This window comes from Marivirga aurantiaca (assembly GCF_016679925.1).
GTDB classification, from domain to species: Bacteria; Bacteroidota; Bacteroidia; order Cytophagales; family Cyclobacteriaceae; genus Marivirga; species Marivirga aurantiaca.
The window spans coordinates 115,343-338,725 of sequence record NZ_JAEQBW010000005.1 but is presented as its reverse complement, the minus strand read 5'-3'; the positions used below and the strand labels follow the sequence as shown (position 1 = coordinate 338,725).

186 protein-coding genes and 2 tRNA genes (1 of these 188 running past the window's edge) are annotated in these 223,383 nt (G+C 36.7%); 110 read left to right on the top strand and 78 right to left on the bottom strand.

From position 1 onward, the window contains the following. Positions 1-78: 78 nt before the first annotated feature. Complete coding sequence (locus tag JKA74_RS13245; protein ID WP_201431674.1) at positions 79-585, bottom strand: hypothetical protein; 507 nt, start codon at positions 583-585, stop codon at positions 79-81. 323 nt (positions 586-908) lie between these two features. On the opposite strand from JKA74_RS13245, the gene JKA74_RS13240 reads away from it, so the two are divergent. Further along, the gene (locus JKA74_RS13240) at positions 909-2,300 is read left to right on the top strand and encodes a DNA/RNA non-specific endonuclease (RefSeq protein ID WP_201431673.1); all 1,392 of its coding nucleotides are present in this window, start codon (positions 909-911) and stop codon (positions 2,298-2,300) included. Positions 2,301-2,566: 266 nt separating this feature from the next. Here JKA74_RS13240 and JKA74_RS13235 read toward each other — a convergent pair whose 3' ends face one another. Then, a complete protein-coding gene (locus tag JKA74_RS13235) occupies positions 2,567-4,231 on the bottom strand; it encodes an SLC5/6 family protein (protein WP_201431672.1) in 1,665 nt (554 codons plus the stop codon). 158 nt (positions 4,232-4,389) lie between these two features. Next, a complete protein-coding gene (locus JKA74_RS13230) occupies positions 4,390-5,007 on the bottom strand; it encodes a cytochrome c oxidase subunit 3 (RefSeq protein WP_201431671.1) in 618 nt (205 codons plus the stop codon). 145 nt (positions 5,008-5,152) lie between these two features. On the opposite strand from JKA74_RS13230, the gene mfd reads away from it, so the two are divergent. Beyond that, complete coding sequence (gene mfd / locus JKA74_RS13225) at positions 5,153-8,524, top strand: transcription-repair coupling factor (protein WP_201431670.1); 3,372 nt, start codon at positions 5,153-5,155, stop codon at positions 8,522-8,524. Between the two features lie 63 nt (positions 8,525-8,587). Here mfd and gldE read toward each other — a convergent pair whose 3' ends face one another. The 3 genes from gldE to mutY form a co-directional block, all read right to left on the bottom strand. After that, positions 8,588-9,931 (bottom strand): gliding motility-associated protein GldE, encoded by a 1,344-nt coding sequence (gene gldE / locus JKA74_RS13220; protein WP_201431669.1) that lies wholly within the window; start codon positions 9,929-9,931, stop codon positions 8,588-8,590. Between the two features lie 28 nt (positions 9,932-9,959). Continuing rightward, positions 9,960-10,415: a single-stranded DNA-binding protein gene (gene ssb, locus JKA74_RS13215; protein ID WP_201431668.1), complete on the bottom strand. Its 456-nt coding sequence runs from the start codon at positions 10,413-10,415 to the stop codon at positions 9,960-9,962. Positions 10,416-10,527: 112 nt separating this feature from the next. After that, the gene (gene mutY / locus JKA74_RS13210) at positions 10,528-11,574 is read right to left on the bottom strand and encodes an A/G-specific adenine glycosylase (protein WP_201431667.1); all 1,047 of its coding nucleotides are present in this window, start codon (positions 11,572-11,574) and stop codon (positions 10,528-10,530) included. Positions 11,575-12,043: 469 nt separating this feature from the next. Here mutY and JKA74_RS13205 point away from each other — a divergent pair, with 469 nt between their 5' ends. From JKA74_RS13205 to JKA74_RS13190, 4 genes are all read left to right on the top strand, one after another. Beyond that, positions 12,044-12,343, top strand: coding sequence for an HU family DNA-binding protein (locus JKA74_RS13205; RefSeq protein WP_201431666.1), 300 nt, complete (start codon positions 12,044-12,046; stop codon positions 12,341-12,343). Positions 12,344-12,354: 11 nt separating this feature from the next. Beyond that, positions 12,355-13,176, top strand: coding sequence for a tetratricopeptide repeat protein (locus JKA74_RS13200; protein ID WP_201431665.1), 822 nt, complete (start codon positions 12,355-12,357; stop codon positions 13,174-13,176). Positions 13,177-13,363: 187 nt separating this feature from the next. After that, entirely contained in the window at positions 13,364-14,917 is a 1,554-nt protein-coding gene (locus tag JKA74_RS13195; RefSeq protein WP_201431664.1) for an Rne/Rng family ribonuclease, read from the top strand. Between the two features lie 159 nt (positions 14,918-15,076). Further along, positions 15,077-17,413: an ATP-binding protein gene (locus JKA74_RS13190; protein ID WP_201431663.1), complete on the top strand. Its 2,337-nt coding sequence runs from the start codon at positions 15,077-15,079 to the stop codon at positions 17,411-17,413. Here JKA74_RS13190 and JKA74_RS13185 read toward each other — a convergent pair. The 3 genes from JKA74_RS13185 to JKA74_RS13175 all read right to left on the bottom strand — a co-directional run bounded on the left by JKA74_RS13185 (position 17,410) and on the right by JKA74_RS13175 (position 22,382). Beyond that, positions 17,410-18,888: a tetratricopeptide repeat protein gene (locus JKA74_RS13185; RefSeq protein ID WP_201431662.1), complete on the bottom strand. Its 1,479-nt coding sequence runs from the start codon at positions 18,886-18,888 to the stop codon at positions 17,410-17,412. The two genes, JKA74_RS13190 and JKA74_RS13185, sit on opposite strands and share 4 nt — an antisense overlap. A 138-nt stretch (positions 18,889-19,026) precedes the next feature. Continuing rightward, complete coding sequence (hemH, locus tag JKA74_RS13180; protein WP_201431661.1) at positions 19,027-20,055, bottom strand: ferrochelatase; 1,029 nt, start codon at positions 20,053-20,055, stop codon at positions 19,027-19,029. 98 nt (positions 20,056-20,153) lie between these two features. After that, the gene (locus JKA74_RS13175; protein WP_201431660.1) at positions 20,154-22,382 is read right to left on the bottom strand and encodes a GAF domain-containing protein; all 2,229 of its coding nucleotides are present in this window, start codon (positions 22,380-22,382) and stop codon (positions 20,154-20,156) included. A 511-nt stretch (positions 22,383-22,893) separates the two neighbouring features. Here JKA74_RS13175 and tpiA point away from each other — a divergent pair. The 4 genes from tpiA to JKA74_RS13155 are packed head-to-tail and all read left to right on the top strand — an operon-like array spanning position 22,894 to position 30,713. Beyond that, entirely contained in the window at positions 22,894-23,658 is a 765-nt protein-coding gene (gene tpiA / locus JKA74_RS13170) for a triose-phosphate isomerase (RefSeq protein WP_201431659.1), read from the top strand. Then, the gene (gene prmA / locus JKA74_RS13165; protein WP_201431658.1) at positions 23,655-24,500 is read left to right on the top strand and encodes a 50S ribosomal protein L11 methyltransferase; all 846 of its coding nucleotides are present in this window, start codon (positions 23,655-23,657) and stop codon (positions 24,498-24,500) included. The genes tpiA and prmA overlap by 4 nt, the downstream gene beginning before the upstream one ends. Continuing rightward, a complete protein-coding gene (locus JKA74_RS13160; protein ID WP_201431657.1) occupies positions 24,500-29,302 on the top strand; it encodes a hypothetical protein in 4,803 nt (1,600 codons plus the stop codon). The genes prmA and JKA74_RS13160 overlap by 1 nt, the downstream gene beginning before the upstream one ends. A gap of 31 nt (positions 29,303-29,333) precedes the next feature. Further along, the gene (locus tag JKA74_RS13155; RefSeq protein WP_201431656.1) at positions 29,334-30,713 is read left to right on the top strand and encodes a dipeptidase; all 1,380 of its coding nucleotides are present in this window, start codon (positions 29,334-29,336) and stop codon (positions 30,711-30,713) included. Positions 30,714-30,774: 61 nt separating this feature from the next. Here the strand turns inward: JKA74_RS13155 and JKA74_RS13150 are convergent, their stop codons facing one another. Then, on the bottom strand, positions 30,775-31,818 hold the full coding sequence (locus JKA74_RS13150) for a sodium:calcium antiporter (protein ID WP_201431655.1): 1,044 nt from the start codon (positions 31,816-31,818) through the stop codon (positions 30,775-30,777). 131 nt (positions 31,819-31,949) lie between these two features. Here JKA74_RS13150 and JKA74_RS13145 point away from each other — a divergent pair, with 131 nt between their 5' ends. Then, positions 31,950-32,396, top strand: coding sequence for a hypothetical protein (locus tag JKA74_RS13145; RefSeq protein ID WP_201431654.1), 447 nt, complete (start codon positions 31,950-31,952; stop codon positions 32,394-32,396). Between the two features lie 95 nt (positions 32,397-32,491). On the opposite strand, the gene gdhA is transcribed toward JKA74_RS13145, so the two are convergent. Further along, positions 32,492-33,850, bottom strand: coding sequence for an NADP-specific glutamate dehydrogenase (gene gdhA, locus JKA74_RS13140; protein ID WP_201431653.1), 1,359 nt, complete (start codon positions 33,848-33,850; stop codon positions 32,492-32,494). Between the two features lie 141 nt (positions 33,851-33,991). Here gdhA and JKA74_RS13135 point away from each other — a divergent pair, with 141 nt between their 5' ends. After that, on the top strand, positions 33,992-34,471 hold the full coding sequence (locus JKA74_RS13135; protein WP_201431652.1) for a DUF4112 domain-containing protein: 480 nt from the start codon (positions 33,992-33,994) through the stop codon (positions 34,469-34,471). A 583-nt stretch (positions 34,472-35,054) separates the two neighbouring features. Here JKA74_RS13135 and JKA74_RS13130 read toward each other — a convergent pair. Genes JKA74_RS13130 through JKA74_RS13120 form a run of 3 tightly spaced genes read right to left on the bottom strand, consistent with a single transcriptional unit; the run spans position 35,055 to position 36,299 of the window. Further along, positions 35,055-35,351 carry a DUF4235 domain-containing protein gene (locus tag JKA74_RS13130; protein WP_201431651.1) on the bottom strand — a complete coding sequence of 99 codons (297 nt, stop codon included), beginning with the start codon at positions 35,349-35,351 and terminating at the stop codon, positions 35,055-35,057. A 10-nt stretch (positions 35,352-35,361) separates the two neighbouring features. Next, on the bottom strand, positions 35,362-36,147 hold the full coding sequence (locus JKA74_RS13125) for a DUF1206 domain-containing protein (protein WP_201431650.1): 786 nt from the start codon (positions 36,145-36,147) through the stop codon (positions 35,362-35,364). Continuing rightward, positions 36,144-36,299, bottom strand: coding sequence for a YqaE/Pmp3 family membrane protein (locus JKA74_RS13120; protein ID WP_201431649.1), 156 nt, complete (start codon positions 36,297-36,299; stop codon positions 36,144-36,146). The genes JKA74_RS13125 and JKA74_RS13120 overlap by 4 nt, the downstream gene beginning before the upstream one ends. A gap of 221 nt (positions 36,300-36,520) precedes the next feature. Here JKA74_RS13120 and JKA74_RS13115 point away from each other — a divergent pair, with 221 nt between their 5' ends. Both JKA74_RS13115 and JKA74_RS13110 read left to right on the top strand, forming a co-directional pair. Then, positions 36,521-36,904, top strand: coding sequence for a hypothetical protein (locus JKA74_RS13115; protein WP_201431648.1), 384 nt, complete (start codon positions 36,521-36,523; stop codon positions 36,902-36,904). A 326-nt stretch (positions 36,905-37,230) separates the two neighbouring features. Next, positions 37,231-38,067 carry an HAEPLYID family protein gene (locus JKA74_RS13110; RefSeq protein ID WP_201431647.1) on the top strand — a complete coding sequence of 279 codons (837 nt, stop codon included), beginning with the start codon at positions 37,231-37,233 and terminating at the stop codon, positions 38,065-38,067. Positions 38,068-38,173: 106 nt separating this feature from the next. Here the strand turns inward: JKA74_RS13110 and JKA74_RS13105 are convergent, their stop codons facing one another. Together JKA74_RS13105 and uvrA are read right to left on the bottom strand one after the other, a co-directional pair. After that, positions 38,174-38,575 (bottom strand): hypothetical protein, encoded by a 402-nt coding sequence (locus JKA74_RS13105; protein ID WP_201431646.1) that lies wholly within the window; start codon positions 38,573-38,575, stop codon positions 38,174-38,176. Between the two features lie 74 nt (positions 38,576-38,649). After that, positions 38,650-41,475 carry an excinuclease ABC subunit UvrA gene (gene uvrA / locus JKA74_RS13100; RefSeq protein WP_201431645.1) on the bottom strand — a complete coding sequence of 942 codons (2,826 nt, stop codon included), beginning with the start codon at positions 41,473-41,475 and terminating at the stop codon, positions 38,650-38,652. A gap of 144 nt (positions 41,476-41,619) precedes the next feature. On the opposite strand from uvrA, the gene JKA74_RS13095 reads away from it, so the two are divergent. Together JKA74_RS13095 and JKA74_RS13090 are read left to right on the top strand one after the other, a co-directional pair. Further along, positions 41,620-44,016: a right-handed parallel beta-helix repeat-containing protein gene (locus tag JKA74_RS13095; RefSeq protein WP_201431644.1), complete on the top strand. Its 2,397-nt coding sequence runs from the start codon at positions 41,620-41,622 to the stop codon at positions 44,014-44,016. A 71-nt stretch (positions 44,017-44,087) separates the two neighbouring features. Next, complete coding sequence (locus JKA74_RS13090; RefSeq protein WP_201431643.1) at positions 44,088-44,654, top strand: hypothetical protein; 567 nt, start codon at positions 44,088-44,090, stop codon at positions 44,652-44,654. A 264-nt stretch (positions 44,655-44,918) separates the two neighbouring features. Here the strand turns inward: JKA74_RS13090 and JKA74_RS13085 are convergent, their stop codons facing one another. Next, entirely contained in the window at positions 44,919-47,360 is a 2,442-nt protein-coding gene (locus JKA74_RS13085; protein ID WP_201431642.1) for a serine/threonine-protein kinase, read from the bottom strand. A gap of 398 nt (positions 47,361-47,758) precedes the next feature. After that, positions 47,759-48,337: an ECF-type sigma factor gene (locus JKA74_RS13080; RefSeq protein WP_201431641.1), complete on the bottom strand. Its 579-nt coding sequence runs from the start codon at positions 48,335-48,337 to the stop codon at positions 47,759-47,761. Between the two features lie 440 nt (positions 48,338-48,777). On the opposite strand from JKA74_RS13080, the gene JKA74_RS13075 reads away from it, so the two are divergent. The 3 genes from JKA74_RS13075 to nth are packed head-to-tail and all read left to right on the top strand — an operon-like array spanning position 48,778 to position 50,245. Continuing rightward, positions 48,778-49,380 (top strand): RNA polymerase sigma factor, encoded by a 603-nt coding sequence (locus JKA74_RS13075; RefSeq protein ID WP_201431640.1) that lies wholly within the window; start codon positions 48,778-48,780, stop codon positions 49,378-49,380. Next, positions 49,358-49,597, top strand: a complete 240-nt coding sequence (locus JKA74_RS13070; protein WP_201431639.1) for a hypothetical protein — start codon at positions 49,358-49,360, stop codon at positions 49,595-49,597. The genes JKA74_RS13075 and JKA74_RS13070 overlap by 23 nt, the downstream gene beginning before the upstream one ends. A gap of 3 nt (positions 49,598-49,600) precedes the next feature. Next, positions 49,601-50,245, top strand: a complete 645-nt coding sequence (nth, locus tag JKA74_RS13065; RefSeq protein ID WP_201431638.1) for an endonuclease III — start codon at positions 49,601-49,603, stop codon at positions 50,243-50,245. A gap of 76 nt (positions 50,246-50,321) precedes the next feature. Here the strand turns inward: nth and JKA74_RS13060 are convergent, their stop codons facing one another. Both JKA74_RS13060 and JKA74_RS13055 read right to left on the bottom strand, forming a co-directional pair. After that, positions 50,322-51,044: a LytR/AlgR family response regulator transcription factor gene (locus JKA74_RS13060; protein WP_201431637.1), complete on the bottom strand. Its 723-nt coding sequence runs from the start codon at positions 51,042-51,044 to the stop codon at positions 50,322-50,324. Next, positions 51,041-52,543, bottom strand: a complete 1,503-nt coding sequence (locus JKA74_RS13055) for a sensor histidine kinase (RefSeq protein WP_201431636.1) — start codon at positions 52,541-52,543, stop codon at positions 51,041-51,043. The genes JKA74_RS13060 and JKA74_RS13055 overlap by 4 nt, the downstream gene beginning before the upstream one ends. A gap of 338 nt (positions 52,544-52,881) precedes the next feature. On the opposite strand from JKA74_RS13055, the gene JKA74_RS13050 reads away from it, so the two are divergent. The 3 genes from JKA74_RS13050 to JKA74_RS13040 all read left to right on the top strand — a co-directional run bounded on the left by JKA74_RS13050 (position 52,882) and on the right by JKA74_RS13040 (position 65,026). Next, the gene (locus JKA74_RS13050; RefSeq protein WP_317193599.1) at positions 52,882-53,787 is read left to right on the top strand and encodes an ABC transporter ATP-binding protein; all 906 of its coding nucleotides are present in this window, start codon (positions 52,882-52,884) and stop codon (positions 53,785-53,787) included. An 86-nt stretch (positions 53,788-53,873) separates the two neighbouring features. Continuing rightward, positions 53,874-57,368, top strand: coding sequence for an ABC transporter permease/M1 family aminopeptidase (locus JKA74_RS13045; RefSeq protein ID WP_201431635.1), 3,495 nt, complete (start codon positions 53,874-53,876; stop codon positions 57,366-57,368). 413 nt (positions 57,369-57,781) lie between these two features. Next, positions 57,782-65,026, top strand: a complete 7,245-nt coding sequence (locus JKA74_RS13040; RefSeq protein WP_201431634.1) for an Ig-like domain-containing protein — start codon at positions 57,782-57,784, stop codon at positions 65,024-65,026. A gap of 187 nt (positions 65,027-65,213) precedes the next feature. Here the strand turns inward: JKA74_RS13040 and JKA74_RS13035 are convergent, their stop codons facing one another. Further along, the gene (locus tag JKA74_RS13035; protein WP_201431633.1) at positions 65,214-65,588 is read right to left on the bottom strand and encodes a DUF1987 domain-containing protein; all 375 of its coding nucleotides are present in this window, start codon (positions 65,586-65,588) and stop codon (positions 65,214-65,216) included. A 231-nt stretch (positions 65,589-65,819) separates the two neighbouring features. Here JKA74_RS13035 and JKA74_RS13030 point away from each other — a divergent pair, with 231 nt between their 5' ends. Next, complete coding sequence (locus tag JKA74_RS13030; RefSeq protein WP_201431632.1) at positions 65,820-67,649, top strand: M1 family metallopeptidase; 1,830 nt, start codon at positions 65,820-65,822, stop codon at positions 67,647-67,649. A 39-nt stretch (positions 67,650-67,688) separates the two neighbouring features. After that, on the top strand, positions 67,689-68,600 hold the full coding sequence (locus tag JKA74_RS13025) for a universal stress protein (RefSeq protein WP_201431631.1): 912 nt from the start codon (positions 67,689-67,691) through the stop codon (positions 68,598-68,600). 19 nt (positions 68,601-68,619) lie between these two features. Here JKA74_RS13025 and JKA74_RS13020 read toward each other — a convergent pair whose 3' ends face one another. Next, positions 68,620-69,771: a cysteine desulfurase family protein gene (locus tag JKA74_RS13020; RefSeq protein WP_201431630.1), complete on the bottom strand. Its 1,152-nt coding sequence runs from the start codon at positions 69,769-69,771 to the stop codon at positions 68,620-68,622. A gap of 10 nt (positions 69,772-69,781) precedes the next feature. Further along, positions 69,782-71,173 (bottom strand): phosphoglucosamine mutase, encoded by a 1,392-nt coding sequence (gene glmM, locus JKA74_RS13015; RefSeq protein ID WP_201431629.1) that lies wholly within the window; start codon positions 71,171-71,173, stop codon positions 69,782-69,784. Positions 71,174-71,529: 356 nt separating this feature from the next. Here glmM and JKA74_RS13010 point away from each other — a divergent pair, with 356 nt between their 5' ends. The 8 genes from JKA74_RS13010 (at position 71,530) to JKA74_RS12975 (ending at position 77,996) form a co-directional block, all read left to right on the top strand. After that, positions 71,530-72,459 (top strand): DnaJ C-terminal domain-containing protein, encoded by a 930-nt coding sequence (locus JKA74_RS13010; RefSeq protein WP_201431627.1) that lies wholly within the window; start codon positions 71,530-71,532, stop codon positions 72,457-72,459. An 8-nt stretch (positions 72,460-72,467) separates the two neighbouring features. Then, positions 72,468-72,770: a chaperone modulator CbpM gene (locus tag JKA74_RS13005; RefSeq protein ID WP_201431626.1), complete on the top strand. Its 303-nt coding sequence runs from the start codon at positions 72,468-72,470 to the stop codon at positions 72,768-72,770. A 107-nt stretch (positions 72,771-72,877) separates the two neighbouring features. Further along, entirely contained in the window at positions 72,878-73,213 is a 336-nt protein-coding gene (locus JKA74_RS13000; protein ID WP_201431625.1) for an ArsR/SmtB family transcription factor, read from the top strand. 53 nt (positions 73,214-73,266) lie between these two features. Further along, entirely contained in the window at positions 73,267-73,752 is a 486-nt protein-coding gene (locus tag JKA74_RS12995) for a DUF6428 family protein (protein ID WP_201431624.1), read from the top strand. Between the two features lie 10 nt (positions 73,753-73,762). Continuing rightward, positions 73,763-74,398 (top strand): low molecular weight phosphatase family protein, encoded by a 636-nt coding sequence (locus JKA74_RS12990; RefSeq protein ID WP_201431623.1) that lies wholly within the window; start codon positions 73,763-73,765, stop codon positions 74,396-74,398. Further along, entirely contained in the window at positions 74,395-75,441 is a 1,047-nt protein-coding gene (gene arsB / locus JKA74_RS12985; protein ID WP_201431622.1) for an ACR3 family arsenite efflux transporter, read from the top strand. The genes JKA74_RS12990 and arsB overlap by 4 nt, the downstream gene beginning before the upstream one ends. 83 nt (positions 75,442-75,524) lie before the next feature. Then, positions 75,525-76,595 (top strand): ArsO family NAD(P)H-dependent flavin-containing monooxygenase, encoded by a 1,071-nt coding sequence (locus tag JKA74_RS12980; protein WP_201431621.1) that lies wholly within the window; start codon positions 75,525-75,527, stop codon positions 76,593-76,595. Positions 76,596-76,862: 267 nt separating this feature from the next. Next, positions 76,863-77,996, top strand: coding sequence for a hypothetical protein (locus JKA74_RS12975; protein WP_201431620.1), 1,134 nt, complete (start codon positions 76,863-76,865; stop codon positions 77,994-77,996). A 188-nt stretch (positions 77,997-78,184) separates the two neighbouring features. Here JKA74_RS12975 and JKA74_RS12970 read toward each other — a convergent pair whose 3' ends face one another. Then, the gene (locus JKA74_RS12970; protein ID WP_201431619.1) at positions 78,185-78,406 is read right to left on the bottom strand and encodes a hypothetical protein; all 222 of its coding nucleotides are present in this window, start codon (positions 78,404-78,406) and stop codon (positions 78,185-78,187) included. A 242-nt stretch (positions 78,407-78,648) separates the two neighbouring features. Here JKA74_RS12970 and mazG point away from each other — a divergent pair, with 242 nt between their 5' ends. The 8 genes from mazG (at position 78,649) to JKA74_RS12930 (ending at position 90,791) form a co-directional block, all read left to right on the top strand. Further along, positions 78,649-79,452: a nucleoside triphosphate pyrophosphohydrolase gene (gene mazG, locus JKA74_RS12965; RefSeq protein ID WP_201431618.1), complete on the top strand. Its 804-nt coding sequence runs from the start codon at positions 78,649-78,651 to the stop codon at positions 79,450-79,452. Between the two features lie 249 nt (positions 79,453-79,701). Continuing rightward, entirely contained in the window at positions 79,702-80,097 is a 396-nt protein-coding gene (locus JKA74_RS12960; protein WP_236587777.1) for a hypothetical protein, read from the top strand. 52 nt (positions 80,098-80,149) lie between these two features. Next, the gene (locus tag JKA74_RS12955; RefSeq protein ID WP_201431617.1) at positions 80,150-80,680 is read left to right on the top strand and encodes an adenine phosphoribosyltransferase; all 531 of its coding nucleotides are present in this window, start codon (positions 80,150-80,152) and stop codon (positions 80,678-80,680) included. A 167-nt stretch (positions 80,681-80,847) separates the two neighbouring features. Further along, positions 80,848-81,801: an AAA family ATPase gene (locus JKA74_RS12950; protein WP_201431685.1), complete on the top strand. Its 954-nt coding sequence runs from the start codon at positions 80,848-80,850 to the stop codon at positions 81,799-81,801. A gap of 255 nt (positions 81,802-82,056) precedes the next feature. Next, on the top strand, positions 82,057-83,268 hold the full coding sequence (locus JKA74_RS12945) for a hypothetical protein (protein WP_201431616.1): 1,212 nt from the start codon (positions 82,057-82,059) through the stop codon (positions 83,266-83,268). Positions 83,269-83,398: 130 nt separating this feature from the next. Continuing rightward, complete coding sequence (locus tag JKA74_RS12940; RefSeq protein WP_201431615.1) at positions 83,399-86,311, top strand: TonB-dependent receptor; 2,913 nt, start codon at positions 83,399-83,401, stop codon at positions 86,309-86,311. A 296-nt stretch (positions 86,312-86,607) separates the two neighbouring features. Beyond that, positions 86,608-88,515 carry a tetratricopeptide repeat protein gene (locus JKA74_RS12935; RefSeq protein WP_236587775.1) on the top strand — a complete coding sequence of 636 codons (1,908 nt, stop codon included), beginning with the start codon at positions 86,608-86,610 and terminating at the stop codon, positions 88,513-88,515. Positions 88,516-88,694: 179 nt separating this feature from the next. Further along, positions 88,695-90,791: an S-layer homology domain-containing protein gene (locus JKA74_RS12930; RefSeq protein WP_201431613.1), complete on the top strand. Its 2,097-nt coding sequence runs from the start codon at positions 88,695-88,697 to the stop codon at positions 90,789-90,791. Between the two features lie 117 nt (positions 90,792-90,908). Here JKA74_RS12930 and recO read toward each other — a convergent pair whose 3' ends face one another. Genes recO through JKA74_RS12910 form a run of 4 tightly spaced genes read right to left on the bottom strand, consistent with a single transcriptional unit; the run spans position 90,909 to position 94,747 of the window. Continuing rightward, positions 90,909-91,598 (bottom strand): DNA repair protein RecO, encoded by a 690-nt coding sequence (gene recO / locus JKA74_RS12925; protein ID WP_201431612.1) that lies wholly within the window; start codon positions 91,596-91,598, stop codon positions 90,909-90,911. Between the two features lie 2 nt (positions 91,599-91,600). Further along, positions 91,601-93,778: a type IX secretion system anionic LPS delivery protein PorZ gene (porZ, locus tag JKA74_RS12920; RefSeq protein WP_201431611.1), complete on the bottom strand. Its 2,178-nt coding sequence runs from the start codon at positions 93,776-93,778 to the stop codon at positions 91,601-91,603. A 60-nt stretch (positions 93,779-93,838) separates the two neighbouring features. Further along, the gene (locus tag JKA74_RS12915) at positions 93,839-94,420 is read right to left on the bottom strand and encodes a thymidine kinase (RefSeq protein ID WP_201431610.1); all 582 of its coding nucleotides are present in this window, start codon (positions 94,418-94,420) and stop codon (positions 93,839-93,841) included. Positions 94,421-94,423: 3 nt separating this feature from the next. Next, positions 94,424-94,747: a 2Fe-2S iron-sulfur cluster-binding protein gene (locus JKA74_RS12910; RefSeq protein ID WP_201431609.1), complete on the bottom strand. Its 324-nt coding sequence runs from the start codon at positions 94,745-94,747 to the stop codon at positions 94,424-94,426. A 32-nt stretch (positions 94,748-94,779) separates the two neighbouring features. On the opposite strand from JKA74_RS12910, the gene JKA74_RS12905 reads away from it, so the two are divergent. After that, positions 94,780-95,754, top strand: coding sequence for a hypothetical protein (locus JKA74_RS12905; protein ID WP_201431608.1), 975 nt, complete (start codon positions 94,780-94,782; stop codon positions 95,752-95,754). An 86-nt stretch (positions 95,755-95,840) separates the two neighbouring features. Here the strand turns inward: JKA74_RS12905 and rodA are convergent, their stop codons facing one another. The 6 genes from rodA to purH form a co-directional block, all read right to left on the bottom strand. Further along, complete coding sequence (gene rodA / locus JKA74_RS12900) at positions 95,841-97,109, bottom strand: rod shape-determining protein RodA (RefSeq protein WP_201431607.1); 1,269 nt, start codon at positions 97,107-97,109, stop codon at positions 95,841-95,843. Next, positions 97,106-98,920, bottom strand: coding sequence for a penicillin-binding transpeptidase domain-containing protein (locus JKA74_RS12895; protein WP_201431606.1), 1,815 nt, complete (start codon positions 98,918-98,920; stop codon positions 97,106-97,108). Before JKA74_RS12895 ends, rodA begins: the two co-directional genes overlap by 4 nt. Further along, positions 98,917-99,438: a Rod shape-determining protein MreD gene (locus JKA74_RS12890; protein ID WP_201431605.1), complete on the bottom strand. Its 522-nt coding sequence runs from the start codon at positions 99,436-99,438 to the stop codon at positions 98,917-98,919. Before JKA74_RS12890 ends, JKA74_RS12895 begins: the two co-directional genes overlap by 4 nt. Next, positions 99,431-100,267, bottom strand: coding sequence for a rod shape-determining protein MreC (mreC, locus tag JKA74_RS12885; RefSeq protein WP_201431604.1), 837 nt, complete (start codon positions 100,265-100,267; stop codon positions 99,431-99,433). Before mreC ends, JKA74_RS12890 begins: the two co-directional genes overlap by 8 nt. A gap of 104 nt (positions 100,268-100,371) precedes the next feature. Next, entirely contained in the window at positions 100,372-101,400 is a 1,029-nt protein-coding gene (locus JKA74_RS12880; RefSeq protein ID WP_201431603.1) for a rod shape-determining protein, read from the bottom strand. Positions 101,401-101,512: 112 nt separating this feature from the next. Next, positions 101,513-103,039, bottom strand: a complete 1,527-nt coding sequence (gene purH / locus JKA74_RS12875; RefSeq protein WP_201431602.1) for a bifunctional phosphoribosylaminoimidazolecarboxamide formyltransferase/IMP cyclohydrolase — start codon at positions 103,037-103,039, stop codon at positions 101,513-101,515. 182 nt (positions 103,040-103,221) lie between these two features. Between purH and JKA74_RS12870 the strand changes: the two genes are divergently transcribed. Then, a complete protein-coding gene (locus JKA74_RS12870) occupies positions 103,222-103,797 on the top strand; it encodes a hypothetical protein (protein ID WP_201431601.1) in 576 nt (191 codons plus the stop codon). Here the strand turns inward: JKA74_RS12870 and purN are convergent. The 8 genes from purN to JKA74_RS12830 all read right to left on the bottom strand — a co-directional run bounded on the left by purN (position 103,794) and on the right by JKA74_RS12830 (position 110,835). Next, positions 103,794-104,390, bottom strand: coding sequence for a phosphoribosylglycinamide formyltransferase (purN, locus tag JKA74_RS12865; RefSeq protein ID WP_201431600.1), 597 nt, complete (start codon positions 104,388-104,390; stop codon positions 103,794-103,796). The genes JKA74_RS12870 and purN overlap by 4 nt on opposite strands. A gap of 71 nt (positions 104,391-104,461) precedes the next feature. Further along, positions 104,462-105,322 carry a geranylgeranylglycerol-phosphate geranylgeranyltransferase gene (locus tag JKA74_RS12860; RefSeq protein ID WP_201431599.1) on the bottom strand — a complete coding sequence of 287 codons (861 nt, stop codon included), beginning with the start codon at positions 105,320-105,322 and terminating at the stop codon, positions 104,462-104,464. A 149-nt stretch (positions 105,323-105,471) separates the two neighbouring features. Further along, positions 105,472-106,260, bottom strand: coding sequence for a Rossmann-like and DUF2520 domain-containing protein (locus JKA74_RS12855; protein WP_201431598.1), 789 nt, complete (start codon positions 106,258-106,260; stop codon positions 105,472-105,474). Beyond that, positions 106,257-108,788, bottom strand: a complete 2,532-nt coding sequence (gene ccsA / locus JKA74_RS12850) for a cytochrome c biogenesis protein CcsA (protein ID WP_201431597.1) — start codon at positions 108,786-108,788, stop codon at positions 106,257-106,259. The genes JKA74_RS12855 and ccsA (JKA74_RS12850) overlap by 4 nt, the downstream gene beginning before the upstream one ends. Positions 108,789-108,807: 19 nt before the next feature. After that, positions 108,808-109,209, bottom strand: coding sequence for a cytochrome c maturation protein CcmE domain-containing protein (locus JKA74_RS12845; RefSeq protein ID WP_201431596.1), 402 nt, complete (start codon positions 109,207-109,209; stop codon positions 108,808-108,810). 49 nt (positions 109,210-109,258) lie between these two features. Next, positions 109,259-109,513 (bottom strand): CcmD family protein, encoded by a 255-nt coding sequence (locus JKA74_RS12840; RefSeq protein ID WP_236587773.1) that lies wholly within the window; start codon positions 109,511-109,513, stop codon positions 109,259-109,261. Then, positions 109,506-110,165: a cytochrome c biogenesis protein CcsA gene (gene ccsA / locus JKA74_RS12835; RefSeq protein ID WP_201431595.1), complete on the bottom strand. Its 660-nt coding sequence runs from the start codon at positions 110,163-110,165 to the stop codon at positions 109,506-109,508. The genes JKA74_RS12840 and ccsA (JKA74_RS12835) overlap by 8 nt, the downstream gene beginning before the upstream one ends. Positions 110,166-110,169: 4 nt before the next feature. Beyond that, positions 110,170-110,835, bottom strand: a complete 666-nt coding sequence (locus JKA74_RS12830) for a heme exporter protein CcmB (RefSeq protein WP_201431594.1) — start codon at positions 110,833-110,835, stop codon at positions 110,170-110,172. 80 nt (positions 110,836-110,915) lie between these two features. Here JKA74_RS12830 and rfbC point away from each other — a divergent pair, with 80 nt between their 5' ends. Then, entirely contained in the window at positions 110,916-111,467 is a 552-nt protein-coding gene (rfbC, locus tag JKA74_RS12825) for a dTDP-4-dehydrorhamnose 3,5-epimerase (RefSeq protein ID WP_201431593.1), read from the top strand. Between the two features lie 6 nt (positions 111,468-111,473). On the opposite strand, the gene JKA74_RS12820 is transcribed toward rfbC, so the two are convergent. Beyond that, positions 111,474-112,526: a hypothetical protein gene (locus JKA74_RS12820; protein WP_201431592.1), complete on the bottom strand. Its 1,053-nt coding sequence runs from the start codon at positions 112,524-112,526 to the stop codon at positions 111,474-111,476. 118 nt (positions 112,527-112,644) lie between these two features. On the opposite strand from JKA74_RS12820, the gene rfbB reads away from it, so the two are divergent. The 5 genes from rfbB to JKA74_RS12795 all read left to right on the top strand — a co-directional run bounded on the left by rfbB (position 112,645) and on the right by JKA74_RS12795 (position 118,843). Next, a complete protein-coding gene (rfbB, locus tag JKA74_RS12815; RefSeq protein WP_201431591.1) occupies positions 112,645-113,694 on the top strand; it encodes a dTDP-glucose 4,6-dehydratase in 1,050 nt (349 codons plus the stop codon). A gap of 63 nt (positions 113,695-113,757) precedes the next feature. Then, positions 113,758-114,618: a glucose-1-phosphate thymidylyltransferase RfbA gene (gene rfbA, locus JKA74_RS12810; protein WP_201431590.1), complete on the top strand. Its 861-nt coding sequence runs from the start codon at positions 113,758-113,760 to the stop codon at positions 114,616-114,618. Between the two features lie 109 nt (positions 114,619-114,727). Next, positions 114,728-116,479: an ABC transporter ATP-binding protein gene (locus tag JKA74_RS12805; protein WP_201431589.1), complete on the top strand. Its 1,752-nt coding sequence runs from the start codon at positions 114,728-114,730 to the stop codon at positions 116,477-116,479. Between the two features lie 537 nt (positions 116,480-117,016). Further along, a complete protein-coding gene (locus JKA74_RS12800; protein ID WP_201431588.1) occupies positions 117,017-117,601 on the top strand; it encodes a hypothetical protein in 585 nt (194 codons plus the stop codon). 264 nt (positions 117,602-117,865) lie between these two features. Then, a complete protein-coding gene (locus tag JKA74_RS12795) occupies positions 117,866-118,843 on the top strand; it encodes a TerC/Alx family metal homeostasis membrane protein (protein WP_201431587.1) in 978 nt (325 codons plus the stop codon). Here the strand turns inward: JKA74_RS12795 and JKA74_RS12790 are convergent. Continuing rightward, positions 118,833-120,080: a tellurite resistance TerB family protein gene (locus JKA74_RS12790; RefSeq protein WP_236587769.1), complete on the bottom strand. Its 1,248-nt coding sequence runs from the start codon at positions 120,078-120,080 to the stop codon at positions 118,833-118,835. The two genes, JKA74_RS12795 and JKA74_RS12790, sit on opposite strands and share 11 nt — an antisense overlap. A gap of 153 nt (positions 120,081-120,233) precedes the next feature. Continuing rightward, the gene (gldB, locus tag JKA74_RS12785; protein WP_201431585.1) at positions 120,234-121,250 is read right to left on the bottom strand and encodes a gliding motility lipoprotein GldB; all 1,017 of its coding nucleotides are present in this window, start codon (positions 121,248-121,250) and stop codon (positions 120,234-120,236) included. A 49-nt stretch (positions 121,251-121,299) separates the two neighbouring features. Here gldB and JKA74_RS12780 point away from each other — a divergent pair, with 49 nt between their 5' ends. After that, the gene (locus JKA74_RS12780) at positions 121,300-121,926 is read left to right on the top strand and encodes a porin family protein (protein ID WP_201431584.1); all 627 of its coding nucleotides are present in this window, start codon (positions 121,300-121,302) and stop codon (positions 121,924-121,926) included. Here the strand turns inward: JKA74_RS12780 and JKA74_RS12775 are convergent. The 5 genes from JKA74_RS12775 to JKA74_RS12755 form a co-directional block, all read right to left on the bottom strand. Next, a complete protein-coding gene (locus JKA74_RS12775; RefSeq protein ID WP_201431583.1) occupies positions 121,916-122,860 on the bottom strand; it encodes a lytic transglycosylase domain-containing protein in 945 nt (314 codons plus the stop codon). The genes JKA74_RS12780 and JKA74_RS12775 overlap by 11 nt on opposite strands. A 66-nt stretch (positions 122,861-122,926) precedes the next feature. Beyond that, complete coding sequence (locus tag JKA74_RS12770; protein ID WP_201431582.1) at positions 122,927-123,658, bottom strand: LOG family protein; 732 nt, start codon at positions 123,656-123,658, stop codon at positions 122,927-122,929. A gap of 95 nt (positions 123,659-123,753) precedes the next feature. Beyond that, the gene (locus JKA74_RS12765; protein WP_201431581.1) at positions 123,754-124,671 is read right to left on the bottom strand and encodes a lysophospholipid acyltransferase family protein; all 918 of its coding nucleotides are present in this window, start codon (positions 124,669-124,671) and stop codon (positions 123,754-123,756) included. Further along, complete coding sequence (locus JKA74_RS12760) at positions 124,671-126,473, bottom strand: ABC transporter ATP-binding protein (RefSeq protein WP_201431580.1); 1,803 nt, start codon at positions 126,471-126,473, stop codon at positions 124,671-124,673. The genes JKA74_RS12765 and JKA74_RS12760 overlap by 1 nt, the downstream gene beginning before the upstream one ends. Positions 126,474-126,532: 59 nt before the next feature. Further along, a complete protein-coding gene (locus JKA74_RS12755) occupies positions 126,533-128,554 on the bottom strand; it encodes a protein-disulfide reductase DsbD family protein (RefSeq protein ID WP_201431579.1) in 2,022 nt (673 codons plus the stop codon). Positions 128,555-128,829: 275 nt separating this feature from the next. On the opposite strand from JKA74_RS12755, the gene JKA74_RS12750 reads away from it, so the two are divergent. Beyond that, complete coding sequence (locus JKA74_RS12750; protein ID WP_201431578.1) at positions 128,830-129,111, top strand: DUF427 domain-containing protein; 282 nt, start codon at positions 128,830-128,832, stop codon at positions 129,109-129,111. Positions 129,112-129,169: 58 nt separating this feature from the next. Here the strand turns inward: JKA74_RS12750 and JKA74_RS12745 are convergent, their stop codons facing one another. Beyond that, positions 129,170-132,115 (bottom strand): glycosyltransferase family 117 protein, encoded by a 2,946-nt coding sequence (locus tag JKA74_RS12745; protein WP_201431577.1) that lies wholly within the window; start codon positions 132,113-132,115, stop codon positions 129,170-129,172. Between the two features lie 300 nt (positions 132,116-132,415). On the opposite strand from JKA74_RS12745, the gene truA reads away from it, so the two are divergent. The 5 genes from truA (at position 132,416) to JKA74_RS12720 (ending at position 138,898) form a co-directional block, all read left to right on the top strand. Continuing rightward, positions 132,416-133,162: a tRNA pseudouridine(38-40) synthase TruA gene (gene truA / locus JKA74_RS12740; RefSeq protein WP_201431576.1), complete on the top strand. Its 747-nt coding sequence runs from the start codon at positions 132,416-132,418 to the stop codon at positions 133,160-133,162. Between the two features lie 3 nt (positions 133,163-133,165). Next, positions 133,166-134,947 (top strand): ABC transporter ATP-binding protein, encoded by a 1,782-nt coding sequence (locus JKA74_RS12735; RefSeq protein WP_201431683.1) that lies wholly within the window; start codon positions 133,166-133,168, stop codon positions 134,945-134,947. A 149-nt stretch (positions 134,948-135,096) separates the two neighbouring features. Continuing rightward, positions 135,097-136,512 carry a GAF domain-containing protein gene (locus JKA74_RS12730; protein WP_201431575.1) on the top strand — a complete coding sequence of 472 codons (1,416 nt, stop codon included), beginning with the start codon at positions 135,097-135,099 and terminating at the stop codon, positions 136,510-136,512. A 101-nt stretch (positions 136,513-136,613) separates the two neighbouring features. Beyond that, complete coding sequence (locus JKA74_RS12725) at positions 136,614-137,546, top strand: ABC transporter ATP-binding protein (RefSeq protein ID WP_201431574.1); 933 nt, start codon at positions 136,614-136,616, stop codon at positions 137,544-137,546. 20 nt (positions 137,547-137,566) lie between these two features. Continuing rightward, on the top strand, positions 137,567-138,898 hold the full coding sequence (locus JKA74_RS12720; RefSeq protein WP_201431573.1) for an ABC transporter permease: 1,332 nt from the start codon (positions 137,567-137,569) through the stop codon (positions 138,896-138,898). A gap of 51 nt (positions 138,899-138,949) precedes the next feature. Here the strand turns inward: JKA74_RS12720 and JKA74_RS12715 are convergent, their stop codons facing one another. The 4 genes from JKA74_RS12715 to fumC all read right to left on the bottom strand — a co-directional run bounded on the left by JKA74_RS12715 (position 138,950) and on the right by fumC (position 144,420). Continuing rightward, on the bottom strand, positions 138,950-139,294 hold the full coding sequence (locus tag JKA74_RS12715) for a hypothetical protein (protein ID WP_201431572.1): 345 nt from the start codon (positions 139,292-139,294) through the stop codon (positions 138,950-138,952). 443 nt (positions 139,295-139,737) lie between these two features. Then, positions 139,738-142,203: a bifunctional UDP-N-acetylmuramoyl-tripeptide:D-alanyl-D-alanine ligase/alanine racemase gene (locus tag JKA74_RS12710; protein ID WP_201431571.1), complete on the bottom strand. Its 2,466-nt coding sequence runs from the start codon at positions 142,201-142,203 to the stop codon at positions 139,738-139,740. A gap of 101 nt (positions 142,204-142,304) precedes the next feature. After that, positions 142,305-142,943: an SPOR domain-containing protein gene (locus JKA74_RS12705; protein WP_201431570.1), complete on the bottom strand. Its 639-nt coding sequence runs from the start codon at positions 142,941-142,943 to the stop codon at positions 142,305-142,307. A gap of 79 nt (positions 142,944-143,022) precedes the next feature. Next, on the bottom strand, positions 143,023-144,420 hold the full coding sequence (gene fumC, locus JKA74_RS12700) for a class II fumarate hydratase (RefSeq protein ID WP_201431569.1): 1,398 nt from the start codon (positions 144,418-144,420) through the stop codon (positions 143,023-143,025). A gap of 173 nt (positions 144,421-144,593) precedes the next feature. Between fumC and JKA74_RS12695 the strand changes: the two genes are divergently transcribed. Beyond that, positions 144,594-144,755 (top strand): hypothetical protein, encoded by a 162-nt coding sequence (locus JKA74_RS12695; protein ID WP_201431568.1) that lies wholly within the window; start codon positions 144,594-144,596, stop codon positions 144,753-144,755. Positions 144,756-145,060: 305 nt separating this feature from the next. On the opposite strand, the gene JKA74_RS12690 is transcribed toward JKA74_RS12695, so the two are convergent. Both JKA74_RS12690 and JKA74_RS12685 read right to left on the bottom strand, forming a co-directional pair. Next, entirely contained in the window at positions 145,061-145,522 is a 462-nt protein-coding gene (locus tag JKA74_RS12690; RefSeq protein ID WP_201431567.1) for a hypothetical protein, read from the bottom strand. Between the two features lie 60 nt (positions 145,523-145,582). Beyond that, positions 145,583-146,635, bottom strand: coding sequence for a hypothetical protein (locus JKA74_RS12685; protein WP_201431566.1), 1,053 nt, complete (start codon positions 146,633-146,635; stop codon positions 145,583-145,585). A 421-nt stretch (positions 146,636-147,056) separates the two neighbouring features. On the opposite strand from JKA74_RS12685, the gene JKA74_RS12680 reads away from it, so the two are divergent. Genes JKA74_RS12680 through JKA74_RS12665 form a run of 4 tightly spaced genes read left to right on the top strand, consistent with a single transcriptional unit; the run spans position 147,057 to position 153,034 of the window. Beyond that, on the top strand, positions 147,057-148,157 hold the full coding sequence (locus JKA74_RS12680) for a DUF4856 domain-containing protein (protein ID WP_201431565.1): 1,101 nt from the start codon (positions 147,057-147,059) through the stop codon (positions 148,155-148,157). A 14-nt stretch (positions 148,158-148,171) separates the two neighbouring features. Further along, on the top strand, positions 148,172-149,287 hold the full coding sequence (locus JKA74_RS12675; RefSeq protein ID WP_201431564.1) for an imelysin family protein: 1,116 nt from the start codon (positions 148,172-148,174) through the stop codon (positions 149,285-149,287). Beyond that, entirely contained in the window at positions 149,274-150,614 is a 1,341-nt protein-coding gene (locus tag JKA74_RS12670; RefSeq protein WP_201431563.1) for an HTTM domain-containing protein, read from the top strand. The genes JKA74_RS12675 and JKA74_RS12670 overlap by 14 nt, the downstream gene beginning before the upstream one ends. After that, positions 150,611-153,034: a TonB-dependent receptor gene (locus JKA74_RS12665; RefSeq protein ID WP_201431562.1), complete on the top strand. Its 2,424-nt coding sequence runs from the start codon at positions 150,611-150,613 to the stop codon at positions 153,032-153,034. The genes JKA74_RS12670 and JKA74_RS12665 overlap by 4 nt, the downstream gene beginning before the upstream one ends. 18 nt (positions 153,035-153,052) lie before the next feature. Here the strand turns inward: JKA74_RS12665 and JKA74_RS12660 are convergent, their stop codons facing one another. Beyond that, entirely contained in the window at positions 153,053-153,589 is a 537-nt protein-coding gene (locus tag JKA74_RS12660; protein WP_201431561.1) for an RNA methyltransferase, read from the bottom strand. 46 nt (positions 153,590-153,635) lie between these two features. Between JKA74_RS12660 and mutS the strand changes: the two genes are divergently transcribed. After that, a complete protein-coding gene (gene mutS / locus JKA74_RS12655; RefSeq protein WP_201431560.1) occupies positions 153,636-156,251 on the top strand; it encodes a DNA mismatch repair protein MutS in 2,616 nt (871 codons plus the stop codon). Between the two features lie 276 nt (positions 156,252-156,527). On the opposite strand, the gene JKA74_RS12650 is transcribed toward mutS, so the two are convergent. Further along, positions 156,528-156,980 (bottom strand): DUF2267 domain-containing protein, encoded by a 453-nt coding sequence (locus JKA74_RS12650; RefSeq protein ID WP_201431559.1) that lies wholly within the window; start codon positions 156,978-156,980, stop codon positions 156,528-156,530. Positions 156,981-157,312: 332 nt separating this feature from the next. Between JKA74_RS12650 and JKA74_RS12645 the strand changes: the two genes are divergently transcribed. The 3 genes from JKA74_RS12645 (at position 157,313) to JKA74_RS12635 (ending at position 158,554) form a co-directional block, all read left to right on the top strand. Beyond that, complete coding sequence (locus JKA74_RS12645) at positions 157,313-158,242, top strand: acyl-CoA desaturase (protein ID WP_201431558.1); 930 nt, start codon at positions 157,313-157,315, stop codon at positions 158,240-158,242. Positions 158,243-158,336: 94 nt separating this feature from the next. Then, positions 158,337-158,409: transfer RNA gene (locus JKA74_RS12640), tRNA-Gly, on the top strand. Positions 158,410-158,470: 61 nt separating this feature from the next. Next, positions 158,471-158,554, top strand: a tRNA-Leu gene (locus tag JKA74_RS12635). 512 nt (positions 158,555-159,066) lie between these two features. On the opposite strand, the gene JKA74_RS12630 is transcribed toward JKA74_RS12635, so the two are convergent. Next, positions 159,067-159,486 (bottom strand): nucleoside-diphosphate kinase, encoded by a 420-nt coding sequence (locus JKA74_RS12630; RefSeq protein ID WP_201431682.1) that lies wholly within the window; start codon positions 159,484-159,486, stop codon positions 159,067-159,069. 195 nt (positions 159,487-159,681) lie between these two features. On the opposite strand from JKA74_RS12630, the gene JKA74_RS12625 reads away from it, so the two are divergent. The 7 genes from JKA74_RS12625 to JKA74_RS12595 are packed head-to-tail and all read left to right on the top strand — an operon-like array spanning position 159,682 to position 164,628. Next, positions 159,682-160,716, top strand: a complete 1,035-nt coding sequence (locus JKA74_RS12625) for a DHH family phosphoesterase (protein WP_201431557.1) — start codon at positions 159,682-159,684, stop codon at positions 160,714-160,716. A 1-nt stretch (position 160,717) separates the two neighbouring features. Then, entirely contained in the window at positions 160,718-161,647 is a 930-nt protein-coding gene (locus JKA74_RS12620) for an FKBP-type peptidyl-prolyl cis-trans isomerase (RefSeq protein WP_236587767.1), read from the top strand. Positions 161,648-161,654: 7 nt separating this feature from the next. Then, positions 161,655-162,185 (top strand): FKBP-type peptidyl-prolyl cis-trans isomerase, encoded by a 531-nt coding sequence (locus JKA74_RS12615; protein ID WP_201431555.1) that lies wholly within the window; start codon positions 161,655-161,657, stop codon positions 162,183-162,185. 14 nt (positions 162,186-162,199) lie between these two features. After that, positions 162,200-162,709: an FKBP-type peptidyl-prolyl cis-trans isomerase gene (locus tag JKA74_RS12610; protein WP_236587765.1), complete on the top strand. Its 510-nt coding sequence runs from the start codon at positions 162,200-162,202 to the stop codon at positions 162,707-162,709. A 1-nt stretch (position 162,710) separates the two neighbouring features. Further along, positions 162,711-163,295 (top strand): RdgB/HAM1 family non-canonical purine NTP pyrophosphatase, encoded by a 585-nt coding sequence (rdgB, locus tag JKA74_RS12605; protein WP_201431553.1) that lies wholly within the window; start codon positions 162,711-162,713, stop codon positions 163,293-163,295. A 26-nt stretch (positions 163,296-163,321) separates the two neighbouring features. Beyond that, positions 163,322-163,939 carry a uridine kinase gene (gene udk / locus JKA74_RS12600; protein WP_201431552.1) on the top strand — a complete coding sequence of 206 codons (618 nt, stop codon included), beginning with the start codon at positions 163,322-163,324 and terminating at the stop codon, positions 163,937-163,939. Beyond that, complete coding sequence (locus tag JKA74_RS12595) at positions 163,936-164,628, top strand: potassium channel family protein (protein WP_201431551.1); 693 nt, start codon at positions 163,936-163,938, stop codon at positions 164,626-164,628. The genes udk and JKA74_RS12595 overlap by 4 nt, the downstream gene beginning before the upstream one ends. Before the next feature lie 19 nt (positions 164,629-164,647). Here JKA74_RS12595 and JKA74_RS12590 read toward each other — a convergent pair whose 3' ends face one another. After that, entirely contained in the window at positions 164,648-164,992 is a 345-nt protein-coding gene (locus JKA74_RS12590) for a helix-turn-helix domain-containing protein (protein WP_201431550.1), read from the bottom strand. Positions 164,993-165,106: 114 nt separating this feature from the next. Here JKA74_RS12590 and JKA74_RS12585 point away from each other — a divergent pair, with 114 nt between their 5' ends. The 12 genes from JKA74_RS12585 to JKA74_RS12530 all read left to right on the top strand — a co-directional run bounded on the left by JKA74_RS12585 (position 165,107) and on the right by JKA74_RS12530 (position 176,319). Continuing rightward, positions 165,107-165,274, top strand: coding sequence for a hypothetical protein (locus tag JKA74_RS12585; protein WP_201431549.1), 168 nt, complete (start codon positions 165,107-165,109; stop codon positions 165,272-165,274). 62 nt (positions 165,275-165,336) lie between these two features. Then, a complete protein-coding gene (locus JKA74_RS12580; RefSeq protein ID WP_201431548.1) occupies positions 165,337-166,029 on the top strand; it encodes a hypothetical protein in 693 nt (230 codons plus the stop codon). Between the two features lie 334 nt (positions 166,030-166,363). After that, positions 166,364-166,795, top strand: coding sequence for a hypothetical protein (locus JKA74_RS12575; RefSeq protein ID WP_201431547.1), 432 nt, complete (start codon positions 166,364-166,366; stop codon positions 166,793-166,795). A gap of 3 nt (positions 166,796-166,798) precedes the next feature. Beyond that, positions 166,799-167,278, top strand: coding sequence for a TlpA family protein disulfide reductase (locus JKA74_RS12570; RefSeq protein ID WP_201431546.1), 480 nt, complete (start codon positions 166,799-166,801; stop codon positions 167,276-167,278). A gap of 74 nt (positions 167,279-167,352) precedes the next feature. Further along, positions 167,353-169,527: a peptidase domain-containing ABC transporter gene (locus tag JKA74_RS12565; RefSeq protein WP_201431545.1), complete on the top strand. Its 2,175-nt coding sequence runs from the start codon at positions 167,353-167,355 to the stop codon at positions 169,525-169,527. A gap of 96 nt (positions 169,528-169,623) precedes the next feature. Continuing rightward, entirely contained in the window at positions 169,624-170,547 is a 924-nt protein-coding gene (locus JKA74_RS12560; RefSeq protein WP_201431544.1) for a patatin-like phospholipase family protein, read from the top strand. Continuing rightward, entirely contained in the window at positions 170,525-171,130 is a 606-nt protein-coding gene (locus JKA74_RS12555; RefSeq protein WP_201431543.1) for a class I SAM-dependent methyltransferase, read from the top strand. The genes JKA74_RS12560 and JKA74_RS12555 overlap by 23 nt, the downstream gene beginning before the upstream one ends. Before the next feature lie 175 nt (positions 171,131-171,305). After that, positions 171,306-172,994 carry a sensor histidine kinase gene (locus JKA74_RS12550; RefSeq protein ID WP_201431542.1) on the top strand — a complete coding sequence of 563 codons (1,689 nt, stop codon included), beginning with the start codon at positions 171,306-171,308 and terminating at the stop codon, positions 172,992-172,994. Positions 172,995-173,057: 63 nt separating this feature from the next. Next, positions 173,058-174,539 (top strand): glycine--tRNA ligase, encoded by a 1,482-nt coding sequence (locus tag JKA74_RS12545; protein WP_201431541.1) that lies wholly within the window; start codon positions 173,058-173,060, stop codon positions 174,537-174,539. Between the two features lie 117 nt (positions 174,540-174,656). Next, positions 174,657-174,968 (top strand): thioredoxin family protein, encoded by a 312-nt coding sequence (locus tag JKA74_RS12540; RefSeq protein WP_201431540.1) that lies wholly within the window; start codon positions 174,657-174,659, stop codon positions 174,966-174,968. Next, positions 174,949-175,206, top strand: a complete 258-nt coding sequence (locus tag JKA74_RS12535; protein WP_201431539.1) for a DUF6952 family protein — start codon at positions 174,949-174,951, stop codon at positions 175,204-175,206. Before JKA74_RS12540 ends, JKA74_RS12535 begins: the two co-directional genes overlap by 20 nt. A 243-nt stretch (positions 175,207-175,449) precedes the next feature. Then, positions 175,450-176,319, top strand: coding sequence for a substrate-binding periplasmic protein (locus JKA74_RS12530; RefSeq protein WP_201431538.1), 870 nt, complete (start codon positions 175,450-175,452; stop codon positions 176,317-176,319). A 143-nt stretch (positions 176,320-176,462) separates the two neighbouring features. Here the strand turns inward: JKA74_RS12530 and JKA74_RS12525 are convergent, their stop codons facing one another. Beyond that, complete coding sequence (locus JKA74_RS12525) at positions 176,463-176,774, bottom strand: hypothetical protein (RefSeq protein ID WP_201431537.1); 312 nt, start codon at positions 176,772-176,774, stop codon at positions 176,463-176,465. 343 nt (positions 176,775-177,117) lie between these two features. Here JKA74_RS12525 and JKA74_RS12520 point away from each other — a divergent pair, with 343 nt between their 5' ends. From JKA74_RS12520 to JKA74_RS12510, 3 genes are all read left to right on the top strand, one after another. Further along, positions 177,118-178,446, top strand: coding sequence for an NAD(P)/FAD-dependent oxidoreductase (locus tag JKA74_RS12520; protein ID WP_201431536.1), 1,329 nt, complete (start codon positions 177,118-177,120; stop codon positions 178,444-178,446). Positions 178,447-178,539: 93 nt separating this feature from the next. Beyond that, the gene (locus tag JKA74_RS12515; RefSeq protein ID WP_201431535.1) at positions 178,540-179,571 is read left to right on the top strand and encodes a sensor histidine kinase; all 1,032 of its coding nucleotides are present in this window, start codon (positions 178,540-178,542) and stop codon (positions 179,569-179,571) included. 45 nt (positions 179,572-179,616) lie between these two features. Further along, positions 179,617-180,336: a LytR/AlgR family response regulator transcription factor gene (locus tag JKA74_RS12510; RefSeq protein WP_201431534.1), complete on the top strand. Its 720-nt coding sequence runs from the start codon at positions 179,617-179,619 to the stop codon at positions 180,334-180,336. Here JKA74_RS12510 and hemW read toward each other — a convergent pair. Continuing rightward, positions 180,333-181,463 carry a radical SAM family heme chaperone HemW gene (hemW, locus tag JKA74_RS12505; RefSeq protein ID WP_201431533.1) on the bottom strand — a complete coding sequence of 377 codons (1,131 nt, stop codon included), beginning with the start codon at positions 181,461-181,463 and terminating at the stop codon, positions 180,333-180,335. The two genes, JKA74_RS12510 and hemW, sit on opposite strands and share 4 nt — an antisense overlap. Between hemW and JKA74_RS12500 the strand changes: the two genes are divergently transcribed. From JKA74_RS12500 to porN, 8 genes are all read left to right on the top strand, one after another. Continuing rightward, positions 181,447-183,144: a BamA/TamA family outer membrane protein gene (locus tag JKA74_RS12500; RefSeq protein WP_201431532.1), complete on the top strand. Its 1,698-nt coding sequence runs from the start codon at positions 181,447-181,449 to the stop codon at positions 183,142-183,144. The genes hemW and JKA74_RS12500 overlap by 17 nt on opposite strands. Positions 183,145-183,177: 33 nt before the next feature. Next, complete coding sequence (locus JKA74_RS12495) at positions 183,178-184,272, top strand: DUF4271 domain-containing protein (RefSeq protein ID WP_201431531.1); 1,095 nt, start codon at positions 183,178-183,180, stop codon at positions 184,270-184,272. Between the two features lie 27 nt (positions 184,273-184,299). Next, positions 184,300-185,079, top strand: a complete 780-nt coding sequence (locus JKA74_RS12490; protein WP_201431530.1) for a uroporphyrinogen-III synthase — start codon at positions 184,300-184,302, stop codon at positions 185,077-185,079. 217 nt (positions 185,080-185,296) lie between these two features. Continuing rightward, positions 185,297-186,253 (top strand): PorP/SprF family type IX secretion system membrane protein, encoded by a 957-nt coding sequence (locus JKA74_RS12485; RefSeq protein ID WP_201431529.1) that lies wholly within the window; start codon positions 185,297-185,299, stop codon positions 186,251-186,253. 170 nt (positions 186,254-186,423) lie between these two features. After that, positions 186,424-187,461 (top strand): T9SS ring complex lipoprotein PorK/GldK, encoded by a 1,038-nt coding sequence (porK, locus tag JKA74_RS12480; protein WP_201431528.1) that lies wholly within the window; start codon positions 186,424-186,426, stop codon positions 187,459-187,461. Positions 187,462-187,520: 59 nt separating this feature from the next. After that, the gene (gene porL / locus JKA74_RS12475; protein WP_201431527.1) at positions 187,521-188,327 is read left to right on the top strand and encodes a type IX secretion system motor protein PorL/GldL; all 807 of its coding nucleotides are present in this window, start codon (positions 187,521-187,523) and stop codon (positions 188,325-188,327) included. A 29-nt stretch (positions 188,328-188,356) separates the two neighbouring features. Continuing rightward, a complete protein-coding gene (gene porM, locus JKA74_RS12470; protein ID WP_201431526.1) occupies positions 188,357-189,940 on the top strand; it encodes a type IX secretion system motor protein PorM/GldM in 1,584 nt (527 codons plus the stop codon). A gap of 24 nt (positions 189,941-189,964) precedes the next feature. After that, positions 189,965-190,849, top strand: coding sequence for a type IX secretion system ring subunit PorN/GldN (gene porN / locus JKA74_RS12465; RefSeq protein WP_201431525.1), 885 nt, complete (start codon positions 189,965-189,967; stop codon positions 190,847-190,849). Between the two features lie 42 nt (positions 190,850-190,891). On the opposite strand, the gene uvrC is transcribed toward porN, so the two are convergent. The 3 genes from uvrC to porW form a co-directional block, all read right to left on the bottom strand. Beyond that, positions 190,892-192,703: an excinuclease ABC subunit UvrC gene (gene uvrC / locus JKA74_RS12460; RefSeq protein WP_201431524.1), complete on the bottom strand. Its 1,812-nt coding sequence runs from the start codon at positions 192,701-192,703 to the stop codon at positions 190,892-190,894. Positions 192,704-192,774: 71 nt separating this feature from the next. Beyond that, the gene (locus JKA74_RS12455; RefSeq protein ID WP_201431523.1) at positions 192,775-195,069 is read right to left on the bottom strand and encodes a penicillin-binding protein 1A; all 2,295 of its coding nucleotides are present in this window, start codon (positions 195,067-195,069) and stop codon (positions 192,775-192,777) included. Beyond that, on the bottom strand, positions 195,066-197,666 hold the full coding sequence (porW, locus tag JKA74_RS20965) for a type IX secretion system periplasmic lipoprotein PorW/SprE (protein ID WP_201431522.1): 2,601 nt from the start codon (positions 197,664-197,666) through the stop codon (positions 195,066-195,068). Before porW ends, JKA74_RS12455 begins: the two co-directional genes overlap by 4 nt. A gap of 96 nt (positions 197,667-197,762) precedes the next feature. Here porW and JKA74_RS12445 point away from each other — a divergent pair, with 96 nt between their 5' ends. The 10 genes from JKA74_RS12445 to atpG all read left to right on the top strand — a co-directional run bounded on the left by JKA74_RS12445 (position 197,763) and on the right by atpG (position 204,725). After that, a complete protein-coding gene (locus JKA74_RS12445) occupies positions 197,763-198,632 on the top strand; it encodes a M23 family metallopeptidase (RefSeq protein WP_201431521.1) in 870 nt (289 codons plus the stop codon). 43 nt (positions 198,633-198,675) lie between these two features. Continuing rightward, entirely contained in the window at positions 198,676-199,086 is a 411-nt protein-coding gene (locus JKA74_RS12440) for a bactofilin family protein (protein WP_407659054.1), read from the top strand. Continuing rightward, entirely contained in the window at positions 199,043-199,264 is a 222-nt protein-coding gene (locus JKA74_RS12435) for an AtpZ/AtpI family protein (protein WP_262895934.1), read from the top strand. The genes JKA74_RS12440 and JKA74_RS12435 overlap by 44 nt, the downstream gene beginning before the upstream one ends. A gap of 14 nt (positions 199,265-199,278) precedes the next feature. Next, a complete protein-coding gene (locus JKA74_RS12430) occupies positions 199,279-199,695 on the top strand; it encodes a hypothetical protein (protein WP_201431519.1) in 417 nt (138 codons plus the stop codon). Further along, positions 199,688-200,737, top strand: a complete 1,050-nt coding sequence (gene atpB / locus JKA74_RS12425; RefSeq protein ID WP_201431518.1) for a F0F1 ATP synthase subunit A — start codon at positions 199,688-199,690, stop codon at positions 200,735-200,737. The genes JKA74_RS12430 and atpB overlap by 8 nt, the downstream gene beginning before the upstream one ends. 44 nt (positions 200,738-200,781) lie before the next feature. Next, entirely contained in the window at positions 200,782-200,988 is a 207-nt protein-coding gene (atpE, locus tag JKA74_RS12420; RefSeq protein ID WP_201431517.1) for an ATP synthase F0 subunit C, read from the top strand. 90 nt (positions 200,989-201,078) lie between these two features. Then, positions 201,079-201,573 carry a F0F1 ATP synthase subunit B gene (locus JKA74_RS12415; protein ID WP_201431516.1) on the top strand — a complete coding sequence of 165 codons (495 nt, stop codon included), beginning with the start codon at positions 201,079-201,081 and terminating at the stop codon, positions 201,571-201,573. A gap of 8 nt (positions 201,574-201,581) precedes the next feature. Continuing rightward, positions 201,582-202,139 (top strand): ATP synthase F1 subunit delta, encoded by a 558-nt coding sequence (gene atpH / locus JKA74_RS12410; RefSeq protein ID WP_201431515.1) that lies wholly within the window; start codon positions 201,582-201,584, stop codon positions 202,137-202,139. 27 nt (positions 202,140-202,166) lie between these two features. Continuing rightward, a complete protein-coding gene (atpA, locus tag JKA74_RS12405; RefSeq protein ID WP_201431514.1) occupies positions 202,167-203,741 on the top strand; it encodes a F0F1 ATP synthase subunit alpha in 1,575 nt (524 codons plus the stop codon). Between the two features lie 93 nt (positions 203,742-203,834). Then, positions 203,835-204,725: an ATP synthase F1 subunit gamma gene (gene atpG, locus JKA74_RS12400; protein ID WP_201431513.1), complete on the top strand. Its 891-nt coding sequence runs from the start codon at positions 203,835-203,837 to the stop codon at positions 204,723-204,725. A gap of 56 nt (positions 204,726-204,781) precedes the next feature. Here the strand turns inward: atpG and JKA74_RS12395 are convergent, their stop codons facing one another. The 9 genes from JKA74_RS12395 to hemA form a co-directional block, all read right to left on the bottom strand. Next, entirely contained in the window at positions 204,782-205,252 is a 471-nt protein-coding gene (locus JKA74_RS12395) for a CBS domain-containing protein (RefSeq protein ID WP_201431512.1), read from the bottom strand. A gap of 83 nt (positions 205,253-205,335) precedes the next feature. Beyond that, positions 205,336-205,983, bottom strand: coding sequence for a class I SAM-dependent methyltransferase (locus tag JKA74_RS12390; protein ID WP_201431511.1), 648 nt, complete (start codon positions 205,981-205,983; stop codon positions 205,336-205,338). A 125-nt stretch (positions 205,984-206,108) separates the two neighbouring features. Beyond that, positions 206,109-206,885 (bottom strand): hypothetical protein, encoded by a 777-nt coding sequence (locus JKA74_RS12385; protein ID WP_201431510.1) that lies wholly within the window; start codon positions 206,883-206,885, stop codon positions 206,109-206,111. An 87-nt stretch (positions 206,886-206,972) separates the two neighbouring features. After that, the gene (locus JKA74_RS12380; RefSeq protein WP_201431509.1) at positions 206,973-207,779 is read right to left on the bottom strand and encodes a peptidase associated/transthyretin-like domain-containing protein; all 807 of its coding nucleotides are present in this window, start codon (positions 207,777-207,779) and stop codon (positions 206,973-206,975) included. A 28-nt stretch (positions 207,780-207,807) separates the two neighbouring features. Further along, complete coding sequence (rmuC, locus tag JKA74_RS12375; RefSeq protein ID WP_236587759.1) at positions 207,808-209,166, bottom strand: DNA recombination protein RmuC; 1,359 nt, start codon at positions 209,164-209,166, stop codon at positions 207,808-207,810. A gap of 8 nt (positions 209,167-209,174) precedes the next feature. Then, a complete protein-coding gene (locus JKA74_RS12370) occupies positions 209,175-210,323 on the bottom strand; it encodes a M23 family metallopeptidase (RefSeq protein ID WP_201431508.1) in 1,149 nt (382 codons plus the stop codon). A 116-nt stretch (positions 210,324-210,439) separates the two neighbouring features. Further along, positions 210,440-211,126, bottom strand: a complete 687-nt coding sequence (locus tag JKA74_RS12365) for a porin family protein (protein ID WP_201431507.1) — start codon at positions 211,124-211,126, stop codon at positions 210,440-210,442. 29 nt (positions 211,127-211,155) lie between these two features. Then, positions 211,156-211,290: a hypothetical protein gene (locus JKA74_RS20885; RefSeq protein ID WP_262895933.1), complete on the bottom strand. Its 135-nt coding sequence runs from the start codon at positions 211,288-211,290 to the stop codon at positions 211,156-211,158. Positions 211,291-211,361: 71 nt separating this feature from the next. Continuing rightward, positions 211,362-212,627 (bottom strand): glutamyl-tRNA reductase, encoded by a 1,266-nt coding sequence (gene hemA, locus JKA74_RS12360; protein ID WP_201431506.1) that lies wholly within the window; start codon positions 212,625-212,627, stop codon positions 211,362-211,364. Positions 212,628-212,917: 290 nt separating this feature from the next. On the opposite strand from hemA, the gene JKA74_RS12355 reads away from it, so the two are divergent. The 3 genes from JKA74_RS12355 (at position 212,918) to JKA74_RS12345 (ending at position 216,366) form a co-directional block, all read left to right on the top strand. Then, positions 212,918-213,871 (top strand): NAD-dependent epimerase/dehydratase family protein, encoded by a 954-nt coding sequence (locus tag JKA74_RS12355; protein WP_201431505.1) that lies wholly within the window; start codon positions 212,918-212,920, stop codon positions 213,869-213,871. Positions 213,872-214,097: 226 nt separating this feature from the next. After that, positions 214,098-215,081 carry a YpdA family putative bacillithiol disulfide reductase gene (locus JKA74_RS12350; RefSeq protein WP_201431504.1) on the top strand — a complete coding sequence of 328 codons (984 nt, stop codon included), beginning with the start codon at positions 214,098-214,100 and terminating at the stop codon, positions 215,079-215,081. Positions 215,082-215,145: 64 nt separating this feature from the next. Next, positions 215,146-216,366, top strand: a complete 1,221-nt coding sequence (locus JKA74_RS12345; RefSeq protein ID WP_201431503.1) for a glycosyltransferase family 4 protein — start codon at positions 215,146-215,148, stop codon at positions 216,364-216,366. Here JKA74_RS12345 and JKA74_RS12340 read toward each other — a convergent pair. Both JKA74_RS12340 and JKA74_RS20880 read right to left on the bottom strand, forming a co-directional pair. Then, positions 216,363-217,595, bottom strand: a complete 1,233-nt coding sequence (locus tag JKA74_RS12340) for a M28 family metallopeptidase (RefSeq protein WP_201431502.1) — start codon at positions 217,593-217,595, stop codon at positions 216,363-216,365. The two genes, JKA74_RS12345 and JKA74_RS12340, sit on opposite strands and share 4 nt — an antisense overlap. After that, positions 217,596-218,816, bottom strand: a complete 1,221-nt coding sequence (locus tag JKA74_RS20880; RefSeq protein ID WP_201431501.1) for a J domain-containing protein — start codon at positions 218,814-218,816, stop codon at positions 217,596-217,598. Positions 218,817-218,866: 50 nt separating this feature from the next. Between JKA74_RS20880 and JKA74_RS12330 the strand changes: the two genes are divergently transcribed. The 3 genes from JKA74_RS12330 (at position 218,867) to JKA74_RS12320 (ending at position 221,724) form a co-directional block, all read left to right on the top strand. After that, positions 218,867-219,538, top strand: coding sequence for a DUF2461 domain-containing protein (locus tag JKA74_RS12330; protein WP_201431500.1), 672 nt, complete (start codon positions 218,867-218,869; stop codon positions 219,536-219,538). 166 nt (positions 219,539-219,704) lie between these two features. Further along, the gene (locus JKA74_RS12325) at positions 219,705-220,343 is read left to right on the top strand and encodes a deoxynucleoside kinase (protein ID WP_201431499.1); all 639 of its coding nucleotides are present in this window, start codon (positions 219,705-219,707) and stop codon (positions 220,341-220,343) included. A gap of 172 nt (positions 220,344-220,515) precedes the next feature. Beyond that, a complete protein-coding gene (locus tag JKA74_RS12320; protein ID WP_201431498.1) occupies positions 220,516-221,724 on the top strand; it encodes an NAD(P)-dependent oxidoreductase in 1,209 nt (402 codons plus the stop codon). Positions 221,725-221,927: 203 nt separating this feature from the next. Here the strand turns inward: JKA74_RS12320 and JKA74_RS12315 are convergent, their stop codons facing one another. Then, positions 221,928-223,383 carry the 3' portion of a M1 family metallopeptidase gene (locus tag JKA74_RS12315; protein ID WP_201431497.1) on the bottom strand. Its footprint extends 860 nt past the window's final position, so the window shows 1,456 of its 2,316 coding nt (coding positions 861-2,316); its start codon lies off the right edge, out of view; it ends in the stop codon at positions 221,928-221,930.

The window sequence follows — 223,383 nt, the reverse complement described above, 5'->3', positions numbered from 1 at the left end:
TTTTTTCTCACAAACATGAGCTAAAAATAGCTCCGCGTGACCCAAAATTCAAATTTTAATGACGTAAGTTGTTGATATTCAGTAGGGAGAATTTAGAGCGATGACATCGCGCACAAAACAGGAAAAGCCGGATTGCCTGAGAACCTTAACATATTGCACTATTCCCATCAGAATAAACAATGACCAGAAGGCATAAATCACAAACACTATATAGCCATTCCAAACAGCAGGGAAATGTCTGTAAGGATAAATAAATCCAACTATAGTAATGCTTATGAACAATAGTATTAAGAGAATAAGATCTGCCCGGCCTGGTTTCTTTTCTTTAAGTCTTACACTCTTTAAAAACATATAATAAAAAGGGCCTATAAATAGGCAGGCGGAAAGACCTATCTGTAGGATCAATAGGTCTACATTTTCACTGAAATAATAAATTACTGATTTGCCAATTCTGATGCTTAGGACAATAAGTAAGCCCCCTAAATAGATATCCTGTACCTTTCGTTGAGGTTTTAGCAAACGATAAGCACCAATGAGTATCCCATTGATAACTCCCAAACAGGCCAGAACAAATAGAAATGACATAAAATACTAAGAAATGCTGACTTAAAAATAACCGATTGATAAAGGAATAAAAAGTAAAAGCGGAATCTTTATGAATATTTAGACCATCTAATCTAATGGTTTTTTAACCCGGTGATTTCATACATATAAGAAGTTCTGAGAATGAACAATTAATATTTCCATTACCATCCTATCGAAGTTCCTTCATTGCGCTTATAGACGCATTTCCTACATAGAGGTGTTTTGCACTATTGAAGTTAACGATTTGTTTTTAATGTGGTAACATTAAAAAATACTATTTATCGTATGTTTGGTGAATCTATTATAACCAAACCATAAAAATAATGAAAAACAGAATTACGGTAATTTTAGTAGCTATTACGCTACTATTCTCTTGTCAAAGGCAGGAAATCCAGCCTTTACTCCAGTCTCAAAACGATTTAAATATCCTTGGGCTCATTGAGGTAAACCAATATGAAGTAGAAGGAAGTGACTATGAAAACCATAATCACAGGACTACCTCTTTTATAGAAACTTTTGAAGATGGTGCCAAAAGCAGCTATTCAGCAGCTTCGGTAAATTTGGGGTCAGGCTCATGGTATTTAAGTGATGCATTAATTGGCACACTTTCCAGTGACAGAAAATATGGAAGTAAATCTTCCCGTATCAGAAATACAGGATATGTAAGTATGAATTTCAATATGGATAATGGTGCAGCATCCGTAAAGGTTCGTCATGCAAAATATGGATCTGATGGGAACTCTTCCTGGCGATTGATTATGTCTACGGATAATGGCAGCAGTTGGTATTATGTTGGTACAACAGTAAATACCACATCCATCTCCCTTTATACAGCTACTTTTGATGTAAATGTAAACTCCAGTGTGAGGTTCGGGATTTATAAAGTTTCAGGGGGAAGCAATAGGGTCAACATCGATAATATTGAAATTACTTCTTCCACTTCAGGAAGTAGCACTACGGCTTCCAGAGATAATAATTTAACTTTTGGCAATCCTTCAGATGCAGGCACCTCTTCCTCAAATAACTATTTAGTGAACCGAACCGATTATGCACTTTCCTATAACAATTCCAAAGGAACGCCTAATTGGGTAAGCTGGCATTTGAGTAGTGCCTGGGTGGGCAGTGCATCAAGATGCGACTGTTTTAAAAGTGACACTTCTCTACCTTCTGGTTTCTTTAAGGCTACTTCAAGCGATTATACTAATTCTGGCTACGACAGGGGTCACTTGTGCCCATCGGCAGACCGAACTTATTCGTCTAAAGCAAATAGCAATACATTTTTTATGACCAATATAGCCCCTCAGGCAGCAGATAACAACCAAAGAAGCTGGGCTACATTAGAAGGCTACTGCAGAAAATTAGCAAGTGAAGGAAATGAAATATTCATAGTAGCAGGTGTGGCGGGCTCAGGAGGTACTGGTAAAAACGGCAATTTTACTACCATTGACGGTGGAAACATTACTGTTCCAGATTCATTTTGGAAAGTCATACTGGTTTTGCCAAATGGTAGTAATGATGTAAGCAGGGTTACCTCTTCTACAAGAATGATAGCGGTAAATATTCCCAACGATCAAGGAATCAATACCAACTGGGCAAACTACAGAACAACTGTAGATAATGTGGAAAACATATCCGGTCTTGATTTATTTGAAAACATCAATAATACAGTAGAGACTTATTTGGAATCTCGGGTGGACAATGGTCCTACAAACTAAAGAATAAAGTGTCTTCATCAAAAAGGCCGACAGAAAAACCTGTTGGCCTTTTTATGGTACTGAAGATGTCCCCTTCTATCTGTAGTTTTAGCGCAGCGAACTACTGATTGCCCTATAAAACTGAGTCTGTGACTCAGTATACTATACATTGTTCCAAACCAGATTTCTATTCCTCTATCCCTTCTTCAACACTTTCCTAAAGCAGTAAATCATTACTACAGTAACGGCCAACTGTACCGCCAGCATAATTATTAATGGTTCTGTATTCATATGGCGGATGTTTTTTTCCTTTTTCTGTATGCGATGTACACCAATACACTAATACCTATAAATAACAGCAGCAATATGGCCCGGGCCGCATTGGCATAAAATATTTGTTTGGTTAACAATGCTCTTTCTGTGGCATCAGTAGCCAAAGCCAAACTTTCCTTTAAGCCGGAATTGCTTAGCTGCAAAATCAGGGAATTGTTATCTAAAGGCCAGCCTTCCCCCGCAGAAAATTGTGCAAAAGCTGCAATCCAGTTGTTGGCTTCCGGGGTGAAAAGTGCCCCCAGAAAAACACTGATTAACAGCAATGGTGTTACAAATTTAATGACCCATTTAAAGAAGCCCGGGATTACAAGGTCAGCACCGTCATTAATTTCTTTCCAGCCTTTTTTCATGCCAAATATCCAGGCAAAAAGGATGGTTTCTGCTAAGGCAAAAATGACCAGCGATACAGTGCCTGCCCAGTAATCATACTGGTCGAAAAAACCATATTGATAAAATAGCACACAAGGCAAACCCAGGAGCAAAGTTAAGGTGCCGAATGAAACCGCCCCTTTGATTTTTCCCCAGCCAAATTCATCGCGCATAAAGCCCATCCATGGAGTGCCCATGGCCAGCGAAGAAGTAATTCCCGCAAAAAACAACAAACCAAACCAAAACACTCCGGCCAATGCAGCCATCACATCACCCCACTGCCCGAAAAGAAACGGCATAGATTGAAAAGCTACACCGAAGCTGATATTTTCTTTCACCCAGTCAAGGCCGAAATAACCGGCCGCAATAGGGATCACGATCAAACTGCCCAGAACCACTTCCACAAACTCATTGGTAAAACCTGCGGTAGCAGCGTTCAGAGCGATGTCATCTCTGCTGTCCAGGTAAGCCGCATAGCAATGAATGGTGCCCATGCCTACTGAAAGGGTAAAGAATATCTGACCGGCAGCTGCTAACCATACGCCAGGCTTCAGGAGCGAATCATATTCAGGTGTCCACAAATAATTGAGACCGTCCCATGCATTGGCCAATGGAAACTGGTCGGAAGCCATACTGGTACCTAAAGTAAGGCCACGTACTGCCAGGAAAATACCGAAAAGTATCAGCAAAGGCATCATAATTTTAGCCACTTTTTCAATACCCGCAAGCCCTTTGCTTAAAATATAAGTGTTGATCAGGATACAAATAACAAAGAACAAAATAGCCTCATTTGGGATGCCCAAAAAGGAAGTGGACATATTGATATAGCTGCTGAAATATTGAGCTACTTCGGTTTGCGAAAGACCTGCAAAAGTACCTTTAATACTATGAAAGGCGTAGGAAAGAGTCCATGATTCAATATAGCAATAGTAGGCTGCAACGGCTATGTTGGTAAAAATTCCGAAAACCCCTATATACTTCCACAGCGAGCCCTTGCTCATGCTGTTAAGGATAAACGGAGTAGAATGATGGCCTCTTTTGCCACCAAAACGGCCCATGGACCATTCAATCCACAGCAAAGGAACACCCATTAAAACGAAACACACCAGGTAAGGGATAATAAAGGTGCCTCCCCCGTTTTGCACTGCCTGTACGGGAAACCTTAAAAAGTTTCCCAGTCCAACAGAATTACCCGCCATGGCAAGGATTAAGCCAATACGACTGCCCCAAACCTCATTTTTTATAGTCATATAGTTGACAAGTGCCAAATAGCGCCATGAATTTATTACTAATAAATGTCTTATTTACAACTGCCCATACATTTATTTTTGGATTCCTTTGGGAAGGCTAAATCTCTGCTTTTTTGAGGGTCAAATATATTATCGAACATCGGGTTCTGTTGCCCGACTTACAAAAACACCCAAAAACTTACGATCATAATCATCCAAAGAATTCCCAGGAAGTGCCATGCTTTAGTTATTAATTCATATTTCATATGCCAGAATGGATTAGTTTCTGCTATCAAAAGTTTGACAGGGTCCCGCGAAATGGCCTGGGTTTGAAAAATCAGAAAGCCCAGATAAGTATGGGCGACAATAAAATGCAGTCCGTGCAAACCAGTCAACACGTATAAAAATGAACCGGACACGTCTTCAGTAAATAAAACACCAGATGCTTTCAATTCGCTCCATCCCAGAAGTTGACAAAATGCAAATCCCAGTCCCAGGAAAAAAGTAAATCTTAAAGAAGTAAGCAATGCCGGCAGGGCTTCTTCTTTAAAATATTTGGAAGCAGGTTGAAGAATTAAACTGGAAGCTACAATCAATACAGTACTTAAAGCGAAAATAGCAGGGATTTCTATTTTTTGTGCGGGCTCATTTCTAAGGCTGCTGAAAAATGAAAATAACAAAAAAAAGAAAATAAGACTACTGCCAATAAGACCCAAAATCAACATCATTTTATAAGGATGCATCCTTTCCACTCTTTCAAAAAAGGTTAACTCCTCTTTTTTTGTCTTTTTTTCCATAACCTAAAGATGATTTACCCCAATTATTTGTTTGATTGATGAACTATGTACCAATGATAATAGTTTGATTACCTTTGCAATTATTTGATCAAATTATATTGTCTTAATTTAGTGTAACGAAAGATAATTAATAAGGTATAGGACATTGAAAATAAAAGACTTTCTACAGCTTTATAAGGAGGACACCATCATTCAAACGATTGCGTCTGCCATAAAACCTAATGAAGATAAAAACCTTCATTTAAAAGGATTGGTGGGCAGCTTGGATGCTGTTTTCCTGGCGGCAATCCATTCTCACAACCATCAGAATCATTTGGTGATTTTACATGATAAAGAGGAAGCGGCCTATTTTCAACATGATCTTCAGAATCTTTTGGGCACAAAGGAACCATTGCTCTTCCCCACTTCTTACAAGCGGGCCTATCAATTTGATGAAACTGAAAATGCCAATGTGCTCATGCGGGCAGAAATCCTCAACAGGATCAACAATAAATCAGCATCAGGTGAAATAATTGTTACCTACCCTGAAGCACTTTCAGAAAAAGTAATTAATAAAAAAGCATTGGTGTCCAACACTTTCACAGCCAAAGTAGGGGAAAACCTGGATGTGGAATTTATTGCGGAATTATTGCAAACCTATGATTTTGAACCTACAGATTTCGTATACGAGCCGGGACAATATGCGGTTCGTGGTGGAATTATAGATATTTACTCCTATGCGAGTGATTTGCCTTACAGAATTGAGCTTTTCGGTAATGAAATAGATAGTATCAGGACTTTTGATGTGGCATCACAGCTCTCCATCGATACCGTAAAGCAAATCAATATTATTCCAAACGTGCAAACCCGTCTGTTGCAGGAAGTCAGGGAATCATTTTTGGACTACGTGCCCAATAACACCAAAATTTGGTTAAAAGATTATCAGCGGACTCTGGACGTAATTGAGCAGTACTTTGATAAGGCAACCCAGTCTTTTCAGCAGATTACTAAAAATACGGCAGATAGCCAGCTTATGCTACAACCTGAAATGTTGTTTGACACGCCCGGATCATTTCAAAAAGGATTGAATAAATATGTGACTATAGAGTTTGGCAACAGATTTTATAAAGAGGCTGATTTTACTTTTGAATATGATGCTCAGGCGCAACCGTCATTTAACAAGAATTTCGATTTATTGGGGGAAAACTTATATCAGAACCAGGAAAAGGGACTGTTTAATATTATTACTTCCGAATCCGTTTCTCAAACGGAGCGTCTTACAAGTATTTTCACTGAAATTGATCCTTTCATCAAATTTCAATCAATGGCTATCAGTCTCAGGGGAGGCTTTGTAGATCACCAATTAAAACTGGCCTGTTATACAGATCACCAGATCTTCGAGAGATTTCACAGATATAAAACCAAAGACAAGCAGAGCAAATCAAAGGCCATTACTATCCGGGAGCTCAAGAATTTGCAACCGGGGGATTTTGTCACCCACATTGATCATGGAGTAGGTCGCTTTGCCGGAATGGATAAAGTAGAAAACCACGGCAAAAAACAAGAAGTAATTCGTTTGATTTATCGGGATAATGATTTACTGTTCGTCAGTATTCACTCTCTGCATAAAATATCCAAATACAGCGGGAAAGAAGGCTCTACTCCTTCCATTAGTAAGCTTGGCTCACAGGAGTGGGATAATAAAAAGAAAAAGGCCAAACGTCAGGTCAAGGATATCGCTAAAGATCTGATCAAGCTATACGCTCAGCGTAAATCCAGTCCGGGTTTTGCTACGGGGAAAGATACTTTTATGCAAGCGGAGCTGGAGTCCTCATTTATTTATGAAGATACGCCAGATCAGGCCAAAGCCACAGCGGATGTTAAAGCAGACATGCAGCTGAGCCACCCCATGGACAGGTTGGTTTGTGGGGATGTAGGTTTCGGTAAAACGGAAGTGGCCATTAGAGCCGCTTTTAAAGCAGTAGACAATGGTAAGCAAGTAGCTGTATTGGTGCCAACAACCATTTTGGCCATGCAACATTTCAGGACTTTCAGTGAGCGACTGGAGAATTTGCCTGTTACTGTTGAATACATCAATCGCTTTAAAACTACTAAGCAGATTAAAGATATTTTGAAGCGCCTCGAAGAGGGGAAAGTGGATATTTTAATCGGCACACACCGTATTGTCAATAAAGATGTAAAATTTAAGGACATAGGCCTATTGGTAATTGATGAGGAGCAAAAATTTGGTGTAAAAGTAAAAGACAAGCTCAAGGAGTTCCGTGTGAATGTTGATGTATTAACATTGACCGCGACCCCAATCCCAAGAACTTTACATTTCAGCCTGATGGGCGCCAGGGATTTAAGTGTAATAGCTACACCACCACCCAACAGGCAGCCGGTTACTACTGAGCTACATAGTTTTAATGAGGAATTATTGCGTGACGCCATTAGTTTTGAGCTGCAAAGAGGCGGGCAGGTTTTCTTTGTGCATAATCGTGTAGGTGATATTGAGCAGGTAGGGAATATTATTTTAAAATTGGTGCCTGATGCCCGAATTGGTGTAGCACATGGCCAGATGGAAGGCCCCAAGTTGGAAAAGGCAATGATGCGCTTTATAGAGGGGGAGTATGATGTGCTGGTTTCCACCAACATTATTGAATCAGGTTTGGACATTCCCAATGCCAACACCATTATTATCAACCATGCGCATATGTTCGGTATGTCGGATCTGCACCAAATGCGTGGAAGGGTTGGTCGCTCCAACAAAAAAGCTTTTTGCTATTTATTGACCCCTCCTACCATTGGACTTAGTGCCGATGCCAGGAAAAGACTCACCACATTAGAAGAATTTTCGGATTTAGGAGATGGTTTTAAAGTGGCTATGCGGGATTTGGATATCCGTGGAGCCGGAAATATGTTGGGAGCAGAGCAAAGCGGATTTATTACTGATTTGGGCTTTGACATGTACCACAAGATCCTGGATGATGCTGTTTCTGAATTGAAGGAGACGGATTTTAAAGATTTATTTAAAGATGAGCTGGCTAAGAAAGCCCAGATTATTGCTCAGGATTGTGTGATAGAAACCGATCTGGAAATTCTGATCCCGGAAGAGTATGTATCAAATATCACCGAGAGGCTTAGCCTGTATTCCCAACTCGATAATATCAAAAATGAGGAGGAGCTCGAGGCTTTTGAGCAATCATTGGCTGATAGGTTTGGTAAAATTCCGGAACCGGTATTTGATTTAATAGAAACAGTGCGGATTCGATGGAAAGCCGAGCGGTTGGGATTTGAGAAATTATTGATTAAAAATGGGGCTATCAAAGCGTACTTTGTGCCATCATCCAATGAAAAGTATTATAAATCACCAGTTTTTGGTCAGGTTCTGCAATTTATACAGGCTCACCCTAAGAAGTGCCAGATGAAAGAATATAAAGACAAGCTCATCCTTAAAATTGATGAAATAGAGAATATTCGTCAAGCCAAAGAGATTATCTATAGTATGTCAGGTTTGGAAAAAGAGGTTGTGGGATAAAACCTTCTACTTAACTTTTAAAGAGAGGTTGGATTTTCCTTGTGATTTTGACCTGAAAAAGTATTAATTCGTATGAAAAGGCTCATCACGTTTGATAAACACCCTTACACGTTTGATTCTTTTATTATCTACTGATACAGCCGTGAAAACATACTTCTTAAAAAGGATTTTTTCTCCGGCCCGGGGAAGCTTGCTGTTTATTTCCAGCAACAAACCCCCAATAGATTCACTTTCCCCTTTTACTTCGTCAAAATAGGAAGGATCCTCATTGATGATTTTTCCGAAATCATTTAAGGATGTTTTACCTTCAAAAACAAAAGTGTTGTCATCTAATTTATTGTAGGCAATGTCAAAATCCTCATCAAATTCATCGCTAATCTCTCCTACAATCTCTTCAATTACATCCTCCAAAGTGATCAATCCGGATGTGCCCCCATATTCGTCCACTACTATGGCCATATGCACACGCTTTTCCTGGAAATCCTTCAGTAGGCTGTCCACTTTTTTAGATTCAGGCACAAAGAAACCAGGTCTTAACAACTTCTGCCATTCAAAATGTTCGTCTTTTTCTATGTAAGGCAATAAATCCTTTACATATAGAATGCCCTCTATCTTATCTATGGTATCCCTGTAGACAGGAATTCTGCTGAAACCATTTTTGTTGATCTGGTCCATCAGCACATGATAATCTTCCTCTATATCAAAAGCAGTAATGTCCAATCGTGATTTCATTACCTGCCTTACCGATAAAGTACCAAAATTTACAATTCCTTTCAGTATACCCCTTTCTTCTTCAGTAGTGTCTTTGTTGGAAGTAATTTCCAATGCCTGATGCAGTTCATCCACTGATATGCTAAAACCTTTTTGCTTTACACGCTTTTCAATAATGTTACTGCTGGACATTAACAGCCATGAGAGAGGGCTGAAAAACTTGCCTGCAACACTTAAAAAAGGAGCCATGCGAGTAGCAAAGCTCAGGTTATTTTGGTTGGCATATACTTTGGGTACAATCTCACCATAGAAAACGATCAGGAAAGTAACAATGGCTGTAAGAATTACCACCATCAGTCCTTCCGTTTCTTTTGTGCCGAAGATTTCCCATGTCACAAAAGTGGATAAGGTAACTATACCCACATTAATGAAATTATTGAGGATAAGGATAGTGGCCAATAATCGCTTTGGGTCTTTGAGCAAACTAATAATAGTTTGCTCAGCAGGTTGATTGCTCGCTTTGCACTTGGCCAGGTCGTCATGAGAAAGCGAAAAAAAAGCCACTTCGGAGCCTGAAATTAATGCCGACATTATCAGCAAAACAACCATAAGGGTACCATTCAGAATGTAAAACCATTCCGGGGTCCAATCCATAATGCTTGCAATTAAAAATAAACTAGGGGAAGGGTCGTCCAAGGCTATAAGTGATAATTATATGATTATATTAAAACGGAAGATCATCCATTTCACTATCCGTATCTGGTGTTTGGGCGGAAGCTTCTTGTTGCCTGCTTGTAGGAGCTTCATTACCAGAAGAATAGTCTTGTCTGCCATCTTCACTATCATTCTTTTTACCCCCTAACATGGTCATTTGATCGCCTACTACCTCGGTGGTATATCGTGTAACGCCATCTTTTTCCCATGAACGGGTTCTTAGTTTGCCCTCTATAAAAACGCTGTCGCCTTTTTTAAGGTATTTTTCAGCTATTTCGGCCAAACCTCTCCATAAAACAATATTATGCCATTCTGTTTGGTCAACTTTTTGTCCTGTTTTGTCTTTGTAGGACTCCGTAGTGGCAATTGAAAAATTTGCTACAGTAGCACCATTGTCTAAATGACGTACTTCAGGATCTTTTCCTAAGTTACCAATAAGAATTACTTTGTTAACACCTGCTGCCATAACTAACGAATTTCGGTTCTAAAAATAATAAAAATAAAAAAACAATAAGCCAGTTCAAAAGCTAACTTTTCTTGTGCAAATGTAGATACTTCTACGCTTAATATAAAATTACTCAATTAATTCTTCCATTCAAATATTTATCTACTAATATAGGCTTTGGCAAGGACTCAATTTCGGAGAGATCGAAAAGCTTCAGATCTTTTTCTTTTACATAGCCTTTGTCAACTCCATTTATTTCTATAAAAACTGCCTCTATTCTTTGATGTGTAAGAATATGCTTTATGGGTGTTGATATGCAGGTAACATCGGCATTGGGAGCTATTGTGGCAAGCACTTCTCTGATTTGCCCCTCTTCCATTTTTTCTTTTTTTTCAGTCAGGTCAAAATCAAAAAGTCCTTGCCAGATATCCTGAGGACCTCTTTTCTTCATGGCTATTTTTCCGCTTTCCCCCCACACCCAATAATAAAAGAAGCGATGGGAAACTTTAATCTTCTTTTCTTTAACAGGGAACTGTTTTTGCAGCCCTTGTTCCCTTGCTTCACAACCAACAGCTATTGGGCACATCAGGCAGGCGGGGTTGGTCGGGCTACAAATGGTAGCGCCTAAATCCATCATGGCCTGATTAAATAAATCGGGTTCATCTTGTGGAATTAGTGAACTGGCCGTTTCAAAAAAAATCTTGAAATTTTTAGCATCGGCAATGTTGGCATTTATCAGAAAATATCGGGACAGCACTCTGAAAACATTTCCATCTACCACTGGTATAGGCTTTTTAAAAGCAAATGAGGCAATTGCTGCCGCTGTATATTTCCCAATTCCCTTCAGGCTTTGCAGGGTTTCATAATCTTCCGGAAATTTGCCATTGAACTTTTCTACCACGGCTTTTGCACATGCATGTAAGTTTCTGGCACGTGAATAATACCCCAGTCCCTGCCAAAGTCTCAACACTTCTTCTTCCGAGGCCAGGGCAAGATCTTCTACTGTGGGATATTTCTCTATAAAGCGTTTATAATAGGGCATCCCTTGTGCCACTCTGGTCTGTTGAAGAATGATCTCTGACAGCCATATTTTATAGGGGTCAGGAGTGTTTCTCCAAGGCAGTTCCCTAAGGTGTTTCTGATACCAGAAAACGAGTTTGGACGAAAAATCATCTACCATAATTCATGTGTATAAGTTTAATTTTCAACGATCACATGGAATCTTTGATTAAAAATTCATTTTCGGTTGGTGTAAAATTCGAAGCTGAATTTTTAATGTCGATTTCATGTGTATATAATTGCTTTTTAGTTGTCACATGGAATAACCTGAACATAGTTCTCTTGCAGAATGAACGTTTTGTTTCCAAATATTCATCCTCGGTTGGTCCCGTACTCGGGATGGTTATTTCATGCATATTAGGGTATAATTAAGAAGATAGTTAATTTGTTTTAAAATTAGTGAACTAATGCTATTGGAACTGAGAACAGTACAATTGTTTGATAATTAATCGGTTATATGAATAAATGCAAACCTTTACTTTTATTTATTTCAATGAATTTACTTTTAAATTCAAAATTGTAGAATTACATTTGCCCTCCCAAAATAAGCGGGACTTAATTTTTTTTAATTACCATAAATATAAATAAGCGTGACTAAAGCAGACGTGATAACAGAAATTTCTGAAAAAACAGGAATAGACAAAGCAGATGTAACAGCAACAGTTGAAGCCTTTTTTTCTGTAGTAAAAGATTCAATGGCGGGGGGTGAAAATATTTACGTGAGAGGTTTTGGAAGCTTTGTTAATAAAAAGAGAGCTAGAAAAATCGCCAGGAATATTTCCAAGAATACTGCCATTGTAATTGATGAACATTTTGTCCCAAGTTTTAAGCCCTCAAAAGTTTTTGTGGAAAAAATTAAATCATCTGACAAGATCAAAGAAGCCGTATAAGCTTTTACATTATGCTCAAATCCAGAATTATAATTCTAGTTGTATCACTTATATTGATAGTAGGCTTGTTTCTGCTGCCAAAAATTGTGGTCGACAATGAAAATGAGCAAATAACATCTGAGGAAGGAGTAGGACAAGACCAGCCTAAAACTGAAGGAAGGGCTGACAATACTGACCCTGCTCATGCCGGAGAAATGTCAGAGGAAGTCCTTTCAAAGATCAATCGCCTACGAAATAAATATTTATCTTCTGAAAATGAGGAAAAAAGTGTTATCTTTGCAGATTCTTTGGCGCTTCTCTTTAAAGAAGAAAGCAAACTTGATAGTGCAGCAAAATACACTGAATTGGCTACTGATAATGCAGAGGCAATAGGTGATGCCTATTATGATGCCTACACTTATGCAGTAGATGCTGAGAAGGCCAACGAACTGGGTGAAAAGACCAGGCTTTTTTACGAAAAGGTTTTGGCTGAGGATGCTGGCAGGCTTGATGTGAAAACCAAAATAGCCATGACCTACGTATCATCAGACAATCCAATGGCTGGGATAATGATGTTGCGGGAAGTGCTGGAAAAGGATCCTAAGAATGAGGATGCATTGTTTAACTTGGGTATATTGTCCATACAATCAGGACAATACAAGAACGCAATAGAACGATTTAATACACTACTTGAAAATCATCCTGATAATGATCAGGCAATGTTTTATCTAGCATTAAGTTATTTCAACGATGGACAAAAGGAAAAAGCCAGGAGTCTATTCGAGAAAATTAAAAATAAAAGTACGGATGAACAGGTGCTTGCAGCTGTTGAGAGTTACTTGAATGAATTATAATAATATTGTTTAACAAAAAAATTTACGATTATGCCTTGCGGTAAAAAAAGAAAAAGACACAAGATTTCAACGCACAAAAGAAAGAAAAGACTTAGAAAAAACAGACATAAGAAGAAGTAATACACTTCTTCTTTAATTTCTTTTAAAGAAATAGTTTTTTATAGTTTTCATTTAAATCTTTTGAGCTTTGAGCAATGAATTAATAATTAATTCAACTCAAAACGGAAGCCGTATTGCCCTTCTTAATGATAAAAATCTTGTAGAGATTCATTACGATAACAAGGAGGAACAATTTAGTGTAGGGGATATTTATTTAGGAACAGTTCGCAAAGTAATGCAGGGTTTGAACGCTGCCTTTGTGGATGTGGGTTATGAAAAAGATGCTTTTTTGCATTATCATGATTTAGGGCCAAAGATAAACTCTCTTTTAAAATATACTAAATCAGCCACCACACGTAATAATGCCTCATACAAGTTAAGTAAATTCAAGCTTGAACCTGAAATAGACAAATTAGGTAAGATATCTCAGGTTTTAGCAAGAAATAAGCAGATTTTGGTTCAGGTTATTAAAGAACCAATTTCAACAAAGGGGCCAAGGTTATCCTGCGAGTTGTCGCTACCGGGTAGATATTTGGTATTAGTACCATTTGCCAACGGAATTAGCATATCAAAAAAAATATCCAGTAGTGATGAGCGAAAGCGTCTCACCAGACTGATTTCTTCTATTAAGCCTGAAAATTTTGGTGTAATCATCAGAACGGTAGCCGAAGGTAAAGAAGTAGCTGAACTGGATACTGACCTACGTAATCTTATTGAAACCTGGGAAAATGGAATGAAGAAACTCCCTACTGCCCAGCCACGTGATAAAATCATTGGCGAAGTAGGAAGAGCATCCTCCATTTTAAGGGATATGTTAAATGAAACATTTGACAACATTCACGTGGATGATGAAGAGATTTATAATGAAATTAAATCTTTCATCCATAAAATGGATCCAAGTAAAGAGAAGATACTGAAGCTTTACAATGGCAAGAACAAGATATTCGAGCATTTTGGAATAGAGCGTCAGCTGAAATCATTATTTGGACAGTCTGTTAATGTTAAAGGTGGAGGGTACCTCATTATTGAGCATACAGAGGCACTCCATGTAATAGATGTAAACAGTGGTAATAAATCCAGTACTGAGGATAATCAGGAAAATACTGCACTTAACACCAATATTGAGGCTGCCAAGGAAATTGCACGTCAGTTAAGACTACGTGATATGGGTGGCATTATTGTCGTGGATTTCATTGACATGAAGAATCCTGAAAATAAGAAACTTATTTTCAAAAACATGAAGGATTTCATGGAAGATGACAGATCCAAGCATACTGTTCTTCCATTATCAAAATTTGGGTTAATGCAGATTACCCGACAAAGGGTAAGACCGGAACTTAATATTGTTACTCAGGAGAAATGTCCAACATGTAACGGATCAGGGAAAATCACTGCTTCCATCCTCATTTCAGATAAGTTGGAAGAAGATTTGGAGCTTTTATTATTAAAGCAAAATGAAAAATCAATTTCCATTGCCTTACATCCGTATTTGTATTCTTACTATACTAAGGGAATAATTTCCTCTCGAGTGAAATGGTTCTTTAAATATGGTAAATGGATTAAACTGGTAGAAGATAGCTCACTTGCTATTACCGAATATCACTTCATGAATTCAAACCAGGAATTGATAGAATTGAATTAATAAAATCTTATAAACTAATACGCTAAAGCCTCTTTATTAAAATGAAGAGGCTTTTTCTTTTATAATAGGACTTATATCTATTAATAGTTGCCATTCATCTAACAATACCCCGAGGAGCAATTAAATTCGTACCTTTAGTGTTTATTGCATATGTTATATATGAATTTATCAAAAAAGCCATATCTATTTTATATTTCTTCTGTTTTTTTGAGTGTGGCAATTACTTTTCCTTCTCAGTCACAACTAATACATAGTACAGAGCAATCTGATTCAGTTATTTTAAGAAACTCAACTTTACTTTGGAACGATTTTTTCAATTTTACCTCTTTTCAAAACGAAGAAGACGAGAATCTGGCAGATTCTTCCTCACAAGTTAAAAAGCATGTCACAGATTCCATCATTATCAGAAATTTTGATGGGTCACTTTACCGGGCCAGTTCCTATAATTACAAATCTGTTGAGGATGAGGATGGTATTCTATATTTTGGTAACGAAAATGGTCTTTTGGAATTTGATGGTGCCGATTGGATTTTGCACCAAACCCATAATTTCACCCCTGTTACTAACCTAATTATTGTTGAAGATAAAATCTATACAGTAGGCAACGATGAAATTGGTTTTTTTCAAAGAGACAAACTAGGGGCAATGCAGTACCATTCTTTAAGGGAAAAGATTGATGCTGAAAAAGATATTAAGGAAATTTATTTTATTCATGAACTCAATGGAAAAATTTATTTTACATCTTATAAGCAAGTTTTAGCATGGGATGGAGAGCTGTTTAAAGAGATTAAAGTGTTAGATGCTCATTCCTTCAAAGTGGGAGGAGAACTCATTCTTTCTGTGTATGACAAAGGCCTTGCTGTACCTGATGGCGATACTGTTCGATATGTTAACACCGATTTTAGCTTTAAAAATGATGCCGCTTTCAATATAATCAAAAACAGGTATGGAGAGTGGATTATCTTTACTTCCGAATCAGGCTTCTTTAAATTAGATACCAGTAATTATACAGTCACGCCATGGGAAAATGAAATCAATAGCTATTTTTTACAAAAGGATCGTTATTTGCTTTCTGCAGTACGGTTGAGAGATTCCCTTTTTATGGCATCTACTTACAATAATGGGGTATTGATTTTTAATGATAGCGGAAAAATACTGTATGAATTCAATGATAAAAATGGATTGAATGTAAATTATTATAACATGCCCATGGCTGATAGAAGAGGGAATGTGTGGCTTTCCAATGGGCTTGGGGTTAATTACTTAAAATGGTATGATAAAGACGAACAATTTAATTTTATACCAACTACTGTTGTAAGGCATATAGTGGTTGATGACAGCACTGTATTTATTAAGAACCAACAACAACGGATTAACCTTTCCGGTGAATTGGTAAAGGCTATTAGCTTCAACTACGCCACTCCCAGTTTTACGACTAATGATTTAGAATATTCCTATTATCTTGAAGGGTTTGATGAAGGTTGGTCGCAATGGAATACTGCTACTAAAAAGGAATATACAAATCTCTCGGGAGGGAAATACACTTTTCAGGTAAAAGCAAGGCATATTTATTTAGAAAATATGCAAATAAAGCCTTTTGTACTATCAATTTACCTTCCTACTCCATGGTATCTTAATAAATGGTACTACTTCCTGGCAGCAGTATTAATAACAGGAGCTATATTTACTTTTATCCGGCTCAGAACTCAAAGATTAAATGTTGCCAATAAGAAACTTGAATATATGGTTCGTGAAAGAACCTCTGAACTAGTTTCCCAGAAAGAACAACTTAAAATAGCCAATGAGGAGTTGAAAATCATTAATAACGAGTTGGATAACTTTGTTTATCGCTCCTCTCATGACCTGGTGGCCCCGTTAAAGTCCTTGAGAGGACTCATACAGATAGCTCAAAATGAAAATGATAGGGAGAACCAACTACAGTATTTTCATTTAATGAATACAAGTATCAACAAGTTGGAAGATTTTATTAAAAGCATAATGGACTTCTCAACAAATTCGAAAAAGCCCATTGAGCTTACAAATATCAAGCTTGATGAATTATTAGATAGTATTGTGCACGACCTAAAGTATTATGAAAACTCTGATAAGGTAAAGTTAATAAGGCATTATGATTCAGAGTTTGGAATTAAGACAGATATAAAACGATTGCATATTGTATTGAGCAATTTAATCACCAACGCTGTGAAATATCACAACTATTCCCAGCATGATGAGCCCTATATAAAAATATCAGCAAGTCTTAAGGAAGATTTTTATGAACTGGTAGTGGAAGACAATGGACAAGGGATCCCGCAGGAATACCACCCTAAAATATTTGATATGTTTTTCCGTGCGCATCAAGGTAAAGAGGGAAGTGGCTTAGGTTTATATATTGTTGTAGATACTTTAAACGTGCTACAAGGCAAAATAAGCTTTACTTCAACTACCAGAAAGGGTACTTCCTTTAAAATAACACTTCCTGTACCTGCTGACTAGTTATTTTTCAAATCGTCTATTTCAGCTTCCAGAATGTTTTTTAAGCGATGAATAATAAGGTCCAATTCTTGTGCACTGGTTTTAAGATGTGCCAGTATGGTATAGTCCAGGATACCATCTTTGGATAACTCCAGAACATTGATAAGCCCTAGCACACTGGCTACGGGAGCACGCAATTTATGGGAATTGAAATAAGTATATTTGGCAATTTGCTTGTTTTTTATGCTTAACTGCTCGCTTCTTTCCACTATCTTTTCTTCAAGTGTTTGATTTAATGCATAAAGTTCTTTGTTAAGGCTGGCCAATTCCAAGGACTTTCTTGAAATTTCGGATTGGTTCTCTTCAATTTTTTCTTTTTGTACCTTTAATTGATCATGAGTTTTTTTCAATCGGTTTCTTTGATTCCAGAGCACTAAAATGAATATTACCGCACATAAAATTACAATGATTGAAAAGAGGAGAAATCTGCTCTGCGTTTTTATTTCATTGGTTAATATGTTTTGCTCCAGGGCCAACTTGTAATATTCTTTTTCTTTTTGGGAGAACTCATACTCAACACTAAGGCTATTAATTTCTGATCGGTTTTCTGTGCTATATAAAGAATCTTTAAGGGAAATGTATTTATCATAACAATTAATGAGGGTCTTCTTGCTGCCTGAAAGTTTGTTCAAGTCTATCTGGTATTGATAAACCCGCATCAGGAGATCTTGTGTATTAAGTGCTGCAGCTTCCTTTTCAGCAGTCATTAAAAGCTGCCTGGCACTTTTAAAATCCTGTTGGAGGAGCGCCAGTTTTCCGAGTTCGGCTTTGCTCTCCACTATGCTCCTTTTAAAGGATATTTCTTCCCAAATACCCAGGCTTTTATGAAGGTGATAAAAAGAAGAGTCATACTGATGTAATTCCCTAAAGACAATACCTTTATATAAATGGGCAAACCCAAGTGCATTTTTATTGTTTATTTGTGGCGTATTAAGTACTATATTCAAATAGATATTAGCGCTATCATATCTTTTCTCAAGCATATAGAGCTGACCCAGATTGACCAAGATGAGCTCTTGTACTAGCCCATTTAAGGCCTGATGAAGGTTCAAAGCACGTTTAAGAAAATAAGAGGATTTTTTAAAATCCTTTTGTTTTTTATAGGTTTCTCCAATATTGTTCAATTGTTGAACAACTTCCATTGTATCATTCCTTTTTTCAAACAATTCCAAAGCCATAAAGTAATTCTTCAAGGCATTGCTATATATTCCTTGCGCCCAATAAAAATTGCCTTTATAACTATAGATATAAGCCTGCCCGATTTCTGTCCCCTCAATATTCAGCTTGTTTTCCAAAGCAATAGCATAAAATAGTGCATCGGAAGGAGATGAGAGATAAAGTTTACCTGTAAGTTGGAGGAATTGGACAACCTGTTCTTCAGATTGGAATTGAGAAGTGGCAAGTTGCACTTCAAGTAAATTTTTAAGGGAATCCATTGTGTTTCTTGCATTTGAAGCAGACACCCTGACCCCTAAAAGTACTACTAATAAAGCTAATATGAAGAAAAAATGACGCATGTTGTGTAGTATACGTCAAAATTTAACTAAAATATTACATTAAATTATAAAAACCCACTAATTCTTTAAAACCATATCTTTTAAGGTTTCAATCCAATCATCATTATCATTGAGGCTTTCTACCAGATCCCAGTTTTCACCCCCGGCTTCAAGGAAGTCCTCTTTGAAAGTCTCTCCTACTTCCACTGTTGTTTCCAGACAGTCTGCCACAAATGCCGGTGAGAAAGCCAATACTGATTTTTTTCCTGCTTTGGCCAAATCCTTTAATACAATATCTGTATATGGCTTTATCCAGGGATCATTGCCCAGGCGACTTTGGAAAGTGACCGTATAATTATCTTCCGTTAAACCCAGCTCTTTTGCTATAAGCCGAGCCGTCAAAAAGCACTGAGCCCGATAACAATACCTGTTTTTATCATGATAGGTATTGCAGCATTTCCCTAATTGGCAGTAATTACCATCAGAACCTTTTTTGATTTGCCTTTCCGGTAATCCGTGAAAACTGAAAAGAACATGATCATAGGATTGTCTGTCCAGATGTTTTTTGCCCAGGGCAGCAAATGTTTTGTAAAAACCAGGTTCTTCCACAAAATTGCTAATAAAGTTCATCTGGGGAATAACTTGCCATTTCTGTACTATTTCCATTACCTTATCATGAACTGAACCACTTGAAGCAGATGCATACTGAGGGAATAATGGTATGACAATAATTTTGGCAACATGTTGGGATTTAAGAATCTCCAATGCGCTTTGAATACTAGGCTCCTGGTATCTCATTCCTAAAGCCACTACATATTCATCACTTAGCTTATTGGCCAAAAGGTCTCTCACATCTTCACCATAAAATTTGAGAGGGGATCCTCTCTCTACCCATAACTTCCTGTATTCGGCAGCAGATTTTGGTGATCTGAATGGAGCAATTATTAAATTTACCAGGAGCCAGCGAGAAATAAAAGGAATATCTATTACCCTTTTATCCATTAAAAACTCTCTTAAATATTTTCTTACATCACTAGTACTCGTAGAGTTGGGGGTTCCTAAATTAACTAGTAAAACACCTGTTTTTCCTTGAATTGATTTTTGCATAATGCCCCTGTTAACCTTATTTCAAAAAGTTTGTTTGGATTATTAAAGTTTATTGATTTATGAGCTTCTTGATTGGCTCAAAGGTTATACTTTTTCTACTAAAGCCCAAGTTTCTTCTTTTGTTCGGCTAAAGATTTTTTAAGCTTTTCTTCATTTTGGCGAAGTTGCTTATATAAGTTTTCCTTTAACTCTTTGGTGTAGGATTTTATTTCAGCCAATTGAGCTGAACTGTCTGAAGAAGAAACCTTTTCAGTAATTTGGCCCATGCTTGACAGTATTTGTTCTTTTTCCTTTAAAAGCTGATCGTATTGGGTATAGATGTCGGTAACATCAATGGCAAATTTAAAAATCCTGTTAATCTCGCCATTGATATCTTTAACATCCACATAAGCTCCTTTGATGAAGATTTTATTGCCATTTTTGGTATACCTTTCAAAAACACCTTCTTTGCTTTTCCCTTTTTTGAGATCTTGCCAGAATGATTCATAAGCTTCGGATTGTGCATACTTTTGATCTACAAAAATACGATGGTGTCGACCCTGGATTTCGTTAAGCTTATAACCAAATAAATCCAGGAAGATATTATCTGCATGAATAATTTCGCCAGAAGGGGCAAATTCAATAAAGGCCATACCACTTTTTTCAATAGCATCAACGTGCTCCTTATTTTCCTTTTGTTTTCGCTCCATTTCTTCCTGTGTGGCTTGTAGCTCTTCCATATTTTGTCGCATCTCCTCTTCCTGGGAGCGCATTTGTTCAGTCATTTGCTGTGATTCGTCCAGGAGAGCTCTTGTTTGTTCATTGATTTTAACAGCCTGAATGGAAGAGGCAATATTTTCGCTTATTTTTTCAATGAAATTCCTTTCATGCTCCTTTAACTCCTGGAAACTTCCTAACTCAATCACACCAAAAATTTCATCATTAACTTTTAGAGGAACTATTAACAGGCTTGTTGGAGTGGCTTTACCCAATCCGGAAGTAATAGTGACATAGTTTTCAGGTATATCCTTTAAGTAAATACTTTCTTTCTCCAGGTATACCTGGCCCACTAATCCCTGACCCGGCTCAATATTTTTATTAATAAATTTTTTGCGGTCATAAGCATAGGTGGCAGAAAGCTTTAATAGAGTTTCTCCATCATCGCTTTTGTCTACAATAAACAAGCTGCCTTGGTTTGCTTGTAAATATTTAACCATGTAAGTAACTACATGCTCACTGAGCGTTGCCAGATCATTGGAGTATTTTCTTAGTATATCGCCAAATTCAGCAAAGCCTTTATTGCTCCAATTTCGTATAACGGCTTCTTCAGAAACATTTTTAAGGCTGTCCCTCATTTCTGCCAGCGAACGACCAATTTCCCCTTCATTATTAAATACCGAAATATCATTGTCGAAACTTCCTTTACCAACTTCCAAAGCAAATAATTTCACGTTTTTAAGGTTCATAGAGAGTCCATGAAGCTCTTCTAAAACCACATCCAGCTCATCATTGGTAGATTTTTTCTCTTCAGGGATATTGCCTTCGCTTAAAGTGCTCATTTCTGCTTTTAAAGTGCCAATACTTCTTACTATTTTGTTTAGGATGTACTTAAACAGGAGTATGCAGATAATAAAGTATAGTACAAAAACAATTGCCTCAACTATGATGAAATTATCAATTGCAGCAAAAGCGGTTCTTCCAAGTAGTTTGGTTTCGTCCCTTAGGTTATTGTATAATTGTTGATTGATTTCATCGTATTCTGTACTAATGGCATTAAGTTTATCAATGAACAACGCTCCATTGTCAGGTGAGGAAGATTGCTGACTTGAGATTTCTTCCGTTATCCAATTTTGGAGTGCGTCAGGATCCATTAAGCTGTCAGGTCTGAAATCAGGAAAATCTGTTATATCTATTTTGGCAGAGGTTTGCTCAAAAGAAGCTTCTTCTATTACCTCCTGCTGATTATTTCTAATCCGCTCTGCCAAACGGTTCGCTTTTTCGAATAAAATAAGATTTTCAGTGTCCTCCCATTTATTTTTCAAATGATCAATAGTATCCTGAACAGGAAGTATCTGATTTTCCCAAATATCATTTATGTCTTGTTTGTATTTGGTGTCCCCACTTAATAAGTAGGTTTGCAACAGCACATTGGTTTTTCTTACGCCACTTCGCATGGCCTCCACATGCATTCGGGAGGGTTGTCTGTTATCCAGCAATTTCACTCCTATTACTATCACATTGCCTACTTGTGAAAGCGTAATCCCCACTACAATAATCAGAAGCAAGATAAGGCTTGTAAAGGCGATGACAAGCCTGCTTTTTATGGATTTAAAATTTATTTTTTTCATAAATAGTGAATGCGTAATAAAATGGACGACAATATATCTTTCTTCTTTTTATTTAAAAAGCACTAAAGATAAAATTCGATCAATGGGTTAACCTTCTCTTTTAATGGGAGTATATAACTATTGCCTTTGATCTTATTTTACTCCAAAAGAAAAGCAAAATAAGCATTATAATTATAAAGAAATAATGAATAGAACTTTCAATCTCTATTATTTGGTTACAGCTAAAAACTTGAACGTAAGCACTGTAAAGTGCATATAGCAAGGGTTCAAAAACAAAGGAGTTATCTTGTGCACACCAAGGATGTTAGTGGAGGCTATTGGAGTCAAAAACCAGAGAATAGAATAGACACTGGAAACAACTAAAAAACAGATTTATTAATCCTATAATTGGCGGGTGCAATGGGAATACAGGATAATTCTTTATTCCTGTAATCGAAAATCACCTTCTCAATTGATTTTACATTATTCTTTCTATTTTTGTAACATAATTTTTTTATCAAAAGCAATAATCATGAGAAAGCAAATAGTAGCCGGTAACTGGAAAATGAACAAAACACTTACGGAGGCACAATCCCTCACTTCAGAAATAGCAAATATGGTGGAGGACGAAGGGCCAGCTGATGTGCAAGTGATTATTTCACCTCCCCATCCATTTATCTATGCTGTTCAAAATTTAATTCCTGAAATAGGTAAAATTTTGTTGTCTGCACAAAACTGCCACCATGAAGAGTCAGGTGCTTTCACAGGAGAAGTATCGGCACTAATGCTAAAATCTTTAGGGGTACAGTACGTTATATTGGGGCATAGTGAGAGAAGAGAACAGTTTAAGGAAACAGATCAGGAACTCGCTAAAAAAGTAGACATGGCCCTCAAAAATAATCTGAAAGTCATCTTTTGTTGTGGGGAACCTCTTGAGGTAAGAGAAAGTGATCAACAAAATAAATATGTTACCCAACAGCTCACCAATAGTCTGTTTCATTTGAGTAAAGAGGATTTCAAAAATATTGTAATAGCTTACGAGCCCATTTGGGCCATTGGAACAGGTAAAACAGCCAGTTCAGACCAGGCACAAGAAATGCATAAAACCATTCGTGAGCATATAGCTGATAAATTTGGAACTTCATTAGCTGAAGACACTTCTATTTTGTATGGTGGAAGCTGTAAACCTGATAACGCGAGGGAGTTGTTTTCGCAAAAAGATGTTGATGGAGGCTTGATTGGAGGCGCTTCATTAAAATCACGGGACTTTATGGACATCATTAAATCTTTTGCATGAGTTATGTAGCTTTGGACGTTAATTGTCCGGAAGAATTTATTGAAATATTGATGGCTGAACTGGCCGATATTGGTTTTTCTACTTTTCAGGAAAAGGAAGATTCCAGTGGTCTACTGGCTTATATGGACGAAAATCAAGAAATTGACAGTTCATTAATTCAATCTGTTTTTGAAAGGTACGAATCAATGGGTGAGTTCTCCTATGAGTTAAGTTCGGCTGAGAAGGAGAACTGGAACGAGGATTGGGAAAAGAATTATGATCCTATTGAGGTGGAGGATAAAATTCTTGTGAGGGCTGATTTTCATCCATCAAACCCGAACTTTCCTATCGAAATAATTGTAACTCCTAAAATGTCATTTGGTACAGGTCATCATGAAACTACCTATCAAATGCTAGCTTTTATGCTGGAAATGGAGTTTGCCGGGAAGAATGTGTTGGATGCTGGTTGTGGTACAGGTATATTGGGAATTATGGCAGCCAAACAATTGGCAAATTTAGTGGCGGCCTACGACATTGATGAATGGGCTGTTGAGAATGCAAAGGAGAACTTTGAACTTAACGAAACAAGGGCCGATAAAGTTAAAATTTGGCAAGGAGATGTGGAAAGTGTTAATGATACAGTGAAATTTGATGTTATATTAGCTAATATAAATCGCAATATTTTACTGGAAGATATTCAGTATTTACAAAAACACATGAAAGCAGGCTCTTATTTGCTTTTAAGTGGATTTTACGAGGAAGATATTAATGCCATATTAAATGAAACACAAAAATATTCGTTAAAAGAAAGGAAGAGGAGCTTACGCAACCAATGGGCGGCTTTGTGTTTGCAACGTAATTAATGAAAAATTGTCTACTCTACATATTTTGCTTTGTTCTGGGCTTTAGTGCATATGGCCAGTTGGAACAAGAGCCAGTAATACCCGCTACCTTTTTGGCACGGGTACAGGGAGATTTGGCTAAAATCGGTTCTGACAAATCAGAAGCAGTGTCTCTTTTTTTTCAGAAATACTGGCAAGAGGAAGGAGTGTATTCTGCAGGGGAGAAAAAGAAAATTGAAGCCCTTTATGACTCTTTAACTATAAAAGGGCTTCCTATAAGAGATTTTCGTCTTCCATTTATTGGGACTATAAGTGGGGCTGCCGCCAACCTGGAAAATCCCACAGTTGCCGTTAGGTCTTTTTTGACCATAGTAGAAAAAGGCCTTGCAGAACTAACAGACAAAGAGCTACAGGTTCTCTTAAAGAGCACAGAAAGTATATTGGAAAAAAAAGCACTTTACCATAGTAAGTATTATCAATTGGCTTTTAAAAAAGGGTCTGTAACTTTTGATTGGATAGAGACTGAAACAATACCAGATATTGAGGAAGAAATTGAGGAAGAGGAACCATCCGGGACGGATGACTGGGGAAGCACAGAAGAAGAAACTGACCCCTGGGGCTCTACCGATAGTTGGGAAGAGGATAATAGTTCCTGGGACAGCCAGGAGGAAGATGTTGCTGATGAATCGCAACCGGTTTCAGAACAACCATTTCTTGCTTACAAAACTCCTTTACCGGAGCTTTCAGGGCCAATCGTTAAACTGAAAGATATAGATCTAACATTTTTGTCCTCCTCGGATTCAGCCCGGATCATTAATACTTCCGGAAGCTTGGAGCTTTTAGGAAATACGTTTGTTGCAGAAGGGGGAGAATTTACCTGGGAACATTTGGGAATTGATAAGAAAGATTTATTTGCAGAACTGCCCGAGTACACCCTTGAGGTTAATAAACCAAATGTGATTGTAGAAGGCGCAATATTGCATTATCCGGAGAAGGTTCGTCAAGCCGTAAAAGGCCTGCTGGAATACCAGACGGAAAGAAGAAGCAGAGACAGGCCGGCTCAATTCCCGTTTTTTCAATCCTATGAGTCAGGCCTGGATCTAAATATTGTAAAAGTTGAAGGGCTATATGTCTCAGGTGGTATTACTTTAAGGGGCACTACCATCACAACCGCTTCACTGGATAATGGTTTCAGCAGGCTTGAATTACAAGGCAAGGCAGTCAAAAAATTTAGTGTAAAATCAAGGGAGTTTATTTACAAAGATTCCGCCTTTACTTCTTCGGTGAGCAATTTGTCTATCTATCAAAGAAAAGATTCTGTTTACCATCCTGGTGTTAGTATTAACTATAGCGTAAAAGAGAACAAATTAAAAGTACTACAAGGCAAAGGAGGTTTTAAGAAGAGCCCCTTCCATGCCAGTTATTTCAATATTGATTTTTATGCAGATAAAATAGAGTGGGCATTGGATTCTTCTGTGCTGGATATTTCTATTTTAATTGCCGGAAACAGGGTGCCGGCAATGTTCGAGTCTTCGGAATATTATAATGAATACAGATATAATAGTTTGGCGGGTCTTTACAACTTTCACCCGCTTCAACTGGTGGTGAGTTACGGCAGGAAGGCAAAACAGAAAACATTTTATTTGAATGATGTGGCTGACCGTATGGATATTGATCAAAAAAGCCTTGGGGGTGCTATGCAATTACTCATGGAAAATGGGTTTTTGATTTTTGATAATGTCAGTGGTAGAATTGATTTACTGGACAAAGCATTTCATTATGTTGATTCTAAATGGGGGAGAAAAGATTTTGACAATGTAAAAATAAGCTCTATATCATCAGGTATACCCAATGGCAAGTTGGATCTTGATAAAGGAACGCTAACAGTGAGAGGCGTGGAAAACTTTGAAATAAATGAGAAATTAGGTGTAAGCGTAAAGCCTGACAGTGGGATAGTGGTGTTAAAAAAAAATAGGGATGTTCAGTTTAACGGAACAGTGTATGCTGGAAATTACGAATATGTAGGCGCTGAATTTGAAATGGACTACGATAGTTTTTTAATTTCTATGCCTCAAATAGACAGGATTCAATTTAACCTGGCCAAAGATGCCAAAAAAGTGAAGCAGTCTGATAAAGAAAAGCTTCAAAACCAATTGGTAGAAACAGCTGGAGTACTTTATATCAATAAACCTGATAACAAATCGGCTACCAAGGAATATCCGAGTTACCCAATATTTAATGCTACAAAAGGAGCAACGGTTTATTTCCTTGGGGAAGAAATCCTGGATGGTGTTTATGACAAAAGTTTGTATTTCATTATCCCTCCATTCACAATAGATTCGGTGAGTAGCAGCGATCCTAATTCGATTGCTTTTGAAGGAACCTTCCACTCCGGAGGAATATTTCCTGAGTTTAGCGAGAAACTGAGGGTAATGCCTGATAAATCTTTGGGTTTTAACCATCCACTTCCGGTAGAGGGGATAGATTTATTAGAGGGAACAGCAAGGTTTTATGGAAACCTGAAACTTGACAACCAAGGCCTCCGAGGTGGTGATAAAATAGAATTTTTAAGTACTACCATTAATTCACCCAATTTCACCTTTTTTAAAGATTCAATAAATGCTGTGGGTACTTATGCCAAAATGGAATCCGGTGACTGGGAGGGAACTTCTTTTCCTGATATGGAAATCGTAAACTTCGATATGCGTTGGCTGACTTCCAAGGACAGTCTCTATTTGAGTAATAAATCTGAGCCTTTTAAAATGTATAATGAGACAGCTTCCCTCAGTGGAAGAACAGTGATATCCCAAAGAGGATTATATGGAGAAGGTAAACTGGCAACAAGAGGCTCAAAAACTAACTCCAATCATTATACCTTTAAAGAACTGGGATTTGCTGCACGAAATGCTGATTTTATAATAGAATCGAACGACACCATTCCTGCATTGGCTTCGGATAATGTAAAGCTTAACTTTGATTTTTCTAAAAACGTTGCCAACATCAACCCTGAAGTAGAGGGGGATGCGGCTCTTAATTTCCCTTATGCGAGCTATAAAACATCTATTCCTTCAGCGGAATGGAAACTGGATGAGAAGTTAGTGATGATGAAAAAGCCTCAGGACGTTCCGATTAAAAACTCTTATTTCTATTCTACTAATCCTGATCAGGATTCTCTGGTATTTAATGCAACAGAAGCGGTTTATGATATAGACGATCTGTCTTTAATCGTATCCGGAATTCCTCACATTCAAGTGGCTGATGCACTCATAACCCCGGGAGGAGGAAAGGTGACGATAGGAGAAAATGCTACTATGAACAAATTGTATGAGGCTACTTTAACTTTAGATACCCTTACTGCTTATCATAATTTATATGATGGAGAGATAGATATTATCTCAAGAAATAAATTTGAAGGAGATGCTACATACCGATATGTTAATTCCATTGGCGATACTTTCTCTATTAAAATGGGAAAATTTACACTTGAACCTGCCCCTGTTACTAAAAAGGGAATTGAGAAATTGCGGACGGTTTCTTCTGGCAAAGTAGTGGTTGATGACAGGATGCTTATTAGTCCCGGAATGTATTATAAAGGTGATATAACCATGTATGCGGATAAACCGGCATTGAACCTGGAAGGGTATGTGCAGCTGGATTTAAAGAACATTCCTAATTATGATACCTGGATACGTTATAAAAGTGATGGAAGTGCCAAGGAAGTGGTTTTTGATTTTGATGAAAGCGTGACTGAAATGGGAAATCCTTTACAAGCGGGAATCCATTTTGATAGTGAAACCAGTGAACTTTATGCCACCTTTATCAATGATAAGAGGGATCCTTCTGATCAGGATTTCTTTAAACCAAGCGGTCTGTTGGCTTATCAGGCTTCAACTGATCAATTTAAAATTGAGAATAAGGAAAAGAGCATTGGCAATTCCTATTCCGGAAAATATTTTGCCTTTAATGAACAAGAACAAAAAATTGAGTTTGAGGGGCCGCTCAATTTTATAAATGGAAGAAAAGAAGCGGAATTCAGAAGTGCCGGTTCCGGCTCAGGAGATTTGCTGCAACAGGAATTTCTGTTTAATATCATGTTAACAGCGGAGTTTGATTTGCCCAAATCATTGACTCCTGTAATGGGAAATGATATGTTGGAAGTGGTAGGCCGTCTTGGGTTACCGGAAGCAACAAAGGATTTGGATAGATTGCTACCTAAGCTGGCGGAGCTTGCAGGCGATCAAACAGCCAGGAAATATGAAGAGGGAATATTCAATGATTATATTCCTTTGCATACAATGTCGTCAGCTTTAACCAAAACCTTAAATATCACCAGCCTGGATTTGAAATGGTCTACCGAAAATTCTGCATGGTACAATGTGGGCAAAATTGGATTCTCCAATACAGGAGCCACTGATGTAAATGCCAATATTGATGGATTTGTAGAAATAGATAAGAAAGAAATGGGTACGTCCATCAGAATTTTCTTGCAGGTTTCCCCTTCATGCTGGTATTTCTTCCATTATGAGGAGGATCGATTGATATTCTTCTCTTCAAATCCGGTTGCAAACGATATTATAGATAAGAAATCTAAAGCCACCAAAGCCAAGATAGGGGAGTTTGTATTCCTCACCGGGGATAAGTTAGAAGTGACCAACTTTGTGGAAGAATATAGAAGAAAGTATTATGATATTGACGCACCTTATTTTCTGGAAATGGCTACCGAAGGGAATGTAAGTTCTTCTGGGCCCACGGGGAGTGATCCTTTGCCACCCCCAACCACACCCACCACTCCTGAAGAAACGGATGATGACGATGGATTTTAATTTTTAATATAGTTTACTGAAACAAAAATTTATGATTACAAAAGAACAAACCAGCCAATATTTAAGCGAAAATAAGCAACGCTTTCTAGATGAATTGTTTGACTTGCTCCGCATTCCCAGTGTAAGTGCAGATAAAAATTTTAGAAATGATGTGCTAAAGGCAGCCGATTTTTTGAAAAACAAATTTGAAGCCGCAGGAGCGGAAAATATAGAGGTTTGCGAGACAGCTGGCTATCCGATAGTGTATGCTGATAAAATTATTGATCCAAGTTTGCCCACAGTTTTGGTATACGGACATTATGATGTTCAGCCTGCCGATCCTTATGAGTTGTGGGACTCCGATCCGTTTAACCCGGTTATAAAGGATGGTAAAATTATAGCCAGGGGTGCTGCAGATGACAAGGGTCAAATGTATATCCATGTGAAAGCATTTGAAATGATGATGCATAACAAAGAGGTACCTTGTAACATCAAGTTTATGATTGAAGGAGAAGAAGAAGTGGGGTCTGAAAATTTGGAAGTATTTATTAAAGAAAATACTGAAAAACTTAATGCGGATGTTATTGTAATTTCTGATACTTCAATGATTGCCAATGAGCATCCATCCATGGCTGTAAGCTTAAAAGGGTTAAGCTATTTGGAAGTAGAAGTAACCGGGCCCAACCGTGATTTGCATTCCGGTGTGTATGGTGGGGCTGTTGCTAACCCTATTAATGTGCTTTGCCGAATGATTGCTTCTTTGCAGGATGAAAACAAGAAAATTACAGTTCCCGGCTTTTATGATAAAGTAGTGGAACTTACTGAAGCACAAAGAAAGGAAATGAACAAAGCGCCTTTCAATTTGGAAGATTTTAAAAGAGATCTTAAAATTGATGATGTAGAAGGTGAAGCTAGTTATAACACCTTAGAGCGTCAGGGAATAAGGCCTACTTTAGATGTTAATGGAATTTGGGGAGGCTATATAAAAGAAGGTGCAAAAACGGTATTGCCATCAAAAGCTTATGCAAAAATTTCTATGCGCCTGGTACCTGATCAGAACCATAAGGAAATTACAGAATTATTTAAGAAACATTTTGAATCAATAGCCCCTAAAAGTGTAAAAGTAAAAGTAACTCCACATCATGGAGGAATGCCTGCTGTTACACCTACAGATTCTGATGCGTATCATGCGGCAGAAAAAGCTTTTGAAGCAGTATGGGGTAAAAAGCCAATCCCAACTCACGAAGGAGGAAGTATCCCAATTGTTTCTTTGTTTAAAGATGTATTAGGATTAGACAGTATTTTAATGGGCTTTGGATTAAACTCTGATGCAATTCACTCTCCTAATGAAAGCTTTGGAGTAGAGAACTATCTGAAGGGTATTGAAACGGTTGCTTTGTTTCATCAGTACTTCGCAGAAATTAAGAAGTAAATAATTTTAGTAATGATTAATCATTAAGAGGCTCATAAGTGAAATTATGAGCCTTTTTGTCTTAACCTTTAATGACTAAAGAGGTAATTCCCATTGTTTCCAGTATCATCCAGGCAACAAATAAAATATAGAGAATTAATAAAACAATGGCTTCCCATTGGATCAAAGCCAGATTTGTTCTGAGAAATACAAAAAGGATAATGGTAATCACTCCTAAGAACAGCATTAAAGGTGCGGCCACCGTAAAATTGACTGCGGCTGTGCCTGCAATGAGTACCCCTACAGGAACAGCAACTAATAAATCAAAGATGTTGCTTCCCAATACATTGCCCAGACTTACTGAACCTTGAAACTTCCGGGCAATCCTGATACTTACCACAGCATCAGGGATACTGGTGGCCCCGGCTACAATAGTTACTCCCCATATAAAATCCGGAGTGTTGAAGAATTCTCCTAAAAATATAGCACCACTCACTAAGCCTTCCACACTACCTATTATCAGCACTAAACTCAACACTAATTTCCCCCATTCTTTGGCAATGTTTACATGATTCTTTTCAATGCCCAACACTTCTCTTTTTTCTACATTCCGTCTGAAATCCCGTGTTTCCATGCTTTGGATAAATAAATACAAGAGATAAAAAGCAATGGGGATTATAGCTATCCATCGGGTCATGGTACCAACTATATTGGCCGAATCAGTAGTAATAGGATAATAAATAACAGCCAAAGTGAATGCAATCATTAATACAGCCACTGAAATCACATAATACTGAACATCTTTATAGATAAGCATTATATCCGTTGGCATCCGTTTAACTATCAGTCCTGAGAGTCCGGGGATTACTAGAATATTAAATATAGCGGAGCCTACTATTGCAGCAACTCCCAAGTCAAACTTTCCATGAATAGAAGTAGATAATACCGTTGCTGCTAATTCCGGGAAACTGGAACCAACGGCAGTAATAATTGTACCCTGTACCAGAGGAGGCAAGCGATAATATTCTGCTAGTTTTTCTGAAGACGCTTCCAATAGGCTTCCACCCTTCCAAACTATCCAGGAGCTGGCCACGATGATTACTATGTAAATAAACAATGTCCCCATTAATCACTATTAGGTGGTTAGCTTACAATTATACAATAATTCTAATAATAGTAACAGCAATGCAGACGAGATACGCTAAAATGATTTGGTTTGGTTTTTGATGTGACCAATGAAATCCAACTTTATTTATAATGAAAAATTTAAAATATCTTTGTTTATTTCTGTTTACAGTCTTCCTTGCTTCCTGCTCCGATGAGGAAATTTTAGATCGGAAAGAGGATAAAATTACGGGCACCTGGTACTTTAAAAAGGCATTCTATAAAGCAGATTATGCTTTGTTTAGGAATAACATAATGGATGATTACAGAGGAGATTATATCACCTTTTATCCTGATTATTCGGCACTTTATGATGATAGTTCCATGAATGCCATTTTTGATGGTTTCTGGACTTTATTTTTGGATAGATACGAGAATGATGATAGGGTTTTCAATTTTGAAATGAGTTTTTACGACCATATTAATGGGACAGATTTTATTTATTATGGAGAACTAACCCGACTTTCCAGGAACAGCTTTCACATGGTTGTAGATGATGGTCAAGGTGAGTATACCTTTAAATTGGAAAAATTGAAGTAAGGCCGAAGTAACCTGCTGAAAATTCATGGATTACTTCGGCACTCATTATTTTAAGACGGCATTAACAGTTGCCTGGAAATTGATTTCTGAGTAATTTAAAATACTCCCTGTGCTTTCATAGCATCGGCTACTTTTAGGAAGCCGAAAATATTGGCCGCTTCCATATAATTATGATCACTTAATTCATACTCTTTGGCAGTTTTCAAACAATCATCATGTATTCTTTTCATAATGTTTTTGAGTCTTTCGTCTACCTCTTCCCTTGTCCAATAGACACCCATTCTATTTTGTGTCATTTCCAATCCGGATACAGCTACACCACCGGCATTACAGGCTTTTCCGGGGGCATATAGGGTTTTTGATTCCTGAAAAATATCAATAGCGTCTGCTGAAGTAGGCATATTGGCTCCTTCAGCTACTAACTTAACTCCGTTTTTAGTCAGACTCTTTGCATCTTTCAGCAATATTTCATTCTGAGTGGCACAAGGGAAGGCGCAATCGGCCTTAATTTTCCATAATGAGTTAAAATCAGCGGAAGGATCAGTATCAGTATATTCTGCACTTTCATATTTCTCAGTATATTCTGCTATCCTTCCCCTGCATACATTTTTTATGTAATTAATATGTTCCAGTTTTTCAGCGTCAATACCATCTTTATCATAAATAAAACCGGAAGAATCGGAAACAGTGATTGGTTTTGCTCCCAATTGAATTAATTTCTCAATTGTATATTGTGCTACATTTCCTGCACCTGAAACCAGGCAGGTCTTGCCTTTTAGGGTATCCCCCACACTGCTCATCATATTTTCCGCAAAATAAACCAGGCCATAACCGGTGGCTTCCGGCCGAATGAGGCTTCCTCCCCATTTATGACCTTTACCTGTTAACACTCCCGTAAATTCATTTTGCAATTTCTTATAAGCACCAAACAGATACCCTATTTCTCTTCCGCCAACACCAATATCACCAGCCGGCACATCTGTAAAATGGCCAATATGTCGATATAATTCGGTCATAAACGCCTGGCAAAACCGCATGATTTCCTGGTCAGATTTTCCTTTAGGGTCAAAATCTGCACCACCTTTTCCACCACCTAATGGCAAACCTGTAAGGGCATTTTTAAAAATTTGTTCAAATGCCAAAAATTTCAAAATACTTTGGTTCACTGATGGGTGAAAACGCAAGCCTCCTTTATATGGGCCAAGGGCACTGTTCATTTGAATTCTATAGCCTCTGTTTACCTGTACATTTCCCTCATCATCAAGCCAGTTTACCCGAAAAGAAATTAACCTCTCGGGCTCGGCCATTCGCTCTAATATTTTTAACTGATGATATTCCGGATGTTTCCGAAGTACTTTGCCTACTGAAGAAACCACTTCCTCTACTGCTTGCAAGAATTCGGATTCATGAGGGTTTCTTTTGGCTATCTGATCTAATAGTTCGTTCTCTGACATATCAGGTTTTTTCTGATTAACAACACAACATTAAGGAAATATGCGTAATGATGTATATCACCTAGCAATTTTTTTTCAGTGAAAGATCATTATTGTTTACTCTTTTAAAATAATATTGTTTGACCGTCAGAAACCATTTTTATGAGCAAGAATAACAGGCAACATGTTGGAAAGCCGGGTTTTAAATGGATCAGAAGGATGTCTCGACTTCTGGATTCGCAATTTACTATTCCATCCACTTCAATCAAATTCGGTCTGGATCCTTTGTTCAGCATATTTCCCGGCTTGGGGGATTTAGGAACTTATGCAGTTTCTTTGGCCATTATTTATACAGTTTACCGGAATGGAGCCAGTGGCAATGTGGTGATAAAGATGCTTATTAATTCTTCTATTGATGCAATTGTTGGCTCTATTCCAATACTGGGAACCCTTTTTGATGTGTGGTATAAATCCAATATGAAAAATCTTCGATTGCTACAGGAGTATTATGAGGAAGGAAAACATCAGGGCTCTGGTAAAGGGCTATTGGCACTTGTAATCTTTGTCGTTGTGGTAATTATAGCAGTTTTATGCTATTTAGGCTGGTTAGTATTGGTAGAATTAGCAGAGCTCTTGTTCTAAATGAGCTGGCCTGTAGAAAACATTGTAAAGGTTGGACTCATGTCCGGTTTGAAACTGTGTATAGCATACTGAGTCACAGTCCCAGTTTTATAGGGCAGTTCGCTACGCTAAAACTAAGGGTAGAAAGAGTATTTATTTTTCAGGAATTTCTCAGATATTTAGCAGTACCAGATGTCGGTACGATGAAAACGTCAGACATTTTGGTTTAATACTACACTGCCCATTTTAAACATGTCTGACCTTTGTAAGGTACCGACATGGGCTTTGTCGGCAATCGGCTCCCTGCTCACCCAATGTCGTTAAGACAATCTTCCTTCTCACTTCGGAGAAGGATTAAAGGTTGAGGTTTTAATAAAAGCTTAACGACATTACCCGCTCGCCCTCTCTTGTGTCCTCACAAGAGAGCAGTAAAGAGTTGATTAAGGGAATCAATTTTCATTATTTCCAAGCATTGAGTTGGGTAAATAACAATTTTTTGCCCCTACTGGTTATAGAGAATAGGCAATTCCGTGCCAGCCGAATTCATGAGAAGCAGTCTGTTGGTAAAAAGCTCCCTTCGCTCTCATCATTAGCGGACCGAATACTAGGAAAGGTTCTTAGGTAGTTCTCCTTCTAATTTATCCCACTGTTTTGCAAATTTACTCCTGGTGAGTAACTTAATTGAAGTACTTACCAGGGCCAAACTAACAGAAAATAAAATAACTTCCCTGACACTGGCTTCAGTGGAATAAGGGTTTTCAGGTGGTGGTGTTTTGGTTATCTTTTTCCAGCCTTTTTTAACCAATTCCTTGGTGAGCAAACTTATTCCCAAGGCGGAAATAGTCTCTAGTACCTGATAGTTCTTTTTCGATAAATATTTTTTCTTAATAAGCTTGTTCATGATAGTTGATTTATATACCTATACTTCTATACCTTGCTTTAACGAACATAAAGAAACCATAAGCAAAGAGTCCGGCTGCTATAATAGCTAAAACAATGGTTCCGAATTCGTTTTGCAAGAAACTAAAAGCTTCTTTTGTGCCTCCTGCAGAATCCGAATCAGCGGTAAAAGCTGCGTGAAATGTTAAATAGGAAATTACTCCTACTACTATACCCCTGGCTGTATAGCCCACATAACCGGTATTCAGTACCCATCTTTCAACCTTATTGTCCAACTCAGCTGCTTCCACTTTCTTTTTGAATTTACCGGAGTAAGCCCTGTAAAATTGATAAAGTGCTTTGCCTAAAAATATAGCACCTAAAATTCCCACTAATACTTGGCCGTAAGGCTTGCTTAATAGGGTAGAAATGGCCGACTCCCTTCCTCCTCCTGAACCTTGATTGCCTCCATTAAAAATCATTTTTAATGCAGTAAAGGCAAGTAATCCATAAAAAACAGCAGATAATGAATAGCCAATTCTTGTGATGATGCCTTTAAAATCACTGCCAATATCTTCAGGGTCTACTATTGCTTGATAGAACCTCCAGAAGACAAACCCTAATAAACCTAAAGCAGTTATTCCTAATAAAATTTGACCAAAAGGCTGATCACCCAGCGTGCTTAATACGCCATCGGAATCCGCTTTTTTACCGCCCATACCGAATGCCGCGGCTAAAGTGAGGGCACCTATCAGGCAGTATACAAATCCTTTAGTGGAAATACCAAACCGGGCAAATTTTTCCTTTTTGTTATTCATCTTGTTAAAACATAAAATGCATGAATTATACCGGGAATAATGCCTAGAATAGTCAATAAAAGATTAAGCCAGAAGGCTCCGGTAAGCCCTTTGGAAAGAGCAACTGCCAGCGGTGGAATAAAAACAGCAAGAATTATTTGAATAAGGCTCATAGATAAGGTGATTGTTATGTCTTTGTTTCACGTTTTCAGCAGGAATGGGTTTAGAATTTTATCAGAAATCAAACTTTCAATCTTTGCTTTATCTGTTAAAACTTGCAGGTTCACCACTTTTATTATGGGTATTTAATTTATTCTTATTGAACTCGTTAAGTGTTGTGTTTATCAGAAATTTGCTATTTTTACTTTCTAATTGTATCAAAAGCAAATAATAGTTGAGACGATTGCGAGTAGTTTTATGGGATATTGGAGGAGCTAAGATTTTAGCACCATTTCTGGTGATCCTTATACTTAACAACATATTGGTGCCAGAGATGGAAAGTCCTTCTTTACGAAAGCAGGGTGAAACTATAGCCAATTCAAATTTATTGGAATTGGTGATGGAAAATATTTACGAAGAAGAATTGTTTGATGAAGATGATAATGATGACAGTTCTGATAATTTGATCGATGTTGTAAATAAATATTTTTACTATAATTCCTTTATCATACCCCAGGGTTTTAACTATAAATTGATCTCACATCGATGTAAAAACTTTTACCTGGCAACTTCTTTAGGGTTTTTAAATACAGACACTCCCCCACCCAAACAAGTATAATAAACCCGGTTTATTCATAATAGGTTTTGTCCACGCTTCTATAGTTGTTTCATGGCTTATGGTGCCCATTAAACAGGAGCTGGATTGCGAAAAACACAAATATAATTTAACAAAGTATTTATGATTTTTCCGGGTTAACCCTCCTTTATTTTAATTATTTATACGGTTAAAGGATAAAAGAGGGTTCAATATTCTTGAACCCTCAGTGGCCGTAGCAGTTTCCCATACATTAAAATCATGGAATAACCATACTGAGTACTCGGGATGGTTATTCCATAGCCTGCCCCGACTAATCGGGGTGACAACTTAAAACAAATTATATACATATGCATTTGAAGAATATATTCGTTACAGTAATTGTTTTTTTAGTTTCCTTCTCAGCTTATGCACAAGAAGAAACCGGAAACAATGATGAACCTTTGAAAATAGACCATGCGGAACCTCTTTTTATTGATTTAATCCGCGACCTGGGTGCCCGCAAAGGCGAAAAGGAATGGAATCTTGGCCTTGGAATGTTTGATAGGTTGAATTATGATAAGTATGAAGCCTTGGTGGAATATGAATGGGCTCCCAAGGATCGATTGGGTTTGGAGATAGAGGTTCCGGTTTCTATTTACACTTCCAATGGTTTGGAGGGAAATATCAGAAGAAGACCCTCTAACCGGGTGGAGTCAATCAAAACCGCTTTTCAGTGGACCTTCCTTGTCTCTGAAAAAATGAACACCTCAATGGCTATTGGTGGTATAAATGAATTTGTTTTTACAGCATTGGACAGCATTTCTACCAATAGTATTTTTGAGGGGGATGTAATCAATCCATTTTTAATTTCAGCTACTAATTGGAGAAATGGCTGGCATACATTAATATATACCGGGCCGAAATGGTTTGTTCCTTTTAACAATGAACTGGAAAGTGAATTTGAGTATGAAATCAACTCCAATGTCCATTATATGATTCCCAATACCCGAAATTTTATAGGTGTTGAGTTCAACAAAGTTGTTGATGGTCAAAACTTTGAAATGGTAATAAGACCCCAGATGCGACTTTCTCTCTCTGATAAATTATTGATGGGAATAGTTGGAGGTATACCTGTTAACAGAGATAGGGAAAGACTAAGTACTTTTATCAGACTAATTTATGAGCCAGGACATAAACACGAATAATGTAAATGTTCAATCCCGTTAAGGGTATTTTAGCCCTTTTTATTTAGCTTTAAAAAGCCTTGTTAAATCAAAGGCTTTTTAAAGCTTTTATTTTGAAGGGCTGTTTTTAATTTAACTTTATATAAGTATAAACTTCTGGTTTTGCCCCTAAGTTTCTTTCCCATGTAAATTCATCCTTGTGTTTGGATGTAATGGTGTAAGGAGCATCTACACTAAAGGAATGAATGGTAAACACAGAACCGTTAAAATCATAATTAGACTGCAGGCTGCTGCCTGAATTACACCATGTACCTGAGTCAATACCACTAAAAAATATTTCATTTTCACTAATATCTAATATCAGTGGATTATCAGTGCATACTACAAAATTCTCTGAAGTGGAACTGCTTAATTCCCAGCTTCCGTAAAATTCAGCCTTTTCATAAGTAGTAGCCTCATCGTTTGATGAGCAAGCTGCAAAAGTAAAAATGTATAATACAGTTATTAATAATGTTTTTCTGATTCCCATAAACTTAAGATTTAAATTGACCTATAAAACATTTTAAAAAGCCACTTATTGTTACTTAGGAGCAAATTCTTGTCCTAGCCCAACTTCCCTTTTAAATAATCAGCTGTATGGTTTCCCTTTAGCTTTACCATATCTTCAGGTAATCCTTCAAAAGTAATTTGTCCACCATTGGTTCCTCCTTCAGGGCCCAAATCAATTATCCAGTCAGCAGTTTTAATCACTTCCATGTTATGTTCAATAATAATCACTGAATTCCCTTGTTCTATCAGGGCATTAATAGATTCCAATAATCTTTTTATATCATGGAAATGTAAGCCGGTAGTAGGTTCATCAAAAATAAACAAATTATGCTCATTTTTCATACTTCCTCCTTTGCCAAGATAGCTGGCCAATTTTACACGCTGTGCTTCACCCCCACTTAAGGAGTTTGAGGATTGTCCCAGGCGGATATAACCCAAGCCCACATCGAAAAGAGGTTTTAATTTATTAATTACGGCAGTTTGTTTTTCGAAGAATTCCAGGCTTTCTTCTACTGTTAAATCCAGCACTTCTGCAATATGCTTACCCTGATAGGTAATATCCAATATTTCATTTTTGAACCTTTGTCCACCACAGCTTTCACAAGTCAGCTCAATATCAGCCATAAACTGCATTTCTATCTTCTGAATACCTTCACCCTGGCACATTTCACATCTTCCGCCATCAACGTTGAAAGAAAAATGAGCTGGTTTATAGCCACGTTGCCTGGCAAGCCCCTGGTCAGCAAATAACTGCCTGATGGCATCATAAGCTTTCACATAAGTAACAGGATTTGAGCGGGATGACTTTCCAATAGGGTTCTGATCTACAAATTCAATGGATTTAATTTTTTTGTAATCTCCTTCCAACTTATCAAACTTACCCGTGCTTTCAGTTGATCCTTGCCCAATAATTTTAGCCAGGGCAGGATAAAGTACTTTTTTAATAAGCGTGGATTTACCGGAACCACTCACGCCAGTTACTACAGTGAGTACTTCCAAAGGAATTTTTACTTCAGGAATTTTTAAATTATTCTCTCGCGCTCCTTTAATAAGGATACTATTATTCCATCTTCTTCGCTGGGTTGGCACTTTCACTTCATTTGTGCCATTCAGGAAATGGGCTGTGTGAGTATTATTCGCTTTTTTGAGGGCTTCCAATTTCCCCTGAAAAACCAGCTCTCCACCATGTACACCGGCATCCGGGCCTACATCAATAATTTGATCTGCCTCCAGCATTACTTCTTCTTCGTGTTCTACTACAATTACTGTATTGCCCAGGTCACGAAGTGTTTTTAAAACATTCACTAATCTTTTAGTATCTCGCGGGTGCAGTCCAATAGAAGGTTCATCTAAAATATACATTGAGCCTACCAAAGCACTACCCAGGGAAGTAGCGAGTTTAATTCGCTGAAACTCCCCTCCTGACAAGGAAGCTGTTAGTCTGTTCAAGGTGAGATAGCCCAAACCCACTTCCATCAGATATTGAAGCCTATTTTCAATTTCTGTCAAAATTCTTCCGGCTACCTTTTTCTGATAATCCGAAAGAGTGATATTTTTAAAAAACTCAATGAGATTATCAATGGGCTTTAGTACCAATTCTATAATTGAAGCCTGATCAATTTTCACATAGCCGGCATCTTTCCGCAGGCGGGTTCCTTTACAATCCGGGCACACAGTTCTTCCACGATAGCGTGAAAGCATTACTCTGTATTGTATTTTATGCATTTTCGCACTCAAATGCTGAAAAAAAGCATCAAGACCCTTAAAATATTTATTCCCTGTCCAAAGGAGTTGTTGTTGTTCAGGAGTTAATTCCTCAAAAGGACGGTGAATGGGGAAATCAAATTCAATACCGTGTTTAAGCAAAGGCTCTACCCATAACTTCATTGTTTCGCCTTTCCAGGGTGCAATGGCGCCTTCATATATAGACAGGCTTTTATCAGGTATAACTAAATCTTCATCAATACCCAGTACTTTACCAAAGCCTTCACAGGTTCTGCAGGCACCATAAGGATTGTTAAAGCTGAACAAATTGACACTTGGTTCTTCAAAAATAATTCCGTCTTTTTCAAATTTATCGTTAAAGCTAATCCGTTCATCTCCCACAAAGTCAATAATACATTCCCCATGACCTTCGAAAAAAGCGGTTTGGATAGAATCCGATATCCGGAACTGATTGTCCTCATCATCTTTCTGAACCGTGGCCCTGTCTATTAAGATAAATATCTTTTCCTTTTCCAAAGTCTTAACAGTGGGAAGAATGTCTTCTATAAATAGAATTTCATCTCCGGCAAGTATCCGCGTGTAACCTTTACTTAAGAGCAATTCCAATTCTTTTTTAAGCGTTCGTCCTTCACTTTTCAGAAGCGGGGCCAGAACCAAAAACCTTGTCCCCTCTTCCTTTTTATGGATGGTGTCAGAAATCCCACTGACTGTATCACGACTTACAGCCTGCCCACTGATCGGTGAAATAGTGGTGCCGATTCTAGCAAATAGCAGTTTCATGTAGTCGTAAATCTCAGTGGTGGTACCAACTGTGGATCGGGGATTTCGGGTATTCACTTTTTGTTCTATGGCTATTGCCGGAGAAACACCTCTGATATAATCCACCTCAGGTTTTTCCATTCGGCCCAAAAACTGGCGGGCATAAGAGCTCAGGCTTTCCACATACATTCGTTGTCCTTCTGCAAAAAGCGTGTCAAATGCCAGTGAGGATTTGCCTGATCCGGAAAGGCCGGTGACTACCACTAATTGATTGCGCGGGATGGCGACACTTAAATTTTTCAGGTTGTTTACCCGGGCACCTTTAATGATGATATATTTTTTGGGATCAAGTGTTTCGAAATCCACTTGAGTAGTATGTTTTTTGACCAATTCCATAAGATTACAAAGATAGAATACCAACATTGGAAAAGGGAATATGTTGAGGAAAGAAATTTTTTAATTTTTTTTCAGAAAATATGATCCACTTCAAAAGAATTTGGTGTGTATATAGATACAAGAGAAAAACATACCTAAATAATTATGAAGAACTTAAGAACGTTAACAAGATTTAGCTGGCTATTAGTCATAGCCATAATATTTTACGGATGTAAAGATGATGAAGATGTAATAGTAGGTGAGCCTCCTGTTGCAGATGCGGGAACTGACATAAATGCTTTTGTTGGGAGTACGGTTACCCTAAATGGGAGCAATTCATCAGATCCAGAGGGAGAGGCATTAAGCTTCAGTTGGGAATTAACACAAACCCCTGCCGGAAGTAGTGCTACTATATCCAACGCTTCAAGTGAGCAAGCAACATTTATTCCTGATGAACCAGGTGAATATACTGCGGCCTTGACCGTTGAAGATGAGGATGGAAATACAGATACTGATGATGTAGTTATTTCAGCAACAGTCAATGAAAATGAAGCGCCTGAGGCTGTCATTACTGATTCAAATAATCAATCAATAGCTCCGGAAAATGATAATAATGTAATTAATGTAGGGAATACTTTTCAATTGTCTGGCGCTAATTCAACAGACCCTGAGGATGATGATTTAACTTACTTATGGGAAGTTACTTCTGCCCCAACCAATAGCACACCAACCTTGTCAAATGAGGAGACAGTTACATTGGATTTTACAGCTGATTTAGCGGGGGAATATGTTATTGCTTTAACTGTGAATGACGGAAATGGAAATGAAAGTACTGCAGAAGTTACTATTGAGGCGGAAGTTTCACCAGTTGAAATCAGTAGTAATGTTGATGAAAATACTACCTGGGAAAATATATATGACGACCCAAGCCTTCCGGATTATATTATTACAAAGAGCATAGATATAAATGCTGAATTAACAGTTGAGGCAGGTGTGTATGTCCAAGTAGTAGAGGATGCTTTTATAGAAGTTGAATCAACAGGGCTCTTAAATGCAGTAGGGACGGATAATGATAGCATCAAGTTTACTAGTTCTAACATTGCTGCCGGATTACATTGGGGAGGAATAAACTTCAAATCAGGCTATCTTCAAAATGAATTAACCTATACAGAAATTTCTTATGCTGGAAATAGTGATATCGATTATTTAAATTCCGGATGGAGAACAGCAAATATAGCAGTGGCAAATAATGGGAAATTAACACTTAAAAATTCTACTGTAACTAATAGTAAAGAGGAAGGAATGTATGTTTCCGGAGAGTTAGAAGTTTTTGAAAACAATGTTTTTAAAGATAACAATTCTTACCCGGTTTCTATTCCTTTTAATGAGGCAGGTAAAATTGATGGTAATTCAGATGTTTCCGGAAATGGGAGTAAAAGTTCTGTAAGAATATATGGTTCTACCATGACTGACGATCAGTCTATAGTGGCACTTGCTAACCAACAGTCCTATAGAGTGACGGGTGAAATTGATTTAGAAAGTGTTTTAAATATAGGCGAAGGTGTTCAGTTTGCTTTTGATGAAGATGTTTTTTTCAGAGTGAATGAAGAGGGGAATATTATTGCTGAAGGTAATGCATCAAATAAAATAGTAATGACTTCGTCAAATATTTCAGGAGGATTATATTGGGGCGGACTTGATATAAATTCCGGCTATAGTTCAAATAAATTAGACCATGTTGAGGTCTCTTATGCAGGAAATTCAGAGATGTTTTATGAAAATAGTGGATGGAGAAGTGCTAATGTTGGAATTCAAGATAATGGGCTGTTAACTATAACAAATTCTAACATATCAAATGGTGAAGGTGACGGTATCTACTGTGGTACGGAATCTCTAAATGTTTTTGAGAATAATGAATTTGTAGATAATAACGGTTACGCAATTGTTATTGAATTCAATGACATTGGTGCAATTGATGGGAACTCTACTTTTTCAGGAAATGGGGATGATGGTGTGACAATTTATGGTTCAACAACTTCTAATAATCAATCAATTGCTGATTTAGCAGGGGATGCCTACTATTTATTTACTGGTTCATCTACAATAGGATCTGATGTAACAATAGAAGAAGGATCTGAATTTAGATTTAATGAAGATGTGAGCCTCACTGTAAACTCAAGCGGTACGGTAGTAGCTTCCGGAGCATCAGGAAATATGATCACTTTTACAAGTGCTAATCAAGCAGGAGGTATTAAGTGGGCAGGAATTTTAATAGAATCTAATTCCGAAGTAAATGAATTCAATTATGTTGAAGTTTCACATGGAGGTGGGACTGAAATCGATTACATAAATAGCGGTTGGAGAACAGCTAACATTGCAATTGCTTCCGGAAAATTAAAATTGAATGATTGTGTTATATCTCATAGTGGTGAAAATGGAATAGTTGTAGGAAGCAGTGGCTTTTTAAATGGGCTTAATTCAGGTAGTACAGATCCTGCATCGCAAATTGAAGCTAATAACAGTTTTTCTGATAATGGATCAGACAATCTGTTATTTCTGTAGTTATAATCACTTTAATACTAATCTACAAAGAGCCATTAGCTCTTTGTAGATTTATTACTAATAACAGAACTATGAAGAAACAAATATTATTAATAGCTACAGCACTATTACTAAGTTTTAGTGTACAGGCACAGGATTTAGTCTATGAAAAAGGTGATAACATCTTTAATGCCGGATTTGGGCTGGGCTACTATGGTTATGGTGCATTAGGCACGAGGTCTTTTTCAGTGCCAGCTATTACTGCTAATTATGAGGTAGGGATACATGAGTATTTCGGAGTGGGTCCTTACGCAGGATTTGCCAAGTGGAATTACCGATCTAATATTTATGGCTATGACTATGGATTCTCAATCTTTACTATAGGAGGTAGAGGTTCTTTTCACTTTTCAAGTTTGCTAAATGAAGCACTTGATATGGGCATAGATGACAGTAAGCTTGATTTATATATCGCATTGTTAATGGGGATGGAATTCCAAACTTATTCTGGTGATTATGGAAATCAGGAGGGAGATGTAGATTTAAAATTTGGACCTGTTTTCGGTGTTAGATACTATCTCAGCAATAACTTCGGCCTTTATTTTGAAGGAGGAAGAGGTTCTTTAGGCTGGGCCACCTTTGGCTTATCCTTAAAAATGTAAATAGAGCGATACCTAAACAAGTCATGCGTTTGTTTAGGTGTTGTTTTTTCATTTTAACCTGAAAGACCGCTCTTTTAGAGCGGTTTTTTTTAACTTAACATTTTAATACTTTCCGATTATGGGCTCGCGAAAAGCATGGGAATTAATCGGGGTTAATATCAGACAATTATATAAATGCACCCTTGAATCACTAACTAATATTCAGGAGTCACAGCCTCACAATTCGAGGCTGTTTTGATTTACGGCCACACCTTAACAGGAAATTTAATTTATAGGATTGACTAAATGTTTAACAGAATCTATCTCCTTCCACTTACCTTTCTTTTCAAGTATTCCGACCAGTCCAGTAGCTGACTTTTTTACCCAGGGATGACCCTGACCCAATACCTCAATTTGCTCGGTTAAAGCCTGTCGGTACATTATTTCTGCTTCATCCTTTTTTTGGCTGTTGGCCAAAGACCCGGCATATATGCCAATGCTCCATAAATAAAATGGGTGTTTCGAACCTATAAAATTTAAGGCTTTTTCATAAGCTTCATAAGCTATTATTTCCGCATCTGAATGCTTCCCTAATTTACTAAGAGTTAAGGATAAATTTCCGGCACTGGAAATATAGGTCAGGGTTTCTTTCCCCATTACATTCTCGGCAAGCATTACAGCTTCTTCAAGATATCCCAGAGCCTGATTCAAACTATCCATATCTCTATAGGTTACTCCTAAAGCATTGGCAGATTTTATATAATTCAAGTGCTCTTTTCCATAGATGGTTTCTGTTTTCTTGATGGCTTCTTTTTGGTACTTCAAAGCTTTATCAAAATCATTTGCTTGTCTATAGCCGGAAGAGAGGTTTTCAATTAACGTGATATAAAAAGGATGGCCTTCTGAATAATTTCTTTTAATAATGGCTAAAGATTTTTTTAAATGAATGATTGAAGAATCAATTTCTCCCTTATAATGTTTTATACTGGCTTTTGTATTATAAGCTTCCGCCAATTCTAATGGGTCCAGTGAAGCCTGATGAGTTTCAAACCATGCTTTGTCTAACAAGCTGTCTGCTCTTTTCGTGTCACCAGCTTCCATAGTAGTAAGTGCCAATTGCATGGTTAACAGGCCTGCTATTTTTTTATTTTCCGGGATTAGTTTTTTAGATAAGTCAAAAGCTTCTTTTATTAGCTCAAGGCTTTCTTTTAATTGGGAATTATACATTCTTGCTTTTGAGAGTTCAAAGTAGGCTTTAAAATGATTTTCCGTATCTGAAAGGGATAGTTTTTTGTTTAATTGAATAGATTGGGCAAGAAGTGAATCGGCTAATGCATATTGACCTGCTTTGCTAAAAGTGGTGCCTAGCACAAATAAAAGTTCAGCTTTAATTTCATCATCAGGGTATAATTTAATCTTATGGATACTTTCCTGTATCAAACTTTCTAACTCAAGCTTATCCCTCCCTCTTATTTCCGGATTGGCCGATTCAAATATGGAAATTAAGAAATCTGAGACTCTTTCGCTTTTCATAGCAGCAATTTGTGCGGCAACTGTTTGCTCATTTGCCAATATAGTTTGCCTGGTAGACACCACTACCCCTATAGTTAAGGAAAGAAATAAAAGGATCACCAGGCTTGTTGCAATTTTATTTCTTCGAATGAATTTATTTGCCTTGTAGAGCCATTGGTTGGAATAAACTGTCACGGGAAAACCCGCCAGATAATTTTTAACATCCCCAATTAGTTCGTTTACAGATAGATAACGCTCTTCAGGTTTTTCCTTGAGGCAAGTAGAAAGAATTGCCAATAATTCTTTGCCCACTTTGGCAGTATTAATTTTAAGTGCTCGGTTTGTAACCATATCCTCTGTTTTATCGAAAGGAATATCGCCACACAAAATAATATGAAAAAGCACACCTAATTGATAAATGTCAGTGGCTACTGATGTGTTTTGTTGATTCAACTGTTCTGGAGCAGCGTAAAAAGGAGAGGCCATGATATTGGTATTGCTTATATCTGAAGACCCTATTTTTTTAGCTATTCCGAAATCCAGCAACTTAATTTTACCCTCTTTTGAGACAAGAATATTATTAGGTTTAATGTCAAGATGAAGAATTAACTGGTTATGGGCAAACTGAATCGTCTCACAAATTTCAAGAAATAAGTAGAGCTTTTCTTTCAGGTTTTTTTTATGCTCTTCCAGGTATTTATCAATAGGATCTCCCTCTACATAATCCATGATAATAAAAGGAATACCACGCTCTGTTAAACCACCGTCCAAAATATGTGCTATATTAGCATGGTTCAATGATGCCAGAAATTGCTGTTCCTGACGGAAACTTTCTAAAAAATCTTCTTTAAGAAGTGGATTGGAGAAACATTTAATAGCAACAGTTTGCTCATATTGCCCATCGTTTCTTTGCGCAAGATAAACTTCCCCCATGCCCCCTTGCCCCAGCAAAGAAGTAACCACATATTTGTTGATTATATCTCCCTTTTGAAGTAAAATAGTCTGGGGTTTATCACAGAGGCCTTGTGCAATTTCACCTTTTAACCTGTGAAAATAAACTTCTGATTCTTCCGAATGGCGTAACATATCAAGAAGTGTTTCCTGTAACAATAAATTGCCCTCCGATTTATTAATAATGAAATTTGTCCTTTCAGAAGGAGAGAGTTCCAGGCTTTCATTAAAAATTTTTTCTAGTTCACTCCAGTTGTATTCCATATTAATTAAGAGCACTTTATTAGCAATATCTGGCGATTAATATAATCAGTAATCTTTATGGCTCACCTGTAATCCTACTGATGATTGTTGTTGAAAGACAAGTACTGACATATTTTATTGGCCATATCTACGATAAAAAATGTATGTTTAACAAAATGCAATTTAGTAATTTCTGATGGAGAGGGCTTTTTCTCGATTATTTAAGCTGGAGGCAATATTTTGCTATAAGTTTTCAAAGTAATCATCTGCATCACCGGCATTTTGTAGTATGATTAGTAAAGTTTTCTCAAGCTATTCATTTCCTTTGGATTTCGTTCTTATGAATTCCGCTCTACGATCAACAGGAATTGATAAATTTTCATAAAAAATGCTTTCTAGTTCATCCCAATTATACGCCATTAAGCAGATTTATTTTGTTGTAATTGGCTGTACATCCAGGCTTTTGTAACCTGCCAGCTTCTTTTTACTGTTGCAGTTGACACATCCAGTACTGCCGCTGTTTCTTCTATACTCATATTGGCAAAAAATCTGCACTCGACAATTTTTACCTGTCTTTTGTCTTTTTGTTCCAGCTTTATAAGTATCTCATCCAGGTGCAATAGTTCATCAGAGCAGTTTTCTGATAAATGGATTTTCTCTTCCCATTCCTCGAAACAAACATGTTCAGCTTCCTTCCCTCGTTTGATGGCGTTTTTTCTTCTTGCTGCATTTAATAAAATTTGCCGCATCGCTTTTCCCGCCACGCCATAAAAATGCGCACGGCTTATCCAATCTGTTTCTGAGTTAATAATCTTTAAATAAGCTTCGTGAACTATGGCGGTAGTGTTGAGGGTTTCCAATCCGAAAAACTGGAATCTTATCCTTTGAGCAATGTGTCTGAGCTCAGAATAGATTACAGGAAAGATTTTATTATAAGCGCATAAATCGCCATTATTCGCCTTTATAAGTAATTGTGTAATTTCTCCTTGTACTTTCATAGTTAAAAGATAAAATTAAAAACATTTAAGCTAATCACCTAATAATTAATAAAAAAATTAGAAAGTTTATAAAATACATTTAAAAATAATATATAATGTTTCTGGTTTAGGATATTGAATCAGAACTATAATAACGTAAAAATGATGTAAAGTACTGCCATTTAATGATTTTTTAATAAATCTTTAATTTATGAACCATATTTATATATCATATGGATTTGATGTTGTGGTTCAATATTGAGATACCTCCAACATTTTAACCGATAGTTTATTTCTATATTCTTTTGGCATTAATGTTGTTCTTAAAAAATAAATCGTAAATTGTTTTTGTATTTACATACAATTTAAATACTTTCGGGATTATATATAATAATATTTATCACCTCAAAATAACAACGCTATAGAATAAACCTTTACCAAACTAAACAAGGTGTTTTAAGATGAACAGTCAAAAAACAAAACTGGACGACAGCCAATTGGTGAGCCAGTATATCAATGGTAATGAAGTAGCGTTTGAACAACTAGTAATCCGCCACAAATCTAGAATTTTCACCACTATCTATATGATAGTGAAAGATCATTATGTCGCAGAAGATTTGATGCAAGAAGTTTTTATTAAGTCTATACGAACTTTGAAATCCGGACGTTATAATGAGGAAGGTAAATTTTTACCCTGGATTCTTCGAATTGCGCATAATTTGGCAATAGATAAATTCAGGAAAAATAAAAGGTACCCTACCATCGTTATGGACGATGGAAACAGTGTGTTCGAAACCCTCGAATTTGCAGAAGGCAGTTTTGAGGATGCGCAGATGAAAAAAGATATGCACAAATCCCTGCGAAAACTGATTCAGGAATTACCGGATGCTCAAAAGGAAGTGTTGATTATGAGACATTTTATGGATATGAGCTTCAAAGAAATTTCTGAACAGACGGGAGTGAGTATTAATACTGCTTTAGGTCGAATGCGCTACGCCCTCATTAATTTGAGGAAAAAGATGCAACAATATAATATAGCCTATGACCAAAATTTTTACTCATGACGATTTAATCAGGTATGTCTATGAAGAAACCACAACTGAAGAAAATCGACTAATCGAAAAATCCTTAGCCGTTGACAGTGCTTTGCTGGAGCAATGTCAAGAGTTGCATAGGATAAAAGAGCAATTGGACGGGAGCATGATGTCTCCTTCAGAAAAAACGATTAATACTATTTTAGAATATTCAAAAGGCTTTAATTTGCATCCTGTAAAGGACTAACCAATGCAAAGAAAAGAACGGTATAAAGCTTTTATTGAATACTTCTCTGAAAACCAACCACAAGCTGAAACGGAGCTTCATTATGAAACTCCGTTTCAGCTGTTAATTGCTGTAATTTTATCTGCCCAATGTACCGACAAAAGGGTGAATATTGTTACACCTGCGCTTTTTGAAGCTTTTCCAAGTCCGGAACATTTAGCTTCTTCTCATTTTGATGAGGTTTTGCCTTATATAAAAAGCATTTCTTTCATGAATAACAAAACCAAACATTTAATTGGTATGGCTAAGTTATTGGTGGAGAATTTTGACTCTCAAGTACCTGAGAATGTAGATGATCTGCAAACCCTTCCGGGAGTTGGCAGGAAAACAGCCAATGTGATTGCTTCGGTCATTTATAATCAACCCGCAATGGCAGTGGATACGCATGTGTTCAGAGTTTCCAAAAGGTTGGGACTGGTAAATATGAATGCTAAAACTCCACTTGAGGTAGAAAAAGTCTTAATTAAAAATATACCTTCTGAATATGTACATCTGGCACATCATTGGCTAATTTTGCATGGAAGATACGTATGTGTGGCCCGAAGACCTAAATGTGAGGAATGTAAAATCACCCATTTCTGTCGTTATTTTGAGAAGACTAATTCTTGATTGTATAGAAATTTTGAAGTAATAAACGGGAATCATTTTTTGCTCTAAATCCCATCCTGGTGCAAAAAACATTGATTTATATAAAATGTGATTTCACAGTTTGTGAGTAGGTTTTTCCAATTGGTAAAGATTTTCCATTCTTAAGTACGACTCTGTTTCCTTCCAGATAATGAATGGTATGTTTGTTAATAAGGGTGGATTTGTGAATTCGAATAAAGGAAGACCCGACAAGTTCTTCTTCCATGCTTGTTAAGGTTCTTGGCGTTAAAATATATTCATTTTCCAACCAACATTTAACATAGTTACCGTAACTCTCCAGGTAGAAAATGTTCTTTGTCAAAACCCTGACAACCTTTTTATCAACCTTTAGAAAAAGGGTTTTCTCAGAAGAAGATGGTTTTTCTCCGCTTGCTGTTGTAAAATTAACCTCCTCCTTATTTAGGCTAATTAAATCCTGTACTTTGTTCACGGCTTTTAAAAAGCGTTCAAAACGGAAAGGCTTCAATAGATAATCAGATACATTCAGCTCGAAGCCTTCCAATGCATATTCAGAATGGGCGGAGGTGATAATGACAAAGGGTTTTCGGTCGAGGGTCCTTAAAAATTCCAGGCCTGTTAGTTTTGGCATTTGGATATCCAGAAAAAGCAAATCTATAGCTTTGGCCTTTAACATTTGAAATGCCTCGGTGGCTTTATAGCAGTGGCCTACAATTTCCAGGTAGGGAATATCCTCTTCATATTTTTCAATAATGGTGTGGGCCAGCGGTTCATCGTCTATTATAATTGCACGTATCTTCATTTCAGAGTAATTGTTAGGTAGGCATAATATACTCCATTTTTCTTTTCTGCTTTTAGTTCATGTTGTTGCGGATACAACAATGTTAACCTTCTCTGCAAATTAGCTAGCCCAATACCGGAAGAATTAATATTGTCTTCTTCGTGAGAATTTTTACAGCTAAAAGTAAGTTTGTTATCAACAGTTTTCACTGATAAAGATAAAAATGTTTTGTTTTCTGCTGGCTCAATTCCGTGTTTAAATGCATTTTCCACAAGAATGATTAATAGCAAGGGAGCGATTTTCAGTGTATCCTCTACCGAAATACTAAATTCTACTTCAAATTCTTGCTGTAAGCGCAGTTGTTGCAACCGGATATAATCTTTGATATAACTTATCTCTTCTTTTAAAAGTACTTTGGGTTCTTTGCCCTTGTAGATGACGTAGCGCATAAGATCCGAAAGCTGGAGGATGCCCTCCGGTGTTTTGGAGGAGCCACTTAAGCTGAGGGCGTAAAGGTTATTTAATGTGTTAAAAAAGAAATGTGGGTTAATTTGCTGTTTAAGTAAATCAAGCTCTGTTTGCACTTGTTGTTTTTCCATTTTTTCCATCTGGCTATTTTGCTTAAACCACTGTAAGGCAAAAATTACAGGGATGCTGACCAAAATAATCGTTATCACAACTCCTGCATTGGTAATGTCAAAAGCGTCCAAATTTTCACTTGGCACTACAATTCTTAACTCTTGATGGAGTGGTAACCAAATAAGTAACTGTGCCAAAAATGGATAAAGAATAACTATAGTGCTTATTAAGCCGAAAATATAATATAGAATTCCTTTTTTTCTCAGGAGCTGAGAGATTAGAAATTTTTCATTAATGATGAAAAACAAAAAACCAGCCAGGTAAGCTATATATAACTGCGCAGCTATTGTTAGAAATAGCCATAGGTTTTGAGCTATTTCTTTCAGGTTCCATAACATATCTATTGTAGCTCGCTGGTTAAATTGTTCCTGATTTGAAACCACAATACCTGCCATAAATAAGGCAACTAGAAAGAGAGCAAGCATGATGGCGGCTTCCAGGCTCATCATCTTTTTCCAAATAAACCGCTTGAAGTGCTGATTGATATAGGGCTGAACCAGCAAATAGAAACTTATAATAAAGGTGCTTATAGTAGCTACTCCAAATGCCGGTAAATTGAGTTTAATACCTTTAAAGTTTATCTCTGGAAGATTGTAGAGTAAAATAAAAACAAGAAAGGGGTATAACAAATAAATAAATCCCCAGCCCAGGAGATACTTTGTTTTTATCCAGCGATTGAGCAAGACTGTTTTATGCCAATCCCAAATAATTTGTGGAGTTAGCAAGATCAATAAAACAGCTAAATGAATTAGGTAAAACTTCCAGGAATTTTCTGGCTTTTCCAACATGGAAATAATAGTGGCCAGGCAGATTGCCCCAATAAAAAGCCATGTATCCCTGTCAAGTAGCTGTTTTTCAATTTTCTTCAAGCTTAAATTCATGCCTATTCATTTTGCCAAAAAAAGTATTCTGTTCCAATATTATCAAAGATTAATGATAAAAGTAGTGTTTTTCATGATGAAAGAAGCAAAATCCCTTTATGGTGGAGATTAGACTACTTAACATGATTTCTCGCCCCTTTGTCATCTAAAATTCTTCAATAAGAGAGCACCTTCTACTTTGCCAGTCAATCCATTATAGAGAAAAATGCATGAATTGAATGAAAAGAATAATCAACTGCCTAAGGAATATTTATTGCGAATTCTCTTATAGGGGATCCCTTTAGGGCAAACTGCTGAGGTGGTACAAGTTATGGCAACTAAAATAATAATAATATACTATGCATATGAATTCACTGGTTTTACAAAATATAACTAAAATTTACCCTAATGGTGTAAATGCCCTTAAAGGGGTTTCTTTAGAACTCGGAAATGGGATGTTTGGATTATTGGGTCCAAATGGTGCAGGGAAGTCTACTTTAATGCGCACTATTGCTGCCTTGCAAAGCCCTAATGAGGGCAGGATTTTTTTCAATGGAACTGATACCATTAGGAATCCTCAATTTATGAGGAATAAACTAGGCTACCTACCTCAGGAATTTGGTGTATATCCTAAAATATCAGCACAAGATTTACTCAATCATATTGCTGTTTTAAAGGGGATATTGAATAATACAGAACGAAGGAAACAAGTAGAGGGCTTATTGAATCAAACCAACTTATACGCCCATCGCAAAAAAGCAGTAAGTAGTTTCTCCGGTGGCATGCGCCAGCGTTTTGGTATTGCCCTGGCGTTATTAGGCAATCCTCAGCTCATCATTGTTGATGAACCCACAGCAGGTCTCGACCCTGAGGAAAGGAATAGGTTTCACAATCTGCTGAGTGAAATTGGAGAACAAATTATTGTAATTCTCTCCACCCATATAGTTGAAGATGTAAGTGACTTGTGTCCTCAAATGGCTATTCTTAATGACGGTGAAATTGTGTGCCGGGATTCTCCCAAAACACTTATGAAGCAGATGCAGGGGAAAGTATGGCGGAAAACTATAAGGAAAGAGTTATTGAATCAGTATGAATCCTCCCACCTGCTAATTTCTTCAAAATTGGTGATGGGAGAAAGAATCATTCATGTTTATGCAAATGAAAAACCAGGAGAAGACTTTTACCCAGTAAGTGTTCAACTGGAAGATGTTTATTTTCATACTTTAAAGCTACAGTCTATCAGAAAGGAGGAAGTAGCATGCTAGGTAAACTGCTCTTTTTTGAACTGAGATTTCAATTCCGAAAACTCATTTTTTGGGTTGTAGCATTAGGGTTTTTGTTCTTTGGTTTTATGCTTACACTCTACGGATTGAAGCTTCCGGATGTAAATACAAATGCACCTTATATGATTGCTTACAGTTTAAGTCTTTCTTCAATAGGGTGTGTATTTGCTATAACTTTCTTGGCGGCTTCTTCCCTACTACGTGATCAGGATCATCAGATGCAGGAATTAGTATTTGTTACACCAATTACTAAATTCTATTTCTTAACAAGTAGGTTTTTAGGCGCTTTTATAGCGGCTTTAAGTGCGTACATCTTTCTAATTGCAGGAATGCTACTGGCTGTTTATTCTCCACTTCAGGATGCGGATAAACTTGGTTCCTTTCAGCTGATGAATTACGGGTGGAACTTTTTTCTTTTTGCTTTGCCTAATATGCTATTGGTTTCGGCCTTATTATTTTTCATTGCTACTTTAATCCGCAACAGAATGGCTATTTATCTGGGTGGATTAGCGATTTATATTGGTTATATAGCGGTTTCTCTTTTTTCCGGAGCTCCCTGGATGGCAAATATTAATCCTCCATCAGCTGAGGCTATGGCATTGGCAGCGAAAATTGACCCTTTTGGAATCTCCTCTTTTTATGCTCAAACCAGATATTGGTCTGCGTATGAGCAAAACACTAAGCTATTGGTTTTGGAGGGTAGTTTTTTATTGAACAGGCTACTCTATTTCAGCTTTTCAATTTTATTAATACTTTTTACCTATTCCATTTTTTCTTTTAGAAAATCTAAAACCATCCATAAAGCAGATGGTGAGAATAAAGTAGTGAAAAACCAACAACTACAATCTTATCAATCTACAACCACCACAATCACCAATTTTAGGTTTTTTAGAAAATCGTTTTTCTCCCTTTTAAAGATAGAGCTTCACTCAATCTATAAAAGTTTTACTTTTTTACTTCTCTTGGGCTTATGGCTGTTTGTGATTGGGATAGAGCTATTTTCAGAAGTTCAGGAACATACTCGTACCTCTGCTATTTTGGTAACAAGTGGCCAATTGATTATGACAATTATGGATGTGTTCCCTGTTTTTGGAATATTAACTATCGTTTTTTATGCAGGAGAACAGCTTTGGCGTAATAAATTGATAAAATTTGATGAGCTGAATGATGTGACACCTGCCACTAACTATGCCCGTCTCCTGTCTAAATTTATTGGACTTATTTCTATTCCTTTATTAATGATTTTTTTGGGCAATGGAATTGCTATCGCTCTCCAGCTTTATAAAGCACATTCAGCTATCGAGTGGGGCTTATATGGTATATCCGTTTATTATTTGGGTATGCCATTGGTGATCTTTCTGGCAATCTCAATATTGGTGCAGACTATCATTCCTTCAAAATATGTGGGCATGGCAGTATCTTTTTTTCTTGCTTTACTTATAGCTTCCCCACTTAGCACACTTATGGGTGTAGAACATCAACTGCTTCGTTTTGCTAATCCTTTCACCACTTTTGCACATGATTCGTATTCTGATTTTAATGGATTTGGGCAATACACCCAGGCATTTAACTGGAGAATGTTATTAGGTTTATTCATTGCCATTTTTGCATTAGTGCTTTCAAATGCATGGTGGATTCGTGGGAAAGAAAACAATCTAAAACAACGATTAATGCAAACTGAAAGGGTATTAGGAAAGAAAGGAAAGCGCTTAATCCTGTTTTCATTCATTGGAATTTTGATGACATCCGGCTATATTTTTTATGCGATTAATTGGGTAGAACATTATGAAACCCGAAGTGATAAAATTAGGTGGACTAAAAACTATGAACTGCTTTACAAACCTTTTAAGGATAAGCCACAACCTCATATAACAGAGTTAAATGCTACTATTGATTTATATCCTACTGAAAATTGGTATGAAGTAAAAGGGAATTATTTGCTTGATAATAAGACAGATAAACCGCTGGACACTGTATTGCTTGGGATTCACCGATCTGTTATACTTAAGGATTTTGCTATTGATGGAGCAACGGTAATCCGGGCAGATGAAAAATATGGATATTATTTAGTCGCTTTTGATCGCCCCTTTCTGCCAAATGAGAATTTAAAAATGACCTTTCAATTTGAATCAGGTTGGAGCCCATTCACGGGCCATGAAGCCTTTAATGCAATTGTGGATAATGGATCATTTCTTCGGATCAGTAATTATTTCCCTTTCTTTGGATATGATGACAGCCAGGAGCTGAAAAGTGAAGACTTAAGAAAAGAAGAAGGTTTACCGGAAAGGAAGGAGCAAATCCCTACATTGGAAGAGGTAGCCCAAAATCCTCAGGAATATGATGCAGATGATTATCATTTTATTGACTTTCAGCTGAAGATCTCAACAGATGTGGATCAGCAAGTAATTGCTCCGGGTCAGTTGATATCAGAAGAAATACGAGAAAATCGTCATGTCTATTCCTTTAAGAGCACTAATCCAGTGCCTTTTCGATTGGCCGTTGCCTCAGCCCGGTATGAGGTACAGAAATGGAGTTACAAGGAAATTGATTTCTTCATATACTATCATCCCAGCCACAAAATCAATATTTCCAGTGCGAAAGAAGCCATTATCCATGCGTTTGATTATTGCACCGAAAATTTTGGGCCTTATCAATACAAAAGCTTTCGCTATGTGGAAGTGTCTGATTTCACATCTGGCTTTGTGGCTACATCCTATCCGGGAGTGATATATCACAGGGAAGGTATTGGATTTACCCACGATTTATCTAATGCTGCTGCTCAAAATGTGTTGTACAAAACTATCGCTCACGAATTTGCACATCAGTGGTGGGGAGGCCAACTTCACCCTAAACAAATGGAGGGAGCTATTGTGCTGACGGAGGGCCTGGCTCAGTACACTGAAACCATGATTTATGAGCAGGCTTTTGGAAAAGAATTAACACACAAAGCTCTGGAGGTAGAAATGGATTCATATTTACGGGACAGGAATTTTAAAGAGGAGATGCCGCTGTTTAGAGTGGGATATGTCGACCCTCATATTGCCTACAGTAAAAGTGCTAAAGTTTTCTACGCTCTAAAAGAACTAATTGGTGAGAAAGCTCTTAATGCTATATTAAAAGAATTGCTTATAGATTTTTCTTTTCCACAGGTTCCACCTACTGTCAATGATTTTTTAACGATTTTATATGAAAAAACAGAAGAGCAATACCATGAAACTATTACGGACTTATTTAAAAGAGTAGTAGTTTATGACGTTTCTGTTGAAGGAGTTTCCATGTCTGTACTTCCTGATAGTACTTTTGAATTAAATATGGAGGTGAAGATTAGTAAATATCGGCAAGATAAGAATGGTAAAACCATTGAATATCCTATTCATGATCATATAGAGATTGCTGTAATGTCAGGAGATAAGCAAGTGATTTATTTAAAAAGCCACCGCTTTGAGCGGATGAATAATCAGATAACTATCAAGGTGGGAGAAAAACCCCAATCTGTTATTATTGATCCAATGGGTATTCTGATAGAGGAGGATCAAATAAATAATAAAGTAGATGTTCAGTAAGATTCGAATTATTGACCCAAATAAAGGTGAATAGTTAGTAAGGGTCTGAGATGTATATTCCATCCGGGCGGTATCAATTGTTTGTTTTTATAAAAAATTTTTTGAAAATTTTTTATAAAAACAAACAATTGTAATATTTCCATATGTAACAAAAATAAGGCTTTTTTCGTACGCCTTTTTCCTACTATTTCATTTCTTTATTTAAACTATAATTATGCAATAATTATATTAATATTACATGCGTGTTGTATTTACTCAATATATAAAAAAAACAATATTGGAACTGTGAATTAGTGTCGCCAAAACGCTCTAATTTTAGATGAATAGCATAAAATAACGCATAAAAGTTGTTATTATTTCGATTAAACCATAGATTTATTCTTTAATTATGTTTCACCAAAAAAAAGAAAAGCATGAAAAAGAATTACCCTGAAACAGGCTTTTATTACTTTTTGTCCAATATAGTGGGCAATAAAGGCCTTTTTCTTACATCGGTTTTATGGTTGCTTTTTTCTGCAGTAACACCTCAGGTGCTACTTGCACAAAAAGCTGAAAAGAGGCCGGCAGTTCCAGTTATCTGCCCGGCTAAGCAACAGGATATGTTTACAAAAGTAAATATACCTAAGGAATCAAAGGATGAGCATCAGCGTATGCTCCAAAACGAAGCTACTGCTGAATTTGATGTAACCTTTGGTCCTGGCGCCCAGGCCAACCCTGAAGCCAGTGCGGCATTTGAATATGCTTTGGATATTTGGGCTACGCAAATTGTGTCCCCCGTACCTATCAAAGTGTACGCAGATTTTGCTAATCTTGGGCCTGGGGTTTTGGCTTCTGCCGGACCGGCCTATAATGTGACCAATTTCCCTGGTGCCCCTGAGGAAGATGTGCTTTATCCGGCTGCTTTGGCAAATGCCTTGGCGGGGGAAGTGCTTTTTCCGGATGAAGAGTATGATTTAATAGTAAATTTGGGAGACGGGATTCCCTGGTATTTTGGACTTGATGGTAATACACCCTCAGGCTTATACGATTTTGTAACTGTTGCGCTTCATGAGGCAGGACATGGTTTGGGCTTTACAACGGTACGTGGTTATAATAATGGCACAGGTACTATGCGTTCAAATGGTCAACCCTCAATATTTGGAATTTTCATGGAAGACGGAGACGGTGACAGATTACTTGACTTTCCGGATCCTTCTACAGAATTGGGAGATGCATTCACCGGAGGCGACCTTTACATGGGTGGCGAATATGCTGTAGCGGCCCTTGGAGGAGAAAGGCCTGAGCTTTATGCGCCAAGTACATGGCAAGGTGGGTCTAGTATTGCTCACTGGGATGAGGCGGCTTTTCCAGCCGGAGATGTGAATTCTTTAATGACACCACAAGTGGGTTCAGCTGAATCAAATTTTGATATAGGAGATATTACCAGGGGCCTTTTTAAAGATATGGGCTGGGTTATTAACGATGAAGGAGCACCTACTTTGGTAGCAACACCTACTTCCATTTCCGATGAAATTCTCATTGGAGAGGCAGTGACCCATACAATAAGTTTATCCAATATTTCGGACACAATCGCCAATGTCTCATTAAGCTCAAGTTCAGGTACAACTACTATTATTGAATTTTTTGACCCTGAAGAATTAATGATTGAGCCTGGTGAAACAGACTCTTTTACGGTAGGATTGAATGCAGCGGAATTGGAAAAAGGAATTTATGAAGATACTATTCTGGTAGTTTCAGCCGAGACATCCGATACTTTGAACATACCAGTTTATGTGCAGGTGTTAGACGGAACAGAGGCACCTGAAATTTCTGTTTCACCGGATTCTCTGGCAGTAACTTTGGAACAAATGCAGACAGGCATTGAAGAATTAACAATTTCTAATACAGGTGATGCTGATTTAACTTTCAGCATTGAGGTAAACGATGACTCTACCACTACTTTTCCGGAAAATGTAATCGCCTCTAATAATTATATTAGAACAGAGGGTTTTATAGAGGAACAATTCCCTTTTGCTGAAGGGGGTAGTAAATCAGCCCTTATACGAACAGAAAGCAATACTTTTAATAGAGCAGTTACTAGTTTATATGCTACAGACTTTGAAGATTTTCCACTAGGGGATATAAATGATCAGCAAGGTTGGATTAGTCAATATGATGATAACTGGATCATTTCTGATGCTAACCCTGAAGAAGGAGATCAGCATTTTAGAGGTGTTTCCGATGGCTTAGGTGGCACAAGACCAGGTAATATCTTAGCCCTTTCCCCTACTATTACGCCACTGGACGAGCCATTTATGACAATGACTGCTTCTGTGAATATAGAAGGAAGCGGTGTTACATGGGAAGTAATTCCCCAGTCACCTACGGAAGGTTCTGTTGTAACAAGGGTAAGATTCAACCCTGATGGAACAGTTGATGTATTGGCAGATCCTGATTTTGTTAGAATTGATGCCACTACTCCTGAGGGATATTTTGACCTTAAAATTGCAGTGGACAAGGATGATGCCACTTTCTCTGTTTATTTTGATGAAGAATTGGTGTTCACCGGACAAGGTTATGCAAGTATAATCGAACAAGCCGTATTCCTTTCTGCAATGGAAGAGGAAGGTTCAACTTTTGATGTTGATAACCTTGAAATTACAGATGGCGACCCCGATGCTTTCTTCGTGACTGTTTCACCAAACTCAGGAACAGTTCCATTTGGTTCATCAACAACAGTAGATGTAAGGTTTGATGCCAGAGCATTGAGTGCAGGAGAATATCATGCTTCTTTATTAATTAGTAGCAATGATGCTGAAAATTCACCAATTGAAGTTCCTGTAACCTTAACTGTTGTTCAGCCACCTACAATTGAAGTGTCACCTGACTCATTAAGTGCTGCAGTTAACGTGCAAACTGATGATCCACCAACTCAAACCGAAACTTTTACAATAAGCAATACAGGGGAAAGCACCCTTGAATTTAATGCTTCTACAGGAGCTACGGAGTTTACACCTTTCGCAAATGATACAAGTGGTATTATTGCGTATGAATCGCTTGATATGTCAGTATACGGAGTAGGTAATACTGGTTCTTATGAAGAGAAGTTGGCTAATGCTCCTAAACGCCTGGCGGCTACTAAATCGGAATCCGGGCAGCCATATTCCAGTACATATACCGATTCTATTGCCTATGATACTGGTTTGGATTTCCCTGATGATTTTGCAGGAGTTCAAACAGCTGCCTATACAAGTGCACTAAATTTTGATGTAGAAAGTGATTTCACTTTAACAGCAGTTAGAAATGGTTATCGAACGGAAGCAGTAGCAAACCCTGTAGTAGTGCTTGAAATCTACAGAGGTGGGGCCACTCCAAACGATGGTGAATTGTTGCATACACAAACTTTTGAACAAGCTAGTGAAGAAGGGATTGTAGTAGCAGAGGTTTTAAGTCAATCTTTAAGCTTTTCTGCTGGTGAATCTTTTTGGGTAGTGCATAAGTATCCTGATGGAATTGCTTTCCCTCAAGGAGTAGATGCAAACGCAACTCAACGTCCTAACACCTATATGTTCAGCTCTGATGGTGGAGCAAGCTATAACCCTTCAGGCTTTGTATTTTTCGTGAGAGCATTGTCCGGTGGAGGTAGTGAGGATTACATCAGTTTATCTCCTTCTTCAGGAAGTGTATCACCTGGCGAGTCAGTAGAAGTGTCCGTCACATTCGATGGAGCTGGATTGGCAAATGGAATGTATGATACAGATATTCTGATTAATAGTAATGATCCGGTTACACCAACTGCTACAGTGGCCACACATTTTGAAGTCACTGGTCAGGTATCCGAGATTTCCATATCTGATGAATACCTATTGTTTAATGATGTGTTCCTGGGAGCCGAAAGGGAAAGAACTTTCACAATTAGTAACGAAGGTTTAGCCACACTAAATGTCACGGATATCTCTTCAGACAATTCTGATTTTACAGTGAGTACTTCATCGGCTACAATTGAAGCCGGAGATAGCCTGGTAGTAACAGTGAATTTTGCCCCAAGTGAGCAGGGAAATATAAATGGCATTATTACCATAGAAAGCGATGCTGCCAATGATACTGAATTGCAGGTGGTTGTGAATGGTGTAGGTGTTGAGCCGCCAATTGCCCGATTTGATCCGCAGGAAGTAAGTGAAACTACAGAGGCTGGTACCACAGTAGAGACTGAAATCACTTTGGTAAATGACGGTAATGCTCCTTTAATTTATTCTTTTCCTGATCTGGCGGTAATGTCTGCTTTGTCAAATCCGGATGTGCAATTGAACAATACTGAGATCTTAAGTTTCAGTAATGCAAGTGCTGTGGAAGAAAAAGGAGCAGAAGACAATCGTGTGGGATCTGAAGTTTTATACAGTGTAGGTACAGATAATGAATTTGGCTACAGCTGGATAGATAGCGATGAACCGGATGGTCCTGTTTATGCCTTTAATGATATTACTGCAAGTGGTACAGAAATCACAAATACTTTAAGTGGTGATGGCTCAGCTGAAATTGAGATGCCATTCTCTTTCGAGTTTTATGGTGAAAGCTATACAAATGCAATCATTAATGCCAATGGATTTGTTGCCTTCCAGGAACCTACTGCTTCAAATACCTGGACAAATTCTCAAATTCCTGTTGACAATGCCGTCAATAATATGATTGCGGGATTTTGGAATGATCTTGAACCTCAAAACTTCAATGGATCAGTACATTATGCAGATCTTGGTGATCAATTTGTAGTGCAGTGGACCAATGCATCCCTTTACTCTGGCACTGCTGATGAGACTGTTACTTTCCAGATAGTATTAAATCAGAATGGAAATATTGATGTATACTATGAGGATGTTGAATCAGCTTCTTTCTTAAATTCAGCTACTGTAGGTATTGAAAATGCCGATGGTACAGATGGAGCACAAGTTGCTTTCAATACTGAGTATGTAGAAGATGGCCTGGCGCTCAGGTTTGTGAAGCCGGACATTGCTTTTACTTCATTCATTAGTAATGTAAGTAGTATGTCAGGCGTAGTGCCAGCGGGAGGCTCGAAGGACATTACTGTTACTTTGGATGCCACGGATTTAAATGATGGAGTTTACTACGATGAGTTGAGGGTTTCTACTAATGCGCCATCAGATTCAGGAAGCACGGCTTTGTTTGAATTAACGGTAATAGGCTTTCCTGAAATTGAGATAACCCCTGATTCTATACAATTCGATTCATTATTTGTGGGACTTACCTCAGAAGCATCTTTCTTAATAGAAAATGTGGGTAGTAAGGACCTTGAAATCACTTCTATTTCTAATGGAAATACTGATTTTGTGTTAGATGAAACCGGGCCTATTACCCTGGCTCCTGATCAATCCAGGATTGTCAATGTTGAGTTTACACCTAGTTCTGTGGGGTTCATTGATGATGAGGTAACCATAGAAAGTAATGATGATTTCGGCAATGAAACTGCAATGGTGTATCTATCCGGATTCGGAATAGATCCTCCTGTAATTTCTTTGTCTCCTGATTCATTATCCCTGGTAGTTTATAAAGGTGATTCCACAGTGGAAAATATTTCCATTACAAACTCAGGAGGTTCTGAATTGAACTACTCATTGACGCCACCTTATTTTGCAAGTGCACAAGCAGCAAATCAAGAAGGGCTTCAGTATGAGCGATTGGAGTTTGAAAAGATTCTCAGCAAAGAAGCCCTGGATACACGGGTAGGCCCGGCTTTCCTTAATGCAAGCGGTGGCCCTGGAACTTTTGGTTATACCTGGGTTGACAACAACAGTGGAGGCCCTGCCTATGATTATATTGACATCAGAGAAACAGGCGAATTAGCCAATGTTGGAGGTGATGGAGATGAACAAGTAGCTTTACCTTTTACATTTAACTTCTTTGGTAATGATGAGGATAGTGTGACAATTGGGGCGAATGGATTTTTAACATTTGCGCCTCTATCAGGAAGTAATTTTGTTAATCAACAAATACCTGATCCGGCTAATCCTAATCTGTTTATTGCGCCAATGTGGGATGATATAGAACCACAAAATGGAGGTGGGGTTTATTATGAAGGAAATGAAGATTACTTCATCGTTCAATATGACAGCGTTCCGGGATTTGGATTCCCTCCATTTATTCCTGTGCCAGAGCCTGTAAGTTTTCAGGTAATCTTGTTCCCTGATGGTACGATAAAAATGCAGTATCAGGACGTAGAGTCTTCATCAATGAGCACCAGTTCAACTGTTGGCTTAGAAGGCCCTCAGGGTTTGTCAGGGTTGCAGGTAATATTTAATAATGAATATTTGACTGATGAGTTGGCTATTACATTCACTCCGCCTGTAAGAGGCACAGTTGCTCCGGGAGAAACTGTTGAAGTACCTATTACTTTCTATTCAGACGGATTGGATGCAGGGGAAACTTACTCTGGTGATATTACCGTAAGTAGCAATGATCCTGTTAATCCGGAACTAACAATTCCTGTTGAACTAGAGGTTTTAGCATTGCCTGAAATAGTAAGTTTTACATTAATTAATGCAGAACTTAATGAGGAAATAGGTGAATTACTGGAAGGTGAAATCATCAATTTGGATAATTATGCCAGTAACAGTTTCAGTGTACTTGCCAATGTTTCTACAGAAGAAGTGGGCAGTGTAGTTTTTGATTTCAATGGAGAAGAAGGTTTCCAAATAGAAAATATCGCGCCTTATGCATTAGCCGGTGATTATGATAATGGGAATTCTTTTAATCCAGTTGAGTTTCCTAAAGGGATCAATACAATTACAGCTACTCCATTTACCGGTGCCAATGGAACCGGAAAAGAGGGAGAGAGTTTAACTGTAAACTTTGAGGTGATTGATAATCAACCAGATTTCTGTTACGCGGAATCAGTTATTTCTTACGAGCCTGGTAGCAGAAAGAATGGAAGGTCTTTACCTCCGAGTAGATCAAATCCTCAAATGGCTTTGGGAGAACCACAAGAGAATGATAACTACAATTTTGTAGCTCTGGGTTTTGGAGGTTCTATTACGCTGGAGTTAGGATGTGAAGTGATGGATCACGAAGGAAATGATTTGTTAATTGTAGAAACATCTTTCCGCGATAATAACCGACCTTGTGAATCTTATCCTGAAAAGGCGAAGATAGAAGCTTCGGAAGATGGCGAAAATTGGGTAGTGTTGGCCGAAGAAATTTGCCGTGATGGTGAAGTTGATTTAGCTGACGGTGGATTAACCAAAGCAAGTTTTATCAGGATAACTGATATAAGTAACCCTGATGATTTTGCAGCAGGGAATGCTGATGGATATGATTTAGATGGTATCATGGTCATCAATAACTTTGCTGATTCTACTCAAACGGAAATGGTTCATCAAGTGGTAGATCAGGTCAATATAGTTGCCAATGAGGAAAGTGTAGAGATAATGGCTTATCCTAACCCTGTTAAGGATTATGTTCAATTCGACTTAAAGGGTGAGGGAGACGAGTTCCACTCTAAACTCTATAATGTTCGTGGGGAATTAATTGACCACTCAAGGTTTTCATTGGAATCTGGTGAAGACAAGGGCAGAATTGACATGAGAAACTTATCTCAAGGTTTATATCACTTACGGTTGACTAATGCTGAAGGGGGAATTGTTTCTCAAATGAAAATTTTGAAAAACTAGATTTTCCTAAGCAATTTTTTAAATTGAAAAGCAACAGGCACTTGTCTGTTGCTTTTTTTATATCTCTGTTTTTTTGGAGTGCCCGAATGAAGCTCAAGGAAAGTTTTGTATGGCATTTACAAAACCCTGAGGTAATTCGATTCGTGTGGAGCTACTTAATAGATTCTATGTATATAATAGTAGTGTTTTAAGAATAAGGAATAATTTCGATCGGTAAGCGACACAGGTTGGCAAAATCCTCGCCAATTTCCATCATGTCATCATCATTTTCCCTGTAATACCATCTGATAGTAACATCATGGCCTTCCTTTTCCTTGAGGGTTTCCATTTTGTGGATCATGTCCAACATCAATTTGGAAGTACTCGTATTGAAGTAATCTAAACGAAAATTTAGTTCGGTGAGAGTCTGTGGCTCATCTAAATACCTATTTAGGTGGTCAAAAATCGGAGAGAAAACCTCCATGGGGTTTTCCGGTATGGATGACCCAGATAGCTCGAAAAAACCTTTTTCAATATCTATTACCACTGTGGGTCGCTGATGTGTTCCTGACATTCTAAACATAAGATTCCAAATATGACAACAAATAACGTTATCCGCAATAATCGGCTTCGTATTTTCGATCAATGGACAATATAATATTTTAAACGCAAATTTAGGACTTTGAATTCGTTTGATTGTATCTTTAGCTACTGTTAAACATAGTAGAATTTAAAACCAAAATTATTTACTATTTTGAAACTCACAATTTTCTCATATTATTTATTAATATGTCTTATTTATAGTTCTTGCCAAATGAACAATCGAACAAAAGAAGGGCAGCTTGTACAGAAAACCGACTTATTAGTGAATGATCCACATTCATTTGCTCGTCCTCAAGTTGCAAAAATTACCCATTTAAATTGGGAAGCAGAAGTTTCATTTGAGAGAAAGGTGATTACTGCCAAGGCGGTTTTTACCATTCAGGCAAGTAAGAAAGCCGGTGAAATTATTTTCGATACAAAAAATCTTAAAATCCATAAAGTCTTATCTAATGATTCACTTCCCATAGCAAATTTTCGCTTTGGCAAGGGAAATGACATAATGGGTATGCCCTTGATTATACCCATTGATAAGAACACACAATCAGTAGCTATTTATTACGAAACAACCAACACCTCTGAGGCTTTACAGTGGCTTGAACCGGAGCAAACAGCCGGGAAACAACATCCGTTTTTATTCACACAATCGCAGGCAATTCTTTGCAGGTCGTGGATCCCCATTCAGGATTCTCCCGCAATTCGGTTTAGTTATAGTGCAAAAGTAAAAGTGCCGGAAAATTTTATGGCACTGATGAGTGCTGAAAATCCTCAGAAAATTGATACAACAGGAAACTATCAATTTGAAATGCAACAGGCAATCCCGGCTTATTTAATGGCTTTGGCAGTTGGCAACCTGACATTTGATAGTACGGGTAGCCGAACAGGAGTTTACGCGGAACCAGTCACTATTGAGAAAGCCAAATATGAATTGGAGGATATGGCCTCTATGTTGGAAACGGCAGAAAGTTTATATGGTGCTTATCGTTGGGATCGCTTTGATGTCCTTTTTTTACCTCCAAGTTTTCCTTTTGGTGGAATGGAAAACCCGCGCTTAACTTTTGCAACGCCTACTATTTTGGCGGGGGACAAATCACTCACTTCATTAATTGCCCATGAGTTGGCACATAGCTGGTCGGGCAACCTGGTCACCAACGCTACATGGAATGATTTCTGGTTGAATGAAGGTTTTACGGTTTATTTTGAGAATAGAATAATTGAAGCTATGTACGGTAAGGATTATGCAGATATGCTTGCATTAATTTCCTATCGTGACCTTCAATCTGAAATAGACAGTCTAATAAAAGAAGGTAAAGCATCCGACACCCATTTAAAGCTTAATCTGGAGGGCAGAAATCCTGATGAGGGGATGACTTCCATTGCATACGATAAGGGCTTTTTCTTTCTGAAAACACTGGAACAACTTGCAGGAAGGGAAAGATTTGACACATTTTTGAACAAATACTTTGATGATCATGCGTTTCAGAGTATGCATACTCAAGCATTTATATTGTACCTGGAGCAGTATTTATTTGGAAAATATAACATTGAAATCCCGGAAAATTTTATTTCGGAATGGCTTTATGAAGAGGGAATGCCAGAGGGGTTTGTTGAGCCGGTTTCAAAGCGATTCAACAAAGTTGATAGTGTACTTATCGATTGGTTAAAGGGTGAACAAGTGGATTCTTTGAGCAATATGGAGTGGAGTACACATGAATGGTTACATTTCCTGCAGCAATTACCTGATTCCGCAGGTGTTAATGAGATGAGGAAGTTGGATGCTGAAATGTCATTTACTGAATCAGGAAATTCAGAGATTTTGATGGAATGGTTTCTTTTAGCCTTGCGTAATAACTATTTTGTGGCATATCCTAAAATAGAAGAGTTTTTGGTTGAAACGGGTAGACGAAAACTGGTAATGCCTCTGTATGCTGAAATGATTAAAACATCTCAAGGAAGAAGAATGGCATTAAACATTTATCAAAAAGCAAGACCAAACTACCACTTTGTAACTTATCATTCGTTAGATAAATTGTTAAAAGAATAATATAACTGAAGTAATTTTTAAAATTAATTTCTGAATATCATGTACAAAATTGAGAGAATTCTTGTTGCGTTAGATTTAACTGAAATGGATGAAGTACTCATCCGCTATACATCACAGTTGGCGAAGCATTTTCAAACAGAAAAAATATATTTCTTTCATGTGGCAAATACTTTTGAGTTGCCGGAAGAAGTACGAAAAAATTATCCTGACTTACTGGCACCCACAGATGAATCACTCAAAAGAACTATGGAAGCTGAAATTAAGGAACATTGGACAAGTGATCACCCTTGTGAGAAAGTAGTTGAAATAACAGAAGGAAATGCTACTGATCAGCTGCTTAAATGGATTGATATAAAAATAGTTGATTTAATAGTAATGGGGCGAAAAAGATCATTGGAAGGCTCTGGCGTTTTACCTCAAAAGATCACTAAAGTGGCACATTCATCTGTATTATTAGTGCCGGAAACTGTAAATGAGGGATTTAATAAAATAGTAGTACCCATAGATTTTTCCAAACATTCAAAATTGGCACTGGAGGAGGCCGTGGATCTTTCTACAAAAACTGGTGCTAAATTGCAACTACTCAACACCTATAAAGTACCTTCAGGCTACCACCGCACCGGAAAAAGCAGGGAAGAGTTCGCAGCAATCATGAAAAAGCATGCGGAGACAGACTTTAAGAAATTCCTGAAGAGAAATAATTTCAAAGAGGATTTAAATTGCGAATATATTTTGGACAATAATTCCCCTGCCGATACTATTTTTGAATTTGCCAAAAGAGAGAAAGCAGATTTAATTGTGATGGGATCTAAGGGAAGAACGGAAATGGCATCCATGCTTTTAGGAAGTGTTACTGAGAAAGTAATCAATTATGATACTGATATTCCTTTGTTGGTAGTGAAGGAAAAAGATGAAAATATGGGATTCTTTAAAGCCCTGATGAAAGTTTAAATAAAATGGAATCCCGGCATTATTTCAGTGCCGGGTTTTTTTCATATATTTCAGCAAGTGCATTTACTGCCCGGTCTATTTCTTCTACAGTATTATATTTGCTGAATGAGAATCGCACATTCGGTCGTTTCATATCGCGAACCAATTCGGCAATTACGTGAGAACCCACATTGCTACCGCTACTGCATGCCGAGCCACCACTTGCCGAAATACCTTTAATATCCAGGTTAAACAACAACATCTCACTCATATCAGAAGTTGGCAAGCATACATTCAGTATAGTGTACAAACTTTTTTCAGATTCAGCACATAAACCATTAAAGGAAACGTCTTCAATTTTTGCCTTTAAGCCTTGTATCATGCGGTCTTTCAAACCTTGTATATAGTTTCTGTGTTCTTCCATGTTCGCATAAGCAATTTCCATGGCTTTAGCCAGACCTATAATACCATACACATTTTCAGTACCTCCCCTCATATTACGCTCCTGGGCACCACCATGAATGAATGGATGGATGGAATGTTTAGCATTGATGTACAAAAAGCCTACTCCCTTCGGGCCGTGGAATTTGTGTGCAGCTCCAACAATATGATGTGCTTTTATTTCTTGCAGATTATGGGTGTAGTGTCCCATGGTCTGTACAGTGTCGGAATGAAAAATGGCTCCATATTGGTTGCAGAGCCAACTAACTTCTTCTATGTCCAATAAATTACCAATCTCATTATTGGCATGCATCAGCGAAACCAAACTATTAGGATTTGCTTTTAGCCAACTTTCCACACCGGCAATCTCCACACTTCCATATTGATCCAGAGGGGCATATTCCAATTTAATATGTCCATTCTTTTCCATGTGTTGCAAAGTGTGCAATACGGCATGGTGCTCAATTTTGGAGGTCAATACTGTTTTGATTTTTTTCTGCTCAATACTACATCGCAAAGCAGTATTGTCAGCCTCTGTTCCACCTGAAGTAAAGAAAATCTCTGATGGAGAAGTATTAAGGAGTTCAGCAATTGTTCTTCTGGCTTTCTCAATGGCAGATCTTACATCCCTTCCATGTCCATGAATAGAAGATGGATTTCCATAATAATCGAGCATATAAGGCTTCATAGCCTCAAAAACTTCAGGATCTAAACGTGTGGTGGCTGCATTGTCCAAATAGATACGTTCCATGCTTTTGTACTTATTCTTTGTGATTAATTATTTCCTTAATATCCGAAATCATTTTCTGTGCCAGGTGTTCAGCTTTGGATTCAGAGTCAGATTCAGAGTAGATTCTTATAATAGGTTCTGTATTTGATTTACGCAAATGAACCCATTCTTTATCAAACTCTACTTTAACACCATCAATGGTATTTATTGGCTGGTTTTTATATTTCTCCTGAATACCCAATAAAATGGCATCTACATCAATGTCGTGGGTTAATTCAATTTTGTTTTTGGATATATGATAGTTAGGATATGTTGCCCTTAAGTGGGAACACGATTTTCCGCTTTTAGCTAAATGGGTAAGGAAAAGAGCAATTCCAACCAAAGCATCCCTGCCATAATGGCTTTCAGGGTATATAATACCGCCATTACCTTCCCCGCCTATTACCGCATTGGTTTCTTTCATTTTTGCCACTACATTTACTTCACCTACAGCTGAAGCCGCATATTCGCAGGCATGTTTCTCAGTCACATCCCTTAAAGCTCTTGTGCTGGAAAGGTTAGATACAGTATTGCCTGGCGTTTGACTTAAAACGTAATCAGCTACTGCTACTAAAGTATATTCTTCACCAAAAGGAGTTCCATCTTCGGTTACAATTGCCAAACGATCTACATCAGGATCCAATACAACTCCAAGGTCATAATGACCATTGGCAAGTTCATTGCAAATCTGAGTAATGTTTTCAGGTAATGGTTCGGGATTGTGAGGGAAGTTGCCATCCGGATAACAGTAAAGCTCACGCACTTCTGCTACTCCCAGCGCCTTTAATAACTTTGGTATAGCAATACCGCCTGTGCTATTAACAGCATCCACCACCACTTTAAATTTTCTTTCCCGTATGGCATTGATATCCACCAATGGCAAATCAAGCACCATATCAATATGTTTTTGTATATAATGATCCTGAGTGGTGTATTTACCAAGCTTTTTAACTTCACTGAAAGTATATTTCCCGGATTCTGCTATTTGAAGTAGTTCCTTTCCATCTTCATCAGAAATAAATTCTCCTTTATGGTTCAAAAGCTTTAGTGCATTCCATTGTACTGGATTATGGCTGGCGGTTAAAATAATTCCTCCTCCGGCTTTTTCCAGCACTACAGCAAGTTCTACTGTAGGTGTAGTTGAAAGACCTAAGTCCACAACATGCATCCCCATACTTTGTAAAGTGGCAGTTACCAATTTGGAAACCACCTCACCTGAAGGGCGGGCATCTCTTCCAATCACAATTTTATTGTTATCTGACTTCGTTTTTAACCAAGCTGCATAAGCTCCGGAAAACTTTACGATATCAATTGGAGTCAATGCATCTCCGGCTTTTCCACCGATGGTTCCTCTGATGCCTGAAATTGATTTGATTAAGGTCACGTCTTTGTTAGTTTGTTAAACTGACAAAGTTACTAAAATTAATAGAGTGGTGTAGTAATTTTCAGGAAACAATATTATAAGATTATGGAATTGAACTTTTGTGAAGCATAATTCTCATTTATAAGCTTATAATCAGCAGGCTTAAAGTCAACATACCAACTTAATTAGTCGTAAAGAGCAGTTAAAGTAATCTTGGGTTTAATCATCCTATTGAATTTCAAACGGAATAAATCACTTTTATAGAAGACAAAAGTCATAAAATAAATACAGAGCAATTATGATATTTAATAATTGCTTGACAAATACAGGTTTGAGAAGAAAAGCAGAAAAAATATTTTTAAAAATCAGTCATTCATATGGAATTCATAGACTATTATAAAGTTTTAGGGGTTGATAAAAATGCCAGTGTTGAAGAAATAAAAAAAGCATATAGAAAATTAGCACGGAAATATCATCCTGACATAAATCCTAATGATAAAGAGGCTAATAGAAAATTCCAGCAATTAAATGAAGCCAATGCTGTATTGAGCGATCCTGAAAAGCGAAAGAAGTACGATAAATATGGCAAGGATTGGGAGCGAGGTGAAGAATATGAGAAATATAAACAATCGCAACAAAGACAGAGAGCATCTGCCGGAGGTGGGCAGACCTTTACAGGAGATTTTGAAGGATCAGCTTTTTCCGATTTCTTTGAATCAATGTTTGGCGGACAGGCGGGCGGCTTCGGAAGTTCAGGGTTTGGTGCTCAGGGCAGAGCAGGAGCTCAAGCAAGGTTTAAAGGACAGGACTATACAAGTGAAGTTAATCTTAGTTTGAATGAGGCTTACACAACCCATAAACAAACGTTTAACATTAATGGAAAGAATGTAAGAATTACAGTGCCTGCCGGTATTGAGGATGGACAGACTATCAAGTTGCCAGGTTATGGCGGTGAGGGAGTCAATGGTGGCCCTAAAGGCGATTTATATATTACATTTTCAGTGGCCAATACTCCTCAATTTAAAAGAGTAGGAAATGATTTATTTACAACCAAGGAAATAAATTTATATACTGCTGTTTTAGGAGGAGATATCATGCTGGACACAATGAGTGGGAAGTTAAAGCTAAAAGTAAATCCCGGGACACAAAACGGTACCAAAGTCAGGTTGAAAGGTAAAGGATTTCCTGTCTATAAAAAAGAGGGGCAATTTGGCGACCTATATGTCACCTATCAAGTAGCTATTCCTCAAAATTTAAGTGAAAAACAGAAAGAATTATTTAAAGAGTTAGCTAACCTATCTAAATAAATTGAGCAATGGAAAAGCATGAGTATATCCCCCTGGAAACGATTTGCCATTATCACAGTGTATCCGATTCATTCATTTTTTCTTTAAATGAAATTGATCTGATAGAAATTTCGGTCATTGATGAAAGGAATTGTATTCCTGCCAGCCAATTAACGGATCTGGAAAAGTATGTTAGGTTGCACCGTGACCTGGAAATTAATTTTGAAGGAATAGATGTTATCAATCATTTGGTTCAACGTATCCAATCGATGCAACATCAAATGGATTTGCTTGAAAAAAGACTTGAATTGTACGAGCCTAAAGATAGGTAAAGCGATGTGCCGGATAATTTCAATGGCTCCACCAAATTCAATTTAGTAAACAAAAATTTGAAGTTTTCGTTATTCATCGTAATATTGCAATATAATGTATAGAAAGAATGGGTGTAACTAAATCAGATTTATTCAGTGAGGAACAAAATGACCTGGCAAATGTGGCTAAAGCCTTCGCACATCCGGCTCGTATTGCCATCATTCAGTATTTGTTGAAATCAAATGCATGTATAAATGGACATTTGGTTTCGGAATTAGGCCTCGCCCAAGCGACTATCAGCCAACATTTAAGAGCCTTGAAAGATATTGGAATTATTCAAGGAACTATTGAAGGAGTGTCGGTTAGCTATTGTATTAATCCCCAACGTTGGGAGGAAGTGAAAAAAATATTTAATCAAGTGTTTGAACTTTATAAAGCACCTGGCAACATAGATTGCTGCTGATATTTTTTTGAATAGAATCATCGTAATATAGCAATAATATAATTAATAGAAATATGAAACTTGTAGAAGTAAAATCAAAACTGGCGCAATTAGACCAAGTGACTTTTCAATTACCTGACGGTAGCTTTGTGCCACCACATTTTCACGTGACAGAAGTGGGGGCTGTAACCAAAAAATTCATCGATTGTGGAGGAACAATAAGGCAAGAGAACTCAATTAGCTTTCAGCTTTGGGAGGCCGGGGATTTCGATCATAGGATTGGTGCCCAAAAATTGATTGATATCATTTCACTTTCAGAAAGGAAGCTGGGCTTGGAAAATTGGGAAGTTGAAGTGGAGTATCAGGATACTACCATTGGTAAATATGAACTAGATTTCAATGGGACAGGTTTTGTGCTCACAAATACCCAAACAGATTGCCTTGCTAAAGACAAATGTGGCATCCCTGAATCCCAACTCCAAGGAAAACCCAGGATTAAATTGGCAGATATGACGGCCTCAGGTAACAATGCCTGCACTCCTGATAGTGGGTGTTGCTAATCTATTTCATATGGGAAACAGTATCAAATTATACGAACAGCTTTCTGATAAAATTGATCAACTTCCTTTCGCCATTTCAAATGAGCGAAAGGAAGTTTTGCAGGAATTAATTGATTATGTGGAGGGGAAGCTTTCCAATGATCAAGCTGTAAAGTTGAACTTTATTTGTACCCACAATAGTCGCAGAAGTCAGCTTTCACAAATCTGGGCGCAAACTGCTGCCGGATATTATGGTATTGATATTAAGAGTTATTCAGGAGGAGTAGAAGTGACTGCTTTTAATGAGCGTGCGGTGGACTCCATTAGAAGAGCAGGTTTTAGAGTCACCCAAAAAGGAGAGGAAAACCCAAGGTATTTCATCTTTTTTTCGGATGATGCAGAGCCAATAACTGCATTTTCTAAAATATATGATGATAGAATTAACCCGAAAGCAGAATTTGCCGCTATTATGACTTGTTCCCATGCGGATGAAAATTGCCCTTTTATTTCCAGTGCTGAAGTGCGTTTACCTGTTCGTTATGAAGACCCCAAAGCTTTTGATAATACACCCGAAGAAGCAGCCAGGTATGATGAAAGAAGCAAACAAATAGCTGCAGAAATGTTTTATGTATTCTCACAAGTCAAAAGTAAATTAGAAAGAAAATGACAAATAAGACTAATCTTATACCCAGGAAGCAGATAGCATTTTTTGAAAAGTACCTAAGCTTATGGGTGGTATTATGTATCGTTGGAGGTGTTTTAATTGGCCATTTTGCAGGTGATTCTATGGAGTTTTTGAGTAGAATGGAGCTCTACCAGGTCAATATCCCAATCGCCATCCTTATTTGGATGATGATTTACCCTATGATGTTACAGATAGATTTCTCAAGCCTAAAAAAGATTGGAAAAAAACCGAAAGGAATTGTTCTCACAATTATCGTGAATTGGTTGATCAAACCATTTACTATGGCATTTTTCGCATGGTTGTTTTTCTCTAATCTCTATTCAGCATTCATTTCACCGGAATTAGCCGGAGAATATATTGCCGGAGCCATCATATTGGGGGCAGCTCCATGTACCGCTATGGTTTTTGTTTGGTCTTACTTGAGTGATGGTGATCCTAACTATACTTTGATGCAGGTTTCTGTTAATGATCTAATCATTCTGGTAGCTTTTGTACCTATTGTTGGCTTATTATTGGGTATCACTGATATTGCCGTTCCTTATAATACACTCTTATTAAGTATAGCTATTTATGTAGTAGTTCCACTGGCAGCAGGCTTTGTCACTAGTAAGGCTCTAATAAGATCAAAGGGAGAGAAATGGTTTACTTCTCAATTTTTGCCTAAGTTCAAGCCGGTAAGTGTAATTGCCTTATTGCTGACTTTAGTGCTGTTGTTTGCCTTCCAGGGTGGAAACATCCTCAACAATCCCTTAATTATTGTTTTTATAGCCATTCCTCTAATCATCCAAACCTATTTCATTTTTTTTATTACCTGGTTTAGTGGAAAGAAGTTGAAACTGAATTACAATGTATGTGCTCCGGCAGCTATGATTGGCGCCAGCAATTTTTTTGAATTATCAGTAGCGGTAGCAATTGCATTATTTGGGCTGGAAAGTCCTGCAGCCCTGGTTTGTGTGGTAGGGGTATTGGTAGAAGTGCCTGTAATGCTTTCATTAGTAGCTTATGCTAACAAGAAGAAGTATTAACAGTTTTTGATAAGAGATTTAAGCTTGTAGTTTTTCTCTTAGAAGTAGTTTAGTCAAAGAAATTTATCGGAAAAATGTAATGTATGAATCATAAGGAACAAGCATACGATTTGATCATTATTGGAGGAGGACAAAGTGCTTTGGCTTGTGGATATTATTTACGTAGGACCAATATTAAATACCTGATTTTAGATGATCAGGAAAAGTGTGGAGGGGCATGGCTTCATGCCTGGAACTCCCTAACACTTTTTTCACCTGCCGAGCATAGTTCATTGCCCGGCTGGCTGATGCCTAAATCTCATAATCAATTCCCTGCAAAAGAAGAAGTAATTCAATATATAGGTGAATATGAGAAACGGTATCAACTTCCTGTCCAGCGGCCGGTAAATGTTAAGGAGGTGTTGAAAGAAAATGAATCCTTTCATATTATCTCCGATAAAGGTAGCTTTTATAGCAAAGCAGTTATTTCTGCTACCGGCACCTGGGGCCATCCATTTATCCCTGAAATTCCCGGACAGCAGAAGTTTAAAGGTGAGCAGCTGCATTCTGCGAATTATAAAACCCCTGAGGATTTCAAAGGAAAGAAAGTGCTGGTTGTTGGAGAGGGGAATTCGGGAGCACAAATCCTGGCGGAAGTCTCAAAAGTCGCCAAAACTGTTTGGACAACCCGTAAAACCCCCGAATTTTTACCTGATGATGTTGACGGAAGGGTGTTATTTGACCAGGCTTCTGCACGGTATTATGCTGAAAAGAAAGGAGAGAAATTTGATGCTTCAAAATATAATTTAGGCAATATCGTAATGGTTCCTTCGGTACAAGAAGCTCGGGAAAGAAACATTTTACGCTCTAATGGTCAGTTCAAAGCGTTCACAGAATTTGGTGTATTATGGGAAAATGGCGAGGAAGAAGCTTTTGATGCAGTGATATGGTGTACCGGCTTTGGCTATGCTACTAACCATCTAAATAAAATCGTCTCCACCGATGAAAGAGGCAAAATTACAACCAAAGGAACCCATTCAGTAGAAGAAAGAGGGTTATGGTTAGTAGGTTATGGAGGTTGGACTGGATTTGCTTCCGCTACTTTAATTGGTGTGGGCAGATCAGCCAGGGAAACTATAAAAGAAGTTGAAGAGTATTTAAAAAACAGAAAGTGATCAATTGAACTTTCCAATGTTAATTGTATACCACATTGAAACATACAGGTCTCCTTTGAGAAAGAATGGTTGTCGGCTACATTTTTGAGCCTGAGAGCTATTTAAAGCCATTTCTAAGTAGAAGAAAAGAAGAAGCGAATGCTTTCTTAACAATAAGATAACATGGGTTCTGTCGAAATAATCAGGCTGTTCATTGAAAAGCCTAATTATAAACATATTTTTGCAAAAGAATTTTAATATTTAGTTTCCATAAATTTAAAAACGGGAATGGCAAAAAAATTTAGAAGAATTGAAAGGAACAGGCCCTATTTAAATGTCCTGGATTTTCTTATTCAGGAAAAAACATTTTTGGCAATCATACTATCTGGGTTCGTTCTGGCAGCCATATTGATAGACTATGGACGAGCAGCTATGTGGCTGGGTTTCGCTTTTGCTGCATATGCGACTGTGGCTAATGATAGTATTCAATCCCTGGGTACTTTTATTGAGAGCAATAAATTACGTCAATGGTGGGTGCTGTGGCTTTTTATCGGTACTATATTTTTAATAACTGTAACTTTCAGTTGGTTTTATTTTGATGGAGATGTTACTTATCAGCGACTACTCAACCCCGATGGATCCAGTAATTACCCGCACCCGGAGAATTTCAGCTTTTTTCAAATTATTGCACCACTGGTATTATTAATTCTTACCAGGATGAGAATGCCGGTTTCTACCACATTCTTATTATTGAGTGTGTTTAGTGCAAGTTCCAGTGGTATTACATCCATGGTATTAAAAAGTATTTCTGGCTATGCATTAGCTTTTGTACTTTCTTTTGTAGTATGGTATGCCGGCTATAATTTGATTAAGAAATATTACAAAAGCCGAAGCATGCACGTGGGTTGGACCGTTACTCAATGGATAGTAAGTGGTACACTCTGGGCTGTTTGGGTGATGCAGGATGGTGCCAATGTAGCCGTGTTTTTGCCTAGGCAACAAACTGCATTTCAATTTATTATTTTCGCTGGAACTATCTTTTTAGGGTTGGGTCTTCTTTTCTATTTAAGAGGGGATAAAATACAGAGAGTAGTAAGTGAGAAAGTTAGAATTTCGGATGTAAGGGCAGCCACATTGATTGACCTTACCTATGTAATACTTTTAATATACAAGCTTTTTATCAGTACAGTGCCAATGAGTACTACCTGGATATTCCTGGGGATAATTGGTGGCAGAGAAATAGCAGTAAGCTTGGCCAGAAAGAAAAAAGGAAGGAAACACAAGAAGAAAGCCGGCAGAATGATTTTCCGTGACTTCTCTTATGCCATGATTGGGTTAGTAATTTCTGTAGCCCTTGCATCTGGTGCCAACCCGGCTATCAGGGAAGAAATCATTCGATTCTTTATGAGTATGTTTGAATAAGCAGAGCTCAAACCAGTTATAAAAAAAGGACAAGTCTTTTCATAATAATCGAAAAGACTTGTCCCTTTTACATTAAGTATTCTTTACAAATAATTTGGGAGCAAAAGACGAGGTATTGAATGAGAAGCCTTATTTCTTAAGAATCTATTGTAAATTTTCATGAGTAGCCTAATTACTCAAATTTTACCTTAGAATTTATTTAAAACCTTGTTTACCTCCGATTCAGGATTTGCACATTGTTCACCTGGCTGGCGGCCACAAAAACCGCAGGCTTCTCCCTCTTTATTCAAAAATGGACTTTGTGAAGCACATGTCCCTTTAAATTCTCCATTTTTCAAAAATAATAATCGTACTGACATTAAAAGAAAAAATGCAGCTAGCAATCCTACAGTTATTAAGAATACAGTCATATTAATTAATTTTTAAACCAGGTTTGGTGAACCCAATCTTTTAAATTTTATACAAATTTAACACTCTATCTGCACAACGCCTACAAACTGGGCAAAGTTTCTTAAATTGCTTCTTATTAAAAAGCATCTCTGGTTTAGAATAAATTTACATTGCAACGATTAAAATCAATTCGTAAAAATTTCTGAATTTTGTCCAACTACACTGACTGAATATTGCTTGTAATCCTTTAACAATTTTTTTAATGAAAGAAGTATCTGTTTACCCCGATAGTAATAGAAAAAAGAAATTAGAGGCTTTTGATAGATTATTGACTATCATGGATCAGCTAAGAATGCTTTGTCCCTGGGATCAGAAGCAAACCATTGAGAGCATACGCCATTTAACCATAGAAGAAACCTTTGAACTTTCTGATGCTATTTTGGAAGGTGATTTACAAGAAGTGAAAAAAGAATTGGGGGATATTATGCTTCATTTGGTATTTTATGCGCGTATGGCTGATGAGCAAAAAGCTTTTGACATAGCGGATGTGTTAAATGGTATTTGTGATAAATTGATCAATCGTCATCCGCATATTTATGCGGATGTGCAGGCCAATGATGAAGAAGCTGTAAAAGCTAATTGGGAGAAGATTAAGCTCAAGGAAAAAGGGAACATATCAGTTTTGGGGGGAGTTCCTAAATCTTTGCCTGCATTGATCAAATCAATGAGAATTCAGGAAAAAGCCAGAGGTGTTGGTTTCGACTGGGACAATAAAGACCAGGTTTGGGCCAAGGTGGAGGAAGAAATGCAGGAGTTTAAGCAGGAAGAAGAAGCCGGAAACCATGAAAAAGCCACGGAAGAATTTGGTGATGTGCTGTTTAGTTTAATTAATTATGCTCGCTTTAAAAATATCAACCCAGAGGAAGCACTGGAAAAAACGAATAGAAAATTTATTAAGAGGTTTCAATACCTTGAGGAAGCGAGTAAAAAAGAAGGCAAACAACTTGGGGATATGACATTGAAGGAGATGGATGTGTACTGGGAGGCAGCGAAGAAGCTAAAGTAATGTCTGACCTTCCAGGTCTGACATTACTTTAGCAATGAACCAGCAATTGAAGACTCTAAATTTAATATGTATGAAAATAGAATTAGGTCAATTGTATCATGTTTATAACCAAGGGAATAACCGTATCAAAGTTTTTTCTGAAAGAGAAAACTATCTTTTCTTTCTTCGCTTAGTGCGTAAATTCATATTTCCAATATATTTGGTTACAGTCTTATGCCTAATCACTTTCATTTTATGATATGTGCCACGGTGAAATCAGTTATCAATAAAAAAATTGGAGGGATCTCCATGCCAAGCTTAGTTAATGGATTTAGACTTTTACAAAGTAGTTATACAATTCCTTATAATAAATCAGTTAATCGAACAGGTTCCCTTTTCAGACAAAAAGCAAAGTTTAAAAATATATCAAATAATAATTATGAATTCGTATGTTTGAATTATATTCATCAAAATCCATATATGGCAGGTCTTTGTTCTAGAATGGAAGATTGGGAATTTTCCTCATTTAAAGATTATGTAGGCCAAAGAAATGGCACCTTATGTAATATTGAGTTGGCACTAGAAATGCTAAATCTAGTTAGAGACAGTTTTTACCAAGATTCTTATAATGTTATTTCTGATGATAAGATTAAAAACTTACTTTAAACAACAGTCCTAATGTCAGACCTACAAGGTCAGACATGGGCCTTCAACACCTATGACAACAACAGAAAAACTAAATCAAACCATTCGGGATATTCCTGATTTTCCAAAGCCTGGAATCATATTTAAAGATATTACACCAGTACTGGCAGACCCAAAATTGGTGAGCGAGTTAGTGGATTGGTTTGTAGATAAAGCCAAAGAAGATAAGATTGATGTAATTGTTGGAGTGGAATCCCGTGGCTTTCTTTTCGGAATGCTGATAGCTGACAGAATGGGTATCCCTTTTGTGCCGGTGAGGAAAGAAGGAAAATTACCTCATAAAACAGTTAAATATGCTTATGAGCTGGAATATGGCAATGCTACCATGGAAATCCATGCAGATGCATTAAAGCCGGGGCAGCGCGTAATGATCCATGATGATCTGTTGGCCACAGGAGGAACTGCAGAAGCCGCAGCCGTACTAGTGGAGAAGCTGGGCGCTAAGGCCTGCAACTTTACCTTTCTGATTGAGTTAAGCTTTTTAGAAGGTAGGAAAAAACTGAATTCTTACAATGAATCCGTTTACAGTATCGTTTCATTTTAATAAATTTGAAACAATGTTGATAAGTTCAAACAAAACTCCTTCACCTTTTGGAGAAGCATACAAGGAGATTTAATTGAGAGCTTAGCCTAACAACATTGAATTTTGGAATATAATTTTTGATTGACATTTAAATTATGGAAGAAGTACAAGTATCTGAAGAAAGAAGCCTGTTGCAACAAAAGGTGAAAGCTGTAATAGCTGAAGTGGGTAAAGTGGTAGTGGGTCAGGAATATATGATTAACAGATTGTTGGTCGGTTTATTTACCAATGGTCACGTTTTACTGGAAGGTGTTCCAGGTTTGGCTAAAACACTTACAGTAAATACACTAGCTGAAGTATTGCATCTTGATTTCCAAAGAATTCAGTTTACGCCAGATCTAATGCCATCTGATTTAATTGGGACCATGATTTACAATCAAAAAGATGGAAAGTTTGAGGTGAAAAAAGGACCCATTTTCTCTAACTTAATTTTAGCCGATGAGGTTAACCGTTCTCCTGCCAAAGTACAATCTGCCTTACTGGAAGCCATGCAGGAAAAGCAGGTAACAATTGGTGAGACTTCTTTTAAACTGGACAGACCATTCCTTGTATTGGCTACCCAAAACCCGGTGGATCAGGAAGGAACCTACCCATTGCCGGAAGCACAGGTAGACAGGTTTATGTTGAAAGTAACTGTGGATTACCCTTCTAAAGCACAAGAGCTGGAAGTAATGAGAAGGATGTCCAACATGACATTTGACAAAACTGTGAACGTTTTACTATCTAAAGAAGATATTTTCAAAATCAGGGATGAAATCAACAAAGTTGAGATTTCAGAATCGCTTGAGCATTATATTATTGAATTAGTTTATGCCACAAGAAATCCTTTGGATTATAATTTAAAACAAGAAGCAGAATATATTCAATATGGCGTTTCTCCAAGGGCAAGTATTAACTTAAACCTTGCAGCCAAAGCCATTGCCTTTATGGAAGGTCGGGATTATGTATTGCCTGAAGATATTAAGGAAATAGCCTATGATGTGATGAATCACAGGATATTATTAAACTATGAGGCAGAGGCTGATGGAATAACAACCAAAGATATTGTTCAGAGGATATTAAATAAAATTCCCATCGGCTAAACAGTACTTAAATTATACAAATGAATTAAAGCGTTCTCTTACCGGAACGCTTTTTCTTTTTCTACTCCTTTTGAAAAAAATGTTGCCAAATACATCTTGACCGACATTGGAAGACTCGCCAAGCTCTTTATTTTAACACTAAATTAACATCATGGAATAATTGATAACAATTTGCTAAAAGGCTAAACAAGTTCAGGTAACACTAAATATTCACCTTTGTCGCAGATGAATTTAAAAACGAAAAAATTATTCACGATGAAAAAATTTAGATTATTTACTTTGCTTTTATTGGCAGTAGGATTTGGCTTCACAGCATGTGATGAAGACGAAGGTTCCCCGATTTTGGACGATGATAATGATTCAGGTAATGTTGTAATAACAGAAAATATTACTGAAGATACAGAATGGACGAAAGATAATATATATCAGTTAGGTGGCAGAATTGCAGTTGAAGCCGGAGCTACTTTAACAATTGAAGCTGGTACAATTATTAAAGGTGAAGCTGGAACAGGATCAAATGCAACAGCTCTGTTAATTGCCAAGGGAGGTAAATTAATGGCAGAAGGTACAGCAGATGAGCCGATTATTTTCACTTCAGTTGCTGATGAAATCGTTCAGGGAGAAATAGCTTCCCCTAACTTGGATGCAGATCAGGATGGTCTGTGGGGTGGAGTAATCGTTTTAGGTAATGCTCCTATTTCTGCTTCAGGTGCGGAAGTTCAGATAGAAGGTATTCCAACATCAGATCCAAATGGATTGTATGGTGGAAGTGATGCTGCTGACAATTCAGGAGTTATAAAATATATTTCTATCCGTCACGGAGGTTCAAACATTGGTGCAGGTAATGAAATCAACGGATTAACTTTAGGAGGTGTTGGAAGTGGTACTGTGATTGAAAATATTGAGGTTGTTGCCAATCAGGATGATGGTATCGAGTGGTTTGGCGGTACGGTAAATGTTAAAAACGCTTTGGTTTGGAATGCAAATGATGATGGTATGGATACTGATCAGGCATGGTCTGGTACTATGGACAACTTTATAGTAATAGCTCCTGCTGGTCATTGCTTCGAATTAGATGGGCCTGAAGGATCAACTCTTTTGAACGTGCAACATACTTTTGTTAATGGAACTGTTGTTGCTTCAACTTTTGATGAAGATGGAGAGCTTATAAGAGGTTCTGATAACTTAATTAATACAGATGCTAATTCCGGTGTAATATTAAAGGATATCTTCTTTACAGGCATTGCCAATGGACAGATCATCAATAGAGTTGACGCTGAAAATGTTGATTTTGAAGGAATAGTTTTAGATATCAATGCCGGAACTGAAATTACGGCTTATGTACCGGAAGGTGCTACTGTTCCTGCAGGAGTTAGTGCGGGTGCCAGTGCAAGCGCTAAGGCTGATGCTTCCGTATTTACAAGCTGGACATGGGCCGGAACTACAGGCGCATTAACCGGGCTGTGATAACAATTCCATAACATAACAAGAAACAAATAACAAATTCTTAATCACTTAGAATAGTTTCAGTAAGACACACAAATTACTTTTGTGTGTCTTTTTTATGTAAGGGATTAACAGATTAATTATGTCATTTATGCAGTATTTCAAATTTCTTTTAACAGCAACTCTATTTTTGTCAGCTTCAATAGTTTTTGCACAACAAGGTGAAATTAGAGGTAAAATAATAGAAGATTCCAATGGAGAACCTATGATTGGTGCCAATGTGGTAATCAAAGGCACAGCTATAGGAGCTGTAACTGATTTCGAAGGTGATTTTTCGATTAATACGGCACCTGGTACTTATGATATTCAAGTGTCATTTGTCACTTTTCAGTCAATTACCATTGAAGGTGTTGAAGTTAAATCGGGAGAAGTTAATACCTTGGGCACTGTCAGGTTACAAGAAGAGAAATCTGAATTAAAAGAAGTAGTAGTTACAGCTAAAGCTATTCGTACCACGGAAGCAGCTTTAATGACGATTAAAAAGAAAGCGCCAGGAATGATTGACGGTATTTCTTCTGCCAAATTCAGATTAATAGGTGATGCCACCGCAGTGGAAGCTGTAAAAAGAGTAACAGGTGTTTCTATTGAAGGGGGCAAGTATGTTTATGTAAGAGGATTAGGGGATAGATATACCAAAACTACTTTAAACAATGTGGAAATTCCCGGTTTGGACCCTGATAGGAATAGTTTACAAATGGATATTTTCCCTACCAACTTAATAGATAATATGGTGGTAAGTAAAACCTTTACGGCAGAACTTCCTGCAGATTTTACCGGAGGCCTGGTAAATGTTGAAACAAAGGATTTCCCTGATGAAAAGATATTAAATGTTTCTTTAGGAATCAGCTACAATCCGAATATGCACTTCAATCCTGATTTTTTAACCTATGAAGGTGGAAAAACTGATTTTCTGGGATTTGATGATGGAACACGTGAATTGCCTCAGGGCGCAAAAGGAGGCTCAGTTCCCACTCCCTTAAGTGGTCATTCTCAGGAGGATGTATCTCGGTTTGTAAGAAGTTTTAATCCTGAATTAGGAGCAACAACTTCCACAAGTTTGATGGATTACAGCATGGGGTTCTCCATAGGTGACCAAATATCACTTAAAAAAAAGAATACTGAAAATTCTTCTGATAAGCCTAAATTAGGCTATATATTCTCGCTTTCATATAAAAATGAAACCAAATTTTATGATGAGGTAAACTATGGTGAATATCAAAGATATGCAGAAGCTTCACGTACAGATATGAGATATGCTACCTTACAGACAGGTCAGCTAGGGGAGCAAAATGTTTTAATTGGTGCATTAGGCGGGCTTGCTTTAAAAAGCAGGTATTCGAAAGTAAGGTTAACTGCAATGAGGTTACAAAACGGTGAAAAAAGGGCCGGACAATTTCTGATTGACAATGATGGTGCTGCTGTTGGACAGTCCGGTTATTTGGCACAGTCAGATAACCTTGAATATAATCAAAGGTCTCTCACCAACATATTGTTAAACGGAACTCACAACTTACGAAATACAGGCTGGGAGTTAGATTGGAGAGTATCGCCAACTATTTCCACTTCTGAGGATCCTGATATCAGAAAAACAGCTTTCTCGGACATTGAACGCGAAAATCCAAGATTTAATGCAGGTGAAGGTGGGAATCCATCCAGAATCTGGAGGTCATTAAATGAGATCAGTTTAACCGGAAAATTTGATGTAACCAAAAAATACAGTTTTAACGATTCGGAAGCAAAATTAAGACTTGGTGCAAGTCATACTTATAAGGAAAGAGATTATGAAATATTATTTTACGATATTCAATTCTTTTCAGGTCAATCGTGGGATAATACAGATCAGTCGGAGGTATTAAATGAGGAGAATTTATTTCCCAATAAACCTAATGGTATCTACTACCAGTCGGGTAATAATAATCCCAATCCAAATGCTTATAACTCCAATATTCAAAATACCGGAGTCTATATTTCAAATGAATTTAATGCTACAAAGAATTTAAAAGCAGTTCTGGGTCTAAGAGTTGAGAATTATGTGCAGCGTCATACAGGAAGAGACCAGGAATTCGCCAGTGGCAATACAAATGGCAGAAATCTTGTGAATGAAAAAGTATTAGATTCATTTGATTTCTTTCCTACAGCTAATTTAATCTATTCTTTAGGGGATGAGCAGAATTTACGTTTTTCATATGCAAAAACTATTGCAAGACCTTCGTTTAAGGAACTTTCTTTTGCACAAATTCTTGATCCTATCAGTAACAGGATCTTTAATGGTTCATTATTTCCTTATGCTGACTGGGATGGTAATTTAACAGAAACAAGAATAGATAATTTAGATTTAAGATGGGAGCTTTTCCAGAAAGAAGGTCAGATTTTTTCTGTCAGTGCTTTTTATAAAAAGTTTGACAATCCAATAGAATTAGTAAGAATTCCTGAACAACAAACCAGTACAGAATTTCAGCCCAGAAATGTTGGTGACGGAGAGTTAATAGGCCTTGAATTTGAATTAGTAAAAAAACTGAGTTTTATTGCTCCGGCATTAGATAACTTTAATGTAAATGGAAATGTTACTGTTGTTCAATCCAAAATTGATATGACAGATACAGAATTCAGTGCACGTAAAAATTATGAAAAAGAAGGCCAGAATCTACAAGCTGTAAGGCAAATGGCAGGACAGGCTCCATATGTAATCAATGCAGGATTGTCTTATAATAACTTTGACAGTGGAATTGATGCCGGTATTTTTTATAATGTGAAAGGCCCTACATTGGCTGTAGTGGGAACAGGTTTATATGCAGATGTTTATGATGAATCTTTTCACAGCTTGAATTTTAGTATTATTAAAAGATTTGGTACTGATAACAGAACTTCAGTTGATTTTAAAGTAACCAATATTTTGAATGAGAAAAGGGAGAGTGTTTATAAATCATTTCAAGCAGAGGATGAAATCTTTACCAGCTTTAACCCAGGCACTTCATTTAGTTTGGGTGTGAATTATAAATTTTAATTACAACAGATTACTTAATGTATACCCATTGTTTTAGCGAGTCTAAAATGATGGGTATTTTAGAATTACTATCCGCTTCAACCTTTTTTGTGTGGCTCTGCAGAAGGGATGTTAATATTTAAAATCCCAATTATTAACATCATTTATTCTTTTTTATACCAGTAGCATATCCTTCCTATTATTAAAGTACAATATAATATTTGCCAATCATCTAATTAATTGCTAAACTGCAACAGGTGTATATTTTTAGTTCAACAGGGCTACTGCTATAATTGGTCTCCTTTTAACTTTTGTAGATGATGCGGATAAAAATTTTTCGGATAAATATATACTTGTTATTTGTTGTTCTAATATTTGCAAACGACCCACTTTCTGCTTCAAATTGTGAAAAGACCGAAAAAACTCCGAAGTCCTTTTGCCAATGTGCTTTAAAGCTAAAAAATTCAAATCCTGCTGAAGGTATATTAAAAGCTAAACAAGGTATAATCCTTGTCGAAAAAAATGATAACACAAAAGATCTGGCACTTTGCTATACAGCTTTGGGCGTGAATCAAATTAATTTGTTTCAGTTAGATTCCGCAGAGAGCTCTCTAAATAAAGCATTGTTAATTTATGAAACGGAAAATGATGTTTCCGGTCAGGTGGATTGTCAAAATGCACTAGGACTCACCGCTTACTACAAACAAAACCTAATTGTAGCAGAAAAGTATTATAGAAAGGCCATTGAGTTGGCCGAAAGGAATAATTTTCAAAAGCGGTTGACAGAGTCTTTCAACAATCTTGGCCTGGTATTTTATTCCCGACATTTATACGATTCTGCTTTGCAGTATTTCCACACAACATTACTATTAAAGAAAAAACTTAATCAGACAAAAAGTATAGCTTCCACTTTAAGCAATATTGGTTCAGTAACAGGAAGAATGGGCCTGCATGAGGAAGCCTTGCGTTACCATAAGGAATCATTGGTATGGGATGTTAAAAACAACAATGAAAAAGGCAAGGCAAGGAACTATACCAATATCAGCAATGAATTTGATAAATTGGAACAATATGATTCGGCAGTTATTTACCTGAAGAAAGCACTTGCCATCTTTAAGGAAATGGATAATAAAGTAGAAGCAGCGCGTGTTCAATATAACCTCGGGCATAATTATTTCAAAAACCTGAACCTACCTGAATTGGCTATTAAATATTACCGCTCCTCTATTGAAAATTTTAAGGAAGTGGATTTTTATAATGAAATGCATCAGGTATATCTTAGCCTCGCTGAGGTTTACTTAGTGCTTGATTTAAATGATAAAGCAGGTTTGTACCTGGATAGTGCGATGTTTATTGACTCACAGGTTAATTCAGTAGAATCACGTTACCGTTATCACCTCATTCGATCCAATTATTTACAAGCAAAAGGGGAGTATTCAAACGCCTTAATTGAATATAAACAATTTGTAAATATGCGCGATAGCATGAATTTTCACCAACAACAAGCGCGAATTCAGGAATTGGAAATGAGCTATGAAAATGAGAGAAAGGAGAAAGAACGGCAACTTATCCATAAGAGTGAGAAAATTGATGATTTATCACATCAGCTTTATTGGTCAGTAATTATAAGCATACTCCTTCTTTTGCTGATCAGCGTGATTTATTACCTGTTTAGAATGAAGAAAGAACGAAACCTACGTGCTACGCAGCAGGAACTTCATCATTCTCAGCAGCATTTGATGCAGGAAAAGTATAAGAATCTCCAGTTAGAAAAGGAAAAGCTTGATAAAGATCTCGAAAGCAGAAAGCAAGAACTTGTTAACCAGGCACTTATTTTAATCGAAAAGAATAATTTATTTGAAGAACTCCGCACTGATTTTAAGAAGCTCACCAGGAAAGTAGATCATCCCCTATTAAAAACTGAACTGGATAAATTGATTCAGGATTATATGTACAAAATTAATGTACAAGGCAGAAATAACCTTGAAGAACAGGCCACTCCATACTTAACTGATTTTTATCATAAGCTAGAGCAGCAAGTGTGCGGCTTAACAGAAAGTGAAAAGCGATTGGCCAGCCTCTTAAGGTCCGAACTTACTTCCAAAGAAGTTGCTATTATGTTGGGAATTGAACCCAAAAGCGTGGATATGAGAAGATACCGCCTGCGGAAAAAATTAGGTATTTCTTCAGAAGATAGCCTAACGGAATTTTTCAAATCCTTGTAGATATATAATTCGGCCTATCTTTCCTTATTAGCATTTTTCACCTCCATAAGTAGTGATTTTTCTCCTTCATTTTTAAATACTGTAGAGATGAAGTAGAGTTTGTTTTCTTCAACCTGCCATTTTTATAGGTTTAGTTTGTGCCATTATTTAATCAATTTTCAACTAAACCAATTAATTAAATGTACAGAATTATTAAACTATTCATTTTTGGCCTTGTCATGAGCGGAATGTTCTTCTCATGTAATGAAGAGTTCCAGGAGGAAGGCCAGCTTACCCCGGACACTAATCATTCATTACGTACTGTTCCGGAAAAAGACCACGGACGTACTGAGGTTGAGCATGGTCAACCACCATTAAACCTTAAAGGCTTAGCAGGTAATGAAATGGCCAAAGATGGCGGCAATAAATTAGGAATGTGGCTTTGGTACCTTGAAGGTACGGGTTATTCAAGCCATGATGCCTTAGGACGTGATCTTGCTGCGCTTGGAGTAAAAAGAATTTACGTTAAAGTGGGTGACGGCACCAATCATTGGAGTGAGATGAATGACCAGGCACTTGTGAACACCTATAAAAGCCATGGGCTGGAAGTTTGGGCATGGGCCTATAATTACCCGGGCAATGAAGTAACCCAGGCAGATGCTATTTACTATTCAGCCAGAGCTGGCTACCAGGGTTTCGTAACAGATATTGAAATTGAATTTGATGGTACTTCAACAGCGCTACATTCTATTTTCAAAGAATTCCGAAATGCTATTACTGACGCTAAAAATGACGGACATGCCACCAGTGCTTTCAAACTTTACTGCACCACTTGGGGTAATCCTAAAGATCATGGCATGCGAGTGGATATCATTGATCAATATGTGGATGGTCACATGCCACAGACTTATCTTGAAGTTTGGGGAAATTCCTATATGGACGCAGCTGATTATTGGATCAAACACGGAACACAGGAATATAAGGATTTAGGTTGTACAAAGCCTGTTCACCATATTTTAAGTGCTGAACATAACCAAATTACTTCATCACAATTAAATGAAGCAATTGCTGCAAGTGGTGCTGAGTCATCTATCTGGAGAATACCAGGTGGAGGAACATCACTGGATATTTGGTATACTTTAGAAAATGTTAATTGGACACAGCAATTTGGTGGATCAACAGACCCTGTGAGTGACATAAGCGGACACTGGGCTGAAAAAGAAATTCAGGCATTGATCAACGGTGGTTATTTAAAAGGGTATTCAGATGGTACTTTCCGTCCTGATCAAAGCATGACAAGGGCAGAATTTGCCACAATGATTTCTGCTACATTGAACCCTGCCATTAAATCAGAATATGAAAACAGAAACTTTAATGATATCTCTACCCACTGGGCAAAAGATAATATATTAAAAGTAGCTCGCGCGGGTTATTTGGCAGGTTATTCAGATGGTACTTTCCGTCCTGATGAGAGAATTCTAAAATATCAAATGCTTTTGGCATTAGCTAATGGTTATGGTATAAGTGGCTACGACACCAATTTGTTGAATTATTTTTCAGATGGTGTAGATATACCTGATTGGGCAAAACAAGGTGTTGTAAATGCTGCTGGTGCAGGATTGATTCATAATTATCCTACTGTAACTACACTTCAGCCATCGCGAAATGGCTCAAGAGCAGAGGCTGTAACAGCGCTTTACCAACTGATGACCAAAAACGGTACAGTTTCTCCTCTTAACAATGCTTACAGAGCTGTTCCAAATACCAATACCACCATCATTCAGGATGTGCCTTATTTTTACCAATTAGCTAATTCTTATAATGGCCCTGGCTCATGCCAGAATACTAGCCTTGCAATGGTATTGAATTATTATGGGGGCAATGTAACGCCCGATATTTTATCTAATTACTATGGTACAGATAAAGCACAAACGGTAGCTGGTCTTGAAGATTTATTCAATAAAGAAGCGGTCTATATGGGTCTGGATGTGAGGATTAAGGGTACAGAATTCGGAAGCTTGACTAAGATGAATGAATCATTGGCAGCTGGAAAACCTGTTATTGCTCATGGATACACCACAGGTTATGGCCATATTCTTGTTTTTGTAGGTTTCGATGGAACTTATTACTATGCGAACGATCCATTTGGTAAATGGGATCAGGTGGCTTATAGTTCCGGCTATGTAAATACCAGCACGGCAGGTAAATATATCAAATATCATAAAGATGCTGTAAAAGCTGCCTTTGCTCCTGATGGATATATCTGGATGCACGAAATTTATTCTGTGGTACAATAGGTTTAAATATTCAAACCATAGAATAAAGCTTTTATAGGGTTGTCTGATTGGAGGCTGTCGCTTTGGGGCAGTCTCCTTTTTATTTGTTATTAATTTGAATGGAACTTTCTCAAAGGATTAACTCAAAACCTCATGTAAAATCTTCAGCGATTTAATTTCTTTTAGTGAGTTACTATGAATCTGGAAAAACTGGATAATAATTGATAATAGTGCACGTCTTTCAACACCTGTTAATTTCAATTCGTCCGTTAAATTGCTGCTTAGTAATTCATCTAATTTAGCTTCTGTTAGTATATTCATTTTAGTAGGATGATAGGGCTTCACTTCATTGATCATTTCCTCCGCATTAGCAGCCGAGAACCCCAGATACATACTAAGGTCGTTGAGGAACTGTAAATGAAAATTAAAAAAGTTGTGGTTTTGCCGATCAAAAAACAACAAGCTTTCATGTATGAAATCGAACATTCCGGGATTCTCTTCTTCTTCTCCTCTTAATAAGTTATTTAAAATCTCAGCTATAAAAATGCCAATAGTAGATTTTGTGATCTGATACGGAATACTTTGATAAGGGTGCAGGCATTTTATTTCTGAAATTCTATTTATGCCTCCACTCGCTTTCTTATAAACTACAAGTTCCAGTAAAGTAAGTGGTTGAAATAAAGCAATCTTATTTTTGGCTTTTTGTTTTCTCACACCATTTTCGATATAGGATTGTATACCGAATTTCTCCGTATAAATATGTACAATTACAGAACTCTCCCCGTATTTAATATGATTGAGAACGATGCCGCGGCTTTTATGTAACATAGTTAGTTCACAACCGCAAATTTGCCCTGATAGGTTTCCGTACCCTCATTATTGATGGAAAAAACAAGATATACTCCCCTTCCGGCTCTGAATCCAGAATAAGTATTTAAGTCCCAATGGAAAGTACCTCCATTTGCTTTCCCTTTATAAATAACATTTCCTGCTACATCAGTAATCATTACTTCATTATTATAAGCCAGCCCACGAATAGTCACTGTATTATTTGATGATAAACGGACAGGATTTGGAAATACTTCTACTTTAGCATGAGTAGCTGTTGCCCTTGTTGCATCTGTCCTGTATGAAAGCAATTGATTATCCGAGGCTACGAAAACTTCTCCATTGAAAGGATTAATCACCATTTCCCGAATATTGTTTTCAACAACCGGGCTGTTGTCTTTCCGAAAGTGGATCAAATTTTCATTAATTTCTTCATTGAATAGCCACAAGCCATCTCGGGTGGCCATCCATTTCCTGTTTCCTCCATCAATTGCAATGTTATTTACTTTTATTCCTTCAAAAAGGAAAAACCCTTCAAAAATTGGCTTAATAGCATCCACCGATTCTCCTGTCAACACACCATTATAATTATTGAAAAAACAGACACCTCTTTCTGTACCAATCCAAAGGTTGCCCGATAAGTCAAGAGCCAGGTCGGTAACATTGTTTCCAGATAGGTTGCCATTGCCCAGAGAAGAAGTAAGTAACCTTGGCTCTTCAGATGATTCATTGAACACATAGATTCCATTATTGGTAGCAATGTATTTATCCCCATTAAATACAATTTCAAAATCGCTGACACTGAAATTTGGATTAAGGAGTAAATTGTATTGTACCTCATCAGTACTATTGTAAAGAACAAAGTTATTATTCTCTCTACGACCCAAAATCCATATTTTTGCTTCAGGATCTACGGCCAATTCCAACCATTCAATCCCCGAATTATCAGCAGGCGTTGTAATAGGCTCTATGGTTTCAGTATCCCAGCTGTAAAGGCCCTGTGTTCGGCTTAAAAATATACCATTACCTGAAATCAAATCCAGTTCCACATCAATAAAATGTGGTAGAATACTTCCTTCATTGTCTGAGCCAACATAATACCACCGACCCTCCAAAAAATAAGAAAACCCGGGAAATACATTGTTCATATTGAAAGTAAAGTTTTCAAGTTGCCGCAAAATTTCCGGTTCTCCTTGTGGCCCTTGTGGTTGAATAGAGTGAAAAGTATTTTGCTCATATTTTAATAATGCTTCTGTAGAATCTGCCAAATAAATAATGGACTCTGTACTGATTAAATCCATCAATCCTCCAGCTTCAGGATAGCCAAGAAGTGAGACGAATTGATTGTTTTGATATTGAAGAGCCTCTTTTCCGGCTAATGCCCAAAATTGATCTGCTTCGGCTAAAATGTTATGAATGATTTCCTGGCTTTGAAAAATAGTATCCCAATCCTGATTGTTCTCCTGGTAAATGATGTTGTTATTGGCAAGAGCATAAAGTTGATTATTGAAAATCACTGTTTTGCTCAAAGCGATGTTTTCACCCTCATCCACTGGATCACGCTGCCAGTTCTGAAAATCTTTCAGGTTAACTTGTGGAGCTAATGAGCCGGTTAATAGCCCTTCCGGGGCACTTAAATATATATTGTCAGCATCTAAGCTGATATGGGAAATAGTAAGTGGGTTTCCTGTTGAATCCAGATTGTTGTAAAAATCTATGAATTGATTTCCCTGGACATCATATAAAACTACTCCAAAATCTGTAGCCAAATAGGCAATGCTATTTTGAAAAGTGATGGAGTTTATTTTCTTTGAATGAATGATGTCTGATCGGGTTATTTCATTAAAAGTGGTAATGCTGAGCTCCTCATCAATAATATCTAGCGTACCATCTTTATACCCAATGATCAGTACGTTTTCTTCAGGAATAACTTCCATTGCTGTAACATGAGTAGTACTGAGGCCGGTAGTAGTACTTAAAGTATTAATACTTTCGTCTTCGGTGTCATAATAAAAAACCCCACTTGGACCTGCTGTAAAAATTTTTCCATCAAACTCACTTACAAAATGGGAATTGGAATAATCAGTATGGCTTCTCCAGCTACCCAGAGGGATGTTCTGCGCTGTAAGCGACTGGAACAGGAGCATGAAAATAAGTGGCAAGAAATATTTTAAAAGCATGGGTTTATCAATTAAGTTTATTGTTCCGTTGTGACAGTCGGGATTCAAAAATCAAAATTTTTACTTTAAAAAACATCTCCTGCACCTGGGTTCATATTTATCTTTTTCTCCTAACATTACTTTCTGTTTTTCTTCTGAAAGTCTGTAGGAATAGGTTGCAATGCCACCACATTGTGCGCAAATAGCATGTACTTTGCTGACATATTCTGCCGTAGCCATTAATTCCGGCATGGGCCCAAAAGCTTTGCCACTAAAATCCATGTCCAAACCCGCAATGATCACCCTCTTTCCCTGATTGGCCAATATATTTACTACTGATACAATTTCCTTATCAAAGAATTGAGCCTCATCAATACCCACCACCTGGGAATTGCCGGCCAACAATAATATATCTTCAGCAAAATCTACCGGAGTAGAGCGAATACTGGATTGATTGTGCGAAACCACCTGTATTTTATCATAACGAGTGTCGATTTTTGGTTTAAAAATTTCCACACGTTGTTTGGCTATGATGGCACGGTTTATCCTACGGATTAATTCTTCAGTTTTACCACTAAACATGGAACCACAGATTAACTCAATCCATCCCTTTCCTTTTAAGTTTCCGCTTTCTCCTCTTCCTATATGTGGTTCTACAAACATATTTTAATCTGAATAATCCATGTGTGGAAATTTATTTATATCTGCTACTTTAATTTTAATATCGCCTAATACTTTTGCCTGACAGCTCAATCTTTCATTTTCTGCCAGCCTGCCTTGTTCCCTGTATTTAGTCTCTGGCTCTGTCAATTCACTAAGATTGTTCTGGCCTTCTATCACAATCATTTTACAGGTAGTACAACGTCCTTTTTTACCGCAAGCATGCATCCAATCAATAAAGTTTTCGTGTATAAGCTCTAATGCGGTTTTTTCTAGACTTTTACTTATTATCTTGCGTTCATATAGATTGGTAATGTGAATTTCAGGCATATTACAATGTTACAAAAAAAGTAAATTAAATAATGGAGAGCAAATTAAATCATCAGGCGATTGATGCTTACGCCAAAGCTTTTTCAAAAAAGATTTGTCAGTCATTTTTTTATCAGAATTCGCATATCAGCGGTCAGGAGATCTTGAATTTATCGAAATTTAAGCAAACCAATCTGATTGTGTTGAAAAATCTGTTCCGAAAGTGGAAAAAAGAGAATGCAAAATTGCAAAGCCCTTATTTTGACTACCATAATGAGGAAGTTAAAAAAGCGATGAAAGATTTTATGAATACACTTTCCCGCCATATTTCCATCAAAAAAGAGCATTTCGAACCGCTTTTAAGGGAGTCGATAAAAGACAGTATTTTATTGGTGTTCTCACCATACGATTTCTTTTCAAAGGAAATTAACCAAAGGGATGATAGCAGGATTAGTCTTAATGATTTGAAGGATTTGAAGAAGTATATCAAGATCAATGATTTCTTATTGGATGGCTTGATTGAAAAATTTAAATCGCTCAAACTTGGAGTGGCCTTTAATGATGAGGCTTTTGAGTTGTTTAATGAAGTTTGCGGGCAGGCAGAAGAACAGCCGGAAGATGTACAGCCATACCTGGATGCATTTTCGGAAGAGTTGTCACTTAGCATGAATGATGTATACCTTGAAAGTGGAGAGTCCAAACTGACTGTTGAAGAAGTTCCGGTAGGTAGCCTTAATGATAAACTGAAGCAGAAGGAACAAATATCTTTGGCAGACAGGTTGTCCAAAGGTAGTGGGAAAAGTATCAAACAACAGCTGACTCTTAATCAGCGATTTATGTTTGTGAATGAATTGTTTGATGGGAATCAAAAGAATTTCCTTATGGCTGTTGAGCAGGTGGATGCTTTGGAAAGCTACGAAGAGGCTTATTCCCACATTAAGAAAACCTATGTGGCAAAATACGAATGGGATTTGGAAACGGAGGAAGTGCAGGAATTTATGGAGTTGGTAGGAAAACGATTCTCCTAAAAAGGAACACAACCTTCTCATGAATTTAACAGGCTTCTATAGCCTTTCAGAGGAGGTTTATGAAAGATATGAATCGTAGTTGTTAATTACCTGGTCAACACCTGCATCCTATGTGCATCCAGTTTAATTAGCACAAATAATAATATGGTAAAAGACCAGAGCGAAGATCCTCCATAGCTGAAAAAGGGTAGCGGGATACCTGCTACTGGGAATAGGCCAATTGTCATTCCTATATTAATACCGAAATGTACAAAGAAAATGCAAGCTACTGCGTAGCCGTAAATCCTAGCAAAGTTACCTTTTTGTCTTTCTGCAATAAAAACAATTCTGAGCAGAAGGGCCATAAATAAGGTGATCAAAATAAAGCTGCCTAACCAGCCATGTTCTTCACCTATGGTACAAAAAATAAAATCAGTACTTTGCTCGGGTACAAAATCGTATTTGGTTTGCGTGCCTTCCAAAAAGCCTTTACCTAGTGTTCCACCTGAACCAATAGCAATTTTTGATTGTGTTACATTCCATCCATAGCCAAGGGGATCAGCATCCGGATTAATTAAAGACTTTATTCTGTTTTGTTGGTGAGGCTTTAATACATCGTTGATTACGTAATCCACACTTTCTACCAAACCTATGACCCCAATTACACCAACCACAATCATAGCCACTTTTTTCAAACGCTTATTGTTAATTGCGATGAGAATAATACCTATTACAACTGCTGCTATTGTAAGGTAAAGGGGTTCTACCATTAAAGTGAGAATAAAAATGGCAATTGCTGCTACTCCCACAAGGAGGTAATATGTCGGTAAGCCCTCTCTGTAATATACAAACACGAAGGCCAAAAAAACCATGGCAGTTCCGGCATCGCCCTGCATTACAATTAAAACTATGGGTAAAAGGACAATCCATGAAGATTGAATCTGATCTTTTAGGCGCTCTAAACGAATATTTTTACTGCTAAATAATTTAGCAACTGCCAGGGCAGTGGTGAATTTTGCAAATTCTGATGGTTGTAAGCGTACTGGGCCAAATACAAACCAGGATTTATTTCCTGAGATTTCTGTACCAAACAATAAAATTAAAATCAGTAAAACAATTACCCCGGCATATAAATAGTAAGCAAAGGAATCAAAAAACCTGAAATCCAATATCATAATGATAATGATAATCACCAATGAGCCGGCAATAAAAACTAATTGTTTTCCAGAATTCTGAGTAAAATTAAAGATGCTTTGTACTTGCTCGGCATCATAACCAACAGCGTATATATTGAGCCAGCCAAAAATAACCAAAACAAAGAATATGGCTATCAATAACCAATCTACTCGGTTCCATATGTTATCCTGTCTACTCATTTCAGATTATTTAAATAAGCTTTGGTCATCACATAATTTTCAACCCATTCGCGATTAGCAGCTACTTCTCCTTTTACATATTTTTCTATCAGCAAACCTGAAATAGCGGCAGCTACACCACCACCCCATCCGGCATTTTCGACATATACAGATAAGGCAATTTTAGGATTTTCTTTTGGGGCAAATGCCATAAAAGCAGAGTGGTCAAAGCTGTTTTTATTTTCGACTGTACCTGTCTTTCCACAGATTTCAACATCTTTTACTTTGGCAATTCTGGCAGTACCATCCACAATTTCTGCCATTGCATCTACAACAGTTGTAAAATGTTCGGCATCAATACCTGTATCTTCTCTTTTATAATTTATTTTCAGGAAAGCATCCGGGGTATCTATCCCTCTGGCCAAATGTGGAGCTATAAAATATCCTCTGTTAGCTAAAATGGCTGCTAAATTAGCAACCTGAAGTGGGGTGGTCAACAATTCTCCCTCACCTATACTTAAAGAGTAGATGGTGTAAAAGTTCCAGCCGCCTTCGCCATAATACCTATTATAGTATGAAGGCTTTGGTACCAGCCCTCCTTTTTCATTAGGAATATCCACTCCTAATGTTCTGCCAAACCCTAATCTATCCAGGTATTCATCCCACATACTTAAGCCAATTCTGGAATCAACATTCATTTTAGGAGCCTTGCCCTGGTTAATGATTTTTCGGAATGTTTGATAGAAATAGGGGTTACAGGAAAATTTAATAGCTCCATGTAAATCCTCATTGGTATGGGCACCATGGCAATTAATGATTCCCCTGTTGCAAACAATACGTGTGCCTGGTGTAATTACCCCTTCCTGAAGCGCCACTAGTGACTGTACTAATTTAAACACAGAGCCTGGCCTGTAAGTAGCCATAACAGGCCTATTAAATAATGGCTTAAGGGTATCCTGACTGAGGGCCTGGAAATTACTGCTGTATTTTCTGCCGGCTAACAGGCCGGGATCGTAGGAAGGACTGTTTACCAATGCCAAAATTTCTCCGGTGGCGGGTTCAATTGCTACAATACTTCCAACTTTGTCTTTCATTAAGAATTCTGCATATTTTTGAAGCTCTAAATCAATGGAGCTTACCAAATTATTTCCGGGTACAGAAGCTGAGTCAAATGCCCCGTCATTAAAAGAGCCTTTTTCGATACCCCTTACATTTACGAGTTTGTATTTCACCCCTCTTTTGCCACGTAATTCTTTTTCATAAGCTGCTTCAAGCCCGCTTATTCCAATGTAATCGCCTGATTTATAATAATTAGTAGTGTCTTTGGCCAACTGGTTTTTGCTTACTTCACCTATATAGCCCAATCCATTGGCCAACACCGGTTCAGGATAACTACGAATAGTTCTTGCCACAGGGTAAAACCCTTTGTACTCTACTAAATCATCCTGTATTCTTGCAAATTCTTCATTGTTTACTTGCGGAAAAAATAAAGACTGTTTGATGTAGGAGTATTTCTTTGCTGCTAAAATCTTTGCTTCGAATTCCTCTTTGGTGATATCAAAAAGCGAACAGAACCTGATGGTATCGGCAACTTCTACCTCTTTTGGTACCACCATAATATCATACACTGGAGTATTATGTACAATTATTTTATTGTTTCTGTCATATATTAAACCTCGGTAAGGATATTCAATTACTTTATTGATGACATTGTTTTCAGCCGCCAACTTATAACGGCTATCCATCACCTGAATGGAAAATAATTTTATTAAAAAAATGATGCCAATTACAATGAAAATTGTTTGGACATAATACTTTCTGTTTTCAATCATGAATACCTGCCTTTCGAATAGAATAGATACTGTATGATTACCAACACCAAAACGGTTAATAAAGTGCTGGCGATTACTTTTAATAATACAAAAAAGAACATGTGAAATCCTCCGGCTTCAATAAAGAATATTACAGACAAATGTAAAAATACCAAAGGAAGTGAATAAGCCAAAAACCAAGACAAGCTTATATCTTTTATGGCAGGACTATCCACGTTTTCATAACCTCCCCTGGGGGTAATAGCATTAATCCACAAAGGACGTACAAAAGCCAAAAACGTGGTGGCCGCCATGTGAGTGCCGAGACTATTGTAAAAAATATCAATGATAAAACCTGTGAAGAATGCAATTACCATTAAATAGTTTCGGCTGATATTCAATGGCAAGAGTAAAATGGCACCTGCATAAATAAAACAAAAAGCACGATCATAAAGCACCAGGTTTTGGGCAAGTAGGATTTGGGCACTTATAAAAAGTAACCAAATAATCAATTGCTTTATGTTCAGTGTGTTAATCATTGATAAGTTCAAAAGTTGTTTGTTCCAATGAATCCTTCTCTTGTTGTAATTGGTTTCCTATTACATAAACATAATCCAGACTTTGAAAATCTACTGATAAGTGGAGTGTAATATCATAAAAAGTGGCATTTTCCTCAATTACAACAGTTTCTATTTCTCCTATTTTTACATCAGCAGGGAATAAAGCATTAAAACCTGAAGTCACTACATCCATTCCTGTTTCTACCTTTACATGCCGTGGAACATATTTCAGAGTCATTTTGGTAGGATCTTTCCCATCCCAATTGGCGGTGCAGAGTGTTTCAGTTTCTGCTATAACAGCGGAAATTAAAAGGTTGCCATTTAAAGCAGAATATCCGGTAGAGAAATTTTCAGACACGCTTTTTATTTTGCCCACTATTCCGTTCGGGTTTACCACACCCATTCCCTCCTTTATCCCATTCTTACTCCCTTTATTCAAAGTAAAGTAGTTACGAAACCGGCTTACTGAATTATTTACTACTTTGGCAATGGTAAACTCATATTGTCCTGAAAGATAAATGGGTGTAAAAAACTCAGTGGAATCTACTATAGGAGCAGAAAGAGCAAGGGTATTTCTTAATTTTTCATTTTCCTGTGCCAGATTTTGATTCACTTCCTTTAATTGAAAATAGTCCTGCACGGACTGCTTGCTATTGTAGATATTGCCTGCAAGAGCACTGGAGGAATTGAAATATGATGCACTGATATAATCATTATGATTGACCACCAGCCAACCACTTATCAATTCGAGCATCAAGAAGACAAAGAATGCTCTGTATTGATATATGAACTGAAATAACCTGCGCATTAAAAGAGAATCTGTTGGTTTTTTATTGAAAAGAGCAAAAATTGAAAAAGGAACACAGGTTTACCATGTTCCCTTCTTACATATATTTCAATCTTTAACTGCATCTAGCTCATCAAGACAGCTTTGTAATGATTAATATTTTTCAACGCAATCCCCGTACCCCTTACTACGGCTCTGAGTGGATCATCTGCAATATGGATTGGCAGTTTGGTCTTTAGTGCCAGCCTTTTGTCCAAGCCCCTTAGCAATGCGCCTCCACCGGTTAAGTGAATCCCGTTATCATATATGTCAGCAGACAATTCTGGTGGGGAAATCTCCAAAGCTTTTAAAACGGCTTCTTCTATCTTTGAAACTGATTTGTCAATCGCAAATGCTATTTCTGAATAGGAAACTTTAATCACTTTAGGAATTCCTGTCATTAAATCACGTCCCCTGATTTCGTAATCTTCAGGGCCGTCATCTAATTCAGTCAAAGCCGCACCGACCTCAATTTTTATTTTCTCGGCAGATCTTTCACCTATTAACAGGTTATGTTGCCTTCTCATATAATCCAGAATATCTTTTGTAAATGTATCACCAGCCACCCTGATAGATTGATCACATACAATTCCTGAAAGTGCAATAACCGCAATCTCAGTAGTTCCTCCTCCAATATCAACTACCATTGAACCAACCGGTTGTTCTATATCCACACCTATACCAATAGCAGCTGCTATCGGTTCATGAATCATATAGACCTCCTTGGCACCGGCATGCTCTGCTGAATCCCTTACAGCCCTTTTTTCAACTTCCGTTATCCCAGAGGGAATACAGATGACCATTCTGTGAGAGGATGGAAAAAAACTTTTTTTGCCACCATCAATCATTTTGATCATTCCTCGAATCATATGTTCTGCTGCATGGAAATCCGCAATTACACCATCTTTCAAAGGGCGGATGGTTTTAATGTTTTCGTGGGTTTTCTCATGCATCTGCATGGCTTGCCTTCCAATGGCCAAAACCTTGTTAGTGGCTTTGTCTATGGCTATAATGGACGGCTCGTCTACAACAATTTTGTCCTTATGAATGATTAAAGTATTGGCAGTGCCTAAGTCAATGGCTATGTCACTTGATAAGAAATCGAATATCCCCATGGATAGTATTTATATTTATCTAAAAAAAATCGCTCTCGAAATTTACAAATTTGTTTGGTAATTAATTCCATTCAACGAAATATTTTACCTATTAATCTAAACCTTTGCTCAATTAGTGTTTAAAATGCCTAAATCCTGTAGTCACCATACGCATCCCGTGTTGGTCGCAATAGTCAATGCTATCTTGATCTTTAATAGAGCCACCAGGCTGTATTACTGCAACGATGCCGGCTTGCCCGGCTATTTCTACACAGTCAGGAAATGGGAAGAAAGCATCTGAAGCCATTACTGCTCCCTTCAAATCAAAACCAAAATGCTTTGCTTTTTCAATTGCATGTTGTAAAGCATCTACTCTTGATGTTTGACCTACACCACTTGAAAGCATTTGTCCCTTATTGGCTAATATAATTGTATTGGATTTAGTATGCTTACATATTTTAGAGGCAAACAACAAGGCCTCTATTTCCTCTGTGGATGGCTCTTTTTTGGTAACTACTTTAAGGTCTTCTTTTGCATCAGTTTTAAGATCTCTGTCTTGCTCTATTACACCATTCAGCAAGCTTTTAAATTGTCTTTTGGTTTTAAGATTGTCTTTTTTCTTTAGTAAAATTCTATTCTTTTTTCCTTTTAGTATCTCCAGGGCCTCTTCCGAAAAATCAGGGGCAATTAGAATTTCAAAAAACAAACTATGCATTTCATCAGCGGCCTCTTTGTCCACTGTTTGGTTGGTAACCAATACTCCGCCAAATGCAGAGAGAGTATCGGCAGCAAAAGCCTTCTGATAGGCTTCTTTCACTGAGCTTCCCAAAGCCATACCACAAGCATTGGTATGTTTTAGTATAGCAAAAGCAGTTTCTCCCTCAAATTCTTCAGTTAATGAAACTGCAGCATCCACATCCACTAAATTGTTGTAAGAAAGTTCTTTTCCATTTAGCTGGTCAAATAGAGAATCCAGGTTACCGTAAAATTTGGCTTCCTGATGAGGGTTTTCCCCATATCTTAAAGGCTTGTTTCTTAAAATGCTGTGTTTAAAACCACTGAGTGTTTGGTTTTTGTTGAAATAATTGAAAATAGCAGTGTCATAGTGAGAAGACACATTGAAAGCTTGAGCCGCAAAAGCCTTTCTCTCATCAATGCTCGTAGCCCCTTTGTTTTTTGCTAATAAATTTTCTAATGTTGAATACTGGCCTTTGGAAGACACAATGAGTACGTCCTTATAATTTTTGGCAGCGGCTCGTATTAATGAAATACCGCCTATATCAATTTTTTCAATTATTTCATCCTGATTGGCACCGGAGGCTACAGTTTCTTCAAAAGGGTACAAATCTACAATTACCAAATCAATTTCCGGGATTTCATATTCCTGTAATTGTGCTTTATGTTCTTCGGAATCTCTCCTGCCCAAAATGCCTCCAAATATTTTTGGGTGAAGCGTTTTCACCCTTCCTCCTAAAATAGAAGGGTAGCCGGTTAAATTTTCCACCGCAATGACTTTGGCTCCTTGTTCTTCAATAAATTTTTGGGTGCCCCCTGTGCTATAAATTCGTACTCCTTGTTCTTTTAATAATTTGATAACGGGTTCTAACCTGTCTTTATAGTAAACGGAGATGAGGGCGGTAGTGATTTTTTTTAGGGACATGGATTTGCTCTTTTGTTTTTGAAACACAAAACTAATTGAATTATATTTTTTTCATTCTATATAGTTCTTTTTTTCAGCCACTTTCGAAGTTTTTTCACATTGAATCAGTGATATTTAATCATTCTTCTTTTTAAATGGTTAAAAGGAATCGGTAAATTTATATTTCATGATAATGAGTGGTAATGACTTTTTTTGATAAAATATATCATCAGCTTTTTTCTGCTAATAAAAACAAAGTGTTGAGTCATGAGACGCTCAATCGATCAGAAAAAGAAAAGGAGCGTTTTGCGGATTGGATAGGTAATGAAAAGCATCATACTCTCCTGGATAGAATTCATCATGCGTATCATATGAAGTTAACTGATATTAAGGATGAAATACCTATTGTGTTATTCAGAAGTGCGTATGCCAATGGATTTGCCATAAAAAATAATGACGAAATCCTGAATAAAAGTTTTCCATTCCTGTTGGAGTATTTCAAATTAAAAATTGTAGAACTTGGCTATAGGCAGGCTGGATCTGACAAAAAAGTAAGTACAAAGGAGGGATATGTATTGACAGTGGAAAAATATTATTTGAAACCCCCTTTACAAGTGAAACCGCCAATTGATCAATTGTACGGAAACATTGCCATAGAGCTTCATCTGTTAAACGATACCCCTAACTATTTAAAAATTACTGCCAGCATTTATTCGGACAGGGCTTATAAGTCACACCTGGATTTTGATGAAATGGTGGAGAAAATATTTGCCTATTAAGCTCCTTTTATAGAATCCGAAATAAATTGCTCAATCACCTTTGGGAAATGCTGATGCTCCAATACCTGCACTTTAGCGGCTAATTGTTCGGGCGTCATCTCCGGATTGATAGGACAAGCTGTCTGGAAAATAATATCACCTTTATCATATTCATCATTCACTAAATGAATGGTAATACCGCTTTCTTGGTCTCTGTTTTTGATGACGGCTTCATGTACAAAATGGCCATACATGCCTTTCCCTCCATATTTTGGCAGTAATGCAGGATGGATATTGATGATTTTATCGGGGTAAGCAGTTATAATTTCAGGGGATAATTTAAGTAAAAAACCTGCCAGCACAATAATGTCTACCCCTTGCTTTTGTAGATAATTAAGAACTGGTGTGGTGGCTTCGAATTCCTGCATGGAAAAAACCTGATGATTGACGCCTGCTTTTTGGGCCCGCTCCAGTACCCCTGCTTTCTGGCGGTTGCTGATCACACATGCTACTTCAGAAATTTCCGAATCTTTAAAATAATGAATAATTTTTTCAGCATTTGTTCCTGATCCCGATGCTAAAAGGGCAATTTTAACTTTTTTATTGTGGGTCATTTTCTTAAAATTAGTTAGGCAAAAATGCTATAATTATATTCCTTTAACAAGATTGAATCTTCTTTTCCAGGTTAAAAAAAGAGCATACTTAGTATACCACTGAGCATAATTAACTTGCAAAAATTACTTAAAAAATGGTAGTGTTTAATGGTGTCGGCAATTCTTAATCGGTGGATAAAGTAGATAACAAAAATAGTAAGTCCTGAAAAGTAATAGTAGAGAATATCATTTTGTAAAAACTGTATGGTATAAAAGATGAGAAAATAGAATAAGACAATCAGAAGATATAGCAACATTTTGGTATTCCTAATTCCCCACACTATTGGGAGGGTTTTACAACCAAAATTGGCATCTCCCTTCCAATCTTCCATATCTTTAATAATTTCCCTTATCAAACTTATGGCAAAAGCAAAAAGAGCATATATGTGCAAAGTTGCCTGGTTTTCTTTATAGTAAAGTGCCAAAATAGAAATGGACAGACCTGTTAACAAAGCAACAATGAAATTACCAATAAAAGGAAGTCGCTTTAACTGATTGGAATAAAACCAAAGTAGAAAAGCAACTGTAAAATGGATAAGCCCAATTTTCCAATGCAGGTATAAACCAATAGAGATTGCTATAAAGTTCAGTGCTGTATGCCAGAATAAAACTACTCTTCTTTTTAGGACCTTTCCTACTATGACGCGATCCGGCTTATTGATATAATCTATTTTGACGTCATAATAATCATTAATGATGTAACCAGCTGCTGCCAATAACACAGTACTAAATGATAAAAGAAATAGGGGAAGGTCAAAAATGCTGACTGAATCAATGATGAAGATAGCAGCCAGATATTGAGAAAGCACAATTATTACCAGATTTTGGATGCGAATCAGGCGAAAAAAGCCTTTTAAAGAGAAATTCTTTGGTGAAGATTGTGCAGACGTCATCTTTATTATTAAAAGGGATTCCTACTAAAAATCAAATTTCAGGATAAGACGGCTTATGTCCTAATTCTGCTGGGATTATTTGTTGCTTATTCCAAATTGGTGTCTGCAGGGTTGGGAAGAATTATGAAATAATTATAAGCTGGTAATTATTATTGATAACTATCTAAAATGTGCTGGCTAATCATTCTATAAATTTCTTGCAAACTTTCATTTCCAGACAACATTTCCATATGCTTATCCAATGTTTCTACATCGCCTCTTTTTGCGGGACCTGTCTGGGCATTTTTTGGTGATAAATTGATGCTTTTTTCAATGGTTTCTGCGATCAGAGGCCTAAGTAAACCGAAATCCAATTTGGCATCTTTAAGCAAATCTTCAGAAATACTCATTAAGTGGTTGGTGAAATTGCAGGCAAAAACTGCTGCTAAATGCATTTGAGCTCTTTGTTCGGAAGAAACTATTTGTACTGATTTGCTAATGCTTTTTGCCAGAGAAGTTAAGATTTTACCAGCCTGTTCATGGTCACTTTCTATAAAAAAAGGAATATTGTCAAATGATACTTTTCGTACTTTAGAAAACGTTTGCAAGGGATAAAAAACACCATTTGCAGAAGCGGCAGCGTAAGTTAGCTCATCAATGCCTTTGCTCCCGGAGGTGTGCGCCAGAATACTTTGTTCCGGTAACACAATTTCTTTTACCACAGCTTTAATAGCATCATCGGGAATGGCTAAAATAAATATTTGAGACGGACTGTCAGTGAAATCCAGATTTTCTTTCAATGCAGCATCGTAAAGATTGCCAATCAGTTTGGTTGCAGAGTCCCCCGTTTTGCTATAGACTTCTTTCACATAATGGCCGGCATTTTCCAGTGCAGGAGCCAAATGCCAGGCTACATTACCTGCTCCAATAAAACTGATGCTATAAGCCCTTTGCTTCATTCCATTCCTTTTTTACGCATTTTGTAAAATTCAGAATACCTTCTGAAAATAGCCATGCTAAATCCTAACATTAACACTAAAGTGCCTATCCAGAGCACATTAATTAATGGCTTATCCAAAGCTTTCATGATGATATAATCTTTCTGGGTTGTTCTTACTGACAAGGTGAAAGAGTTGCTTTCCGGATGAATGCTTTGGATATTCACCTTTACTCCTATTTCCCTGTTTTCATCGGGAATTCTACCTGCCATACTTTCACGAATCACATAGTAAGGATTTAGGATATAATCTTCCCCATCACCATATATTTTGATCTGAGCTTTAACGGCTAAATCGCCTTCTGCCAATTGAGTACCGTTGACCTCATCCACCCGGTCTACTTTCTCTAATACAGTTACAAAGTCGTTTAGAAAAAACTTCTCTCCAAAAGTGACTTCCATTTCTTTAGGATCAGACCACTCAATCTCCTGAGTGGGATCAGGCACGGAAGAAACGTGTACATAAAGGTCTTTGTTCCATTTTCTTCTAATATCAGGAGAAGCAATCAATCCGCCCATATCAGGATTAATTTGTGCTCTTGGGAAGAGAGAGAATTTTTCACCATCAACACTGAGGTAATCAATTTTGTAATAATGATTTTCTCCGTATACATTTAATGTATCACCTTTTTCCAAAGTCTCGTCAGTCTTTTGAATACTTCGTTTGATAATTTTGGTGTTGGGTTCCTTTGTGTCTTCTAAGTATGAGGCTTTCACATACCCGCCTTCATATGATTCAAAAAACCTTCCTTTATAGGTCAAGGTGTACTCTCCCATATTTTGGGGATCGTTAATATACAAGGGTAAATTGGTCTGATTAAAGTCTTTTTCAACCTCATCAGAATTGGTTAAAAGCAGACCTGTGTTGTTTAAGGACACCGTGGAGGAATAACCTGATGAAAATAAAATTCCGATCAGCATCATCCCGATACCAATGTGTGCAATGGCTCCTCCGGAAAGTTTATAATTGCTTTTTAGGACACTTAACAATATTTTTCCATTGGCAACAATTGTATAAATACCACTTATTACTACCAGAATATAAACAATGTTGGTCATTCTTACAGTTGTGATAACAATAGCAGACAGCAACAAAGTGATAAGGATCGGATATAAAAGTGATTCTTTTACTTTTGTGCGTTCCATTTTCTGCCACCAAAAGAATTGACCAGTTCCCGAGAGAATTGCCAAACCTATAGCAAACCAAATTTGCCATTTGGTATAAAATTCAACCTGATCAACAGGTGGCGCTAAGTTGGAGATGCCACCGAAAGATTGAATGATAGAATTGTAAACAGGGATAGAAGTCGGCACAATGATTTGAAATGCCATTAAACATAACAAAGTGGCTCCCATAAAAATCCAGAATTCCCTGGAGTAAGTCTGCACTTCTTTTTCTGTAGAAGGAATGTGCTTCCATCTTACTATGCATAAAACTATAGAAATGACAAGGAAGAATAAAAGGTATAACAATAGTTGTCCTGAAAGTCCTAAATCAGTAAAAGAGTGTACAGAAGATTCTCCCAACACCCCACTTCGCACCATAAATGTAGCATACAATACCATGAGAAAAACAGACAATACCAATATGATGGATGCTTTTAAAGCTGTTTCACTCTTTTTATAGGTAATCATAGTATGAATACCTGCTATTAGTACCAACCATGGTACCAGCGAAGCATTTTCTACAGGATCCCAGTTCCAGTAACCACCAAAATTTAAAGTTTCATAAGCCCAGTAACCTCCCATTAAAATACCTAAGCCTAATACTGCAGCTGAAAACAAAGCCCATGGTAAAGCAGGGCGAACCCATCCTTTTACATCTTTTTTCCACAAGCCTGCAATTGCATAGGCAAAAGGAATCAATGTAGTGGCATAACCTAAAAATAGTACAGGAGGATGTATCACCATCCAATAGTTTTGCAGCAATGGATTTAAGCCTGTTCCATCTTCAGGGACATAATCAGGATTCAAATTAAATACCGGGGCGTCCATGGCTTCTCTCAATAGTATAAAAGGCGAGCTGCCTATTTTCAAATCACCGATTACAACTCCTAAAATCATGGAAGCCAAAAATGCCTGGACTATAGCGAAAACCATCATTACTGATGGAGCCCATTTTTTGTTGGTAGCTAAAATGATGAAACCTAAAATAACATTCCAGAATAGCCATAAAAGAAAGCTTCCCTCCTGGCCTTCCCAAAAAGAAGAAATTATATATTCAGTAGGAAGATCTGTTGAGGAGTGGCTCCACGCATAAAAATATTCGAAATAATGGTTATAAATGATAGTGAAGAGAGTGATAACTATGCCAAATACTGCGATACCATGTACAATAAAGGAAGTGCGTCCATTTTGTAACCAGGATTTTTTTTGATCAAGGGCTTGACTGGTTTCAGCTTTGTAAAAATTAAAGATGGAAATTAAAGAGGCTACAAAGCTTATAATGACAAAAAGGTGACCAAAGTCACCTATTGTGGAATGTATCATATATTAATTAAAAGTCAAATTAAATAACTGTTTCTTCTTGGTACTTGGACGGGCACTTCATTAGTATTTTATCTGCCACAAAACTTTCATTTTTGAATGAACCAATAACCACAACTTGTTCAGATCGGGTGAAATCAGCGGGCATAGGTTCATTGTAAAACACCTCTTGCTCTTTGCCGTTTTCGTCTACCATGATAAATGTAAATGATAATTTATCCTGAGAGGTGTTAATGCCCAAGACTTTGCCTTCATTATCTTTCTTAAGTTCTCCTACTACATGGATTTTAGTATTATTTCCATTCAATGCCATATCATGGGCATCTTTAAAACTGACATAGGAACTGGCATCCCCCGCTGTGGAGACAATCATCATTATGGCTGCTGCAATGATAATGATACCGAAAATATAGGATTTTTTCATAATTCTATCAAATCTGAAATCTCAACAAAAGTACTACCTAAAAAATTCTTTAGGGCTTATTCTTTAATGATTTTTCCAGTTTTTTTATTTTTTGTTCCGTTCGGATAGTGTAAAGCGTAAAACCCACAAAAAGTGTAACGATGATCGCCACTAATACATAGATTTTTCCTTCCGAACGCATGGTGTCTGCCATTTCTATACGGCTATTGTTATAATCTTCTTTCTCAATGGCTTGTTTTTGGGCCAATATGCTTAGGCTTAAGCTCATGAATAGTAGGATAAAAAAATATTTAATCTTATTCATCAATTTTTGTTTTAATTATACTTAATCGAATGCGTAATTCTGTTAACCAGACACCAATAAGTGTCCAGCCTATCACTGCAGGATAAAAGATCATTCTTAACCTTCCATCCAACTCGTAGGCATTAAAGCCAGGATTTCCGCCATTGCCGGGGTGGAGTGAATCTGTTAATCGAGGCAATATAAATAGTAAAGGTATTAGTGTGGCGTAGGCAAAAATATTATATACACTACTAATTTTAGCTTTCTGCTGTGAGTCAACAATTGAATTCCTTAAGAGGATGTAGGCAAAATATATCAGCAGACCTATGGCCGATCCATTTTGCTTTGGGTCCCCACTCCATGCCGCACCCCAGGTATAATGAGCCCAGATCATGCCGGTAGCCAGTCCTAATAATCCAAAGAGAATAGAGGTGTTGACTAATTCAATAGCATAGGTATCATATTTAAGATTTCCGGTTTTAAGGTATCGAATGGAATATACTACCGAGGCGGTGAGCATAATGATCATTCCAAACCACATAGGCACATGAAAGTGCATAGCACGAATAGTCTCATTTAAAATAGCCAGTCGTGGCGCCTCCATTAATAACCCGCCAATAAGGGTATAAAAAACCAAAGCGACTCCTAAAATTTTCCACCAGCGTTTTCTCATAACATTAACTTCTCCAAATAAAAGGAAACAATAAATAAGCCGTAGCTATTACTACGGCATCTACAGATAACAAAGTAAATAGTTTTTCATTCATTAAAGATGCATCAATACCATCAATAGCATTCTTTGATAATCTTATCGCAATCATTAGAATAGGCAGTAGTATAGGGAAACTAAGTACCGCCAATAATGCAGTGCTGTTATTGGCTTTTGATACTATACCGGAAACCAGAGTGAGGATTCCGGCAAAACCAATAGATGCTAATAAAATAGTCAATAAAAAATATACATGGTTGACAACAGGATTTCCCAATATAATGGCATATACCACAAATCCGATAATTGCAATCAACACCGACAAAAGTATATTAAATATTAATTTTCCGCTAAGGATTACTTGTGGTTTGCAAAGGGTATAATAATAGAGCATTCTGCCTTCTCCTTCCTGCAAAAAACTTTTAGCAACACCATTAATATTGGCAAACACTATGATTATCCAAAAAAGTGCGTTCCAGGTAACCGCCTGCATTTGACCTGTTTTTACATTAAAACTGAGGTAACAGATAAAAATTGTGCTTACTAAATAAAGCACAATGCTATTAAAGGCGGTTTTATTCCGCCATTCCAGCTTTACTTCTTTATTGATGATGGAGAGTACTTGTTGCAACACAGAGCAAATTTAATACAATCAATTCAATAAGGCATGGCATTATTGATCTTATGTCTTTAACTTTGCGGAAAATAGATGAAATGAATATAGAAGCAACTGGTTTTGACGATTTGTACCTGATTACACCCAAAGTTTTTGAAGATCAAAGAGGGTATTTTTTTGAATCCTTCCATCATAAAAAATTCAGGGAGGCTACAGGGATAGATTGTGATTTTGTTCAGGATAACCAGTCAAGATCAAGTCATGGTGTGATAAGAGGATTGCATTTCCAGGTTCCTCCTATGGCACAGGCTAAATTCGTAAGAGTTTTGCAAGGAGAGGTTTTGGATGTGGTTGTGGATTTAAGAAAGGAAAAATCAACTTTTGGAAAAAGTTACAGTACTTTACTATCCGCGGAGAATAAAAAACAACTGTTTATACCACGTGGATTTGCTCATGGAATTGTGGTGTTGAGTGAATCAGCCGAATTTTTCTATAAATGTGATAATTACTACAGCCCTGAAAATGAAAGAGGTATCATGTATGATGACACCTCCTTGAATATCGATTGGAAAATTGAAGCAGACAAAAGAATTATATCTGATAAGGACACTAAACATCCTTCTTTAGAAGAATTCACTTCTCCTTTCTAAATACTATTAGCCTAGTTCACTTTTCTTTTTTTCCAGTTCTTCAACTGAGTTTAAATACTTATTGAAATAAATTAACATGATAATTACGTAGGCTATAAGTAGGCCATATAAACATGAGTAAAAACCAATTTTTAATAACCCGGGACTGTCAGGTTTGGAGAATACCGTAAAACCATCAATCAATTCAAAGCTTGGGGTTAAATATAATTGTTGTTGAATTCTTAATTTTTCCTGATAAAGCTGATCTCTTTTGTTAATTATTGAAAGTGGATCAATTAACTGCTCATCTTTCATGATGATATTATTCGAGCCTGTTCTGTTTCTTTCAGCCAGATTGTCATAATTTTTAATTACCAGTTCTCTTAGACTATCCAGTTTTTGGAGTTCCTCATCAATATTTCTTTCTTTTAAAATAAGATTCTCCTTTTCTATTTGTAGCCTTTTAGAGATGTATTGGCTATTTCTAAAATAATCAATTAGTGGCTCTTCAAGTGAACCTAAATTTTTACTATCATACACCTGAACAAATATCCTGTAAGTAGATTTATTTTCATTTTTTAGTTTTTCAACAAACCTTTCAATTACTTCCTCATTTTCTATTTCGGATTTTAACTGTTCTTTTAAGATTTCTAATTCCACTATTTCAGCTTCAGATACAAAAGGTTCGTAACTAAAACCTTTGATGTTTTTAGCAACAGCTGTATCAATGTTTAATTTAGTAGCCAATCCTTCATAATTTCCCTCTTGGCACAATTGATCCAATTTTTCTATCGAACTTTCAGTAAGTTTTACAGTAGAATAAGAAGAGCGAAGTAGCATGGAACTAGTGTAATAATCCGGTAGCACATATTTTAATGCGATACCTATTAAACCACCCAGTACTACAAAAAGGAAAATTATCTTAAAATATTTAATAGTAGCATTTTTAAAAGCCACTATTAACATGATGAACCCTACAAATATACTCTTAAAAAAATCTCCAATCGAGGAAAATAATTGCCTCAAATCTATTTCATCAGAGTTATTACTATTGTTTTGTTTCTTTTCTTCTTCAGACATTGCAAAAAAATTTTTACAAATAAACGCAAGTTTCTTCAGGTTTTAAAATATTTGTTAACAGTAATCCTTTATTCCTCTAATTCTATCCTTAAATTTGGTTATCTAAAAAAGAATCATTTTGAAAACTATATTAATAACAGGCGGAGCAGGCTTTATCGGATCTCATGTGGTGAGGCTATTGGTAAACAAATACCCTCATTACAAGATCGTTAATTTGGACAAGCTTACCTATGCAGGTAATCTGGAGAACTTAAGGGATGTAGAAAGTGCTGAAAACTATGTTTTTGAAAAAGGAGATATCACTGATGAAGAATATATCTTTGGACTCTTCAAAAAGTATAATTTTGAGGGGGTACTTCACCTGGCTGCGGAATCCCATGTGGATAGGTCTATTTCGAATCCGATGGAATTTCTTAGAACCAATATTTTTGGTACTGTAACCTTACTGAATACAGCCAAGGAAAGCTGGAAAGGTAATTTTAAAGATAAGCTGTTTTATCATATTTCCACAGATGAAGTTTATGGGTCTCTTGGTAATGACGGCTTCTTTACTGAAACCACCTCTTACGATCCACAATCACCTTATTCAGCTTCAAAAGCCGGATCTGATCACTTTGTGAGAGCTTATGCCAACACTTACGGCTTGCCAATTATTATCAGCAATTGCTCCAATAATTATGGCCCCAATCAATTTCCGGAGAAGCTAATTCCTTTATTCATCAATAACATTAGAAATAGTAAACCACTTCCGGTTTATGGAAAGGGAGAGAACATAAGGGATTGGCTGTATGTGGAGGACCACGCCAAAGCGATTGATGTATTATACCATCAAGGCAAAATAGGGGAAACCTACAATATTGGTGGTTTTAATGAATGGAAAAATATCGACTTGATCAAGGTGATTTGTAAGGCAATGGACAAAAAATTGGGCAGGGAGGCCGGTGAATCTGAAAAGTTGATCAGTTATGTAACTGACCGGGCAGGCCATGATTTGCGTTATGCCATTGATGCTACCAAAATCACAAATGAATTGGGCTGGAAGCCCAGCTTGCAATTTGAAGAAGGTATTGAAAAAACTATTGACTGGTACATGGCAAATGAGGATTGGATGCATAATGTAACATCCGGAGCCTATCAGGAGTATTACAAAGAGATGTACCAGAAATAGATAAGAGCTAATAGTTCTCAATTCGATAAATTCATAATTAAAAATTATAAACTTAAACTCAGGATGAAAGGAATCATATTAGCAGGCGGATCAGGCACCAGATTACATCCATTAACCATAGCAGTGAGCAAACAGCTGATGCCCGTGTATGATAAACCGATGATTTACTATCCGCTTTCCACCTTAATGTTGGCAGGCATCAGGGAGATCTTAATTATATCTACACCTGAACATACCCATATGTTTGAGCAATTATTAGGAGATGGCTCCCAATTAGGTTGTAGATTTGAATATGCCATTCAGGAAAAACCTGAGGGCTTGGCCCAGGCTTTTATTATAGCGGAGGATTTTGTAGGCAAAGATGATGCAGCTTTGATATTAGGCGATAATATATTTTATGGTTCAGGCATGAGTAAATTATTGCAGTCTAATACAAAACCTGATGGAGGCATTGTATATGCTTACCATGTGCATGACCCTGAACGATATGGTGTAGTGGAATTTGATAAAGAGGGCAAAGCTATTTCTATTGAAGAAAAGCCAAAGGAGCCAAAATCATCCTTTGCAGTACCTGGAATTTATTTTTACAATAATTCTGTAATTGAAATAGCCAAAAATATTAAGCCCAGCTCCAGAGGAGAATTGGAAATCACTGATGTGAACAAAAAATATCTGGAGCAGGGAAAGCTGGAGGTGAGTGTGTTGAACAGGGGCACGGCCTGGTTGGATACGGGTACTTTCGCATCTTTAATGCAAGCCTCAGAATTTGTAAGGGTAATTGAAGAACGACAAGGCTTAAAAATCGGCTGTATTGAAGAGGTTGCCTACAGGATGAATTATATTGATCAACAACAATTACGAAAGCTGGCAGAACCCCTGGTAAAAAGTGGCTATGGCGAATACCTTTTGCGACTTTTAAAGTGAAAGTTAATTAGGTGAAATTGCTTTAACACAGTCTTAATCCACCACATTTGTTGATTTTGAACCTTAATCTTTACTTCTCGTACTTAGTGCATTCATCTATTCTTTATAAATGAACAAAAAAACAGAGAAAACCTCAAAAGCGAGCCTTTCGAAAGCATTTAAAACTATCATCTGGCCCAGAAGAAAGTATGTATTAACTGGTCTTATATTAATAGTTATTAGTCGTTTTGCTTCACTGGTTTTGCCGGGATCGAGTAAAATCTTAATTGATGAGGTGGTACCCAATGGTGACCTTGAAATGTTAAAATGGTTGATTTTGGCAGTTGTGGGAGCAATTGTTGTGCAGTCCGTTACCTCTTTTGCCTTAACACAAATACTCAGTGTGGAAGCTCAGAATTTAATTGCCCAGCTTCGTTCTAAAGTACAGGCTCATATACTTAAACTGCCAATCCGTTATTTTGATAATACAAAGACAGGAGAACTGGTCTCCCGCATTATGACAGATGTTGAGGGTGTAAGGAATTTGGTAGGTACAGGTTTGGCACAAATGGTGGGAGGCATTCTTACCGCTATTGTCTGTTTATTTCTGCTCATAACCATTAGTCCTTTGATGACCTTATATGTTTTGGTTCCGGTGGCAATATTTGGACTCATTTCATTAAAAGCTTTTGGTAAAATAAGACCCATTTTCAGGGAGCGGGGCAAAATAAATGCAGAAGTAACTGGTAGGTTAACAGAAACATTAGGGGGCATCAGGGTAATAAAGGGGTTCAATGCGGAGCTTCAAGAAATCAGGATTTTTGCAGAAGGGGTTGACAGATTATTTAAAAATGTCAAATCCAGTTTGATTTCCACCAGTCTTATTACTAGCTCGGCAACCTTGCTTTTGGGTCTGGCCTCAGCAGGAATTATGGGTATAGGGGGGTATATGATCATGCAAGGTGATTTGACTTTCGGTGATTTTCTTGCATTCACCCTGTATTTAGGATTTATGATTGCCCCAATTGTTCAAATGAGTAATATTGGTAGCCAACTAACAGAAGCTTTTGCAGGCTTGGATCGCACAGAAGAAATCATGAATACTGCTGTGGAATCTGATGACACAGAAAGAACTATCCAATTAAAGAACATTCAAGGGCATATAGTTTTTGATAAGGTTTCCTTTGCCTATGAAAGCAATAAGGATGTTTTGAAAAATATTAGCTTCGAGGCCATTCCAGGTTCAGTAACAGCTTTAGTAGGGACTTCCGGCTCAGGAAAAACCACTATTTCGGGAATAGCTGCTTCTTTTTTAACGCCCGATGAGGGAGCTATTTATATAGATGGCCATGATTTAAGGAATGTTACTTTGGATAGCTACAGAAGCAGACTAGGAGTGGTGTTACAGGATGAGTTTCTTTTTGAAGGTACAATAAGGGAGAATGTGTTGTTTCCTAGACCAAATGCTTCCGAGGAAGAACTACAAAATGCTGTTGCTGCAGCTTATGTGCATCAATTCACCGATAGTTTTGAGCACGGACTAGATACACAAATTGGGGAGCGAGGGGTTAAGCTTTCCGGTGGGCAACAACAACGAATTGCCATAGCTCGGGCTATTTTGGCTGATCCAAAGATTTTAATCCTGGATGAGGCGACTTCTAATCTTGATACGGAAAGCGAGAGCTATATTCAGGCAAGTTTGAAAGAACTGATGAAAGGCAAAACCACATTTGTGATTGCCCACAGGTTGAGTACTATCAGGCAGGCAGACCAAATTTTGGTTATTGAAGCAGGTGAAATAGTGGAGCGTGGAAAGCATGATGAGTTAATTCAATCTGAGGGACGCTATCATCAACTCTACACTTATCAGGCGCGGATATAGTATTAAATCTATTATTTTAGATTCAATTATCTGATGTAGGTTTTTAAGCTTCTTTACTAAATTAAAATAGAGCATAATGATTTTCATAGAAGAATAAGTGGATTTAGTGGGGGTTTATTGTGCACTCATCCATTTTTCAGGCTGTATGGATTTTAATATGTATTAAATAATTCTCTATTTATATAGACTACAGTTCGTAAACATTACGCTCTTCTAAATCTGCTTATTTTTTGTCTTTCCGAATATATTCTACTTTAGTATCAGATATGCGTGGACTACATAAAATATTTCATCAAACCAGAATTGAAGACAACCTTATAAAAGGGCTTATCTTTTTTGTGCTTTTTACTGGGATGTTTATCCTGTCACTTTTAAGATAGTAGAATATTTTCTAGCATCTTAATTTCAGATTTGAAATTCTCCCCTTCTTTGTTTCTCACAATTTTTTAATTCCTTTTTTTAGGGGAGATTACTAAATCTAATTTTCTATCTTGGCATACTATTTGGTGATTTTAAACAAATCTAACGAATGATGCTATGAAAAATCTATTTTACTATCTACAAATACTAGCTGTGGGAGCATTGATTGCCTCATGTACAGTTAATGGAAATGAAGGACCTCCAGGGCCCAGAGGGCCTCAAGGACCAGCCGGACAGGATGGTCAAGATGGCTTGAATGGTGAGGAAGCTTTTGTGTTTGAATTTGAAGAGGTCACCTTTGTGTCTCCGGATTATGAAGTGTTTTTAGAGTTTCCTGAAGACTTTCAGATGTTGGATTCAGATAAGGTGTTGGTTTACTTTCTATGGGAATATATTGAAGAGGATGACCTCGATATTTGGCGTGCATTGCCACAAGTTATTTTTACTGAATTTGGAACCCTTCAATACAATTATGATTTCAGTAAGTATGATGTTAGGCTGTTTATGGAAGGAAATTTTAATCTCAACGTTTTAGGTGCAGGCGCTACCGATAATTGGATTGTTCGTGCGGTAGTTGTTCCTGGCCAATATGGTGCCGGTAGGTCCACTCCTCCGGTTGATTATGAGAATTATCATGAGGTGATAGAATATTATGGTTTGGAGAAAAGTAAAAAAGTAAGTGTTCAAAACAGGCCAAAATAATATTCTCCATATTACAAATATTTTTGATAAGATGGCTTACCAGTAAGCCATCTTATTTCAATTATGATGGTGAATGTATTACATTTTATAATACAATTATCACCTTTTATCAAAGCTACCTGAATGCTGTAAAAGCTACAATATGAATGGTTGTTTGCTTTAATATTCTCTTTTTTACTTCTAATATTTATAATTTATATAAATTTTTTTTAAAAAGAGATGTTAAAAACAGTTAACTTGCGCCTTGAATAGGGAATAATTTATATGATTTTTGCTTTTAACTTAGAGAATAATCCTGAAACCAGCCTTTATATCCTTTTTGGAGCGGTTATCATTATTTTTCTTGCTTTTGATTTAGGTGTTTTTAATAGAAAAGCCCATAAGGTTTCATTAAAATCCGCTACTTATCAATCTATCTTTTGGGTAGTTATTTCAATTATTTTTGGTTTGCTTATTTATAAATATGCAGGTGGCGCTAAAGTGTCTTTAGAATTCTTCTCGGCATATCTTACAGAATATGCATTATCAGTTGATAATATTTTTGTTATTTTACTCATTCTTAGATATTTCAAAGTAAAAGAAGAATACTATCACAAAATTCTTTTCTGGGGGGTAATGGGAGCCATTGTTTTCCGGGCCATTTTCATCTTCCTGGGAGCTTATCTAGTATCTCAATTCCATTGGATTCTATATATATTCGGGGCATTTCTTGTATATAGCGGAGTCAAAATTTTCTTTCAAAAGGCAGAAGGGGACTTAGATCCTGAAAAAAACGTAATTATTAAATTTTCCAGAAAATACCTGAAAATCACTAAGGGGGATTTTAGTGGTAAGTTTATGGTGAAAAGAGGGAAGAAATTTTTGTTTACGCCATTGTTTCTGGTGATCGTTTTGATTGAATCTACTGATTTGATTTTCGCTGTAGACTCTATTCCTGCAGTGTTTGCCATTACTCAAAGTGAATTTATTCTTTATACCTCAAATATATTTGCGATTTTGGGATTAAGGGCCAAATTCTTTCTACTTGCTGGCATAATTGATAGGTTCTATCTATTGCAGAAAGGATTGTCTTTTATCCTCATTTTCATAGGAGCAAAAATGCTATTGGAAATTTTCAATATTCATATTTCCACAGTGTTTTCATTTAGTGTGATTTTTGGCACCCTTCTTTTATCTATATTGGTATCATTGTTAATTCCTCAGAAGAAAAAGGTAACTGAAATATCGGAAATTAAAAATTAGAGGGGAATATCTCATTGGGGAGCACCTTCAATAAAATTGGCAACGTAAGAAAGTTGCCTGGAAGCGTGATAGTTTCGAATGATGGGACTGATTGTAATACTGTCATAAGCTGTATACGGATTTTTTCTTTTTCATCCTCATCTAAAGTTTGTAGTCTTGATTTCTCTAGAAGTGGTAAAAGCTCCTGATTTTCTTTAATTTCATCTATAATGTTATCCTTATAATTATTCATTACAGCGGCAATACGCTTATGGATATTTTCATTGATTACCTGAAAGGAATGTTTGCTTTGTAAAAAATAAACCTCTTTCCAATTCTCTATTACAAAAGATTCAATTGCAATTAAACTTGCATCCAGATCTGTTTCAATAAAACCAAACCGTCCTGCTAAGGTTAATAAAAAAGCCCTTTCTTCTTGTGTAATTACTTTGTCAGCCCAAATCATTAGGATAGTCAACTCTAACACATACTTTTTTAAAAGCCAGGTATCTACAAACCTGAGATCTATCTGGTCAAGGGTAATTCCATCTCGAAATGCATCTTTTGCCGTTTTCTCTTGATCTTTGGTTAGTTTAGAGGAAGCTAAGAATGTAAAAAAAATATTTTTATCTTTCCTTTCAACAATATGGTTAGCGTGGGTTGCAGCCACAATTATTTTTAAGAGTACTATTTTCATAGCATCTTTGTGCCATTTTATATTATTGAAAGTGCCGGCACACCATTCGCCAAAATAATAAGTGTCCAAAAACAACAGGCTGTTTTGAAATAGACTTCCCCAGAAAGGATTCCACCTCGATTTCAAAAATAACTTTTTATGTAGCACCTGCTCAGTAAAAGGGAGCCCCTCATTGAGTTTTTTTGTAAATTGAAATCTCGGCTTTTTAGATAATTCAGGATTTAGGTGGGAATAGAAATCACCTATTGAAATGCTTATAGTATGGTAAAATTCTTCCCATTCACTTAATGTGTGTGGCTTGTTTTTGCTGGTCAACATAGCACTATGGAAAAAACTTTCAAGCAAAACAATTTTTCTCTTGCTCATTGTGTTGAATCGTGGCTCCTTCGGGTGCTTTAATCCAGGAGCATGAATAGGCTGGCCATAGATAAGCCCTGTTGGTTGTAATATTTTATATAATGAATTTCTATGATTTGTAATTGAAAACCTACTCAAATCGATTGAATGGGACTTCCTAAATTGGATATATTCGTTAAGCCAGCCTTTTTCAGTAGGATCCATTGGTTTATAAGTTTCAAGCCTGATCTTCAATTTCGACAAATTAGAACAGAAATAAAAACCATTGGACTTACTTGATCTCCTGCCATTTCATATTTGATACTGATAGTAAATTTACCCCATTAAAACAGAGTCATGTTAGCATCTTCCGCATAGTTATCCTCTTGGCTTGTAGTGTGAATTTTTGAAAATTTCCTGTACATCTGTTTTGCTCATTAATTCCTGAAGATTTACTTCCGGATTATTTTTCATATAGGCGTTCACGATCTGCCAACCTACCCAGACGCCAATTCTGCCCGGACAATTTTCACTTATTTCGAAGGTTTTAGGACGTTCTCCTATAAATTTATTTTTAATAAAATGACTGGTTTCGTACAAGAGATCATTTTCTAAAAAATTGGCCCAAATAATGTGTTCATTTTTAGCAATATCCTTCATTTCTTGAGAGGAATATCCAATTAACAGGGAGTCAGGTGTACAAGGGATTGTTTGCTTGGCCAGATAATACGATTTGCCATAGAAAATCATGTCGGCCAGTAATGTTTTATCTGAGTAATCTGTTTGGTTTTTTGCCTGAGTAATTAGCAGCATTGTCATAGGAACAATATACTCTTTCTGATATCTTTTGAGAATATAATCCGGAACACCTGTAGGTACAAATGAGGCTTCAGAACCAAGAAAGTAATCGGCAGCAATGCTCACCAATGAGTCCGATATATAAAGGTCTTTTTGCAAGCCTGAGAGCACAAACTCAAGTTTTGGGGCATTTACATCAGGGTAATAATATTTGTAGTGTTGAAATGCTTTTTCGAATTCCGATTGTAACAGGGTAAAATCTCCAAAAGTTTCTCTTACTTCTTTGTAAACAGAATCTTTATAGGCAGTGTTAGTAAATATATTAACCATTCGGTTAGCGATGGCTGAATCAGTTTCATCTGTTGGTCCAGCTAGAAAATAATTGGCAATAAAAGGATACTCTTCTATGAAATCAATTGCTTCTTCTGAAGTTGAAATTTTTATTAAATCATCAGTGAGGTCTGATAAAGGTAAATTCACTTCTATTCCACTTGTTTCGGGGGCATTTGAGCAAAAATCATCATCTTTGTTGCAAGAATAATTAATTAAAGAAAGGGAAATTATTAAAATAACAAAGCTGGGTTTATTCCGTTGCATATACTTAATTTTGATTCTGGGATATTTACAAATATAAAACTTTAAATAGATGAAAAAATTGCTCCTCTCTGCCATCTTAATAATAACTTTTGGAAGTGCACAGGCACAGGTTAAATTTGGTCTGAAATTAGCCCCCACAATGACTTTTAATAGGGTTGAGGGAGATTCCGATACACTTTCTTTTAGTCCTGATGGAATAGGTGTAGGTATGCAATTGGGTCCTATTATGGATTTTGAATTTAAAGAGAATCATTATTTTAGCACTGGATTAATATTTGCTACAAAGAGGGCAGGGATAAATATTAATGATCAGAATAGAAATCAGGAAATAACAGAAGACTATGCCTTACATTATTTACAAGTTCCTGTTTCTTTGAAGTTGTATACTGAAGAGGTAGGTCTCGACAAGAAGCTTTATTTTCAGGTGGGAGGTACCCTGGATTTCAAAACCAAAGGTAAAGGTGATGAGGAGAATTTTGTTCAAAAATTTAATTTCATGGATTTGTCTGCATTATTGGCAGTTGGTGTGGAATATGGGCTTGGAATAGACACTAAGTTATTTGGAGGTATCATCTATCAAAGAGGCCTGTTCAATATAATTAATGAAAGTAGGACCAGCGAAGACTGGACAGTCCAAAATGACTTATTAGGACTTGAATTCGGGATTACTTTTTAAGTGAATCTTTTTGTTTGGGGAGACTGATCACGTAAAAGTTATTTATTCTTATGCTTAATTCATCATCTATCAACCAGGGATTGTACAATTTCAGCGTTTTGTAATTGGTGTTTTGACTGAGGGCATATTCCACCAAATCAGTAGAATTTCTTAGGGTATCATACCGATAGCTATAAGGTGGGTAAAGGTGTGTGTCATCAATTTCTAATCCAAAATCAGTTGGGGATTCAACAATTTGCTTAATAGCCAAAACCCTGAAGACATAGCGAGAAGTTTCCTCATTTAGCATTAAATCATAGTAATTGTCAGCTTTCTGATGGTCTAGTGCATTTTGCATTCCTCGCATCCCACGATTGTAAGAAGCAGCCACTAAGGTCCAGGAACCGAATTTCTCATAAGATTTTTTAAGATATTTACATGCGGCAATAGTAGAAAGTACAGGATGATATCTTTCATCAACTTCCCTGTTAATTTCCAGGCCCAATTCCTTTCCAGTGGCCTTCAGAATTTGCCAGAATCCAACTGCACCGGCATAACTGGTGACATTTTCCAAACCACTTTCTATTAATGCCAGGTATTTAAAATCGTCAGGAATTCCATACTCTTCCAGTATAGGCTCAATTACAGGAAACCAGCGATTAGCCCTTTTCAATAGGAAAATAGTATTGTTATGCCAGTAAGAGTTGATGTGTAGCTCCTTATCCAGTCGTTCTTTTACATCTGGAATATCCAATGGAACTTGCTCCCCTGCAAAATCAATTTTATCTGGCAAGGGTATACTTTTGGCATTGATAAAACTAATAGGTTGGTTCAATACCATTTCCTCCAGATTGGATTGTTGGAGAGGTTTATTATTCATACCATTAAATGCAATCACTAAAAAAGTAACTAGTGCCAAAATAGAAACATACAATGAAAAACGGCTTTCTGACATTTCGATTGATTAAAAAGTGTAAAAAAAGCCTCAAATCCTGATTTAAGGCTTTTTAGTAAAGAGAAATTAAAAATTGGGTGACAACATAAACTGAGAATAGAAATCGTCAATTACTTTTACCGCTTCTGTAGGGGTGTCCACTACCGTGAAAAGATCTAAATCTTCTTTGTTTACGTTGTTCTCTGCATTGATTAAAGTGGTTTCTATCCAGGTAATTAGCCCACTCCAGAAACTCTTCCCTACTAGAACGATCGGAAAGCGACCAATCTTATGTGTTTGTATTAAAGTTAATGCTTCAAAGAGCTCATCCATGGTGCCAAAGCCACCAGGCATCACCACAAAGCCTTGTGCATATTTAACAAACATTACTTTTCTTACAAAGAAGTAATCGAATGTAATGAGTTTGTCGGGATCGATGTAGATATTATTGAATTGTTCGAAAGGCAAATCAATATTTAGACCCACAGATTTTCCATTTTCACTTTTGGCTCCTTTATTGGCAGCTTCCATAATTCCGGGACCACCACCTGTGATTACACCATAGCCATGCCGTACTAACTTAGCAGACACTTCCTCTGCCATTTTATAATATTTATTATCTGGTTTGGTACGGGCTGAGCCAAATACGGAAACGCATGGCCCTATTTTGGATAGCTTTTCAAATCCATCCACAAATTCAGACATGATTTTAAAAATGGCCCAGGAGTCAGAACTTTTGATTTCATTCCAGTCCCGATCTTTGAAAGCTTGTCTAATTTTATCTAACTCGTTATTGTCAACGTTTTCTATTTCACTCATAATGTTAAATATCTTTATTAATTAAAGTAATATTAAAAAATTTTAATTCATATTTCCTCCAAAAGGGAAGATTATTGCTCGTTATAGTATGTTCTTTAGTCTTGAGAAACAGAGTTTCTTTTTTCCTCAAAGTCGGCAGGTTTCTTTTTCTTCCATCGCTTGTGTGACCACAGCCAATACGCAGGCTCTTTATGAAGGTCATTTTCAAGCAATTTCATAAATTTCTCAGTGATATAACCATGTTCTGTTGCTTGAGGTTTATCAGTGATTACTTCAAGCTCTATCTCATAATACGACCTTGCTTTTTTTTGTGCACGCATATAGATAGGAATATATCCTTTGGCTTTTGTTAATTTCTCCGCACCGAAAAACACAGCTGTTTCTTGCCCCAGGAACTCCATCCAATAACTATTGTAGGGATTATGTGGGGCCTGATCAGCAGCAAAACATAAAAAATGCTGTTCATTCTTGTAATTTACTATTTGCCTCATTGTCTCAGCCTTGGGAAACATGATAGTGCCCATCCTTGATCTGCTTTTTTTAATAAGTTTCTCCATATATGGGTTTTTTAATACCGCATACATGACTAATACTTTCGGATTGACAGGTTCCTTTATGAAATTTAAACTCATAATAAACCATTCCCAGTTGTTGTAATGAGGGGCAATAAAGGAAATATTATATCCTTCATCAATATATTTTTGTGCCACTTCAGGATTAATGAATTTATGTCTTTTTTTGATTTCTTTCTCAGAAATGGTAAAAGATTTGAGACTTTCTACCATTATATCGCAAAGATGCTTGTAGAACTTTTTTTCTATAGCCTTTAATTCCCCCTCTGTTTTCTCAGGGAATGAATTTTTAAGGTTACTCCTGACAACTTTTTTCCGATAATCAAATACATAATAAACATTCCAATATAGGAAGTTTGATAGCCCGTGAAGCACCCAAAACGGAAGTACAGAGCCAGCATAAATTACGCTTTTCAATATCAGGTATATCAAGTAATCCATTAATCCTGTAATTGGAGTTTCACTAAATTATTATAAGTGCCATCTACTGTATTGATGAGTTCTTCATGAGTACCTGATTCTGCTATTTTACCCTCTTTCAACACATAAATCTTGTTTACTTTTCTGATCGTGGCCAAACGATGGGCAATAATTATTGTAGTCCGGTTTTTCATCAATTCATCCAATGCTTCCTGCACATAACTTTCCGACTCGGCATCCAAAGAGCTAGTGGCTTCATCCAGGATTAAGATAGTAGGGTTTTTCAAGATGGCCCTGGCAATGGCTATTCGTTGCCTTTGTCCGCCTGATAACTTGACTCCCCGCTCTCCTACTAAGGTATCCATTTTTTCGGGAAAATCCTTGATAAAAAGCCATGCATTTGCTTTTTCGGCTGCCTCTAATATTTCTTCTTCAGTAGCTCCCGGTTTTCCATAGGCTATATTTTCCCGGATGGTTCCACCAAATAAAATGATTTCCTGCGGTACGATACCAATATTTTGGCGATAAGAAGAAAGCTGGTATTGATTGATGTTTCTTCCATCCACTAATATTTCACCTTTATCTACCGGATAAAATCGTAGTAATAATTGGATGACAGTAGATTTTCCTGCTCCACTGTGACCTACCAATGCCACTTTCTCACCTGCTTTCACACCAAAAGCAAGGTTTTCGAGCACATGAATGTCTTTACGAGTGGGGTAAGAAAAACCTATTCCATTAAACTGAATATCTCCATACAATGAAATTCTTTCAATGGCCTTGTCTCCAATTTCTTGTTCACCTTCTTCATCCAGGATTTCCATTACTCTTTCAGAGGCTCCAATGGCTTTCTGTATTTGACCATATAAGTCGCCCAATCCTGCAATGGATCCTCCTATGAATGTAGTGTAAAGCACAAAACTTAGTAAATCGCCTACACTCATTTCCCCGGCCTGCACCAAATTAGCACCATACCACATTACGGCTACAATGCCTCCGAACATAGCAAAAATAATAAAGGAAATAAATGCTCCTCTGTAGGTAGCTGATTTCAGGGCTACTTTTACTACACGCCCCATGGATTTTTTATAACGTAGTACTTCTATCAATTCACTGGTAAAAGCTTTTACTATGTTAATAGATTGCAAAGTTTCTTCTACAATTATGTTGGCTGATGCCAGTTCATCTTGTGTTTTCTTAGAGAGCTTGCGAATAAATTTTCCAAATACCATGGCTGATATTACCAATACAGGGAAAGTAGCCAACATGAATAAAGAAAGTTCCGGTGTCGCATAAAAAATAATGATAGAACCAATAATCAGGGTAGCTATTTGCCTGATAAACTCTGCCAAAGTAACCGAGAAGGTATCCTGCAATAGGGCAATATCTGTTGTAATGCGACTTACCAATTCACCAATTCTTTTTTTATCGTAGAAAGTCATTGGGAGCCCCATGAGTTTACTGTAAAGACCAGTTCGCATATCGGCCATTGCTCTTTCACTAACTTGTGCAAACAAATAAACCCTGAAAAATGAAAATATACTTTGCACTGCCAGTATGCCAATTAAGATCATGGCTACTGTATTGATATCATTGAATATACCCTCGGCATTTCCCTGGGCAACGTCAACCAATTTCCCTGTTACATAAGGAAATCCTAAAAGTGTTGTGCTGGAAATTAACAGGAAAAATAACCCTACGATGAAATACCCCTTATAAGGCTTGATGAAACTGAAAATACCGGTAAGCTTCTTGATATTTTCTTTATTAAGCGGCCTCTTTTCTTCTTCATTGAGTGTTGAGCCTCTTTTACTTTTTGCCATTCCTAGTGTTTAGTAGTAATTTTTTATTTGAAAAACTTTGCAAAGTTACAATAGTTCTTTTAAAGCGCTTTGTTTTCTTCCATGAACTTTGCTTTACCTTTTTCCAGAAATTCAACAAATTTAGAGACATCCCGCTCATAGGCAATGGGTTCTATAATTGGTTCACCAGTAGTATCAAGTATTACATAATAAGGCTGGGCATTGTTATCAAAGCGTTTGATTTGAAAATCAGCATTTTGTTTGCCTATGGTTTTTTTGACTTTTCCATCGTACTCACTGGTATACCATTCCGATTCAGGCAATTCTTTTTTCTCATCCACATAGAGGGCTAGCATAACAAAGTCATTATTGAGCCTTTGTAACACCTCTGGCTCTGACCAAACCCGTGCTTCCATTTCCCTACAATTCACACAGCCATGTCCGGTAAAATCAACAAAAATGGGTTTGTTCTGCTCCTTTGCACAAGCTAATGCTTGTTCATAATCAAAATATCCATTTATGCCATGGGGAAAATGTAAGAAATCAGCGTATTTGGGAGGTTCACACAAATTGTCTTCGGATAGCGTGCCACCACCTGAATTTTGCCGAATAATGGCAGGCAAATCGAAATCATGCGAACTCATTGGAGGCAAATAACCTGCTATAGCTTTTAAGGGAGCACCAAATAAACCCGGAATCATATACAATACAAAACTAAAGGTAAGCATGCTCAGCATTAATCGACTTACCGATACTTTTTCTACAGGACTATCATGTGGTAACCTTATTTTGCCCAAGAGGTACAAACCCAGGAAGGCAAATATTACGATCCATAATAACAGGTAAATTTCCCTGTCAAGAATTCCCCAGTGGTAAACCTGATCTGCAATACTCAAAAATTTTAACCCCAGTGCTAGTTCCAAAAAGCCAAGAACTACTTTTACTGAATTCAGCCATCCACCTGACTTGGGTAGATTATTTAACCATTCAGGAAAAATAGCAAATAGTGTGAATGGAATAGCAAAGGCCATGGAAAAACCGAACATACCAACTAGCGGCTTAATAAATTGTCCACCTGCTGATTCCACCAAAATACTTCCCACGATAGGGCCGGTACAGCTAAATGAAACCAAGACTAAGGTGAAAGCCATAAAAAACACTCCTCCCAATCCACCTTTATCTGCTTTTGCATCTACTTTATTGACAAAGCTGGTGGGTAAGTTTATTTCGAAAAGGCCTAAAAAGGAAAGGGCAAAAATAAAGAATACCAGAAAGAAAAATACATTAGGAACCCAGTGTGTACTAAGCCAGTTGGCAAATTCCGGGCCATTGATGATAGCAACTGCTGTGCCTGCAACTATGTAAATTAGTACTATTGAAATGCCAAAAATAAATGCTTTCCGAAAGGCACCAGCTTTAGTTTTGGATTTGCCGGTAAAAAAAGTGACCGTCATCGGTATCATTGGAAATACACACGGGGTAAGTAAGGCAGCCAGCCCGGCCCCAAAAGCTACAAGCATAAATACCAATAATGAATAAGGAGTGTTAGGTTCTTTCTTTGTAAGAAAGCCTCCTTTTTTTTCTGAACTGCTTGCTTCTTTGTCAATAATAGCTTCATCATTATCAGGCTTTTCAGCGGGTTTTTCTCCAAAGCTAAATTCTTCATCAAAAGGAATACATTTTCCATCAACATCAGAGCAAACCTGATAATTATAAGTACCAGAAATATAATAGGGGATTGATTTTATGATTACTTTATGCTGAAATTCACCTTTTCCTTTAAAGTAGGTATACTCTCCTTCCCATATTTCATCATATCCTCTGGAGGGATTAATGGGGATGATGCTATCTACTAATTCGTAGGTATCGTTTAGTTCAAAATCAAATTCTGTGACCATTGGCCCCAGCTCAGGATCAAAGTCAGAAGAATACAAATACCAGTTTTCATCTATTTCAGCCTGAAAGGATAAAATAATAGTATCTCCAACATTGATATTTTGTGGAACTATTGCGTCACTCCATGAGATGGGCTTCATTACCTGACCAATCGAAGATTGCAAAAAGAGGCCTGCCAATAACAGGGTAAAAAGTGTACTTCTCATAAATATTCTATAATACAGCTACTTATAATATATTCCAAACACAAAGGTAAGGAAAATTTGTTCACTGATAATTGGATTAGTGGATATGAAAACATTAGCTATCCCATTTACAAATTAGTGAGTGTTTACGTAGGTTCTTTAGTCAGGATACTTTAATTATTAGGAAAAGTTGCCTGGGCGACAAAAGGATCATATCTGTAAGAAAAAACAAACCTTATGTCTCTGACATAGTATCTTAAGGTTACAACTCTTTAATAACTCTAAATTTTAAGCAAATGAAAGCAATCTGGAACGATACAATACTTGCTGAAAGCGATGAAACCATTGTGATTGAAGGAAATCATTATTTCCCTCCTTCATCCATAAACAAGGAATACTTTACTAAAAGCAACACTCATACAATTTGCCCCTGGAAAGGAGAAGCCTCCTACTATAATATTGTGGTAGAAGATAAAGATAATATTGATGCAGCCTGGTATTACCCTGAAGCAAAAGATATGGCTAAAAAAATTGAAAACTATGTAGCTTTTTGGAAAGGTGTTGAAGTGAAAGAATAAAAAAAAAGAGGCTGTCAATTCTGACAACCTCTTTCGTATTAGGAAATTTTATAGTTTATCACATTAAGGTTCTAAGTTGTTCCTGGTATTCCAATGCTTTCTCATTCATATTATAAGCTCTTAAAATTTGAATGGTTTGGCTAAGTACAGCAAAGCTAATCTGTCTTTCTCTACTCATATAAGGAGCATCATTATTGTTAAGATATTCGAATAACTCAAGGTTTTGTGCCCATATTTCACTAATAAGCTCATTGGCCTTATCCTCATTTCCTGTCATGAAATAAATTTGTATAAATTCCAGGGCAGTCATATCATGAGGAACAGCTTCTTCTGATATTTTTTCACGAATAAAATCCACCACTTTCACAGCTTTTTCATCTTCTCCATTTTCGGCTAAAACTTTTCCCAATGCAGCATATACGGATCTATGGTTCAGGAAGAAATTCCTATAGTTCTCATTATAATAAACATCCGGATCATCTGTGTTAGTGAAGCTAAATTCATTCATCAGGTTGTCGTACATTACTTCAACATTGATGAATTCAGAATTTACATCATTTCTTTTCAATGGCAATAGTCTGTAAGCTAGTCCTTCTTGAATGACGTATTGTTTCAAATCCATCTTTATACCATTCAATGAAGTGGTATTAAAATAAATAGGCCTTTCCCAGTTATTTTCATTCATGATATCCAATATCATCAAATCTTTCTTCTCTAGTCCGCTGCCTTTTATATTCCAGGTCATTCGATCCACCAAAAGAGAAGCTTTTTCTTCAGGAATAATACCCAGACTTTTTACTTTTTCAGTATCAACTTTCATGCTCAGGCTTCTGGATGGGATCATGTTGTATTTTCCAACAGATGTTGGAATTTGCAACCCGGGGTTATTGTTTCTAATTAATTCTAGGAACCTGTCCACGGGAATTGCACCTGAAATACCAGCGCTTTCCACATAAGGCAAATAATCATTCAGTCCACCCTGCCTTACTTGTTCTCTGCTTAGGCTAATAGGGAGAGGTTCTGAGTCATAAGAATTTTGCCTCATTTGATTAATATACCAATCAGTATTAAAGTAACTTAATACTATCACACGTACATCGGTTCTATAGCCCTCCACTTCCTGAATAAACCAGAGAGGGAAAGTATCATTGTCTCCACCTGTGAAAAGTATGGCATTAGGTGCGCATGAGGCCAGATAGTTTCTGGCAGCATCGACAGAAAAATACCTGTCTGAACGATCATGGTCATCCCATCCTTCAGCGGCCATTATTCCGGGAACTATCAGGCATAATACACCCGCTGCAGCACCAGCCATTTTAGGATTTTTGATGGCTCTTTCTATTAATGAAGCTACCGCTAATACGCCAAAACCAATCCAAAATGCAAAAGCATAATAGGATCCTGCATAAATGTAATCTCTTTCGCGTGGTTCTGTTGCCGGTGAATTGAGGTAGAGAATTAAAGCAACACCTGTTAGTATAAATAGCAACCCAATTACACTAAAGCTTTTCAGATCTTTTTTATAATGATAAAAAAGGCCTGCAATACCTAACAGGAATGGGAGCATCCAGAAATTATTTCTGGCTTTATTTTCTTTCATCAGCTCAGGCAGTTCAGAACTGTCCTGAAACATAGTTTTCCATCCTGCACCTTCAATATCACTTTCTCTTCCTGCAAAATTCCACATAAGGTAGCGGAAATACATATGACCTAATTGATATCGCACCAGGAAAACAATGTTATCGACAAAATTCGGCTTTTCATTTGCCCTCAATCCTGTCCAACTTCTGTATTCTTCAGGATGCCCCGGGGCTCCACTGTACATTCTTGGTAAAATGGTGGTTCTGCCAGGATCGTACTTTGTTTCTATTTTATAATCTGTAATCTCGTATTTATCTTCTCCCTTTGTATAAATAGGTGCACCTTTCTCCTGTGATATAAGTTCAGCATCAAAATACTGACCATGAAGTAAAGGTCGCGATCCATATTGGTCTCTGTTCAAATAAGATAAAAGTGTCATTACATTTTCAGGGTCATTCTGATCAATGGGCGGATCATATGAAGAACGGATCGGCACAATAAAATAAGATGAATAACCTATAAGTATAAAAGAAAAAGCGAGCAGAAAAGTATGTAAGGTGGCTTTGTTGTTTTTTATGGCATACATAATACCGTAAACAAACCCACCTATTAATAAAAGGCCAAATATTACAGCACCATATCCAAATGGAAGCCCTACAATATTTATAAAGAAAATTTCGAATTGGCCTGCTAAAGCCGGAACTCCTAAAATGATCACACGCCAGATAAGAATTAAAATACCACCACTTATTAACAAGGTAAACAACACTCCTTTGAAGGTGACTTTCTCATACTTTTTGAAATAATAGATCAAGCCTAATGCGGGCAAAGCTACGATGTTCAATAAGTGAACCCCTATAGAAATACCAATGATATAGCCAATAAGAATTAACCACCTGTTGGATTCAGCCTCATCAGAAATAACGTCCCATTTCAACATAGCCCAAACAACCAGAGCAGTTAAGAAAGATGACATGGCGTATACTTCAGCTTCAACTGCCGACCACCAAAAGGAATCAGAGAATGTAAAAGCTAAACTACCGATTACTCCTGCAGCAATAATTTTCACAGTTTGTGCTGTATTGGCCTCTCCCACTTTTATTTTCAGCATTTTGTGAGCGATCAGATTGATGGACCAAAATAAAAACAGAATGGTGAAACCACTGCTTAGTGCGGAAACCAGGTTTACAGCAAATCCTACAGATTCTACATCACTGGAGGCAAACATTGAAAACATTCTGCCAATTAGCAAAAACATTGGTGCTCCGGCCGGATGGGGCACTTGTAACTTATAAGCACTTGCAATAAATTCTGCACAATCCCAAAAACTAGCTACAGGCTCTATGGTTAAGATATAAACTGCGGATGCAATTAAGAAAATGAGCCATCCTGTGAGGTTGTTGATTCTCTGATAAGAAGTCATATTTATGTAAAATTATTTATGTCAGGGCGAAAATAAGAAAATTCGCGGTTTCGGGCATTACAACGTGAGGATTAATTGAGGATTGTCTGCTAATAGAAAATTATAGATACAATAAAAAGCTGATTTTATGTAGACGCATAAACTTTTAATAACCTGTAATGAGCTTGTGGCAAGGAAAAGTCTCTCTTCTTTAATTTAACAGGCAAACCTTTTTAAGATATTTATTGAGCATTCTCAATAATCAATTATTTTGTCTCTCACTATTAATCCATTTAAAAGCCCTTAAATTTGCGTTGCAAAATGAGACGTTATTTTTTTACCATAGCATATAGGGGTACAAATTATCATGGATGGCAAAAACAGCCCAATGCAATGGGTGTGCAGCAAAAGGTAGAAGAAATATTTTCCGTAATTTTAAACCAACCTATAGCTATTATGGGGAGCGGGAGAACGGATAGTGGTGTTCATGCCACTCAACAGGTTTTTCACCTGGACTTAAAGGAGACCGTTCAGGTAGATCAGCTTTTGTATAATGCCAACAAAATGTTACCTAAAGACGTAGCTTTATTGGGTGTAAAAACCGTGAAATCGGAAGCGCATGCCAGGTTTGATGCTATTAGCCGTTCTTACCAATATAAAATCATTACACAAAAAGACCCCTTTTCTGATGATCTTGCCTATTATTTTACTCTGAAATTGGATGTGGAGAAAATGAACAAAGCAGCTAAAATCCTTTTGGAATTCCGGGATTTTGAGAGCTTTAGCAAAGTGAAAACTGATGCTTTTACATTTAATTGTGAGATATTTGAGGCAGAGTGGAAACAAGTGCATGAAGCTTTAGTTTTCCACATAAGTGCCAATAGATTTTTAAGAGGAATGGTAAGAGCAATAGTGGGGACTTTGCTAGAGGTAGGGATGAACCGCATAAGTGTGGAGGATTTTAGACAAATCATTGCTAAAAAAAACAGGCAGGCGGCTGGCAGGGCTGTGCCTGCTCATGGCTTGTTCCTGACAGAAGTTAAGTATCCTGATGAAATTTATTTTTAAAGAATTAAAGTGAAGAAAGAAGATATAAAAAGCGGTAATATTATTGATACTAATGTGTTAAAGCGGCTGTATCAATTTGTAAAACCCTACAATCGCAGATTTTATTTCTTGGTGTTTCTCACCCTGGCTTTAGCTGTACTGGCTCCTTTAAGACCTTTCGTTATCCAAAAAGCAATAGATCAACCCATTGCACAAAATGATTTTCAAGGCTTGGTTTCCATGACTTTTATTTTGGTGGGTTTATTAATAATGCAAGCTATAGTACAGTATGGGCATACCTATATTTCAGGCTGGCTTGGCCAGTATATTATTAGGGATATCAGGCTCAAGCTTTATCGCCACCTTCTGAGCTTAAGGTTAAAATTTTTCGATAAAACACCTATTGGTAGATTGGTGACACGTAACGTTTCTGATGTGGAAACACTTTCGGATGTGTTCAGTCAGGGGCTGGCAGGCATGATAGGGGATATTTTGCAAATATTGTTTATTCTGATCATGATGTTTGCGATGAGCTGGAAGTTGACATTGGTTTCTCTCGCAACACTTCCATTGCTTTTTCTTAGTACCTATATTTTTAAAGAAAAAGTAAAAGTGGCTTTTAATGAAGTAAGGAATGCTGTATCTAACCTGAATTCTTTTGTGCAGGAACACGTAACAGGCATGGCCATTGTACAAATATTTACTGCTGAGAAACGGGAATATGAAGCTTTTAAGAAAATTAATAATGAACATAAAAAGGCCAATATTCGCTCTGTATTGTATTATTCTGTTTATTTCCCCGTTGCTGAGGTAATACAGGCAACAGGTATTGGGTTGCTGGTGTGGTACGGCTCAAAAGGAGTGATTAATCAAGCGGAAAGTGGCATCACCCTAGGGATGCTTATTGCTTTTATTCTTTACATTCAAATGTTTTTTCGCCCTATCAGGCTAATCGCTGATAGATTCAATACCCTCCAAATGGGAATTGTAAGCTCTTCCAGAATCCTCAATTTGCTGGACAACAAGGAATATATCCCCAATAATGGATCATATAAACCTCATGAGGTGCATGGTGATGTCTCTTTCAAAAATGTTCATTTTGCCTATAATGAGGATGAAAAAGTATTAAAAAACATATCCTTTGAAGTAAAGAGAGGAGAAACCGTTGCTTTAGTAGGAGCAACCGGGGCCGGTAAGTCATCTGTCATCAATTTATTGAGTAGGTTTTATGATATTCAAACAGGTAATATTAGCCTTGATGGTGTAGATATCAAGGAGTATGACCTGGATCATCTGAGATCAAATATTGGAGTGGTACTGCAGGATGTTTTTCTTTTTTCAGATACTATTCTTTATAATATAACATTAGGCAATCCTAACATCAGCCTTCAGCAAGTAAAAGAAGCAGCGGAAATGGTGGGTGCCAGAAAATTTATTGAGAGGCTCCCCGATGCCTATCATTACAATGTGATGGAGCGCGGAGCTACACTTTCTGTTGGACAGCGGCAGCTGATTTCCTTTGTGCGAGCGATGGTGTATAATCCAAAAATTATTGTTCTGGATGAAGCTACTTCTTCCGTGGATACGGAAACGGAGGAAATGATCCAGTCTGCCATCGAAAAAATGATGAAGGGCCGTACCAGTATTGTCATTGCTCACAGGCTTTCTACCATTAAAAAAGCTAATAAAATAATGGTGATGGACAAGGGTGAAATAAAAGAAGTCGGCACACATGACCAATTACTTGCCAAAGAAGGTTTTTATACGCAGCTGTACAATATGCAGTATAAAGAGGTTTCCGGTTAGCCTTGTTTTTTGAGCTCTATTCAAACCCATTTCTCCATTATAAAATATTTTTTTCAAATTATTGTAAGTTTTTCAAAAAAACGGGTACTAATTGATCATTTAGGTTGTCTGTTTATTATTGATATATTTACTTTTTAAACCCCTGTTAAATGAACATTTTTACAAAGTTGGCTTCTTTGGGAATTAAGGAAGAAATGGGTGATGACATCAAGATGAAAGTAACCCTGGGCAATATTCTTACTATTGCTCTTATCATTCTAATGCTTGCATATTCTATCATATCTGCTTTTATACTTCCTGAATTACTCAAGTATTGTTTTGTAGGCTTAGGGCTTTATATACTAAATTTAGTAGTGGCCAAAATGGGGTTCAATGTGCTTGCACGTTTTCTTATTGCTACTTTACCGGCAATAGTGGTAGGTATATTGCATGCCGCTATAATTCAAAATAATGAGGTGCCTTTAAAGGAGATTTATACTTTTCAGTTTGTGGCTGTTTTGGTGCCCTTTACAGTTTTTGATTTCAAGAGGGTGCAATACTGGTTGCCAGCCTTTATTATTGCTCTATTGCCGATTATATTGATAGATTCTTTGAACAATTACATTGATGTTGTTTATGAAAATAAATCTTTTCAAGAACCATGGGCAAGAAATACGGTATTATTTGGTGCCATATTTTTAGGGGCTTTTCTGATCGTTTTTCTTCAGAGGCTTAACCAAAGGCAGTTCAATAAGGTGTCACTTCTGGTTAAAAATATAGAAGCAGAGAATCAAAAAGCCGCGGAGAAGGAAGAAGCATTAAAAAATTCTCTCACAGAGCTGGAAAAAGCTCAGGAAGAAGAAAAAAAGCGTGTTTGGGCAACCACAGGCTTAGCCGAAATAGGAGGTTTGCTAAGAGGGGAAAATGACCTGAAGATACTTACGGAAAAGATTGTCTCTCATATGGTAAAATACCTTAAGGCAAGCCAGGGAGCTTTATTCTTGTTGGAAGGTGAGAACCCTGATGATTTACATTTGTCCTTGAAAGCCGCGTATGCATTCAATAGGAAAAAACACCTCAACAGAAGAGTGGATTCAGGTCAGGGATTGGTTGGCCAATGTTACCTGGAAAAGAATTTTATTTATCTTACAGATGTACCTGAAAACTTCATTAGTATTAAAAGTGGTTTGGGTGATGCCAATCCCAGGTCTATCTTAATTACTCCAATGATTGTGAATGAGGAAGTATATGGAATATTTGAAATTGCTTCGTTCCAGGAAATTCCCCAGTACCAAATAGATTTTATGATGGAACTGGGAGAAAACATAGCCATGACCCTCAATAGTTTCAAAATCAATGAGAAAACAAAGCATTTGTTGAGTGAAATGCAGGAACAGTCAGAACAATTACGTTCCCAGGAGGAAGAAATGCGTCAAAACATGGAAGAGTTACAGGCTACTCAGGAGCAACAAGAAAGGCAAGAGCAGGAATTAAGACAACAATTGGATAAGGTGGAGTCCGAAAAAAATATTATTGAAGAAAGAGAAAAGCAACTTCTTAAGGAGTTGGCTATTTTAAAAGAATAGGCTTTGGTTAAGCCTATGTTATATAAAAATAGTACCTTTTAAGTAAAATATTGAAATATATAATCTATATCAGCTATTTTTGAAATTAAAATTTATTTACAGTGAATATACTTAGCGCAAATAAACTCAATAAAACTTTTCATAAAAATGTAGCACTTCGTGATTTGGACCTGGAGATACCCAAACAATCCATTTTTGGTTTACTAGGACCTAACGGGGCAGGGAAGAGTACATTTATACGAATTGTTAATCAAATTATCAATTCTGATTCCGGTAATATTTTTATTAATGAGCAACCATTGGCTCCCGAGCATATTGGTACCATTGGCTACCTTCCTGAGGAAAGAGGCTTATACAAGAAAATGAAGGTGGGAGACCAGCTTTTATATTTGGCACAGCTGAAAGGACTCACCAAAAAAGAAGCAAAAATCCGCATTAAAGCATGGCTGGAGAGATTTGAAGCTACGGATTGGATCAATAAAAAAGTGGAAGGTCTTTCAAAAGGAATGCAACAGAAGGTGCAATTTATTGCTACTGTCATGCATGAACCTGAATTAATTATCTTGGATGAGCCTTTTTCAGGCTTCGATCCTATTAATGCTAATTTGATCAAAGATGAAATCCTGGCACTGAGGGAAAAGGGAAGTACAATCATTTTCAGTACGCACCGAATGGAATCCGTGGAGGAATTGTGCGACCATATAGCACTGATTAATAAAGCGGAAAAAATACTGGATGGTGAAAAAGTAGCCATTAAGGAGCAGTTCAAATCACATATTTTTGAAGTCGCCTATACCGGCAACATTATTACTGCTAATGAGCAGTTTGATTTGCTCTCTTCCAATAAAAGACCAGACGGAGTGAGTGTCTCCAAAATTAAACTTGCTGAAGATACTTCGGCCAATGATTTGTTGAGGTCATTAATGGACCAGTCTGTTAATATTGTATCCTTTCAGGAAGAAATCCCCTCCATTAGTGATATTTTCATCAAGTTGGTGCAAGGGAATAATGTTGAAAATGAAATCGTAGCGTAAGCAATTTAAACTATCTGAAAATGAGTAAAATAGGTTTAGTTATAAAAAGGGAATTTGAGAGCAGGGTAAAAAAGAAAAGCTTTCTTTTAGCAACTATTTTAGTGCCCTTGCTTTTTCCTGCTGTTATTGGTGTGATGGTATATTTTGCTATTGAAGAGCAAAAAAATGCAGAGCAGCAAATAGTATATGTGGTAGATGAGGGAAATGATTTCGAATTGGAGGATGACAAAAAGTATGCATTTACAAGTTTAAACACTGACTTGGAGTCCGCAAAAACTACCTTTAACGAAAGTGAAGCTTATGCATTGCTTTACTTGCCAAAAATGGACTTGAAAGACCCTCAAGGAATGGTACTTTATGCCAAGAAAAATCCAAGTCTTCAGGCAAGTTCCTATTTTGAAAACAAGATAGAGTCTCACATTAGAGATAAGAAATTACAGGCATCCGGCATTAGCGAGGATCAATTGGCCGATTTAAAAACAAATATTTCCTTGCGTGCAGTGAATATTTCCGAAAGTGGGGAAGAAAAAGCAAGTAGTGCCGGAGTAGCATACGGAATTGCCTATGCTTTTAGTTTATTGGTTTATCTATTTGTATTGATTTATGGAAACCAGATCATGCAGGGAGTGATAGAGGAGAAATCAAGTAAAATTGTTGAAATTATTGTTTCTTCTGTAAAGCCATTCCAATTGATGTTGGGCAAAGTTATAGGTGTGGCTTCTGTAGGTTTATTACAGTTTACGATTTGGGTAGTCTTGATTTTTGTGCTTTCCACTGCGGTATTAACCATCTTTGGTTTAAATCCGGCCGATATGCAATCTGCTCAACAAACGATGTCTGGAATGAACGGGGCTGATCAGGAATCTGTGGAAGCAATCATGAACAATCCAGAAGTGAACCAAATGATGCAAATAGTTTATGACATTCCTTATGTATACTATTTATCTGTATTTATATTTTTCTTCGTCAGCGGATATTTGTTATATGGGGCATTATTTGCGGCTGTGGGTTCTGCTGTTGATAACGTATCTGATGCACAGCAATTTACCTTGCCTATTACCTTGCCTATGATTATAGGTTTCTTTGGAACCTTTATGTTTGTAATGCCGGAACCAGACGGGAATGTCAGTTTCTGGTTATCAATTATTCCTTTTACTTCACCAATTGCCATGATGGCCAGAGTTGCTTTTGGAGTGCCTACCTGGGAGCTAATCCTAAGTATGGTTTTAATGGTAGTGGGCTTTCTGGCAACTATCTGGATAGCCGGCAGGATTTATAGAATAGGAATATTAATGCATGGTACAAAAGTGAATTTCAAAACCTTGTTCAAGTGGATGAGGACTAATTCTTAATTAAAATAACAAATATGGGGAAAGAGATAATCAGACAGTTAAGTTGGTTGATTATTCTTTCTCCATTTCAAAATAGAATAAATATTTATTGATTCTTCCATCCTCGTTTATTTTTAAGTTGAGCTCTATATGGAGGAAATACTCACTAACATTTTTCACCTGAAAAAAACAACCATCTTCCCTAAAGAAATAGCCGCCATTTTTTGTTCCAATAGCTTCATAAATGCACATACGAGGCCAAAAACTATTTTCCCGAGGGAGGCATGATACCATATTTTCAGAGAAAACTAAATGGAATACCTCGAAATCAGTAATTTTAGAATCATTTTCATCATATCCCTTGCATTTCCATTTGCCTTTTAATTTTTCTGTCAAATTTTGTGTATAAGTAATCATAATCCTTTTTGTCTTTTGTTTATATGGCGCATTTTTCTAAGGGTTATAATTGTTTTGGTATAATTTTTCTTGTCTGGGGTAGATATTGTAAGGGAAGTTTGGCTTTTTAAATTGAGTGGTTTTTCCTCAATAGTAAGAAGGGTTTTGCTGGGAAGTTGTTGAGGCTTCCACCACATTAATATCAAGAGAAAAATCATAGAATACTTCATACTTAAAATTGAGGCTATTTTTCCTTTATTTCAATACCTACATTTAGGTATATTTAGGTTTGAGGCTCGTTTGGTATAGCACTTTTAGCTATTTAATTTGTATGAAAATAAGAACAATAGAAAAATTTATATTAGTTGATGATTTTTTCAATTAAGCCGATAAGGCAAGATGTGTTGTTAAATAGTGAAGACCTCTTTATCTGTAAGATTAAATAGAAGGGGTTTTAATTGGGCCTATTCCGAGTAGAATACTCTTTTCACCCTGTCGCTTACATTGGTCAGTATTTCATATGGAATGGTATCAATGGATTTTGCCAATTCCAACAAAGTGGGGCTTTTACCAAAAATAATTACCTCATCACCTGCTTTGCAATCAATGTCGGTTATGTCAACCATGCACATGTCCATACTTACATTTCCAATAACAGCTGCGAGTTGTCCTTTTATACTTACTTTGCCTACTCCGTTACTAAATTTACGATCAAAACCATCTGCATAACCTATAGCAATGGTAGCAATTTTAATATTTTTTTCAGCAACACCTTTTCTGGAATACCCAATAGTTTCTCCCTGCTTAACATTCTTCACCTGAGAAATCACAGTCTTTAATACAGAGACAGAGAGTAGCCGATCCTGGTGTAGCTGAGTGGCATCCACACCATGCAAACCTACTCCTAATCTAACCATGTCAAACTGAAAATCTGGAAAACGGGAAATACCAGGACTGTTTAAAAGATGCAAAATAGGACGGTAGTTGAGTACATTAATTAGCTCTTCAGACATCTTTTTGAAAGCAAAGGCTTGTTTGGCAGAAAAACCATTATGTATGGCCTCATCAGAACCTACTAAATGGCTAAAAATAGAAGCGACCTTAATCAGCGGGTTGTTCCTTAACAATTCAAACAATTGGGTCATTTCATGCTGCTCAAACCCTAGCCGGTGCATACCCGTGTCTAATTTGATGTGAACTTTTGAGGGGAGGCCTTTTCCTCTGATAAAGTTGGCATACTCCTGAAATATTTCAATGCTGTATAATTCTGGTTCTAGATCATATTGTGCTAATAACTCAAATGACAGTAAGCCTGGATTCATTACCATAATGGGCAGATAGATTCCATGGCGTCTCAATGTCACGCCCTCATCAGCATATGCTACTGCTAAATAATCAACCTTCTGATATTGTAACCAATTGGCTATTTCATGGCTCCCGCTCCCATAGGCAAATGCTTTTACCATGGCCATTGTTTTTACTCTTGGTTTGAGCTTTGCTCTATAAAAATTAAGGTTATGAGTGATGGCATTCAGGTTAATTTCAAGTACAGTACCATGAATTTTTAATTCAAGCTCTTTTACTATATTCTCAAAATGAAAAGATCGGGCACCTTTGATCAATACTACGGATTCCCTCAATGGGTTGTCTCTTAAATATAAGATCAAATCTTCTGTTGTATCAAAGAATATTGATTTTTCCGGAAAGAACTCATTTTGAGCTGAAATTGATTTGCCTACCCCAATAAATAAATCAAGTGATTCCCTATGAATTTTATCTGCCACTTCATGATAGAGCAAGTGATCCTCAAGGCCTGATTCTAGCATGTCCGACAATATAATTACCCGGTTTTTAAATTGTTTTTGCTGCCTAAAAAATTGGATTGCTGTATCCAAACCCACTAAGTCATTGTTATAGGAATCATCCACCAAATAAGTTTGGTGAATTGCTTGTTTTACTTCCAGTCTCATTGCTACAGGTTTTAGTTCCCGTAGTGAGTTTTGAATTAATTTTGTTGGAATACCCTCATTCAATAATAAAAATAGACAATGAACGATATTTTCAAGAGAGGCAGAATCGGTAAAAGGAACATCGAAAATATGGAATTTCTCTCGAAATGGCACTCTGATGGCAATTCCTTGTTTGTTTTTCTCTGTTTCCACATAATATCCAGCAGAGTTGTCTTCAAAAGACCATCCTATTAAATTTTTATTGATTATATCAGGTAAACTATGCAAGGCATGGGCTATTTCAGGATAATCTTTGCAATAGATAATAGTCGTGCTGCCTTTGAACAATTGGGCCTTTTGAATGGCTTTCTCCTCAAGACTTGAAAATCCTTCGTCATGTGCTGTGCCAATGTTAGTGAATATTCCAATATCAGGACGAATAGTTTCCTGTAACCTTTCCATTTCACCTACTTTCGAAATACCAGCTTCGATAATGCCATAATCCTGGTAGTCGCTAAGAGGCCATAAAGAAAGGGGTACACCTATTTGAGAGTTGAAGCTTCTCGGACTTCTGTATACTGCAAAAAAAGGATCCATCAGTTGGCCAAGCCACTCTTTGGTAATTGTTTTTCCATTGCTGCCTGTGATAGCAATGATCTTACCTTCAAAATATTGTCTTTTCTTGCCTGATAAAGCCTGAAGCACGGAGATACTACTATCTGCCAGAAAAACATTGGCTTGTGGTATTCTCTCCAGATTGATCTTTTTTTCCACTACAAAATTCCTGACCCCTTCCTGGTAAAGCGTTTCAATAAATTGATGGCCATCATGGTGAGCGCCACTTATCGCAAAAAAGAGACTGTTACGGTGTGCAGGTACATTTCTGCTATCAAGAAAGATATCAAGTATACTGTGGTCTTCATAGAGCTGAAGATCAGTTCCGGGGGTAATTTTTTTTAATGAGGAGAAAAGAGGTTTCATAGCAAGAAAAGGAGTCCTATTAAGTAACTTGATAAAACCTGAAATATTATGAAAAATTTCAGGAGTCGAAAAAGGGATCAACTCCTGAAATTAGTAGAATGTTATTTGCCGGCAGATTGCGGTTTGGCTGGTAAATTTTCCAAAACTTCTTTTAATGGAACTCGGGTACCTTCTTTATAAGGCACTATCCAGGCTTCCTTAACGCCCATTTTCCTTAATACTTTTTTGAATTTATCGGCTTCCCAATAATCTCTGAACCTACCCAAAGTAATTCTTTGAAACCCTTCTTCAGTTGTTTCACCACTAAAGTTAGGATTGTTTTTAAAGTACTCTGACATGTCAATGTTTTCAAAAGCGCCTACCTGTACTTTGAACCAAGTGCCACTTTCATCAAGTGCTTCCGGGTTTTTCTGTGGTTGGTTGCTCATTTCCTGAGCGCGTTCAGTTGCGGCCTGGGCCATAGCTTTGGCTTCCTGGGCTTCCGCCTGGGCAGCACTTATTTGTGCGTTTTTATCAGCTAGTTGTGCTTTCACGTTTTCCAACTGTGAATTTAAACTTGCCACCGAGCTTTTTAAGCTTTCATTTTCTTCTTCCAAAGCTTTTAATTCCTCTGGATTGTTTTTTAATTCTTTGGCTCTTTTCTTCCATTCTTTCCTTTCTTTTTTACTCATCTGTGAATAAGAAGGCAAAGCAAAAGCGAAAAATATGGCAAAGATTACTAAGCTGATTTTAGTTTTCATATGGTGATAATTGAATAATTTCAAAATAATTTAGACTAAAGTACAAAAATTACTGCCACAAAGGCAAATAATACCATTTTTAGTTTTTTAAACTGCCAGTCATTTCTTCAGGTTTCACCCACTGGTCAAATTCCTCGGCCGTTAAAAAGCCCAAATTGATAGCTTCATCTTTCAGCCTGGTGCCATTTTCATGAGCTGTTTTTGCTATTTTAGCCGCTTTCTCATACCCTATTTTAGTATTTAAAGCTGTTACCAACATCAGGGAATTATCTAAATGCTCTTGGATTCTGGGGTAGTTGGGTTCAATACCAACAGCGCAATTGTCAGTAAAGGAAACACAAGCATCTCCTAAAAGTTTTGCTGACTGGAGAAAATTAGCTGCCATCATGGGTTTGAATACGTTCAATTCATAATGACCTTGTGTACCACCAATGGTGATGGCTACATCATTTCCCATCACTTGTGCACACACCATGGTTAATGCTTCGCACTGGGTAGGATTAACTTTTCCGGGCATAATGGATGAGCCTGGTTCATTGGCAGGGATGTTGATTTCGCCTATTCCTGATCTTGGACCCGAAGCCAGCATTCTAATATCATTCGCAATTTTATTAAGAGAAACAGCCAGTTGTTTTAAGGCACCATGTGTTTCTATAATAGCATCATGTGCTGCCAATGCTTCAAATTTATTTTCGGCAGTTATGAAAGGCAAGCCTGAGAATTTGGCGATATTTTTGGCCACTAACTCTGAATAACCTTCAGGGGTGTTGATGCCTGTTCCTACGGCAGTTCCTCCCAGCGCTAATTCTGACAAGTGTTCCAAAGTGTTTTTTAGTGCTTTAATTCCGTGGTTAAGTTGGGAAACATATCCGGAAAACTCTTGCCCTAAAGTAAGTGGTGTGGCATCCATTAAGTGGGTTCTGCCTATTTTTACCACTTTATCAAAGGCCCTGGATTTCTGTAAAAGAATATCTCTTAATTTCTCCACTCCCGGAATGGTTGTTTCCATTACCATTTTATAACCGGCAATGTGCATTCCTGTAGGAAAGGTATCATTAGAAGATTGTGATTTATTTACGTCATCATTTGGATGCACAACCTTCTCATCATCATATTTTTTACCTGCTAAAATTTGTGCTCTGTTGGCTATTACCTCATTCACATTCATATTGGATTGTGTGCCAGAACCGGTTTGCCAAATTACAAGAGGAAATTGATCATTGTGTTGGTTGTCCAAAATTTCATCGCAAACCCTGGAAATAAGGTTATTTTTCTCTTCGTTCAATACGCCCAGCTCAAAATTAGTTTGAGCAGCAGCTTTTTTCAAGTAAGCAAAACCATGAATGATCTCCAACGGCATACTTGCCTCAGGGCCAATTTTAAAATTATTTCTACTTCTCTCAGTTTGAGCCCCCCAGTATTTATCTGCAGGAACCTTTACTTCACCCATTGTATCTTTTTCTATTCTATAATCCATTAGAATCTCTTTTTTCGTTGAATAGCGCAAAATTACAATTATTCGGGGATATTATTAAGATAATTAAACCAAAATCGTAGACGAGACCCATTAAATAATTAAAAAAAGTATGATAAAAATTATATAATTAAAATTAATTCATCTACTTTTGTTGAGAATCAACAATTTAGCCTATGAATAGATTATATAGAAGGTTGGCAATGAGCGTATTCGGAATGTTTTTTTGTATCGTTTCTATCAGCATTTGCAACCAAATAAAAAAAGGGGAAAAGCAAAGCGTACTTACTAAGCAGGAGATCACCAATCCTGATATGTATTTTGTTTCCAATCAGTGAGAAATCGCCTACAACCATTTTAATCCCTTCTCAAAATCGATTTGTTAAACCTCTGTTTTCTTCTTTTTTTCATAAATGCGCATTAAATACAGCTGTATTGCATCTATTATAAAATTGAAATCTACTAAGTGGGATCTTGTATAAAACCTGAACTAGTTTCAGGATAATTAATTTATAGAAGCGTGCATCTGATTTTATGTAGTTGTCTCCGAAGTTCTATTCACTCAAATTAATAGTTGTAAAAATTAGCACAAAAAAAGAGGCCATTAAAATGACCTCTTATTAAAACGAAAGTAAATTTTTTATTATAAATCGGTTATAGCGTATTCATCACCAGATTTCTCAATCTCAAGGTATTCAACTATTAAACCTTTATCTGTGGATAAGAAAGAACCAGTGTAAGTAATACTTTCAGAAGTTGATTCACCTCTTACATATATTGTATAATCTACTGCTACTTCTCCACTATAATATTCTACTGTAATAAGATACTTGTCGTCTGCATAGATATCTTTCAATTCTACTTGCTCAAATGATGCGTAGTTTACAGAAGCATCTACTTCAGTATCTCCTTTAAACAAAAACAATTCTAAATCAGCGTCTGCTTGTGCCTGGCTAACAGAGCCTCCTGTAGACCACTCTAACTCTATTACCAAACCTCCATCATCTTTGATTACATTTTCAGGAAGTTTGTCTTCTTCTACTCCTGAACAAGAGAATATGGTTGCTAAAACTGCTGTAAATAGAGTGAATTTTACTAATCTCATTTTTCTTTAATTTAATTGTTTTGATAATATTAATTTGTGTTTCTGTATAAATTCCAGTTATTAACCCTCGTATGAGGCAGGGATTCTACCTTCATTTGCCTCAAATCTTGCTCTTCTATCATTTAAGAATGATTCAATATAGGAGTCGATAGCTCTTTTACCTATAGTCTCTTGAGCTATCTTAATAACTTCATCAGCTTTTTCAAATTCCGACATAAGTACATAAGTTAAGCAAAGGTTGTTATAAATAGCTTCAGTTACTTTTTTGTTAATTCTTGTTTTTTTACTTTCAAGATCACTTTCTTCTAAAGCTTTATTCCAAATGACAATAGCCTCATCCATAAGTGCCGTAAATTTGTCATTGAAAACGATATCATTTTCTGAAATTTCCTCTATTGCTGCTTTTACTTTTTCAAGTGCTAGATCCAAGTCATTGTACTCAAATTTTTTAAACTTCTTAACAGCTACAAATTCAGTGTAATTACTGTTTTTACTATAGGAATAAAGATTGTCAAGAGAATTGCCAAGCTTACTTACATTCGCATTTAGAAGTGCTGTTCTTAAATTACCTTGTAAAGTGCTATAGTTAGCATTCCACCAGTCATTTCTTTCTTTACTTGTTTTAAATAACTTACTTTCATAAGTAACCATTTGGTTAGAATTGTTAGAGAATCCTGAATTTAAAGGATCCACTTCACCAGGAAGATTAATTTCAAAATATAAAGGGTATTTGTAATCAAAGGTGACATTATAATAAGTTACAGTTACTGATTTATCATCTCTTTTTTCATCTTTCTTAACTGTACCAAATACTACTTCACTTTTGTAGTATGTCTCTAAACGAACCAGCAACTCAACTCCTTCATTTGTTGTTTTCTCAAGATGAGAAATAGAGGCAGCATTTTTTATCTTGTTTAAAGTTTCTGTTTTACTATCACCGGGGAAAATATATCCCAAGTCAATATTCACCCAGTATTGAGTAAAGTCCTCTGGTAAAGGGGTTAATGGTAGTTGAGTATATTTCAACCTGCCTTTTTCTTTGTCCAACCTTTGTGCAAAAGATTGGTTGGCGATCGTAATTACGAACGCAATTAGTAGTAAAATTTTTTTCATGGAATTTTTTTTAAATAAAATCAATTAAAAAGGCAACAAATGTAACCTTTTAGGTTTTAGTCCGTAAAATTATGTCTTTTTTTAGATATTGGTGTATGTTTTTAATATAATTTACATTTTTTGATTATTTCTCATCACAATTGAGTCTAAAATATTGTTATTTTAAGACTATGATTTAATATCCGGGAAACTTCCTTTTTCAATTTCGATCATGTCAAATAACTTTCTCATTCCTGTTCTTAGCTCGGTAGAGACTAATAGATGTACCATCTGCACTTTAGTGATAGCCTCAAAATAGTGTAGGAAAATTAATAAGATTTAATCTAAATAAATCTTGATTTTTGTTTGTAATCAATCTAAATAAATATAATTTTGCCCCATCATTAGAATCAATCTAAATACAAATACTAATTTTGCACCAATGAAAAAAATAAAACTTTTAGGCTTAGCATTTCTGGCGACATTTGCCTTTACAGCATGTGACAATGACGATACAGCTGAAAATGATGACCATAATTATGAAGTTCCAACTACTTACAACTTTGAAAATGTAAGTTATACCGGACAAATCCAGCGTTTGGATATGTTGACGGAGCTAACAGCTTATATGAAAAAAGCCAATAATGGGGAAGTATTAGAGGCTCAAACTATGTGGGACATGTATTCCAACGAGAATAATGCTTTTGACAATGCTGAATTAAATGAAGCAGATTCCAAAGAATTGGAAAACAAAACTGTGGAAGCTGATCAGCAGCTTTTCAGGAATTATATGAGGGATTTTGCCGCTGCAACTGCTGAGGCAGATGGTGGTGAAGGAAGCAATGGCGTAGCAGGAATAGTGACTTCTACCAATGATGCCAACAAAAAATATTTCTTTGATGCTAATGGCTTTGAGCACATTCAGTTAATCGAGAAAGGTTTAATGGGATCTTGCTTTTACTTTCAAGGGGTATCTGTTTATTTGGCTTCCTCTAAAATGGATGTGGATAATGAAACCGTTGAAGCAGGTAAAGGAACAGCTATGGAACACCATTGGGATGAAGCATTTGGTTATTTAGGAGTACCAACTGATTTTCCTGCTAACACAGACGGAATTCGTTTTTGGGGTAAATATACCAATGGAAGAGATGAAGTCTTAAATTCCAATGAAAATATCATGAATGCTTTCATTAAAGGAAGAGCTGCTATTTCCAATAAAGATTTGGATACCAGAGATGAACAAATTGAAATCATTCGTGCTGAATGGGAAAAAGTTGCTGCAGGAACAGCGGTACATTATTTATCTGAAGCAAATGCAAACTTTGCGGATGATGCAATAAGAAACCATACTTTATCTGAAGCCTGGGCATTTATTCATGCTATAAAATATAATCCAAGCAAAAAATTGACCAACACTGAAGTAGAGGCTGTTTTAGAAGAGTTAGGAGACAACTTCTATGAAATCACCCAGGAGAATATCAATGCTGCTAAAGCTACTTTAGTTAGTGCTTATGGTTTCGAAGATGTTGAAGATCAATTATAATATATTATAATATAATGAGGAGTGTAAAATTTTTCTTTTTCTGTTTAGTGATAGCCACTCTCACTGCCTGCGATAATGAATCGGGCAGTGAAAAAGTGGATTTCGATAGAGAAGCTTTTCTGGTGAACATGGCAGACCAGGTTGTGCGACCCTCCATAGAAAATTTTGCAACAAAAGCCGAGGTACTTACCTCGGCTTCTGTTGCTTTTAATGAAGATGTATCCGAATCTAATTTGTCAGGCTTTCGTGATGCATTAAAAGCAACATGGTTGAGCTATCAGCATTTGGCGTTTGTGCAAGTAGGGCCAGTGGCGACAGTAAATTTACGCGACAGAGTAAATATTTTCCCTACTAGCGTAGAGAAAATTGAAGAGAATATTACATCCGGAAACTATACGTTGGGTGCGGCCTCCAATGTGGCAGCCAAAGGTTTTCCTGCTTTGGATTATTTGCTGTTTGGAACAGGAATATCAGAGGCAGATGTTGTTGCCTATTTTGCAGATCAAGAGCTTGGCCCTAATAGAAAAGAGTACCTTCAGGCTTTGGTGGCAGATATTCAATCAGTAGCTACTTCAATGGCCGGATCATGGGGAGATTACCGTTCCGGTTTCGTAGAAAATTTAGGCACGGATGCAGGAAGCGGAACAAGCTTATTAGTGAATGAATTTAATTTCCAATTTGACATTCGAATCAAAAATGCCAAAATAGGATTTCCTTCAGGAGGGAATCCGCGTACCGGTGGTATTTTGTCCCCGGAAAAGGTAGAGGCCTATTATTCAGCATGGTCCGGGGAATTGGCGGAAGCTGCTGTAAAAGCTTCTTTGGCAGTTTTTAAAGGAGAGAATTTCACTAGTGGTGAAAATGGGCTGGGAATGGATGATTATTTGACCGCACTTGATGCTAAAACTCGTGATGACGAAGATTTGAGCACTGTTATCATCAATCAGATTAACGCGTCTTTAGACGAGATGGAAAAAATTGATGAGCCTTATAGCGTAGTGGCTTCTCAGGAAGGAAGCCAGTTGGTAACAGTTTATAATGCTTTGCAAGCTGTTATACCTTTGATAAAGGTAGATATGCCTTCAGCTATGTCTGTTTCTATCACTTTTCAGGATAATGACGGTGATTAAAAATCGCTTATCATATTATTTTAATCAGCAAAAACACATTGCACCATTGGCTACTTTTAGAGTAGCTTTTGGTGTTATGATGCTGGCTTCTATTATCCGCTTTTGGTGGAATGGGTGGATCAGCAAACAATATATTGAACCTCAATTCTTTTTCACATATTTCGGTTTCGACTGGATAAAACCGTTGGGAGATCCTGGCATGTATATTTTATTTACCATCATGGCAATTGCTGCTTTGGGAATAATTTTAGGAGCGTTTTACCGATGGAGTGCTACAATCTTTTTCATTACATTCACTTATGTTGAGTTGATTGACAAAACCAATTATCTTAACCATTATTATTTCGTAAGCATCATTGCTTTTTTGCTTATCATGGTTCCGGCCCACCATGCTTATTCTGTAGATGCATGGAGGAAACCCACCCTCAAAAATTTTTATGTTCCGGCCTGGTTCATCCATATCATCATGTTACAACTGGGGATGGTATATTTCTTTGCCGGCATTGCAAAATTAAACCCTGAATGGATTTTCGAGGCGCTTCCTTTGAAAATATGGCTACCTTCACGTGCTGATTCTCCTATAATAGGGCCACTTCTGGATTATAAATGGATCGCATTTTTCTTCAGCTGGTTTGGCGCCTTATATGATCTCAGTATCCCATTTTTCTTGTTGTGGAGAAAGACACGTTTTGCAGCTTATATTACTGTAATCGCCTTCCATTTCATGACAGCAGCACTTTTTCAAATAGGAATGTTTCCCTATATAATGGTCATTTGCACGCTCATTTTCTTCTCTGAAGGATTTCACAGAAGTTTATGGAACAGATTTTTTCCTGAAGGCGGAAATGCACTACCTAAACCGGCTAATCAAACTTTTAGTCCTGTTTTGAAGTATTTTTTTATTATATATTTCTTAGTGCAAATTATTTTGCCTTTCAGGTATGCTTTCTACTCGGGTAACTTGTTTTGGACAGAGCAAGGTTATCGTTTCTCATGGCGCGTTATGCTGATGGAAAAAGTGGGACACACCCAATTTACAGTCACAATTCCTCAGGAAAATAAAGCCTTTGAAGTATATCCTCACGAGTATTTAACTCCTGTTCAACATAAAATGATGAATACGCAACCTGATATGATCCTTCAGTTTGCCCATTACTTACGGGATAAGTTTGAACAGGAATATGCTTCCAATGCAGAAGTATTTGTGGAGAGCTACGCAGCTGTTAACGGGAAAGGCAGTCGACCATTTATTAACCCTGAAATTAATTTAGCCACTCTTAAGCGAGGTTACCAACATAAACATTGGATATTACCTTATCAGCAATGAAAACATTGATACTCCATATTGCCCTCTTATGTATACCGGTTTTTTTGTCCAGTCTTGGTCATGCACAAGGCATAAAAGGAAAAGTGCTTGATGCTGAAAATCAAAAAGGGATCGAGTTAGCAGAGGTTTTTGTATTGAATAGCAATAAAAAAGCAATTACCAATGAAGCAGGTAGTTTTGAATTAGCATTGCCCTCAGGAGAATATAGAATTGCTGCATTTTATTTGGGCAGACAAAGCGAAATTAGAGAGATAGTTGTAAATGGAGATTGGTTAGATCTGGAATTTAAGCTTGTCCCTATTAGTGAAACTTTGCAAGAAGTAAAAGCCCTGGGAAAAAAAGAGGAGATTTTCAATGTCTCTCGTCTTAATGCGGTAGAGGGAACTTTAATATATGAAGCCAAAAAAAATGAAGTTATTTCCATTGATCAGATAAATGGGAACCTTGCCACGAATAATGCAAGACAAGTATTTGCCAAAGTTCCGGGCCTGAATATATGGGAAAGTGATGGAGGTGGTTTACAATTAGGGATTGGTGGTAGAGGCCTCAACCCTAACCGAACCTCTAATTTCAATACCAGGCAGAATGGCTATGATATATCTGCTGATCCTCTGGGGTATCCGGAAAGTTATTACACTCCGCCTGTAGAGGCTTTATCTCGCATAGAGGTAGTACGAGGGGCAGCTTCTTTGCAATATGGAACACAATTTGGTGGAATGATCAACTTTCTTTTCAAAAAAGCACCTGAGGGAGACCCTTTTCAATTTCACACAAGAAATACAGTAGGCAGTTATGGTTTGTTTAGTTCTTACAACAGCCTTGCCGGCAACACTGAAAAAATGGATTATTTTGTTTACTATCAACGTAAACAAGGGAACGGCTTTAGAGAAAATGAATCTTTTGAAGCCAATACTTTATTTGCAGATGTGAATTTTGATATTGGGGATAAACTCTATTTATGCTTTGAATTTACCCATATGGATTATTTGGCTCAGCAAGCCGGAGGCTTAACTGACCCACTGTTTGAACAAGATCCAACTCAATCTGTCCGCGAAAGAAATTGGTTTGCCATTCAGTGGAATATACCTGCCGTAGTGTTGGATTATCGTATTAGTAACCGCACAAAACTTAATTGGAAAACTTTTGGGTTAATTGGTTCTCGCAGGGCTCTTGGCAATTTGGACCGTGTAACACAGGCAGATTCCCCTGAACAAGAGAGAAACCTATTGTGGGATGATTATGAGAATTTTGGTTCAGAGTTGAGAATCTTACATAGATATGATCTTTTTGGGCAAATTCAAGCCCTGGCTGGAGGTATACGCTACTTTAAAGGCAATACCCAACAAAGGCAAGGATTAGGACCTGCGGGTTATGAGCCTGATTTTCGCTTTCTAAACCCAAATAATCTGGAAGATTTATCTTACCGTTACCCATCTGAAAACGTGGCTTTATTTGCAGAGAATATTTTTAATATTAATAGCCGGTTAAGTATTACTCCGGGTTTAAGGTGGGAATATATCAGCACCAATAGCGATGGAAAATACCGTGAAACTGTAGAAGATCTGGCTGGAAATGTAATGTTCGATACTACTGTTTTTGAAAGTAGAAACCTGGACCGTTCCTTTATGCTGGCGGGTCTGGGAATAAGTTATAAAACAATAAGAGAATTGGAACTTTATGGGAATATTTCCATGAACTATAGGGGGATTAATTTCAATGATTTCAGAGTGAACAACGGAAGTTTGTCAGTAGACCCTAACCTTGAAGATGAAAAAGGCTATAATATTGATTTTGGATTTAGAGGAAAACATGCTGATTTTTTGAATTTTGACTGGAGTATTTTTTACCTGGCTTATAATAATAGATTAGGAGCAATTTCTGATTATGATCAATTCAACAGGGTATTTCATTACCGTACCAATGTAGGGAGTGCTTCTATTGCAGGAATAGAATCTTATACTGAAATGAATTGGAGTCAATGGCTTTTATCTAATCCTATCCATCAATTTTCCACTTTTCTTAATGCAGCGTTTATTCGTGGCAGGTACGGGGAAAATAACCAGGAAAATGCAATAGCCGGCAATAAGGTAGAATTAGTGCCGGATTTGAATATTAAAACAGGCATTAATTATGACTGGAAAAACTTCTCCTCTACCTTGCAATTCACCTATTTAAGTGAACAATATACAGATGCTACCAATGCTTTAAGAACAGCTTCAGGGGTGGATGGCATTATCCCTGCCTTTCATGTATTGGATTTAAGTGCCAAGTACAAATATAAATTTGCTCAGCTTGAAGCAGGCGTTAATAACCTTACCAATAACTATTATTTTACCAGAAGAGCTGTAGGTTACCCTGGCCCTGGGATTATCCCATCCCCGGGAAGGAATTTCTATATTACTCTGGACCTAAAGTTTTAATGAGAGTTTCCATGATTATCAGGCTGTCATATTTCCCTTAAGCACGGTATGCCAAAGAACTACGCCTATACTTACAGATATATTTAAGGAATGCTTGGTGCCAAACTGTGGGATTTCCAGGCAATTATCACTGGCGCTTACTACTTCCTGTTCTACTCCGTACACTTCGTTTCCAAAAATAAAAGCATATTTTTTACCGGATTCGGGAGTGAACTTTTCAAGGCTTAAGCTGTTTTCCGCTTGTTCCACACTCATAGTAATGTAACCTTCCTCTTTTAGTTTATGAACAGCGTTTAAAGTAGTTGGACTATACTCCCAGTCTACAGATTCCGTAGCACCTAAGGCTGTTTTGTGAATATCTCTATGAGGAGGTTGTGCGGTAATCCCACATAAATATATTTTTTCAACCAGGAAAGCATCACCGGTTCTAAAGGCAGAGCCAACATTATTCATGCTGCGCACATTGTCCAACACTATTACAACCGGATTTTTTTTAACTTCTTTTATTTCCTCTAACGCTAATCGATTGAGTTCTTCGTTGGCTAATTTCCTCATATTTTATCATCTTTGAGGTACAAAACTAATAACATTTCTGCAAAGCATGTCCAAAACGCACACCAAAGCTAAAGAAGCGACTGAAACACCATTGATGAAGCAATATAACCAGATCAAGGCGAAGTATCCGGGAGCCCTATTGTTGTTTCGTGTAGGCGATTTCTATGAAACCTTTGGAGAAGATGCTGTTAAAGCCAGTAAAATCCTGAATATAGTGTTAACAAAAAGGGCTAATGGTTCAGCTTCGCATATAGAGCTGGCGGGTTTTCCTCATCACTCAATGGATAATTACTTGCCGAAATTAGTTCGTTCCGGTTGTCGTGTGGCTATCTGCGATCAACTGGAAGATCCCAAATCAGTTAAAGGAATCGTAAAAAGAGGTGTAACAGAATTGGTTACACCTGGAGTGAGTTTTGATGATAATGTGCTGGAACAGGGTAGAAATAACTACCTCGCTTCAGTTTATTTCACTAAAGATGTACTGGGTGTGGCTTTTCTGGATATTTCTACCGGAGAGTTCATGACTGCTTCAGGTAAGAAGCCTTATATCGACAAATTACTACAGGGGTTTCAACCTTCGGAAGTTATATATTCCAAAGCAGTAAGAGCTGAGTTTGAGAAAGCTTTTTCTGATGATTATAATACCCATTATCTGGAAGACTGGATTTATGCCTATGACTTTACTTATGAGAAATTAGTTAAGCATTTTAAAACAAATTCACTGAAAGGGTTTGGAATTGAATCTATTCAGGAAGGAATTGTTGCAGCCGGAGCTATTCTCCACTACTTGGAAGAGACTGAACATAAAGATATTGATCATATTGTCTCTATCTCAAGAATAGAAGAAGAGAAATACGTGTGGATGGACAAATTTACCATTCGTAACCTGGAACTGGTATATCCTCAACAAGAGGGGGGCGTACCCTTAATTTCTATTCTTGATGAAACCTTAACTCCAATGGGTTCTCGTATGATCAAAAAATGGATGGTGTTACCGGTGAAGGATAAAGCCATCATTGAAGAGAGGTTGCATATAGTGGAGGCATTTTATAAGGATAAAGGGCTGGCTGATGCACTAAAAAATAGCCTCAAAGCTATGGGTGATCTGGAACGGTTAATTTCCAAAGTCGCTGTTGGCAGAATCAATCCCAGGGAAATGTTACAATTGAAGAAAGCATTAGGTCTTGCCGTTCCTGTTAAGGAAGCACTTTCTCAATCAGGGATAGAAGCTTTGAAGAAATTAGGAGATCAAATTAATCCCTGTGAGTTTTTATATGAGCTAATTGATACACAACTTCATGATGATGCACCATTGCTGACCAATCAGGGGAATTTGATTAAAGAAGGGGTAGATGAGGCATTGGATGAACTAAGGAAAATAGCTTACTCAGGTAAAGATTACCTTCTGCAGATGCAGAAACGTGAAATGCAGAATACTGGCATTAGTTCCTTGAAAATAGCTTATAATAAAGTATTCGGCTACTATCTTGAGGTAACCAACTCCCACAAAGACAAGGTGCCACAAGAATGGATCAGGAAACAAACGCTGGTAAATGCTGAACGCTACATCACTGAAGAGCTTAAGCAGTATGAGGAGAAGATTTTAGGCGCGGAGGATAAAATGGTAGCTATTGAGCAAAGGATTTTCCAGCAAATATTAAAACATGCGAATGATTATGTAAGTCCTATCCAACAAAATGCACGCGTAATTTCAATGGTTGATTGCTTACTTTCTTTTGCAGAAATTGCCCAAAAGAATAAATACGTGCGTCCTACCATTACGGAAAGTCACGAGCTCGATATTAAACAAGGCCGTCATCCGGTAATTGAAAAACAATTACCACATGGTGAAGAATACATTCCGAATGATGTATACCTTGATAATGAAACGCAGCAGATTATGGTGATTACAGGACCAAATATGGCAGGTAAATCTGCTTTGCTTAGACAAACAGCCTTAATTGTGTTGATGGCACAAATGGGATCCTTTGTTCCGGCAAAGTCTGCGGAAATAGGATTGATTGATAAAGTGTTCACCAGAGTAGGTGCTTCTGATAATTTGTCCAAAGGGGAATCTACTTTTATGGTAGAGATGACGGAAACAGCCAGTATCTTAAATAATCTCTCGGATAGGAGTTTGATTTTAATGGATGAGATTGGCCGGGGAACAAGTACATATGATGGAGTTTCTATTGCATGGAGTATAGTTGAGTTCCTCCATAATCATCCCAAATCAAAGGCGAAAACGTTATTTGCTACCCATTATCATGAATTAAATCAATTGGCCAATGACTTTCCGAGAATCAAAAACTTCAATGTTTCGGTAAAGGAAATCAATGGAGAGATCATCTTTATGCGGAAACTTAAAAAAGGTGGAAGCGAGCATAGTTTTGGTATCCATGTGGCACATATTGCAGGCATGCCTAATCCTGTAGTATTACGGGCCAATGAAATCATGCATCACCTTGAGAAAGACAAAATCCGTCATCAGACGCAAAAGCGCATGCAGGAAATCCCTAAAAATAATTATCAGCTCAATATGTTTGAAGCAGATCCTGTGCTGACAGAGATTAGGGAACTATTGGATAAACTGGACATCAATACTTTGTCACCTGTAGAGGCTTTATTAAAGCTTAACGAATTAAAGGGAAAGCTTCGTTAACCTAAAGCTTCGTTAACCTAAAGCTGATTGCTACTATATAAGATTTGATCTTTTCAGCTGATAACACTATTATTTATTCAAATAACACCCCTATAATCCCCTCCCAACGCTATTAAGTTAAGCTTTAATTAAAACCCCTTCCTTGCATCCTTCCCCAAAGAGAGAAGGAGGATTGTCTTAACTTAATAGCTTTGAAGTTCGGTTTTCAAACCGTGAATACTTGAGAAATAAAGGCTAATTAACAGCAGAATCCGACATTCTGCTGCTTTAGATTCATTATATCAGACCTTTTACTTCCTTTGGCATTTGGCTTCTGATATGGTCAATTTGCCCTTCACTTAGGTATTCTTTCAAGCAGTTAATCACTATGGAGATCAATTCTTCTGTTGACTTTTCCCAGTTAAATTCTACCTCTCCGAAACGAGACTGTAAATTTTTCACCTCCTCTTTCATTTCTTCTATTGTGTCGTATTCAAGTGGCGGTTTGTCATGAAATTTCCACTGTTCGGTATATATGCCTCGCAATATTAACGGTAACTGAGACATAAGATCAAAAGATTCAGGTATGGCTATTCTGTCACGAATCACATGCATGACTGACCTTAACAAAATGAAGGATCTATTTTGCTCTTCCGGATGCCCAAGCTCTTCGGAAAGCTTATTAATGAAGCGATTTGATTCATGCGAAAATTTCTCAAAATTCACTTTTTGTTGGGTTGTGTTTTCCATGGTTCATATAATTTAAGGTTAAAAAATCAAATGCTGTTGGCCTTTATAAGGGTATACTACATTAATCTTTAGGAGTTTTGTGTTTGGAAAAAAATCCTGCTAAGGATTGGGATAAAATAAATCATGGAAGATTTGGGAGGAAATGCTTTTAAATGTTGAGTACGGCTCAAAATATTGAACAAGAATGTGACTCCTTAAAACCGGCAATGATAATTTTGGGAAATTATCCTGAACCAATCTTTCTCTCAAATCGTTTTTACATTTCTAATTTAATTATCTGCTGGTCTTTTCTTTTATTAAAAGGGCTATCTTTGTAACAAATTAACTAATACATGGCTGCAATACAAGAAAACCTAAAACTCAGAAAAAAAGGCACCTGGAAAAAGGAAGTTAGCTTTGCAATTGTACACCTTTTGCCCTTAGGGGCTATTTGGACAGGTGCAACTCTATTTGACTGGATCGTTTGTCTGGTTTTATATGTTTCCCGAATGTTTTGGGTAACAGGGGGTTACCATAGATATTTCGCACACAGGAGTTACAATACCTCAAGAGTTTTTCAGTTTCTTATCGCCTTTTTTGCTCAAACTTCCGCGCAAAAAGGTGCTTTATGGTGGGCCTCCCATCACAGGCATCACCATAGAAACAGTGATACACTGAAAGATCCCCACTCTATGTTACATTTCGGTTTCTGGTACTCCCATGTAGGCTGGATTATAGGTACTGATTTTAAAAAAACAGATTTTAAAGTAATTTCTGATTATAGTAAATATCCTGAGCTAAGATGGCTAAATAAGAATTATTTAGTTCCACCTGTCGTATTGGCCCTTATTGTAATGGCATTGGGGGGTATTGTAAATGGTGGCAGTATTGCGGCTATGTTTACCTCCGCTGGTTTTTCGACTTTGTTTATTGGGTTTTTCTTGAGCACTATTATATTATATCATGCTACTTTCTCAATTAACAGTATCATGCACAAATTTGGGCGTCAACGGTATGAAACTGGTGATGAATCAAGAAATAGTGTATGGTTAGCTTTACTGACTTTAGGCGAGGGATGGCACAATAACCACCATTATTATGAAACCTCCGCTAGGCAGGGCTTCTTTTGGTGGGAAGTTGATTTAACTTTTTACGGACTAAAAATATTATCATGGTTAGGACTCATTTGGGATTTAAAGCCTGTCCCTAAGCATATTAAGATGTCAAAGAATAAAGAAGAGGCAAAGGAAATCAAGGAAAAATTGAAGAGTCAGGTAGCTTAAGTTTTTATAATGCAGAAAAAAAATAATATTTTCATCTGCATCTATTGTATTTTAAAAAAGTGGTGTTAAATTTGCAATCCCAAAGGGGAAATAAGCGAGAGTAGCTCAGCTGGTAGAGCGCAACCTTGCCAAGGTTGAGGTCGCGAGTTCGAACCTCGTCTCCCGCTCAAAAGAAATAAGTGAGCAGTTATTGCTCACTATTTTTTTGTTTAAACATGGCAAATACCTGCCGGGATGGTGAAATTGGTAGACACGCAAGACTTAAAATCTTGTGAGGGCAACCTCGTGCGGGTTCAAGTCCCGCTCCTGGCACAAAAAGCTTCGAAGCAATTCGAGGCTTTTTGTGTTTTAGAGCAATTCTAAAATATTAATATAGGAAAAATCAACTTTGTCAGGAAAACAATCCCCCAAACATCGCAAAAAGCAGGACTAAAATGAAAAGAATGATGACAAAACAGCCCCATCTGTATTTCTTAGATTTTAAAGCAGCATAAGTAGTTTTAAAAAAATTAGCCATTGAATATTAATTCTAGTTTTAAAAAAAGTAGCTTCTTATAAGCTGCATGGTTATGACACATGGTAGAAAAACATAACCTTGCAAACGCAGTTTCATCTTTAATTTTCTTTCTGTATTTACAGAGCTTGTAGTTTCCATTCTGAATGAACAGCCACAAAGGTATGATTTATGTAAATGTGGGATATTACATAAAAGCAGGTACGAGTTATAATATTTGCATTCTATTTACAATTGGAATGCATCCATATAAAAAAAGGCACCTACTTTTTAGTAAAGTAAGTGCCTTTAAGAAGTTTTTTGTTTTTAATTAAAACTTCTCAATATCCGCAAAAAAGAAACTCCCCTCTATTTGTGCGTTTTCATCAGAATCCGAACCATGCACAGCATTGGCTTCAATAGATTTAGCATACAATTTACGTATTGTACCTTCCTCAGCATCGGCAGGATTAGTTGCGCCTATTAACTTTCTGAAATCAGCTATTGCGTTGTCTTTTTCCAATATCATGGCTACAATATGTCCGCTTGACATGTAATTGCAAAGGTCATTATAAAAAGGTCTTTCTTTATGTACAGCATAAAACTGACCAGCTCTTTCGCTTGAAAGTTTAGTCATTTTCATTGCCACAATCCTGAATCCTGCCTCTTCTATCATTTTGGTAATTGCTCCAATATTGTTGGCAGCCACAGCATCGGGCTTAATCATCGTGAAGGTTCTGTTTCCAGCCATTTTTCTTTTATTATTGTTTATGAATTTTGCCACAAATTTAAAGGATAATTCTGATTACAAATATTTTATCTGGGTAAAATGTACTTATCCTTTTGATTTTATACACACGCCTTTCCGAAGTTTATGATTTGTTTTTCTTTAAATTCTTAGCAACTTTGCAAATCAATCTAAACCAAATAGGGTTAATGATTCTACATGCAAGATATATTAAAACTAAAAGAGGTACTGGAAATACCTCAAAATATAATAATCACCACACATCATAAGCCCGATGCTGATGCGTTAGGGAGTAGTTTGGGTCTTTACAACTATTTGATCAAAAAGGGCCATCAAGTAACCGTAATCACGCCATCGGATTATGCGGATTTTCTTGCCTGGATGAAAGGAAATGACAAAGTGGTAGTGTTTTCAGACGGAAATGAAAGTCTTTCTCAATCTTTAGTCAATAAAGCTGATATCATCTTTTGCCTTGATTTTTCCAATTTGAAAAGAATAAAAGAATTGGGAGAGTTGGTCAGGAATTCCTCTGCAAAGAAAGTGTTAATCGACCATCATAGAGAGCCTGAGCAATTTGCTGATTATGGTTATCATGATGTTGGTTCTGCCTCCACTGCACAATTGGTTTATAAAACTATCGTGGCATATGGGGATAAACATTTAGTAGATAAAGATATTGCAGAATGCTTTTATGCTGGTATCATGACGGATACAGGTTCCTTCAAGCACCCTAATACCAATAAAGAAGTTCATGAGATTGTAGCAGAATTAATTGATTTAGGAGCTAATAATTCTGAAGTGTCACGTTTAATTTATGACACCAATTCTTTAGACAGGTTAAAATTTTTAGGATTTGCCCTTAGCCAAAGGTTGAAAGTATTTCCGGAGTACCACGTAGCATATTTTGCCATTTCAATGAAAGATTTGGAAAAATTTAAATCCAGAACAGGTGATACGGAAGGATTGGTTAACTATGCACTTTCTATTAATGGAATCACTATGGCTGCTTTGTTTACAGAAAGCGAAGAAGGGGTTAAATTGTCTTTGCGATCTATAGGCGATTTTGAGGTAAATACATTAGCCGCGCATTATTTTAATGGCGGAGGACATAAGAATGCTGCCGGAGGTATTTCCTATAAAAGCCTTGATGACACAGTTGCCTTTTTTGAAAACATTATTAAAGAATATTCAGTACAACTAAAAAATAAAAAACCAATTGAAACGTATGTATGATATGAAGAATTTAACCGCGATTTTATTAATTAGCTTTACATTCTTAATTGCCTGTGATTCTAATAAAAAGGAAACTACATCAGATGGTGTGGAATATGTTGTTATTAACTCTGATAATGGAGAAGACTTTGAACAAGGGGACTATGTTACTTATTCCCTTAAAATGATTGATTCCAAGGATTCCGTATTGATAGATAGTGAGGAAGTAGGTGAAATGCCTTTGCAAATTGATTCGGCTACTTTAGGTAGAAGGGGGCAATTATTTTCTGTCCTTAAAGAGATGCATGTAGGCGATAGTGTTAAAACTATTTTAACGGCCAATGAAATATTCATGAAAGGGTTTCGTCAGCCTCTGAGCGAAGATATGGAGAAAGACGAAAGGATAACTGTTTATGCAAAAGCTATTCAAAAGTATGACTCTGCAGGCTTTGTGATGTGGCAAGAGCAGAAAAGGGAAGAGATGATGACTAAGATGGAGAAGGAAGCTGAAGCTCAGAAAACAATTGATGATGAATTAATTCAGGAATATATAGCTGAGAATAACTTAAATGCTCAGCAAACTGAATCCGGCTTGTATTATGTAATAGAAGAAAAAGGAAGCGGAGAATCCCCGGATCAAGGAGATACAGTGAAAGTGAATTATGTTGGAAAATTAATGGATGGTACTGTTTTCGATACATCTATTGAGGAAACCGCCAAAGAGAATGAGTTATATAATGAACAGAGGCCATATGAGCCATTGGAATTCCCTATTGGGCAAGGAAGAGTGATTCCGGGATGGGATGAAGGCATAGCATTGTTAAACGAAGGTGCTAAAGCTACTTTTTTAATTCCTTCAGGTTTGGCATATGGTTCCAGACAGGCTGGCGCTGCTATTCCCCCTAACTCTATCTTGATTTTTGAAGTTGAGTTAGTTGATGTTGTAGAGTAAACACTATATGTTTAGAAATTTAATACTTATTCTTTGTGCAGGAGCTATTTTTAGCTCCTGCAATAAAGACTGTGAAAATGAATATGGTCAATGTAGCGAGGAACAATTGGCCAAAGATATTCAAATCATCCAGAATTATTTAGAAGACAATAACCTTGAAGCAGAAAGACATTTTTCCGATTTATTCTACATCATTGATCATGAAGGGGATGGGGATTTACCTAATAGAGGGCAGGAATTATCCGTTAATTATGTGGGTAAATACCTTGATGGAAGAGTTTTTGATACCTCTGTTGATTCTGTTGCAAGAGAAGCAGGAATATTCAGTGAGACCCGCGTTTATGAGCCCATCAAGTTTCAATTGGGAGCTGGTCAGGTCATACTTGGTTGGGAGATAGGTCTGGCTTTATTAAAAGAAGGCAGCGTGGCAACTTTCATTATACCCTCTGGATTAGCCTATGGTCCGGAAGGAAAAGGCCCTATCCCTCCGAATACTGTTTTATTATTTGAAGTTGAACTAGTAGATATTAAATTCTAAACATACATTGTTGAATGAATAAAGTTATTTTTTGTTTGATCGCCCCTTTTCTTATGATTACTTTTTTTTCGTGTACCGAGGAGAGAGATTGTTCTGAAGGCCCGGATATTTCTGAGATTGATCAGCAGCAATTAAACCAGGATGTGGATGCTATTGATGATTATTTGCAAGAGAATGATATAGATTATAGTATAGATCCATCTGGCCTAAGATATAGCATAGTTGAACCGGGTACAGGAAATACTCCAACCTATTGCAGTAGTGTACTTGTAGATTATGAAGGGAGAATTTTAGGTGAAGATCAAACTTTCGATTCAGGTACTGATGCTCAATTTAGGATGAGTGGTGGTATAATTACAGGTTGGAAATTTGGACTCAAGTTAATGAATAAGGGAGCTGATTATCGGCTTTTTATACCATCAGTATTAGCATATGGTGAAGAGGGAGTTGTAAGATCGGATAGTTCTGTTGTAATTCCACCCAATGCTAATCTGGAATTTCGTATCAGGTTAAATCAATATTAAAGTGACGGAAATTTGTTTTGCCACCAATAACGCTAATAAGATAAAGGAGATAGAAGCTATGCTGGAGGGCAAAGTCAAATTGTTAAGTCTAGATGAGATAGGCTGCAACGAAGACCTTGCTGAGGATCAGAATACGCTTCAGGGCAATGCAGACCAAAAGGCCAGCTATGTTGCAAAAAATTTTAAAATCAATTGCTTTGCAGATGATACCGGTCTGGAAGTACATGCATTAAATGGAGAACCCGGTGTTTATTCAGCCCGGTATGCTGGCCCTCAAAGATCTGACATTGATAATATAAAGCTGCTGTTGGAAAACCTGAAAGGTGCTACAGATAGATCAGCTCAGTTCAGAACTGTGATTTGTGCTATTATCAATCATAAGAAGTTTTATTTTGAGGGAGTAGCCAAAGGGAAAATTGCTTTTGAGATTTCCGGTGAAAAAGGTTTTGGATATGATCCCATTTTTATCCCTGACGGACATGAAAATTCTTTTGCCCAAATGTTCCTGGTAGAAAAAAACGAAATATCCCATCGAGGAAAAGCTGTAAGAAGTTTTGTTAATTTTTTGAAAACTAATTTTCTATAAGCAGATTAAAGAGTAGTTTTGCATTCATGAACAATCCTTTCATTGTTGGCATCACCGGAGGTAGTGCTTCAGGAAAAACTATGTTTCTGAAAAGTTTGCTAAGTCATTTTAAAAGTGATGAAGTCTGCTTAGTATCCCAGGACAATTATTATCGCGACAGGCATCTACAGCCTAAAGATGAAAATGGTATCGAGAATTTCGACACTCCACAATCCATAGAGTTTGATGAATATGCCAGGGATATCAAATCCTTAAAGGAGGGAAACCCGGTAAGCCGTAAGGAATATACCTTCAATAATCCCAATGTCATTCCTGAGATTCTTCATTTTAATCCCTCCAGGATAATCGTGGTTGAAGGCTTGTTTGTGTTTTATTTTCCGGAATTAGCCAAACTGTTGGATCTAAAAGTTTTTATAGATGCAAAGGATTATGTAAAATTAAAACGCAGGATTGTTAGGGATAATACCGAAAGAGGTTACGATTTGGATGATGTGCTGTATAGGTATGAAAAGCATGTAGCACCTACTTACGAAAAATATATAGAACCTTTTAAGTACGATGCTGATATAATCATTCCGAATAATAGTAAATTTGATAAAGGACTGGAAGTTTTAGTATCTTATTTAAAAAGTAAAAGCGTATGACCAACCGATTTGCAGTAATAGGACTTGGACAATTTGGAGAGTCAATAGCCAGAACTTTGGCTGACCGTGGTGCGGAGGTATTAGCCATTGATATTGACCTGGATAAGGTAGAGTCAATGAAAGATGAAGTGGCGTATGCAGTTGCACTTGATTCAACAGATGTAAAAGCACTCAAGGCCCAGAATATTCAGGACATGGATGCTGTTGTGGTAGCCATTGGTGAAAATTTTGAAGGTTTACTTCTGACCACTGTGCTTTTACTGGAACTGGAAGTGAAAAGAATAATCGCAAGAGCAGCCAATTCCCAACAACGAATGATTCTTGAGAAAATGGGTATAGAAGAGATTCTTTCTCCGGAGGAAACTGTAGGTAAAACAGTAGCTGAAATGTTGCTTCACCCAAATATGCGATCTTTCCTTCCTTTGCCGGATGATTATGAAATAGTAGAAATTAATACCCCCTCACGTGTGGTTGATCAAACCATTAGCGAAATTGGCCTTCGTGAGAAATACAATCTTAACTTAATAACAGTAAAGCGTTTTTTTGAGGAAAAAAAAGGAGATGAAATCCAAAAAGTAGAACATATTATTGGAGTGCCCAGAGCCGATACTTTTTTGAAAGAAACTGATATCATGATTCTATTGGGGAAATCTCAGGATGTAAATAAATTTATTGAAGTGAATAAATAGAGTACTTCTATTTCCTTACTCAAGTTTTCTGCTTTTTTAGCAGACAAGAAATTTCTGAAACCTGATTTCTCAAAGCTCTCATTTCTTCTTTAAGTGGCCGGATATGTTCTTCATATATTAATTCAGGTTTCTTTATTTCGCTTTTTGGGAAGGACTTTTTAAAATTGTTGCTCGTTTGTAATATTTCATTGAAACCAGACTCTAGCACCTCACATATTTGCATGAGATGATCTACTGATAAGTCTGATTTTCCATTCTCAATTCTATTCAATTTACTCTGGCTGATTCCAATTGAATCTGCTAAAAATTGTTGGCTATATCCTCGTATTGTTCTAATTTTCCTGATGTTATCTCCTATTGACACAAGGCTTCGGGTTTTGGTTTTTATTTGTATATGAATAAGGTTATGCAAATATGAATAATTTACCTGGTTTTTTTATGGTTATTGCGGGATGTTTAACAATTAAAAATTAAAATTATGAAAAAAGTTAATTTAGAAACTTTAGAACAAATTAATGGGGGATTGGTAATGGATCCTGGCCTCACTACCTGCAATATCTTATGGGGACTAGCTATGACAGCTAGTGACTCTATTAGTAGAGAAACATATGTGGGAGCATATGTAAGTGCGGGGTGTGTATCATAACAATTTAGTCTTAATTAAACACGGGAATTGTTTGAATTCCCATGTTTTTCAAATCCAGGAAAATGAAAAAAACAACTTTGTTAATTACCCTTCTAATATTCTTCATTCCACTCATGTCAAAAAGTCAAGACTCTTTAAATATTGAAATTAGAAATAAAAAGTTAAAAGAATTTATCTCTATCAATAATATAACAAAAATTGTATATGCATCTAATAATCATGTTGTAACTAACGATTTTCAAGAAAAAATATATCAGGACACGATTATTTATAATATAAGCGACAGTTCTTATTTAAGGCAAATCACGTATAGTAGCGGTGTTATATTGAATGAAAAATTTCAAAATAATATATATGAAACTGGATTTAACGGCCAGCTAGTGAGGCAGGATGATATACCAATTACCTTTGAAAATGAAAATTTTCTTCTTGAAAAATTATTTCTCGTGGAGTTGAATGATAGCTGCCAAATAAGACAAAATGAATTAATTACAAGCTGCGAATGCATATATAATAATACTTCTGTAAAGTACATTTTTAATTCAGAATTTAATATGACATCTATGCAAACTGACTATTTTACAGCAGATATGATGGATTCTAAAATAGAATTCAAAAACTATAAAAAAGTGGACGGGTACCCATCTATTAAATATCCTAAAAACATAGTTTTAACCTCTGGTTATTTGACAAATCAAATAAGTGATATTTCTATCAGTTTTATAAAAAAGGCATCTAAAAGTTACAATAACTAGGTGAAGAAGTCCTTTCTTTTTGTCTTATTTGTCTTAGTTTCTATTTTTTAATTTTTTTTGTTTTATCTCCGGTAATTAAAGATAATGAAGGCATCTTAAGCTTATTCTTAAGAAGAACTAATAAAAAATGTTTAATACTAATAAATTATATCTCTATATATTTCTAGTTCTCGCAGCCAGTCTCCTCAGTTATATTCTCCAAAATCACATAATTAAAGAAAATCTGATTATTGAATATTTTCAAGAGCAAATGGGTTACGAACGAATTTTGAGAATGATTGAGACGAGAAAAGAGTGGGCTTGGTTAAATTACTTATTTCTTCCTATAATCTATTTGATAAAATTTTCACTTATCAGCTTTTGGATTTTATGCGGAACTATCCTTTTTGGATACAAAGTCACTTTTAAATCGATTTTCAAAGTAATTATTGGAGCAGAATTTGTTTGGCTTTTGCCTTCTCTACTATTAATCATTTGGTTTGGTATATTTGACACCAATTATTCTTTTAATGATATTCAATATTTTGCCCCGCTTTCACTTCTTAGCTTATTTGAAGCCACTACAATAGAATCATGGCTAATTTTTCCTTTAAAATCCCTCAATCTTTTTGAGGCACTTTATTTATTGATTTTGGCATTGGGCATCAAGAAAATACTGAAGATGGATTATGATTCCGCATTGAGTTTCACACTACCTGTGTATGGTTCGGCTCTCATTGTTTGGATACTTTTCATTACTTTCTTATCAATTAACTTAGGAGGATAGCTAATGAAAAAGAAATTATTAATCGTATTCGGAGTACTGATTATAGGACTCTTGTCATGGATGGGCTATTCCAGTATAAAAAAACTAGATCAAAAAGCTGAATCAGAAAAAATTGTCCAACGCCTTAGCTCGTTTGCTACAAAATTGAAGCTGGAGAACATCAATACCGGCCAATCCACAATTTTTATTTATTTTAATAGTGATTGCCATTTCTGTCAGTGGGAAATGAAGGAGATCCAAAAGAACATTGAAAAGTTTGAAGACTATCAATTAATGCTGGCTTCCTTTGAACCTAAATCAGAAGCCATTAGATTCTTAAATGAGCATAATTTATCAGCTTATTATGTAGAGGCTCATCCCGATTTACTCACTTCAACCATTATGGGAGGTGTGCCTCAAACTTTTATCTATAAAAATGGTGAATTGGAAAAGCATTTTAAAGGGGAAGTAAAAATAGAAGCTATTTTACAAGTTTTAAGGTGATTGTCCTTCACTTTAACTTTTCCAAATTTTTAAACTTTGACGATGTTATTTAATTAGATCAACCCTTTTCTTACATGATCAAAGAATTCAAAAAGTATTTCATTCAACAACATGGCCAGTCGGATTGTGGACCGGCTTGCCTGGCTTCCATTATTAAATACCATGGCGGGGAACATTCACTGGACGAGCTAAGAAGAATTACCGGAACAACCCAAACAGGCACTAAATTATTAGGCTTATTCCAGGGAGCAAAAGATTTAGGTTTTGAGGTAGAAGGACTTGAAGCAGAGAATATAGAAAATCTGAAAGAATTAGATGAGCCAGCCATTTTGCATGTGGTGCTTGAAAACAGGATGCAGCATTATGTGATCTTCTATGGGTTCCAGGGAGACAAATTAATGATGAGTGATCCTGGCAGGGGAGTGGAATTATGGAGCAAAGAAAAACTGGCAGGCGTTTGGCAATCAAAAACATTGTTGAAATTAACTCCTAACGCAGGCTTTGCAAAGGAAAATGCAAAGAGTAGAAGATATGAGAATCTTCTTAGCTGGGTAAAAGAAGATTTAAATATTTTATTGGCCGCATTGTTTTTAGGCATCATCATTGCCATTTTTTCCTTAGCGACTGCCATCTTCAGTCAAAAACTGATAGATGTTATTTTACCCACAAAAGAAATTGATAAGCTAATTATAGGATTGGTACTCTTTGGCTGTATACTGTTAATTAAGATGGGTTTAAGTTATGTAAGGTCAACTTTCCTGATTACACAAAGCAAGGATTTTAATAACCGGATGATCAGTTCATTTTTTGAATCTCTCTTACGCATTCCTAAACCTTTTTTCGATTCAAAAAAAACTGGTGATATGGTTGCCAGGATGAATGATACAAGACGCATCCAAACTTCTATCAGCAACCTAATTGGAAACTTGCTTATTGAGTTTTTGGTAATAATCATTTCCTTAATTGGCGTGTTTGTTTATTCATGGCAGGTAGGTATAGTGGTTTCTATTTTCATCCCTATTTATGCTCTTATTTTATGGCGTTTGAACAAGCCAATCGTTAATGCACAAAAGGATGTAATGAGTGCTTATGCATTAAATGAAGGCAATTATATTGATGTGATAACGGGGATTTCCGAAGTAAAGAGCACTGGAACTATCAATCTTTTCCACAGAACGACAACATTTTTATATAAAACCTTTCAGGAACAGGTTTTTAAATTGGGTAAAATTCAGGTAAAGTTCGGATTATTGACTGAGTTAGCGGGCATTTTATTAATAATAGCTGTAATTTCAATAGCCTCTTTTTTAGTATTGCAGGGGAATCTTTTATTAGGCTCTTTGGTGGCCTTATTGTCTCTTTCAGGTTCTATTGGTCCCTCTCTTACCCGAATAGCCCTTTTTAATATTCAATTCCAGGAAGCCAAAGTAGCTTTTAACAGGATGGAAGAATTTACAGGAATAAAAACGGAAGAGGTAGAAGGCACTAAATTGAATGCTGATTCTATTGAAACTTTAGCTTTTGACAAAGTGAGTTTTCATTACCCAGGCTCTTTAAACTTGCTGAAACAAATTAACCTTCAAATAAAAAAAAGCAAAATTGTCACCTTATTGGGAGAAAGCGGGGCAGGCAAAAGTACCATTTTGCAAATCATGCAAAGATTTTATACACCTTCAGAAGGAGAGGTAAAAATTAATACACAATCTATACAGGATCTAAATTTAAGTGAATACAGGAAAAATATTGGCGTGGTGCCTCAGGATATTAAAATCTTCAATAATTATTTACTTTTTAATATTGCTTTAACTGACGATCCGAAAAAATTGGAGGAAGTTCTCCCATGGTGCAAAGCCAATGGGTTCGATCAATTCTTTAACAAATTCCCTCAGGGCTACATGACATTACTTGGTGAAGAAGGCTCTAACATTTCCGGAGGGCAGAAACAACTAGTAGGTCTGGCAAGGGCTCTTTATCGTAATCCTGAAGTGCTGTTAATTGATGAAGGAACTTCTGCAATGGATAGGAATACCGAGCAATTTATCTTGAATTTATTGGATAAATTAAAATCAGAAAAGGCCATTATGATAGTAAGCCATAGAATGAAAGTGGCTTCTTTTTCAGACTATATTTATATCCTGGAAAAAGGAAAAATTACAGCAGAAGGTTCTCCTAAAGATTTATTGGGAAAAGATAATTTTTATAGCCGTGCAATTACTGAATTAAATCAGGGGGTGGATTTAAATTCATAATAATTAAGTAGTCAATAGTATAAGGTTTTTCCGAAAACACTCAATATTCCATTTCAAATATATTACTTTAAGGTTGTAAACTGATCAAACTATTGAATGAAACAAAAAGTAGCTTTGGTTTTAGGTAGTGGGGGTGCCAGGGGTGTAGCCCACATTGGTGTTATTGAGGCATTATTGGAAAATAATTTTGAAATCACTTCAATTGCAGGATCCAGTATGGGTGCTGTAGTAGGCGGGATTTTCGCGGCAGGCAAGCTGGACCTTTATAAGGAATGGGTTACCAACTTCGATAAAATCGATGTATTTAAGTTGCTGGATTTTACCTTTAGTCTACAGGGATTTGTACGGGGAGAGCGTGTGTTTAGAGAAATGAGCAAAATTCTTGGAGACATACAAATAGAAGAAATGAATATTCCTTTTTCTGCTGTGGCTTCAAATATCAGAACGCAGAAAGAGGTTATTTACAATAAAGGCAACTTAATGGATGCTTTAAGGGCATCATGTGCCATTCCTACTGTAATGAAACCTGTATATTTAAAAGGAGAAGAAATTGTAGATGGAGGCGTTTTAAATCCGATCCCCATTAATTTTGTAAGCAGAACCAATGGAGATATACTGGTAGCGGTAGATGTAAACTCTAACATTCCTTTTATTCCCCCAACTCCTGTAACAGCAGTGGAAGTACAGGAGAACCAGAAATATAATCAGTTTCTGGAAGAATTTAAGCTGAAAATGAAAAATATGTGGCCTTATCCCACAAAAGACCCTTCACCTACAGGACGTAACAATGTTAAAAAGTTCGGGTATTTTGACTTACTGAACCGCTCTATCGATTTGATGCAACAGCGTATCACAACGCTCCAGATGGAGAAACAGCAGCCTGAAATGGTGGTGCGTGTATCAAGAGAAAGTTGCGGGACCTTTGAATTCTATAAAAGTAAATCATTGGTAGAGGCTGGGAAAAATGCTTTTGAATCAGCTTTTAAAGACTATCAATATGCATTGGAAAACAATCAATAAACTTATTGGAAACATAGACCTTTATTGGTTGGATTTTATATTAAAAGGAAACCTTGAGGACGATGCGAAAATATTGGATGCCGGATGTGGAGAAGGGCGCAATCTCTTCTACTGTATGCAAACTGGTTATGATGTTTTTGGAGTTGATCAAAACCCGGAAGCTATTATGTTTTTAAAACTAATGGCTAAACAATTCAATGTAACAGATATCGATGCCCGCTTTCAGGTGATGGATTTGGCCAAACTTCGTTTCCCGGACGAAAGCTTTGATGTAATCATTAATTCGGCAGTTCTACACTTTGCTGAAAGTCAAACTCATTTCATGCAAATGCTTAGTGAATGCGTAAGGGTGTTAAAGCCTGACGGAAAGTTGTTTATGAGGACAATGGCCGATAAAGGACTAGATAATTCAGGCGAGAATAACATTGCTGATAATAAAAAGAGGTTTCTTCTGAATGAAAACCTTTTACAACATTTCTACAATATTTACGGATTGGAATTTTTGGAAATACCAAAATATGTGGTCGTTGGAAATGTAAGAACTATGGGAACCTTCGCATTTAAAAAAATAAAAAATGGATAATGCTTAAATTTATTACATTTTATTTCCCTCTTTCTCAGAACCTTAAATCAATCTGGGCTCTTTTAATTGCTTTTTATAGGTGCAAATATTCCTAAAAAGCACATTCATGAATTAGTAGATATTCAATAACAAATCCTTTAATATCAATATATAAGTATATTTACTTTATAAACAGATGTTAAAGTTCTCCATTAAAGATATTGTTCTCGGGAAAAACGTGCATATCCCTGCTGAAAGTGATTATCGTAAGTCATTATTGGTGGGAGTAAGTTGCATAATCCTTGTATTCGTCAGTACCGTTAATGGCTTGCTCAATATTATTTTCTGGGATATTTCACTCACTTCTTCTTTTATGGTGGGAATTCTTGGGGGAACCTTGGGTTTTACTTTGAACCGCTTCAGGAAATTTGAATTGGCCAAGCATACTTTACTATTGATTGCGCTTTTCTTTGTTTTCATTTTCATGAGCAACGAGGGCAAATACTATGGATCTCAATTATACCTTTTCACCATTTTAGTAGCTTCAATTTCCCTTTTTGGTTACAAAAGAGTAAAAGTTTGGCTTTTTTATGCTGTTCTGGCCTTTTTGTGTTTTGCTATTAGTGAATTCACCAATTATAAACTAATAGTGGTTGATGCTATCAATGAAGCAAAAGAAGATAAGATATATTTTCTGAACTATTTTTTCACTTTTGTCAGCTTGATTATCATCATTTATTTTCAAGTGAAATTGCAGTATAAATCTGAGCAAAAGCTAATCAAAAAAGACTTGCAATTAAAAGAAAGTGAAGAGCGTTTCCGACTCGCTGTGGAAGGGACCAATGCCGGCATATGGGATTGGGAAAATATTAATAAAGATCAACAGTGGTGGTCGCCCAAGTTATATGAATTATTGGGCTATAAACCTGAAGAAATTGAGCCTAACAAAATGGCATTCAAGAACCTTCTGGCACAAAAAGAAGACTTCCCCAGATTGGTGAATGATTTTAAAAAACATTTTAGAAATAAAGAACCTTTCTCGGTAGAGTATCGGTTTAAGTGCAAAGATGGTACTTATAAGTGGTTCCACGGCTCCGGACAGGCTAAATGGACCGATGATATGCAGCCAATAAGAATGGTGGGATCTTTAGTAGATATCACTGAAAAGAAAATAAAAGAAGAAGAGATTCAGGAGAAGAATTCTTTATTGGAGAAGTCAAATGCTGAATTGGATAGATTTGTCTATAGTGTTTCTCATGATTTGCGTGCACCATTGAACTCTATTCAAGGCTTAATAAATATTAGTGACACCACTGACGATACCAAGGAGTTGAAGCAGTTGATGAGCATGATGAAGAACAGGGTCAAGAAGCTCTATTCCTTTATAGATGAGATCATCAACTTTGCCAGGAATTCCCGCACTGAAATAGTAAAAGAACCTATTGATTTAATTAGCCTGACTACTGAGGTTTTTGAGAATGCGCAGTACCGTGAGCAGGCAGCTGCAATAGATTTCAGGCTTTTGGTTAGTGAAAATTTAATTGTACATACTGATCAAGGTCGGTTGAGCATCGTTTTGAACAACTTGATAGATAACGCTATTAAATACCACAGGCACTCACAGCCGGGCAAATTTGTAGCAATTAAATCAATTGAAGAAACCAATTCAGTCATCATTCAGGTAATAGATAATGGGCAGGGAATTCCACTCCAGGCACAGGATAAAATATTTGATATGTTTTACAGGGCTTCCGACAATTCTAAAGGTTCAGGGTTGGGGCTTTACATTGTAAAAGAGATGATTGAAAGAATTGGAGGCGAAATTTACTTAAAATCCGAACCCGGAGAGGGCACTACTTTTTCAATAAAATTACCAAAAGAGTAATTTCCTGCGCAAATTTTAAACTTTCTCTTCTTATCACTTAATGATTTAATATATCTTTGCCCTATGGCAAAAAATGAAAAGATTCCCGAGAACACTCTATTTAAAGATATTGTATCACATGCTAAGGAATACGGCTTTGTATTTCAGTCAAGCGAGATTTATGACGGATTACAGGCGGTTTACGATTATGGCCCATTTGGATCAGAACTAAAGAAAAATATCAAAGAGTTGTGGTGGAATACTATGACCCGTTTCAATGATGATATTGTTGGTCTGGACTCCGCTATTTTTATGCATCCTGATACATGGAAAGCATCCGGGCACATTGATAGTTTTAATGATCCAATGATCGACAATAAAGATTCCAAAAAGAGATATCGTGCCGATGTGCTTCTGGAAGAAAAGGCTGCTTTATATGAAAAAGCTGGTGATCTGGAAAAATCTGCTGCCTTGTTAAAAAAAATGGGACAACTTTTGGAGGCGGAAGATTTAAATGCCGTGAGAGAGTTAATTGTAGCCGAGGAAATTGTATGTCCGGTATCAGGGACAGCTAATTGGACAGAAGTGCGTCAGTTTAACCTCATGTTCTCTACTCAAATAGGAAGCCTTGCAGAAGACTCCAATAAAGTCTATTTACGTCCGGAAACAGCCCAGGGTATATTTGTCAATTTTCTTAACGTACAGAAATCCGCCAGGATGAAAATACCTTTTGGAATTGCTCAAATTGGTAAAGCCTTCAGAAATGAGATTGTCGCTCGTCAATTTATTTTCAGGATGAGGGAGTTCGAGCAAATGGAAATGCAATTTTTTGTGAGACCGGGAGAAGAATTGGAATGGTATGCCAAATGGAGGGATATGCGTATGCAGTGGCATAAAGCTTTGGGGATTCCTGAAAACAAACTAAGGTTTCATGATCATGATAAATTAGCTCATTATGCCAATGCAGCAGTCGATGTGGAATTTGAGTTTCCTTTTGGATTTAAGGAGGTAGAAGGAATTCATAGCCGGACGGATTTTGACCTTAGAAGCCACCAGGAAGTCTCTAAAAAGAAAATTCAATATTTCGATCCTGAAGTTAATAAGAACTATATCCCCTATGTAGTAGAAACCTCTGTAGGTTGTGATCGATTGTTCCTTATGCTTCTATGTAATGCTTACACTGAGGAAACCAGTGGCGAAGAAGAGAATCAAAAGACAAGAATCTATTTGAAATTCCACCCGGCACTAGCCCCTGTGAAAGCTGCAATCTTGCCATTGACAAAAAAGGATGGCTTACCAGAGAAAGGGCAGGAAATATATAAGAAGTTAAAAAGAAACTTTAATGTAATTTACGAAGAGGCTGCCTCAATTGGTAAAAGATACACCAGGCAGGACTTAATTGGTACGCCCTATTGTATTGCAATCGATCATCAAACCCTGGAGGATAACACTGTGACTATTCGTCATCGTGATTCTACTTCACAGGAGCGGATTAATGCGGATGCTCTGGAGGAATTTTTGCATAAGGAATGTTCATTTAATCAGATTTTTGATCAGCTAGATTAAGATACTAATAGTTAAGAGCTATTGCTTTTATCTATAATGTAATATATATTATTGATTATGCTAATTGAAACTATGTATTAATTTTGGGGTTAAATACTGTAAAGAAAACTTATTGAAATGATAGAATTAACAGAAGATAACTTAAAGGACATTGTGGATAACAATGAAATGGTAATGGTTCAATATGGTGCTACCTGGTGTGGCAACTGTAAAATTACTAAGCCAAAATTCAGGAGATTGGGAGACGAGAATGAAAACATTAAATTTGTGTATGTAGATGCTGAAAAATTACCTAATTCCAGATCTTTGGCAGAAGTAAAAAACTTGCCAACTTTTGCCGGGTTCAAAAATGGAAAATTGATCAATTCAGTATCAGGAAATAAACCAAGTATTATAACAGATTTGCTAGATGAGGTTACCAATAATTAAACACATAGTAGAATTCATTGAAAAAAATGATGAAGATTGGGTAGTGGAATCCATGGAGCTTCTGGAAGATTTAATAGAAGCTAAAGGAATCAAGGACGAAGAACTGGATGTGATTGGAGAATTATTGTCTAATTTCTCCGGTGCTTTGGAAGTTCACAAGGATATTAAAAGCGGCACACCACAAAAAGAGGCTTTAAATGGATTTATGAAAAGAGTGACTGGATCAATTGATAAATAGATTTTTGATCTGATAAGTAATTAAAAGCATAGCCATACTTCTATTTGGCTATGCTTTTTTTGTAATATTTTTTGTCATTAATAACCTGAGTTCAATTATTTCATCAGGCTTAAGACTCCATAATCTCACATTTTAAGAGAATAAATTTTATTTTATCGATAAAAGTATTTGTTTTATATATTGAATAATAGATAGTTGGCATTCTAATTGTTGTATTATTTCAGGATCAAACAAATAATCAAGATGAAAAATCATTTACTTAGAGTTACCCTTAGTTTTTTAGTCATCAGCTTGGGTGGATTAAATATCGTAAGTGCTCAAATTTCAGGAGACACTTTTGCAAAGGCTTTGGAAACAAAGAAAGCTAACCTTACTTATATTTATTCGGAGGCACCAGGTTTTGCTGCTAATCAAAATGGAAAAGTTCAAGGTGTATGCGTAGATATTATGAACGATTTCGAGTTTTTCTTGCTGGATAAGTATGGGATTACTGTGAATTCCACTATGAATAAGCAACATGCTAATAATTTTACAGATTATCTCAATACGGTTAAAGCCTCTAAAAATGGAGTGTTTGGCCTCAGCAATACCACTATTACAGAGAAACGAAAGAAAGAATACTCTTTTAGCCCTCCTTATATTACAAATATAGCCATGATTTTGACCCACAAGGACGTGCCCACCCTGGAAAGCCTGGATAGGATAGCCGAAGTATTTGAGGGCAAAACAGCCCTTACAATAAAGGGCACGACAAATGAAGAGCAAATTTTAAAGATAAAAGCTAATTACATCCCAAACCTTAAAATTGAGTATGTAAATTACTTTGATGAGGCAATGGTAAAGATTGACAATAGTACTGATTATTTCACCAATGTGGACTTTACCTATTATTTAAGCGCCCTTAACAACAAAAAATCTATTAAAAGACATCCGGCTGGGGACCAAACAGCCGAAAAATTCGGAATTATTATGCCCAAAAATAGTGATTGGGTAAAGCCGTTTAATGAATTTTTAACTACTGCTTATGAAACTAGCTCAAGCTACAGAAAGATTATAGCTTTACATTTAGGGCCAAATGCATTAAAATTGCTGGATGCAGTAACTGCTAAATAGCACCATAAATAAATATTGGATTGTTAAAAAACCTGTAAATAAAAAAGCCACCCAATTGGGTGGCTTTTTACTTACCAAAACATCATCCATTCACTATGAATAAAACTATTACTATTAAAAGAGAATTTCCGGGTTTTTAGTTCCTAAAGTTTTATAAATATTTTACTTGATTCATCTTCCATTATAAAATCTGCATTCCTTATGGCTTTTGCATCAAAATTTTCCTCTGAAAAGCTGTGCAATAACGTGCCATCAACTGTATAAACTTTGATGGTTTTTTTAAGGTTGATTTCCTCAAAATATAAACCATTTAGCTCCATTGATTCGATCACTTCATTAATCAATTTGGCCTCTTTTTTTAATCCTTTGTCTTCGGCAAAAACCAAGCTAGTTGCTGCAAAAAAAATCGCTAAACTTAAAATACTCTTTTTCATATTATTTTGTATTAATTCCATTGACCATATTGACGCAACTGATTACATTAAAGTTGCATGCAAATTTAAAATAAAATTTTGTAGATGTAAGTTAGATGTAATAAATCTTACAAAAAACTACTTATTTGCCATTATTAAATTATTTACATATTTTTTTATAAAATATCATGAATTATAAAATATGGATTTTTACGTGGGCCCTAATCATAAATATGGCATATTTGCATTTGTGCAATTGCTTGTTTTGTGCTAAAAATGACAGGGATAAATTGAGGCTTTTTTGTGCTGTGGTAAAATAAATTTTCTTCCATATCAAAAATGTAAGTTATCTCGTAAAACAGAGTAAATATTAAATGAGTATTTTATGGAAGGAAATAAATCGTTCAGAATACCTCAATCTGATTATCCAAGAATAGTGATTATTGGTGGTGGTTTCGCAGGTGTCCAGATGGCTAAGAAATTTGCAAACAAAGCAGTACAGGTTATTCTTTTTGATCGACACAATTACCATACTTTCCAGCCCTTGCTTTATCAGGTAGCCACGGCCGGATTGGAGCCAGATGCCATTGCCGGTCCACTCAGAAAGCTATTGGATAATTCCAAAAATATCTTTTTCCGCATGGCTACTGTTTCTCAAATTTATCAGGATAGAAATACAGTTTTTACTGACAAGGGAACTATTGAATATGACCACTTAATTATAGCTTGCGGATCTAAGACAAATTTCTTTGGAAATTCCGATAAGTTTGAAAAAGCATTTCCTTTAAAACAAATTCCCCAGGCATTGGATTTGAGGAGTCACATCTTACAAAACCTTGAACAGGCCGTATTATCTTCCGATGAAGAAGAAATTTCCAAATTATTAAACATTGTCATTGTAGGAGGAGGCCCAACTGGTGTTGAAGTAGCCGGGGCATTTGGTGAATTGAAAAAACATGTGTTGCCTAATGATTATCCTGATCTGGATTTGAATCAGATGAATATTTATTTGGTGGAGGGCTTACCCAGGTTGTTAAGCGGCATGTCTGATTTTGCCAATGAGAAATCCCAAAAATATTTAAAGAAGTTTGATGTACATGTGATGCTTAAAACTATGGTAAAGAGTTTTGATGGAGATCGCGTAGTATTCGATAATGATGATACTCTGTCAACAAATACTTTGGTTTGGGCGGCCGGAGTAATGGGAAACGTCATTTTAGGACTACCTGAGGAGAGCGTGTTTAAAAGCAGGTATAAAGTGGACTCATTTAATAAAGTGTTAAATACAGATAATATTTATGCTGTAGGAGATATTGCCCATATGGAAACAGAGAAGTTTCCCAAAGGGCATCCTATGCTGGCCCCTGTAGCTATGCAGCAAGGAGAGAATTTAGCTAATAATCTATTAAATAGCTTTCAAAACAAACCATCTAAACCATTTAAGTATAAGGACAGGGGCAGCATGGCTACCATTGGAAGGAATAAGGCAGTAGTGGATTTGCCAAAGAATATGCATTTTGGAGGATTCTTCGCATGGTTTGTTTGGATGTTTGTGCATTTGGTTTCCATTATTGGCTTTAGAAGTAAACTTGTAGTGCTTACTAATTGGATTTGGAATTACTTTACATATGATAGAGGAACAAGATTAATCATCAGGCCTTTTTTACCTTCTCAATTAGGGAACCTTAAAAAACAAGAGCTCGGACAGAAGTGATTTGACAAGCGGTTTCTTAATCATTAAAAATACTGCTATTTTTCCGCTTTATAGTTGAGTCTTAAATTATTTAAGCTGACCGAATAGCATTAGATGAATAAAAAAGCACTTTATTGGACCCTGCAGATCGTTGGATGGACAGCTTATGGCTTGCTGAATATTTATTTGGCATTTTTGGGCGAGCGTCTTTCTACAGAACAGGCAATAGGTCAATTTACTCTTGTACCTTTTTACATCGGCATTACTCACCTCTACCGTAATTTTATTATTAGAAATGGATGGTTGCAGTTGATTATCCAAAAACTAGTACTGAGAGTAGTTGTGGCTTGTTTTATACTCAGTATCCTCAATTATGGGTTTCTTTTTGTTATTTCATCCATTTTAGGATTGCTTAACCCCGAATACGATTTAAACCCCATCGTAATTTTTCTAAGTATTCTGGCCAACCTGATATTGTATTTTTTGTGGTCCCTGGTGTATTTTATGTATCACTACGTAGAAAATTATAACAGGTCATTGAAATATAATGCGACCATGAATGAAATCGAACTCAATAATCTGAAGTCACAACTAAACCCCCATTTTATTTTCAATGCACTTAATAGTGTAAGGGCACTGGTAGATGAAGATCCGGGAAAGGCCAAAAATGCCATTACTCAATTGTCCAATATTTTGAGAAATTCTTTGATGTTGGATAAAAAAAGATTAATAAACTTTAATGACGAACTCAATACAGTAATTGATTTTTTGGCTCTTGAAAAAATCAGGTATGAGGAACGATTAACAACACAATTTACCATTCACCCGGAATCTTATAAGTATCAGATTCCACCCCTGATGCTGCAAACTTTAGTCGAAAATGGTATAAAACATGGAATCTCAAACCTAACCTCAGGTGGATTAATTTCGATAGAGACTGTGGTGGAACAAAATTATCTTATTATCTGTATCAGAAACTCGGGGCAGATTTCAATGGATAAAAGGCGTAATCGCAAAGGGTTTGGAATTGAAAACACTAAGCAAAGATTAAAATTAATTTTTGATAAAGCAGCTTCGTTTAGCATAAAGAATGAAACTGATAGTTTGGTTTTGACCACAGTTAAAATTCCCCAAATGAGTTATTGAATATTTTTATTTAATTAAATTTAAAATTCTTAAAATAACGGAAGAATGAGAGCATTAATAATTGATGATGAAAGACTGGCCAGAAAAGAGCTGACGAATTTGTTAGCTGAATTTAAGGACATCGAAATTGTTGGAGAGGCTGTGAATGCTGAAGAAGCCGAAAAATTAATTGATAAATTGCTTCCCGATTTAATATTTCTGGATATTCAAATGCCAGGGAAAACCGGATTTGAATTATTGGAAAGTCTGGAAAAGACTCCCAAAGTAATATTTACCACGGCATATGATGAGTATGCCCTTAAGGCATTTGAGTTCAATGCCCTTGATTATTTGTTGAAACCCATTGAGCCAAAGAGATTAAACGATTCTATTGAAAAAATCAGGCGTGAAGTGGTTTCAACCGAACACGTGAAGAGTAATAAGTCGCCCCTGACTGTGAATGATCAGGTTTTTGTGAAGGATGGAGATAATTGTTGGTTTGTCAGATTGAAGGATGTGAGACTTTTTGAATCTGACGGAAATTATATAAAAGTGTATTTTGATAAGTACAAGCCTATGATTCACAAGTCGCTTAATGCGTTGGATGAAAAATTGGATGACAAATCTTTTTTCAGGGTTAGCAGAAAGCATATCATCAACCTGGATTGGGTGGAGGGAATAGAAACATGGTTTAATGGTGGATTAATGGTAAAGCTAAAAGGAGGGGAAAAGGTAGAGGTAAGTCGCAGACAAGCCACTAAATTTAAAGATTTGATGAGCCTTTAATTGACCAGGAAAAGATCAGAGGCTAGTTTATCAGCCAGTAATTTTCCTTTTCGGGTCAAGCAAATGCGGTGGTTTTCCAGTATACACAAGTCATTATTCAGCCATTGGCTAATTATTTTATTCTGTTCGTTCATTAATTCATAACCGTATTTTTCTGAAAGGAATGAAAGGTTACAGCCATCAGAGGTTCTTAAAGAAGTCATTAGGTATTCATTGATTTGGTCATTTCTGGACAATTGTTCTTTTTCAAAAGGAAGAATATCTTGCTGAATAGCTTTAATATATTTTGTATTATTGGTGAGATTAAATTGGCGACTTTGTCCATTATATGAATGTGCACTTGGACCGAGTCCCAGGTAAGGCTTTTGTTGCCAATAAGAACTATTATGCTGTGATACAAAACTGGATTGTGCAAAATTTGATATTTCATAATGCTCATAGCCGGAGGACTGCAAAGCTTCAACTAGCTCTATAAATTGTTCAGCAGCATATTCCTCGGAAGCTTCTGATAGCTTGCCTTTCTTTTGCCAATTGCCAAAAACAGTGGCAGGCTCTATGGTAAGGCAATAGGACGAAATATGAGGTGGAAGAAATGACAATAGTGTTTTCAAATCATCTCGCCATTGGACATGAGTGCTTATAGGAATACCATAAATCAAATCTACACTGAAGTTTTTGAATTCACTTTCATTGATCCATTCTAAACAACGGAAGGCATGCTTGGCATTGTGGGCTCTGTTCATCCATTTTAGAATTTCAGCATTAAACGATTGAACCCCAACACTTAGCCTATTAATTCCATTCTGAAAAAGCATTTTTAATTGTTCAGGGGTTATATCATCCGGGTTGGCCTCTAAAGTGATTTCAGCAGAAGAGCTTACTTCCAGATATTGATTGAGGGTATTTAATATTTTCTGAAGTTGCAATTCGTTTAGTAAAGAAGGCGTGCCTCCTCCAAAATAAACTGAATGAATTCTTTCTTTCTTTAAATAATCTTTCTGAAGTTTAATTTCATGACATATAGCATTTACCATCTCATCTTTTAATGCCATATTGGTGGAAAAATGAAAATCGCAGTAAAAGCAAGCTTGCTTGCAAAATGGAATATGTATGTATATACCTGCCAAAATTAATACAAAGTTAAGCCGAATTTTATGGATTTGGGGGATGTTTTGTGCGGTTTATTTCTTTAGTACAAATGTAATAGCTCAGGATTTTGATTTTAAACGAACAATTTCTGAAAGTGAAAACGAAACTGGAATTTTTAAACCCAACAACACAATTGATTCCTTACAAAATTTGGGGTATTTGGCAGCTTCATATTATGTACGCGACACAAGCTCTTCCACCTTCTATTATTTCCAGTTGGGGAAAAGGTTTTTATGGGGGAGATTAACATTTTATCAAGAGGGGCAGCAGCTTGATTTATTCACTGAAGAAACACTGACAGGGAAGTATGCCAATAAAAGTGTACTGAAAAGAAAGCTGAACAAATATCTTAGGAAGGAAGCCCACAATAAAGGATACCCTTTTGCTGAAGCTGATTTACAAATAGATAGCATCAGCAATTACAAAGTATATGCTACTGTCAATATTTACCTGAAAAACAGAATAGTTTATGATTCTATTGAAGTAAAATCTGATAAGCCTCTTATTAATGAAAAGTACCTGCAAAATTATTTGAAAATCCAGGTTGGCTCACTTTTTAGTACCGAGGAATATCTGTCTATTCCTGAAAAATTAAATCAACTTCCATTTCTTGAATTAACAGAACCGCCTTTACTACAATTTAGTAATAGTAAGAGCCAGATTACTTTAAGTCTGTTATCAACATCAAAAAATCAATTAGATGCATTTATAGGGTTAGTTCCAGAGGGAGAAAAAACCAATGTAACAGGCCAGGTAGATGTTTCCTTTCAAAATTTATTTAAAAGGGCTATCATCTGGCAATTAAATTGGCAAAAGTATAGTGCTAATTCCCAATTTCTAAATACTTATCTGGCTCAGAAAGCAACATTTAAGACGCCACTTGGTTTGGAGGCACAATTTGGATTATTACAGGAAGACAGCACCTTCTTACAAAATTCTTACCGCATAGGCCTGTTTTACCCTTTCAAAAATTCCCTGACAATAGGTATGGGATATAAGGGTATTTCAAATAACATAATTAGAGAATTTGATTCCACAGAGATTAAACAGGCAGATGATCCTTTTCGAAGCAGTCAAATAAATTCTATAAGTTTTTCCATTAGTTGGAGAGAAAAACCTACTTACCCTATCTTGAAAAATGACTATTATATCATGACTATTAATGATTTGGGGCTCAAGAAACTTAAAAATCATTCTCAGATGCCCGAAGAATGGAGAGATGTGCCTGAGAAAAGTGGGAATTACAATGGATTGGTAGAGATTGGTGCGCAGCAAAAAGTAAAAAAAAGGTTTCTTTTGGAGGAAAGGCTGCAATTAGCAATAGTTGAAAACAAAGTCTTGTCAAGAAATGATTTACTCCGGTTGGGGGGCTTGCAGAATTTGAGAGGGTTTGATAGAAATTTTTTTTACGCTAGTAATTATGTTTTGTTAAATTTGAATTACAGATACTTTTTGGATAACAACTCCAGCTTTTTTTTACTTACAGATATAGCCAGACTACAAAATGCTATAGGAACAGTTTATGCTTTGGGAGCAGGTCTTGACATAAAGAGTAAAAATGGATGGTTTAGATTAATATATGCCGTAGGAGCAAATACAGATGAAAAGATAAATTTTTCCACAGCAAAAGTGCATTTCGGATATATAGCCTTATTTTAGCCAAAAATTCTGATCATTTTGAATCACCTCTCTATGTTACATGTGTTATTGATTTTTTTTAGTTGGACAGGCTTCAGTCAGAATCTTGAAAGCAGGCAAGCTGATGTAACGGATGAATCTGTTCAATACCATATTAATTGGTTGGAAAAGAAGCAGGCACAAGTAGAAGATAACCTTTTTTATATCAATATTACCAAATATGGTATCGATGAAGTATCTCTTTCCATCAGGTCAGATAGAGAGTTCTATCTTTACGATAGAGAAAAGCTTCTTCTAAAACCTGGGAGTAATTCAACCACATTGTTGGTGGATAGCCTAAAAGCAATATTAAGCACAGATATACTTAAGGTTTTAGTCAGTCCTAATACAAAAAATATTACTTATGGATTTTTCCGAAAGGTAGAGATCAAGAAAGCTATAAATTATTCTGTTATCCCCAGGCCTAATTTCAAAGAGGAAAAAAACCTTTTTGAAGGTACAGTTGTAGCTTTGTTAATTGTATTTTTTATTTTATTGGCTAGTTTTAAGGCAACATTTCCCAAAAGGTTTCAAGATGTGTTTTCCATCTCACGGAATTTTTCATTAAGGCCATATGATGGTGATAGCATGCGAATCAGGCTTTTTGAACAAGATGGCTTGTTCCTCGCATTAATTTACACCTTTGCAACTTCTATAGTCGTTTATTTGTATTTTTCCCCACAAGAAATGCAGCTATTTGCTGTTGATAATGGAGCTATAACCGGTTTTCTTCAAACCTGGTTGTTTGTTTTAGCTTTATTGGCTGCTAAAATCTTCATCATATTTGCAATGTCTTTTTTATATAAATCAAGTTTATTCAAATCCAGTCGTATGAATTCTTTCTTTATTAAGGAATTATTAAACCTTAGCACCTATTTTATTACACTGGTAATTGTTCTTACTACAATTTTGTACTTATATAATGGCTATTTACCGACATATTGGTGGGTTCTGGCGAAAAATATGGTGCTGGTTTTATATCTTTTTCGCATGATTTTGATGTATTTTAAAATATTAAAACTAAGTGGTTTTACTAATCTATATTTATTTTCTTACTTTTGCACGACAGAAATATTCCCATTTGTGATAGGACTTAAATATTTCTATTGATTCATTTTTTATTGTAGAACCAAAAATATGTCAATAACCACAAAGGATCGTTTTTATCCCGTAAAAAGTATTTTAGTTTCCCAGCCTAAACCGAATGATATTATTAATTCCCCTTATCACAAATTAGCTGATAAATACGGAATTAAAATTGATTTCAGGCAGTTTATAAAAGTGGACCCTATAAATGCAAAGGATTTTAGAAAGCAGAAGATAGATATACTCAAACATACTGCCATAATTTTCACCAGTAGAAACGCAGTAGATCATTTCTTTCAAATATGTAAGGATAGCAAAATAGAAATGCCACCGGAAATGAAATATTTTTGTATTTCTGAACAAACGGCCAATTATTTGCAAAAATACATTGTGGTGAGGAAGAGAAAAGTTTTTGTAGGAGAGAGAACCGCTCAGGATATTCTTGAAGTGATCAAAAAACATAAGAATGAGAAATACCTGTTTCCGTGTTCTAACATAAGAAAGGATGACATTCCTTCTTTCATGATTGATAATGGATATAACTTTACGGAAGCTATTATTTACGAAACAGTTGCAGCTGATTTATCTGATTTAGATAATGTTTCCTATGATATAGTTGCCTTTTTTAGTCCATCCGGGATCAATTCATTGTTTGTGAATTTCCCTGAATTTAAACAGAATAAAACACGTATTGCTGTTTTTGGCCCTACAACAGCTCAGGCTGCAAAGGAAGCAGGGCTTATACTGGATATTGAAGCCCCATTGCCTAATGCACCATCAATGACGGGGGCTCTGGAACTTTATATAAAAAAATGTAATGGTCTTAAATAACTGTGGGTAAGTATTTTAAATGCTTTATTTTATATAATTACTTTAAATATATTACATAATTACTTGAACAAAAGTATTTTTTATTATATTTATCCCTTAAAGTAACAAGTTAGCGTAATTAAAGGAGATAGATTTCCTCATAAAAGAGTATATTCATCCTTTGGTTTTTCGATAAAAATTGAACTTGTAGTTTGATTGCTTGAGTAAAAATAAAAAAATGAAGCATCTGATTTTAAAAATAATGTTTTTCAGTGTGTTATTTGCTGTAGGTTCGGCCAAAGCACAAAACACATCTTTTTCCCACTACATGTTTAATAACTTGTACAATAATCCAGCGTATTCTGGAGTGGAGGGTTATACCAAACTAACGGCTCTTCATAGGACACAGTGGTTAGGTTACAGTCCTACTGTTGGCCCCGGAGGGGCGCTGAATACTCAGCTGATATCAATTACTTCCCCAATCAACAGAATAAATAGTGGTTTCGGTTTTTTTATTGTAAATGATCAAATCCAGGCATCTAACTTTGTGCAGGTTCAAGCTTCGGGAGCCTATCATTTAGGTATTAAAGATTCTAAATTGAGTATTGGTTTTAGGGCAGGCGCTATTACTCAAACTGTTAATAAAGATATATATATAGCTATTAATCCGGATGACGAGGTTATAGAAAATATTGAGCCGACACAGGTTCGCCCGGATTTCTCATTAGGGCTACATTTTCAACATGAGAATTTTTATGTCGGAGCATCATTCAATCATATGATTGAGACTGAATTTGGTTTTGGCTCTGATCCTTACAGGAATCCTTATCCCAAAGATTTAATTCTTACAGGAGGATATACTTTTCCATTGACATATGATATTAGTGTAACTCCTAGCCTCTTGCTTAGGTCTACAGAGTTCACCTCCTATACATTCGATATCTCTACTATTGCTACATACAAAGATAAAATCTGGGGAGGTGTGTCTTTTAGGCAACAAGAATCTGCAATATTAATGTTAGGATATAGTTTCTTTAAAGAGAATACTTTAAGGTTTGGTTATGCGTTTGATTATACGGTCGTGGCTAGAGATGCAAAAGGTGCCACATCACATGAGGTGATGTTAAGTTACAGGTTGCCTGCAATATCTACATCGGGTAAAAAGGTAGTAAGAACGCCTCGATTCAGACATTAGTCGTAAATTGTTTGCTATATAAATCTTTTTTGTCAAGATTGTAGATAGATTTCTATATTTTCTTTAAAATACAATAAAACCTTACAAGAGAAGGTTTTAATAACAAGGTGTGAAACGTTAAATAAATAAATAACAATATATTAGCGTTTAGTTTGAAACAAATAGGTGTTATGAATAATAAAAGTGTTTTGAAAAATGTAAGCCTATCACTGGTGTTTGTAGCTTCATTATTTCTTCAAGGCTGTGGCCTTTTTGGTGGTGGAGCAGGTGATCAGGGCGAGTTAGTAGGTGTAGCAGGCCGGGAGGGCTGGTATATGGCAGTACCATACGGAATGGTATCTGTTCCTGCAGGTACTTTTCATATGGGTCAAGCCGATGAAGATGTTGCAGCCTCGCAAATTAATTTCAACAAACAAGTGACTATTGGTGGATTCTATATGGATGATACTGAAATCACTAATAATGAGTATCGACAATTCGTAGATAGAATGATGGAAGATTCTGCCTCAACATTAGGCAGAGACTATATCAAGACTGAATTGTATCCTGATACTACTGTTTGGATGAAAGATTTCACCCACCATATGGGAGATCCTATGCAGGAATATTATTATATACATCCTGCCTTTGATGATTATCCTGTTGTAGGAGTTGATTGGGAAGCAGCCAAAGAATTCTCTAAATGGAGGACTCAATATTTGAATGCTTACAGAGCATCTCTGGGGGAATTTCCTATGCCTGCATTTAGATTACCTTCAGAAGCAGAATGGGAATATGCAGCAAGAGGCGGACGAGATATGGCCAAGTACCCGTGGGGTAATCCATATATCAGAAACGCAAAAGGATGTATGTTGGCCAACTTTAAACCAGGCAGAGGTAATTATTTTGACGATGGTTTCGCTTACACAGCTCCGATTACATCATATTTCCCAAATGATTTCGGGTTATACGATATGTCAGGAAATGTATCGGAATGGTGTGAAGATGCTTTTAATCCTGCATCAGTTCCATTGGTATGGGATTTGAACCCAACATTCTTTGATGAAACAGAGCCCCGCAAAGTTGTGAGAGGTGGATCGTGGAAAGACATAGCCTTTTATTTGGAAACAGGTACCAGAGCCTATGAACACAAGGATTCAACAAGAGCTTACATTGGCTTTAGATGTGCTATGACTTATCTGGGCAGATCCGCAGGATCAGAATTTTAATTGACATTTTAAAAAATATTAACAATCTTTAAAGCATTAACCATTAAAAAACTACAAACATGAGCAATAAAAAAGGCGGATTTCAGGAATTACTCTTCAAGACCATAATGCCTAAAGTTTATGGTATTGGTGCGGCTATCGTTATTATCGGTGCCATGTTCAAAATTTTGCACTGGGAGGGTGCGGCATTTATGTTAGGTGTGGGTCTTACCACTGAAGCCCTAATATTCTTATTAAGTGCATTCGAGCCTGCTCACGAAGAAGTAGACTGGAGTAAGGTTTATCCTGAATTGTCAGAAGATTTCGAAGGAGCGGCACCTAGAAGAAAGCAAATTTCTACAAATGGTTCTTCAACTGCTCAACAATTAGATAAAGTGTTGGAAGAAGGAAAAGTAGGACCTGACTTGATTAAAAGTCTGGGTGAAGGGATGAAAAGTATGGCAGAATCTGCTAAGCAAATGTCTAATTTAAGCAGCGCAGCAGTAGCCACAAATGATTATGCGACTAATGTAAAGCAAGCCAGTAAGTCATTACTTGAAATGAATAAATCTTATGACAGTACTGTAAAAGCCATGGCCGATATGTCAAATGCTTCTATGGATGCAAAACAATATCATTCTCAGGTTCAGGCTGTAACAAAAAACTTGTCTGCATTGAATCAAGTGTATGAAATGGAGTTGCAAGATTCTCAAAATCATGTGAAAGCAATGAATAAATTTTATTCCAACCTTTCAGTGGCTATGGAAAATATGACTGAAGCCAGTAAAGATACTGCACAGTTCAAAACAGAAGTTAAAAATCTTACAACTAATCTTTCTCAATTGAATAAAGTGTATGGAAATATGCTTTCTGCAATGAAAGGTTAATTAAATGTTGTACTAAAAAATAAAAATCTATGGCTGGCGGAAAAGAAACCCCAAGACAGAAGATGATTGGTATGATGTACCTGGTGCTAACAGCTCTGTTGGCATTGAACGTTAGTGTAACGGTACTCGACAAATTCATCGATATAAACAACTCCCTAGAAGTTTCTCTTGAAGCAGCTAAGGAGCTAAATGGAAATACTATAAAACGGATTGAGAATGCTGTAGAAGAGTCTGGTAACAGGCCTGCTGATGTAGCAATTCTTGACAAAGCTAAGGAAATCAGGGCTAAGACCAGAGAAATGATTAACGAGCTGGCTTCCTACAAAGAGAAGTTCATCGAAATAACTGGTGGTATCAATGAAGAAGGAGAAATAGTAGGTAAAACTGACTATGATTTGGTAGGTAACTATATGATGCCTGAAAACCAAAATCAAGGGGAGGCACTTCAAAAATCATTAAATGAATATTCTTCATTTTTGAATAATACTATCCAAGATTCAGTGATAAGATTCCAGCCTTTAGCACTTGATGCGAATGATAATCCGAGATTTCAAAATGATCCTAATCAAAAGAATAAGGATTGGGCTACTTTGGAATTTATGGGGACTCCTACACCAGCAGGTTTAGCTACAATAAGCGATTACCAAAATAAAGTAATGGCTTATGAATCTCGTGCGTTAGATCTTTTGGCAAGAAGAGTAGGTGCCAGCGACTTAAAATTTGATAAAATCAGACTTGTTGCCTTGCCTGAATCTAAAGTTGTTGCGGCAGGTGCAAAATACAAAGCCCATTTAATTGTTGCGGCCTCTTCATCAGCCGAAGATCCGGAAATGACTTGGGAAGGAAAATCTATACCTGTAGAAAGTGGAGAGGGACTGATTGAATTTACAGCTACTCCGGGTGCTTACGATAAAGATGGAACAGTACGTAAAACCTATGAAGCAACAGCTAAGTTAAAAGATAGTGTATATAGGGATGAAATTGAATATTTTGTTGCTAAGCCTGTAATTCAAGTTCAATCAGCTGCATTAAGTACTCTTTATTTAAATTGTGGCAATAAACTTAATGTGGCAGTTCCTGCTTTAGGAACTTCTTATAACCCTACATTTAATGTAACAGGTGGAACTTCTATCGCTGGTAAAGAGATAGGTGTGGTGACTGTAGTTCCTAATGCACCTAAAGTTAGGCTGGGGGTTTCTTCTAATGGAAATAAAATTGGAGATGTTGATTTTGATGTACAGCGAATCCCTAAGCCTTCCATAGAAGTATACAATGGGTCAAAACCAATTAATCAAAAGCAAGGAGAAAACATCAGCTCATTGAGGATTTTAAGATCTGCGGCTATTGCTGAGGATAATTTTAAAAAGCAATTGCCAGATGATGCGCAATATAAAGTAACTCAGTGGACAATTAGATTAGCTAGAGGTCCTCGACCTATCGGCCAGCCTATAAAAGCTACTAGTGAAACTGTAAACTTGTCTCAGATTATGTCTCAGGCCAAGTCTGGTGACAGGTTGGTAGTAGAAGTGGTTCAGGTATTGAGAAGAAACTTCAGAGGAAGTACAGAAGAGGTAAATATTGGAGAACAAACCAAAGTAATACCTCTTAACTAAGAATAATATTTTAATTTTTGTGTTATGAAAAAATTTGTGTTTTTAATAGTAATGTTGCCGATACTGTGTGTGGTACCAGGCATTGCTCAGGAGTCTCAGAATAATGGGTACAACCCTAATTCTATTCATCCTATTCATGAAGATGATATCATGTTCAAGAAAAGGGTGTGGAGAAGAATGGATTTGAAAGAGAAACAAAACCTGCCTTTTTTTGCAAGTGGAAATGAAATTAGTAAAATAATTATAGAAGCAGCAAAAGCAGGCATTCTCCCTATTTATAAAACAGATTCCATGAATTCAAGATATACGAAAGAGGAATTTCTTGAAAATTTGGAAAATCCACAACTTCGTGGTCTTGATGAGGAATTAGGTGGTGGTGATGATGCATGGGGTGGTGATGATGCCTGGGGTGATGATTCAGGAGATACTGCAGCAGCCGATGATGCTTGGGGAGGCGAAGAAGAAGCTGAAGATATCGGTCCAATAGATACAAAGTTTGCTCCAAGAGATGTTTCAGTAATGGAAATTGTTGAGGATATGATTTTCGACAAAAAACGTTCTACTATTAATTGGGATATTCAGGCCATCAAGTTGGTGATTCCTGCTGAGAAATTTACTGCGGGCATTCTAAGGGAAGTGGGTGTATTTAAATTCAAAGACTTAGTTAAGTTGTTTAGAAGTATGCCGGATGAAGCGATTTGGTTTAACCCTCAAAACAGTGCTGAACATAAGAATTTGGCTGATGCATTTGCTCTAAGATTATTTGAGGCTAGAATTGTAAAAGTAGCTAACCCTAATGATGATGCAATTATTGATGTTTATAGTGAGTCTCCTAAACAAGGAATTATGGCTTCTCAATGGATTGAGCATCAATTAATGGAAAAGGAACATGAATTATGGTCTTATTGATCAGTAATTAAATTCATAGCGACATAAAAAAAGGAGAGTTTTTTAAGACTCTCCTTTTTTATGCTGAAAGGATTTCATTAATACTTCTGCTTTATTACTACCCACTACCCTATTGAGTTCTTCAAAGCTTGCATCTTTTATTTTCCTGAGCGACTTAAAGTGAGTCAATAATTCATTAATTGTTTTCTCCCCAATACCGGATATCTTCTCTAGATCGCTTACAAAGGTGTTTTTACTTCTAATGTTGCGGTGAAAAGTGATAGCAAACCGGTGTGCTTCATCTCTTAGTCGCTGAAGTAATTTAAGTGATTCACTTTTTTTGCTGATGTGTAATGGAAATTGGTCTCCCGGAAAATATATCTCTTCCAATCTTTTGGCTATGCCAATTATGGGGATTTCTCCATAAAGGCCTAGTTCTTTTATGGCAATACAAGCAGCGTTTAACTGACCTTTGCCACCATCAATTACAATTAAGTTAGGTAAAGGAAGGTTTTCCTTTTGCAACCTTCCATATCTTCTGCCCACAATTTCTGTCATTGAAGCAAAATCATCAGGTCCAACAACAGTTTTGATGTGGTAATGTCTGTACTCATTTTTTGCTGGTCTGCCATTTTTGAAATGCACCATTGATGCAACGGGGTTTGTTCCTCCTAAATTAGAGTTGTCAAAGCATTCTATTCGTATAGGTAATTCTTTTAATTGTAAGTCAACTTGAAGCTGTTTGATCACCCTCAATTCTTTTATCTTGCTGGATTCATTTTGGTTAAGCTTTTCTTTTTTGAAGAACAAGGCATTTTTCAAACTCATGTCAACCAATTTCTTTTTATCTCCAATTTGAGGGGTGGTAAAATGGAATTCAGCAGGAATATTTTCTATTCCTATATTGGTAAGAATTTCCGGAGATGCACTTTGATAAAGGTTTCTTAAATCTATAATAGCAAGTAGTAAAATTTCGGCATCACTTTCTTCCAATTTCTTTTTGATTTCTATGGTCTGTGTGGCAATAATACTACCATTTTTGATTCTCATATAATTGAGAAAAGCTGATTTCTCTTCTGAAATAATAGAACACACATCAATATTTGTCAATCGTGGGTTGACTACCAATGATTTTGATTGGAATTTCTCCAATAGTTCCAGCTTGTTTTTATACTTCTGTGCTTCTTCAAACTGAAGCTCGCTGGCGGAAATTTCCATGTGTTCACGAAAGTATTGTTTTGGTATAATAAGATTTCCTTTAAGAATCTGCTCTGCTAATTCAATATCTTTTTGATAGTCAGCACTATTCTGAAAACCTTCACAGGGACCTTTACAATTTCCGATATGGTACTCCAGGCAAACTTTAAATTTACCTGATTGAATGTTTTTGTTACTTAAGTTGAGTTTGCAGGTCCTTATAGTATACAACTTTCTGATTAGCTCGAGCACATTGTTCATGGCTCTTACACTTGCATAGGGGCCGAAATAGGTGCCATTTCTGGTATTCCTATTCCTTGTGGCAATGATGCGTGGAAAAGGCTCATTGGTTACACATAGGTAAGGAAATGTTTTGTCATCTTTAAGTAATATATTGTATTTGGGCTGTAACTCTTTTATGAGGGAATTCTCTAAGAGTAAGGCATCAAATTCTGAATTGACAATAGATATTTCAATTTTCTGAATTTCACTAACAAGCTTTAATGTCTTTCTATTATGGGTTTTGGAATTATTAAAATAACTAGTAACCCTGTTTTTGAGATTTTTAGCCTTTCCAACATAGATTATTATCCCTTCACTATTATGGAATTTGTAAATTCCTGGTGAAGGGGGCAATAAATTGAACTCATCTCTTTTGAAAAAGGGGGATTCATACATTGTCTATCTCCAATCTATTAACTTGAAAACATATATGTGTACAATTAATAAACATGTATGTTTTCAAGTTTCTATTGAATACCATCTACATCAAACTGATTAACTTGTTCCACTGAATCAGTTAGGTTCATTTGTTGCCTATTATATTCTTCGCAATCTAATTGAATCGAGAAATTGGATGGTTTTTTGAACTTGCCTTTAGTAATTCCAAGTTCTTCATCTGCATACACCTTTTTCATAAAAATTTCCCAGATAGGCATAGCCATTCTTGCTCCCTGACCTAAAGCTATGCTTTTAAAGTGAATGCTGCGATCATCTCCACCTACCCATGCACCAGCCACCAGGTCATTAGTTACACCCATGAACCAACCATCAGAAAAGTTTTGTGTAGTTCCTGTTTTTGCGCCTACTTCATTATCTGTTCTTAGTTCCCTGTCCAACCCTAAGGCTGTACCTCCAGGTAGTTCTGTTGCTCCTTTTAACATATGGAGCATGGCGTAAGCAGTTTCTGAACTTAATGCCTCTCCGGTTTTAGGCACAAATTGCTTTAGTACTTTTCCATTTTTATCTTCAATCCTATCAATGTAGAAAGGTTTGGTATAAAAGCCATCATTCACAAATGTACTGTAGGCACCCACAAGCTCATAGACGGATACATCTGATGTACCCAAACATAAAGCTGGAACCGCCTGCAAAGGGCTTTCAATGCCTAATCTTTTAGCATAATTCACAACAGTTTCAGGACCAATTTTTCTCATCACGTATGCTGTGCCTGAATTCAGGGATTGTGCCATCGCCTGCCTAATGGTCATGGTTTCCCCGGTATACCTTCCTGTAGAGTTAGAGGGGGTCCAGGTTGGAGGATCTCCTACTACTTCAAAAGTAACAGGAACATCTTGAATTTGGTAGCAGGGTGAATAGCCATTATCGATAGCAGCGGCATATACCAAAGGCTTAAATGTTGAGCCTGGTTGCCTTCTTCCTTGCTTTACATGATCGTATTTGAAATATTTATAGTTAATGCCTCCTACCCAGGCTTTGATGTGACCGTTGTGAGGGTCCATGGCCATAAAACCTGTGTTCAAAAAGTTTTTAAAGTATTTGATGGAGTCTATAGTACTGAAAACCGTATCAACTTCTCCTTCCCAACTAAAAACAGTCATCGGTTTCTTTTCATTTAATTTATCAAATATTTTATCTTCATCATTACCGTATTCCTTTTTCAACTGCTTGTAATAAGTAGTTTTCTTGGCCTCATTTATAAGGAAATCTTTTATTTCATTTCCTTCCTCATCTCTCCATGGATTTTGTCCATCCCAGTGCTCATCAAAAAGTTTTTGTTGGTATGCCATATGAGTTTCAACAGCCTCTTCCGCATACTTCTGCATTCGACTATCTATGGTGGTATATATTTTCAAACCATCTTCATATAAGTCATAGCCATTCTCTCTTGACCAGGCCAAAAGATCCCAAAGGATAGTGCCTCTAAAATAAGTAGCCAGCCCGTCATTATGGTTTTTGACATCATAGTCTAATTCTATGGGTTTCGCCCTGAGGGAATCAAAGGCAATATCATCTATATAGCCATATTTATGTAACTGACCCAACACTGTGTTTCTTCTATGAAAAGCATTTTTAGGCTCATAAACCGGGCTGTATAGGTTGGGGTTTTTACACAAACCTACCAATACCGCAGCCTCTTCAATTTTTAGTTGATCAGGAGTAGTATTAAAGAAAGTGGCAGCTGCTGTTTTTATGCCAAAGGCATTGCTTCCAAATTCAAAAGTGTTCAGGTACATAGCAATAATTTCTTTTTTGGTATATGATTGCTCCAGCTTAACGGCAACAATCCATTCTTTCATTTTTGCTATTACCAATCCTAATACCGGCACATCATTTAAAGAGCCATTGGATAAATCACTTCTGGTTCTAAAAAGTATTTTTGCCAGTTGCTGGGTGATAGTACTTCCTCCACCCGAACTTTTATCAAAAAGGAGGACTGACTTGAAGAATACTCTCCCTAAGCCATACAAATCAATACCTGAGTGTTCAATATATCTCACATCTTCCGTAGCTATCAAAGCATTCACCACATTTGGAGATAATTCATCAAATGTTACCTGACTTCTGTTGTACCGGAAATACTTTCCCATTTCAACATTGTCCGCAAAATAAAGTACAGAAGATAAATCACTTTTAGGATTTTCTAATGATTTTAAACTTGGGAGTTCGCCATACCATCCATTAAGGTTAATACTTATGGAATAAATAAATAAGGAAATAGCTAATATACCGCCAAAGAAAACTATCCACAGGGCAGTTATTATTTTTTTTGTTATTGATTTCTTTTTTACTTCTGATGTCATGGTATTAGATTATAATTCTCCTTGAAAAAGTCATTATAACTGTCAGGGATTTTTGATTGATAGAATATTTGGAAGTTATCTTTTGATATAATAAAGTTACTAAAATTTAACGAGCTAAAATTTTTCAAAGGAGATGCATCACTATTGAATTTTAAATAAAATGATTCTGCAGTCTTTCGATCTTTAAACTCGCTTAATAAAATCATTGACTGATCCGCATTGAAAACAAGATTTCCCGCATTAAGAGTTTCATTTGGATAGAAATCTTTGGCAAAATTTTCAATCTCACCAGGTAAAATCCCTGATAACGCTTTGTTGTTTTCATATATCACCACAAAATAATGGGCCTGATCAAAGTAAGGAGTGTATTTGATTTTGTTTTTTGCTAGTTGTTGCTGGTTAAATTGATCCACAGCTTGAAGTAATTGTTTTGCGAAATCCAATAATTCACTTTCCGGGTATTTCTTCACAAATTGTTGGAGCTTATAAACATAATTGGTACGGCCTTCAGTTTTACCTGTAATTAATGCCTCCAATAATTTCAAGTTGTCTTCATATTCATTTTCCGGGTAGTTCTCCAATCCATCTGCAATATGTGATAACGCAAGTTTGAAACTGTCAACATCATAAGCCTTAAAAGCTTTTTCGTATATCACTTTTACTTTTGCACTTGCCAAATTACTCTCTTCCTGATAGTTAGGATTGATGATGAGCTTGGCAAATATGGTTTCAGGGAAATTACTTGTGAGTTCATCCGCATACTTGTTTGCTTCTACAGGATCAGTTTCTTTATGAAAAATGTATAGTAGGTAAAGCAATTCTGGCTTGTATTCTGTTTCAGGGTAGCGTGTAAGAAGTGTAGAATAGGTTTCAGCTGCTTCTTTTTTTTCTTTTAAATCAAAATTGTAGATATTCCCTAATTTATAATAAGCGACCTCCATTTCTTCATTGAGGGCTACTTGTCTTTCTTCTGAGAAAGGAATGGATGCGTAAAAAGCATTTCTTTCTTTTTCCAATTGAGCCTCTTCATCCAAAGGTTCTCCGCCTTCTTGTACAAGTAATTCATCACTTAACTGAACACCTTCTTCTTCGCTCTCCCGGTCTGATACTTTTTTGTCATTGGTTCTCCAATTATCTTGCAAGGAACGATCTCCCCATATCCTTTTAAACTCATTGATTCCGGAAGCTACAGTCGTGGGATCGTAAAAATAGAATTTACCATTTGCTCCTAAATTGGTTTGCATGGCGGGTGTACTAAAAGAATTTTGCTGATTGATATTTGATTTGTTTCTTTCTTCTTTGCGTTTTTGTTTAGACTCTTCCTTTTCTCTTGCCAATCTTTCATTTCTTTGTTGAACAAATATTTGCCCTAATTGGGTAGAATCCATGGAAGCAAGCGTAAGTAAGCTGTCATTTTGTTGGATAATATCAATTTGTGTAATGAAATTAGACAATACTTTTTGCCTTGTTTCTACCTGAGGGTATATTTCCTCATCCTTAGGCATTATGCTTGCGGCACTGTCATAATAAGCCTTGGCTAAAGGATAACTTTTCAATTTATCAAAGTATAATACACCTAATTTGTGGTATGAAAATGACTTCTGTCTCGGATTATCTATGCTCTCACTTATAGATGATTCATAGAAAGGTATGGCTTCTTTAATATTGCCTTGTTTTAATTCAAACTCAGCCATTTCATAGTATATTTTATCTCTAAACTCTTTGTTCTTACCATCTTTAAGTAATTGAGAAAAATATTTTCTTATTTTCTTTATATCTGCTCCTTTACTAAGCTCTGTCACCTGTGCAATATTCAGGCGTGCATGAAAAGAAAAAGCATAAGGAGGTTGGTTTTTTAGGACGTTTTGGTAATTATCATAAGCCATGGCATCTAAACCTGCTTTCTGGAAGAGCTGGGCAAGAATATAATGAACCTTGGCCTTTTCCTCACCTTTTTTCATTAACTCCACAGCAGCACTTAAGTAGTTGATTACATTATTAGGATCATTAGTGATTTGATAGAAGTGGGCAGCATTTAAATATAAATCCCGTTTATTGGATTTGGTGAGCTTTTGTCTGTTGAGGTAATCTATGACTGCCAAGGCATTATTATACTCTTTATATTCTGTAAATGTCCTTATTAAATTTATCAATGCTCGGTGTTTGGTAGGGTCATCCTTGCCATTAACGTTTACATATTTAAAGGTTTCTATTGATTCTTCATACTCCTGGTTCAACATACGTACAATACCCACAAGTATATAGCTATCATCCACCCATTTACTTACTTTATGTCTTTGAATAGCTATAGATGCTTTTTTGATAACATCTTCAATTTTTTCTTCATTGGCATTGACAATGTTCGTATCTATGGGCGCAAATACTTTTAATGTTTTGTTAAAATTATTTTTATGAGCGTCTTTTATTTCTTCTAAAACCTCATTTAATTTTTCATTGGCAATAAAATATGCATTAAATTTTGCCGTAACATTATGGTATGCATAACTGGTGACACCGGTATTTGCTGGTGAACATGCGGTTATAGCTAGTATAAGCCCATAAATAAAGATCCGATATTTTAAAAATAATGTTTTCACTGATAGTATCAACGACTAATTTACACGATTCATATAATATTACTATTGAGACTGAATGATATTATGTATTTTTGCACTAAATAAATAGAAATTGATTTGCGCATAAGAAAAACAATGTCCAATTGGCTCACCACACGCTACCAGATGGTGGTGAGGAATGAAGAAAACTTAGCAGAAGTTTCTTCTGTTAATTTTACCTATGCAAAGGTAATAGTTATAAGTCTATTGATCTTCATTTTATTTTTTATTGGAGGTCTTTTTCTGGCTCAAACAGCTCTTTCGCAATGGTTCGACCCACGTCATACCACTATGGAATATAACCGTAAGTTGCTGAAGCTCACAGTGGAAATGGATTCCTTAAAGTGGAAATTAAGGTCTCAAAATAAATTTATCGATAATTTTCAGAATGTACTTAAAGGAGATGTTCCAACGGGAACAGTCTATAGAGAACCTGATAATTTAGGCTCTGATGATTTCAACAGGGACATGAACCCCGGAAAAATATCGGAAGGAGACTCCATAATAAGAGAAGAATTCGAACAAATAGAAGTTTCACTCACTAGTTACAGTAGAAATAATTATTCAGAAGAATTAAAAGATATTTTCTTTTTTACTCCTTTGCAGGGAATTGTAAGCTCACCTTATGATTTATCCATTGATCATTATGGAGTAGATATTGTGGCAAAAAACAATGAGCCTGTGAAATCTATTGCTGATGGAACCGTTATACTCTCATCATGGACACAGGAGGGCGGATATGTAATTGCGGTACAACATCGGGCTAATCTGATATCAGTAATTCGACATAATTCGGCATTATTAAAAAAAGTTGGTAATTTTGTGAACGCAGGAGAGGTAATTTCAATTATAGGTAACACAGGTGAACTTACTACAGGCCCGCATGTTCATTTAGAACTTTGGTATAATGGTAATCCGGTAGACCCGGAAGAATTTATTACTTTTTAAATAAAGCAATTAGATGTTTAACAAGACACAGAACAAAAAACAAATGGCACAAGACATAACCAGTTCCAGTAATACTGTTGGGAAAGGAACCACAATAAATGGAGATATTGAAACTTTTGGCAATATCAGAATAGACGGTAGAGTTGTAGGCAATATCAAAACCAAGTCGAAATTGGTATTGGGTAGCACATCACATATCGAGGGGAATGTGCTCTCTCAAAATGCAGAGATTGAAGGAGAAGTAAAAGGAGTGGTTGAAATCACCGAACTTTTAGTTTTAAAACCTTCTGCAGTTGTACACGGAGATATTATTACCAATAAATTAGTTGTTGAATCAGGTGCTACTTTTAACGGTTCGTGCAAAATGGGCGTAGCTACTAAAAGTATTAAAATAGGAGATGAAGTAGCGAATGGACAAGCAACCCCAAAATTCAAAGAAGCAAAAGCAGTTTAATAATTACATTAAATATTCCGGTTTGGCATTCCAGATGTTGGGTACTATCGGGCTTTTTGTATTTATTGGCTATAAATTAGATGAGTGGTTTGACAAAACCACTCCGGTTAATTTAATTATTTTTTCCCTTCTAGGCATAGCGATCTCCCTGTACCAGATTATCAGGGAATTTGTCTGACGAAAATAATTGCTTTGAAAAACGTATTTATCCAATCTTTTAAGTTATTAATAATGGCGGCTGTTCAGTTGGCCATTGTTTTTTTATTGTCTCAGAATGAGAAGTTGTCTTTCTTGATTCATGAATCAGCGTATATGATGGTAGGATTCCTCGCCATTTCCATGTTTTTGATTCATTTGTTAAACATTAAAGCTTTCAAATCGGATACCTATGAAAGAGGAGGACAGCTTTTTGCCGCAATAACTACCCGGCTTTTGCTGTCAATGAGTTTCGTTTTGGTAATGGCCTATTTGGGTATAGAAGATAAGCTAACATTTATCTTTAATTTTTTTGTACTGTATTTGTCATATATGTTGTTTGAAATCATTACTATAATGTCTAACTTGCGCGAAATTTCAGCAGGAACTGATAAAGCTTCAAAAAATGATTAAAAACAACCGCAATAGGTTTATACCCTTGGTAATTCTTTTTTTATTTTCATTATTATTTACTGAAAAACTACAGGCTTCGGACGAAGGGGAGGATTTTAATGCCACTGAGATGATCATGCATCATATTAGTGACTCACACGAATTTCATATTTTAGGTGAAGGAGAATCTTCTGTATCTGTTCCACTACCTATTATTCTATATACTAAAAACGGCTTGGATATTTTCATGTCCAGCAAGTTTCATCACGGTGAAGAGACAGTAACTACTGATAAAGGTTCTTACGAATTGATCCATGATAAAATTTACTATGCAGGAACTTATTCTGAAGAAGAGCATACGGGTGAGCAGCCTCTGGATTTTTCTATTACCAAAAATGTTTTTACTTTAATTCTCTCTTCCTTACTAATCTGCCTTATCTTTATTTCTACAGCCAGGGCCTATAAGAAAAGGCCGGGAGCGCCAAAAGGCTTGCAATCATTTATGGAGCCTTTGATCATTTTTGTAAGGGATGAAATAGCCATACCTAATATTGGTAAGAATTATTATAAATTTATGCCATATCTCTTGACTGTATTTTTCTTTATATGGTTGAGTAATTTAATAGGACTCGTACCTTTCTTTCCCGGGAGCTCCAACTTAAGTGGGAATGTTTCATTTACGGCTACTTTAGCGGTAATTACTTTATTAGTGACTACTTTCAGTGGTAATAAAGCTTATTGGAAACATATATTCTGGATGCCAGGTGTGCCGGTACCAGTAAAAATATTATTGGCTCCTATTGAGTTGATTAGCGTTTTTGCCAAGCCATTTGCCTTGGCGGTTCGTTTGTTTGCCAACATTACGGCAGGACATATTGTAATTTTATCATTAATAGGATTAATCTTTATTTTAGGGTCAGTGGCAGCATCCGCAGTTGCGGTACCATTGGCATTGTTTATTAGTGTGTTGGAATTGTTAGTGGCATTTTTACAGGCGTTTGTCTTTACTTTGCTATCTGCATTATTCATCGGTCAGGCAGTAGCTGAGCCGGAACATCATTAATTTTAGTATTTGCATTTTCAATGTTTAATTAAATATATATAAAAATGACAGGAACAGTAGCAGCAATCGGAGCAGGACTTGCAGTAATAGGTGCAGGTTATGGTATTGGTAAGATTGGTGGATCGGCAATGGAAGCAATTGCCAGACAACCGGAAGCATCAGGAAAAATCCAGGGTGCAATGATTATTGCCGCAGCCTTGATAGAAGGTGTGGCTTTATTCGGTGTAGTAGTTGCCTTATTACAAGGATAAGAAAAAGGATTACTTAAAACCTGCAGCGATAGGCTGCAGGTTTTTCATAGTTCCATTAAGAGTCATTTAACAAAGAAAACTTTATATAAAATGGATTTAATAACCCCATCGATTGGTCTTGTATTTTGGACTACCTTAGTATTCCTGATATTAATCACTATCCTTCGTGCTTTTGCATGGAAGCCAATCCTTTCTGCTTTAAGGGCAAGAGAAGATTCAATAGAGGAGGCTCTGAAATCAGCAGAGCATGCCAAACAAGAAATGGCAAAGCTTCAGGCTGATAATCAAAAATTATTACAGGAAGCTAGAGCTGAAAGAGACAAGTTATTGAAAGATGCTACTGAAATAGCCAATAAAATTAAAGAAGAGGCTAAAACTGATGCATCAAAGCAAACTGAAAAAATGATCAGTGATGCTAAAAAGGCTATTGAGGTTGAAAAAAATGCTGCTTTAAAAGAAGTAACCGTTAAAGTTGCCGAACTGTCACTAAACATTGCTGAAAAAGTATTGCGTAAGAATTTATCTAATGATAAAGAGCAAAAAGCTTTAGTAGATGAATATTTAAAAGATATAAAACTCAATTAATCTGATATATGTCAGAAATTAGAATTGCTTCGCGTTACGCTAAATCCCTGTTAGACCTTACGGTTGAGAAGAATACCCTTGAAGCTACCAAAAATGATATTGATTTATTTTTGAAGGTATGTGAAGAGAATAGGGATTTTGTATTGTTACTAAAAAACCCGATTGTACAAAGTGGTAAAAAGAGTGCAATCATAAAAAGTATTTTTGAAGGGAAAGTATCAGACCTTACTCTTGCATTTTTTGCAATTATTGCAAGAAAGGGCAGAGAGGCTTTTTTACCGGAAATAGCGGGTTCTTTTATCGCTCAATACAATGAGTTTAAAGGAATAATCAAGGCTGAGGTAACCACTACTTTTTCTTTGACTCCTGAATTGAAGAAGGAAGTAGAGAAGGTTGTGAAGGAGATTTCAGGTAAGAATGTTGACCTTACAGAAATTGTGGATAAAGACATAATTGGTGGGTTCATCATTAAAGTCGGAGACAGACAAATTGATGATACAGTAAGTAGTAAACTTAATGTACTCAGAAGAGAAATGACTCAAAATCAATACATCAAACAGATATAAAATTAATTAACCTATAATAATATAATAATGGCAGAGGTTAGACCAGATGAGGTTTCAGCAATATTAAGAGAACAACTTTCCAGTTTCAAAACAGAAGCTGAATTAGAAGAAGTAGGCACCGTGCTTCAAATTGGTGATGGTGTTGCTCGTATTTATGGCTTAACACAAGCCCAATCAGGTGAGTTATTAGAGTTTGAAAATGGTTTGCAAGCTTTGGTATTGAACCTTGAAGAGGACAATGTGGGAGCTGTATTATTAGGTGAAACCAAAGGAATAAAAGAAGGAGACACTGTTAAAAGAACAGGTAAAATTGCTTCTATCCAGGTAGGTGATGGCATTATGGGGAGAGTTGTAAATGCTCTTGGCCACCCGATTGATGGAAAAGGACCTATTGCAGGTAAGCTGTACGAAATGCCTTTGGAAAGAAAAGCTCCCGGGGTTATTTTCAGAGAGCCTGTAACAGAGCCGTTGCAAACAGGAGTGAAAGCTATTGATGCTATGATTCCTGTAGGTAGGGGACAAAGGGAATTGATTATTGGTGACCGTCAGACAGGTAAATCTGCTGTGGCGATTGATACCATTATCAACCAAAAAGAATTTTACGATGCAGGTAAGCCTGTTTATTGCATATATGTAGCCATTGGGCAAAAAGCTTCAACTGTAGCAATGATTGTTGCAGAGTTGGAAAAAGCTGGTGCTATGGAGTACACTACCATTGTATCTGGTTCAGCTGCTGATCCGGCCCCTCTTCAATTCTACGCTCCATTCTCTGGTGCGGCAATTGGCGAGTTCTTCAGGGATACAGGTCGTCCGGCATTAGTAGTATATGATGATTTATCAAAACAAGCTGTTGCCTACCGTGAAGTTTCCCTTTTATTGAGAAGACCTCCGGGACGTGAAGCTTATCCTGGGGATGTGTTTTACTTGCACTCTCGTTTATTAGAAAGAGCGGCAAAAGTGATTAATGATGACAACATTGCCAAGGACATGAATGATTTACCTGAATCTTTAAAGGGAATGGTAAAAGGTGGAGGTTCTTTAACGGCTTTACCAATTATTGAGACCCAGGCAGGTGACGTTTCAGCCTATATCCCAACCAACGTAATTTCTATTACAGATGGGCAAATATTCCTGGATACTGACCTGTTTAACTCTGGTATCAGGCCAGCTATTAACGTAGGTATTTCGGTATCCCGTGTAGGTGGTAATGCGCAGATTAAATCAATGAAAAAAGTTGCAGGTACGTTAAAGCTTGATCAGGCTCAGTTCCGTGAATTAGAGGCTTTCTCTAAGTTTGGTTCTGATTTGGATCCAACTACCAAAAAGGTAATTGAAAGAGGAAAGCGTAATCAGGAGATTCTTAAGCAAGCGCAATATTCTCCGGTATCAGTTGAGCAGCAAGTTGCAATTATTGTAGCTTCTACCAAAGGATTCCTTGATAAGGTGCCTGTAAACAAGGTGAAGGAGTTTGAAAAGGAATTCGCCAGAATGATGGAAGCACAAGAGAAAGAAACACTTAATGCTTTTAAATCAGGAAAATACACTGACGAATTAATTGCTGTAGTGGAAAAAGTAGCTAAAGATTTAGCTTCTAAATATTAAATAAATAAAGCGGTATAAAGGCTTTTATACCGCTGTTTTGATGAATAGAACATTTAATTCCCGGAGGGAAATTGAAACTTACTCATAAGCTGAATGGCAAATCTTAAGGAAGTAAAGAACAGAATTAACTCAGTAGTTTCTACTCAACAAATTACTAAAGCCATGAAAATGGTGGCGGCAGCAAAATTGAAGAGGGCTCAGGACAGGATTACTATGATGCGTCCCTACTCTCAGCATCTTTCTGCTATACTGCAAAATGTGAGTGAAAATAATGATGGCGATATGGATAATCCATACGCAGAGCAGAGACCTGTTGGTAAATTATTAATTGTATTAGTTACCTCTGATAAAGGCTTGTGTGGTGCTTTCAATAGTTTTGTTGTTCGAAAGGCCAAAAGCTTAATGGAAGGGCAGTATTTGGAATTGGCAAAATCAGGAAATATCGATTTTCTTCCAATAGGAAAAAAAGGAATGGAGTATGTTAGAAGGAATAAATTACCTTATAATGCTACTTATGTTGATCTTTTTAATTCTCTGAATTTTGCTGATGTAAGTGAGGCGGCTAATTATGTGATGAAAGAATTCACTAAAGGCACTTATGACAAAGTAGAAATTTTGTATAATGAGTTCATCAATGCAGCTACCCAGGTAGTGAACAATGAGCAGTTTCTTCCTATTGAAAAGAAAGAGGAGGAAGGCTCAACGGCTAAATCTTCCGGGAACGATTATATTTACGAACCTTCCAAGGATTATATTCAGGATGAATTAATTCCTACTTCATTGAAGACACAGTTTTTTAAAGCCCTGTTGGACTCCAATGCGTCTGAACAAGGAGCAAGGATGACCGCAATGGATAAGGCGACAGAGAATGCAGGAGACTTGCTAAAAGAGTTAAGGCTAAAATATAATAGAACTCGTCAGGCAGCTATTACAACTGAAATTCTTGAAATTACAGCGGGTGCAGAAGCTTTAGCAGCTCAATAATAGTACGATCTAATAAAATATTGAGAAGCCTTGTTTACTTAGTAGATGAGGCTTTTTTAATGTTTCCAGTTCACTTCCTTCGTACTATTAACAGCTCGCATAATATCTCTTTGGCTGATTTGCCCAACTAATTTGCCATCTTTCAATACAGGGAATCTTCTGAACCGCAAGCGAAGAAACATATTGGCAGCCTCAAAAATATTAGTTTCAGGCGGAATGGAAATAATATTGGTGGCCATATGATCCTTTACCAAGCCAGGCAACCTGGGAGTATTATTGTATTTTCCTCTTACAATTTCCTTAAGGCAATCACCTTCGGAAATAATACCTACCAGTTCCTGATTTTCGTTTACAACAGGCCCACCTGAAATCTTATTTCTTAAAAGAATCTCCATTACTTCATTAATAGATTGGAGCTCATTAAATGTAATAAGTTTAGTGGCCATATAATCTGATACAGTGACAGATTGAGGTTCTTCTTTTTTGTTATTTTTAAGGGTGAATGCCCCTTGATAGCTCTTTACCATGATTGAAAAAGTTTTAAAGTTTCTATTAATATAGTGAAAATTAACTCTTTATCCAATTAAGCACTTCTTTATCAATGTTTTGGTTAATCGGAGAATACAATTAACCTACCTGCGATAGTACAGTCTGAGAAATTATACTGGTCACGTATCCAGTGAAAGGTTTCTTTTTTGTAAAAAAAGACATGTGTCGGATCATTTTTATAGTACCAATTTAAGAAATCTATTCCCTCTTTATAAGGATCAGTCATAATGAAAAGCTTCCCTCCTTTTTTTAGTAGATTTCGTAATTGTTGAAACTCTTTGGCAGGTTGATGAAAATGTTCAATTACCTCACAACAAGCTATGAAATCATATTTTTGCTTTAGTAATTCAGGATGATTATCAAAATATGGATCGTAGGGTTTTATGTTATACCCTTTTTCTGTTAATACTTCAGTAATAACCGGCCCTGTACCGGATCCGAAATCAAGACCAGAATGATCCAGTGTAAAGTTAGTTTCTATTGCGTTTGTAATAGGGCTTACAAAATTCCTGTACCTGGGATCACTCGTGTCATTGTTATGCGACTCATAGCGTTCTATCTCCGTTTTGTCAGTTGGTAAATAAGCGCTATCCGCAAATATTCCTGAACATATAGGGCATTGGTAGAATAGCTTTTTTTTAGATTGGGAAAATACAGTGCCTGAGTTATTGCATAACCTGCATATGTGAGTTAAAATATCTTTTTTCATGAAATGGGTATTGCTAATAAATTAGCTTAGAATTAATTCTTGAAGGTAATAAATTGATGATAGCAATTGTAGACTTCGCTAAAAAACATAATAAATGCTAACGAAAGATGGTTTTATAAGTGTTGTTATCCTTTTTCAACGCTGTCAGACATCTGTTGATCCTGATAGCTTTTAAATTCGCTGATAATTCTGGCAGCAATTTCATAATCAGAAGAGTTCATGATAAATGAATTGTCCAGATCCATAAAATCAATAAACTTTGTTAATTTTTCTTCTTCAAGACCTGTGATAGAATTAACAAGCTCCCTATTAAATTTTTTATGGGCAAGAATGGTATTGCCCTGAGAAGCAACCGTTTCGTAATATTTCCTCTTGGCTTTATATTTTTTGCTTAGTTTCTTCTGAATGAAAGAGACCGGTTTGTTTATAGCATAGCCTACGCTATTAGTAACATTTCGATCATAATTTACAGGGATCTTCCCCATAGGTTTTCCCGGAGTGACACCAAAAGGTAAGAAATTGCCATTATCCTGCATAGGCATATCAATTAATTTCTTCCTAAAATCTGCTTCGGATTTAGGAATGTTATTGACTATCACTTCTTTCAATTGTATTTCAGCCGGATTCAGCCATATAGTTACTTCTTTCTTTTCTGGCACAATGAATTGCCTGGTATTAAAGTTAATGTTACTAATTACCATTGTGTCGCCAGGAAGAGCCTCCAAAATAAAAACACCAGCAGCCGATGAGGTAGCCATTTTGCTCTTGGTGGTATTAATTATATGTGCCCCTTCAATGGCAAGGCTATCTTGTGAGGAGTAAAGTGTACCCTTTATTGACTGGCCATTTGCCATACTTGCCATAAAAATAATAAAAGAAAGAAGGAGTAATTTTTTCATCATCCAATTATAACGATTCTAATTTGTAAATTATTACTAGCTAATTCAAGCTGAAGGTAAAACTTTCAGATAGTTCCTTTGCTTACCAAATTATCCTTTTCCAGTACTGTCAGTAGCTGAAAGCTTGTATAGGTAATTTTCAAATTCTTTCATCACCTTAACAGCAATCTCATATTCAGATGCACGACCAATAAATTCACTGTCCAAATCCATAAAATGTATAAATTCCGTTAGCTTTTCTTCTTTTAGTCCAGTAAGCTGGGCTACCAATTCCCTGTTATATTTTTTATTGGAAAGAATGGTATTACCCTGATAGGCCACCGTTTCATAATATTTTATTTTAGCTTTGTGCTTTTTACTGAATTTCTTGGTGAAAAAAGACATCGGAACTACAACAGAGGGGCCTATAACAGGCCCTATTGCTTTATATCCATATTTAATGTCAGATGCTCGTTCGTGGGCCTTTGGGATTTTCCCCATTGGTTTTCCAGGAGTTACCCCGAGAGGCAGGAAATTACCATCGTCCTGCATCGGCATGTCAACGAGTTTTTTTCTAAAATCAGCCTGAGATTCAGGGATGTTATTGACTACCACTTCTTTCAATTGTATTTCAGCAGGGTTTAACCAAATAGTTACTTCTTTCTTTTTCGGCACTATGAATTGTTTTGTATTATAGTTAATGTTGCTGATTACCATTGTATCGCCAGGAAGAGCCTCCAAAGTGAAAATTCCAACAGCCGATGAGGTAGCCATTGTAGTCCTGGTAGTATTAATAATATGCGCCCCTTCAATGGCCAAGCTATCTTGAGAAGAATATAGTGTACCCTTAATAGATTGCGCATTAGTAATACTTACCATTAACATACTAAGAACTAAAAAGAGTAATTTTTTCACCATCAGCTATAACGATTTCTATGTATATATATTATTCACCGGCTTTGTCCAAAAGCCGGGCGTCTATGGTTTTGCTGGCCCTGGCACCTAGTTCTTTCAACTTCTCAGTTTTCCTGATCAGATTATCTTTACCATCAGCTAATTTTTTCATCGCATCGGAATAACTGTTCTGGGTAGTTTGCAGATGGTTTCCGACTTTAAGCAAGTCTTCGGAAAAATTCACAAACTTATCATATAATTTCCCGGCCTGAACAGCAATTTCAATCGCATTCCTGTTTTGAAGATCTTGTTTCCAGATATATGAAATAGTTCGTAAAGTAGCCATTAAGGTACTAGTAGAAACCAAAACAATGTTTTTATTTAAAGCTTTTTCATACAAACTGGCATCTTCCTTTAGTGCCATCATCAATGCAGGCTCATTGGCTATAAACATTAATACGAAATCCGGCTGATTGATGTCGTAGAGGTTTTGATAATTTTTATCACCCAATATTTTAATGTGGGAATTGATGCTTTCCAAATGGTTCTTCAGGTATTTAGCCTGGCTAACATCATCAGTAGCGTCAAAGTAATTACTATAAGCGGTTAACGAAACTTTTGAATCCAAAACCAGGTATTTCTCATCGGGCATTTTAATAATATAATCCAGTCGTTGATTGGCTCCACCTTCATTTTTAAAATTTCTTTCTTTTTCATAATGAGTTCCTTTTTGCAGGCCAACCTTTTCCAAAATAAGTTCAAGCTGCATTTCACCCCAATTTCCTTGCGCTTTTGAGTCACCTTTTAATGCCCTGGTGAGGTTCTCAGCTTCTTTAGTAATTTGTAAATTAAGTTCTTTCAGTGAGTTGATTTGCTCTTTTAAAGCACTATTCCAGCTCAGGTTTTCTTTACTGCTTTTCTCAGCCCTCTCTTCAAATTTATCTATTTTATCTTTTAAAGGGTTGAGCAATTCTCCAATGTTTGTTTTGTTCTGATCAGTGAATTTTTTGCTTTTTTCCTCAAAAATATCCTGTGCCAGGTTTTTAAATTCATTCCGGAATTGAGTCTGGATTTCAGCCAGCTCTGCTTTTTGCTCTTCCAGCTTTATTCTAAGGTTTTTATAATCCGATTCTGCAGAAGATAATTCCCTATTTAACTGGATATTTTTTTCGCGCTCAAATTTTAGTTCATTTTTTTCCTGGAGTAACTCTCTCCGCATATTTTCTTTATCATTTTTGATTAAGCTTAGCTGTGTATGAAGAGTTTGTTTTTCTTCCTTCAGGCTTTCAAGTTGCCCATTTGATCCATGTTGTGATTTAACAATGAAATAAGCCAATGTTGCTCCAATTAATAAACCTGTGATAAGCCAAATAATTTCCATAATTGTTTTCTTGATTGATGCATTGCGCATCAGTATGCTTATTTAAATTCAGCGGATAACTGATAACCAAATTTAGCTGAAGTATTCGTAGGTTTTAAGGCTAATAAGTAAAGTTTTGTTTTGGCAGGTACTTCAAACTCATAGGGAAGTTCTTTCGTACTTTCCATATTCTGGACCTGTACAAATAATTTCCCGCTAATACTTCTATTGAACCCATTATCTACATAGATCAGAGTATATTCATCATAACTATCTGAGGTGATTTCAATATTATCCTTCTTGGTTGATTTTTCTGTTCTGTTTTCATAAACGCTTTCTATAAAATTTTCTTTTGTTTCTACCTCAAACTCAGGTTTCCCCTTGTGAAATGCGTAATAACTATTTCCTTCCAGAGGCATCACTTTTTTACCATCATAATTGAGAAACTTGACTGGGAGTGATATGCTATGGAAATCTTTACTGTAAGTAACCATAAAATGTAGATGTGGTCCGGAACTCCAACCAGTATTTCCACTATAGCCTATTTTGTCCCCGGCATTTACTTTGTCCCCTTTTCTTACCAGGCTTCCATTTTGCTGTAAATGTACATAATCTGCAATGGTGCCATCAGTATGATATACCCGGATGAAATTGCCATATTTCTCAAATTTGGGATCATTGCCTCCAATGTTGGAATCTTCCTTTACTTCAATTACCAAACCGCCACGTGCTGCATGAATGGCCTCTCCAATTTGCAAATTGAAATCAATTGCGTTGATGCCTTTGTGTGTTCCGGATCCATTATTTCCTTGCGCTACCTTTTCCTTATTACCATGTGCATAAGGAAACCAATAGGCGAAATCCTCATCAGGTTTTAAATTAGGATCACCTATTGAGAAAATGTAATTAAAATCGAAAGAAGTGTTACCTTCTTTTCCTTTGATTAATCTCAATATCTCTTTTTTAGTGGTTTTAGCAGGAGCCACTGCAATATACCCTTTCAGGTTTTTGTCAGGCTTTAAATTGACCAATTCTTTAAAGTTAAGCTGAATGGAATAGGGCACCATTGCTGAATTATCAGCATAGAAAATGTAACCGTCTTCTGTTTTTTCTTGATATATCTTTAGCGGAACATCCTGTGCTTTAAGAAAAGAAGTGGTCAAAAGGAGCAATACAAGAATGTTGGCTTTGCAAAAATGTTTTTTCATAAAGTATTGATACTATTTATTTTAACTAAAGTAAAAAAATGAAGAAATGATTCCAGCTTTTATGGTAAATAAAATGATAATAAATGAACTAAGGATATGCCAACAGCACTTACTGTTTAGTCATTTTTACTCTTGCCGGATCTTGAGAGGGGGATTAAATAGCTGATTGTGATATTGGGCACCTGGTTAGTTGAAACAGCAGGATTTTCTTTTTTGATATAACTACGGGGGAAAATATTGGCAAAGCCTGTTTTAAATCCTCCTTCAATCTGTATAATGCCAAATGGAAAATTGTATGATAAGCTTGCTCCCATTACTAATCCGAAGTCACCTTTATTGTCTGTTTCAATATTATAGCGAAGTATATTTTCTTCTACATCCTGATCATTTTTCACAGTTTTGTTGGTGCTGATGGCATAGGCTGTATAAAACCCCAGGTCTATGTTAAATTTAAAATTCTTGTTGCCAATGATTGCCCAATGCATATATACCGGCATTTCTATATAATTAATTTCTGTACGAAAAGAATTAGTGAATTCCAAAGTGTTTTGTTGCCAACCTTTTGAGGAATAAGCCAAGTCCATTTGGATTCCTATTTTGGGATGGTGCATATAGCGATAAGTTAGGCTAATATAAGGAGAGGCAAAATAACCAGTTCTGAACCGGGTATCAATTACAAAATCAGTGAAATAGACTGAGGGAATATTTACTCCTGATTTTGTACCAATATAAGATTGTGACTGTGCTTTTTCGGAGCACAGGACAAATAGGAGAAGTATGAAAATGAGGTGTTTCTTTTTCATACTAAATAAACTTTTTTGTAAGGAGTAAATTATGATTTGGTGTCAGTTTCTTTATCTGTATTTCTCTTGTCAATAAAAAGAATAGCATTAACAAGACCTATAAGAGAAACTAAAATCCAAAAAAACAGATTGGCACCTTCGGTTACGGGAATATCAAAAATCATGGTTTACTTTTTTTATTATGAGTGACAAAAATAGAGGAAAGCCCTCTCAGTAACAAGTTAATTTTAATGATTTACTTGACTTGTTTTTTTTCAAGATCAAATAAATCATTGAGCAAGTCGATCAGTGTTTCAGCCTCACCTCGTTTGCAAGCTGCTTTCAACTGTAAAACCGGTAGTTTTATGATTTTTTGCATCATGCTTTTGGTAACTTTCTCCACTAAATCGCTTTCAGACTCATTGATTTCTTTCAAATACCGGGCCAATTCCTCCTGTCGTATTTGCTCCAGAGCATTTTTTAGATTGTTGATGGTTGGCGAAACAATCATTTCTTTGGACCAGTCATTGAATTCAGCAATAGCTTCTTCAATAATTGATTGAACCTGAGGAATAGCCTTGATCCTTTTTTCCAAAGCAACATCTGCTTTGCTTTTGATACTATCTACATTGTAAACAATGGTCGCAGGGTTTTCTTCCACATCAATACCTACGCTACGGGGCACTGATAAATCTATAAAGTATTTGAAGCTAAGTATCTCCAACTCGTCCACTTTGTTCTTTGTGAAAAGAGGATTCTCAGAACCTACAGAAGAAATAATCACATCTGCCTCACTCACGGCTTTCCAAAGATCAGAAAATGGCTGCACTTCAAATCCACATTCCAATGCTAATTGTTGCGCTTTTTCTTCTGTACGATTGGTTATTTTGACGGACATGTTGCTGGCTCCAATTAAGTTTCTGCAAACATCCTCACCAATTTCCCCTACACCTACTACCAATATTCGCGGAGAACTGATTTCAGCGGTAAGTGTTTTTACCAGTTCAGTAGCTGCATAAGATACAGAAGCCGCACCGTCACGGAAAGTTGTTTCCTGAACCACTCTTTTATTGGTAAAGAAAATAGTGTGCATCAATCTGTGTAAAAATGGGCCAGCCAGCTGTAAATCTGCTGATGACTGATAGGCTCTTTTTACCTGATTTGAAATTTGAACATCTCCAACTACTTGTGCTTCAAGGCCCATTGAAACCTGGAATAAATGTTTGATGGCTTCCTGATGGTCGTTAATTATTTCGAAAAAAGGCTTTATATGATCAAAATTGGTAATTCCTTTTTCAATGCCTATTAGTTTGATAATGTCCTCGCTTAGCTCATCCTCATTTAAATAATATACTTCTGTGCGATTGCAGGTGGATAGCACCAATACATCTGTTGCTGAAGTAAATTCCTTAAAATAATGGAGTAATCTTCCTACTGCCTCATCGCTGAGGGAAACCTGCTCCCTAATTTGAATAGGGGCATTTTTGAAAGATAGACTTAAGGCTTTAAAATTCTGATACATATTTAAAATTCCGATACGCAAAATTAATAGTTAAGCACTAAGAAAAGAAGAAGATGGGATTAGATTCCCTTATTTATTTTTTGTCTAAATAGTGAGCAATGATTACTTTTCTTCAAACTGCTGAATTAACATTTGAAATCGGATATAAATTCGTCATAAGGTAGATATTTTTGATGAGTAATTATTAATAAAGAAAGATGTCTGTGATCTCCTTCAGGCTTTATTCCAATTAGCTTGGGTTTAATTTTTTTGATCCAAATATTTCACGAAATTCGTGCAAAATTTATGCTATGGAGACGGACACTATATTAATAATTGGAGCAGGCGGACAGTTAGGAACAGAACTTACAGCTGAACTTAGAGCTATTTACGGTAATGCCAATGTAATAGCTTCCGATATCCAGGCTCCCCGGCCTGAGCAACTTGAAGAAGGGCCTTTTGAGCAGTTAAATGCTATGGATGCCCTAAAAATTGCCTCAATTGTTGATCAATATAAAGTAACTCAAATCTATTTATTAGCCGCTATCTTATCTGCAAAAGGAGAGCAGAATCCCAAATTTGCCTGGGACTTGAATATGCAAAGCCTTTTGAATGTTCTTGAGATAGCGAAGGAAAAGAATTTGGACAAAGTATATTGGCCTAGCTCCATTGCAGTATTTGGCCCCAATTCTCCTGTGAACAATACCCCCCAACATTGTGTGATGGATCCTAATACAGTATATGGAATTAGTAAGCAAGCGGGTGAAAGATGGTGTGAATATTATTTCCAGAAATATGGAGTAGACGTAAGAAGCTTGCGATATCCAGGTTTGATTGGCTACAAATCTTTACCTGGTGGTGGTACTACTGATTATGCTGTGGATATTTTCCATAAAGCTCTTAATAGCGAGCATTTTGAATGTTTTTTAGCTGAGGATGCTTACTTGCCAATGATGTATATGCCGGATGCCATTAAAGCAACCATTGATTTGATGCAGGCACCATCTGAGAACCTTTCTGTTCGCTCCAGCTATAATGTGAGCGCTATGAGTTTTAGTCCGAAAGAAATTTATGAAGCTATCAAAAAGCATCATCCTGATTTTACGATCAGTTTTAAACCTGATTACAGGCAGAAAATAGCCGACTCATGGCCCAATAGCATGGATGATAGCATTGCCAGTAAAGACTGGGGATGGAAACCGCAATATTTATTAGAAGATATGGTAGCAGATATTTTAGAAAACATACCTGCGTATCATTATTAACTGCTTAGTCAATTCCCAGATATCTCGGGTCTCCGGATTAATTTCAGCCGGTTAAAGCTTTCGAAAAAGAGGTTTTAACTTTAAATTTCCCATTTAAAGAAGTACAGAAAGGGGTGTAAAGTGCTTTGTTGTTTTTATTGATAATAAACTTTATACCTTGTTTTCGTATTTATTTAAGGTAATGCCATTAATCTGAAATGGCAAACTGTAATTAACGGACAACAGTATGCAATCAAACTATGATGTAGTAATCATTGGTGCAGGCCCCATTGGTCTTGCTTGTGGCATAAAGGCACAAGAGGCAGGCTTATCCCATATTATTGTTGACAAAGGCACCCTTGTTAATTCATTGTACCATTATCCTTACGGGATGACTTTTTTCAGCACATCCGATAAATTAGAGATTGGAGAAATTCCTTTCATCTCCCATAATCCCAAGCCCACCAGAATGGAGGCATTGGAATATTATAGAAGAGTAGCATCTTTCAAAAAATTAAATACTTCTCTTTATAATGCTGTGAAAACTGTTGAGAAGAATGGGGATGGCTTTTTAGTACAAACTGAGAAACAGGAGATAAATGCAGAAAATGTGATTCTGGCAACGGGCTTTTATGATTTGCCACATATGCTGGGTATCCCCGGTGAAGGTTTACCAATGGTTACACATTATTACAAAGAACCACACCCATATTATGACCAAAGGCTGATAATAATTGGTGCAGCAAACTCTGCAGTAGATGCAGCACTGGAATGTTATAGGAAAGGAGCCAAAGAGGTGACTATGGTTATTCGGGAAAATGAAATAAGGAATACTGTGAAATATTGGGTTAAGCCTGATATTGAAAATCGAATAAAAGAGGGAAGTATCAAAGCATTTTTCCAAAGTGAAATAACCGCAATTAGACAAGGAGAAGTAGATATCAGAACTCCGGATGGGAATATTACCCTTGAGATGGATTTTATTTTAGCAATGACAGGCTACGAACCTGATTACAATTTTATCCAAAGTATAGGCATTCAAATTAATAAGGAATACCCTAATGCCCCCATTTACAATCCCAAAAATATGGAAACCAATGTGGCTGGAATTTATTTGGCCGGAGTAGTTTGCGGAGGTATGGAAACCAATAAATGGTTTATTGAAAACAGCAGGGTACATGCTGATATGATTATTGAGGATATTAGGAGCAAGAATTTAAAACCTGCATAGCAAAGGGAATAAAGATAAAGGCTTTCAGTTATATACTGGCAATATTCTGTAATTTTAGTACTTAATGAATATACTCTATATCCATCAATATTTCAAAACACCAGATGAGGGTGGTGCCAATCGCTCTTACTATATGGCTAAGGCTTTACTAAAACATGGCCATCGGGTAACTATGCTAACTTCCCATAATGAGGCCAGAAAGGAAAAAATTGTTGAGGGAATTGAAGTAGTATATTTGCCAGTGAAGTATTCCAACCATTTTAGTTACCCCGCCCGGGTTCTTTCATTTCTAAAGTTTGTATTGTTGAGTAAGCAGTATCTGAGGAGTAGGCATGATTTTGATAAATGTATTGTAAGCAGTACCCCATTAACTGTTGGTTTGATTGGCTTGTGGGTAAAAAAGCGATTTAATCTTCCTTATATTTTTGAGGTAAGGGATTTATGGCCGGAGGCCCCCATTCAAATGAAAGTAATCAAAAATCCTTTCTTGAAATGGAGCATGCGAAAACTGGAATTGAGGATTTATAGTAAAGCGGAGCGAATTATTGCACTTTCCCCTGGCATGCGCAATCATATTGAGAAACTGGTAACGGATGTTCCGGTTGATTTAATTCCCAATATGGCCGATTGCCATTTTTTTGAAAGGGTAAAGCAAAAAGACGAGAATTTGGAAGTTCAATTAGGGGTTAAGGATAAATTCGTTATCTCATACTTTGGTGCCATTGGCCCGGTTAATGATTTGATGAGCCTTATTAGATGTGCTGAAATTTCAACGGATCTTCCTATTAGATTTCTTATCATGGGTGAAGGATCAGGCCTCGATGCAATTAAAAAGCATGTGCAGGCTGAACAGTTGAACAATGTTTTTTTTATACCCTATGGCACAAAAGAAGAAGTGCGTGATGTAATGAATGTAACAGATGCTTGCTATGTATCTTTTTTACACAAACCCATCTTACGTACAAATTCCCCGAACAAATTTTTTGATGCCATAGCTTCAGGTAAATTAATTATTACCAATATCCAGGGCTGGATCAGAGGGCTTGTTGAGAAAAAACATATAGGCTTTTTTGCTGACTCTGACTTCCCGACAGAGTTTAAGGAGAAAATACAGCCTTTTATTCATTCCAAAGAATTGTTGGAAAGCTATCAAAATAGCTCGAGGGCTGTGGCAGAGCAATTTTTTTCCCGGGAAGACTTGAGTGCTCATTTTGTACAAGTAATAGAAGGGAAAAATTTTAAACAGGAGGCAGCAATCCGTTCAATATTCAGTCTAAGTGCCTAAAGTTGAAAACAAAGATCAATAATTAATTGCTGAATGGCATCATAGCCATATAAACTCAATCCCTCAGCTTTGTCTTCTACATCGTGGTAGGCTTTTCTGCCACCTAAAGTATAGATGTAAATAGCCGGAACACCACTCTTATCAAAAAGGCAATGATCACTGTTGCAGGCTTCTCCCCTTGCTTTAATTTCAGGAATTAAATGATGAGCATTTAATGTTTTCATTTGTTCATATATCTTTTTATGTTTTTTGGCATTTACTACCATAATTCCTTCTTCTCCAGTGCCTAATAGGTCCAGATTGATCAGTAATTTGATTTTGCTTAAGTCAAATAGAGGGTTTTGTACAAAGTAATAGCTTCCTAAAAGCCCTAGTTCTTCCCCTGTGGTAAAGAGGAAATAGGTATCAAATTCAGGAGTGTGGTCTGCAAAATATTCTGAAAGTGTCAACAGCATAGCTACTCCTGAAGCATTGTCGTGGGCTCCGGGGAATATTGCTTCATCCCCCATTTTCCCTAAATGATCATAATGTGCTGAAAACATCACTACCGAATCACTTCTTTTGCCAGAGATTTTAGCTAATATATTAGCTGAGCTAAATTGTCTTTTTAATTCAGCCTTCCAATGTGCATTTATTTGCTTCGATTTTAGCTCAGGTCTCAGAAGAATGACTGCATTTACGCTTTGGGTTTGGGAGGGAAACCAGGTAAGTTTGCCAGTATCCTGCACTATTAATAAAGAACTTTTGAAAGTTGGCTTTTCCAGGAATTCAGTAATGAATTCGTTTATTTTTGCTGAATTTTCCTGATCTCTTTCAATAGTATAAACGCTTTTTGACTTAAGCCTTGAAGAAATCCCTTCTATTTCATCCACAGTTAATTGTATGATAGTCTTTTTCTTAAATTTAACACTTCCTGAAGCCGGATGAATCAAAAAATCCACTCCTGGTTGATAAGCAATTTCATCATTCTCGGAAAACACATTAAATTGAATATTACCGGGGAAAGTATTGACACTATAGGTTAAATGTTGTTGAATGCTTGAAACCCCATTGTTGGTTAATTCATTGGAAATAAAATCAGAGGCTTTTGCCTGTCCATTTTCAACATATCCCCGCCCGGCTAAAGAATCCGAGGCAAGTATGCTTATTAGTTGCCTGGCTTTCTCACGTTGAGAGTATCCGGAGAAGCAATTAAACAAGATAAAAAGTGTAAGGAGTATAATGCGCATCTAATTACAGGTTTTTAGTTTATCAAAATTTAATTCAATACCATTTTTCCGGGCCCGATGGAGAATTTGACATGCCTGGCTCTTGTCATTTAGCTCAAGGTAGGAGGATGCAAGGTATTCATAGGCCTTTTTATTTTCAGGCTCAAAAAATACCACCCATTCAAACAAATTTGACGATTCATTGTAGTCTTTTTTCTGAAAATATAATTCAGCGGCACCATAGTACATTGATTTATAGCTTTGTGGGGTTCTTTCGGCTGAAACCAATAACCGGTAAGCCTCACCATAAATATCTTTGAAGCGTTGAATAATATTCTGTAAACCCATCTGATAATACTGTAATGCCAGTTCTTTATCATTTAAATCCTCTTTATAAATTTTTGCAATAAGTTCCAGAATCTGAATTCTCTTAAAACCTTGATTTAAAAGGTTGTTTAAAATGAAAATAGATTTTCCGGATTCTTTCAAACTGCGATAACAGATGGCCAGCCGATATAGCATATCTGTGTCTTGCTTGCCGGTATATTCCATGAAGAACAAATAACCCCATAAAGCATCCTGGTAAGCCCGATTTTCATAATCAATATCTGCTTGTTGCTTTCTGAAATTCAGGTAATTGATTTCATGGTTTTTTAATACTGTTTCTTCACTGAAGGAGGCTTTTATGCCATCAATAAAGTTTAATGCTGCCTGTGTTTTACCAGCATAAAACAAACTATCCGCATGGCTTACCTGGTGATCGAATTCATTTATTTTACTCTTGACCCTTTGATCTCTGTAGAAGTCGGACACAATCATTCCAATGTAAAGAAGGAAAGCAATCAACCCTATAATACCTAAAGCGTAAAATGTTCCTTTCCTTTCTGCTTCCGGGTTAATAGGTGTTGTAGCAGCTCTGTAATATGGATTGAACTTAGGGCGGACAAGAGGTGGATTGTTAGTTCTATAATGCAGGGAAGCAAGCCTGGCTTTATCAAGCCTTTCTTGCGCCAGTTGTAAATCATGCTTATGCCTTAACTCAGGCTTTACAAGAATGCTGTAGGCTACAGAAATAGATTTAAAACGCTCCTCAGCTTTTATTGAGGGGTTAATATCAGGATGATAGAGTTTGGCCAGACGTTTATAAGTGGATTTTATCTCTGCCGTGGTTGCATTTTCACTAACGCCCAATATTTGATAATAATAATCCAAATTGATGAAATTATTGGTTTCTCTAAACAAACATAACAATAATTAATTGCTAATATTGGTTCAAATTATTAAAATAAGAGATGATGTATTTTAATCAGGATTTCATTGATTTTTTTGCGGAACTGGCTTCAAACAATCATAAAGCATGGTTTGATGAAAATAGAGGCAGGTATGAAAAGAATGTAAAAGTGGCTTTTAAACAATTTGTCACGGATTTAATTCTTGAAATTCAAAAATTTGATCCCGAGATTTTGATCGAGGCCAAAAATGCTATTTTTCGAATCAACAGGGATGTCCGCTTTTCTAAAAATAAAAATCCTTATAAAAATAATGTGGGAGCCTATATATCCAGGATTTCCAAAAAGGAGGAATATCCGGGATACTATGTCCAATTAGATGCTGAGCACTTATGGGTTGGAGGAGGTTTGTATGAGCTGACTACTGACAGTCTTTATAAAGTGCGGCAGGAAATATTATATAATGAGGCTGAACTTAAAAAGATTATTGAGGATAAAGCATTCAAAGATAGCTATCAGGAAATTCTTGGGGCAAAGAATAAAATTTTAAAAACTCCATTCAAGGAGCATGCAGTGGAGATTCCATACTTATTGAACAAACAATTTTATTTTATGCAGAAGTTTCCGATCAGTACAGTTTTCAGAGATGATTTGACTGAATTTGTGGCCAATGAATTGTTAAAAGCGTACCCACTGAATCGGTTTTTAAGAATGGCGCTAGAGGAAGGTAGTTGAGCTATGTTCTTGATTTTATTAGATTAAGCTATTGGAGAGAATATGTCCAACGCTATACTTCTCTGTTTCGCTATAAATTGTTGCTGTTTCTCATTTTATATTTTTATCAGGAATGCTACCTATAGGCGGGAAGATTTTTTTACTTTTGTAATGCGAAAAATAAAAGATGCAGAAACTTAAACATATAGCCATAGCCGGAAATATAGGGGCCGGTAAAACCAGCCTTGCCAAAAAATTAGCTCATCACTACGGCTGGCAAACGGAATTTGAAGCAGTAGATGAAAATCCTTATTTAGAGGATTTTTATAGTGATATGAAACAATGGTCTTTTCACCTTCAAGTGTATTTCCTGAATAGCCGCCTTAACCAGGTAAAAAGGATCAGGGAGAATGACCACACGGTAGTGCAGGATCGGTCCATTTATGAAGATTGCTTCGTTTTTGCTAAAAACCTGCATCAATCAGGCAATATGAGCGAGAGGGATTACCGCAATTATTTGGAGTTGTTTGATTCAATGGCTCCGGTAATTACTCCCCCTGATTTACTTATTTATTTAAGGGCGGATATTCCAAAGTTGGTTGGCCAAATTGAGAAAAGAGGTCGGACATATGAAGAGAGTATCAGGATTGATTATTTGAAGAATTTAAACCAGCATTACGAAGAGTGGATCAAGAAATATGAAATCGGCAAGCTCATTATTATTGATGTCAACCAATTGGATTATTTGAAAAATGTAGAAGATTTCGCCTTGATTATCAGTAAAATCGATACTGAAGTTCATGGGTTGTTTTCGCACCATTCCTGATAGATAAATTTCGCATTTTTTACTATCGCATTGAAGGTAGAAAGACTACAATCTCGTTGTCCGTTTTACTTACTGAAGTTTACGGAATTTTCAATGATTTAATTTTAGTTTGTAGGCACTTGTGTGATTAAATTCTATCTTTGAAAACATCATTTTATAAAGCATTTTTTACATGAAGCAGATTGCCATAATCAGGGAAGATAAAATTCCAATAGACAAAAGAAGCCCCCTTACCCCGTCACAAGCCAAGGAAGTGGAAAAGAGATTTGGAGTAAATATTAAAGTCCAAAAAAGTGATGTAAGGGTTTTTAAGGCAGATGAATTCATTCATAATGACCTAAAAATGGTGGATGATGTTTCGGATTGTGAAATACTGCTTGGGGTAAAGGAAGTACCCATTGAAAAGCTGATTCCTGAAAAGACCTATTTCTTTTTTTCCCACACTATCAAAGAGCAGGCTTATAACCGGAACTTGTTACGGGCAGTTTTGGATAAAAAAATCAGGTTAATTGATTATGAATGCTTGCTTGACCCAAAAACCAAACAACGAATAGTGGCTTTCGGAAGGTTTGCAGGAATAGTAGGAGCTTATAATACTATTTGGACCTTTGGAAAACGCTATAACCTATTCAAATTAAGAAGGGCGCATGAATGTTATGATTTGGCTGACATGCAATCGGAATACAAGAAAGTGAAATTACCAGCTATCAAAATAGCAATAACCGGAGGAGGCAGAGTGGCAAAGGGAGCCATTGAAGTGATGTATGGGCTGGGTATTTTGAAAGTAACACCTTTCGAATTTCTGAATGAGCGATTTGAGAGGCCTGTGTTTACCCAGCTGAATAGCCATGATTATCATGAACGAAAAGAAGGAGGAGATTTCAACAGGGAAGAATTTCATAAAAATCCCGGAGCTTACCGTGCAGATTTCCTTAAATATGCCAAAGTAGCTGATGTATTAATAGCCTGTGCCTTCTGGGACCCAAGGGCACCTGTTTTGTTCAAGAGAGAAGATGCTGTTAGGGCAGAGTTTAAAATGAGGGTTATTGGTGATATCACATGTGATATTGAGGGCTCTATTCCAAGCACTAAAAAACCTTCCACTATTGATGATCCTATTTATGACTATAACCCTGATGCGGATACACTTGAGCCGCCTTTTAGTGTAGAAAGTAATTTGACAGTAATGGCAGTGGATAACCTGCCCTGTGAGTTGCCAAGGGATGCGTCAGAAAGTTTTGGACGGGAAATGATAGATAGAGTGTTGCCTCATTTGCTCAACAATGATCCGGAGGAGGTAATAAAGAATGCCACTATTGCTGAAAATGGTAAGTTAACAGAGAGATTTAGTTACTTGCAGGATTACGTGGACGGGAATTGAAAATTTAGAGATTCTTTGATAGTGTATATAGTAATTGAAAGGGACTAAATTAAATTCACATTTATTAATAATGTGTTTGATGATTTGAAAATCAATTGATTAGGCCAGATATTAATCTTCCTTTATATTTTTTCCGAATGGGCATGAATAAAAAAGCCAGCATGATTATTTCATGCTGGCTTTTGTGGTTTTAACATTTAGAATTAATTATCCTGTGCCCTACGCATTTCATTGTCGGCAGGAGACTGCCCACGAGGGGTGGTCTGCCTTAACTGGTAAAGCTCGAATCTGTTAGGAAGGCTACGGGGTGGCCAGTAGTTGTTTTCTTCATCCACATCAGCAGTTTCTCTTTTTGGGTCAACTTGAAATTGCACTACTTCTTTTTGAGTCACAAATACTTTGGTTACCTTATTTTCATACTTTCTCCAAATTTCTGCAGGTAACTTCTTGGTTTCCGTGCTACCGTCTTTATAGGTCATTTCCACAATAATAGGCATTACCAGCCCTCCTTTATTCTCAAAATGCACTTCATAAAAATTGTATCCGCCATCAATCAATTGTTTTTCTTTTTCATTTAAAGAAGCCCGGAAAGTTTTATAGGCTTTTTTGTCTGCGCTTGTCACATCATATTCATCCCATTCGTTGTAGAAGTCTTTTAATTCCGGATGTTTTTCAACTACAGTAACCACGCCTTCTTTTTTGTTTTTATCGGGTGTTACGTGGTAGGCTTCTCTATCCCTGCGTTCTCTCTTAGTTTTATTTTCAACCTCAGGGTTTTTACTATCTAATTTAAACCATTGTACATTTTCAATTGAAATATCCACATGATCAGTAGAATAAAACCACCCTCTCCAGAACCAATCCAAATCTACTGCTGAGGCATCTTCCATTGTACGGAAGAAATCATCAGGGGTAGGATGTTTGAATGCCCATCTTTCTGAAAAAGTCTTAAAAGATTTATCAAAAAGCTCACGGCCCATCACAGTTTCGCGCAGAATGTTAAGTGCAGTAGCTGGTTTTCCGTAAGCGTTGTTTCCAAATTGAATAATATTTTCAGAATTGGTCATAATAGGTCTTATATTGCTTTTGTCACCTTTCATATAAGAAACAATATTTCCTGCCGGCCCCCTTCTACTTGGATAGTTGGGCTCCCATTCCTGTTCAGCAACGAATTGAAGAAAACTATTGAGTCCTTCGTCCATCCAGGTCCACTGCCTTTCATCGGAATTAACAATCATAGGGAAAAAGTTGTGACCTACTTCGTGAATAATTACGCCTATCATGCCGTATTTTGTTCGGGCAGAATAGGTGCCATCTGGTGCCGGCCTGCCGTAGTTAAAGCAAATCATCGGATATTCCATACCATTAGCTGCCTCTACAGAAATAGCCACCGGGTATGGATAAGGAATGCTCATCCTGGAATATACCTCTAAAGTGTGAGCTACTACTCTTGTGGAATATTTATCCCACAAACCCCAGGCTTCTTTTGGGTAATAAGACATGGCCATTACAGTCTTGCCGTCAATATCTACTCCCATGGCGTCCCAGATAAATTTCCTGGAAGAACCAAAAGCAAAATCGCGTACATTTTCAGCTTTATATTTCCATACTTTAGTTCCGGAGGCCTTATTTTTCTCAGCTTTCTCAGCTTCTTTTTTA

What these genes read in the sequence shown, in the direction of transcription:
- JKA74_RS13045 (WP_201431635.1), top strand. Translation starts at nt 53,874, where the DNA reads ATGCTTACACTCTACGGATTGAAGCTTCCGGATGTAAATACAAATGCA.
- JKA74_RS13160 (WP_201431657.1), top strand. Translation starts at nt 24,500, where the DNA reads ATGAAAAATTGTCTACTCTACATATTTTGCTTTGTTCTGGGCTTTAGT.
- JKA74_RS13030 (WP_201431632.1), top strand. Translation starts at nt 65,820, where the DNA reads ATGAACAATCGAACAAAAGAAGGGCAGCTTGTACAGAAAACCGACTTA.
- JKA74_RS12440 (WP_407659054.1), top strand. Translation starts at nt 198,676, where the DNA reads ATGGCACAAGACATAACCAGTTCCAGTAATACTGTTGGGAAAGGAACC.
- JKA74_RS12780 (WP_201431584.1), top strand. Translation starts at nt 121,300, where the DNA reads ATGAAAAAATTGCTCCTCTCTGCCATCTTAATAATAACTTTTGGAAGT.
- JKA74_RS12980 (WP_201431621.1), top strand. Translation starts at nt 75,525, where the DNA reads ATGAATCATAAGGAACAAGCATACGATTTGATCATTATTGGAGGAGGA.
- JKA74_RS12325 (WP_201431499.1), top strand. Translation starts at nt 219,705, where the DNA reads ATGCAGAAACTTAAACATATAGCCATAGCCGGAAATATAGGGGCCGGT.
- JKA74_RS12320 (WP_201431498.1), top strand. Translation starts at nt 220,516, where the DNA reads ATGAAGCAGATTGCCATAATCAGGGAAGATAAAATTCCAATAGACAAA.
- JKA74_RS12720 (WP_201431573.1), top strand. Translation starts at nt 137,567, where the DNA reads ATGAGTAAAATAGGTTTAGTTATAAAAAGGGAATTTGAGAGCAGGGTA.
- JKA74_RS12585 (WP_201431549.1), top strand. Translation starts at nt 165,107, where the DNA reads ATGAAAAAAGTTAATTTAGAAACTTTAGAACAAATTAATGGGGGATTG.
- gdhA (WP_201431653.1), bottom strand. Translation starts at nt 33,850, where the DNA reads ATGTCAGAGAACGAACTATTAGATCAGATAGCCAAAAGAAACCCTCAT.
- rmuC (WP_236587759.1), bottom strand. Translation starts at nt 209,166, where the DNA reads ATGCGCAATGCATCAATCAAGAAAACAATTATGGAAATTATTTGGCTT.
- porN (WP_201431525.1), top strand. Translation starts at nt 189,965, where the DNA reads ATGAAAAAATTTGTGTTTTTAATAGTAATGTTGCCGATACTGTGTGTG.
- JKA74_RS12765 (WP_201431581.1), bottom strand. Translation starts at nt 124,671, where the DNA reads ATGGATTACTTGATATACCTGATATTGAAAAGCGTAATTTATGCTGGC.
- JKA74_RS12670 (WP_201431563.1), top strand. Translation starts at nt 149,274, where the DNA reads ATGACGGTGATTAAAAATCGCTTATCATATTATTTTAATCAGCAAAAA.
- JKA74_RS12630 (WP_201431682.1), bottom strand. Translation starts at nt 159,486, where the DNA reads ATGGCTGGAAACAGAACCTTCACGATGATTAAGCCCGATGCTGTGGCT.
- JKA74_RS13240 (WP_201431673.1), top strand. Translation starts at nt 909, where the DNA reads ATGAAAAACAGAATTACGGTAATTTTAGTAGCTATTACGCTACTATTC.
- JKA74_RS12870 (WP_201431601.1), top strand. Translation starts at nt 103,222, where the DNA reads ATGACTTTTTTTGATAAAATATATCATCAGCTTTTTTCTGCTAATAAA.
- ccsA (WP_201431597.1), bottom strand. Translation starts at nt 108,788, where the DNA reads ATGATACATTCCACAATAGGTGACTTTGGTCACCTTTTTGTCATTATA.
- JKA74_RS12805 (WP_201431589.1), top strand. Translation starts at nt 114,728, where the DNA reads ATGAACAAAAAAACAGAGAAAACCTCAAAAGCGAGCCTTTCGAAAGCA.
- porM (WP_201431526.1), top strand. Translation starts at nt 188,357, where the DNA reads ATGGCTGGCGGAAAAGAAACCCCAAGACAGAAGATGATTGGTATGATG.
- JKA74_RS13125 (WP_201431650.1), bottom strand. Translation starts at nt 36,147, where the DNA reads ATGAATAACAAAAAGGAAAAATTTGCCCGGTTTGGTATTTCCACTAAA.
- JKA74_RS12695 (WP_201431568.1), top strand. Translation starts at nt 144,594, where the DNA reads ATGAATAGATTATATAGAAGGTTGGCAATGAGCGTATTCGGAATGTTT.
- JKA74_RS12650 (WP_201431559.1), bottom strand. Translation starts at nt 156,980, where the DNA reads ATGGAAAACACAACCCAACAAAAAGTGAATTTTGAGAAATTTTCGCAT.
- rodA (WP_201431607.1), bottom strand. Translation starts at nt 97,109, where the DNA reads ATGAGTAGACAGGATAACATATGGAACCGAGTAGATTGGTTATTGATA.
- JKA74_RS12690 (WP_201431567.1), bottom strand. Translation starts at nt 145,522, where the DNA reads ATGAGATTAGTAAAATTCACTCTATTTACAGCAGTTTTAGCAACCATA.
- JKA74_RS13095 (WP_201431644.1), top strand. Translation starts at nt 41,620, where the DNA reads ATGAAGAACTTAAGAACGTTAACAAGATTTAGCTGGCTATTAGTCATA.
- JKA74_RS12535 (WP_201431539.1), top strand. Translation starts at nt 174,949, where the DNA reads ATGAGGTTACCAATAATTAAACACATAGTAGAATTCATTGAAAAAAAT.
- JKA74_RS12715 (WP_201431572.1), bottom strand. Translation starts at nt 139,294, where the DNA reads ATGATTACTTATACACAAAATTTGACAGAAAAATTAAAAGGCAAATGG.
- JKA74_RS13070 (WP_201431639.1), top strand. Translation starts at nt 49,358, where the DNA reads ATGACCAAAATTTTTACTCATGACGATTTAATCAGGTATGTCTATGAA.
- JKA74_RS12675 (WP_201431564.1), top strand. Translation starts at nt 148,172, where the DNA reads ATGAGGAGTGTAAAATTTTTCTTTTTCTGTTTAGTGATAGCCACTCTC.
- JKA74_RS12840 (WP_236587773.1), bottom strand. Translation starts at nt 109,513, where the DNA reads ATGAATAAGATTAAATATTTTTTTATCCTACTATTCATGAGCTTAAGC.
- JKA74_RS12485 (WP_201431529.1), top strand. Translation starts at nt 185,297, where the DNA reads ATGAAGCATCTGATTTTAAAAATAATGTTTTTCAGTGTGTTATTTGCT.
- JKA74_RS13050 (WP_317193599.1), top strand. Translation starts at nt 52,882, where the DNA reads ATGCATATGAATTCACTGGTTTTACAAAATATAACTAAAATTTACCCT.
- JKA74_RS12750 (WP_201431578.1), top strand. Translation starts at nt 128,830, where the DNA reads ATGAAAGCAATCTGGAACGATACAATACTTGCTGAAAGCGATGAAACC.
- JKA74_RS13005 (WP_201431626.1), top strand. Translation starts at nt 72,468, where the DNA reads ATGGAAAAGCATGAGTATATCCCCCTGGAAACGATTTGCCATTATCAC.
- JKA74_RS12775 (WP_201431583.1), bottom strand. Translation starts at nt 122,860, where the DNA reads ATGTCAGAAAGCCGTTTTTCATTGTATGTTTCTATTTTGGCACTAGTT.
- purN (WP_201431600.1), bottom strand. Translation starts at nt 104,390, where the DNA reads ATGACCCACAATAAAAAAGTTAAAATTGCCCTTTTAGCATCGGGATCA.
- JKA74_RS12995 (WP_201431624.1), top strand. Translation starts at nt 73,267, where the DNA reads ATGAAACTTGTAGAAGTAAAATCAAAACTGGCGCAATTAGACCAAGTG.
- JKA74_RS12710 (WP_201431571.1), bottom strand. Translation starts at nt 142,203, where the DNA reads ATGAAACCTCTTTTCTCCTCATTAAAAAAAATTACCCCCGGAACTGAT.
- JKA74_RS12570 (WP_201431546.1), top strand. Translation starts at nt 166,799, where the DNA reads ATGAAAAAGAAATTATTAATCGTATTCGGAGTACTGATTATAGGACTC.
- JKA74_RS13175 (WP_201431660.1), bottom strand. Translation starts at nt 22,382, where the DNA reads ATGAAAAAAATAAATTTTAAATCCATAAAAAGCAGGCTTGTCATCGCC.
- JKA74_RS12730 (WP_201431575.1), top strand. Translation starts at nt 135,097, where the DNA reads ATGAACATTTTTACAAAGTTGGCTTCTTTGGGAATTAAGGAAGAAATG.
- JKA74_RS12770 (WP_201431582.1), bottom strand. Translation starts at nt 123,658, where the DNA reads ATGAGTGAAATAGAAAACGTTGACAATAACGAGTTAGATAAAATTAGA.
- JKA74_RS12595 (WP_201431551.1), top strand. Translation starts at nt 163,936, where the DNA reads ATGACCAACCGATTTGCAGTAATAGGACTTGGACAATTTGGAGAGTCA.
- truA (WP_201431576.1), top strand. Translation starts at nt 132,416, where the DNA reads ATGAGACGTTATTTTTTTACCATAGCATATAGGGGTACAAATTATCAT.
- JKA74_RS13130 (WP_201431651.1), bottom strand. Translation starts at nt 35,351, where the DNA reads ATGAACAAGCTTATTAAGAAAAAATATTTATCGAAAAAGAACTATCAG.
- udk (WP_201431552.1), top strand. Translation starts at nt 163,322, where the DNA reads ATGAACAATCCTTTCATTGTTGGCATCACCGGAGGTAGTGCTTCAGGA.
- JKA74_RS12500 (WP_201431532.1), top strand. Translation starts at nt 181,447, where the DNA reads ATGTATATACCTGCCAAAATTAATACAAAGTTAAGCCGAATTTTATGG.
- JKA74_RS12545 (WP_201431541.1), top strand. Translation starts at nt 173,058, where the DNA reads ATGGCAAAAAATGAAAAGATTCCCGAGAACACTCTATTTAAAGATATT.
- JKA74_RS12520 (WP_201431536.1), top strand. Translation starts at nt 177,118, where the DNA reads ATGGAAGGAAATAAATCGTTCAGAATACCTCAATCTGATTATCCAAGA.
- JKA74_RS12955 (WP_201431617.1), top strand. Translation starts at nt 80,150, where the DNA reads ATGACAACAACAGAAAAACTAAATCAAACCATTCGGGATATTCCTGAT.
- tpiA (WP_201431659.1), top strand. Translation starts at nt 22,894, where the DNA reads ATGAGAAAGCAAATAGTAGCCGGTAACTGGAAAATGAACAAAACACTT.
- JKA74_RS13035 (WP_201431633.1), bottom strand. Translation starts at nt 65,588, where the DNA reads ATGTTTAGAATGTCAGGAACACATCAGCGACCCACAGTGGTAATAGAT.
- JKA74_RS12530 (WP_201431538.1), top strand. Translation starts at nt 175,450, where the DNA reads ATGAAAAATCATTTACTTAGAGTTACCCTTAGTTTTTTAGTCATCAGC.
- JKA74_RS12760 (WP_201431580.1), bottom strand. Translation starts at nt 126,473, where the DNA reads ATGGCAAAAAGTAAAAGAGGCTCAACACTCAATGAAGAAGAAAAGAGG.
- JKA74_RS12685 (WP_201431566.1), bottom strand. Translation starts at nt 146,635, where the DNA reads ATGAAAAAAATTTTACTACTAATTGCGTTCGTAATTACGATCGCCAAC.
- JKA74_RS12915 (WP_201431610.1), bottom strand. Translation starts at nt 94,420, where the DNA reads ATGTTTGTAGAACCACATATAGGAAGAGGAGAAAGCGGAAACTTAAAA.
- JKA74_RS12975 (WP_201431620.1), top strand. Translation starts at nt 76,863, where the DNA reads ATGGCAAAAAAATTTAGAAGAATTGAAAGGAACAGGCCCTATTTAAAT.
- atpH (WP_201431515.1), top strand. Translation starts at nt 201,582, where the DNA reads ATGTCAGAAATTAGAATTGCTTCGCGTTACGCTAAATCCCTGTTAGAC.
- JKA74_RS12355 (WP_201431505.1), top strand. Translation starts at nt 212,918, where the DNA reads ATGGAGACGGACACTATATTAATAATTGGAGCAGGCGGACAGTTAGGA.
- purH (WP_201431602.1), bottom strand. Translation starts at nt 103,039, where the DNA reads ATGTCCCTAAAAAAAATCACTACCGCCCTCATCTCCGTTTACTATAAA.
- JKA74_RS12680 (WP_201431565.1), top strand. Translation starts at nt 147,057, where the DNA reads ATGAAAAAAATAAAACTTTTAGGCTTAGCATTTCTGGCGACATTTGCC.
- porL (WP_201431527.1), top strand. Translation starts at nt 187,521, where the DNA reads ATGAGCAATAAAAAAGGCGGATTTCAGGAATTACTCTTCAAGACCATA.
- JKA74_RS13010 (WP_201431627.1), top strand. Translation starts at nt 71,530, where the DNA reads ATGGAATTCATAGACTATTATAAAGTTTTAGGGGTTGATAAAAATGCC.
- uvrA (WP_201431645.1), bottom strand. Translation starts at nt 41,475, where the DNA reads ATGGAATTGGTCAAAAAACATACTACTCAAGTGGATTTCGAAACACTT.
- JKA74_RS12415 (WP_201431516.1), top strand. Translation starts at nt 201,079, where the DNA reads ATGGATTTAATAACCCCATCGATTGGTCTTGTATTTTGGACTACCTTA.
- JKA74_RS13105 (WP_201431646.1), bottom strand. Translation starts at nt 38,575, where the DNA reads ATGGGAATCAGAAAAACATTATTAATAACTGTATTATACATTTTTACT.
- JKA74_RS12645 (WP_201431558.1), top strand. Translation starts at nt 157,313, where the DNA reads ATGGCTGCAATACAAGAAAACCTAAAACTCAGAAAAAAAGGCACCTGG.
- JKA74_RS12515 (WP_201431535.1), top strand. Translation starts at nt 178,540, where the DNA reads ATGAATAAAAAAGCACTTTATTGGACCCTGCAGATCGTTGGATGGACA.
- JKA74_RS13020 (WP_201431630.1), bottom strand. Translation starts at nt 69,771, where the DNA reads ATGGAACGTATCTATTTGGACAATGCAGCCACCACACGTTTAGATCCT.
- JKA74_RS13145 (WP_201431654.1), top strand. Translation starts at nt 31,950, where the DNA reads ATGAAAAATTTAAAATATCTTTGTTTATTTCTGTTTACAGTCTTCCTT.
- JKA74_RS12350 (WP_201431504.1), top strand. Translation starts at nt 214,098, where the DNA reads ATGCAATCAAACTATGATGTAGTAATCATTGGTGCAGGCCCCATTGGT.
- JKA74_RS12880 (WP_201431603.1), bottom strand. Translation starts at nt 101,400, where the DNA reads ATGGGGATATTCGATTTCTTATCAAGTGACATAGCCATTGACTTAGGC.
- JKA74_RS12890 (WP_201431605.1), bottom strand. Translation starts at nt 99,438, where the DNA reads ATGATTAACACACTGAACATAAAGCAATTGATTATTTGGTTACTTTTT.
- JKA74_RS12330 (WP_201431500.1), top strand. Translation starts at nt 218,867, where the DNA reads ATGATGTATTTTAATCAGGATTTCATTGATTTTTTTGCGGAACTGGCT.
- JKA74_RS12990 (WP_201431623.1), top strand. Translation starts at nt 73,763, where the DNA reads ATGGGAAACAGTATCAAATTATACGAACAGCTTTCTGATAAAATTGAT.
- JKA74_RS13075 (WP_201431640.1), top strand. Translation starts at nt 48,778, where the DNA reads ATGAACAGTCAAAAAACAAAACTGGACGACAGCCAATTGGTGAGCCAG.
- atpB (WP_201431518.1), top strand. Translation starts at nt 199,688, where the DNA reads ATGATTAAAAACAACCGCAATAGGTTTATACCCTTGGTAATTCTTTTT.
- JKA74_RS12610 (WP_236587765.1), top strand. Translation starts at nt 162,200, where the DNA reads ATGAATAAAGTTATTTTTTGTTTGATCGCCCCTTTTCTTATGATTACT.
- rfbA (WP_201431590.1), top strand. Translation starts at nt 113,758, where the DNA reads ATGAAAGGAATCATATTAGCAGGCGGATCAGGCACCAGATTACATCCA.
- JKA74_RS12340 (WP_201431502.1), bottom strand. Translation starts at nt 217,595, where the DNA reads ATGCGCATTATACTCCTTACACTTTTTATCTTGTTTAATTGCTTCTCC.
- JKA74_RS12580 (WP_201431548.1), top strand. Translation starts at nt 165,337, where the DNA reads ATGAAAAAAACAACTTTGTTAATTACCCTTCTAATATTCTTCATTCCA.
- JKA74_RS12820 (WP_201431592.1), bottom strand. Translation starts at nt 112,526, where the DNA reads ATGTCTGAAGAAGAAAAGAAACAAAACAATAGTAATAACTCTGATGAA.
- hemH (WP_201431661.1), bottom strand. Translation starts at nt 20,055, where the DNA reads ATGCAAAAATCAATTCAAGGAAAAACAGGTGTTTTACTAGTTAATTTA.
- atpA (WP_201431514.1), top strand. Translation starts at nt 202,167, where the DNA reads ATGGCAGAGGTTAGACCAGATGAGGTTTCAGCAATATTAAGAGAACAA.
- JKA74_RS13135 (WP_201431652.1), top strand. Translation starts at nt 33,992, where the DNA reads ATGAGCAAGAATAACAGGCAACATGTTGGAAAGCCGGGTTTTAAATGG.
- mazG (WP_201431618.1), top strand. Translation starts at nt 78,649, where the DNA reads ATGAAAGAAGTATCTGTTTACCCCGATAGTAATAGAAAAAAGAAATTA.
- JKA74_RS12790 (WP_236587769.1), bottom strand. Translation starts at nt 120,080, where the DNA reads ATGGATCCTACTGAAAAAGGCTGGCTTAACGAATATATCCAATTTAGG.
- JKA74_RS12945 (WP_201431616.1), top strand. Translation starts at nt 82,057, where the DNA reads ATGAAAAAATTTAGATTATTTACTTTGCTTTTATTGGCAGTAGGATTT.
- JKA74_RS13055 (WP_201431636.1), bottom strand. Translation starts at nt 52,543, where the DNA reads ATGAATTTAAGCTTGAAGAAAATTGAAAAACAGCTACTTGACAGGGAT.
- JKA74_RS13185 (WP_201431662.1), bottom strand. Translation starts at nt 18,888, where the DNA reads ATGGATTCCCTTAAAAATTTACTTGAAGTGCAACTTGCCACTTCTCAA.
- JKA74_RS13060 (WP_201431637.1), bottom strand. Translation starts at nt 51,044, where the DNA reads ATGAAGATACGTGCAATTATAATAGACGATGAACCGCTGGCCCACACC.
- JKA74_RS12935 (WP_236587775.1), top strand. Translation starts at nt 86,608, where the DNA reads ATGATGCGGATAAAAATTTTTCGGATAAATATATACTTGTTATTTGTT.
- JKA74_RS12625 (WP_201431557.1), top strand. Translation starts at nt 159,682, where the DNA reads ATGCAAGATATATTAAAACTAAAAGAGGTACTGGAAATACCTCAAAAT.
- prmA (WP_201431658.1), top strand. Translation starts at nt 23,655, where the DNA reads ATGAGTTATGTAGCTTTGGACGTTAATTGTCCGGAAGAATTTATTGAA.
- JKA74_RS12455 (WP_201431523.1), bottom strand. Translation starts at nt 195,069, where the DNA reads ATGACATCAGAAGTAAAAAAGAAATCAATAACAAAAAAAATAATAACT.
- JKA74_RS12745 (WP_201431577.1), bottom strand. Translation starts at nt 132,115, where the DNA reads ATGACTTCTTATCAGAGAATCAACAACCTCACAGGATGGCTCATTTTC.
- gldB (WP_201431585.1), bottom strand. Translation starts at nt 121,250, where the DNA reads ATGCAACGGAATAAACCCAGCTTTGTTATTTTAATAATTTCCCTTTCT.
- JKA74_RS12660 (WP_201431561.1), bottom strand. Translation starts at nt 153,589, where the DNA reads ATGAGGAAATTAGCCAACGAAGAACTCAATCGATTAGCGTTAGAGGAA.
- JKA74_RS12380 (WP_201431509.1), bottom strand. Translation starts at nt 207,779, where the DNA reads ATGGTGAAAAAATTACTCTTTTTAGTTCTTAGTATGTTAATGGTAAGT.
- JKA74_RS20885 (WP_262895933.1), bottom strand. Translation starts at nt 211,290, where the DNA reads ATGATTTTTGATATTCCCGTAACCGAAGGTGCCAATCTGTTTTTTTGG.
- JKA74_RS12560 (WP_201431544.1), top strand. Translation starts at nt 169,624, where the DNA reads ATGAAACAAAAAGTAGCTTTGGTTTTAGGTAGTGGGGGTGCCAGGGGT.
- JKA74_RS12615 (WP_201431555.1), top strand. Translation starts at nt 161,655, where the DNA reads ATGTTTAGAAATTTAATACTTATTCTTTGTGCAGGAGCTATTTTTAGC.
- JKA74_RS13150 (WP_201431655.1), bottom strand. Translation starts at nt 31,818, where the DNA reads ATGGGGACATTGTTTATTTACATAGTAATCATCGTGGCCAGCTCCTGG.
- JKA74_RS12365 (WP_201431507.1), bottom strand. Translation starts at nt 211,126, where the DNA reads ATGAAAAAGAAACACCTCATTTTCATACTTCTCCTATTTGTCCTGTGC.
- JKA74_RS13190 (WP_201431663.1), top strand. Translation starts at nt 15,077, where the DNA reads ATGAATTTATCAAAAAAGCCATATCTATTTTATATTTCTTCTGTTTTT.
- JKA74_RS12895 (WP_201431606.1), bottom strand. Translation starts at nt 98,920, where the DNA reads ATGATTGAAAACAGAAAGTATTATGTCCAAACAATTTTCATTGTAATT.
- JKA74_RS12905 (WP_201431608.1), top strand. Translation starts at nt 94,780, where the DNA reads ATGGAGAGCAAATTAAATCATCAGGCGATTGATGCTTACGCCAAAGCT.
- hemA (WP_201431506.1), bottom strand. Translation starts at nt 212,627, where the DNA reads ATGTATCAGAATTTTAAAGCCTTAAGTCTATCTTTCAAAAATGCCCCT.
- ccsA (WP_201431595.1), bottom strand. Translation starts at nt 110,165, where the DNA reads ATGAGAAAACGCTGGTGGAAAATTTTAGGAGTCGCTTTGGTTTTTTAT.
- mutY (WP_201431667.1), bottom strand. Translation starts at nt 11,574, where the DNA reads ATGGTAGATGATTTTTCGTCCAAACTCGTTTTCTGGTATCAGAAACAC.
- JKA74_RS12525 (WP_201431537.1), bottom strand. Translation starts at nt 176,774, where the DNA reads ATGGAATTAATACAAAATAATATGAAAAAGAGTATTTTAAGTTTAGCG.
- JKA74_RS13040 (WP_201431634.1), top strand. Translation starts at nt 57,782, where the DNA reads ATGAAAAAGAATTACCCTGAAACAGGCTTTTATTACTTTTTGTCCAAT.
- JKA74_RS13000 (WP_201431625.1), top strand. Translation starts at nt 72,878, where the DNA reads ATGGGTGTAACTAAATCAGATTTATTCAGTGAGGAACAAAATGACCTG.
- JKA74_RS12370 (WP_201431508.1), bottom strand. Translation starts at nt 210,323, where the DNA reads ATGAAAAAACATTTTTGCAAAGCCAACATTCTTGTATTGCTCCTTTTG.
- JKA74_RS12385 (WP_201431510.1), bottom strand. Translation starts at nt 206,885, where the DNA reads ATGATGAAAAAATTACTCCTTCTTTCTTTTATTATTTTTATGGCAAGT.
- JKA74_RS12755 (WP_201431579.1), bottom strand. Translation starts at nt 128,554, where the DNA reads ATGAGAAGTACACTTTTTACCCTGTTATTGGCAGGCCTCTTTTTGCAA.
- ssb (WP_201431668.1), bottom strand. Translation starts at nt 10,415, where the DNA reads ATGGCAGCAGGTGTTAACAAAGTAATTCTTATTGGTAACTTAGGAAAA.
- JKA74_RS12540 (WP_201431540.1), top strand. Translation starts at nt 174,657, where the DNA reads ATGATAGAATTAACAGAAGATAACTTAAAGGACATTGTGGATAACAAT.
- JKA74_RS12565 (WP_201431545.1), top strand. Translation starts at nt 167,353, where the DNA reads ATGATCAAAGAATTCAAAAAGTATTTCATTCAACAACATGGCCAGTCG.
- JKA74_RS12490 (WP_201431530.1), top strand. Translation starts at nt 184,300, where the DNA reads ATGTCAATAACCACAAAGGATCGTTTTTATCCCGTAAAAAGTATTTTA.
- JKA74_RS12665 (WP_201431562.1), top strand. Translation starts at nt 150,611, where the DNA reads ATGAAAACATTGATACTCCATATTGCCCTCTTATGTATACCGGTTTTT.
- nth (WP_201431638.1), top strand. Translation starts at nt 49,601, where the DNA reads ATGCAAAGAAAAGAACGGTATAAAGCTTTTATTGAATACTTCTCTGAA.
- JKA74_RS12550 (WP_201431542.1), top strand. Translation starts at nt 171,306, where the DNA reads ATGTTAAAGTTCTCCATTAAAGATATTGTTCTCGGGAAAAACGTGCAT.
- JKA74_RS13090 (WP_201431643.1), top strand. Translation starts at nt 44,088, where the DNA reads ATGAAGAAACAAATATTATTAATAGCTACAGCACTATTACTAAGTTTT.
- JKA74_RS13085 (WP_201431642.1), bottom strand. Translation starts at nt 47,360, where the DNA reads ATGGAATACAACTGGAGTGAACTAGAAAAAATTTTTAATGAAAGCCTG.
- mutS (WP_201431560.1), top strand. Translation starts at nt 153,636, where the DNA reads ATGTCCAAAACGCACACCAAAGCTAAAGAAGCGACTGAAACACCATTG.
- fumC (WP_201431569.1), bottom strand. Translation starts at nt 144,420, where the DNA reads ATGGATTATAGAATAGAAAAAGATACAATGGGTGAAGTAAAGGTTCCT.
- JKA74_RS12940 (WP_201431615.1), top strand. Translation starts at nt 83,399, where the DNA reads ATGCAGTATTTCAAATTTCTTTTAACAGCAACTCTATTTTTGTCAGCT.
- atpG (WP_201431513.1), top strand. Translation starts at nt 203,835, where the DNA reads ATGGCAAATCTTAAGGAAGTAAAGAACAGAATTAACTCAGTAGTTTCT.
- JKA74_RS13200 (WP_201431665.1), top strand. Translation starts at nt 12,355, where the DNA reads ATGCTCAAATCCAGAATTATAATTCTAGTTGTATCACTTATATTGATA.
- JKA74_RS12510 (WP_201431534.1), top strand. Translation starts at nt 179,617, where the DNA reads ATGAGAGCATTAATAATTGATGATGAAAGACTGGCCAGAAAAGAGCTG.
- JKA74_RS13235 (WP_201431672.1), bottom strand. Translation starts at nt 4,231, where the DNA reads ATGACTATAAAAAATGAGGTTTGGGGCAGTCGTATTGGCTTAATCCTT.
- JKA74_RS13080 (WP_201431641.1), bottom strand. Translation starts at nt 48,337, where the DNA reads ATGAAAGTACAAGGAGAAATTACACAATTACTTATAAAGGCGAATAAT.
- JKA74_RS12390 (WP_201431511.1), bottom strand. Translation starts at nt 205,983, where the DNA reads ATGAAAAAAGATATTTTAACTCACATATGCAGGTTATGCAATAACTCA.
- JKA74_RS12495 (WP_201431531.1), top strand. Translation starts at nt 183,178, where the DNA reads ATGTTACATGTGTTATTGATTTTTTTTAGTTGGACAGGCTTCAGTCAG.
- rfbC (WP_201431593.1), top strand. Translation starts at nt 110,916, where the DNA reads ATGAATATAGAAGCAACTGGTTTTGACGATTTGTACCTGATTACACCC.
- JKA74_RS12435 (WP_262895934.1), top strand. Translation starts at nt 199,043, where the DNA reads ATGGACAAGCAACCCCAAAATTCAAAGAAGCAAAAGCAGTTTAATAAT.
- porK (WP_201431528.1), top strand. Translation starts at nt 186,424, where the DNA reads ATGAATAATAAAAGTGTTTTGAAAAATGTAAGCCTATCACTGGTGTTT.
- JKA74_RS12705 (WP_201431570.1), bottom strand. Translation starts at nt 142,943, where the DNA reads ATGAAAACTAAAATCAGCTTAGTAATCTTTGCCATATTTTTCGCTTTT.
- JKA74_RS13245 (WP_201431674.1), bottom strand. Translation starts at nt 585, where the DNA reads ATGTCATTTCTATTTGTTCTGGCCTGTTTGGGAGTTATCAATGGGATA.
- JKA74_RS13110 (WP_201431647.1), top strand. Translation starts at nt 37,231, where the DNA reads ATGCATTTGAAGAATATATTCGTTACAGTAATTGTTTTTTTAGTTTCC.
- atpE (WP_201431517.1), top strand. Translation starts at nt 200,782, where the DNA reads ATGACAGGAACAGTAGCAGCAATCGGAGCAGGACTTGCAGTAATAGGT.
- JKA74_RS13120 (WP_201431649.1), bottom strand. Translation starts at nt 36,299, where the DNA reads ATGAGCCTTATTCAAATAATTCTTGCTGTTTTTATTCCACCGCTGGCA.
- JKA74_RS12860 (WP_201431599.1), bottom strand. Translation starts at nt 105,322, where the DNA reads ATGACGTCTGCACAATCTTCACCAAAGAATTTCTCTTTAAAAGGCTTT.
- JKA74_RS12620 (WP_236587767.1), top strand. Translation starts at nt 160,718, where the DNA reads ATGAAGAATTTAACCGCGATTTTATTAATTAGCTTTACATTCTTAATT.
- JKA74_RS12910 (WP_201431609.1), bottom strand. Translation starts at nt 94,747, where the DNA reads ATGCCTGAAATTCACATTACCAATCTATATGAACGCAAGATAATAAGT.
- JKA74_RS13230 (WP_201431671.1), bottom strand. Translation starts at nt 5,007, where the DNA reads ATGGAAAAAAAGACAAAAAAAGAGGAGTTAACCTTTTTTGAAAGAGTG.
- porZ (WP_201431611.1), bottom strand. Translation starts at nt 93,778, where the DNA reads ATGCTTTTAAAATATTTCTTGCCACTTATTTTCATGCTCCTGTTCCAG.
- JKA74_RS13155 (WP_201431656.1), top strand. Translation starts at nt 29,334, where the DNA reads ATGATTACAAAAGAACAAACCAGCCAATATTTAAGCGAAAATAAGCAA.
- JKA74_RS12395 (WP_201431512.1), bottom strand. Translation starts at nt 205,252, where the DNA reads ATGGTAAAGAGCTATCAAGGGGCATTCACCCTTAAAAATAACAAAAAA.
- JKA74_RS13025 (WP_201431631.1), top strand. Translation starts at nt 67,689, where the DNA reads ATGTACAAAATTGAGAGAATTCTTGTTGCGTTAGATTTAACTGAAATG.
- uvrC (WP_201431524.1), bottom strand. Translation starts at nt 192,703, where the DNA reads ATGTATGAATCCCCCTTTTTCAAAAGAGATGAGTTCAATTTATTGCCC.
- mreC (WP_201431604.1), bottom strand. Translation starts at nt 100,267, where the DNA reads ATGCGCAGGTTATTTCAGTTCATATATCAATACAGAGCATTCTTTGTC.
- arsB (WP_201431622.1), top strand. Translation starts at nt 74,395, where the DNA reads ATGACAAATAAGACTAATCTTATACCCAGGAAGCAGATAGCATTTTTT.
- JKA74_RS12855 (WP_201431598.1), bottom strand. Translation starts at nt 106,260, where the DNA reads ATGAAGCAAAGGGCTTATAGCATCAGTTTTATTGGAGCAGGTAATGTA.
- JKA74_RS12970 (WP_201431619.1), bottom strand. Translation starts at nt 78,406, where the DNA reads ATGACTGTATTCTTAATAACTGTAGGATTGCTAGCTGCATTTTTTCTT.
- JKA74_RS12930 (WP_201431613.1), top strand. Translation starts at nt 88,695, where the DNA reads ATGTACAGAATTATTAAACTATTCATTTTTGGCCTTGTCATGAGCGGA.
- JKA74_RS12800 (WP_201431588.1), top strand. Translation starts at nt 117,017, where the DNA reads ATGAAAAATCTATTTTACTATCTACAAATACTAGCTGTGGGAGCATTG.
- JKA74_RS12555 (WP_201431543.1), top strand. Translation starts at nt 170,525, where the DNA reads ATGCATTGGAAAACAATCAATAAACTTATTGGAAACATAGACCTTTAT.
- JKA74_RS12345 (WP_201431503.1), top strand. Translation starts at nt 215,146, where the DNA reads ATGAATATACTCTATATCCATCAATATTTCAAAACACCAGATGAGGGT.
- JKA74_RS12795 (WP_201431587.1), top strand. Translation starts at nt 117,866, where the DNA reads ATGATTTTTGCTTTTAACTTAGAGAATAATCCTGAAACCAGCCTTTAT.
- recO (WP_201431612.1), bottom strand. Translation starts at nt 91,598, where the DNA reads ATGTTACATAAAAGCCGCGGCATCGTTCTCAATCATATTAAATACGGG.
- JKA74_RS12845 (WP_201431596.1), bottom strand. Translation starts at nt 109,209, where the DNA reads ATGAAAAAATCCTATATTTTCGGTATCATTATCATTGCAGCAGCCATA.